224 protein-coding genes, 4 tRNA genes and 1 rRNA gene (1 of these 229 cut by a window edge) are annotated in these 228,817 nt (G+C 67.2%); 77 read left to right on the top strand and 152 right to left on the bottom strand.

Features of this window, described 5'->3' with window-relative positions; all coding sequences use genetic code 11:
- The 3 genes from OPU70_RS01145 to OPU70_RS01135 all read left to right on the top strand — a co-directional run.
- Positions 1-1,030 carry the 3' portion of an ABC transporter ATP-binding protein gene (locus tag OPU70_RS01145; RefSeq protein ID WP_056377356.1) on the top strand. It extends 902 nt beyond the left edge of the window, so 1,030 of the gene's 1,932 nt are visible here — the last part of the coding sequence; the start codon falls outside the window, past its left edge; the stop codon is at positions 1,028-1,030.
- 117 nt (positions 1,031-1,147) lie between these two features.
- Complete coding sequence (locus tag OPU70_RS01140; RefSeq protein ID WP_042537665.1) at positions 1,148-2,860, top strand: ABC transporter family substrate-binding protein; 1,713 nt, start codon at positions 1,148-1,150, stop codon at positions 2,858-2,860.
- 83 nt (positions 2,861-2,943) lie between these two features.
- Positions 2,944-3,711, top strand: coding sequence for an alpha/beta fold hydrolase (locus OPU70_RS01135; protein ID WP_498556998.1), 768 nt, complete (start codon positions 2,944-2,946; stop codon positions 3,709-3,711).
- On the opposite strand, the gene OPU70_RS01130 is transcribed toward OPU70_RS01135, so the two are convergent.
- Positions 3,662-4,927: an MFS transporter gene (locus tag OPU70_RS01130; protein WP_498556997.1), complete on the bottom strand. Its 1,266-nt coding sequence runs from the start codon at positions 4,925-4,927 to the stop codon at positions 3,662-3,664. The genes OPU70_RS01135 and OPU70_RS01130 overlap by 50 nt on opposite strands.
- A gap of 238 nt (positions 4,928-5,165) precedes the next feature.
- Here OPU70_RS01130 and rpsT point away from each other — a divergent pair, with 238 nt between their 5' ends.
- On the top strand, positions 5,166-5,426 hold the full coding sequence (gene rpsT, locus OPU70_RS01125) for a 30S ribosomal protein S20 (protein WP_042537672.1): 261 nt from the start codon (positions 5,166-5,168) through the stop codon (positions 5,424-5,426).
- A gap of 166 nt (positions 5,427-5,592) precedes the next feature.
- Here rpsT and holA read toward each other — a convergent pair whose 3' ends face one another.
- The 3 genes from holA to OPU70_RS01110 form a co-directional block, all read right to left on the bottom strand.
- The gene (holA, locus tag OPU70_RS01120) at positions 5,593-6,630 is read right to left on the bottom strand and encodes a DNA polymerase III subunit delta (protein WP_042537674.1); all 1,038 of its coding nucleotides are present in this window, start codon (positions 6,628-6,630) and stop codon (positions 5,593-5,595) included.
- A gap of 40 nt (positions 6,631-6,670) precedes the next feature.
- Entirely contained in the window at positions 6,671-8,905 is a 2,235-nt protein-coding gene (locus OPU70_RS01115; RefSeq protein WP_498556996.1) for a ComEC/Rec2 family competence protein, read from the bottom strand.
- A 353-nt stretch (positions 8,906-9,258) separates the two neighbouring features.
- Positions 9,259-10,842 (bottom strand): SLC13 family permease, encoded by a 1,584-nt coding sequence (locus OPU70_RS01110; RefSeq protein ID WP_498556995.1) that lies wholly within the window; start codon positions 10,840-10,842, stop codon positions 9,259-9,261.
- A gap of 299 nt (positions 10,843-11,141) precedes the next feature.
- Between OPU70_RS01110 and OPU70_RS01105 the strand changes: the two genes are divergently transcribed.
- The 11 genes from OPU70_RS01105 to OPU70_RS01055 all read left to right on the top strand — a co-directional run bounded on the left by OPU70_RS01105 (position 11,142) and on the right by OPU70_RS01055 (position 19,454).
- Complete coding sequence (locus OPU70_RS01105; RefSeq protein ID WP_341957873.1) at positions 11,142-11,894, top strand: SDR family oxidoreductase; 753 nt, start codon at positions 11,142-11,144, stop codon at positions 11,892-11,894.
- A gap of 34 nt (positions 11,895-11,928) precedes the next feature.
- Entirely contained in the window at positions 11,929-12,339 is a 411-nt protein-coding gene (locus OPU70_RS01100) for a cupin domain-containing protein (RefSeq protein ID WP_498556994.1), read from the top strand.
- 32 nt (positions 12,340-12,371) lie between these two features.
- Positions 12,372-12,833 (top strand): hypothetical protein, encoded by a 462-nt coding sequence (locus OPU70_RS01095; protein ID WP_498556993.1) that lies wholly within the window; start codon positions 12,372-12,374, stop codon positions 12,831-12,833.
- 432 nt (positions 12,834-13,265) lie between these two features.
- Positions 13,266-14,273, top strand: coding sequence for an SDR family oxidoreductase (locus OPU70_RS01090; RefSeq protein WP_498557230.1), 1,008 nt, complete (start codon positions 13,266-13,268; stop codon positions 14,271-14,273).
- Between the two features lie 64 nt (positions 14,274-14,337).
- A complete protein-coding gene (locus OPU70_RS01085) occupies positions 14,338-15,099 on the top strand; it encodes a helix-turn-helix transcriptional regulator (protein WP_498557229.1) in 762 nt (253 codons plus the stop codon).
- 46 nt (positions 15,100-15,145) lie between these two features.
- Positions 15,146-15,565, top strand: coding sequence for a MerR family transcriptional regulator (locus OPU70_RS01080; protein WP_498557228.1), 420 nt, complete (start codon positions 15,146-15,148; stop codon positions 15,563-15,565).
- On the top strand, positions 15,562-16,560 hold the full coding sequence (locus OPU70_RS01075; protein ID WP_498556992.1) for an aldo/keto reductase: 999 nt from the start codon (positions 15,562-15,564) through the stop codon (positions 16,558-16,560). The genes OPU70_RS01080 and OPU70_RS01075 overlap by 4 nt, the downstream gene beginning before the upstream one ends.
- Positions 16,561-16,671: 111 nt before the next feature.
- On the top strand, positions 16,672-17,448 hold the full coding sequence (locus tag OPU70_RS01070; protein ID WP_498556991.1) for an SDR family oxidoreductase: 777 nt from the start codon (positions 16,672-16,674) through the stop codon (positions 17,446-17,448).
- 10 nt (positions 17,449-17,458) lie between these two features.
- Entirely contained in the window at positions 17,459-17,923 is a 465-nt protein-coding gene (locus OPU70_RS01065; protein ID WP_498556990.1) for a carboxymuconolactone decarboxylase family protein, read from the top strand.
- 68 nt (positions 17,924-17,991) lie between these two features.
- Positions 17,992-18,453 (top strand): GNAT family N-acetyltransferase, encoded by a 462-nt coding sequence (locus OPU70_RS01060; protein ID WP_498556989.1) that lies wholly within the window; start codon positions 17,992-17,994, stop codon positions 18,451-18,453.
- The gene (locus tag OPU70_RS01055; protein ID WP_498556988.1) at positions 18,450-19,454 is read left to right on the top strand and encodes a type I glyceraldehyde-3-phosphate dehydrogenase; all 1,005 of its coding nucleotides are present in this window, start codon (positions 18,450-18,452) and stop codon (positions 19,452-19,454) included. The genes OPU70_RS01060 and OPU70_RS01055 overlap by 4 nt, the downstream gene beginning before the upstream one ends.
- Before the next feature lie 58 nt (positions 19,455-19,512).
- On the opposite strand, the gene OPU70_RS01050 is transcribed toward OPU70_RS01055, so the two are convergent.
- From OPU70_RS01050 to OPU70_RS01035, 4 genes are all read right to left on the bottom strand, one after another.
- Complete coding sequence (locus tag OPU70_RS01050; RefSeq protein WP_498556987.1) at positions 19,513-20,232, bottom strand: flavodoxin family protein; 720 nt, start codon at positions 20,230-20,232, stop codon at positions 19,513-19,515.
- The gene (locus OPU70_RS01045; RefSeq protein WP_498557227.1) at positions 20,229-20,582 is read right to left on the bottom strand and encodes a UBP-type zinc finger domain-containing protein; all 354 of its coding nucleotides are present in this window, start codon (positions 20,580-20,582) and stop codon (positions 20,229-20,231) included. The genes OPU70_RS01050 and OPU70_RS01045 overlap by 4 nt, the downstream gene beginning before the upstream one ends.
- A 205-nt stretch (positions 20,583-20,787) precedes the next feature.
- Positions 20,788-21,699 carry a sigma-70 family RNA polymerase sigma factor gene (locus tag OPU70_RS01040; protein ID WP_498556986.1) on the bottom strand — a complete coding sequence of 304 codons (912 nt, stop codon included), beginning with the start codon at positions 21,697-21,699 and terminating at the stop codon, positions 20,788-20,790.
- Positions 21,700-21,821: 122 nt separating this feature from the next.
- Positions 21,822-22,649: an SDR family oxidoreductase gene (locus OPU70_RS01035; RefSeq protein ID WP_341957899.1), complete on the bottom strand. Its 828-nt coding sequence runs from the start codon at positions 22,647-22,649 to the stop codon at positions 21,822-21,824.
- Between the two features lie 158 nt (positions 22,650-22,807).
- Between OPU70_RS01035 and OPU70_RS01030 the strand changes: the two genes are divergently transcribed.
- From OPU70_RS01030 to OPU70_RS01010, 5 genes are all read left to right on the top strand, one after another.
- A complete protein-coding gene (locus OPU70_RS01030; protein ID WP_498556985.1) occupies positions 22,808-23,761 on the top strand; it encodes an alpha/beta hydrolase in 954 nt (317 codons plus the stop codon).
- 24 nt (positions 23,762-23,785) lie between these two features.
- Positions 23,786-24,526 (top strand): alpha/beta fold hydrolase, encoded by a 741-nt coding sequence (locus OPU70_RS01025; RefSeq protein ID WP_498557226.1) that lies wholly within the window; start codon positions 23,786-23,788, stop codon positions 24,524-24,526.
- Positions 24,527-24,630: 104 nt separating this feature from the next.
- Entirely contained in the window at positions 24,631-25,401 is a 771-nt protein-coding gene (locus tag OPU70_RS01020) for an SDR family oxidoreductase (RefSeq protein ID WP_341957904.1), read from the top strand.
- Positions 25,402-25,408: 7 nt separating this feature from the next.
- Positions 25,409-26,326, top strand: coding sequence for an RNA polymerase sigma-70 factor (locus tag OPU70_RS01015; RefSeq protein ID WP_498556984.1), 918 nt, complete (start codon positions 25,409-25,411; stop codon positions 26,324-26,326).
- A gap of 62 nt (positions 26,327-26,388) precedes the next feature.
- Positions 26,389-26,721, top strand: a complete 333-nt coding sequence (locus OPU70_RS01010; protein WP_498556983.1) for a sigma-70 family RNA polymerase sigma factor family protein — start codon at positions 26,389-26,391, stop codon at positions 26,719-26,721.
- A 665-nt stretch (positions 26,722-27,386) separates the two neighbouring features.
- Here OPU70_RS01010 and OPU70_RS01005 read toward each other — a convergent pair.
- Entirely contained in the window at positions 27,387-28,754 is a 1,368-nt protein-coding gene (locus tag OPU70_RS01005) for a D-alanyl-D-alanine carboxypeptidase family protein (RefSeq protein WP_498556982.1), read from the bottom strand.
- A 266-nt stretch (positions 28,755-29,020) separates the two neighbouring features.
- On the opposite strand from OPU70_RS01005, the gene OPU70_RS01000 reads away from it, so the two are divergent.
- Positions 29,021-30,298 carry an FAD-dependent oxidoreductase gene (locus tag OPU70_RS01000; RefSeq protein WP_498556981.1) on the top strand — a complete coding sequence of 426 codons (1,278 nt, stop codon included), beginning with the start codon at positions 29,021-29,023 and terminating at the stop codon, positions 30,296-30,298.
- 25 nt (positions 30,299-30,323) lie between these two features.
- On the opposite strand, the gene OPU70_RS00995 is transcribed toward OPU70_RS01000, so the two are convergent.
- From OPU70_RS00995 to OPU70_RS00980, 4 genes are all read right to left on the bottom strand, one after another.
- Positions 30,324-31,220 (bottom strand): hypothetical protein, encoded by an 897-nt coding sequence (locus OPU70_RS00995; RefSeq protein WP_498556980.1) that lies wholly within the window; start codon positions 31,218-31,220, stop codon positions 30,324-30,326.
- A gap of 113 nt (positions 31,221-31,333) precedes the next feature.
- Positions 31,334-31,933: a helix-hairpin-helix domain-containing protein gene (locus tag OPU70_RS00990; protein ID WP_498556979.1), complete on the bottom strand. Its 600-nt coding sequence runs from the start codon at positions 31,931-31,933 to the stop codon at positions 31,334-31,336.
- Between the two features lie 117 nt (positions 31,934-32,050).
- Complete coding sequence (gene leuS, locus OPU70_RS00985; RefSeq protein ID WP_042537777.1) at positions 32,051-34,627, bottom strand: leucine--tRNA ligase; 2,577 nt, start codon at positions 34,625-34,627, stop codon at positions 32,051-32,053.
- Between the two features lie 33 nt (positions 34,628-34,660).
- The gene (locus OPU70_RS00980; protein ID WP_498556978.1) at positions 34,661-35,983 is read right to left on the bottom strand and encodes an anthranilate synthase component I family protein; all 1,323 of its coding nucleotides are present in this window, start codon (positions 35,981-35,983) and stop codon (positions 34,661-34,663) included.
- Positions 35,984-36,024: 41 nt separating this feature from the next.
- Here OPU70_RS00980 and OPU70_RS00975 point away from each other — a divergent pair, with 41 nt between their 5' ends.
- The 3 genes from OPU70_RS00975 to OPU70_RS00965 are packed head-to-tail and all read left to right on the top strand — an operon-like array spanning position 36,025 to position 38,603.
- Positions 36,025-36,696: a DedA family protein gene (locus OPU70_RS00975; protein ID WP_042537680.1), complete on the top strand. Its 672-nt coding sequence runs from the start codon at positions 36,025-36,027 to the stop codon at positions 36,694-36,696.
- A 4-nt stretch (positions 36,697-36,700) separates the two neighbouring features.
- The gene (locus OPU70_RS00970; protein ID WP_042537681.1) at positions 36,701-37,726 is read left to right on the top strand and encodes an App1 family protein phosphatidate phosphatase; all 1,026 of its coding nucleotides are present in this window, start codon (positions 36,701-36,703) and stop codon (positions 37,724-37,726) included.
- A gap of 1 nt (position 37,727) precedes the next feature.
- Positions 37,728-38,603 (top strand): 3-methyladenine DNA glycosylase, encoded by an 876-nt coding sequence (locus tag OPU70_RS00965; RefSeq protein ID WP_498556977.1) that lies wholly within the window; start codon positions 37,728-37,730, stop codon positions 38,601-38,603.
- A 4-nt stretch (positions 38,604-38,607) separates the two neighbouring features.
- Here OPU70_RS00965 and OPU70_RS00960 read toward each other — a convergent pair whose 3' ends face one another.
- The 6 genes from OPU70_RS00960 to OPU70_RS00935 all read right to left on the bottom strand — a co-directional run bounded on the left by OPU70_RS00960 (position 38,608) and on the right by OPU70_RS00935 (position 43,431).
- Positions 38,608-39,795: a glycoside hydrolase family 3 N-terminal domain-containing protein gene (locus OPU70_RS00960; protein ID WP_498556976.1), complete on the bottom strand. Its 1,188-nt coding sequence runs from the start codon at positions 39,793-39,795 to the stop codon at positions 38,608-38,610.
- A gap of 4 nt (positions 39,796-39,799) precedes the next feature.
- Entirely contained in the window at positions 39,800-40,456 is a 657-nt protein-coding gene (locus tag OPU70_RS00955; RefSeq protein ID WP_309689246.1) for an SDR family oxidoreductase, read from the bottom strand.
- Between the two features lie 45 nt (positions 40,457-40,501).
- Complete coding sequence (locus tag OPU70_RS00950; RefSeq protein WP_498556975.1) at positions 40,502-41,029, bottom strand: hypothetical protein; 528 nt, start codon at positions 41,027-41,029, stop codon at positions 40,502-40,504.
- Positions 41,026-41,817 carry a hypothetical protein gene (locus tag OPU70_RS00945; protein WP_498556974.1) on the bottom strand — a complete coding sequence of 264 codons (792 nt, stop codon included), beginning with the start codon at positions 41,815-41,817 and terminating at the stop codon, positions 41,026-41,028. Before OPU70_RS00945 ends, OPU70_RS00950 begins: the two co-directional genes overlap by 4 nt.
- A gap of 66 nt (positions 41,818-41,883) precedes the next feature.
- Positions 41,884-42,948, bottom strand: a complete 1,065-nt coding sequence (locus OPU70_RS00940; RefSeq protein ID WP_498556973.1) for an NAD(P)-binding domain-containing protein — start codon at positions 42,946-42,948, stop codon at positions 41,884-41,886.
- 42 nt (positions 42,949-42,990) lie between these two features.
- The gene (locus OPU70_RS00935) at positions 42,991-43,431 is read right to left on the bottom strand and encodes a GNAT family N-acetyltransferase (RefSeq protein WP_498556972.1); all 441 of its coding nucleotides are present in this window, start codon (positions 43,429-43,431) and stop codon (positions 42,991-42,993) included.
- 108 nt (positions 43,432-43,539) lie between these two features.
- Between OPU70_RS00935 and OPU70_RS00930 the strand changes: the two genes are divergently transcribed.
- The 3 genes from OPU70_RS00930 to OPU70_RS00920 all read left to right on the top strand — a co-directional run bounded on the left by OPU70_RS00930 (position 43,540) and on the right by OPU70_RS00920 (position 45,265).
- Positions 43,540-43,612 (top strand) — tRNA-Ala (locus OPU70_RS00930).
- A gap of 232 nt (positions 43,613-43,844) precedes the next feature.
- Complete coding sequence (locus OPU70_RS00925) at positions 43,845-44,960, top strand: AI-2E family transporter (RefSeq protein WP_153302212.1); 1,116 nt, start codon at positions 43,845-43,847, stop codon at positions 44,958-44,960.
- Between the two features lie 122 nt (positions 44,961-45,082).
- Entirely contained in the window at positions 45,083-45,265 is a 183-nt protein-coding gene (locus tag OPU70_RS00920) for a hypothetical protein (RefSeq protein ID WP_056377692.1), read from the top strand.
- A 60-nt stretch (positions 45,266-45,325) separates the two neighbouring features.
- Here the strand turns inward: OPU70_RS00920 and OPU70_RS00915 are convergent, their stop codons facing one another.
- The 11 genes from OPU70_RS00915 to rplU all read right to left on the bottom strand — a co-directional run bounded on the left by OPU70_RS00915 (position 45,326) and on the right by rplU (position 53,113).
- Complete coding sequence (locus OPU70_RS00915; RefSeq protein ID WP_498556971.1) at positions 45,326-45,610, bottom strand: hypothetical protein; 285 nt, start codon at positions 45,608-45,610, stop codon at positions 45,326-45,328.
- Positions 45,611-45,712: 102 nt separating this feature from the next.
- Positions 45,713-46,402 carry an SDR family oxidoreductase gene (locus OPU70_RS00910; protein ID WP_042537702.1) on the bottom strand — a complete coding sequence of 230 codons (690 nt, stop codon included), beginning with the start codon at positions 46,400-46,402 and terminating at the stop codon, positions 45,713-45,715.
- Position 46,403: 1 nt separating this feature from the next.
- Positions 46,404-46,787, bottom strand: a complete 384-nt coding sequence (gene rsfS, locus OPU70_RS00905) for a ribosome silencing factor (protein WP_042537705.1) — start codon at positions 46,785-46,787, stop codon at positions 46,404-46,406.
- Positions 46,787-47,944 (bottom strand): hypothetical protein, encoded by a 1,158-nt coding sequence (locus tag OPU70_RS00900; protein WP_498556970.1) that lies wholly within the window; start codon positions 47,942-47,944, stop codon positions 46,787-46,789. The genes rsfS and OPU70_RS00900 overlap by 1 nt, the downstream gene beginning before the upstream one ends.
- Positions 47,941-48,543, bottom strand: a complete 603-nt coding sequence (gene nadD / locus OPU70_RS00895; RefSeq protein ID WP_042537707.1) for a nicotinate-nucleotide adenylyltransferase — start codon at positions 48,541-48,543, stop codon at positions 47,941-47,943. Before nadD ends, OPU70_RS00900 begins: the two co-directional genes overlap by 4 nt.
- A gap of 6 nt (positions 48,544-48,549) precedes the next feature.
- Positions 48,550-48,774 carry a hypothetical protein gene (locus OPU70_RS00890; protein WP_042537709.1) on the bottom strand — a complete coding sequence of 75 codons (225 nt, stop codon included), beginning with the start codon at positions 48,772-48,774 and terminating at the stop codon, positions 48,550-48,552.
- Positions 48,775-48,840: 66 nt separating this feature from the next.
- Positions 48,841-50,094: a glutamate-5-semialdehyde dehydrogenase gene (locus OPU70_RS00885; protein ID WP_042537711.1), complete on the bottom strand. Its 1,254-nt coding sequence runs from the start codon at positions 50,092-50,094 to the stop codon at positions 48,841-48,843.
- A 9-nt stretch (positions 50,095-50,103) separates the two neighbouring features.
- A complete protein-coding gene (gene proB, locus OPU70_RS00880; protein WP_042537714.1) occupies positions 50,104-50,889 on the bottom strand; it encodes a glutamate 5-kinase in 786 nt (261 codons plus the stop codon).
- Complete coding sequence (gene obgE, locus OPU70_RS00875) at positions 50,886-52,388, bottom strand: GTPase ObgE (protein ID WP_309689279.1); 1,503 nt, start codon at positions 52,386-52,388, stop codon at positions 50,886-50,888. The genes proB and obgE overlap by 4 nt, the downstream gene beginning before the upstream one ends.
- Before the next feature lie 140 nt (positions 52,389-52,528).
- Complete coding sequence (rpmA, locus tag OPU70_RS00870; protein WP_028501603.1) at positions 52,529-52,786, bottom strand: 50S ribosomal protein L27; 258 nt, start codon at positions 52,784-52,786, stop codon at positions 52,529-52,531.
- A gap of 18 nt (positions 52,787-52,804) precedes the next feature.
- The gene (rplU, locus tag OPU70_RS00865; protein WP_072591411.1) at positions 52,805-53,113 is read right to left on the bottom strand and encodes a 50S ribosomal protein L21; all 309 of its coding nucleotides are present in this window, start codon (positions 53,111-53,113) and stop codon (positions 52,805-52,807) included.
- Between the two features lie 211 nt (positions 53,114-53,324).
- Between rplU and OPU70_RS00860 the strand changes: the two genes are divergently transcribed.
- Positions 53,325-53,591, top strand: coding sequence for a DUF4031 domain-containing protein (locus OPU70_RS00860; protein WP_079113029.1), 267 nt, complete (start codon positions 53,325-53,327; stop codon positions 53,589-53,591).
- Here the strand turns inward: OPU70_RS00860 and OPU70_RS00855 are convergent.
- Positions 53,556-56,024, bottom strand: coding sequence for an Rne/Rng family ribonuclease (locus tag OPU70_RS00855; RefSeq protein ID WP_498556969.1), 2,469 nt, complete (start codon positions 56,022-56,024; stop codon positions 53,556-53,558). The two genes, OPU70_RS00860 and OPU70_RS00855, sit on opposite strands and share 36 nt — an antisense overlap.
- 281 nt (positions 56,025-56,305) lie before the next feature.
- Between OPU70_RS00855 and OPU70_RS00850 the strand changes: the two genes are divergently transcribed.
- Entirely contained in the window at positions 56,306-56,923 is a 618-nt protein-coding gene (locus tag OPU70_RS00850; RefSeq protein WP_498556968.1) for a vitamin K epoxide reductase family protein, read from the top strand.
- Between the two features lie 70 nt (positions 56,924-56,993).
- Here the strand turns inward: OPU70_RS00850 and ndk are convergent, their stop codons facing one another.
- The 4 genes from ndk to ileS are packed head-to-tail and all read right to left on the bottom strand — an operon-like array spanning position 56,994 to position 62,536.
- Entirely contained in the window at positions 56,994-57,410 is a 417-nt protein-coding gene (gene ndk, locus OPU70_RS00845; protein ID WP_042537730.1) for a nucleoside-diphosphate kinase, read from the bottom strand.
- Position 57,411: 1 nt separating this feature from the next.
- The gene (locus tag OPU70_RS00840) at positions 57,412-57,825 is read right to left on the bottom strand and encodes a DUF4233 domain-containing protein (RefSeq protein ID WP_056377690.1); all 414 of its coding nucleotides are present in this window, start codon (positions 57,823-57,825) and stop codon (positions 57,412-57,414) included.
- The gene (locus tag OPU70_RS00835; protein ID WP_498556967.1) at positions 57,822-59,174 is read right to left on the bottom strand and encodes a bifunctional folylpolyglutamate synthase/dihydrofolate synthase; all 1,353 of its coding nucleotides are present in this window, start codon (positions 59,172-59,174) and stop codon (positions 57,822-57,824) included. Before OPU70_RS00835 ends, OPU70_RS00840 begins: the two co-directional genes overlap by 4 nt.
- On the bottom strand, positions 59,171-62,536 hold the full coding sequence (gene ileS, locus OPU70_RS00830; RefSeq protein WP_498556966.1) for an isoleucine--tRNA ligase: 3,366 nt from the start codon (positions 62,534-62,536) through the stop codon (positions 59,171-59,173). The genes OPU70_RS00835 and ileS overlap by 4 nt, the downstream gene beginning before the upstream one ends.
- A gap of 300 nt (positions 62,537-62,836) precedes the next feature.
- Here ileS and OPU70_RS00825 point away from each other — a divergent pair, with 300 nt between their 5' ends.
- Positions 62,837-63,487 (top strand): pentapeptide repeat-containing protein, encoded by a 651-nt coding sequence (locus tag OPU70_RS00825; protein ID WP_079113035.1) that lies wholly within the window; start codon positions 62,837-62,839, stop codon positions 63,485-63,487.
- Here the strand turns inward: OPU70_RS00825 and OPU70_RS00820 are convergent.
- The 4 genes from OPU70_RS00820 to OPU70_RS00805 all read right to left on the bottom strand — a co-directional run bounded on the left by OPU70_RS00820 (position 63,477) and on the right by OPU70_RS00805 (position 68,446).
- Positions 63,477-64,985, bottom strand: coding sequence for an ATP-binding cassette domain-containing protein (locus OPU70_RS00820; protein ID WP_498556965.1), 1,509 nt, complete (start codon positions 64,983-64,985; stop codon positions 63,477-63,479). The genes OPU70_RS00825 and OPU70_RS00820 overlap by 11 nt on opposite strands.
- Positions 64,982-65,794, bottom strand: a complete 813-nt coding sequence (locus tag OPU70_RS00815; RefSeq protein WP_042540606.1) for an ABC transporter permease — start codon at positions 65,792-65,794, stop codon at positions 64,982-64,984. The genes OPU70_RS00820 and OPU70_RS00815 overlap by 4 nt, the downstream gene beginning before the upstream one ends.
- Positions 65,791-66,732, bottom strand: a complete 942-nt coding sequence (locus OPU70_RS00810; protein WP_042540608.1) for an ABC transporter permease — start codon at positions 66,730-66,732, stop codon at positions 65,791-65,793. Before OPU70_RS00810 ends, OPU70_RS00815 begins: the two co-directional genes overlap by 4 nt.
- Positions 66,733-66,835: 103 nt before the next feature.
- Entirely contained in the window at positions 66,836-68,446 is a 1,611-nt protein-coding gene (locus tag OPU70_RS00805) for an ABC transporter substrate-binding protein (protein WP_498556964.1), read from the bottom strand.
- Positions 68,447-68,601: 155 nt separating this feature from the next.
- Here OPU70_RS00805 and OPU70_RS00800 point away from each other — a divergent pair, with 155 nt between their 5' ends.
- The 7 genes from OPU70_RS00800 to OPU70_RS00770 all read left to right on the top strand — a co-directional run bounded on the left by OPU70_RS00800 (position 68,602) and on the right by OPU70_RS00770 (position 74,614).
- Complete coding sequence (locus tag OPU70_RS00800; protein WP_042540612.1) at positions 68,602-69,006, top strand: YbaB/EbfC family nucleoid-associated protein; 405 nt, start codon at positions 68,602-68,604, stop codon at positions 69,004-69,006.
- Positions 69,006-69,299, top strand: coding sequence for a WXG100 family type VII secretion target (locus OPU70_RS00795; RefSeq protein ID WP_042540614.1), 294 nt, complete (start codon positions 69,006-69,008; stop codon positions 69,297-69,299). Before OPU70_RS00800 ends, OPU70_RS00795 begins: the two co-directional genes overlap by 1 nt.
- Positions 69,300-69,340: 41 nt before the next feature.
- Entirely contained in the window at positions 69,341-69,664 is a 324-nt protein-coding gene (locus OPU70_RS00790) for a hypothetical protein (protein WP_056377287.1), read from the top strand.
- Complete coding sequence (locus OPU70_RS00785) at positions 69,661-71,232, top strand: hypothetical protein (RefSeq protein ID WP_498556963.1); 1,572 nt, start codon at positions 69,661-69,663, stop codon at positions 71,230-71,232. Before OPU70_RS00790 ends, OPU70_RS00785 begins: the two co-directional genes overlap by 4 nt.
- A 1-nt stretch (position 71,233) precedes the next feature.
- Positions 71,234-71,707 carry a hypothetical protein gene (locus OPU70_RS00780; RefSeq protein ID WP_042540756.1) on the top strand — a complete coding sequence of 158 codons (474 nt, stop codon included), beginning with the start codon at positions 71,234-71,236 and terminating at the stop codon, positions 71,705-71,707.
- Positions 71,708-71,804: 97 nt separating this feature from the next.
- Positions 71,805-74,399, top strand: a complete 2,595-nt coding sequence (gene valS / locus OPU70_RS00775) for a valine--tRNA ligase (protein WP_079113044.1) — start codon at positions 71,805-71,807, stop codon at positions 74,397-74,399.
- Positions 74,399-74,614, top strand: a complete 216-nt coding sequence (locus OPU70_RS00770) for a hypothetical protein (RefSeq protein ID WP_042540758.1) — start codon at positions 74,399-74,401, stop codon at positions 74,612-74,614. The genes valS and OPU70_RS00770 overlap by 1 nt, the downstream gene beginning before the upstream one ends.
- 67 nt (positions 74,615-74,681) lie before the next feature.
- On the opposite strand, the gene OPU70_RS00765 is transcribed toward OPU70_RS00770, so the two are convergent.
- Genes OPU70_RS00765 through tdh form a run of 4 tightly spaced genes read right to left on the bottom strand, consistent with a single transcriptional unit; the run spans position 74,682 to position 77,815 of the window.
- Complete coding sequence (locus OPU70_RS00765; protein ID WP_042540759.1) at positions 74,682-74,900, bottom strand: hypothetical protein; 219 nt, start codon at positions 74,898-74,900, stop codon at positions 74,682-74,684.
- Positions 74,897-75,538, bottom strand: coding sequence for an ArsR/SmtB family transcription factor (locus OPU70_RS00760; RefSeq protein WP_475434243.1), 642 nt, complete (start codon positions 75,536-75,538; stop codon positions 74,897-74,899). Before OPU70_RS00760 ends, OPU70_RS00765 begins: the two co-directional genes overlap by 4 nt.
- A 55-nt stretch (positions 75,539-75,593) precedes the next feature.
- Positions 75,594-76,772 carry a glycine C-acetyltransferase gene (locus OPU70_RS00755; protein WP_475434241.1) on the bottom strand — a complete coding sequence of 393 codons (1,179 nt, stop codon included), beginning with the start codon at positions 76,770-76,772 and terminating at the stop codon, positions 75,594-75,596.
- A complete protein-coding gene (tdh, locus tag OPU70_RS00750) occupies positions 76,772-77,815 on the bottom strand; it encodes an L-threonine 3-dehydrogenase (RefSeq protein ID WP_455905113.1) in 1,044 nt (347 codons plus the stop codon). Before tdh ends, OPU70_RS00755 begins: the two co-directional genes overlap by 1 nt.
- A gap of 81 nt (positions 77,816-77,896) precedes the next feature.
- On the opposite strand from tdh, the gene OPU70_RS00745 reads away from it, so the two are divergent.
- Together OPU70_RS00745 and OPU70_RS00740 are read left to right on the top strand one after the other, a co-directional pair.
- On the top strand, positions 77,897-78,805 hold the full coding sequence (locus tag OPU70_RS00745) for a LysR family transcriptional regulator (RefSeq protein ID WP_498556962.1): 909 nt from the start codon (positions 77,897-77,899) through the stop codon (positions 78,803-78,805).
- On the top strand, positions 78,802-80,853 hold the full coding sequence (locus tag OPU70_RS00740) for a M3 family metallopeptidase (RefSeq protein ID WP_498556961.1): 2,052 nt from the start codon (positions 78,802-78,804) through the stop codon (positions 80,851-80,853). The genes OPU70_RS00745 and OPU70_RS00740 overlap by 4 nt, the downstream gene beginning before the upstream one ends.
- 25 nt (positions 80,854-80,878) lie before the next feature.
- Here the strand turns inward: OPU70_RS00740 and OPU70_RS00735 are convergent, their stop codons facing one another.
- The 4 genes from OPU70_RS00735 to OPU70_RS00720 form a co-directional block, all read right to left on the bottom strand.
- Positions 80,879-81,439: an NUDIX hydrolase gene (locus OPU70_RS00735; protein WP_498556960.1), complete on the bottom strand. Its 561-nt coding sequence runs from the start codon at positions 81,437-81,439 to the stop codon at positions 80,879-80,881.
- On the bottom strand, positions 81,436-82,704 hold the full coding sequence (gene clpX / locus OPU70_RS00730) for an ATP-dependent Clp protease ATP-binding subunit ClpX (RefSeq protein ID WP_042540765.1): 1,269 nt from the start codon (positions 82,702-82,704) through the stop codon (positions 81,436-81,438). The genes OPU70_RS00735 and clpX overlap by 4 nt, the downstream gene beginning before the upstream one ends.
- Before the next feature lie 155 nt (positions 82,705-82,859).
- Positions 82,860-83,693, bottom strand: a complete 834-nt coding sequence (locus OPU70_RS00725) for a hypothetical protein (RefSeq protein ID WP_498556959.1) — start codon at positions 83,691-83,693, stop codon at positions 82,860-82,862.
- A gap of 151 nt (positions 83,694-83,844) precedes the next feature.
- Positions 83,845-84,408: an RNA polymerase sigma factor gene (locus OPU70_RS00720; RefSeq protein ID WP_498556958.1), complete on the bottom strand. Its 564-nt coding sequence runs from the start codon at positions 84,406-84,408 to the stop codon at positions 83,845-83,847.
- 178 nt (positions 84,409-84,586) lie between these two features.
- Here OPU70_RS00720 and OPU70_RS00715 point away from each other — a divergent pair, with 178 nt between their 5' ends.
- The 4 genes from OPU70_RS00715 (at position 84,587) to OPU70_RS00700 (ending at position 89,095) form a co-directional block, all read left to right on the top strand.
- Complete coding sequence (locus tag OPU70_RS00715; protein WP_042540768.1) at positions 84,587-84,988, top strand: hypothetical protein; 402 nt, start codon at positions 84,587-84,589, stop codon at positions 84,986-84,988.
- 5 nt (positions 84,989-84,993) lie between these two features.
- Positions 84,994-85,902 (top strand): hypothetical protein, encoded by a 909-nt coding sequence (locus OPU70_RS00710; protein WP_498556957.1) that lies wholly within the window; start codon positions 84,994-84,996, stop codon positions 85,900-85,902.
- 221 nt (positions 85,903-86,123) lie between these two features.
- Positions 86,124-87,185 carry a peptidoglycan-binding domain-containing protein gene (locus tag OPU70_RS00705; protein ID WP_498556956.1) on the top strand — a complete coding sequence of 354 codons (1,062 nt, stop codon included), beginning with the start codon at positions 86,124-86,126 and terminating at the stop codon, positions 87,183-87,185.
- The gene (locus OPU70_RS00700) at positions 87,185-89,095 is read left to right on the top strand and encodes an ABC transporter ATP-binding protein/permease (protein WP_498556955.1); all 1,911 of its coding nucleotides are present in this window, start codon (positions 87,185-87,187) and stop codon (positions 89,093-89,095) included. Before OPU70_RS00705 ends, OPU70_RS00700 begins: the two co-directional genes overlap by 1 nt.
- Before the next feature lie 291 nt (positions 89,096-89,386).
- On the opposite strand, the gene OPU70_RS00695 is transcribed toward OPU70_RS00700, so the two are convergent.
- The 9 genes from OPU70_RS00695 to OPU70_RS00655 form a co-directional block, all read right to left on the bottom strand.
- Positions 89,387-90,238: an aldehyde dehydrogenase family protein gene (locus OPU70_RS00695; protein WP_042540771.1), complete on the bottom strand. Its 852-nt coding sequence runs from the start codon at positions 90,236-90,238 to the stop codon at positions 89,387-89,389.
- The gene (locus OPU70_RS00690; protein ID WP_042540772.1) at positions 90,235-91,677 is read right to left on the bottom strand and encodes an aldehyde dehydrogenase family protein; all 1,443 of its coding nucleotides are present in this window, start codon (positions 91,675-91,677) and stop codon (positions 90,235-90,237) included. Before OPU70_RS00690 ends, OPU70_RS00695 begins: the two co-directional genes overlap by 4 nt.
- Before the next feature lie 11 nt (positions 91,678-91,688).
- Positions 91,689-92,690 (bottom strand): deoxyribose-phosphate aldolase, encoded by a 1,002-nt coding sequence (deoC, locus tag OPU70_RS00685; protein ID WP_082508955.1) that lies wholly within the window; start codon positions 92,688-92,690, stop codon positions 91,689-91,691.
- Positions 92,687-93,622, bottom strand: a complete 936-nt coding sequence (locus OPU70_RS00680; protein ID WP_042540773.1) for a sugar-binding transcriptional regulator — start codon at positions 93,620-93,622, stop codon at positions 92,687-92,689. Before OPU70_RS00680 ends, deoC begins: the two co-directional genes overlap by 4 nt.
- 154 nt (positions 93,623-93,776) lie before the next feature.
- Positions 93,777-94,418 carry an ATP-dependent Clp protease proteolytic subunit gene (locus OPU70_RS00675; protein ID WP_042540774.1) on the bottom strand — a complete coding sequence of 214 codons (642 nt, stop codon included), beginning with the start codon at positions 94,416-94,418 and terminating at the stop codon, positions 93,777-93,779.
- A 20-nt stretch (positions 94,419-94,438) separates the two neighbouring features.
- Positions 94,439-95,035 carry an ATP-dependent Clp protease proteolytic subunit gene (locus tag OPU70_RS00670; protein ID WP_042540775.1) on the bottom strand — a complete coding sequence of 199 codons (597 nt, stop codon included), beginning with the start codon at positions 95,033-95,035 and terminating at the stop codon, positions 94,439-94,441.
- An 81-nt stretch (positions 95,036-95,116) separates the two neighbouring features.
- Positions 95,117-95,614, bottom strand: a complete 498-nt coding sequence (locus OPU70_RS00665) for a tetratricopeptide repeat protein (protein WP_475434228.1) — start codon at positions 95,612-95,614, stop codon at positions 95,117-95,119.
- An 82-nt stretch (positions 95,615-95,696) separates the two neighbouring features.
- Complete coding sequence (gene tig, locus OPU70_RS00660) at positions 95,697-97,223, bottom strand: trigger factor (RefSeq protein ID WP_042540776.1); 1,527 nt, start codon at positions 97,221-97,223, stop codon at positions 95,697-95,699.
- Positions 97,224-97,285: 62 nt separating this feature from the next.
- Positions 97,286-97,359 (bottom strand) — tRNA-Pro (locus OPU70_RS00655).
- 109 nt (positions 97,360-97,468) lie between these two features.
- Between OPU70_RS00655 and OPU70_RS00650 the strand changes: the two genes are divergently transcribed.
- Together OPU70_RS00650 and OPU70_RS00645 are read left to right on the top strand one after the other, a co-directional pair.
- A tRNA-Gly gene (locus OPU70_RS00650) sits at positions 97,469-97,539 on the top strand.
- Positions 97,540-97,658: 119 nt separating this feature from the next.
- On the top strand, positions 97,659-98,864 hold the full coding sequence (locus OPU70_RS00645; protein WP_498556954.1) for a hypothetical protein: 1,206 nt from the start codon (positions 97,659-97,661) through the stop codon (positions 98,862-98,864).
- 73 nt (positions 98,865-98,937) lie between these two features.
- On the opposite strand, the gene OPU70_RS00640 is transcribed toward OPU70_RS00645, so the two are convergent.
- From OPU70_RS00640 to OPU70_RS00565, 16 genes are all read right to left on the bottom strand, one after another.
- Positions 98,938-99,291 (bottom strand): RNA polymerase-binding protein RbpA, encoded by a 354-nt coding sequence (locus tag OPU70_RS00640; protein ID WP_042540778.1) that lies wholly within the window; start codon positions 99,289-99,291, stop codon positions 98,938-98,940.
- A complete protein-coding gene (secG, locus tag OPU70_RS00635) occupies positions 99,291-99,539 on the bottom strand; it encodes a preprotein translocase subunit SecG (RefSeq protein WP_042540779.1) in 249 nt (82 codons plus the stop codon). Before secG ends, OPU70_RS00640 begins: the two co-directional genes overlap by 1 nt.
- An 81-nt stretch (positions 99,540-99,620) precedes the next feature.
- On the bottom strand, positions 99,621-100,445 hold the full coding sequence (tpiA, locus tag OPU70_RS00630; protein ID WP_042540780.1) for a triose-phosphate isomerase: 825 nt from the start codon (positions 100,443-100,445) through the stop codon (positions 99,621-99,623).
- Entirely contained in the window at positions 100,436-101,650 is a 1,215-nt protein-coding gene (locus tag OPU70_RS00625; protein WP_042540781.1) for a phosphoglycerate kinase, read from the bottom strand. The genes tpiA and OPU70_RS00625 overlap by 10 nt, the downstream gene beginning before the upstream one ends.
- Positions 101,651-101,660: 10 nt before the next feature.
- Positions 101,661-102,671 carry a type I glyceraldehyde-3-phosphate dehydrogenase gene (gene gap / locus OPU70_RS00620; protein ID WP_042540782.1) on the bottom strand — a complete coding sequence of 337 codons (1,011 nt, stop codon included), beginning with the start codon at positions 102,669-102,671 and terminating at the stop codon, positions 101,661-101,663.
- A gap of 115 nt (positions 102,672-102,786) precedes the next feature.
- Positions 102,787-103,413 carry a superoxide dismutase gene (locus OPU70_RS00615; RefSeq protein WP_042540783.1) on the bottom strand — a complete coding sequence of 209 codons (627 nt, stop codon included), beginning with the start codon at positions 103,411-103,413 and terminating at the stop codon, positions 102,787-102,789.
- 187 nt (positions 103,414-103,600) lie between these two features.
- The gene (gene whiA / locus OPU70_RS00610) at positions 103,601-104,578 is read right to left on the bottom strand and encodes a DNA-binding protein WhiA (RefSeq protein ID WP_042540784.1); all 978 of its coding nucleotides are present in this window, start codon (positions 104,576-104,578) and stop codon (positions 103,601-103,603) included.
- Between the two features lie 68 nt (positions 104,579-104,646).
- A complete protein-coding gene (gene rapZ / locus OPU70_RS00605) occupies positions 104,647-105,519 on the bottom strand; it encodes an RNase adapter RapZ (protein ID WP_056377245.1) in 873 nt (290 codons plus the stop codon).
- 29 nt (positions 105,520-105,548) lie between these two features.
- The gene (gene uvrC / locus OPU70_RS00600) at positions 105,549-107,465 is read right to left on the bottom strand and encodes an excinuclease ABC subunit UvrC (RefSeq protein ID WP_079113061.1); all 1,917 of its coding nucleotides are present in this window, start codon (positions 107,463-107,465) and stop codon (positions 105,549-105,551) included.
- On the bottom strand, positions 107,465-110,353 hold the full coding sequence (gene uvrA, locus OPU70_RS00595) for an excinuclease ABC subunit UvrA (protein WP_475434217.1): 2,889 nt from the start codon (positions 110,351-110,353) through the stop codon (positions 107,465-107,467). The genes uvrC and uvrA overlap by 1 nt, the downstream gene beginning before the upstream one ends.
- A 63-nt stretch (positions 110,354-110,416) precedes the next feature.
- Complete coding sequence (locus OPU70_RS00590) at positions 110,417-110,941, bottom strand: hypothetical protein (RefSeq protein ID WP_042541601.1); 525 nt, start codon at positions 110,939-110,941, stop codon at positions 110,417-110,419.
- The gene (locus OPU70_RS00585; RefSeq protein WP_475434215.1) at positions 110,938-112,197 is read right to left on the bottom strand and encodes a DUF58 domain-containing protein; all 1,260 of its coding nucleotides are present in this window, start codon (positions 112,195-112,197) and stop codon (positions 110,938-110,940) included. The genes OPU70_RS00590 and OPU70_RS00585 overlap by 4 nt, the downstream gene beginning before the upstream one ends.
- Positions 112,194-113,159: an AAA family ATPase gene (locus tag OPU70_RS00580; protein WP_498556953.1), complete on the bottom strand. Its 966-nt coding sequence runs from the start codon at positions 113,157-113,159 to the stop codon at positions 112,194-112,196. Before OPU70_RS00580 ends, OPU70_RS00585 begins: the two co-directional genes overlap by 4 nt.
- Before the next feature lies 1 nt (position 113,160).
- Positions 113,161-113,697, bottom strand: a complete 537-nt coding sequence (locus tag OPU70_RS00575) for a hypothetical protein (protein WP_367819700.1) — start codon at positions 113,695-113,697, stop codon at positions 113,161-113,163.
- Positions 113,694-114,425, bottom strand: coding sequence for a DUF4129 domain-containing protein (locus OPU70_RS00570; protein WP_079113067.1), 732 nt, complete (start codon positions 114,423-114,425; stop codon positions 113,694-113,696). Before OPU70_RS00570 ends, OPU70_RS00575 begins: the two co-directional genes overlap by 4 nt.
- Positions 114,426-114,445: 20 nt before the next feature.
- Positions 114,446-114,889, bottom strand: coding sequence for a MarR family winged helix-turn-helix transcriptional regulator (locus OPU70_RS00565; RefSeq protein ID WP_042541605.1), 444 nt, complete (start codon positions 114,887-114,889; stop codon positions 114,446-114,448).
- Between the two features lie 45 nt (positions 114,890-114,934).
- Between OPU70_RS00565 and OPU70_RS00560 the strand changes: the two genes are divergently transcribed.
- Positions 114,935-115,177 carry a hypothetical protein gene (locus OPU70_RS00560; RefSeq protein WP_042541606.1) on the top strand — a complete coding sequence of 81 codons (243 nt, stop codon included), beginning with the start codon at positions 114,935-114,937 and terminating at the stop codon, positions 115,175-115,177.
- A gap of 9 nt (positions 115,178-115,186) precedes the next feature.
- Here OPU70_RS00560 and OPU70_RS00555 read toward each other — a convergent pair whose 3' ends face one another.
- Both OPU70_RS00555 and uvrB read right to left on the bottom strand, forming a co-directional pair.
- Positions 115,187-115,519, bottom strand: coding sequence for a TfoX/Sxy family protein (locus tag OPU70_RS00555; RefSeq protein WP_498556952.1), 333 nt, complete (start codon positions 115,517-115,519; stop codon positions 115,187-115,189).
- Positions 115,520-115,538: 19 nt separating this feature from the next.
- Positions 115,539-117,611, bottom strand: a complete 2,073-nt coding sequence (gene uvrB, locus OPU70_RS00550) for an excinuclease ABC subunit UvrB (RefSeq protein ID WP_042541608.1) — start codon at positions 117,609-117,611, stop codon at positions 115,539-115,541.
- 64 nt (positions 117,612-117,675) lie between these two features.
- Here uvrB and OPU70_RS00545 point away from each other — a divergent pair, with 64 nt between their 5' ends.
- The gene (locus tag OPU70_RS00545; RefSeq protein WP_042541609.1) at positions 117,676-118,296 is read left to right on the top strand and encodes a DUF4126 domain-containing protein; all 621 of its coding nucleotides are present in this window, start codon (positions 117,676-117,678) and stop codon (positions 118,294-118,296) included.
- On the opposite strand, the gene OPU70_RS00540 is transcribed toward OPU70_RS00545, so the two are convergent.
- From OPU70_RS00540 to rpsA, 10 genes are all read right to left on the bottom strand, one after another.
- Entirely contained in the window at positions 118,269-119,060 is a 792-nt protein-coding gene (locus tag OPU70_RS00540) for a GNAT family N-acetyltransferase (RefSeq protein WP_042541610.1), read from the bottom strand. The two genes, OPU70_RS00545 and OPU70_RS00540, sit on opposite strands and share 28 nt — an antisense overlap.
- A 60-nt stretch (positions 119,061-119,120) precedes the next feature.
- Complete coding sequence (locus OPU70_RS00535; protein WP_498556951.1) at positions 119,121-120,353, bottom strand: MFS transporter; 1,233 nt, start codon at positions 120,351-120,353, stop codon at positions 119,121-119,123.
- On the bottom strand, positions 120,329-120,928 hold the full coding sequence (coaE, locus tag OPU70_RS00530; protein ID WP_498556950.1) for a dephospho-CoA kinase: 600 nt from the start codon (positions 120,926-120,928) through the stop codon (positions 120,329-120,331). The genes OPU70_RS00535 and coaE overlap by 25 nt, the downstream gene beginning before the upstream one ends.
- A 32-nt stretch (positions 120,929-120,960) precedes the next feature.
- Positions 120,961-121,545 (bottom strand): CoA-binding protein, encoded by a 585-nt coding sequence (locus tag OPU70_RS00525; RefSeq protein WP_079113069.1) that lies wholly within the window; start codon positions 121,543-121,545, stop codon positions 120,961-120,963.
- Positions 121,542-122,846: an O-acetylhomoserine aminocarboxypropyltransferase/cysteine synthase family protein gene (locus OPU70_RS00520; RefSeq protein ID WP_498557225.1), complete on the bottom strand. Its 1,305-nt coding sequence runs from the start codon at positions 122,844-122,846 to the stop codon at positions 121,542-121,544. The genes OPU70_RS00525 and OPU70_RS00520 overlap by 4 nt, the downstream gene beginning before the upstream one ends.
- Positions 122,846-124,843, bottom strand: coding sequence for an acetate--CoA ligase (gene acs / locus OPU70_RS00515; protein ID WP_498556949.1), 1,998 nt, complete (start codon positions 124,841-124,843; stop codon positions 122,846-122,848). The genes OPU70_RS00520 and acs overlap by 1 nt, the downstream gene beginning before the upstream one ends.
- A gap of 2 nt (positions 124,844-124,845) precedes the next feature.
- Entirely contained in the window at positions 124,846-125,700 is an 855-nt protein-coding gene (locus tag OPU70_RS00510) for an ABC transporter permease (protein ID WP_052492997.1), read from the bottom strand.
- On the bottom strand, positions 125,697-126,743 hold the full coding sequence (locus OPU70_RS00505; RefSeq protein WP_498556948.1) for an aliphatic sulfonate ABC transporter substrate-binding protein: 1,047 nt from the start codon (positions 126,741-126,743) through the stop codon (positions 125,697-125,699). The genes OPU70_RS00510 and OPU70_RS00505 overlap by 4 nt, the downstream gene beginning before the upstream one ends.
- The gene (locus OPU70_RS00500) at positions 126,740-127,591 is read right to left on the bottom strand and encodes an ABC transporter ATP-binding protein (protein WP_498556947.1); all 852 of its coding nucleotides are present in this window, start codon (positions 127,589-127,591) and stop codon (positions 126,740-126,742) included. The genes OPU70_RS00505 and OPU70_RS00500 overlap by 4 nt, the downstream gene beginning before the upstream one ends.
- A gap of 133 nt (positions 127,592-127,724) precedes the next feature.
- Entirely contained in the window at positions 127,725-129,179 is a 1,455-nt protein-coding gene (gene rpsA, locus OPU70_RS00495) for a 30S ribosomal protein S1 (RefSeq protein WP_056377208.1), read from the bottom strand.
- Positions 129,180-129,383: 204 nt separating this feature from the next.
- On the opposite strand from rpsA, the gene OPU70_RS00490 reads away from it, so the two are divergent.
- A complete protein-coding gene (locus tag OPU70_RS00490) occupies positions 129,384-130,319 on the top strand; it encodes a 5'-3' exonuclease (RefSeq protein ID WP_367819680.1) in 936 nt (311 codons plus the stop codon).
- Between the two features lies 1 nt (position 130,320).
- On the opposite strand, the gene OPU70_RS00485 is transcribed toward OPU70_RS00490, so the two are convergent.
- Both OPU70_RS00485 and trpD read right to left on the bottom strand, forming a co-directional pair.
- A complete protein-coding gene (locus tag OPU70_RS00485) occupies positions 130,321-131,307 on the bottom strand; it encodes a PHP domain-containing protein (protein WP_498556946.1) in 987 nt (328 codons plus the stop codon).
- A gap of 8 nt (positions 131,308-131,315) precedes the next feature.
- Positions 131,316-132,380: an anthranilate phosphoribosyltransferase gene (gene trpD / locus OPU70_RS00480; protein WP_042538391.1), complete on the bottom strand. Its 1,065-nt coding sequence runs from the start codon at positions 132,378-132,380 to the stop codon at positions 131,316-131,318.
- Between the two features lie 192 nt (positions 132,381-132,572).
- Here trpD and ctaE point away from each other — a divergent pair, with 192 nt between their 5' ends.
- The 7 genes from ctaE (at position 132,573) to OPU70_RS00445 (ending at position 138,486) form a co-directional block, all read left to right on the top strand.
- Positions 132,573-133,226, top strand: a complete 654-nt coding sequence (ctaE, locus tag OPU70_RS00475; RefSeq protein WP_153302215.1) for an aa3-type cytochrome oxidase subunit III — start codon at positions 132,573-132,575, stop codon at positions 133,224-133,226.
- A 20-nt stretch (positions 133,227-133,246) separates the two neighbouring features.
- Entirely contained in the window at positions 133,247-134,050 is an 804-nt protein-coding gene (gene qcrC, locus OPU70_RS00470) for a cytochrome bc1 complex diheme cytochrome c subunit (RefSeq protein WP_079113075.1), read from the top strand.
- A gap of 36 nt (positions 134,051-134,086) precedes the next feature.
- Complete coding sequence (qcrA, locus tag OPU70_RS00465; RefSeq protein WP_042538395.1) at positions 134,087-135,163, top strand: cytochrome bc1 complex Rieske iron-sulfur subunit; 1,077 nt, start codon at positions 134,087-134,089, stop codon at positions 135,161-135,163.
- On the top strand, positions 135,160-136,974 hold the full coding sequence (gene qcrB, locus OPU70_RS00460) for a cytochrome bc1 complex cytochrome b subunit (protein ID WP_056377203.1): 1,815 nt from the start codon (positions 135,160-135,162) through the stop codon (positions 136,972-136,974). The genes qcrA and qcrB overlap by 4 nt, the downstream gene beginning before the upstream one ends.
- A gap of 95 nt (positions 136,975-137,069) precedes the next feature.
- Positions 137,070-137,483 carry a RidA family protein gene (locus OPU70_RS00455; protein ID WP_498556945.1) on the top strand — a complete coding sequence of 138 codons (414 nt, stop codon included), beginning with the start codon at positions 137,070-137,072 and terminating at the stop codon, positions 137,481-137,483.
- Entirely contained in the window at positions 137,480-137,980 is a 501-nt protein-coding gene (locus tag OPU70_RS00450) for a GNAT family N-acetyltransferase (RefSeq protein WP_498556944.1), read from the top strand. Before OPU70_RS00455 ends, OPU70_RS00450 begins: the two co-directional genes overlap by 4 nt.
- An 86-nt stretch (positions 137,981-138,066) precedes the next feature.
- Positions 138,067-138,486, top strand: a complete 420-nt coding sequence (locus OPU70_RS00445; protein ID WP_498556943.1) for a rhodanese-like domain-containing protein — start codon at positions 138,067-138,069, stop codon at positions 138,484-138,486.
- Between the two features lie 55 nt (positions 138,487-138,541).
- Here the strand turns inward: OPU70_RS00445 and OPU70_RS00440 are convergent, their stop codons facing one another.
- From OPU70_RS00440 to OPU70_RS00420, 5 genes are all read right to left on the bottom strand, one after another.
- Complete coding sequence (locus OPU70_RS00440) at positions 138,542-138,976, bottom strand: cytochrome c oxidase subunit 4 (protein ID WP_042538402.1); 435 nt, start codon at positions 138,974-138,976, stop codon at positions 138,542-138,544.
- A gap of 3 nt (positions 138,977-138,979) precedes the next feature.
- The gene (ctaD, locus tag OPU70_RS00435; protein WP_042538403.1) at positions 138,980-140,713 is read right to left on the bottom strand and encodes an aa3-type cytochrome oxidase subunit I; all 1,734 of its coding nucleotides are present in this window, start codon (positions 140,711-140,713) and stop codon (positions 138,980-138,982) included.
- Between the two features lie 3 nt (positions 140,714-140,716).
- A complete protein-coding gene (gene ctaC / locus OPU70_RS00430) occupies positions 140,717-141,616 on the bottom strand; it encodes an aa3-type cytochrome oxidase subunit II (RefSeq protein WP_056377194.1) in 900 nt (299 codons plus the stop codon).
- A 96-nt stretch (positions 141,617-141,712) separates the two neighbouring features.
- Positions 141,713-142,078, bottom strand: coding sequence for an iron-sulfur cluster insertion protein ErpA (erpA, locus tag OPU70_RS00425; protein ID WP_042538408.1), 366 nt, complete (start codon positions 142,076-142,078; stop codon positions 141,713-141,715).
- 71 nt (positions 142,079-142,149) lie between these two features.
- Entirely contained in the window at positions 142,150-143,571 is a 1,422-nt protein-coding gene (locus tag OPU70_RS00420) for a dipeptidase (protein ID WP_498556942.1), read from the bottom strand.
- 46 nt (positions 143,572-143,617) lie between these two features.
- On the opposite strand from OPU70_RS00420, the gene OPU70_RS00415 reads away from it, so the two are divergent.
- Positions 143,618-144,205, top strand: coding sequence for a DUF3043 domain-containing protein (locus OPU70_RS00415; RefSeq protein WP_042538410.1), 588 nt, complete (start codon positions 143,618-143,620; stop codon positions 144,203-144,205).
- A 74-nt stretch (positions 144,206-144,279) separates the two neighbouring features.
- Here the strand turns inward: OPU70_RS00415 and OPU70_RS00410 are convergent, their stop codons facing one another.
- The 25 genes from OPU70_RS00410 to OPU70_RS00290 all read right to left on the bottom strand — a co-directional run bounded on the left by OPU70_RS00410 (position 144,280) and on the right by OPU70_RS00290 (position 171,398).
- Entirely contained in the window at positions 144,280-145,302 is a 1,023-nt protein-coding gene (locus tag OPU70_RS00410; RefSeq protein ID WP_367819664.1) for a quinone-dependent dihydroorotate dehydrogenase, read from the bottom strand.
- 10 nt (positions 145,303-145,312) lie between these two features.
- Entirely contained in the window at positions 145,313-145,783 is a 471-nt protein-coding gene (gene nrdR / locus OPU70_RS00405) for a transcriptional regulator NrdR (protein WP_498556941.1), read from the bottom strand.
- A gap of 10 nt (positions 145,784-145,793) precedes the next feature.
- A complete protein-coding gene (gene hisD, locus OPU70_RS00400) occupies positions 145,794-147,098 on the bottom strand; it encodes a histidinol dehydrogenase (protein ID WP_498556940.1) in 1,305 nt (434 codons plus the stop codon).
- A gap of 2 nt (positions 147,099-147,100) precedes the next feature.
- The gene (locus OPU70_RS00395) at positions 147,101-148,519 is read right to left on the bottom strand and encodes a hypothetical protein (protein ID WP_498556939.1); all 1,419 of its coding nucleotides are present in this window, start codon (positions 148,517-148,519) and stop codon (positions 147,101-147,103) included.
- Between the two features lie 112 nt (positions 148,520-148,631).
- Positions 148,632-152,150, bottom strand: a complete 3,519-nt coding sequence (gene dnaE, locus OPU70_RS00390) for a DNA polymerase III subunit alpha (RefSeq protein ID WP_498556938.1) — start codon at positions 152,148-152,150, stop codon at positions 148,632-148,634.
- A 70-nt stretch (positions 152,151-152,220) separates the two neighbouring features.
- The gene (locus tag OPU70_RS00385; protein ID WP_498556937.1) at positions 152,221-152,844 is read right to left on the bottom strand and encodes a GNAT family N-acetyltransferase; all 624 of its coding nucleotides are present in this window, start codon (positions 152,842-152,844) and stop codon (positions 152,221-152,223) included.
- A 43-nt stretch (positions 152,845-152,887) separates the two neighbouring features.
- A complete protein-coding gene (locus OPU70_RS00380; RefSeq protein WP_042538423.1) occupies positions 152,888-153,808 on the bottom strand; it encodes an RluA family pseudouridine synthase in 921 nt (306 codons plus the stop codon).
- Position 153,809: 1 nt separating this feature from the next.
- On the bottom strand, positions 153,810-154,460 hold the full coding sequence (gene lspA / locus OPU70_RS00375; RefSeq protein ID WP_498556936.1) for a signal peptidase II: 651 nt from the start codon (positions 154,458-154,460) through the stop codon (positions 153,810-153,812).
- A gap of 9 nt (positions 154,461-154,469) precedes the next feature.
- Complete coding sequence (locus OPU70_RS00370) at positions 154,470-155,075, bottom strand: DivIVA domain-containing protein (protein ID WP_079113084.1); 606 nt, start codon at positions 155,073-155,075, stop codon at positions 154,470-154,472.
- A 155-nt stretch (positions 155,076-155,230) separates the two neighbouring features.
- Entirely contained in the window at positions 155,231-155,530 is a 300-nt protein-coding gene (locus tag OPU70_RS00365) for a YggT family protein (protein WP_042538428.1), read from the bottom strand.
- Between the two features lie 3 nt (positions 155,531-155,533).
- Positions 155,534-156,010, bottom strand: coding sequence for a cell division protein SepF (locus OPU70_RS00360; RefSeq protein ID WP_042538430.1), 477 nt, complete (start codon positions 156,008-156,010; stop codon positions 155,534-155,536).
- Positions 156,011-156,052: 42 nt separating this feature from the next.
- Positions 156,053-156,757 (bottom strand): YggS family pyridoxal phosphate-dependent enzyme, encoded by a 705-nt coding sequence (locus OPU70_RS00355; protein ID WP_042538432.1) that lies wholly within the window; start codon positions 156,755-156,757, stop codon positions 156,053-156,055.
- Positions 156,754-157,905 carry a cell division protein FtsZ gene (gene ftsZ / locus OPU70_RS00350; RefSeq protein WP_042538433.1) on the bottom strand — a complete coding sequence of 384 codons (1,152 nt, stop codon included), beginning with the start codon at positions 157,903-157,905 and terminating at the stop codon, positions 156,754-156,756. The genes OPU70_RS00355 and ftsZ overlap by 4 nt, the downstream gene beginning before the upstream one ends.
- 176 nt (positions 157,906-158,081) lie before the next feature.
- A complete protein-coding gene (locus tag OPU70_RS00345) occupies positions 158,082-158,708 on the bottom strand; it encodes a cell division protein FtsQ/DivIB (protein WP_498556935.1) in 627 nt (208 codons plus the stop codon).
- A 324-nt stretch (positions 158,709-159,032) separates the two neighbouring features.
- On the bottom strand, positions 159,033-160,430 hold the full coding sequence (murC, locus tag OPU70_RS00340) for a UDP-N-acetylmuramate--L-alanine ligase (protein ID WP_498556934.1): 1,398 nt from the start codon (positions 160,428-160,430) through the stop codon (positions 159,033-159,035).
- Between the two features lie 64 nt (positions 160,431-160,494).
- A complete protein-coding gene (locus OPU70_RS00335) occupies positions 160,495-161,571 on the bottom strand; it encodes a UDP-N-acetylglucosamine--N-acetylmuramyl-(pentapeptide) pyrophosphoryl-undecaprenol N-acetylglucosamine transferase (RefSeq protein ID WP_042538437.1) in 1,077 nt (358 codons plus the stop codon).
- The gene (ftsW, locus tag OPU70_RS00330; RefSeq protein ID WP_042538439.1) at positions 161,568-162,806 is read right to left on the bottom strand and encodes a putative lipid II flippase FtsW; all 1,239 of its coding nucleotides are present in this window, start codon (positions 162,804-162,806) and stop codon (positions 161,568-161,570) included. The genes OPU70_RS00335 and ftsW overlap by 4 nt, the downstream gene beginning before the upstream one ends.
- Positions 162,775-164,313 (bottom strand): UDP-N-acetylmuramoyl-L-alanine--D-glutamate ligase, encoded by a 1,539-nt coding sequence (murD, locus tag OPU70_RS00325; RefSeq protein WP_498556933.1) that lies wholly within the window; start codon positions 164,311-164,313, stop codon positions 162,775-162,777. The genes ftsW and murD overlap by 32 nt, the downstream gene beginning before the upstream one ends.
- Complete coding sequence (gene mraY, locus OPU70_RS00320) at positions 164,303-165,415, bottom strand: phospho-N-acetylmuramoyl-pentapeptide-transferase (protein WP_056377159.1); 1,113 nt, start codon at positions 165,413-165,415, stop codon at positions 164,303-164,305. Before mraY ends, murD begins: the two co-directional genes overlap by 11 nt.
- Positions 165,412-166,824, bottom strand: coding sequence for a UDP-N-acetylmuramoyl-tripeptide--D-alanyl-D-alanine ligase (locus tag OPU70_RS00315; protein ID WP_042538446.1), 1,413 nt, complete (start codon positions 166,822-166,824; stop codon positions 165,412-165,414). The genes mraY and OPU70_RS00315 overlap by 4 nt, the downstream gene beginning before the upstream one ends.
- Positions 166,825-166,852: 28 nt before the next feature.
- On the bottom strand, positions 166,853-168,634 hold the full coding sequence (locus OPU70_RS00310) for a peptidoglycan D,D-transpeptidase FtsI family protein (protein WP_042538448.1): 1,782 nt from the start codon (positions 168,632-168,634) through the stop codon (positions 166,853-166,855).
- Between the two features lie 39 nt (positions 168,635-168,673).
- Positions 168,674-169,249 carry a cell division protein FtsL gene (gene ftsL, locus OPU70_RS00305; RefSeq protein ID WP_498556932.1) on the bottom strand — a complete coding sequence of 192 codons (576 nt, stop codon included), beginning with the start codon at positions 169,247-169,249 and terminating at the stop codon, positions 168,674-168,676.
- On the bottom strand, positions 169,246-170,184 hold the full coding sequence (rsmH, locus tag OPU70_RS00300; RefSeq protein ID WP_042538452.1) for a 16S rRNA (cytosine(1402)-N(4))-methyltransferase RsmH: 939 nt from the start codon (positions 170,182-170,184) through the stop codon (positions 169,246-169,248). The genes ftsL and rsmH overlap by 4 nt, the downstream gene beginning before the upstream one ends.
- A gap of 117 nt (positions 170,185-170,301) precedes the next feature.
- Positions 170,302-170,733, bottom strand: coding sequence for a division/cell wall cluster transcriptional repressor MraZ (mraZ, locus tag OPU70_RS00295; protein WP_042538455.1), 432 nt, complete (start codon positions 170,731-170,733; stop codon positions 170,302-170,304).
- Positions 170,734-171,026: 293 nt separating this feature from the next.
- On the bottom strand, positions 171,027-171,398 hold the full coding sequence (locus OPU70_RS00290; protein WP_498556931.1) for a DUF3040 domain-containing protein: 372 nt from the start codon (positions 171,396-171,398) through the stop codon (positions 171,027-171,029).
- 161 nt (positions 171,399-171,559) lie between these two features.
- Here OPU70_RS00290 and OPU70_RS00285 point away from each other — a divergent pair, with 161 nt between their 5' ends.
- Complete coding sequence (locus OPU70_RS00285) at positions 171,560-172,585, top strand: polyprenyl synthetase family protein (RefSeq protein WP_498557224.1); 1,026 nt, start codon at positions 171,560-171,562, stop codon at positions 172,583-172,585.
- A 38-nt stretch (positions 172,586-172,623) separates the two neighbouring features.
- Here the strand turns inward: OPU70_RS00285 and OPU70_RS00280 are convergent, their stop codons facing one another.
- Positions 172,624-172,968, bottom strand: coding sequence for an Rv2175c family DNA-binding protein (locus OPU70_RS00280; RefSeq protein ID WP_327037350.1), 345 nt, complete (start codon positions 172,966-172,968; stop codon positions 172,624-172,626).
- Between the two features lie 218 nt (positions 172,969-173,186).
- Between OPU70_RS00280 and OPU70_RS00275 the strand changes: the two genes are divergently transcribed.
- Together OPU70_RS00275 and pknB are read left to right on the top strand one after the other, a co-directional pair.
- Positions 173,187-174,392 (top strand): LysM peptidoglycan-binding domain-containing protein, encoded by a 1,206-nt coding sequence (locus OPU70_RS00275; protein WP_498556930.1) that lies wholly within the window; start codon positions 173,187-173,189, stop codon positions 174,390-174,392.
- A gap of 79 nt (positions 174,393-174,471) precedes the next feature.
- Complete coding sequence (pknB, locus tag OPU70_RS00270) at positions 174,472-176,418, top strand: Stk1 family PASTA domain-containing Ser/Thr kinase (RefSeq protein ID WP_042538463.1); 1,947 nt, start codon at positions 174,472-174,474, stop codon at positions 176,416-176,418.
- Between the two features lie 114 nt (positions 176,419-176,532).
- Here pknB and OPU70_RS00265 read toward each other — a convergent pair whose 3' ends face one another.
- Both OPU70_RS00265 and OPU70_RS00260 read right to left on the bottom strand, forming a co-directional pair.
- Positions 176,533-177,873 carry a class II 3-deoxy-7-phosphoheptulonate synthase gene (locus OPU70_RS00265; RefSeq protein ID WP_042538465.1) on the bottom strand — a complete coding sequence of 447 codons (1,341 nt, stop codon included), beginning with the start codon at positions 177,871-177,873 and terminating at the stop codon, positions 176,533-176,535.
- Positions 177,874-177,911: 38 nt separating this feature from the next.
- The gene (locus OPU70_RS00260; protein WP_042538590.1) at positions 177,912-178,610 is read right to left on the bottom strand and encodes a lysophospholipid acyltransferase family protein; all 699 of its coding nucleotides are present in this window, start codon (positions 178,608-178,610) and stop codon (positions 177,912-177,914) included.
- A 150-nt stretch (positions 178,611-178,760) separates the two neighbouring features.
- Between OPU70_RS00260 and OPU70_RS00255 the strand changes: the two genes are divergently transcribed.
- Entirely contained in the window at positions 178,761-180,593 is a 1,833-nt protein-coding gene (locus OPU70_RS00255) for an AMP-dependent synthetase/ligase (RefSeq protein ID WP_498556929.1), read from the top strand.
- 65 nt (positions 180,594-180,658) lie between these two features.
- Here OPU70_RS00255 and def read toward each other — a convergent pair whose 3' ends face one another.
- The 3 genes from def to OPU70_RS00240 all read right to left on the bottom strand — a co-directional run bounded on the left by def (position 180,659) and on the right by OPU70_RS00240 (position 186,852).
- A complete protein-coding gene (gene def, locus OPU70_RS00250; protein WP_367819628.1) occupies positions 180,659-181,150 on the bottom strand; it encodes a peptide deformylase in 492 nt (163 codons plus the stop codon).
- Positions 181,150-183,378, bottom strand: a complete 2,229-nt coding sequence (locus OPU70_RS00245; RefSeq protein WP_498556928.1) for a nucleotide-binding protein — start codon at positions 183,376-183,378, stop codon at positions 181,150-181,152. The genes def and OPU70_RS00245 overlap by 1 nt, the downstream gene beginning before the upstream one ends.
- Before the next feature lie 66 nt (positions 183,379-183,444).
- The gene (locus OPU70_RS00240) at positions 183,445-186,852 is read right to left on the bottom strand and encodes a pyruvate carboxylase (protein WP_498556927.1); all 3,408 of its coding nucleotides are present in this window, start codon (positions 186,850-186,852) and stop codon (positions 183,445-183,447) included.
- 94 nt (positions 186,853-186,946) lie between these two features.
- Between OPU70_RS00240 and OPU70_RS00235 the strand changes: the two genes are divergently transcribed.
- Positions 186,947-187,759, top strand: coding sequence for a ParA family protein (locus OPU70_RS00235; protein WP_042538598.1), 813 nt, complete (start codon positions 186,947-186,949; stop codon positions 187,757-187,759).
- Positions 187,760-187,840: 81 nt separating this feature from the next.
- Here OPU70_RS00235 and OPU70_RS00230 read toward each other — a convergent pair whose 3' ends face one another.
- From OPU70_RS00230 to OPU70_RS00220, 3 genes are all read right to left on the bottom strand, one after another.
- Entirely contained in the window at positions 187,841-188,386 is a 546-nt protein-coding gene (locus tag OPU70_RS00230; protein WP_042538471.1) for a MerR family transcriptional regulator, read from the bottom strand.
- 99 nt (positions 188,387-188,485) lie between these two features.
- Complete coding sequence (ftsR, locus tag OPU70_RS00225; protein ID WP_042538473.1) at positions 188,486-189,172, bottom strand: transcriptional regulator FtsR; 687 nt, start codon at positions 189,170-189,172, stop codon at positions 188,486-188,488.
- Positions 189,172-189,657, bottom strand: coding sequence for an FHA domain-containing protein (locus OPU70_RS00220; RefSeq protein ID WP_153302217.1), 486 nt, complete (start codon positions 189,655-189,657; stop codon positions 189,172-189,174). Before OPU70_RS00220 ends, ftsR begins: the two co-directional genes overlap by 1 nt.
- Before the next feature lie 99 nt (positions 189,658-189,756).
- Here OPU70_RS00220 and OPU70_RS00215 point away from each other — a divergent pair, with 99 nt between their 5' ends.
- Together OPU70_RS00215 and lpdA are read left to right on the top strand one after the other, a co-directional pair.
- On the top strand, positions 189,757-190,416 hold the full coding sequence (locus OPU70_RS00215; protein WP_498556926.1) for a copper resistance CopC family protein: 660 nt from the start codon (positions 189,757-189,759) through the stop codon (positions 190,414-190,416).
- Positions 190,417-190,425: 9 nt separating this feature from the next.
- Positions 190,426-191,823: a dihydrolipoyl dehydrogenase gene (gene lpdA, locus OPU70_RS00210; RefSeq protein ID WP_042538477.1), complete on the top strand. Its 1,398-nt coding sequence runs from the start codon at positions 190,426-190,428 to the stop codon at positions 191,821-191,823.
- A 58-nt stretch (positions 191,824-191,881) separates the two neighbouring features.
- On the opposite strand, the gene OPU70_RS00205 is transcribed toward lpdA, so the two are convergent.
- Genes OPU70_RS00205 through OPU70_RS00185 form a run of 5 tightly spaced genes read right to left on the bottom strand, consistent with a single transcriptional unit; the run spans position 191,882 to position 195,162 of the window.
- A complete protein-coding gene (locus tag OPU70_RS00205; RefSeq protein ID WP_056377142.1) occupies positions 191,882-192,601 on the bottom strand; it encodes a methyltransferase domain-containing protein in 720 nt (239 codons plus the stop codon).
- A complete protein-coding gene (locus OPU70_RS00200; protein WP_498556925.1) occupies positions 192,598-193,752 on the bottom strand; it encodes a type III polyketide synthase in 1,155 nt (384 codons plus the stop codon). The genes OPU70_RS00205 and OPU70_RS00200 overlap by 4 nt, the downstream gene beginning before the upstream one ends.
- Positions 193,753-193,806: 54 nt before the next feature.
- The gene (locus OPU70_RS00195; RefSeq protein WP_042538481.1) at positions 193,807-194,451 is read right to left on the bottom strand and encodes a CYTH domain-containing protein; all 645 of its coding nucleotides are present in this window, start codon (positions 194,449-194,451) and stop codon (positions 193,807-193,809) included.
- Positions 194,444-194,656, bottom strand: a complete 213-nt coding sequence (locus tag OPU70_RS00190; RefSeq protein WP_498556924.1) for a response regulator — start codon at positions 194,654-194,656, stop codon at positions 194,444-194,446. Before OPU70_RS00190 ends, OPU70_RS00195 begins: the two co-directional genes overlap by 8 nt.
- Positions 194,657-194,691: 35 nt before the next feature.
- Positions 194,692-195,162, bottom strand: a complete 471-nt coding sequence (locus OPU70_RS00185) for a prepilin peptidase (RefSeq protein WP_498556923.1) — start codon at positions 195,160-195,162, stop codon at positions 194,692-194,694.
- 132 nt (positions 195,163-195,294) lie between these two features.
- Between OPU70_RS00185 and imuA' the strand changes: the two genes are divergently transcribed.
- Genes imuA' through OPU70_RS00170 form a run of 3 tightly spaced genes read left to right on the top strand, consistent with a single transcriptional unit; the run spans position 195,295 to position 201,091 of the window.
- Positions 195,295-196,092, top strand: coding sequence for a DnaE2-dependent mutagenesis accessory factor ImuA' (gene imuA' / locus OPU70_RS00180; protein WP_042538487.1), 798 nt, complete (start codon positions 195,295-195,297; stop codon positions 196,090-196,092).
- Positions 196,089-197,630 carry a DNA polymerase Y family protein gene (locus tag OPU70_RS00175; protein ID WP_042538489.1) on the top strand — a complete coding sequence of 514 codons (1,542 nt, stop codon included), beginning with the start codon at positions 196,089-196,091 and terminating at the stop codon, positions 197,628-197,630. The genes imuA' and OPU70_RS00175 overlap by 4 nt, the downstream gene beginning before the upstream one ends.
- Positions 197,630-201,091, top strand: coding sequence for an error-prone DNA polymerase (locus tag OPU70_RS00170; RefSeq protein WP_498556922.1), 3,462 nt, complete (start codon positions 197,630-197,632; stop codon positions 201,089-201,091). Before OPU70_RS00175 ends, OPU70_RS00170 begins: the two co-directional genes overlap by 1 nt.
- Before the next feature lie 5 nt (positions 201,092-201,096).
- On the opposite strand, the gene OPU70_RS00165 is transcribed toward OPU70_RS00170, so the two are convergent.
- Together OPU70_RS00165 and OPU70_RS00160 are read right to left on the bottom strand one after the other, a co-directional pair.
- A complete protein-coding gene (locus OPU70_RS00165) occupies positions 201,097-201,486 on the bottom strand; it encodes a hypothetical protein (protein WP_079113103.1) in 390 nt (129 codons plus the stop codon).
- Positions 201,487-201,793: 307 nt separating this feature from the next.
- Positions 201,794-202,375, bottom strand: a complete 582-nt coding sequence (locus OPU70_RS00160; RefSeq protein WP_498556921.1) for a TetR/AcrR family transcriptional regulator C-terminal domain-containing protein — start codon at positions 202,373-202,375, stop codon at positions 201,794-201,796.
- Positions 202,376-202,576: 201 nt separating this feature from the next.
- Here OPU70_RS00160 and OPU70_RS00155 point away from each other — a divergent pair, with 201 nt between their 5' ends.
- The 4 genes from OPU70_RS00155 (at position 202,577) to OPU70_RS00140 (ending at position 206,206) form a co-directional block, all read left to right on the top strand.
- On the top strand, positions 202,577-203,812 hold the full coding sequence (locus OPU70_RS00155; RefSeq protein ID WP_498556920.1) for an MFS transporter: 1,236 nt from the start codon (positions 202,577-202,579) through the stop codon (positions 203,810-203,812).
- A complete protein-coding gene (locus OPU70_RS00150) occupies positions 203,812-205,401 on the top strand; it encodes an amidohydrolase (protein ID WP_498556919.1) in 1,590 nt (529 codons plus the stop codon). The genes OPU70_RS00155 and OPU70_RS00150 overlap by 1 nt, the downstream gene beginning before the upstream one ends.
- 188 nt (positions 205,402-205,589) lie before the next feature.
- On the top strand, positions 205,590-205,874 hold the full coding sequence (locus tag OPU70_RS00145) for a hypothetical protein (protein ID WP_231567476.1): 285 nt from the start codon (positions 205,590-205,592) through the stop codon (positions 205,872-205,874).
- A 56-nt stretch (positions 205,875-205,930) separates the two neighbouring features.
- Positions 205,931-206,206, top strand: a complete 276-nt coding sequence (locus OPU70_RS00140) for a hypothetical protein (RefSeq protein WP_079113108.1) — start codon at positions 205,931-205,933, stop codon at positions 206,204-206,206.
- An 81-nt stretch (positions 206,207-206,287) separates the two neighbouring features.
- On the opposite strand, the gene OPU70_RS00135 is transcribed toward OPU70_RS00140, so the two are convergent.
- Together OPU70_RS00135 and OPU70_RS00130 are read right to left on the bottom strand one after the other, a co-directional pair.
- A complete protein-coding gene (locus OPU70_RS00135; protein WP_042538505.1) occupies positions 206,288-206,467 on the bottom strand; it encodes a hypothetical protein in 180 nt (59 codons plus the stop codon).
- A gap of 159 nt (positions 206,468-206,626) precedes the next feature.
- Positions 206,627-206,703: transfer RNA gene (locus OPU70_RS00130), tRNA-Pro, on the bottom strand.
- Positions 206,704-206,821: 118 nt separating this feature from the next.
- Here OPU70_RS00130 and OPU70_RS00125 point away from each other — a divergent pair.
- The 6 genes from OPU70_RS00125 to OPU70_RS00100 are packed head-to-tail and all read left to right on the top strand — an operon-like array spanning position 206,822 to position 210,668.
- Complete coding sequence (locus tag OPU70_RS00125; RefSeq protein ID WP_498556918.1) at positions 206,822-207,406, top strand: GNAT family N-acetyltransferase; 585 nt, start codon at positions 206,822-206,824, stop codon at positions 207,404-207,406.
- Positions 207,403-207,600 (top strand): helix-hairpin-helix domain-containing protein, encoded by a 198-nt coding sequence (locus OPU70_RS00120; protein ID WP_498556917.1) that lies wholly within the window; start codon positions 207,403-207,405, stop codon positions 207,598-207,600. The genes OPU70_RS00125 and OPU70_RS00120 overlap by 4 nt, the downstream gene beginning before the upstream one ends.
- A gap of 21 nt (positions 207,601-207,621) precedes the next feature.
- Entirely contained in the window at positions 207,622-208,077 is a 456-nt protein-coding gene (locus tag OPU70_RS00115) for a hypothetical protein (protein WP_079113158.1), read from the top strand.
- A 40-nt stretch (positions 208,078-208,117) separates the two neighbouring features.
- Entirely contained in the window at positions 208,118-208,786 is a 669-nt protein-coding gene (locus tag OPU70_RS00110; RefSeq protein ID WP_079113159.1) for a lysoplasmalogenase family protein, read from the top strand.
- Complete coding sequence (locus OPU70_RS00105; protein WP_079113160.1) at positions 208,786-209,172, top strand: RNA-binding S4 domain-containing protein; 387 nt, start codon at positions 208,786-208,788, stop codon at positions 209,170-209,172. Before OPU70_RS00110 ends, OPU70_RS00105 begins: the two co-directional genes overlap by 1 nt.
- A gap of 38 nt (positions 209,173-209,210) precedes the next feature.
- A complete protein-coding gene (locus OPU70_RS00100) occupies positions 209,211-210,668 on the top strand; it encodes an HNH endonuclease signature motif containing protein (protein ID WP_079113161.1) in 1,458 nt (485 codons plus the stop codon).
- Between the two features lie 22 nt (positions 210,669-210,690).
- On the opposite strand, the gene OPU70_RS00095 is transcribed toward OPU70_RS00100, so the two are convergent.
- From OPU70_RS00095 to OPU70_RS00015, 17 genes are all read right to left on the bottom strand, one after another.
- Positions 210,691-211,689 (bottom strand): NUDIX domain-containing protein, encoded by a 999-nt coding sequence (locus tag OPU70_RS00095; RefSeq protein ID WP_498556916.1) that lies wholly within the window; start codon positions 211,687-211,689, stop codon positions 210,691-210,693.
- 88 nt (positions 211,690-211,777) lie between these two features.
- Positions 211,778-213,298, bottom strand: coding sequence for a ribosome biogenesis GTPase Der (der, locus tag OPU70_RS00090; protein WP_042541643.1), 1,521 nt, complete (start codon positions 213,296-213,298; stop codon positions 211,778-211,780).
- On the bottom strand, positions 213,291-213,965 hold the full coding sequence (gene cmk / locus OPU70_RS00085) for a (d)CMP kinase (RefSeq protein WP_079113163.1): 675 nt from the start codon (positions 213,963-213,965) through the stop codon (positions 213,291-213,293). Before cmk ends, der begins: the two co-directional genes overlap by 8 nt.
- Entirely contained in the window at positions 213,958-215,103 is a 1,146-nt protein-coding gene (locus tag OPU70_RS00080; RefSeq protein ID WP_079113164.1) for a prephenate dehydrogenase, read from the bottom strand. Before OPU70_RS00080 ends, cmk begins: the two co-directional genes overlap by 8 nt.
- Positions 215,100-215,888: a pseudouridine synthase gene (locus OPU70_RS00075; protein WP_042541645.1), complete on the bottom strand. Its 789-nt coding sequence runs from the start codon at positions 215,886-215,888 to the stop codon at positions 215,100-215,102. Before OPU70_RS00075 ends, OPU70_RS00080 begins: the two co-directional genes overlap by 4 nt.
- An 82-nt stretch (positions 215,889-215,970) precedes the next feature.
- Positions 215,971-216,573, bottom strand: a complete 603-nt coding sequence (gene scpB, locus OPU70_RS00070) for an SMC-Scp complex subunit ScpB (protein ID WP_056377104.1) — start codon at positions 216,571-216,573, stop codon at positions 215,971-215,973.
- Complete coding sequence (locus OPU70_RS00065; protein WP_376708830.1) at positions 216,563-217,324, bottom strand: segregation and condensation protein A; 762 nt, start codon at positions 217,322-217,324, stop codon at positions 216,563-216,565. The genes scpB and OPU70_RS00065 overlap by 11 nt, the downstream gene beginning before the upstream one ends.
- Before the next feature lie 151 nt (positions 217,325-217,475).
- Positions 217,476-218,309: a ParA family protein gene (locus OPU70_RS00060; RefSeq protein ID WP_042541658.1), complete on the bottom strand. Its 834-nt coding sequence runs from the start codon at positions 218,307-218,309 to the stop codon at positions 217,476-217,478.
- Between the two features lie 159 nt (positions 218,310-218,468).
- A complete protein-coding gene (gene xerD / locus OPU70_RS00055; RefSeq protein ID WP_042541647.1) occupies positions 218,469-219,371 on the bottom strand; it encodes a site-specific tyrosine recombinase XerD in 903 nt (300 codons plus the stop codon).
- Between the two features lie 2 nt (positions 219,372-219,373).
- Positions 219,374-219,952, bottom strand: coding sequence for an NUDIX domain-containing protein (locus tag OPU70_RS00050; protein ID WP_498556915.1), 579 nt, complete (start codon positions 219,950-219,952; stop codon positions 219,374-219,376).
- Positions 219,953-219,966: 14 nt separating this feature from the next.
- On the bottom strand, positions 219,967-221,664 hold the full coding sequence (pyrG, locus tag OPU70_RS00045) for a CTP synthase (RefSeq protein WP_042541649.1): 1,698 nt from the start codon (positions 221,662-221,664) through the stop codon (positions 219,967-219,969).
- A gap of 17 nt (positions 221,665-221,681) precedes the next feature.
- Complete coding sequence (gene recN / locus OPU70_RS00040) at positions 221,682-223,397, bottom strand: DNA repair protein RecN (RefSeq protein WP_498556914.1); 1,716 nt, start codon at positions 223,395-223,397, stop codon at positions 221,682-221,684.
- Positions 223,370-224,284, bottom strand: coding sequence for an NAD kinase (locus OPU70_RS00035; RefSeq protein WP_042541651.1), 915 nt, complete (start codon positions 224,282-224,284; stop codon positions 223,370-223,372). The genes recN and OPU70_RS00035 overlap by 28 nt, the downstream gene beginning before the upstream one ends.
- Positions 224,281-225,078, bottom strand: a complete 798-nt coding sequence (locus OPU70_RS00030; RefSeq protein WP_042541652.1) for a TlyA family RNA methyltransferase — start codon at positions 225,076-225,078, stop codon at positions 224,281-224,283. The genes OPU70_RS00035 and OPU70_RS00030 overlap by 4 nt, the downstream gene beginning before the upstream one ends.
- Complete coding sequence (locus OPU70_RS00025) at positions 225,075-225,251, bottom strand: hypothetical protein (RefSeq protein WP_164481691.1); 177 nt, start codon at positions 225,249-225,251, stop codon at positions 225,075-225,077. Before OPU70_RS00025 ends, OPU70_RS00030 begins: the two co-directional genes overlap by 4 nt.
- Positions 225,252-225,312: 61 nt before the next feature.
- Positions 225,313-226,344 carry an HAD-IIA family hydrolase gene (locus OPU70_RS00020; RefSeq protein WP_498556913.1) on the bottom strand — a complete coding sequence of 344 codons (1,032 nt, stop codon included), beginning with the start codon at positions 226,342-226,344 and terminating at the stop codon, positions 225,313-225,315.
- 5 nt (positions 226,345-226,349) lie between these two features.
- Positions 226,350-227,177 carry a hypothetical protein gene (locus tag OPU70_RS00015; RefSeq protein ID WP_498556912.1) on the bottom strand — a complete coding sequence of 276 codons (828 nt, stop codon included), beginning with the start codon at positions 227,175-227,177 and terminating at the stop codon, positions 226,350-226,352.
- 102 nt (positions 227,178-227,279) lie between these two features.
- Between OPU70_RS00015 and OPU70_RS00010 the strand changes: the two genes are divergently transcribed.
- Positions 227,280-228,704: a hypothetical protein gene (locus OPU70_RS00010; protein ID WP_498556911.1), complete on the top strand. Its 1,425-nt coding sequence runs from the start codon at positions 227,280-227,282 to the stop codon at positions 228,702-228,704.
- 45 nt (positions 228,705-228,749) lie between these two features.
- Here OPU70_RS00010 and rrf read toward each other — a convergent pair.
- Positions 228,750-228,817 (bottom strand): 5S ribosomal RNA (gene rrf, locus OPU70_RS00005); the annotation flags it as partial.

Below are 228,817 nucleotides of genomic sequence, written 5' to 3'. Positions count from 1 at the left end.
TGAGCCCGACCTGCTGCCGATTACCACGAGCGGGCACACCGATCACTCGGTCGCCTGCATCCGCGCGAACGACATCGACGACGATGGGAAGATCGGCGGGCTGCCGGTGTTCCCGATCCCCGAGATCCCCGAGAGCACGCTCGCCAAGGTGCCGCGCGAGGATCGCCCGATCACGCTGGAGGCGGTCAACCTCAACAAGATCTTCCCGCTGATGAAGGGCGCATTCTTCAAGCGCAAGGTCGGCGAGGTGCACGCTGTCAAGGGCATCAGCTTCGACATCCGCCAGGGTGAGACCCTCGCGATCGTCGGCGAGTCCGGCAGCGGCAAGACCACGACGCTGCTGCAGATCATGGACCTGGTCGAGCAGGAGGACGGCGACATCCGGATCGGCGGCACCAGCGTCGCCGACATCAAGAACCGTGCAGAGGAGCGCAAGCTCCGCCGCGACCTGCAGATCGTGTTCCAGGATCCGATGGGGGCACTCGACCCTCGAATGACCGTCTGGGACATCATCGCCGAGCCGATGCTCGCGATCGGCATGAGCAAGGACGATGTGTTCGACCGCGTCGAAGAGCTCATGGGGCTCGTCGGTCTCGACCCCGCGCACAGCGATCGATTCCCCCAGGCGTTCTCGGGCGGCCAGCGTCAGCGCATCGGCATCGCACGAGCACTGTCGACGAACCCCAAGATCGTCGTGCTCGACGAGCCCGTCTCGGCGCTCGACGTCTCGATCCAGGCCGGCGTGATCAACCTGCTCGACGAGCTGAAGGCCAAGCTCGGCCTGTCGTATCTGTTCGTCGCCCATGACCTCGCGGTCGTGCGGCACATCGCCGACCGGGTCGCCGTGATGTACAAGGGATCGTTCGTCGAGCACGGTGATGTCGATCAGGTGTTCGACGATCCACAGCATCCGTACACGAAGGCGCTGCTGTCGGCGATCCCGATTCCCGACCCTGACATCGAGCGCACCCGCGAGCGGATCATCCTCCCGGTCGAAGGCTTCGACGCCGAGGCGATCGCCGCCAGCTGACCTGTTTACCGATGTGCACAGTCCGGTAACGGTTCCGTGTCCCTGGGGTTTCGCCCGCGAGTTGCGGGGTTAGTCTGCCCCTATCCCAAGTAAGGCCGACAGGCACTAAGGAGTACCATGAAACGGCATCAGAAGCTGATGGGCATCGCTGCTCTCGGCGCCGCCTTCGCACTCGTCATGAGCGGGTGTGCACCGGCAGGCAACGGCGGCGGCAACAGCGGCGAAGGCGAAGCTCAGACGGTCGAGGGCGCGGACTACAACCCGCAGCCCCGCGAGAACCTCGCAGAGGGTGGCGAGCTCCGCATCCCGATCTCGAACATCGCCGAGCAGCTGAACTACTTCCACAGCGACGGCGACGCGCGCGTCACGCAGGTCGGCACGTGGTTCCGCCCGCAGATCCTGCTCATGGATCCTGACGGCACCGTCAAGAAGAACGACGCGTACCTCGACGACTACTCCTTCGGTGTCGAGGACGGCAAGACCGTCCTGCACTTCAAGGTCAACGAGAAGGCGGTCTGGAACGACGGCACGCCGATCGACGTCACCGCGTTCAAGGCCACCTGGGAAGCCCAGAACGGCGAGAACGAGGAATACCAGCCGAACGCGACCGACGGCTGGAAGGAGATCGAGTCCGTCGAGGCCGGCGAGAACGACCGCGACGTCATCGTCACCTTCAAGGGCGAGTTCGCCTGGCCCGAGATGGTCTACTCGCAGCTGCTGCACCCGGCGGTCAACACGCCTGAACTCTTCAACACCGCCTTCCTCGGCGACTGGCACCCGGAGTGGGGCGCTGGCCCCTACACGGTCGAGAACTTCGACAAGACCGGCGGCGTCGTCACCCTCGTCCCGAACGAGAAGTGGTGGGGCAACGCTCCGCTGCTCGACAAGGTCTCCTTCATCCAGATGGAGCCGACCGCGGCGGTCAACGCACTGCGCAACGGCGAGGTCGACATGGCCGAGACCGGCAGCGCCGAGCTGCTCGCACAGGTCGAGGGCCTCGAAGGCGTCAAGACCTACAAGGGTCAGGCCACCGCGAACGCGATCTTCACGCTGAACTCGACCAACCCCGTGCTGGCCGACCTCGAGGTCCGCAAGGCCGTGTTCGAGGCCATCAGCATCGAGCAGGTCAAGGACATCGTCTTCAACGGTCTGAACTACACGGAGGAGCCCGCCGGTTCCCTCACGCTGTTCTCCTTCCAGCCGAACTACATCAACGCGCTCGAAGAGGCCGGCCGCAAGGACGGCGACACCGAGGGCGCCAACAAGCTCCTCGATGAGGCCGGCTGGGTCGCCGGTGCCGACGGCATCCGCGAGAAGGACGGCCAGCGCCTGTCGCTCGTCTTCCCGAACCACTCCGACACCGAGACCGCTCGTGCCCGCACGCTCGCGGTTCAGGCTCAGCTGAAGGAGGTCGGTGTCGAGGTCGTCATCGACCAGCGTCCGTCGGCGGACTTCGCAGAGGACTACACCACGCAGAACGGTGACATCTTCTTCCTCAACTTCACGTCGTCCGACCCGTTCGGTGCTGCCTGGTTCTGCCAGCTGTACTGCTCGGACAGCGGCCTGAACCTCTCGGGCACCGGCACCGAGGAGATCGACAAGATGATCCACGATGAGCTCGAGACGATCTCCGACCCGGTCGAGCAGACCAAGAAGGCCATGGAGATGGAGTCCGAGATCTTCGCGAAGACCTGGGGCGTCATCCCGGTTCTCAACGGCCCGGAGATCTGGACCGTCAAGGAGGGTCTCGCCAACCTCACGCCCGAGCCCTACGTGGGCCTCGACCTCTTCGGCATCACGCCGGTGGAGAACGTGGGATACGAGAAGTAATCCATTCGGAGCCTGACTCGTCAGGGCTTCGCGGGGGGGTCGGTGGTTCATCCACCGGCCCCGCCTTTCTCTATGCTGAAGGCGTGAGCGTCCAGATCGTCTTCGTGCACGGCATCCGCACGTCCGCGACGATGTGGCGCTCGCAACTCGAGTTCCTCGCCGACCAGGGCATCCCTGCCATCGCTGTCGATCTTCCCGGCCACGGCACGCGGATGAACGAGGACTTCACCCTGCACGAGGCTCTCCACACGATCGACGTCGCGGTGCGCGACGCCGCGACGCGCGGGCCCGTGCTGCTCGTCGGACACTCGATGGGCGGCCTGCTGTCGCTCGCCTATGTCGGAGGCGCCGAGACACCGCGAGTCGCCGGACTGGTGGCCGCGTCCTGCACGTCGCTCCCCCGCGGCGCGGGGCTCGCGGCGTATCGTGCGATCGCCCGGGCCGTCGACCGTCTGCCGGATCGAGGGATGTGGCTCACGAGGCGTTTCCTCGCCGCGACGATCCCGATCGAGACGCGCGGAGACTTCGCCGCGGGAGGCTACGCCCTGGATACGCAGGACACCGCTCTTCGGAACCTCGCCACCCTCGACCTCGCGACCGCCGTCTCTCGCATCGAGGTGCCGCTGTGGTTCGTGAACGGGCAGTGGGATCAGCTGCGGGTCAACGAAGCCCTCTTCCGACGGCTCGCGCCGCACGCCGAGCTGATCGTCGTGCCTCGCACCACCCACCTCGTCACCGCGATGCGTCCGCAGATCTTCAACATCGTCCTGCGACTGGCCGTCGCGACCATCGAGTCCGAAGCTACTGCTTCGGCAGCGGATCCCGCGCAGGCTGCCTCGCGAGAGCGGTGAGCCCGCCGCCGACGAGCGACAGCACGGCGGCGACGACGAACACGAGCCAGAACCCGCCGACGAGCGCCACGAGGCCTGCGCCGAGCACAGGGCCGATCAGCTGGCCGAGGGCGGCGGTGACGTACACGATGCCGAGGTCGCGGGCGTGGTCCTTCTCGTCGGGAAGCAGATCGGCAGCGAAGGCGAGTCCGACGGTGGAGAACGCGCCGTAGCCGAGCCCCATGAGCGCCGCCGCGACCATCGTCGCCTCGAACGTCGGGGCCAGGGCGATCACGATGCCCGAGGCCGCCTGCACGAACGTGGCCAGGATGGTGAGGGTGCGTCTGTTGCCGGTGCGGTCGGACAGCACGCCGGTGAAGACCGACGCGAGCACCACGAACAGCGTGTAGACCACGATCAGGAGCAGCAGGTTGTCCTGCGCCACCGTCGTCTCCTGGTGCAGGCCGTGAAGCAGGAAGAAGAGGAACAGCGCGGTGCCCAGCGCGTTGCCGATGTTGGTCACGAGGCGGCCTGACAGCATCCAGGCGAAGTCCCGATCGCGCAGCGATGCCAGCAGACGACGATCGCTCTTGCCGGGCTGGGTGCGGACGAGCGCCGGCGGGTCGGGCAGAAGCAGCGCCGCGGCCGTTCCCACGGTCGCAATCACCGCGGCGAGCAGAAGGTAGCCGTCGCGGATGCCGAGGCCGAGGAGCACCACGAGACCCACCCCCAGGACGATCCCCACCGCCTGACTCGATCCCACGGCCGCGGCTGCCGCGCCCCGTTGCGTCGTCGGGAGCTGATCGGCGATGAGTGCGGTGAAGGCGGCCGACGACACCGAGACGCCGATAGACACCCCGACCCACGCGGCGCCCACGGCCCAGGGACCTTCGCTGAAGCCGGTGACGATGAGGAAGACGGCGGTGACGAGCACGCCCCCGATCGCCCAGGGGCGCCGGCGTCGGCGTCCGACTCGTGCTCGGTCTGACAGAGCGCCGGCCACCGGGCCTGCGACGATGCCGGCGAGACCGCCGATGCCGAGCACGAACCCCGAGGAGATGACACCGCTGATCCAATCGTCCTCCGCAGTGTCGAGTTGGAGTGGCAGCAGAAGCTGAACGGGCGTGAGCTGCACGGTCCAGATGGCCAGCCAGGCGAGGGTGAACACGGTCATCCATCGCGGCCCGACCCTGCGGAAGCTGGGCATCGGCGAGACAGCGGGGAGGGCGGGGCTCATGTCGCTCCTTGACGTCGATCTCGCGACGCGAGTGTCGGGATACTGATGATTGTGCACCCGCACGCCCCGATGCCGCATCCTGCACGAGAAGACGCTGCCCCCGTTTAGGGCGAACCGCCCCGATGCTGGTAGAGTTGGTTCTTGGCTTGCGTGTGGGTTCTTCCCTCACGACCGCCGAGTGGAAGCCCTCTTCTTCTGCCGGCATTTCCTAACAACTCCGTACAGAAAGCGTCCACACGTGGCAAACATCAAGTCGCAGATCAAGCGCAACAAGACCAACGACAAGGCTCACGAGCGCAACAAGGCCGTGAAGAGCGAGCTGAAGACGCACATCCGCGCGACGCGCGCTGCTGTCATCTCCGGTGACAAGGCTGCAGCCGAGAAGGCTCTGAAGGCCGCCTCCCGCAAGCTCGACAAGGCCGTCAGCAAGGGTGTCATCCACCAGAACCAGGCTGCGAACCGCAAGTCCTCCATCGCCAAGCAGGTCTCCGCTCTCTGAGCTGATTCCACGCCTGACGGTGTGACAAGAGCCCGTCCCGTTCGCGGGGCGGGCTCTTTCGCGTGCGCTGGTACCCACCCGACACGTCGGGCAGGCGCGACAGCGCTCGTTCGACGTCGCGCGGAGTGCAGATGTCAGCGACGGCGCCGCGCCGCCGCGATGACGCTCACTCGCCGAACGGCTGACGTGTCGCGATGACGGTGAGCATGCGCTCCAGCGCGAAGATCGGGTCGCGCGCCGCGCCTTTGACCTCGGCATCGGCGCGCGCCGTCGCCTGGATGGCCATGCCGAGTGATCGCTCGTTCCACCCGGCGAGGTCGCGCCGCGCGCGGTCGACCTGCCAGTCCTTCATGCCGAGCCGCTGGGCGAGCTGACGGCTGGGTTCGCGGTTGCCGGCGACGCGTGCCATCGTACGCAGCTTCATCGCGAAGGCGGCGACCATCGGCACCGGGTCGGCGCCGGATGCGAGCGCATGGCGCAGCGCGACCAGGGCTTCGCCGTAGCGTCCGGCGATCGCCGTGTCGGCGACGACGAAGGCCGACACCTCGACGCGCCCGCCGTAGTACTTCGTGACGACGTCCTCAGTGATGTCGCCCTCGACGTCGACGATCAATTGCTGGCATGCCGCCGCAAGCTCAGTGAGGTCATCGGCGAACGCCGAGACCAGGGCCCGCAGCGCGGGCGGTGCGATCCGCTTCTTGGCCGCCTTGAACTCCCCTGCGGCGAAGTCGACGCGATCGCTGTCGCGCTTGACCGCGGGGCACGGGATCTCGATGCCGTCGCCCGTGCCGGCGCGCACAGCGTCGAGCAGCTTCTTGCCTCGAACGCTCGCGCCCGTGTGCCGGAGGATGACCGTCGCTCCCTCCTGGGGGTGATCCAGGTAGGAGACAGCCTCCTGCAGGAAGGCATCCGAACACTTCTCGACACCCGACACGCGCACGAGACGGGGCTCGCCGAACAGCGACGGCGACGTCAACGAGAGGAGGGTGCCGGGCGCGTAGTCGTCAGCGCGGACATCGGTCACCTCGAGCGCAGGGTCTTCGGTGCGGAGGTAGTCGCGGACCCCGGCGATCGCACGCTCTGCGCAGACCTCTTCGGGGCCGAACACGAGCACCACGGGAGCGGGGCGCGGCTCGCGCCAGGAGACCTGCGCGATCTTGGCTGCCTTCGCTCCGCCGCGGGAGGGGGTACGAGAAGCAGCCATGCCTCAAGACTACCGGGGGCCGCAGACGTCGCCCTCGTGGTCAGGGCGGCTGCCTCTCCGTCCAGAGCTGCAGCTCGTCCCCGTCGAGACCGACGAGGAGTCGGCCCTCCTGGTCGGTGCGCAGCACGCGCGCTCCCGCCGCCTCGAGGGACGCGAGCGACTCTGCGCGCGGATGCCCGTAGTCGTTGTCGATGCCGGCGCTGAACAGGGCGACGACCGGACGCAGGTCTTGATAGAGCGCGAAGTCCTGGTCGGCGCTGCCGTGGTGCGCCACCTTGACCACGGCGTAGCTGCCCCTGAGATGCGCCGTGCGCACCAGCATCCGCTGAGCCTCTGCCGACAGGTCACCGAGGAAGAGAGCCCGCGGCACACCGCCGCCTTCGACCTCGAGGACCACGCTCTGATCGTTTCCTGGCGGGAACACCTTGGATCCGCGCTGCGGCCACAGCACCTGCCACGATGCGGTGCCCAGCTCGCCCTGCGTCCCCGCCGTCGCGAGGGTGACCGCCGCGCCGCCGTCAGCCAACCGCTGCAGCATCCGCTCATCGCCGCTCTCCCCCGGTGGTCCGTGCAGCACCGCCCCGACTCTCCCCTGCACGGCGTCGACGCCGCCCACGTGATCGAGGTCGAAGTGTGTGAGGACGAGCAGGTCGATGTGCTCGATGCCGAGACTGCGCAGGCACGCTGCCAGGGGTTCGGGCTCCGGGCCCGTGTCGATCAGCGCGATCCGGCTGTCCGACCTGACGAGCAGCGCATCACCCTGGCCGACGTCGCAGGCGGCGATCGACCAGCCATCCGGGCTGGTGGCGCTGGCGAGCGGCCCATTCAGGGCGACGTGGGCGCCGCCCAGAGCGAGCATCACTGCGATGACGGATGCTGAAGCGCCTCTGACGACCGGGACCGTGCGGCATGCGCCGGTCAGAATCACCCCGACCGCCGCGCTCACGATGCCGACGAGCGCTGCACTCGCTATGCCGGGAACCACCGCGACCTGCGCGTACGGAAGTCGCGCGGTGATGCCTGCCGTGTGCGCGATCCAGGCGGCCGGCAACCACGCGGAGGCGGCCAGAAGATCTGCGAGCAACGGTAGCGGAGCCGCGAGGCATGCGAGCAGACCGATGATCGTGGCGATGGGTGCTGCGGGCGCGGCCAGCAGGTTGGCCGCCAGACCGACGAGCGACTGCTGCTCGGCGAACAGGGCGATGACGGGACCGCACACCAGTTGCGCTGCCGTCGGCACGGCGATCGCGAGAGCGAGAGGCTGCGGCATCCACCGTGCGAGCCCTCGGGTGAGCGACGGCGAGAGCATGATCAGCGCCCCCGATGCGGCGACCGACAGTGCGAACCCCGCAGTGGAGGCCAGCCACGGGTCGGCGATGAGGATGCCGCTCGCGCTGAGCGCCAGCATCCCGGCCCCCGCGCTCGGCCGACCGAGCATCAATGACAGCATCGCGACGCCGGCCATGACCGCCGCCCTGACCACGCTTGGTTCCGGTGTCACGAGCACGACGAATCCCGCGAGCGCGATGGCGGCTGCGATGACCCGGGTCACACGTCCGGCCCCGCACAGCGCGGCCAGCCAGAAGACGGCCCCGACGACGATCGCGCAGTTCGCTCCGCTGACCGCGGTCAAGTGACTCAGGCCGCTGGTGCGCATGTCGTCGTTGAGCTCGGTCGACACCGCTCGGGTGTCGCCGACCGCGAGACCCGGGAGCAGCCCTGCTCCCGGGTCGGGGAGACGTGTGGACCGCTCGATGAAGTCGCTGCGCAGGTCGGCGGCGACCGCGAACACCCCGGATGCCGGAAGTTCGACCGATGCGGTACTCGCGAACACCACGAGCGCAGACTTCTCCCCCGGATCCGTCGCCGCTGCCTCGCCCTTCACCCGGAGCGTCGCACCGAGATCGAACCTGTCTGCCGGATCGATGCCGACCCGCACCGGCGCCGATGCCGCGCGCACCGACCCCGGCGACCCGATGCCCGTCAGCTGCACCTCCATCCACAGCCGACCGTCCCGACCGACCGACGCCGACGATGTGACCTCCCCCGTCGCCTCGACCACACGCCCATCCCACGACGCCGCGCTGTCGCGAGCCGGCCCCGCCGTCAGGACGGTGATCGACACCGCAGCCATCGCCGCGAACACGACGAGCGCGAGAGCGGCACGGGACCCTGCGCAATCCGCGCGTCGCAGCACGAGCCCGCATACGACGGCCGCTCCACCTGCTGCCGCGAGCGCACACCATCCGGCCGCGGCAGGCGCGAATACGCACACGAGAGCAACCGCCCACACTCCCCCGGCGACGGGAAGAAGCCGCAGATCCCGCCTCACACGAGCACCCCGTCACGGCTCTGGAAGATCACAGTCCCGCCCAGATCGTTCGCCCCGGTTGCTCCTCGCATTCGCACACCGTAGTAGCCCAACTATTTGCGGCATCCGACACCAACCGCCGACGGTGAATAACAAGTCATCACGGGTGTGACGTGCAGGAGCGCCGGACGGAGGCCGCGTCCAACGCCAACTCGAGGAGCCTCCACGCTGGTCGCTGGATGAGCCGTCAGCGAGATCTCGACCCGCTGCCGCGAGTTAGGCGAATCGGCCCTCGTTTGCGGGCCCGATCGCTGCTCTCAGAACGGCCAGATTAGTGGCACGTAAAGTACCGCGACGGCGATGTAGACGAGGGCGAGCGGGAGTCCGAGACGCCAGTAGTCGCCGAAGCGGTATCCCGCCGGCTGCATCACCATGAGGTTCACGGGAGTCGCGATGGGCGTCAGGAACGCCGCGGCTCCGACGACGGTGAGCGCCATCATGAACGGCTGCGCGCTGACGTCCATGCTCGATGCGACCGAGACGGCGATCGGGGCGATCACGAGCACGGTCGCGACGTTCGAGATGAACTGACCGAGGATCACCGATGCGACGCAGATGGTGAGCAGTGCGAGGTACGGCGAGGTGTTCCCGACGAGCTGGAGCACGGCGTCACCGACGAGATCGGCGGCGCCGGTCGACACGAACGCCGACGACAGCGGGATCATGCCGGCGATGAGAGTGACGGTGGGCCACGAGATCGCCGAGAACGTCTGCGACACGGTGAGCACACGCGTCAGGATCAGGGCTCCGGCGGCGAGCAGCCCCGCGATCACCGGAGGGACGACGCCCGTCGCGAGGAGCACGACCATCACGCCGAGGATCACCAGCGCCCGGCGGGCCCCGCGCCCGAGCGGCACGGTCCGCTGCATCTGCTGCGGCGCGCTCACTGGGATGACGTCGGGTGACGCGGTGTAGCGATGTAGCGCTTCCCACGGACCCTGAACGAGGACGGCATCGCCTGCTTGGAGAGTGACGGCACGGGTTGCCTTCCCGCCGACGATACCCTGCCAGCTGCCGTGTCGGAGAGCCAGAATCACGAGGTCTTCCTGGCGCGTAGTCATGCCGGGCGAAACAGTGCGGCCGACCAAGCTCGAGCGCGGCGCGATCAGGACCTCGGCGACTCCTTCGCCGACTGTGAAGAGGCGCCCGGTGTCGAGTGTGACGTCGTAGGTTTCGCGCCACGCCTTCGCATCGTGACTCGGGTCTGCGGGTTCCGCGAGGCGGTCCGGAACGCGCTCTGGAAGGAGCTTGTCGCCGAATGCGAGCACGAGGACCACCGTCAGGATAACTATCGGGATGCCGACGAGGGAGAACTCGAAGTACCCGAACGCGCGCCCGCCAGCTTCTTCGGCGGCTTGGGACACAACGATGTTGACCGGCGTTCCGGTGAGCGTCAGAAGGGAGCCCGCGCCGGCCGCGAATGCAAGGGGCAACAGCATCTTGGAGGGCACGATCCCTGCCCGTACCGCCACGAGCACGACGATCGGCAGGAGCGCTGCCACGGCGCCGTTGATACTGATGACCGCGGAGAGTGCTGCGGCAAGCAGGCACACAATCATCAGGAGGCGTGAACGCCCCTTCCCCGCACGCTGCATGAGCTGCTGGCCCACCCACGAGGTCACCCCTGTCGCATCGAGTGCCTCACTGACGATGAACAGCGCGACGATGAACAGAACGATGGGGTCACCGAATCCGGCGAAGGCCTCACCTAGGGCGAGGACGCCGGTAGCCCACAACGCGATGGGCACCGCCATCGCGACGATCACCATCGGGATGCGGTTCGTCAAGAACGCGATCACGGCGGCGCCGAGGATGATGAAGGTGATGATCTCTGGGTTCATACCCGAGCCTCCCTGTGAAGTATGCGGCGGTCTGAGAGCAAGGACGACGGCGACGTCCCCCGGTGAGGCTACGATCAGCGTCTTCTCGCCGCGCTCTTGATTATGCAGCCTGGTGAGACCTGCGGTTCTCGGCGCCTTGACATCTGGTAGCACGGCATGGGTGTGTCGTCACAGAATCTGGCAAGCGCTCTGCCGAGGCCTGCGGGCTAGTGGTCGCCGTCACAAATCCAGCTCGTGGCTGGTCACCTCTAATGACAGGGCCGCAACATACTTCGGGCCCGCGCATCGAAAGGAACAGCATGAGAATCGTAGTCATCGGAGGATCCGGCTTGATCGGAGCCAAGCTCGTGGAACTCCTCAAGAATGCCGGGCATGACGTCATTGCAGCGTCCCCATCCACTGGCGTCAACACGCTCACTGGCGCGGGCGTCCGTGAAGCATTCACCGGCGCAGACGTCGTCGTGGATATCCCGAACTCGCCGTCTTTCGAAGACGAGCCCGTCATGAACTTCTTCCAGACCTCGACACGCACTATCGCTGAGGAGGCTGAGCGCGCCGGCATCGGCCACCACGTGGTGCTCTCCATCGTCGGAGCCGACCGAATTCCCGACATCGGCTACATGCGCGCGAAGGTCGCTCAGGAGGAGATCGTCAAAAAGGGAGCAACTCCGTACACGATCGTCCGCGCCACTCAGTTCTTCGAGTTCATCGCCGGAATCGCTGAGGGCACGGCAGACGAGACGACCGTTCGGTTGTCGCCGGTGCTGATGCAGCCCATCGCGGCTTCAGACGTTTCCGCCGCCCTCGCAGAGGTCGCCACGAAGGCGCCCACCAACAGCACCTGGGAACTCGCCGGACCGGAAGCATTTCCGATCGTAGAACTGGGCCGTCGCGTACTCGCCGACGCCGGAGACAACCGTGAGATCGTCGTCGACCCCACGATCGGCTACTTCGGCGGAAACGTGAACGACCAGTCCCTGACCCCGGGCAACGACCCCGCTCTCTCATACCGACTGGCCGAAACAACCCTCGACGCGTGGCTCGCGCGCTGACCACGAATCGATCGGCGTAGAAAAGGAAAATGACATGACAGACAACAACGACCTCGTTGACAGCTCGAAGGAACCCATCATCACGATGCTGGCCACCGTTCCGGGGCCGCACATCCCTGAGCCTACCGAGGTGATGACGATCCTCGTCACCTCTCCCCCTGGCAGCCTTGGAACGCCCCCTCACCGACACAGCGGCCCGGCCTTCGGGTACGTCATCGAGGGCGCGGTGACGTTCGAACTCGAGGGCGAGCCGGTTCGGGTCGTGCGCGCCGGCGAAACCTTCTGGGAACCGGGTGGCGACCTCATCCACTACCAGGACGGCAACCACCTTGCTGACGAGACCACACGGTTCGTCGTCACCATGTTCGGAGTCCCCGGTGAACAGTTGCTGACCTTCGTCACGGCAGAGGAACTCGAAGAACGCCGACACCTCAGGATCACCTGAGTCTCATGCGGCGGGAACGACTCACGAGTCCGATGAGCTTGACTCTCACGGGGCGCCGACTGATCCTGTGGCTGCTTTCGCTCTTCGCTGCTGCTATCGGCGCCTGGTCGCTGCTGTTCCCGGCGGAATGGTATGACACGTTCCCTGACGGCTCGGCCTCGTGGGGGTTCGGTCAGTGGATTCTGATGGATGGCCCCTTCAACGAACACCTGATCCGTGACGTCGGCGCGATGTACCTTGCTCTAGCCGGTGGAGGCATCGTCGCGGCACTCTCGAAGAGCGTCACCGCGACTCGCGCGATGGCGGTGGCTTGGATCGTGTTCTCCGCTCCTCACCTCGTCTACCACTTGCAGCATCTGCACGGACTGCCCACGATCGACTTGATCGGTGAACCGATCTCCCTCGCACTGACGCTGGTTCTTCCGCTGTTCCTCCTCGGTCCCGAGCGCACCAGACGCCAACCCGTCACCCAGGCAAAGGAAGTACCTCGATGAGGATCGTGATCGCCGGAGGCACCGGAACCGTAGGGAGGCATATCGCGGAGCCAACGGGCCCGTCCTCGAGGTGCCACTACCTGGCGGTTTCGGTCGAGCGATCCGCGACGGAACTCTCACTGCCGGTACGGCAGCCACACTCAGCACGCTGACGTACGCGGACTGGATCGAAGAGATCAGATTCGGGCGGACTCCTGCCCCTGATGCTGATGTTTGACCTGCAGCTCGGCCGTCTACCGACACGCGCCGGGACCTCGCGAAGTCGTCATCGAACCCATTGCCAGCCGAGATAGCGGAAACGTTCAATCCCCGAGTGCGGGCACAGCCTGCTCTGGCGCACCGACAGGCTCGTCAACATCCTGGTGAGGATCTGGCATGGGTCATGCGCGGTATTGGCCGCAGGCTGAGGGGAATTGTTTCATTGGAGGTGCTGTGAAGGCGATAAGAGATGTAACCGTTCCCGACCTGACCGGGAAGGTGGCTGTCGTGACGGGAGCGAGCGATGGCATCGGACTCGGCATCGCGGTGCGGCTCGCGAGCGCCGGCGCGGAGTTGGTACTCCCGGTGCGGAACCCGGTGAAGGGGGCCCGGGCCCTGGAGGTGGTCGCGGCCAGGGCTCCCGGCTCTGTGGCGAGCACTCGCGAGCTTGATTTGGCTTCACTTTCGTCAGTCAAGCATCTCAGTGAGACCCTTCTTTCGGAAGGGCGTCCGCTGCACCTGTTCGTGGCGAACGCGGGGGTGATGACGCCACCGGAGCGCACGCTTACGACCGATGGATTCGAGTTGCAGTTCGGCACGAACCATTTAGGGCATATGGCATTGATCGGCCGTGTGCTGCCGCTGCTGCAGATGGGGGAGGCACGCGTCACCACCATGTCGAGTTCGGCAGCAGCGCAAGGCACCAAGGACTGGGATGACCTCGCTCGCGCCAATCTCTATAAAGCGATCCGTTCCTATTCCGCCTCGAAGCTTGCCCAACTAATGTTCGCGATGGAACTGGATCGGAGGAGTCAGGAGCTCGGGTGGCGGATCTCCAGCAATGCTGCACACCCCGGCACGACCTACAGCAACCTCTACGCGTCCGGTCCGAATCTGGGGCGTGCCAAGCCGTCGCCGATCGACGGGATCTTCCGCAGGCTCTCCACGATCGGCGTCTTCGTGCAGCCGGTCGACTCCGGGCTGTTGCCGGCTCTGCATGCTGCGGTGTCACCCGACGCAGAAGGCGGGCGCTACTACGGGCCTGACGGGCTTGGCCAGTTCACCGGGAGCGCGAAAGAGTTGAAGCTACCTCGGCGGGCGAATGCACCCAGCGACGCGGCGCGGCTCTGGGCTTTGTCTGAAGAGCTGACAGGTGTGACCTTCCCGCCCGCAGCGAGCTCCGCCGGCTCCGACGACGCGGAAGTCGACCCTCAGACCCGAGAAGAGTTAGACGATGAATGATCGGCCGCAGCTCTCGAAGTTCCTTCGGGCGCGCCGAGAATCGATCCAGCCAGAAGACGTGGGCATGCCCCGCGGCCCCCGTCGGCGGACCAGCGGACTACGCCGTGAGGAAGTCGCCGCCCTCAGTGGCATCTCAAGCGACTATTACAGCAAGATCGAGCAGCACGACGGCCCAGTGCCGTCGCAGCAGATCCTCGCATCGATCGCACGAGGCATCCAACTGAACCTCGACGAACGCGACCACCTGTTCCGACTTGCCGGATACACGGCCGCGTCCCGTGCGGTCCGAAACGAGCACGTGAATGCGGGCCTCATGCGAGTGCTGAACCGCCTCGGAGACACCCCCGCACAGGTGGTCACGATGCTCGGCGAAACGCTCGTGCAAACCCGGCTGGCGGTTGCCCTGCTTAGCGACGAAACCTCCTATACGGGTCTACGCCGCAACCGGATCTACCGTTGGTTCACCGACCCTGACGAGCGTGCTCTGACTCCGGTAGAAGATCACGAGCGGCACTCCGCGACCCTGGTCGGTCACCTGGTCGCCGCAAGCACTTCTGCCTCCCTGGCGGACCCCGCGCGCATTCTCATCTCCCGCCTTCGCAGGGCCAGTCCGGAGTTCGCGGCCCTATGGGAGTACCAACCCGTTCCCGGACCGTACTGCGAAGCCACACGCATCCTGCACCCCGAGGTCGGCGAGGTCGAGCTCTACGGCCAGACCATCCTCGACCCCGATCAGTTCCAGGCCCTGATGATCTTCACCGCTGAGCCTGGCAGCCCCAGCGCCGAGAAACTGGAGCTCCTCTCAGTCATCGGCGTCCACCCGTGACTTCGACGTTTGACCTGGAGTGCACTCCAGGGTGCACGATGTGATCATGGCTGCCGTCACACTCCCGACTGTCGATATCGACATACCCGAGGGCGGGCTGCCTATCAGCGCGGTTGCGCGGGCCACCGGGTTGAGTATCGACACACTCCGCTACTACGAGGGTGCCGGGCTGCTGCTGAATCCCGCACCGCGTGACCACGGCGGCCGGCGCCGGTACGGCCAGAACGACGTGGATTGGATCGCCGGCTTGATCATGCTCCGTGAGACCGGCATGAGCATCGCCGATGTACGACGGATGGCCGAGCTCAGCCGCATCGACGGCACAGAGGCGGAGCGGCTCATAGTGCTCGAGCAGCACCGGCTTCACGTTCTCGCGAAGCTCGAGAGGACCCGCGCGCACCTCGCAGCACTCGAATCGAAGATCGCCGCATATTCCGAAGCATCAACCAAAGAAGGATCATCATGACACTTTCAACACCTCTACCGACCGCTGCCCTCGGAGACGGCCTGCGGGTCTCGGCCATCGGCTTCGGCGCCATGGGCATGAGCGCTTACTACGGAACCAGCGACGAGAAAGAATCGATCGCCACACTCCGCCATGCCGTCGACACCGGCGTGACTTTCATTGACACCGCCGAGGCATACGGCCCGTTTGAGAACGAGAAGCTCATCTCGCGCGCGCTGGGCGACCGCCGTGATGAAGTCACGCTCGCAACCAAGGCCTCCGCAGAGACCGACGACGATGGCACCATCCACGGCCGGAACGGTACTCCCGCCTATATCCGCAAGGCGGCAGAACGGTCCCTGCGCCATCTTGGCACCGAGGTCATTGACCTGTACTACCTCCACCGAGTTGACCCGGACGTACCCATCGAGGAGAGCGTCGGCGCGATGTCCGAGCTCGTGACCGAAGGCAAAGTGCGGCACATCGGCTTGTCCGAAGCATCGGAGGCCACCATTCGACGCGCCCACGCCGTGCATCCGCTCGCTGCGGTGCAGTCAGAATTCTCACTCTTCGCCCGCGATGTGCTGCACAACGGCGAACTGGCCGCTCTGCGCGAACTCAACATCGGTTTCGTGGCGTTCTCGCCACTGGGTCGTGGATTCCTGACGGGAGAAATTCGCTCAGTGCACGATCTTGATCCCGCGGACGCTCGCCTGGGCCTTCCCCGGTTCCAGCCCGAAGCCATCGCCGCGAACTTGGCGCTCGTCGATCGGGTGAATGCGATCGCTTCCGAGAAGGGAGTCACCAACGCGCAGATCGCCTTGGCATGGCTGATCGCGCAAGGGGTGGTGCCGATCCCCGGCACTCGTCGGCGCAGCCGACTCGACGAGAACACCGCCTCAGTGCGTGTCCGGCTCGACGACGCCGACCTCGCTCGGCTCAGCGCGGCGCTGCCCGACGAACAGATCGTGGGCACGCGCGATTATGTCGCGCACGCAGACGGTGTGGATCGATGACAGCCGGGACGGCGAAGTTCATCACGGTCGTCACAACGACGACACGCGTCCGGTCATAGCTTGTGACGGCCGCATGAAACCTCTGCGTCCGCGCGAACCGGAAGGTCACTCATGTCCAGAATCGTTGTCATCGGAGGCACCGGCCTCATCGGCTCCAAGGTTGTCTCAAAGCTCACTGAGCACGGCCACGACGCTATCTCGGCCACACCCAACTCGGGCGTGAACACCCTGACCGGAGAGGGACTGGCCGAGGTGCTGGTCGGCGCCAACACCGTGCTCGATGTGTCGAACTCGCCTTCGTTCGCCGATGACGACGTGATGAACTTCTTCACGACCGCCACCAGCAACACCATTGCCGCCGCGAAGGCCGCAGGGGTTAGCCACTACGTCGCCCTTTCCGTCGTCGGTGCCGAGCGGATGGTCGACAGCGGTTACATGCGCGCGAAGGTCGCGCAGGAGAAGCTCATCAAGGACTCCGGTATCGCCTACTCGCTGGTGCACGCGACCCAGTTCTTCGAGTTCGTGAAGAGCATCGCCGACAGCGCCACCGTCGACGGCGTCGTGCACCTGTCCCACGCCCTGATTCAGCCGATGGCGGCGGAGGACGTCGCGACCGCGGTGGCACGCACCACCGCAGGCGAGCCGCTGAACCGGACCATCGAGGTCGCCGGCCCCGATCGGTACAGCCTGGACGACCTCATCCGCACAGGTCTCGCCTTCCGCGGGGACACGCGGACCGTCGTCGCCGACCCCGATGCCACCTACTTCGGCGAGAAGCTCACCGCCGAGATGCTTCTCCCCGGCCCCGACGCCACACACTTCGACACCCACTTCGAGGAGTGGCTGCCCGCGAACCCCGCCCCGGCAGCGCCGGCCGCTTCGAAGTAGCATGCCGACCGTGTCCGCTTCGGACCACCTCGACTCCGCGGTTCCGGCCGCCTACCAGGCGCTCATCGCCGCCGGTAAGGCGGCCGGCCTCGCCGCCCGCGACGCGGGACTCGACCCGCTGGTTGTTGAGCTCGTTCGCATCCGATCGTCGCAACTTAATGGCTGCGCATTCTGCCTCCGCATGCACACAAGGGATGCATTTGCTCACGGCGAGACCAGCGACCGCCTCGCCGTGCTCCCGGCATGGCGAGACTCCCGCTACTTCACGGCCGTCGAACGTGCAGCACTGGCCGTCGCCGAAGAGGTCACACTCATCCCTGATCAGCAGACAGGACGCCGGTTCCTCCGACGCGACGGTGACGTCGAGCAGCAGGTGCTCACCCCCGACCAGCTAGCGGCGGTCCGCTGGTTGACCATCGTCATCAATGCCTTCAACCGCATCGCGATCCTCAGCCACTACGACGTCGCACCGTAGCCAGCGGCCGACATCCCACCCCACGGATCGATCGAAACCCAGCACCACTGAAGAAAAGGAAGCGAATGATGAGCGAACACGAGAACTCCGATTCCGCTGCCCACCCTGATGAGGTCAGTTTCCTCCAGGATGGCATCGCCGACCTTCGCAATGACAGTCTCCGCGACGCTGACCTTCCGTCGGCGGACGCAGATTTCGAGATGGTCGTGCATCGCGATGATGTCCGGCATCACTACTCTGCCAGCCTCGAGGAGCTCGAGGTGGCGGCCATCGAGTTCAAGCAGATGGGCAACCGGGTCGTGATTCTTGCGACCACTGTCGTCCCAGAGTTTCGTGGGCGAGGCATCGCTGTGGAACTCATCGCTTACGCCCTCGACGACGTGCGCGATCGCGGCATGCACGTCACCGTGTACTGCCCTCTTGTTTCCGCCTTCATCAACCAGAACCCGGAATATGCGGACCTGGTCGATCCGGAGCATCCGGGACGAACATCCAGCGAACGACTCTTCACCAAAAGGACCACATCATGAAGAACATCGCCGTCTACGGTTTCGGACGTATCGGCCGCCAGCTCGTGCGCAGCGCGGTGAAGAACGACCTCTTCTTCCCCAGCGTCATCTGTGACATCGCTCCAGCCGGCGACCTCGCCGCACTCCTCGAAGTGGACACGAACTACGGGTGGTGGCCAGCGGTCTCCTCGGACGACAACACTTCTATCTCCATCGACGGCAGACGAATCACGTTTATCAACTCCCGCGAGGGCGTCCCGGACTGGAAGGCCCTCGGCATCGATCTGGTCGTCGATTGCACCGGCCGCGGTGTCACCCGGGAAGCAGCTGAGCGGCATCTCGCGAACGGGGCCGAGCGCGTGCTGATCAGCGGACCGAGCAAGACCGCCGAGGACTGCGACGCGGTTCTGCTGCCGGGCATCAACCTCGACGACTACAACAGTGATACCCACAAGATCATCAGCATGGCCAGCTGCACCACCAACGCCCTCGCGGCCGTCGTCAAGGTGCTCCTCGAGTCCACGGGCATCCAATACGGCGTCTTCTCAACGGTCCACGCCTACACGAACACGCAGTCGTTGACCGACCAGCCGATGAAGTCCAGAAGAGACTCATGGGCCGGTGCGGAGAACATCATCCCGTCCTCTTCGGGGGCCGCAAAAGCGCTGGTGTTCATCTGGCCCGACCTCAAGATCACCGGCAAGGCCTATCGGGTACCCGTGCGCACGGGCAGCATCGTCGAGCTCAACGTGATACCGGAGCGAGAGATCGCGACCGAGGACCTTCGCGACGCCTTCCGGCAAGCCGCGGCCACAGGGCCCCTCAAAGGCATCCTCGAAGTGTTCGAGGACGAGTGGACCTCAGCCCGCATCGTCGGAGATCCGCACTCATCGATCGTCGACCTCCCGCTGACTCAGTCGTTCAACGGGATGGTCTCAGTGGCGGCTTGGTACGACAACGAGGCCGGATTCTCGATGCGACTCGCTGAGACCGCTGTCCGCTTGGCATCCACAGACCGCTGAGTGCCGTGCACCGATGCCATGGAACGTGGCATCGGTGCACGTTTTGGTTTCAGCGCCCTCAGCGGTACTCGGGATTCGCGCTCAGGCCAAAGCGTTCTCCGCTGTCCCACGCCCCTCGAAGATTTCCCCACGCGGGGATACCGCCAGCTGCTCGAAGCATGCTGGCCATGTGCATCAGGTTCCAGGTCATAAACGTCACATTTCGACGAGTGAAGTCATTCTCCGGACCTCCGGAACCTGGGTCTAAGTAGCTCGGTCCGGGACCGATCTCGCCTATCCAGCCCGCGTCGGCACCTGGAGGTATGACGTATCCCACGTGTTGGAGGCTGTACAGGATTGAAGCGGATGCGTGCTTGACCCCGTCTTCATTGCCGGTGATGATCGCGCCGCCAGTCTTCCCGTAGTAGACATACTGACCTTGGGCATTGTATTCGCCGCTCATCGCGTAGAGGCGTTCGATGAGTTTGCGAGTGACCGATGCGTTGTCCCCGAGCCACAAAGGCCCGCCAACGACGAGGATGTCGGCGGCCTTGATCGCCGGCCATACGTCGGTGAGCCACTCATCGCTCGCCCAGCCGTGTTCGCGCATATCGGGGTAGACACCCGGAGGCACGTCAAAGTCGACGAAGCGAAGCGTTTGCACCTCGACACCATGGGATCTCATCAGGTCGACACTGAGGTCCATGAGTCCTTGGGTGTTACTCACCTGCGGACTTGGTTTGAGAGTGCAATTAACGAAGACGGCACGCAACCCGGTGAAATCAGGCCCGCCGCTCATCGTTGTTTCGCCGCCTGCGCGCGCCAGTCGGCCGGAAGCCGACTCGCGGGGCCGGGCGCTGCCTGATCGAGGGGATGGCTCAACGGTGGCGCCAGAACGACCGGCTCGGCGTAGCTGTCGCTCCGGTAGTCCCAGAACCAGTCCTCGCCCGGCTCGAAGCTTGCGATGACGGGATGGCCGGTCTGAAGGAAGTGCGCCGTCGCGTGCTGACCGGGCGAACTGTTGCAGCAGCCAACATGACCGCAGGCAGCGCACCGGCGCAGATGCACCCACCAGCTGCCTTCCGCATCGCACTGCACACACACATTTCCCGACGGCGGGACCGTCGGGTCGACAATTGAGAGATCCATGGTCATGAGCCAGCCTTCGCTGCGGTGCCCGCCGGGGCAGGTCGCGTTTGCATGAGATCCAGACTGGACAGCCCGCCGGTGCGGGTTTCGCTGATAGTCACTGCGACTTTCCTCTCTCACCGAGCTGAGGCGCGGTGGGTCATGAGATAAGACCGAACAACTGCAACTTGTGTGACACCCCAGAAGCACCGCCAACTGCGGCGATCTACAGCGCCAGGGGCACGGAGGGCGCAATCGGTGCGAGCTTCTCGGGATTCATCACCCAGAAAATTTCTTGCACCGAGCCCACGCGGGCGGAGACCGTGAGGAGCGCGAACGGCTTTCCTGCTCGGTACAACAGGGCACTGTCGTGGCCGTTCGCCTCGATGATTTCGATGGTCACATCACCCCAGAACCACGTCGAGACGCCGACGAGGAATCGAATGAGCGTCTCCCGCCCGCAGATAGGTCGCCTGGCGGTGCGATGAACCACACCGCCGCCGTCGGTGTAGCTCACAGCGTCGGCAGCGAGAAGCTTCTCTAGCTCCGTCGCGTCTCCCCCCTGGGCTGCGTCGAGAAACGTGCGGAAGAGTCGTTTCTGTTCTTCTCGGCTGCTCACGTGCACAGCATCCGTCGACAGATGCTTTCGTGCCCTGCTGACCAGCTGGCGGGCAGAAGCTTCCGTTGTGCTGAGGATGTCCGCGATCTTCGCGTAAGGGTAGGTGAACGCTTCCCGGAGCACATATGCCGCGCGTTCGGTAGCAGTGAGTCGCTCCATGAGGAACAAGGTGGCGAGCTCGAGTGCCTCAGATCGTTCAGCTCCGAGCATCGGATCGTCTGAGGTATCGACGGGCGTCGGCAACCACGAACCGACATAGGTTTCGCGTCGAGAACGGGCACTGTTGAGGACGTTGATGGCGAGGCGCGTGGTGGTTGTCGCGAGAAAAGCGGCGGGGTTTCGCACCGTTGCCTGATCGCACAGTTGCCATCGAATCCACGTGTCCTGCACGACATCCTCCGCTTCAAAAGCGCTGCCGAGAATCCGATAGGCGATGCCGAACAATCGCCGACGCTGAGTGACGAAGGCCATCAGCGACTCGGCATCTGAGTCGTACACGTATTGCTGTTGCGGGTTCATGTGCCGTTCCTGAAGGAAGGTCGCGCACTCGACTTTGTCGCACACGCTGGCTGAGTCGCGCACCTCAGCTGAGCGCAAGGCTACAACGTGCGCCAGCAGTTAGATAGCGATATGACTGCACCTCAAGCCGTGATGTCTTCAACGACTTCCGGGGTCTGAATGCGCCAGTCGTGGTACCTCCGCTGAGCAATCGAGGCTGTGGCCTCCGGAAGAAGGTCACGGCTCGCGAGTCGAGCACCGAAATAGGTCCCGAGCGGGTCGGGCACGACTTCCCGCTCGTCCTGGCGGAAGCTCAGATCCATCACCGCCAGGTCCTTGAGACTGAAGACCTCCGGGCCACCGAACTCCACCATCCCGTAGAGCGGCTGTCCGAGCGACGTGTCAACGACAGCCCGTGCGACATCGTCGGCTGCCATGGGCTGCACCAGCACATCGGCGACCCGGACGGCCCCGCCGCGCACCGCATGGTCGGTGATGCTGCGAATGAACTCGAAGAACTGAGTCGCGTGTACGAGCGAGTATGGGCGGTGAGACTCGATGATGAGCCGTTCCTGCTGCTGTTTCGCGACGAAGTACCCGCCTTCGGCACGGGCCAGACGATCGGTGCCGACGACGGAAAGGGCGACATGGTGCCCTACGCCGGCTGCTTCCCCGTAGCTGAGCAGGTTCATGGTGGAGGTGTAGAAGAATTCTTGCGCCCCCGCTTCGTCCGTGTAAGAGGAGTTCGACACGTCGACCAGAACGTCTGCACCTGTCAGCGCGTCTTCCAGCCCCTCCCCCGTGAAGGAGTTGACGCCCGTGGAGCGGGCGGCGACGAGAACGTCGTGCCCGGATGCCCTCAGCTGACGGACGACCCTCGCTCCGATCAAGCCTGTTCCACCGATCACCGTGATTTTCATGTCGCCCCTCTGAATGCTGTTCGGCTGCGACGGATGTCCGCCCGTACTCAATAGACCAGGCGCCCGCCCTGTTTGTGACAGTCCGCGAGGAACTGCCTTTCAATCGCTAAGCCCGTCACACCCGCTCGAGCTACACGGTCTTGTCTGGCATGGGCAACAGATGTTGAACGAAGGCCCATCCCGTTATCCCTGAGCACGGAAGGACCATCATGGTCGATCACACCCTGGAGCCGGATGCACGAGCATTCGCGGACGCCACCTCGAAGCCGCCGTATCTCACCGACCTCGGCGTCGATGGCGCCCGCGAGCTGTTAGACCAAGTTCAAGCGTCCCCGACCGCAAAACCCGACATCGATGAGGAATGGATCTCTGTCCCCGCCGACGTCGGTCAGGTGCGAGTGCGCATCGTCAAGCCGGTTGGCTCCGCTGCGGCGCTGCCGGTTGTCCTCTACGTGCATGGCGGCGGGTGGGTGCTCGGCAACGCTGGCACCCATGATCGGCTGGTGAGAGAGATCGCTGTCGGCGTCGACGCAGCGATAGTGTTCGTCGAGTATGACCGGTCCCCGGAAGTGCGCCACCCCGTCGCCGTCGAACAGGTATACGCGACCGCGCGCTGGATCATGAACGAAGGCGCAACGAAGGGCCTGGACGCGTCTCGTCTCGCGATCGCCGGCGATTCCGTCGGTGGAAACATGGCCGCTGTTGTCGCGATCCTTGCGAAGCGGCGTGGCGACGTCACCTTCATTCACCAGTCGCTGTACTACCCCGTCACCGATGCGGGCCAGGACACTGACAGCTACCGTGAGTTTGCTGAAGGATTCCACCTGCGCGCTGATGCGATGGCGTGGTTCTGGGACAGCTATCTGCCGGATCTTGACGCTCGCAAGGACGTCACCGCGTCGCCGTTGCAGGCTTCCGTTGACGATCTCAGGGGACTGCCGGAGACGCTCCTCGTGGTCGATGAGAACGATGTCCTTCGCGACGAAGGCGAGTCATACGGACGAAAGCTCATCGAGGCGGGAGTCCGCGCGACCCTCGTCCGCTACGACGCCACAATCCACGACTTCATGATGCTCAATCCGCTACGGACCTCAGCCGCAAGCACGGCGGCGATTGAGCAGGCCGTGCGGACCCTCCGCCAAGCCTTCGCCACCGCAAACTAGCCCATCTCGAAGAAAGTGAAGATCATGACCGACTTGAAGCCCACCATCGTCCTCGTTCACGGCGCCTTCGCCGAATCTGCCTCGTGGAACGGGGTTATCACCCGTCTGCAGGAACAGGGGCTCGACGCAGTCGCTGTCGCGAACCCGCTGCGTACGCTCGCCGGCGACGCTGCCTACGTCCGCGATGTCATCACCTCCATCCCCGGCGCCGTCATCCTCGTAGGTCACTCGTACGGCGGCCTGGTGATCACTGAAGCTGCAGCCAACAACGACGCCGTCGTCGGTCTCGTATATGTGTCCGCCTTCGTCCCTGATACCGGGGAGAGTGCGCTCTCGCTGTCGTCCAGCGCGCCGGGAAGCACTCTCGGAGACGCGCTTTCTGTGTACCCGGTCACAACCGGAGGCAACGAGTTCGCTATCCGTCCGGACGTATTCCGGCACCAGTTCGCCGCAGATGTGGCAGAGGATGTTGCGGCACTCATGGCCGCAACTCAGCGACCTGTGACCGAAGCCGCGCTCTCCGAGACGCTTTCCACGTCGCGTCCGGCCTGGAAGGACGTGCCCTCCTGGCACGTGTTCGGCGAGCAGGATCTGAATGTTCCAGTTGCAGTGCTGCGGGCTGGTGCCGAGCGCGCTGCCTCGCGGGCAACACACGAGATCAGCGGAGCATCACACGCTGTTCCCGTTTCCAACCCCGGTGTCGTCGCCGAGATGATCACTAAAGCAGAGCAGGCCTATGCCGCGACCTTGGAGGGCGCCGCATAGCCAAAAAGTTTCGGGCAGGCTGTCACAGATCGATGCACTGTCCGGTCTGAACTTGAGTAGGGCTTTCTGCGTGCACGGCGCAAGCCCGGAACGGAGCGGGCGAGATGCGAATCGTTGTATTGGGCGGAACCGGCCAAGTTGGCCGGAAGATCGTTGAAAAGCTCGAACGAAGAGCTCAGGCCGTTGTCGTTGCTTCACCGACCAGCGGGGTGGACGCGAGAACTGGACGCGGGCTCGACGCCGCGCTCGAATACGCCGACGCGGTGATCGATGTGACCAATGCTCCCGATCTCTCCGGAGATGCGGCGCGGGAGTTCTTCGAGGCCAGCACTCACCGGTTGCTGGAAGCCGAAGAACGCGCCGGCGTGAAGCACCATGTGGTCCTCTCGATCGTCGGGGCCGATCACGCAGGTGAAGACGGTTACTTTGCGGCAAAGGGTCTCCAGGAACGGCTTGTGCAATCGGGGCCGATCGCTCACTCCATCCTGCGATCGACTCAGTTTTTCGATTTTGCTCGCAGTATCGCCGAATGGAACACCGCCCAGGACACGGTGCATCTACCCGCGAAGCGCGTTCAACCGGTCGCGTCGTCGGATGTCGCGGAAGTTCTCGTGGAACTGGCGATGGGAGATCCGCTGGGCGGCGCCATTGACTTCGCCGGCCCGGAGCAGATGCCCCTGCCCGAGTTCGTGCACCGCGTGCTGCGGGTCGACCACGATCCGCGCTACGTCATCGAAGATGCCGAGACCACCCTCGTCGGCTTCAACGTCTCCGGAGATCTCCTCCTCCCCCGCTCACCCATGCGCCTTGCACCCACCACGCTGGAATCTTGGGTGCACCAAGAAGGACAGCGGAAGCTTTCAGGAGTCCGTTGAGGTGGGAATGGAAGACGTGACAGCTACAAATCCTGATCATCCCAGCAGAAGCGGTGACCTCGCCGCTGCCGTCCAGGTCTTCGACGCGCATCGTCGGCGCCTGTTCGGCATCGCATACCGGATGTTGAGCAGCGTGGCTGATGCAGAAGACATCGTTCAGGAGACGTGGATCCGGTGGCAGAACACCGATCGGACACAGATTCATGAGCCCGTCGCGTTCCTGACCACGATAGCGACCAGGCTCTCGATCAATGTCCTGCAGTCAGCGCACGCACGACGTGAGACCTACATCGGGCCGTGGCTCCCGGAGCCGGTCAACACGGATAATGACCCAGCTCTCGGCGCCGAGCGCGCCGAAGCGTTGCATTTCGCGATCCTGCTAACCCTCGAGAAGCTGACCCCGACCGAGCGGGCAGCGTACATTCTGCGCGAAGCATTCGACTATCCCTACCCGCGCATCGCTGAGGTGATCTCCAGCAGTGTCGTCAGCGCTCGACAACTCGTCAGCAGAGCACGCACGCACCTGTCCTCGGCCCGCGTTGTGACAGTAGACCCGATCGCGCAGCGCCGATTGCTGGAAGCCTTCCTCGTCGCTGCGCAAAAAGGCGACGCCAAAGAACTCGAAGCACTCTTCGCATCCGACGTCGTGAGCTACACAGACGGAAACGGCGCGAAGCTCGCTGCCCGCATCCCCGTGATCGGAAGTGCACGGGTTGCGAAGTTCGTCGCGGCGTTCTCGCACCACTTTTGGACCGACAAGACAATCGGCTGGGTTCATGTCAACGGTCAACCCGCCGCGACACTTACAGAGAACGGCACGGTGACCGCCATGGTGACAGCGACAACAACGAACGACGGCATCCTCCAACTTCTCTGGGTGATGAGCCCGCAGAAGCTCGGGCATGTCACCGCGGCCAGCGCATGACTCGCAAGCACTACCCGGCGTGGTTGCGCCGGAGGCGTCGTGGTGCCGCTGACGAAGCCACAATGAAGGAACTTGCGATCGCGCTGACGTCGAGCGATCAAAATGCGCTCCAGGAACTGCTTCACCCTGATGTCGTCTTGATCATCGACAGCGGCGGCCACATCCCCAACGTCGCCGAACCCATCGAGGGGCAGGCAGCGGCATCTGCGCAGCTGCTCAGCCTGGTGACGTCGGGCACGTCCGCCGCGATGGCCTCGATCAACAGCGTGCCCGGGTTCACCCTCATCCGTGACAAAAAGGTCGTCGGAGCGGTCACGGCAGAGATGCGATCGAGGCTCTTGGTCACCGTCTGGGTTGTGTGCAACCCAGAAAAGCTTCGCCACTGGAACCGGTGATCCGGCGTCAACACCGAACCCTCGACGACAGTGGTCGCCGGAATCCGAATCGGAGTACTCGATGACCGCAGCACCTGGACCCGCCCAGCTGAGACCTGGACCCGCCAAGCTGAGGCCGGCAGCGCCGAGCATGAGAGTGCCGAAAAGGCCGATGAGCATCGCTGCGGTGGCGAGCGATCACAGCCTGAACGTCGCCGGGCTCGACGGTATAGATCAAGGGGTTCCCGTCCTCATCGAATGTCACCTCGCCCCGGGCGAACTCGCGTGTGCCCAGATCCCGGAGAGTCCCCTGCCGCTCCACATACAGACTGCCGGTGGTGCCGTAGACCTCAGACATGCCGGAGCAGGTATCCGGCTAGGTCGGCTCCGACGACGGCATAGCCTCGGTGACCGGCTTGGCGGCGGGCGTTGGAGCGGATGCAGTGGACGTCTGAACGGCCGAAGGTCTTGTGTCTGTGCATCCGACCAGCGCGGCAGCCGTCACGGCGAGTGCGGCGAGTACAGGGGCGAGCTTGTGCGTGCCGGACATGACGCCATACTGGCAGACGGGTTCCCACCTCTCGACATCAGGCAAGCTTCCAGCCGCCCTGATGGATATCCCGGGAACTGATAGAGGATCGGGGGCGAGATCGCCATAGTGGCAGTCCCCGTGTTGCTGAACAGCTTCAGTCCCCGGCATCCATCAGGGAGCCGAGCTCGGACGGGTGGGTGAGCCGCCACCACTCGGTGGGCTGGACGATGCTCCCCGCGATCTCCACGGGAGCGGTGACGGTATTCGGTCCGGCTGTCCAGGCGACACTGCCCACGACTGTGCCGTCGCGGTACGTGGGTGGGGCGTCGATGTCCATCGTCAGCTCGATCGGCGTGTCCGACCAGGTGAAGATCGACGCACTTTCGGCGATGACCATCTTGGCGGCAGACCCCCAGGGCGTCGAGATCGATCCGACCTCCTGGCCCTCGGTCGCGACGGGCACCTGGTGGAAGCCGGAGCGGATGCTCTCGAGCACGGCGATCACCGTGGCGTTTACCGCCGCGTGCGATGATCCCCCGAGGACGACGCCGGTGACCGCGAGCGGATCAGCCGCGCCCACGTCGAGTGTCGCCGTGTACAGCAGGTTGTGCGTGCCCTCGCCCAGGTTCCCGGTCTTCAGACCCGTGATCCCCGCGGTGCCGAGGAGATCGTTGGTGTTGTGCAGCGGACCGGCGCCGGGGATCGAGACCGACGACGTCGCGACGATCTTCGCGATCGCCGGATGCGCGGCAGCGAGCTTCGCGATGGCCAGCAGGTCGGCGGGCGTGCTCGTGTTGCGTGGACTGATGCCCGTGGGCTCCGCGACCGTCGTTCCAGAGAGTCCGTGCGCTGCGAGCCAATCGCGCGTCGCGGCGAGGAACGCGTTCTGCGAGCCGAAGATCTGCGATGACAGCGCCTCGGCGTAGTTGCTCGCCGAGGGGATGAGCATGACGGCCAGGGCATCATGCAGCGACATCGAGGTGCCGGTGGGCATCGGAGCGATGGTCGCTCCCTGCACGTAGTACACGTCGTAGAGATCGTGGTCTGCCTTGCCGAACGTGATGGTGGGCCCTGCGTCATCCGCCGAGGTGAGCGGCGCCGCGTCGAGGATGACCAGGGCGGTGATGAGCTTGGTGATGCTCGCGATCGGAAGCGGTTCGCCCGTCCCTGTCGCCGACCAGGTCCCGCTTGCCCCCTCGCCCAGATAGGCATCGGCGCCGGCGATGCTGATCGCCGATGCCGCGACCGTATGCGTGGCGATGGCGGCAGCCGCGCCGACCGGGACCTGCGGTGCGCGAGTGGTCACCGCCGGCGGATTCACCGGCGCAGTGAGTGCCCACCCCACGTAGCCTCCGGTCACGGCCAGCAGCGCGACGAGGCAGACGGCGGTGATGATGAGCCCTCGACGTCTGCGTCTTCTGCGCACCGCCGGGTCGATCCGATCGCCGCTGAACTCCTGCTCGTGCGCCATGAGCTCCGCGAAATCGGACAGCCCATCCACCGGCTGCTCGGGTGCCGTCATCGAGTGACCCTCATCGCGCCCCACCTGTCGCTCGCAATCTTCAGAAGATCTCATCCTCTCGCACGTCCGCAGCCTCCGGTATCGGCCGTTCGGGGGACAGATGTGCGGAAGACGCCGAACCACGCTGCCCGCCTGGGCGTCCCCGTACGCTGGTGCCATGGAACGGACGCTGGATCGAATCGACGACGACGGGCGCGCGGCGATACGCCGGGGCGCGGCGATCGGCCGGCGCGCGGCGACGATCCGCCGAGGGAAGGAAGTCGCGAATGCATGATGTGATCGTGATCGGCGCAGGACTCGCGGGGCTCCGATGCGCCGGGCTGCTCTCCACACGGGGACTCGATGTCGTCGTCCTCGACGCCGCGGATGCTGTGGGGGGACGCCAGCGCACCGACATCATCGACGGCTTCCGGCTGGATCGCGGCTTCCAGGTGCTCAATCCGGCCTACCCGGCGCTCCGCCGCAGCGTCGATCTCGACGCGCTCGCGCTGGGGACCTTCCCGGTCGGTGTGGGGGTGCGAACCGCGGATGGGATGGCCGAGCTGCGGCATCCGTTGCGGCACCCGCTGTCGATCGGCACGTCGTTGCGCAGCGGCCTGGTGAACGGTCGAGATGCCGTCGCGCTGGCACGCTGGGCCGCGCCGGCTCTGGTGCGTCCGATCTCTCGGCTCGCCCGGAACGATGTCAGGGTGCGCGAGGGCTGGGATGCGGTGGGGCTCCGCGGCCCGCTCCGCACCGCCGTGCTCGAGCCGTTCCTCGCCGGGGTCCTGGCGGAGAGCCAGTTCGAGACGTCGAACGCGTTCGCCCGGCTGCTCGTGCGGTACTTCGCGCTCGGCCGCCCTGGCCTGCCCGCACAAGGGATAGCTGCGGTCCCGGAGCAGCTCGCCGCCCGCGCACGCACGGCGGGCGCCGACATCCGTCTCGATTCCCGTGCGGAGCGGATATCGGCGCGCGGCGATGGCGTCCGGGTGGCACTGGCCGACGGCGACTCCGTCGGGGCTGCTCGGGTGGTCGTCGCGGTCGGTCCCGATGACGTCGCCGGTCTCACCGGACTTCTCGCTCCCGCGACGAACGGCCTGCAGACATGGTGGTTCGCCGCCGCCGAACCACCGACCGGATCCGCGTTGCTCACCGTCGATGGGCGCCGAGACCGCGGCCCCGTCGTCAACACCGTCGTGATGACGCACACAGTGCCCTCGTACGCGCCGGCCGGACGCCACCTCATCGCCGCGACATGCCTGCTGCCACGCGGCGGCGATCCGGCCGAAGAGCACGAAGTCCGCCGCCACCTGAGTGAGATCTGGGGTGCAGACACCAGCACATGGGAGTTGATACGGCGCGACGACATCGAAGACGCGCTCCCGGCCCAACCGGCACCCCTCGGAGCAGCGCGACCGCCGCGCTACGCCGAGCGCCTGTACGTCGCAGGGGACCATCGAGACACCGCGTCGATTCAAGGCGCCCTCGCGTCTGGCGAGCGTGCCGCGCGTGCGGTGCTGTCTGACGCGGGGTATTCGGGGAGCACCGCTGCGCTCCACGGCTGACGTGCGATGACGTCACAGCTCGCGGTCACGGCCGACGAGGCGTCAGCAGCGATCGGTAACCTCCGGTGACGGACACGCCGACGCCCAACGGCATACCCGCTCTGAAGAACTGCGTGCATGTCAGCAGGCCGAGCGTCAAGAGCGCCGCTCCGCCACCCAACGTCACTGCTGTGCCTCCGGCGCTGGTGAGCTGCCACGGCAGGGGTGCCAGACCGAGCAGGAGGACACCCAGCGCGACGAGCCATACATCGAGCCGCCAGTAGAACGAGAAGCTCCACCAGAACGCCGAGGACGAATCGGGAACACCGAATCGCCGCACCACGGCGAGGAACCAGAGCTTCTTGAACAGCGATCCCACAACCGCTCCGGTCATCAGCGCGGCAAGGCCTCCGTAGACGCCGATGAGGAACACGGCATCCGATTCCGCGTCGAGGATCATCGCCTCCTGCCCCGCATCCGCGTGCCGGACCAGCAGAGAGAGCAGCCAGGGCATCGCGATCAGCCACGCGACGAACGGCGGGAGGATCCACGCGGCGTGGACGACGACAGGGAGCGGTCGGAAGACGGCGACATTGGTGGCCTCGTTCTTGATCATCGTCCCGCGACGAAGGAGCTCGCCCAGGAACGTGAGGATTCCTCCGATGAAGAACGCGAAGAACGGCGGGAGCAGGATCTCGACGACAGTGGGGTACTCGTCCACGAAAGGCAGATTCATGCGTCCGGGCTCATCGATCGCGTAGGGGATGCTGTAGACGGCCGCCATGACGAGGCCGAGCGCGATCGAGAGCCCCCCGACGCAGAGAAGCACCCACCACCAGCGGCGCGGGATCAGCTCGACCGACTCCGCATCCATCGGGGAGGCGATCCCCGCGGAGGACTTCCTCGCGGATGCCTTCTTCTTCGTCCCGTTCTTCGCAGCCATGATGACTCCCCCTCCGGCTGCTCAGTCTGTCACTCCCACGTGCGACGACGACGACGACGGGACGATCGAGCTGTGCGGCAGCCCGACCAGCTCCGGGGGCGATCCCTCGCGCGTCACACGCGCACCCCGTCACGGATGCCGGCGAGCAGCTTCTCTCCGATGCCCGGCACGGCGAGCAGATCATCGACCGAGGCGAACCGCCCGTTCTCCTCTCGCCAAGCGATGATGCGCTCGGCCAGCGTAGGACCGATACGCGGCAGAGTCTCGAGCGCTGCCTGATCAGCCGTGTTGAGATCGACTCGGTCATCGCCAGGCGTGGATCCTCCTGTGTCTGCAGCAGCTGCTCCGACCACCGGCACGATGATCTGCTCGCCGTCCGAGAGCACGCGGGCGAGATTGATCGCGGCAAGGTCGGCGTCTTCGGTCGTTCCCCCGGCAGCAGCCACCGCGTCGACCAACCGCGCATCGAGGTCGAGGACGTAGAGCCCAGGATTCGCGACGGCTCCGAGCACATGGACGTACAGCTCGCCCGATGAGCCTGCGGTCCTCTCACCTCCGCTCGACAGCGGCACGGACTCCGTGGGTGCGGCCTGGCCCCGCATCAACCCGAGCCCGACTGCGGCCGAGAGCACGACGAGCGCAAGCACGATCGCTGCGCCGACGCCCAGCCTCAGCCGTCGCGGGGGTGTCGACGCAGACGGGGACTCGGGCATCCGACAACGCTAAGGGGCCCGCAGAGGGAGGAAAGACGTCCGGCCGCCCATCGGGGAGAACCCCCGCGGGCGGCCGGATGTGCAGAGCGGATGAGTCGGCGGTGATGAACCGCGGGATCAGCCCTTGACGACGATGCTGACGATCTTCGGAGCGCGCACGACGACCTTGATGATCTCGCGGTCGCCGATCGAACGGATGACCCGCTCATCGGCGCGAGCCAGTGCTTCGAGCTCGGCCTCGCCGATGCGCGCCGGCACCTCGAGCTGGGCGCGGACCTTGCCGCCCACCTGCACGACAGCGGTCACCGTGTCTTCGACGAGGAGAGCCGGGTCGGCGGACCGCCACGTGACGAGACCGACGGAGGGCTCGTGACCGAGGATCTCCCAGATCTCCTCCGCGGTGTGCGGGGCGATCAGGTCGAGCATCACCGCGACCGTCTCGGCGGCTTCGCGGACAGCCGGATCAGCCGCACCTGCAGCGCCGTCGATGGTCTTGCGGGTGATGTTGACCAGCTCCATCAGACGCGCGACGAGGACGTTGAACTTCGTCTGCTCGACGAGGGCCGGAGCATCGGCGAGCAGCTTGTGCGTCGCACGGCGCAGCGCCGAGTCGCCTCCGGCGAAGACCACGTCGACCGGGGACGACACCTCACGGGCGATCCGCAGCGCACGCGCCAGGAACTTCTGGGCGCCCGTGGTCGAGACGTCTGCCCAGTCCTTGTCGTCTTCGACCGGGCCGGCGAAGGCGAGACCGACACGCAGTGCATCGGCACCGTAGGCGTCGAGCTCCTCTTCGAAGAGCACCAGGTTGCCCTTGCTCTTCGACATCTTCGCGCCGTCGAGCAGGACCATGCCCTGGTTGATCAGGTTCGAGAAGGGCTCGGTGAAGTCGATCAGCCCCATGTCGAACAGCACCTTGGTGATGAAGCGCGCGTAGAGCAGGTGCAGAATGGCGTGCTCGACGCCGCCGATGTACGAGTCGACCGGCGACCAGCGGGCGGCCTGAGCCGGATCGAATGCCACGGTGTCGCTGTTCGGCGAGAGGAAGCGCAGGAAGTACCACGAGCTGTCGACGAACGTGTCCATCGTGTCGGGGTCGCGCAGCACGGGGTCGCCGCTGGCGGCGTCCACCGTGCGCACCCAGCTCTCGGCCGCGCCGAGAGGCGAGGATCCCTTGGGCTTCAGGTCGAGTCCCTCGACGCTGGGCAGCTTCACCGGCAGCTGGTCTTCAGGCACGGGGATGATCCGGCCGTCCTCGGCGTGCAGCATCGGGATCGGCGTTCCCCAGAAGCGCTGGCGAGAGATCAACCAGTCGCGCAGCCGGTAGTTCTTCGCCGCACGCCCCGTTCCCGAGGCCTCGAGCTGCTCGATCGCGCGGGCGATCGCGTTGCGCTTCGACAGACCGTTGAGGGGGCCGGAGTTGATCATCCGTCCCTCGCCGGTCAGAGCGATGCCCGTGGTCGCGGGGTTCTGCTCGTCGAGTGCCGCGCCGGTGTCGATCGGCACGCCCTCCTCGTCGACCTCGATGACCGGCATTGCGCCGGTGATGGGAGCCGTCGTGTCGACGACGACCTTGACCGGCAGGTCGAAGGCACGCGCGAAGTCGAGGTCGCGCTGGTCGTGCGCAGGCACGGCCATCACTGCTCCGTGCCCGTAGTCGGCCAGCACGTAGTCGGCCGCCCAGACCGGCAGCTTCTCGCCGCTGACAGGGTTGATCGCGTACCGCTCGAGGAAGACGCCGGTCTTCGGGCGATCCGTCGCCTGACGGTCGACATCGGTGGTCTTCTGCACATCGGCCAGATACTTCTGGAAGCGCTCGCGCACCTCGACAGGAGCATCCGCCGCCAGCTCGGACGCCAGGTCGGAGTCGGGTGCCACCACGAAGAAGGTCGCGCCGTGCAGCGTGTCAGGCCGCGTCGAGAACACCGTGACCGGCTCCTCGCGGCCCTCGATGCGGAAATCGACGTCGGCCCCGATCGAGCGGCCGATCCAGTTGCGCTGCATCTGCAGCACCTTGTGCGGCCAGAAGCCCTCGAGCTGGTTCAGGTCGTCGAGCAGTCGGTCGGCGTAGTCCGTGATCTTGAAGTACCACTGGGTGAGCTTCTTCTTCACGACCTCGGCGCCGCAGCGGTCGCAGCGCCCGTCGACGACCTGCTCGTTCGCGAGAACCGTCTGGTCGTTCGGGCACCAGTTGACGGCGCTCTTCTTGCGATAGGCCAGGCCACGCTCGTGCAGCTTCAGGAACAACCACTGGTTCCAGCGGTAGTACTCGGGGTCAGAGGTGTGCAGCACGCGCGACCAGTCGAACGAGACGCCGTAGTTCTGGAACGCCTGCTTCTGCTGGGCGATGTTCTGGTACGTCCACTCGCGCGGGTCGGCTCCCTGGCGGATCGCCGCGTTCTCGGCCGGCAGACCGAACGAGTCCCAGCCGATCGGGTTGAGCACGTTGTGCCCGCGGTGGCGCCAGAACCGGGCGACGATGTCGGAGTAGAGGTAGTTCTCGGCGTGACCCATGTGCAGGTCGCCCGAGGGGTACGGGAACATCGCCAGCACGTAGCGGCGGGGCCGCTTGTCGTCATCGCCGCCGGTGAGGAACGTCTCGTTCTCCGCCCAGTACTTCTGCCACTTGGCCTGGATAGCGTGCGCCGAGGAGGTCTCCTCGTCGACGGGAGAGGTGGACAGGTTCTCAGACAACGAACGCACGACCAATCTGAAGGGAAAAGGGGGTCAGTTCAGGATATCGGAAGCCCAGGCCGCGGGCATTTCCGCTCCCAGCGCCGCGAGAGGTGCGCGCGCCTTCGTCGCGACCTCTGCGACCTCGGATGCGGCGACCGATCGCCACGTGATCCCGCCGCCCGCACCGACGACCGCCTCTGCACCGTCGAGGACGATGCTGCGGATGACCATCGCGAGATCGAGTGCCCCGTCATCGCCGATATACCCGAAGCATCCGGCGTACACACCCCGCGGCGCGCCCTCCAGGTCGTGCAGACGCGTCATCGCCGAGAGCTTCGGCGCGCCTGTCATGCTGCCGGCAGGAAAGGATGCCTCGAGGAGGGCACTCGCCGTCGTGCCTGCGGCCGCCGTGCCGCTGACAGTGCTGACGAGCTGATGCACCGCCGGATAGGTCTCGACCGCCCACAGCGCGTCGACACGGATCGACCCCGGTTCGCAGACCCTCGACAGGTCGTTGCGCATCAGGTCGACGATCATGACGTTCTCGGCGCGCTCCTTCGCATCGACGGCGAGCTCGGACGCGAGTGCGGCGTCGTGCGCGTCGTCAACGCCGCGGGGTCGCGTCCCCTTGATCGGACGCGTGCGGATGACTCCGTCTTCCGCATGGAGGAACTGCTCAGGGCTCGCACTGAGCAGCGAGCGACCGCCGATGCGGATGAAACCGCCGTGATGCGCCGGGGTGGCCGCGCGGAGTCGCCGATAGACCGCGACGCCGTCGTGCACCCCGGGGATGGTGAAGCGCGTGGTCAGGCACAGCTGGTAGGCGATTCCTGCCCGGATCAGCTCACGGCAGCGCTCGATGAGTGCGGCGTACTCGGTCGGAGTGTGCCGCGCCTCGACGCGCCTCGACGCGCCATCATGCAGGGCCGACTCGCCGTCGAGTGCCGTCATCGTCGCGGCGTGCGTCACGAAGACGCCCCACTCCTCGAGATCCGTCTCCGCGGCCACCCAGACGTCACCGGTCGCGTGGTCGAAGGCGGCCAGCCGGGAGATACGCAGCCAGGCCCCGCCCGGCACGTCGGCCGCCTCCGAAACGGGGGCTCCCGCTGCTCGGGCGCCGCTCTCGTAATCGCACCACCCGACCCACCCTCCCCGCAGCAGCGGGCCCGCGTCGGAAGCAGCAGTGCCGACGTCCAGTCGGACGTCCCCGGGGAATGACGACGCAAGGCCGGTTCCGATGAAGCTCCATCCTTCGGACGCATCGGCCCCGGCGTCGAGCCAGAACACGTCTGCGCACTCACGCTCGAGCGCGAGGAAGAGCGCTTCGGGCGCCACCCGGTCGCCGAGGACGCGGGCGCTCAGAGGTTCGGGCACGTTCTCAGCCTAGGCCGCGGCGAGTCCCGTATTCTCAAGGAGTGGACGAGTTCGTGCCGTGGCTGATCGACTTCATGCGGTCCATCGACCCGGTCGCCCGCACGCTCGTCGCGGGGCTCGCCGTGATGCTCGAGACCAGCGTTCTGATCGGTCTCGTCTTCCCCGGCGACACGGTCGTGCTCGTCGCATCCATCGGCATCACCAGCCTCCCTCAGGCCGTGGCGATGGTCGTCTCCGTCGTGCTCGGCGCGTTGATCGGCGAGAGCATCGGTTTCTGGCTGGGGCGATGGATCGGCCCCCACATCCGCGCCTCCTGGGTCGGTCGTCGGGTCGGCGAGGAGAACTGGGTGCGAGCCGAGCGATACCTCGCGCGCCGCGGGGGCATCGCGATCTTCCTCTCGCGCTTCCTGCCCGTGCTGCATTCTCTCGTGCCCCTGACAGTGGGCATGAGTCACTACTCGTACCGCCGGTTCCTCGCGTGGACGGCGCCCGCCTGCCTGCTCTGGGCGACGGCCTACGTGAGCATCACATCGCTCGCCGCCGGCAGCTTCGATGAGCTCGCCGACCGGGTGCACTACGCGGGGTACATCTTCGTCGGCATCATCGCGCTCTTCCTCATCGCTGTATTCGTCGGCAAGAAGGTGATCTCGCGCCTCGAGTCGCGTCACCTCGACATCTCCGACACGAAGGACTCGACCGACGTGAAAGACTGAAGCAATGGCTTCGTCACCTCCGGCGCCCCGGATCCACTGGTTCGCACGCCTCGAACACCGCCTCCACGTGTGGCGCGAGGGACGAGCGCGCCGTCGCGGTCGTACCGCGACCATCCTCCCCTTCCCCGGTTACGGCGGGCCCGGGTGGGTACGAGTCGTCGGACGCGTGCTCATCGTCCCGCCCGCGCGGAGCACGAAAGACGGCGAGCCGGCGAGCGTCCGCGGCTGGCGGAGCTTCGTCGGAATCCCGGTGAGCTTCGCGAAGGTCGCCGTGCAGATCGGCGACTCGACGCACTACGTCGTCGCTGACCGAGGCGGGGTGATCGACTCGGTCGTGCACGCCGACCTCGAGCCCGGGTGGCAGACGTTCACGTTCTCCGTCGAGGGACAGGATCCGGTCGAGACGACCGCGTTCATCGTCGCCGAGTCGACGCACTTCGGCGTGGTCTCCGACGTCGACGACACCGTGATGGTGACGGCTCTCCCCCGTCCGTTCATCGCCGCCTGGAACTCCTTCGTCGTCGACGAGCACGCGCGCATCCCCGTCCCGGGTATGGCCGTGCTTCTCGATCAGGTGCTGCGCGAGTACCCAGGCGCCCCGATGGTCTACCTGTCGACCGGTGCCTGGAATGTCGCCCCCACCCTCCGGCGCTTCCTCGGGCGCCACCTCTTTCCTGCAGGCTCCATGCTCCTCACCGACTGGGGTCCCACGCACGACCGTTGGTTCCGCAGCGGCCGAGAGCACAAGCTCACCAACCTGCGTCGCCTGGCCACCGAGTTCCCGCACGTGAAGTGGCTGCTGATCGGCGACGACGGCCAGCACGACGAGTCCATCTATTCGGAGTTCATGGACGAGCACCCCGATTCGATCGCCGGCGTCGCCATCCGTCGGCTGCTGCCGGCCGAGGCGGTTCTCGCGGGTGGACGCGCCGGTCACGAGCAGCATGCCGAAGGCGTCGCCCCCTGGGTCAGCGCCGAAGACGGCGCGGGACTCCGTGACCTGCTCGGCAAAGCCGGCATCCTCCGCTGACATGATCACGTCGCTTCCGCGGACCGACTGGCTGGAGCGCGAGCGAGCGCACCAGGCGAGAGCCGACGCGCTCACGGCAGAGCACAGGGAGCGGGCTGCCCGAGGCGAGAAGCACCCGGTGTGGGACTTCCTCTTCACCTATTACAGCTACAAGCCTGCGCAGCTGCGTCGGTGGCACCCGGGCGCGGGGATCGAGGTGGAGCAGGCCCCGGAGCGGCTGACGTGGCGCTGGTACTCCCCCGGCAGGACCGAAGACGGTGCGATCCCGGATGCCGCCGTGTTCGCGCGCGAGAAGGCGGACCTCGCCGGTCTGGTAGAGCGGATGCTGCGCCGCACCGCCTCGCGCCCCGGTCAGTTCGGATGCTTCGGGCTGCACGAGTGGGCGATGGTCTACCGTGCCGACGAACACAGGCATCCGTTGCCCTTGCGTCTCGGACAGGCAGGCACCGATCTCGTCGTCGAGAGTCACGACCTCAGGTGCACGCATTTCGATGCCTTCCGGTTCTTCACGCCCGAAGCGGTGCCGCGCAACCGCACAGAGCTGACCCGCGACGATCAGCCTCTGTTCGAGCAGCCGGGTTGTCTGCACGCCGGCATGGACCTGTACAAATGGGCGGTCAAGCTCGGCCCTCTGGTGCCGGGCGATCTGCTGCTCGATGCGTTCGAGCTCGCGAGGGACATCCGCCTTCTCGACATGCAGGCCGCTCCCTATGATCTGGCACCGTGGGGCATCGTGCCCGTGCCGATCGAGACCGCCGAGGGCAAAGCAGACTACGTGCGTCAGCAGCGCGTCTTCGCCGAGCGAGGCACGCGGCTTCGCAGCGAACTCCTGCACGCGTGGCTCGGCTCGACTGAGCCCGCCGCAGCCGCGAGCTGACGCATCAGCCCACCGGCTCGCACTCCGGGCACAGCGCCCAGTCCGTCGTCGCCGACATCGACTGCAGACGCAGCGACATCACCCGTGTCGCCGCCTCGGCGAGGCGATCGGCGGGGAGCGAGCCTGCATCGACCGTCGCAGTGAGCCCCTGCACGATCTGGCCGGCGGTGTCGGGCGTGGAGCCCGCGATCATGAGCACGAGATCGGTTCCGGCGACGACCGCCGACACCGCGTTGCGCACCGGATCGGCGTACTCCGGGATCCCCGAGGACTGCAGCATCCCGAGGTCGTCTGTCACGATCACTCCGTCGAAGCCCAGTTCCTCCCGGGCGATCTCGTGCCAGCGCGCCGAGAGGGACGCAGGGGCCGGATCCACCGAGGTGTAGGCAAGGTGACCGAACATGAGCAGTGAGGCACCGGCGTCCACACCGGCGACGAACGGCACCGCATCGGTCGCACGCCATTCGTCGAGGGTCTCACCGGTCGTCGGGATCGCCTGATGGGAGTCGCCCGGCGCCGCACCGTGACCGGGGAAGTGCTTCAGCGTGGATGCGATGACCTGCTCCTGCGCCTCCGTGGCGGCCACGACCCGCTCTGCGGCAGTCTGAGGATCGGTTCCGAGTGCCCGACCGTAGATGAACGAGGTCGAATCGGCCGTGATGTCTGCGACCGTGCCGAAGTTCACGGTGATGCCGGCCTTCGCCACCAGCGCGGCCCGGGCGGAGAAGGCCGCCTCTGCGTCCGCGACCGGCTGCGACTTGAGACCGGTCGAGGCCCGGAACACATCGCTCCCGAGGCGCGACACGATCCCGCCCTCCTGATCGATCGCGACGAGCGGCGGCAGTGCAGGATCGACGGTGAGAGCGGCCGTGAGAGCTCGCAGTTCGTCATCCGTCGCGGGGATGTTCGCTCCCATCAGGATGAATCCGCCGAGGCCCTGCTGCATATACGCGTGAAGGGCTGCGGCATCCGTCGTAGGAATGTGCCCCATCACGATGCTCGCCGCCTGTTCGGCCGTCGTCATCTCCGAGACGAGGGCCGCTGCGTGGTCATTCGTCCCCGAAGCGGAGACAGCCGACCGGACGTCGCCGACACGTACTGTGTCGTGCGTCGATGCGGACGCGGGTGCGGATGCCAGAGCCAGGCCGGCGATCACCGCCGCTCCGACCGCCCCGAAGCGACGCCGCCGCATGGCCTCAGGCGCTGAGGGCGTCGACGATGGGCACCGCCGTGTCGTCCGTGCCGTTTCCGAATCTGATGGTGCGGCCGAAGGTCGACGGGTTGCCGACGACCTCGGCGATCACGGCTGCCACATCGGCGCGGGCGACCTCCCCCTTGCCCTCGGGATCGAGGACGATGCGACCCGTGGGCTCGTCGAACGTGAGCGTGCCAGGCCCGAGGATCGTGCCGTCGAGGTCTGTCGATCGCAGGTGCTCGTCTGCCGCCCACTTCGCATCGGCGTAGGCGAAGAAGCCGTCGCTCTCGGGCACTCCGTGGTCGGCCTTGGAGCCGAGCCAGGAGACCATGACATAGCGCTTCACACCGGCAGCCTCGGCGGCATCCATGGTTCGGATCGCGGCGTCGCGGTCGACGGCGTAGGTGCGCTCAGGAGAGCCGCCACCGGCCCCCGCCGACCAGACCACGGCGTCGTGTCCGCGGATGATCTCCGCGAGCGCATCGGTGTCGAGGGTCTCGACGTCCGCGACGAGCGCGTGCGCCCCCGTCGCTTCGACCTCTGAGACATGGTCGGGATTGCGGATGACCGAGGTCACCTCGTCGCCGCGGGCGACGAGGATGGGGGCGAGGAGGAGTGCGATGCGGCCGTGGCCGCCGAAGACGATGATTCGCGACATGTCTTCACCCTACGCGCCTGCGCCGACGTCGGCTCGGGCATGCGCTCAGCGCGGCCCCTGCGAGCTGTCGATGACGAACGCCTGAGGGTGCCCGGGAAGATAGCGGACGACGACCGGCTCGCCTGAGGGCAGGTACGCGTCGCGATCAGGGTAGACCGCAGGAGTGAAGAAGTTGCTCTCGATCGTGTACTCGATGCCCGAAGAGGTCGTGAAGGTGACCCAGTCGCCATCGATGGTCCCGGTCGTCGGCTGACCGTGCTCATGGATGTACGCACGCGTGATGGGGACGCCGGTGAGGCTCAGGATGCCGATCACGAGGTTCGCGACCATCACGAACGCGAGGATCCGGAACACGATCCGCAGGGCCGTGCCGCCTGCCCTCCCCCGCGCCGCGTTCTCACCGTGCAGCAGCCCCTCACGCTCGCGGAGGCGTCGGAGGGCGACGCCGGGCGCTGCACCGGGTGCGGACATCGCGAACAGTCCGAGGATCGAGAACCCGGCGATGAACACCATCGCGTATCCGTGCGAGGCCGGGAAGTTGATCAGCCAGATCAGAGTGTCGAGAACGTTCATCGTCCGGCCTCCTTCTCGACCGTCACGGCCACGGTGTGCGGATCCTCGCGTCGATAGAAGGCCCAGATCGGCGCGCCGACCTGGAATCGCGAGATCGCCTCGGGGAAGGCGAACACCGTCGTGTCGGCCTCCCAGGTCGCGGCGCCCTCCGGAGCCATGAGCACCTTGAGCGCCAGCTCACTCTGCCCCTCGAGGCGGCGTCCGGTGGGGCGCACCTCGAGCACGGATGCCGGCACCTGCGTGCCACTCGTTCGCGCTCTCACCAGATGAGGGTCGATCAGACCCCGTTCGATCCGCCACTGCAGCATCGCGTCTCGCACCGCGGGGTCGGTGATGTCGGCGAGCTCGACCGTGTCCTGATCGCTGAGGCTGTATCGGACCGGGATCGGCTGCCCGACCTGCAGGGCCCCGATCTCGCTGTGATCGACGAGCATCCGCAGCTGCCCGACGAAGTCCTCGCCCACTCCTGGGGTGACTCGGATGAACAGGTCGTACTGGGGCACATCGTTCACGGTCAGACCGGTTCTGGAGATCTCGACGAGGCGGCCCACGCCGATCTGCGACTCGCCCCTCACCTTCCGGCGGCGACCGAAGCCCGACATCGTGCCTCCGAAGGTGAGGAGCAGTCCCCATGCGACCCCGATGAAGATCGGCCCTCCGAGGGTGTCCTCTCCCGAGAACGGAAGGATCGACTCCCGCTGGTTCACGCCGAAGAGACCCTCTCCGGTCCAGATGACGAGCCAGGCCGACAGCAGCAGCCAGACGACCAGGAGCACGATGCGGATCATGCCCTCAGCGTAGCGATGGGGTGTCGCTCGATCACGCGCCCGGGAGACGGTCCCGTCCCGGCCGTTCTACGAGGTGCGCAGGGATTCCCTCGCCAGCGCGCGTTGCACGCCCTTCGCCGCAGAGCGCCCCGCCCGGTTCGCACCGATCGTGCTCGCCGACGGGCCATAGCCGACGAGTTGGACCCGCGGATCCTGCACCGCCGTCGTGCCGCGGCCTCCACGGTCGAGTTGGATGCCGCCGGCCGCACTGCGCAGATGCAGCGGGGCGAGGTGCGCGATGGCGGGTCGGAATCCTGTCGCCCACAGGATCACGTCGACGCGCTCGAACGAGCCGTCGGCCCAGCGGACGCCGTCCGGTTCGATGCGAGCGAACATCGGACGGCGTGCGGCGTACGCCCCGAGACGCTCGGCCTCGCGCTCCTGCGGTCGCAGCATGAGTCCGGTCACGCTCACGACGCTCTGCGGAGGCAGCCCCTGTGCGACTCGCTGCTCGACGAGAGCGACCGCCGCTGCCCCGGCCTCGGGAGTGAAGTCATCGTCGCGCCACACCGGCTCGCGACGCGTGACCCAGAGCGTGTCGGTGAGGGGTGCGAGGGCTCCGAGGAACTGGACGGCCGACGCACCTCCGCCCACGACCAGGACCCGCTTGCCCACGAAGTGCTCCGGTCCTGGATAGTCGACCGTGTGCAGCTGCTCGCCGAGGAACGTCTCCATGCCCGGGTAGTGCGGCAGGAACGGATGCGTCCAGGTGCCGGTGGCGTTGACGAGGGTGCGGGTGCGCCACTGCCGGTCGCCGGCATGGACCACAAGGAACCCGTCGTCGTCGATCACCCGGTCGACGCGGACAGGGCGGATCACCGGCAGACCGTGAGCATGCTCGTAGGCGGCGAAGTATGCCGGGACGGCGACGTTGGCGCGTTGTCCGTCACGCGGAGGAGGTGACTCCCCCGGCAGCTCGGCCACTCCGTGCACGTCGCGCATCGTCAACGCATCCCACCGGTGTCGCCACGCGCCCCCTGGCTCGGAATCCGAGTCGAGCACGACATGGGAGATGCCCAGACGGGTCAAATGGAAGGAGGCCGACAGACCGGCCTGACCGGCGCCGATCACGACGCTGTCCAGGATGCTCACGCTGGTGACAACACCCGCGATCGCGCCGTTGTTCCGCAGGCCTCAGAGTGCGATCTGGTAGTGGGTGTATCCCGTGTGCGTCGCCACGCTGTCGTAGAGCGCGCGAGCCGTCATGTTGGTCTCCTGAGTCAGCCAGTAGACCTTCTCGCATCCGTGCTCCGCGGCCCAGCCCCGCACGTGCGCGATCAGCAGCCGCCCCGTTCCGGAGCCTCGTGATGCCGTATCGACATAGAGATCCTCGAGGTAACAGTAAGCAGATCTGCTCCACGTCGCCGAGTGGGTGAGCCAGTGCACGATGCTGATCGCGCGTCCGGCGTCGTCGCGGGCGACGGCGCCGTGCAGCTCCCCATCCTCGACGAGCCGCCGGAACGTGTCAGCCGTGATCTCGTCCGAGAGCTGGGTGCCGTAGAACGTCAGATATCCGCGCCACAGACCCGACCATTCGTCGAAGTCCGCCTGTGTGATCGCGTTGATCGTCGTCATGCCGTCGAGCCTAACGCGACGCGCCCGGGAGGCCCTCGTCGATTGGTGTTGCGCGCGATCCGTGTAGTACTCTGTTCAAGTTGCTTCGAGCACTGAGGAAGCAGTTCTGGGCCTGTGGCGCAGCTGGTAGCGCACCTGCATGGCATGCAGGGGGTCGGGGGTTCGAGTCCCCCCAGGTCCACATACAGAAGGCCCCGCGAGAGATCGCGGGGCCTTCTTTTCGTCTGCCCCTGCTCAGCGTCGGTGGAGGCTCGGCGAACGCGTGTCATAGACGGGTCATCACGCGGCGGAGCGCCAGGGACTTGCCATCGCCTGCTGCTCCGGATAGAAAGGCCAGGCCGTCCTCGTCAGTGAGACGGTCTTCGACGAGGTGGAGGACGCACGTGCTGGGACTGTTCCGACGACAGGGGATCATGTCGTCCCCGCCATCAGACGGCCCGCGGCCGATCGCAGAACCCGGCCTCTGGTCACGCGGTGTCGGACTCGCCGCCACCCGAAGCCTGCAGACGCTGTCGGTGCTCGCCCTGGTCGCCGTCGGCGTCCTGGTGATCACGCAGCTCTCGCTGGTGTTCATCCCGGTGACGATCGCGCTGATCCTCGCCTCGGCCATCCACCCGCTCGTCGCTCTCATGCGCCGTCGCGGGGTGCCGTCGATCCTGGCGACGTGGATCGCACTGATCGGGATCCTCGCGATTCTCGGCGGAATCGTCTGGGTGATCGTCCTGACGGTCCGCTCGCAGTGGGACGACCTCATCGACTCGGCCACCGACGGCATCACCCAGGTGACGGCCTGGCTCGACACCCTGCCGTTCAACCTCGCGTCGTTCGACCTCGATGAGGTGTGGGCCGGCGTCGGAGACTTCCTGACGAGCGCATCGTTCGGACGCGGAGCGCTGGCCGGCGTCTCAGCCACCGCGAGCTTCTTCACCGGCCTCGCGCTGATGATCGTCGTGCTGTTCTTCTTCCTCAAGGACGGACCGCGCATCTGGGAGTTCCTGCTGCGTCCCTTCACCGGAGCCAGCTACGACCGCGCCCGCCGCATCGGCGACAAGACGGTCGATGTGTTCGGGGGCTACATCCGCGGGACCTCGATCGTCGCGGCGGCCGACGCCCTCGGCATCGGCATCGGTCTGGCGATCCTCCAGATCCCGCTCGCCCTGCCCCTCGCCGTGATCGTCTTCCTCACGGCGTTCATCCCGCTCGTCGGCGCGACCGCGGCGGGGATCCTCGCGGCACTCGTGGCACTCGTCACACACGGACCGGTGGCTGCCCTCATCGTGGTCGGCATCGTGGTGCTCGTGAACCAGCTCGAGGGCAACTTCCTGCAACCGGTCGTGATGGCTCGCTCACTCAAGCTGCACGCCCTCGTGATCCTGCTCGCTCTGACCACCGGGACGATCCTGGGTGGGATCGTGGGAGCGGTCCTCTCGGTGCCCATCGCCGCCGTCGCCTGGGGCATCATCACCGTGTGGGACGGACCGCACACGCCCGCGAAGCCGTTCCGCAAGAAGCGCCCCGAGACGGTCTGAGTCCGCCTGTGAAGGTCGGCAGCGACGCCCGGTACTCCCCCGGGACTGCATCCGTCAACCCGCTCCCTCCCAGACGATGAGCCGCCCTACCGTGGCCTCACATCCCACGAGAGGAGTCGATGATGACGAACAATCCGATACCCCCGCTCGTCCCGCGGCCGGACGATGACGGAGAGATCGACGGTGTCCCCCACCGCGAAGTCGATGGGGAGCCCGTGCTCGACACGGACGCCGATGCCGACCAGGTCGACGGTGCTGCCGCCGACCGCCTGGCCGCAGAGAAGCCGCTGGGCGAGGACTCCTGAGTCCCCCTTGGCGCAGAAGTGCGCGGCAGGTCCCTCCCCGGGTCCTGCCGCGCAGTCTGTTCAGTTCGAGAGAAGGGGTGGCAGATGCGGGATCCCGATGGGCCTCGTCGCCCGACTCGAATCCTGCACCCGAGTGACCTCTTCGAGGACTTCGGTGGCGGTGGCGTATCGCACTGCCAGAGGCAGATCACGAAGCCATACGACCTCGACCTCGGTGTCGGCGTATTCGTACACACTCGCCACCACGTGCCGCGGATCGTGCGACTCGTACCGTCGGTCGTTGATCACCCATTCCGATGGCGTGACACGATGCAGCACGTATCTAGGATCTGGATCTCCGGACATGTGATTCCCTCCACGACTTTCTCCCCCACTGCACATCATCCACGGTGCCGCCCCAGGCCCACAGGGGCTTGACAGCTGCGAGAGAGACTGCAGGGAAGGGGATCAGCCGCGAGGGCGAATCGTCAGGTCGGTGAGAGCGGCGTCGTCCGGGAGGTCGAGTGCGGTGAGGATCGTCGTCGCGACCGAGTCAGCCGTGATGAAGCGCTCCGGATCGTAGTCGCGCCCCTCCTGCTGGTGCACGCGCTCCTGCATGGGCGTCGCTGTGCGACCGGGATAGATCGAGGTGACCCGCACCCCGTGCTCGGCCTCCTCGGCCCGCAGGGAGTCGGCGAGAGCCTTGAGCCCGTGCTTCGACGCGGCGTACGCCGACCAGCCTGCGTGCGCGTGAAGCCCCGCGCCGGAGTTGACGAACACCACCCGAGCACCGGAGACACGCAGCAGCGGCAGCAGCAGGCGTGTCAGCTCTGCGGGCCCCACGAGGTTCACGGCGAGCTGACGCTCCCACAGGTTCGCCGCCAGGTCGGCCACCGGCCCGAGGTCGACGACGCCCGCTGCATGGATCAGCGAGTCGATTCGTTCGGGAAGCGCCTGCTTCGACAGCGCCCATGACAGTCTTCCGGGCTGTGCCAGGTCACCGACGATCGCCGATGCGCCCGGAAGCGCCGCGGTGATCTCCTTGGCGCGCCCCGCATCACGGGCCAGCACGACGACCTGATCGCCCCGATCGAGCAGTCGGCGCGCGACGACGGAGCCGATGCCGGAACCGGCACCGGTGATCAGGTGGACGCTCATGTCAGTCGCGGTCTGCTGCAGCGGAGTCTGCGAGCTCGAACGGCACCACAGGGCAGTCCTTCCACAGGCGCTCGAGGCCGTAGTAGACCCGCTCCTCCTGGTGGAAGACGTGCACGATCAGGTCGCCGAAGTCGAGGAGCACCCAGCGGGCCTCCGCACGACCCTCACGGCGGACCCGCTTGTGGCCGGCTTCGATGAGCTTGTCCTCGATCTCATCGGCGATGGCGGCGACGTTCCGCTCGCTGTTTCCGGTGACGAGCAGGAAGATGTCGACGAGCGGAAGAGGCTCCGACACGTTGAGGGCGACGAGATCTTCACCGCCCTTCGAGACGGCGGCGTCGGCCGCGAGCTGGAGCATCTCTTCGGCGGTTTCAGGTGACTGCATTAGAACACATTCGAGTTGAAGGCGACGATCAGGGAAACGCCCAGCGCGAGCGCAAGACCACCCGCCACGATCGCGAGGATGAGCATGAGTTTGTTGCCCTTTTCGGGGGCGGGTGGGCGGATGACCTCACCGGCGGGCTTGATGGTGCTGACGGCCGCACTGGCGGCGATCGGCGTGGGCGACGATGCCGGAGGCAGCTCGCCGTCGATCAGCACGGCGTCCACATCCTTGCCGTCTGTGGTGCCGTGCGCGTGACCCTGCGAACCGAGGCCCTTGGGCAGTTCGTACGAGCCGGTCACGAGGATCTCCCCCGTGGAGGCGACCGGGCCAGACAGCGACCCGTCTCCCGGGGAGGGGTTGAAGATGAGCGTGTTCGGAGCCAGATGCTGCGATCCGGTCGAGTCACCGACGGTCAGAAGCTCGTCGAACGACGGTGAGAAGGGCTTGCGGGTCTCCGCGCCGTCGGTGAGCAGCTCCTGCCCGAAGGCGGAGTTCACCGTGGGGCGTTCCCCTTCGGCGATGTCGACGTCATCGGACTCGGCCACATCGGCCAGGACGTCGTCGTTCGCATCGGCCGGATCTGCGTCGATGCCGAGTTCGGCCACGGCCGCAGAGGTGTCGCCCGCTTCGGGAGCAGTCTGAGCGTCGTCATCCGTGGCCTCGACGGACGTCGAAGCACTGACGGGAGCGGGGAGGCCCTCGACAGCAGTGTCGTCATCGTCGTCGTCATCGTCTTCGTCATCATCATCGGGTGCAGAGGACGCAGGAGTCTCGCTCTTCGGCTCGGATGCGGGCTCGACGGGCTGCGTCTCTTCGGCCGCATTCTCGGGGGCCGATCCCTCAGGAGCATCGGACTCGTCGACAGGAACCGATCCCGTCGCGGCGCGCTCGCGCTCGCGAACCTGTCGACGTGTCAGCCCCACAGTCCCGTGGGAGGTCTCCCCCTCGGTGTCGCTCGCGCCTGACCGGGCCGGCGGGGTGGGCTCGACCGTGGTCGACTCGGGCGCCTCTGGCTTCGGCGGCACGGGTGGAGCCGCGACGGCAGCCGCAGCTGCAGCCTCCTCCACCGAGATGACCGGCGTGGAACCCGTCAGCCGGATCTCACGCAGCTGCTTTCGCGTCAGCGGACCGTGACCCTGCTGATCCGATGTACTCATGCCTTGCTCCGATACAGATGATGCTTCGCGATGTATTGAACGACTCCGTCGGGGACGAGGTACCAGACCGGCTCGTCGTCGCGGACCCGCACGCGGCAGGCCGTCGACGAGATGGACAGCGCCGGCACCTCCAGTTGGCTGACGTTGTCGCTGGGGAGGCCGTCAGTGCTCAGAACGTGTCCTGGACGCGAGACCGCGACGAAGTGGGCCAACTCCCACAGTTCATCATGGTCCCTCCAACTGAGAATTTGCGCCACGGCGTCGGCACCGGTGATGAAGAAGAGCTCCGCGTCGGGGCGCTTCTCCTTCAGGTCGCGAAGGGTGTCGATCGTATAGGTCGGCCCCTCACGGTCGATGTCCACCCTGCTCACCGTGAACTGCGGGTTGGATGCAGTGGCGATCACCGTCATCAGGTAGCGATGCTCGCTGGGGGTGACATCCGACTTCTGCCATGGGTGTCCGGTGGGGACGAAGACGACCTCGTCGAGATCGAAGGAGTGGGCGACCTCGCTCGCGGCGACCAGGTGGCCATGGTGGATGGGGTCGAAGGTGCCGCCCATCACACCGATGCGCGCAGGACGCGAGGTCGTGTCGTTCATACGGGCCTAGTGGCCGTGCCCTGCCTCGTGGCCGTCCTTGCCGTGCTTCGCCGCCCAGGCGTCGGCCTTGGCGGAGTGGCGGTTGGCGACGTTCTTGTACGACAGCGTGACCAGGCCGAGGAAGGCGAAGACGATGATGGCGATCACGCCGAAGATCAGCGTCTCGAGCTGCACATTGCCGTGGTGCTCGGTTTCGGCAGCGACCATCGCGATCTGTGCGACGAGATTCATCCTGACTCCGTTTCGTGGCTGGCGGGCATGACTCACGAAGAGCCACAGCGCCCCCTAGTCTAGCCCTCAGCCGCGCGTCTGCCCTGCCCCACGCGCCAGCCATTTCGTGCTGGTCAGCTCGGAAAGCCCCATCGGTCCTCGCGCGTGCAGCTTCTGCGTCGAGATGCCGACCTCGGCGCCGAACCCGAACTCTCCCCCGTCAGTGAACCGAGTGGACGTGTTCACCATCACGACCGCCGAGTCGACCTCGGCCAGGAATCGCTCAGCGTTGCGCGAATCGGTGGTGATGATCGACTCCGTGTGCCCGGTGCTGTAGCGACGGATGTGGTCGAGCGCATCGTCGAGGGTGTCGACGACCTTGATCGCGATGTCGAGACTGAGGTACTCCGTCGCCCAGTCGTCTTCCGTCGCCGGGATCACGTTCGAGACGAGCCCCGCCACCATGTCGTCACCGTGGATCGCGACTCCCTCGCTCTGCAGTGCGCTCGCGACGAGCGGCACGAGCCGCGGTGCGGCTTGACGGAGCACGAGCACCGTCTCGACGGCGTTGCAGACACTGGGACGCTGCACTTTCGCGTTCACCACGATGTCCTGCGCCCAGTCGTCAGGAGCGCTCTCGTCGAGCACGATGTGCACATTGCCTGCGCCTGTCTCGATCACGGGGACGGTGGCCTCGGTCACGACGGTCTCGATCAGGCCCGCGCTGCCCCGGGGCACGAGCACGTCGATGAACCCGCGTCCGTGCATCAATGCCGTGGCGCCGTCTCGACCGAAGTCGTCGACCGTCTGCACCGCTTCCGGCGTGACGCCCGCAGCCTGCAGCGCGCCGCGCATGATCTCGACGAGCACGGTGTTCGACTCTCGTGCGGCGCTGCCACCGCGCAGGACCACGGAGTTGCCCGAGCGCAGCGCGAGCGCGGCGATGTCGACGGTGACGTTCGGACGCGCCTCGTAGATCGCGCCGACCACTCCGAAGGGCACCCGCACCTGCTCCAGCGCCACGCCGTTGGGCATCCGATGCCCTCCGACGACGCGACCGACGGGGTCGGGCAGGGCCGCGACCTGGCGGACTGCCGCGGCGAGAGCGGCGACGCGCTTCTCGTCGAGGCGCAGCCGGTCGATCAGCGATTCTCCGATGCCGTCGGACCGACCTCGCTCGATGTCTCGACCGTTGGCCGCGATGATCGCGGCAGCATTCTGCTCGAGAGCCACCGCGATGGCCTCGAGAGCCCGGGCCTTGTCATCGCTGGTCAGCCTGGCCGTGGCTCGGGACGCCTCTTTGGCGAGCTCCAGGCGCGTCTGGGGGGTCTGGTCGGTCATCCGCCCAGTCTAAGAGAGCGCGGGTTCGAACCAGGTCCCTATGTCGGCCCCGGAGAGGGCCTTGTCGACCAGGTCGGCACTCGTCACGAGCACGCCGATCCCGGACGCGGCAGCCAGGCGAGCGGCCGAGACCTTGGTCGCGGCTCCTCCGGTGCCGACGCTGTTGACGACGGTCGATCCGAACTCGAGTCCCGACAGATCGGCATCGGGGGCGACGACGTCGATGGGCTCGGCTGTCGGGTCGGACGGCGGCTTGGTGTAGAGCGACTCGATGTCGCTCAGCAGGACCAGAGCGTCGGCCTCGATCAGTTGCGCGACGAGCGCTCCGAGTCGGTCGTTGTCGCCGAAGCGGATCTCCTGCGTCGCGACCGTGTCGTTCTCGTTCACGATCGGCAGGATGCGCAGACCGAGAAGTCGCTCCATGGCCCGCCGAGCATTGCTGCGCGAGGTCGGGTTCTCGAGGTCGCCCGTCGTGAGCAGCACCTGCCCCGCGACGATGTCGAAGCGACGCAGAGACTCCTGATAGCGGTAGACCAGGATGTTCTGTCCGACCGCGGCCGCGGCCTGCTGCGTCGCCAGGTCGGTCGGGCGGGCGTCGAGACGCAGGAACGGAATGCCTGTGGCGATCGCTCCGGAGGAGACGAGGATCACCTCTGCTCCGCGCGCGTGCGCCGCGGCCAGCGCCTCGACCAGAACGGGGATCCGCCATGACGACTCACCGCTGATCGATGAGGACCCGACCTTGACGACGATCCTCGAGGCTGTGGCGAGATCCGCCCTCGTGCGAGCGGTCACTCCCCGTCCTCGCGGTAGGCCGCGAGCCGCTGAGCCTCGACCTCGGCGCGAGCCTCGGCCTTGGCATCCATGCGCTCGTAGTAGTTCTCACGACGCTCGGAGGTGGTGCGACGGGCGTTGGGCGCCAGGCGGGGATCGGTTCCGCGGGGCGCCGTCATGAGTTCGGCCGCAGACGTCATGGTCGGCTCCCAGTCGAAGACGATGCTCTCGCCTTCGCCGATGACGACGGTGGATCCCTGCACTGCACCGAGGCGGAAGAGCTCGTCTTCGACGCCCAGCTTCTCGAGGCGATCCGCGAGATAACCCACGGCCTCCTCGTTCTGGAAGTCGGTCTGCTGAACCCATCGGACGGGCTTCTCGCCCAGGATGCGATAGATGTTGCCGTAGCTGCCACCCTCGACTCGGATCTCGAAGCCCTTCTTGGGGCCGCGCGGGCGAAGGACGACGCGCTCACGCGGGACCTCGGTCGCGGCGAGCTCTGCGCGGTGTGCGTCGACGATATCGCCGAGCGCATAGGTCAACTGGCGCAGGCCCTCGTGCGAGATGGTGGAGATGTCGAAGACGCGGAATCCGCGAGCCTCGAGGTCCGGACGCACGAGATCGGCGAGGTCGCGGGCCTCCGGCACGTCGATCTTGTTCAGCGCGATGAGCTGGGGGCGCTCGAGCAGCGGAGTCTGTCCCTCGGGGACCTCGTACGCGGCCAGTTCGCCGAGGATGACGTCGAGGTCGGAGATCGGGTCACGACCGGGCTCCAGCGTCGCGCAGTCGAGCACATGCAGCAGTGCGGTGCAGCGTTCGACGTGGCGGAGGAACTCCAGTCCGAGACCACGCCCCTCGCTCGCTCCCTCGATGAGTCCGGGGACATCGGCGACGGTGTAGCGCGACTCCCCCGCCTGCACGACACCGAGGTTCGGGTGGAGCGTGGTGAACGGGTAGTCGGCGATCTTGGGGCGGGCCGCCGAGATCGCACCGATCAGGCTGGACTTGCCTGCAGAGGGATAGCCGACGAGAGCCACGTCTGCGACGGTCTTGAGCTCGAGGACGACATCGCCCTCGTCTCCCGGGGTGCCCAGAAGCGCGAATCCGGGCGCCTTGCGCTTCGGCGTCGCCAGTGCGGCGTTGCCGAGTCCGCCATGGCCGCCCTTCGCGACGACGAATCGCTCGCCGGGCTCGATCATGTCGATCAGAACCTCACCGGCGGCGTTCCTGACCACAGTGCCGACGGGAACGGGAAGCTCGAGGTCCTCACCCATGAACCCTGCACGGTGGTCGCCCATGCCGGGTCCGCCGTTGCCGGAGCTGCGGTGGGGCGAGTGGTGGTACGAGAGAAGCGTGCCCGTCTGCGTGTCGGCGATGAGAACGATGTCGCCGCCGTCACCGCCGTTGCCTCCGTCGGGGCCGCCGAGCGGCTTGAACTTCTCGCGGTGCACCGAGACACAGCCGTTGCCGCCCTTGCCCGCACGCAGGTGAAGCGTCACGGTGTCGACGAAACTGACCATGTCTCTCTCCTCAATAAAGAACTCGGCCGGAACCGAGAGTTCGGCCGGCGATTCGGCCGGGAGCACATGTCCCGCCGAAAACGCAAATTCGGGACGGGCCGAAGCCCGCCCCGAATCGCATGACTACTGTCGTGCTGTGATCACTCAGCAGCGGCGACGATGTTGACGACCTTGCGGCCGCCCTTCGCGCCGAACTGCACCGCACCGGCGGCCAGAGCGAACAGGGTGTCGTCGCCACCACGGCCGACGTTCACGCCGGGGTGGAAGTGCGTGCCGCGCTGGCGGACGATGATCTCGCCGGCGAGAACCTGCTGTCCACCGAAGCGCTTGACGCCAAGTCGCTGAGCGTTGGAGTCACGACCGTTACGGGTGGAGCTTGCGCCCTTTTTATGTGCCATGTCCTGGTCTCCTCGGTCTTACTTGATGCCGGTGATCTTGACGCGCGTGAGCTCCTGACGGTGGCCCTGGCGCTTCTTGTAGCCGGTCTTGTTCTTGTACTTCTGGATGATGATCTTCGGGCCGCGGAGGTTGCCGATGACCTCTGCCGTGACCTTGACCTTCGCCAGCGAGTCGGCGTCGGTGGTCACCGAGGCGCCGTCGACGAGCAGCACTGCGGCCAGCTCGATCTTCTCGCCCTGGGCAGCCTTGACACGGTCGAGCTGAACGATCGTGCCGACCTCGACCTTCTCCTGCCGCCCACCGGCGCGCACTACTGCGTAAACCACTTCATACCTGTTTCGTTGGGGAGCTCGCGGCTCCGATATCTCACGGGAAGACTGTTGCTTGCATGCGACGCTGGGCGACGGGCACGAACGCAAGACTCTCCGCTTCGACCGTCCAGGACGACGCGGCATACGCACCAAGGGACTACTTTACCGGATGCAGGACACTGTGGCAAAACGCGCCGCCTGGTGTGTCCGGTCATAGGCTGAACGAATGACCGTTCTCGTCGATGACCCCATCTGGCCCGCACACGGGCGCCTGTGGGCCCATCTCGTCAGCGACGACAGCCTGCAGGAGCTGCACGCCTTCGCGAGGTCGCACGACGTTCCTGCACGCGCCTTCGACCTCGACCACTACGACGTCCCCGAAGAGCTCATCCCCCGGCTCCTCGCCGCCGGCGCACAGCATGTCGGCGGCAAGGAGCTGGTCAGGCGACTGATCGCCTCAGGACTGCGAGTCCCCGCCCGCGACCGGCGCTGACGGCTCCGAGTTCACGGAGATGGGCGTGCCGGTGAGCGCGGCGGTGGATACACGGCGACGACCGCGTCCCTGCCCCGGAGCCTTCGGCTCGGGAAGCGCATCGAGCACGGAATCGAGCAGCGCCTCAGCCGGGGACTTGGGCGACTTGCGGTCGGATCCGCGCTTCTTGCGGGGCTTCTTGGCTCGCTCCTGCGTGGCGGGGGCTTCCGTCGTCGTCTCCGCGGCGGGAGCGACGACCTCCGTCGGCTCGTCGGCGTTAGGAACGCGCGTCGAGGCCGCGATCTGCGCGAGCGCGGACTTCGCCCCCTCGGGGATGCTGTGCGTCGTCACCGCGGCGGGCGCCGAGTTCTGCGACTGGCCGTTGCCGCCGCGCTGGCGACGGTTGGACTGCGAGTTGCCGTTGCCATTGCCGTTGCTGCTCGCGCGGTGCTTCACGACCGGGTCGTGGTGCACGATGACGCCGCGACCGGCGCACACGTCGCACGCCTCGCTGAACGTCTCGAGCAGGCCGAGGCCGAGCTTCTTGCGGGTCATCTGCACGAGGCCGAGCGACGTGACCTCGGCGACCTGGTGCTTCGTCCGGTCACGACTGAGGCACTCGATCAGGCGGCGCAGCACGAGGTCGCGGTTCGATTCGAGCACCATGTCGATGAAGTCGACGACGATGATGCCGCCGATGTCGCGCAGACGCAGCTGGCGGACGATCTCCTCCGCGGCCTCGAGGTTGTTCTTGGTGACCGTCTCTTCGAGGTTTCCGCCCGAGCCGACGAACTTTCCCGTGTTGACGTCGACGACCGTCATGGCCTCGGTGCGGTCGATGACCAGCGAGCCACCGGACGGCAGCCAGACCTTGCGGTCGAGCGCCTTCTCGATCTGCTCCGTGATCCGGAACACATCGAAGGGATCGCTCTCGTCCTCGTACGACTCGACGCGCTCGAGCAGATCGGGTGCGACGCTCTCGAGGTAGGCGCGGATGGTGCGCTGCGCGTCCTCGCCCTGGATCAGCATCTTCGTGAAGTCCTCGTTGAAGACGTCGCGGACGATCTTGACCAGAAGGTCGGGCTCGGCGTGCAGCAGCGCCGGCGCCTGCTGGCTCTCGACCTGCTTGCGGATGTGCTCCCACTGGCTGGTGAGCCGCTGAACATCGCGAGTGAGCTGGTCTTCGGTGGCACCTTCGGCCGCCGTGCGGACGATCACCCCGGAGGACTCGGGGAGAACCTCCTTGAGGATGCGCTTCAGGCGCGTGCGCTCGTTGTCGGGCAGCTTGCGGCTGATGCCGTTCATCGATCCGCCGGGCACATACACGAGGTAGCGACCCGGAAGCGAGATCTGGCTGGTCAGACGGGCGCCCTTGTGGCCGATCGGATCCTTGGTGACCTGCACCAGGACGCGGTCGCCCGCCTTGAGCGCGAGTTCGATACGACGCGGCTGGTTGCCGGTCTCGACGCCATCCCAGTCGACCTCGCCGGAGTAGAGCACGGCGTTGCGGCCACGGCCGATGTCGACGAACGCGGCCTCCATGCTCGGCAGCACGTTCTGCACGCGGCCGAGGTAGACGTTGCCGATCAGCGAGGCGTCCTGGTTGCGCGCGACATAGTGCTCGACGAGCACGCCGTCTTCGAGGACGCCGATCTGCGTCCGGCCGTTCTTGGAACGGACGACCATCTTGCGGTCGACCGACTCACGACGCGCGAGGAACTCCGCCTCGGTGACGACCGGACGCCGACGACCGGCATCCCGTCCGTCGCGACGGCGCTGCTTCTTCGCCTCGAGGCGCGTGGAACCCTTGATCGCCTTGGGCTCGGTGATGTACTCGACGACGCGCTGGCGGGGCTGGCGAGGTTCGTCACGCTGCTCACGCGGCTCGCGCTGCTCGACATCGTCGGAACCACCGCGACGGCGGCGGCCACGGCGGCCGGCCGGCTCCTCCGGCTCCCGCTCGGCGATGCGGTCGAACACGCGCTCGCGGCCCGGACGGGCCGGGAGCGGAAGGACCTCGGGAGCGTAGAAGTGCAGCTGCGTCGATACCTGAGAGACGAAGACCTCGGGCAGCAGCCCCAGCGACACGGCCGTGAGGGGCTGGGGCGCCTCGGGCTTCTCCTGGGCAGGCTCAGCAGCGGTCTCTTCAGAAGAGGCTTCGGCCGCGGGAGCGTCGACGGCAGGAGCGTCAGCAGCAGGAGCGTCAGCAGCAGGAGCGTCAGCAGCAGGAGCATCCGCAGCAGGAGCATCCTCAGCAGGAGCATCCTCAGCAGGAGAGGGCTCCGCAGGAGTCTCCTCCGCCGGAGAGGGCTCAGCGGTCGAACCCGCGCCGTCCTCCGAAGCGTCGGACGTGCCGTCGGCCTCCGGAGCGTCGGCGACTACCTCTGCGGGTGCGTCAGCATCCGCAGAGAAGTCGAGGGTAGGGGCGTCGTAGTCATTGTTGTCATCGGCCATCTCTGGCTTGCTCCTCGCGCGGACACTTCGTGTTCCGCTAACTCTCATGCGGCACCCGCAGGTGCCGCGAACTCATTCGGTGTGCGACCGGCTCACGGCTCTGATCACGAGGGGCATACGGCCCCGAAGTCTGCGTCGATGCCCGCCGCGACAGGGTCGAGCGATGCATCACAGGCCATTATCGCACCAAGTGCGCCGGTTCGCGGCATCGTCGGGGCACTGAGTCGTTTTCTCCGGCGCGCTCACGCCCGATACATAGCGATCGCTGAGAGAATCCAGACATGAGCGAGCAGCGCACCCGCCCCGTCGTCTATGCCGTGTGGTTGATCATCGCGAGCGTCATCGGCTGGTTCGCCGCCTTCCAGCTCACGGTCGAGAAGTTCGTGCTTCTCGAGAACCCAACCGATGCCCTGGCCTGCGACGTCAGCCCCTTCATCCAGTGCAGCAAGAACCTGGGCTCGTGGCAGGGCGAGATCTTCGGCTTCCCCAACCCGCTGCTCGGACTGACCGGGTGGATGGCGCCGTTGGTCGTCGGGGTCGCGATCCTCGCTGGATCCCGCTTTCCCCGCTGGTTCTGGGCTGCGTTCGGCGCCGGCATCACGTTCGCATTCGGACTCGTCTGCTGGCTGATCGGCCAGAGCCTGTATGCATCGAACCTCGGAGTGCTGTGCCCGTGGTGCATGGTGACCTGGGCCGTGACCATCCCGACGTTCTTCGCGACGATGCTGCATCTCACCCGGAACGGCACGTTCACCAAGAGCGAGAAGGCCCAGGCGCGTGCGGACAAGCTCATGGTCTGGGTTCCGCTGGCGACCATCCTGGCGTACGCGATCATCATCGTGATGGCTCAGCTGCAGGGTCTCGACTTCCTCGGCGAGATGGCGCGCATCATCTTCTGATTCCTCACCCCTGAATCGACGAAGCCCGCCGCACGATCTCGTGCGGCGGGCTTCGTCGTGAGCGGATCGGTCAGTCGAACCAGATGCCGAGCTCGCGTGCGGCCGACTCGGGGCTGTCCGAGCCGTGCACGAGGTTCTGCTGCACCTTGAGGCCCCAGTCGCGACCGAAGTCGCCACGGATCGTGCCGGGTGCGGCGGTGGTGGGGTCGGTCGTGCCGGCGAGCGACCGGAAGCCCTCGATCACGCGGTTGCCCGCGAGGCGGATCGCGACGGACGGCCCTGAGAGCATGAACTCGAGGAGCGGCTCGTAGAACGGCTTGCCCTCGTGCTCGGCATAGTGCTCGGCCAGCAGGTCGCGGTCGGGCTCGACCAGGCGGATGTCTACGAGGGAGTATCCCTTCGCTTCGATGCGAGCCAGGATCGTGCCGGTGAGGCCGCGGGCGACACCATCGGGCTTTACGAGGACGAGGGTTTCTTCGGTGGCCATGTCATTCACTCTCTGTCTGAGTCTCGGTCGTGGGCCCGTCAGGACGTCGTGCGTCCAATCGGGCCCCCATGATCGTCGCATACCCCCACATGCCGCCGAAAACCACGACGACGAGCAGGATCGCGGGCACCAGGATAGCCGCCAGCGCGATGACGACCTGCAGGATCCACCCTGCGGTGATCGCCCAGGGCTTCGTGATCATCCCGGCGACGGCGATGCAGGCGAGTCCCACGACCGCGCCGCCGACGATCCCCCACCACTGCGGGATGCCGGCAGGCAGCGACTTGAGACCGAAGACCGTGAGACCCGCGAGGAAGACGACGATCGACTCGAACCCGAGCACGATCGGCGCCAGCTTCTGCACGAGCGTGCGGGGCGGACGCGGAGGACGCGCAGACGGGGAGACGGCGGTCATGCGCGCCACCCGGACTTCCAGTCTTCGGCCTCAGCGAGGGCGATCGCCTCGCCCGCGAGCACGACCGACCCGGCGATCACGACGGCTCGGCGATCGGACGATGCCGCCCATTCCCGTGCGGCATCAGCAGCCTCAGCGAGGGTCGGATGGACGGTCGCACGCTGTCCCGTCGCCTCGACGAGGTCGGCGATGAGATCCGCGTCGCTCGCGCGGTCGGACTCCGGCGCGGTGGCGAAGACGTGCGCTGCTGCGGGTGCGAGCTTCGCGACGATGCCGGCGGCGTCCTTGTCGGCGAGCACACCCAGCACGACGCCCCACTCGTCGAAGTCGAAGCTGTCGTCCATCGCGAGAACGAGCGCGGCGGCGCCGTGCGGGTTGTGCGCGGCATCGACGATCACCGTCGGAGCGATCCCCAGCAGCTGGAGGCGTCCGGGCGAGGTCGCTCCCTGGAGCCCCTCGGAGATGATGTCGGCGGCGATCGGCTGCTCGCCGCCTCCGATCAGCGACTCCACGGCGGCGACCGCGAGGGCGGCGTTGTGCCCCTGGTGAGCACCGTACTGCGGCAGATACTCCTCGACATAGGCGCCGGCGAGTCCGCGGATGGTCAACAGCTGTCCACCGACGGCGAGCTTCTGGTCGGCAAGCCCGAACTCCTCACCCTCGAACGCGATCGTGGCGTTCTTCTCGGCGGCGACGCGACGCAGCACTTCAGCGGCCTCTGCGGGCTGCTGCGCCGAGACGACGGCCGCGCCTTCCTTGATGATCCCCGCCTTGACCGTCGCGATCTCGGCGATCGTGCCTCCGAGACGATCCGCGTGGTCGATGTCGATGGGCGCGAAGACCGCCACGTCGCCGTCCGCCGTGTTGGTCGAGTCCCACTCGCCCCCCATGCCCACCTCGAGCACGAGCACGTCGACAGGGGCATCGGCCACGGCCACGAAGGCGAGCACGGTGAGCAGCTCGAAGAACGTGAGCGGCTCCTCCCCTGCGGCCTCGAGCTCGGCGTCGACGATCCCGACGAAGGGCTCGATCTCATCCCACGCGTCGGCGACGGCGGCATCCTCGATCGGCTCGCCGTCGATCATGATCCGCTCGGTGAAGCGCTCGAGATGAGGACTCGTGAACAGCCCGGTGCGCAGCCCGTGCGCCCGAAGCAGAGTCTCGATCATCCGAGCCGTCGACGTCTTGCCGTTGGTCCCCGTGATGTGCACGACGCGATAGGTGCGCTGCGGGTCGTCGAGGTATGTGAGGATGCGCGCGGTGCGCTCCTTGCGCGGCTGCACCCAGCGCTCCCCCGCGCGGCTCAGCAGCGTCTCGTAGACGGCATCCGCCCTGTCACGTGCGCTCATGCGCTCGACTCCTCGATGTTCGTGTCGATCGTGACGATGATCGGACGCTTGTCGGCGCCCAGCGCGGTCGCCCCGCTGCGGAACACGCCGCCTCCCGGGCTGGTGACGTCCTTCACGAGAGCGTTCATCTCGTCGGTGGCCTGCACAGCGAACGCCACGGCCAGGGTCTCCCCTGCGATCAGCTCCGCATGCGCCTGCAGCGCCTCGGCGTCGTCCGGGCTCACGTTGAGCGCGAGCACGATGCGATCGCTCACGTCGAGGTCAGCGTTCTTGCGGGCCTCCTGCACGACGCGGATCGCGTCGCGGGCGAGTCCCTCCGCCTCGAGCTCGGGTGTCGTCTGCGTATCGAGCAGCACGACGCCCCCCGTCGGCACGAGGGCGAGAGCCTCGCCCTCCGGACGACCGGCGGTCTCGAGCGCGAGCTCGTACTCCGACGGCTCGAGAGCGATACCGCCCGCGGTGACGACGCCGTCGCTCTCCGACCAGTCGCCTGCCTTCGCGGCTTTGATCACGGTCTGCACGTTCTTGCCGAGCCGCGGGCCCGCAGCACGCGCGTTGACGCTGAGCCGATGGCTGATGCCATAGTCCGCAGCAGTCGTCTCCGACTGCGGGACGAGCTCGACCGACTTGACGTTGAGCTCCTCGCGGAGGATGTCCTCGAACTGGCCGAGCGTCCCTGCCAGCGGTGACACGACCGTGAGGCGGGCGAGCGGCAAGCGCACGCGCAGCTTCTCCTTCTTGCGCAACGCGTTGCCGACGCTCGAGAGCTCGCGGACGGCATCCATGGCATTCCGGATCTCGTCGGCGGCGGGGAACGCGGTGGCGTCAGGCCAGTCCTGCAGGTGCACGCTGCGTCCACCTGTGAGCCCCTGCCAGACGCGCTCGCTGACGAGCGGAACGAGCGGAGCCGCGACTCGGGTCAGGGTCTCGAGCACGGTGTAGAGCGTGTCGAAGGCCTCGGTGTTCGAGCCTTCCCAGAACCGGTCGCGCGAGCGGCGGATGTACCAGTTGGTGAGAACCTCGGCAAAGTCGCGCAGACGAGCGGACGCCGTTGTCGAGTCGAGGCCCTCGAGGTCCGCCCGCACGTCGCGCACGAGGTCGCCGAGTCGAGCCAGGATGTATCTGTCGAGCACGTCGGTCGAGTCCGTGCGCCAGGTCGCCTCGTAGCCGCCCGGCTTGGCCGCGTTCGCATACGTCGCGAAGAAGTACCACGAGTTCCACAGCGGAAGCAGGAACTCGCGGACGCCCGATCGGATGCCCTCTTCGGTGACCGCGAGGTTGCCACCGCGCAGCACGGAGCTCGACATGAGGAACCAGCGCATCGCGTCGGAGCCGTCGCGGTCGAGCACCTCGGAGACATCCGGATAGTTGCGCAGCGACTTCGACATCTTGTAGCCGTCGTTGCCCAGCACGATGCCGTGGCAGCTGACACCGGTGAAGGCCGGACGATCGAAGAGCGCGGTCGACAGCACGTGCATGACGTAGAACCAGCCACGCGTCTGCCCGATGTACTCGACGATGAAGTCGGCGGGTGCGTGCGTGTCGAACCACTCCTGGTTCTCGAACGGATAGTGCACCTGCGCGTACGGCATCGAACCCGAGTCGAACCACACGTCGAAGACGTCCTCGATGCGGCGCATCGTGCTCTTGCCGGTGGGGTCGTCGGGGTTCGGACGCGTGAGGTCGTCGATGTAGGGGCGGTGCAGGTCGATCTCGCCCTCGGGGTTGCGCGGCAGCGTGCCGAAGTCGCGCTCCATCTCTTCGAGAGAGCCGTATGCGTCGATGCGCGGGTACTCCGGGTCGTCGCTCTTCCAGATCGGGATCGGCGAGCCCCAGTAGCGGTTGCGGCTGATCGACCAGTCGCGCGCCCCCTCGAGCCACTTGCCGAACTGGCCGTGCTTGACGTTCTCGGGCACCCAGGTGATCTGCTCGTTGTTCGCGAGCAGGTCGTCCTTGATGTCGGTGACACGGATGAACCAGCTCGACACGGCCTTGTAGATCAGGGGGTTCCGGCAGCGCCAGCAGTGCGGGTACGAGTGCACGTAGCTCTGCTCGCGCAGCAGTCGTCCCTCGGCGCGGAGCAGACGGATGAGCGGCGTGTTCGCATCCATCCAGAGCTGGCCGGCGACGTCTGTGACGTTCGGCAGGAAGCGCCCGCCGTCGTCGAGCGACAGGATCGTCGGGATGCCGGCGGCACCGGCGACCCGCTGGTCGTCCTCACCGTAGGCCGGAGCCTGGTGGACGATGCCGGTGCCGTCGCTGACGGTGACGTAGTCGTCGACCAGGATGCGCCAGGCGTTCTCGGTGCCGTAGGTCTCGGCGTCGGCGTAGTAGTCGAAGAGTCGGTCGTACGTGACGTCCTCCAGGTCGGCTCCTCGCACCGTCGCGTCGACAGCGGCGAGCGCGTCGTCGAGGCTCTCGTAGCCGAGGTCCTTGACGTAGCCGCCGAGCAGCTCGCGTGCGAGGAGGTAGCGATGAGAGGACGCCTCGACTGCGGCATCCGTCGTTCCGGCGATCTGGTGCACGTCCGCCGCTCCACCGGGACCTGCCGGGAGCACGACGTACTCGATGTCGGGTCCCACGGCGAGCGCGAGGTTGGTGGGAAGGGTCCAGGGCGTGGTCGTCCAGGCGAGCGCGCGCACGGCGGTGAGTCCGAGGGCCTCGGCCTTCGCGCCGGTCAGCGGGAACGTGACGGTGACCGACGGGTCCTGACGGTTCTGGTAGACGTCGTCGTCCATGCGCAGCTCGTGCGCCGAGAGCGGGGTCTCATCGCGCCAGCAGTACGGCAGCACCCGGTAGCCCTCGTAGGCGAGCCCCTTGTCGAACAGCGTCTTGAACGCCCAGAGCACGCTCTCCATGTAGCCGAGGTCGAGCGTCTTGTACCCGCGCTCGAAGTCGACCCAGCGAGCCTGACGCGTGACGTAGTCCTGCCACTCGTGCGTGTACTTCAGCACCGAGTCCTTCGCTTTCGCGTTGAAGACGTCGATGCCCATCTCTTCGATCTGGCTCTTCTCGGTGATGCCGAGCTGCTTCATGGCCTCGAGCTCAGCGGGCAGACCGTGCGTGTCCCAGCCGAAGACGCGATCGACCTTCTTGCCGATCATGGTCTGGAAGCGTGGGAACACATCCTTGGCGTACCCGGTGAGCAGGTGCCCGTAGTGCGGCAGGCCGTTGGCGAACGGCGGGCCGTCGTAGAAGACCCACTCGTCGTTGCCCTCGCGCTGCTCGATCGAGGCGCGGAAGGTCTGGTCGGTCTCCCAGAAGTCGAGCACTTCGCGCTCGATCTGGGGGAACCGAGGGCTCGGTGCGACGGAGGCAGCCTGGTCGGCGGCGGGGCCGAAGGAGGAACGCGGGTAGGTCATGTCGTCTCGCAGGAGTCGTGGCGGATGCTGCTGCGAGGACGATCCGTCCGGAATCTCATCCCGGGGAACCGCGGTACCACCTCGCGTGCCGCGCCTCACGGCGGAGCCACTCTCACTGCGGCTGTGACGGGCCTGCCCCGCTCGGTTCTACTGAGTCGACCCGTGCGAGCCCGACCGTTCTTCCGAGAGCTCCCCGGTGATGTCCGGATCGATGCTCGTGTCTCCATTGTACGCGCGGCGGCGGGGGTGCGCCTCCTGAGCACTCTGGGCGCTGTCGCACCCACCCCCTACCCTCGAAGCATGGCCCGCTCCCCCGAATCCCCCGTGGCTCCCCGCGTCTCGCCGCCCGACCTTCCGCGGGAGTTCACGCCCGCCGCAGCACATCGCAACGCCGATCTGATCGCTGCCAGTCTCGATCTCGAGGGCACGGTCGACCTCGCCCATGCCTCGCTCGAGCAGTGCACGGTCGCCGCCGATGCCGACGCGGTCGACCTGACAGGTGCCACGCTCATCGACGTCGACCTCACCGGCGTGCGGATCGCATCGCTCAAGATGCGGGATGCGAGCATCCGCCGCGTGCGCATCAGTGGGGGCCGCATCGGCACGCTCGATCTGAGCAGCGCTCGCATCGACGAGCTGCTGCTCAGCGACGTGCGCATCGACTATCTCAATCTCGGGGCGGCGAAGGCCACCGACATCGAGGTCCGCGACTGCGGCATCCGCACCCTCGACATGCCTCAGGCCGAACTCACGCGCGTGGGCTTCACCGGCAGTCGGTCTGACGAGGTCGACACCCGGGCGATGCGCGCCAGGCACGTCGACCTCCGCGGACTCGACGCCTCTGCGTTCCTCGATGCGAACAGCCTGCGAGGCACGACGCTCACCGGTTTCCAGGTGCAGCAGCTCGCGCCGCTGCTCGCGGCGGGGATCGGCATCCAGGTCATGGACTGACGGGCCGGTTCGCCTCGAGCAGCTCCCGGGTGAACGGATGCTGCGGCGCGGCGAACACGTCGGTGACCGCTCCCTGCTCGACGATCACGCCGTCCTGCATCACGAGCACCTCGTCGGCCACTGCGCCGACGACATCGAGGTCGTGCGACACGAAGATCATCGTCAGCTCCCGTTCGCGCTGGAGGCGCAGCAGGAGCTGCAGCACCTTTTCACGCACCGAAGGGTCGAGAGCCGATACCGGCTCGTCGAGAACCAGCACCTCGGGCTCTGCGGCGAGCGCCCGCGCGATCGCCGCGCGCTGACGCTGCCCGCCCGACAGGGCGATGGGTCTGCGGCTCGCGAGCGCCGGGTCGAGATCGACCTCGGCGAGAAGCTCCACCACTCGAGCCGCTCGCTGCTGACGAGGCACACCCCCGGCGGCGAGCGCCTCTCCCAGCGATCTCCCGATCGTCCACCGCGGGTCGAAGGCACCGAGAGGATTCTGGTGCACGAGCTGCACCCGGTGCTGTCCGATCCACCGCAGGCCTCCGTCGTCCGCATCCTCGACGCCCACGATCATGCGCGCCAGCGTCGTCTTGCCCGATCCCGATTCCCCGACGATGCCGAGCGTGCGTCCGGCGGCCACGGAGAACGACGCGTTCTGCACCGCGACGAGATCGCCGAACGCCTTCGTGACCCCGGCGGCGACGAGCACGGGCTCGGCCGCGCCTTCACGCTCTGCACGTGGCTCGTGGATCGTGGCGGCGATGAGCTGACGGGTGTACTCGTGCTGCGGCTTCTCGAGCACCTCATCGACGGGCCCTGACTCGACGACGATGCCGTTGCGCATCACCAGCACCCGATCCGCGATCCTGCGCACGGCCGCGAAGTCGTGACTGATGAACACGATGCCGGTGCCCGCATCGGCGATGTCTCGCAACAGCCCGAGGATCCTCGCCTGCACGGTGGCATCGAGCGCGGTGGTCGGCTCGTCGGCGACGAGGACTGCGGGTTCGGCCGCGATGGCCGAGGCGATCAGCGCTCTCTGCCGGAGCCCTCCGGAGAGCTGATGCGGATACTGGCGTGCCCGCCGGGCAGCGTCGGGCATCCAGACCCGGTGCAGCAGGTCCTGCACCTTTTCGCGCAACGCGGCCCGCCCGGTCGCGAGTCCGTGCAGACGAAGCGGCTCGGCGATCTCCGAGCCCACTCGCTGCAGCGGGTCGAGAGACACCAGCGCATCCTGCGAGACGAGTCCGATGCGGGCGCCGCGGAGGGCCCGCCACCCGCGCTCGCCGAGACGGGCGGCGTCCGTCCCGTCGACGACGAGTCGATCGAACGCCACGTGAGCACCCTGCGGAGCGAGTCCCAGCAGAGCCCGCGCCGTCAGGGTCTTGCCGGCTCCGGACTCTCCCACGATCGCCACGCATTCACCTCGCTCGACCGACAGCGACACACCGCTCACCACGGGCGTCCCTCCGAAGTCGACGCGCAGGCCGACGAGTTCGAGCGCGGCGGTCACGGCGTCAGCCCCTCTGCTCTGGCTCGCAGCACACGACCGACGATCGTGGCCGAGATGACGGTGACCGTGATCGCGATGCCGGGGAAGACGGCGATCCACCAGGCCTGACCGAGCACGTTGCGTCCGCCGGCGAGCATCAGTCCCCATTCCGGCGTCGGCTCCGATGGGCCGAGACCGAGGAAGCTGAGTCCGGCCGCGCCGAGGATGCTCGATCCGATGCCGATCGTCGCCAGGACGCTGAGCGACCCGAGCACGCCGGGCACGACGTGCCTCACGAAGGCGGGCGCAGGGCGCACCCCGAGGATGCGGGCGGCCTCGACATGCTCTGCGCCGCGCAGCGTGCGCGTCTGCACGCGCGCAAGGCGGATGTAGACGGGCACGGCGGCGAGGGTGACGGCGATCGCGATGTTCACAGGACCCGGCCCCAGCACCGCCACCACCACGAGCGCGACCAGGAACTCGGGGAACGCCATCAGCACGTCGTTCACCCGCATGAGTGCGGCGTCGACGCCCCGGGGAGCGAGCCCGGCCAGAGACCCGACGATGAGTCCGACCGCGAGGGCGACGCCCGTGGCGAGCAGTCCGATGCCGATCGAGCGCCCGGCTCCGTAGACCACCCGTGAGAAGACATCGCGTCCGCTCTGGTCGGTGCCGAAGAGGTGGTCTGCGCTCGGCGGCAGCAGCGAAGCCCGCACGTCCGTCTGCAGGGGATCGTGCGTGGCGAGCACCCCGGGGAACACCGCGGCGAAGGCGAGCACGAGAAGCACCGCCGCGGCGCCCCACAGCAGCACGGCCTGCGCCCGCCTCACCGCACGCCTCCTCGGTCGATGCGCAGACGAGGATCGATGAGCGGATGCAGCAGCTCGACCACGAGATTCACGACCACGAAGACGAGGGCACTGAGCAGGATGATGCCGGTGATGACCGGCAGATCACGATTGGTGATGGCGGCGAGAGTCACCCGACCGAGACCTGCTCTGGCGAACACCGTCTCGACGAGGACCGCTCCTCCGAGCACGGATCCGGTCAGGTACGCGGCGAGCGTCACCGCATTCGCCGCGCCGTGCCTGAGGCCGTGCCGCAGAGTGAACCAGGACGCGCTCGCACCCCGCGCACGCACGGTCTCGGCGAACGGCATCCGCTCGGCCTGTGCGAGGCCGTCTCGTAGCACCTGGCTGAGCAGAGCGGCCACCGGCAGGGCGAGCGTGATAGCCGGCAGCACGATCGTCGCCGGGTTGCGTGCACCGGACACGGGGAACCAGCCGAGTCCGAACGCGAAGACGCTGAGCAGGATCAGGCCGATCCAGAAGACGGGTGAGGAGAGGATGACGAGTTCGACTGCCGCAGCGACGGTGCGTCCGGCACGCCCTCGCACGAGCAGCGCGACGGCGAAGGCGAGCACCACGGCCATGAGCAGCGCCAGCGCGGAGAGCTGCAGCGTGGAACCCAGCTGGCGGCCGATGACCTCGACCACCGGCATCCGCAGCTGATACGACTCGCCGAGGTCTCCTCGCGCGAGCTGCCCGATGAACGTGACGTACTGCTCGAGTGGAGGACGGTCGAGTCCCAGTTCCGCGCGGATGCCGTCTTTGACCTCATCGCTCACCTGCGCCTGGGGCCCGAGCATGACGGAGACCGGATCGCCCGGGATCACCCGGAACGCGAGGAACACCAGCGTCGCCGCACCCCAGAGGACGATCACGACGGATGCCGCGAGTCCGGCGACCCGGGTGAGCGCTGCCTTCACCGTTGACGCCCTCTCGACGGATCCTGAGCGCCCCTCGGCTCACGGCGCGCGCTCACGAACGATATCGCAGTGCGCGAGCGAGGGGCGCTCGATGATTCGGGTGTCAGCCGACGCTCACGTCGTAGAACAGCGGACGACCGTAGAGGTCGTACGCGAGCCCGTCCACCCGCTCGCCGACAGCCGTGATCGCCGACGGGCTGTAGAGCGGGACGATCGCGGTGTAGTCGGCGTTCCACTCCTGCAGCTGGGTGTAGATCTCGTTGCGCTGATCCTGATCGTTCGACGCGACGGCCTGCTCGAGCAGCGCATCGATCTCGGGATCGGTGACCTGCGAGGCGTTCTGGAACCCCTCGGTGTGCAGGTGCGCGCGGAGGAAGTCCGGGTCGACGCCCGAGAATCCCCAGTCGGTGAGGTCGAAGGTCTTCGGCTCGTACTGCTCGTTGTAGGCGCCGGGCTCGAGCGTCTCGCGGACGACCTCGAAGCCGATGGCCTTGAGATCCGACTGGATGGCGTTCGCGAGAGCGGCGCGGTCGTCGGGGACCGGAGTCCATGCGATCCACCGCGCGGAGAGGCGCTCGCCGTCCTTCATGCGGATGCCGTCGGAGTCGCGCTCCGTCCATCCGGCCTCGTCGAGAAGCGTGTTCGCCGCGTCCGTGTCGAACGGTCGGGCGCCCTCCAGCGAGGCGTCGTAACCGGGAGTCGTGGAGCCGAGCACGCTCCAGGCGCGGGGGAACTGTCCGAAGAAGATCTCCTCGACGGCCGCGTCGACATCGATGCCCAACGCGAACGCCTGGCGCACCTTCTCGTCGGCGAAGACGCCGTACTTCTCGTTGAGGTACAGGGAGTAGGGCAGGCCCGGGTATTCGATCGAATCGACCGTGATGCCGTCGCCGAGGTCACCCGCGAGGTTCGGCGGGATGTTGCTCGCGAGGTCGGCCTCGCCGCTCTCGATGACGCCCGTGCGCACGGATGCCTCGGGCTGGATCTCGACCCGCAGCGTCTCGACCTTCGGCGCCTTCTCGCCGTGCGGCCCCCAGGCGTAGTCGTCGTTGCGCGTGTAGACGATCTCCTGATCGGGTGTGTACTCGGTCAGTTCGAACGGTCCTGTTCCGACGGTGATCCCCGGGCCGCCCGCCTTGAGCTGGTCGGCGGACTCCTCCAGCACGGCCGGCGAGTAGAAGCCGAGCTGCGGCGTGCTCGTCGCCTGAAGGAACGGCGCGTACGGCTGGGTGAAGCTCACCTTCACCGTGTGCTCGTCGACGACCTCGGTGCCCTCGTAGAAGTCGGCCCCCATCATGCTGGCCGCCTGCGCGGATTCCGTCTCGGGATCGACGATGCGATCGAAGTTCGCCTTGACGGCCTCGGCGTCGAACGGCTCGCCATCGGTGAAGGTGACGTCGTCACGCAGGACGAAGGTGTACTCGGTGCTGTCGTCGGACACCGTCCACTCCTTGGCCAGCCAGGGGGTGAACGAGCCGTCATCCTCCTGGAAGACCAGGGAGTCGAGCACCGCGCGCTGCACCATGCCCGAGACGTCGAGCTGGCTCACCTGCGGATCCATGTGCCCCGCCGAGAGGTTCGCGCCCTCGATCGACCAGACGAGCTCACCGCCGTCGGACTCGGACGAGGGCGCAGCGCAGGAGCTGAGCAGGAGTGCGCTCACGGCGACGGTCGCGCCGAGCGGGATGGCACGGCGCAGGAAGGAGATAGGCATGCTGTTCCTCGGGAGGGAATGCGGGAGATGACGCGGATGCATCAGTTCTTGGACTCGATCCAATTCTAGATCCTCCGCGGTGACGCGGGCGTCGTGGGGCCTTCATACCGTCATCGCTCCCTCATATACTGCGATGACACCGGAGGAGGGGAACAGTGTCGTCCGAAGAACTCGCTGACACGATCGCCGCAGTGAACGCGAAGATCGATGCCCAGATCGCGCAGTCCCGACAGCTGGCCCAGGAGTCGGCCAGACTCGAGACGGAGGCGTCGCAGACCATGGCGACGGTCACGTCGGCGGACGGCCGAGTGACCATCACCGCGCGGCCGACCGGGGCCATCGAGTCGGTGAGACTGCAGTCGGGCGCGGCCGCAGATCTGGCATCCCTCGGCGTCACGATCACCGAGACGATCGCGAGGGCGCAGCGGGTCGCGGCGGAGAGGGTGCTCGTCTCGATGGAGCAGACCCTCGGGGCCGACTCCCCTCTCGTGGCCGCGGTGCGCCAGGATGTCGACACCGCGTTCCCGCAGGTCGGCGGCAGCACGATCGAGTACCGCTGATGGGCGTCATCGAGGTCAATCCGGCGCAGGTGGCGAAGGCCGCCAAGGCCATCAGCGTCGCGTCACGCAACATCGATGCCGCCCTGGAGGAGCTCGCCGCGCACGCGACGATTCTGCGTCGCTCGTGGTCGGGAGACGCGCAATCGGCGTTCGACGCCGCACAGGAGCGATTCGACGGCAACATGCGTGAGCGAACCGGGCTCGTCATGGCCGTGTCCGATCTGCTCGGCGAACTCGCGACCCAGTACTCGGACGCCGACCTCGCCGGTCAGCGCGTCCTCGGCGGCAGCTGACGTCGGACAGACATCACATCATCGGGGGGGAACCGATCATCATGACCGCATCCAATCAGCAGATCGTGATCGACGAGGACGAGCTCCGCGCGCACGTGCGGGCGCTCACCGCAGCGGCCGAGCTGCTCGGCTCCGCCGCCACGACAGCCGCCGGAGGTGTGGGGCAGTCGGCGTTCGGCGCGATGTGCGGCCCCTTGCTCGGGCCCGCGGTCGACGCGCTCGCGGATGCCTCCGAGTCGACGCTCGCTGCAGCGACGACTCTCGCCGACGCGACGGCGACCGGCCTCAAGGGGATCGTCGATGCCTTCGGCGCGATCGAAGACGGCGCCGTCACCTCGTTCCGCGCCATCGAGGGAGAGCTGTGAGCGCCGTCGCAAGCATCAGCAGCCAGGTGCGCTCCGGTTCGTGGGCGGCGGGAGCACCCGGGTACAGCGCCTCGCAGACCGACTGCGCGAGCATCCCCGGCATCGCCGGCATGCTCATGCAGTACATCGCCCCGCTGCGGGAGTGGTTCGACGATCTCCTCGGCGACCCCGGCACCGTCGGCGGGTTCGCCTCGCGCTGGGAGGGCGCAGAGAGCTCGCTCCGCCGAGTGGTCGAGACGCTCCGCGATGCCGAGCCCCGGCTGGCCGAGCTCGACGGCCGCACGGTCCGGGCGCTGCGGGCCCGGTACGGCGACCTGCTGTCCGTCGCTGAGGATGCCGCCCAGTGGACCGGAGCCACGGCGAGCGCGGTGCGCCTGGTCAGCCAGATCATCGAGTCGACACGAGTGCTGATCTGCGACTTCCTCGGTCGCCTGAGCCGCTTCGCCGACGATCTGTTCCGCTTCAGCCTCAATCCCCTGCAGAAGCTCGAGGACATCCAGCGGTTCGCCGAGTCCGCAGCCGAGTTCGTCGGCACCGCCGGCGCGCTGGTCAAGAGTCTCACCGGCGCCGTCGTGTCTCTTGCGCAGCTCCTCTACAAGCTCGTGCCGCTCGTCGGCGACGCCCTGGCCACCCTCCGCGATGTCCTCGCCGACATGCTGCCGCTGGTCGGCGGACTCACCGGCGGGCCGCTCGGACTGGTGTTCGGCAACGTCCTCCACGACTTCTTGACCGGTGACGCGCGGGTCCGCGAGATCGATCCGTCGACGTTGAACGAGGATCAACTGGCCGCATGGAACGACGCTCACGAGGTCACCTCGCTCGACTCGCTGTCGGATCTCGTGTCGGTGAACGGCACGACCGACGCGATGGGCGGGGAGAGCTCCACGGCGATCGACATCAAAGAGGTCGTCGGTCCCGACGGCTCGACGCACTGGGTCGTGTCGCTCCCGTCGACACAGGCCTGGGAGTTCGGCCCCTCGAGCGGCGCGATGAACGACCGGGACAACAACCTCGCGCTGATGCTCGACAACCCGCTCTTCCGCACTCAGTACGAGCGCGCGGTGCTGGATGCGATGCAGCAGGCGGGGATCCCTGCGGGATCCGACGTCGTGCTGACCGGCTTCAGCCAGGGCGGCATCATGGCGGCGAACCTCGCCGCGGACTCGTCCTTCCCGTACAACCCGATCGGGGTCGTGACCAACGGCTCCCCCGTCGACAACTTCCACGTGCCGCCGAACGTGCCGGTCTACGCGTTCCAGCACGCGACAGACGTCGTGCCGATGCTGGACGGGAGCCTCGTCGGCGTTCCCGGGCTGCCGGGCCAGTCCCCGTTCGACATCCCGAACACCCCGGTGACCGTGCTCCCGCCGAACATCCACCAGATCACGCTCCCGGACCCGGATGGGGCACACGGGTTCGGAGCACACAACAACCCGAAGTATGCGACGTCCGTGGCAGAGTGGGAAGCCGCCTATCGCGATGCCAACGGCGGAACGGATCCTTGGGACCTCGCCGGTCTCGGCGGCACAGTGGTCGATCACCAGGTATACCAAGGAGTGGAACGCTGATATGAGCATCACCGGCCGTGCGCGAGCCACTCGGGGAGCTGTCGCACTCGCGCTCGCGGCGATGATGCTCGCACTGAGCGGGTGCGGCCCGCTTCTGAAGGAGACCTCCGACGGGGACTTCGCCGAGACGATTCCCGCAGCGCTGATGGATTCAGAGATCGGCGTCACCGATGCCTACGCTGCGAAGACGATCTCCGGGTTCACCTTCTATCTGAGCGTGGGCGTCGATCTCGACCACGAAGACGCCTCCGCCGACGATCTGGCGGGCATCCTGAGGATCGTCCTCGAGCACAACGACGTGCCCAGCGACGAGATCGACCTCGGCGTCAACGGAAGTGATGGCGAATCGATCGACCTCGAGGCGTTGGTGCGGAGCATCTCGCCCGACCTGGAGATCGCGTCGAGCACCTACGGCGACATCCAGGTGACGAACGACCAGGCAGCCGCGATCGTCGAGGCCGTCTGGGGCGAGTGAGGGGCTCCCCTCCGGTTCGGGGCGATTAGACTGTGGGGCACAACCCACACTCAGGCACGCTCACACAGTGCCGCATACATCGCTCGAGGAGACCTCCATGTCCGTGATTCCCGACAAGCCCGTACTCGAAGGTCTCGAAGCGAAGTGGGGTGAGTCGTGGTCCGAGCAGGGCACCTACCTGTTCGACCGACTCCGCGCCGCACAGTCCGGCCGCGAGGGTGTGTACTCGATCGACACTCCCCCGCCGACCGCATCCGGCAGCCTGCACATCGGCCACGTGTTCTCGTACACGCACACCGACGTCAAGGCGCGCTTCGAGCGCATGCGCGGCAAGAACGTGTTCTACCCGATGGGCTGGGACGACAACGGCCTTCCCACCGAGCGTCGGGTGCAGAACTACTACGGCGTGCGCTGCGACCCCTCGCTTCCCTACCAGGACGACTTCACGCCGCCGTTCGAGGGCGGCGACAACAAGTCCAGCCGCGCCGCCGACCAGGTGCCGATCAGCCGACGCAACTTCATCGAGCTCTGCGAGCGTCTGACGATCGAAGACGAGAAGCAGTTCGAGGCGCTGTTCCGCCAGCTCGGCCTCTCGGTCGACTGGACCCAGACGTACCGCACGATCTCGGACGACACCATCCGCCAGAGCCAGCTCGCGTTCCTGCGCAACCTCGAGCGCGGCGAGGCCTACCAGTCGCTCGCACCGACCCTGTGGGACATCGACTTCCGCTCGGCGATCGCGCAGGCCGAACTCGAGGATCGCGACCAGCAGGCCGCTTATCACACCATCGATTTCCCCTTCGCCGACGGATCCGGCTCGATCACGATCGAGACCACCCGCCCCGAGCTGCTGCCGGCGTGCATCGCGATCGTGACCCACCCCGAGGGACCGCACAAGCACCTGATCGGCACGAAGGTGCGCACGCCGTTCTTCGGCGCCGAGATCGAGATCCACGGACACCACCTCGCACAGCCCGACAAGGGCACGGGAGCCGCGATGGTCTGCACCTTCGGCGACGTGACCGACATCATCTGGTGGCGTGAGCTGCGCACAGCCGCGGGCGACCACCTCCCGAACATGACGACGATCGGTCTCGACGGCCGGTTCCTCCCGACCGCCCCGTCGATCGTGGCCGACGCTGAGGCCATCGACTGGTACCAGGCCGAGCTCGCCGGCAAGACGGTGTTCTCGGCCCGCAAGGCCATCGTCGAGAAGCTGCAGGAGACCGGCGACATGACCGCGGTCGGCAAGCCGTTCAACCACGCGGTGAAGTTCTTCGAGAAGGGCGACCGCCCGCTCGAGATCGTCTCGACCCGCCAGTGGTACATCCGCAACGGCGCGCGTGACGCGAAGCTGCGCGACGAGCTGCTCGAGCGTGGCACCCAGCTGACGTGGCACCCGGACTTCATGCGCGTGCGCTACGAGAACTGGGTCGGCGGCCTGACCGGCGACTGGCTCGTATCACGCCAGCGCTTCTTCGGCGTGCCGATCCCGCTCTGGTACGGACTCGATGAGAACGGCGAGCGCGACTACGACCGGGTGATCGCTCCCGACCACGCGAGCCTTCCCATCGACCCGACGACCGACGTCCCCGCGGGCTACACCGAGGACCAGCGCGGTGCGGCCGGCGGATTCGAGGCCGAAGCCGACATCCTCGACACCTGGGCGACCTCGTCGCTCACTCCGCAGCTCGCCGGCGGATGGCAGCGCGACGAGGAGCTGTGGCAGCTCACCGCTCCGTTCGACCTGCGCCCCCAGGGGCAGGACATCATCCGCACCTGGCTCTTCTCGACCATGCTGCGCTCGACTCTCGAGGACTCCCGATCGCCGTGGCGCAACGCCGCGATCTCGGGCTTCATCGTCGACCCCGACCGCAAGAAGATGTCGAAGTCCAAGGGCAACGTGGTGACTCCGGCGGACATCCTCGAGACCCACGGATCGGATGCGGTGCGCTATTGGGCCGCTTCGAGCCGCCTGGGCATGGATGCCGCCTTCGACCCGCAGAACCCGACGCAGGTCAAGATCGGCCGCCGTCTGGCGATCAAGGTGCTGAACGCCGCGAAGTTCGTGCTGTCGTTCCCCGTACCGGAGGGCGCTCAGGTCACCCACGCGCTCGATGCATCGATGCTCACCGGCCTGGACGCCGTGATCGAGGAGGCGACGAAGGCGTTCGAGAACTACGACCAGGCCAAGGCGCTCGAAGTGACCGAGGCGTTCTTCTGGACGTTCTGCGACGACTACCTCGAGCTCGTCAAGGAGCGCGCCTACAACCAGAACGACGTGGGTCAGGCATCCGCCGCCCTCGCGCTGCGTCTGGCACTGTCGACGCTCCTGCGCCTGCTCGCCCCGATCATCTCGTTCGCGACCGAAGAGGTGTGGTCGTGGTTCGAAGAAGGCTCGGTGCACACCGCGGCCTGGCCTGAGACACTCGGCATCGAAGGCGACACGGCCGTGCTGTCGGCCGCGAGCGAGGCGCTGATCGGCATCCGCCGCGCCAAGACCGAGGCCAAGGCATCGCAGAAGACTCCGGTCTCCCGCGCCGCGATCGCCGCTCCCGCCGCCAAGCTCGAGGCGCTCCGCGCCGCGGCCGACGACCTCCGGGCAGTGGGACGCATCGCCGAACTCGAGTTCACCGAGGCCGGCGAGTTCGCGGTCACCGCGATCGAGCTCGCGCCGGTCGAGGGCGCCTGATGCAGCTGGGCACGAGGTGGGCCACCGGTTCCGAGCCACCGGCATCCGTTCCCGCCGCGCTCCGGCCGGCGATCGCCGAGGTCGAATCGCGCGGTCTCTCCGGGCACTGGACGCTCACGTGGCTCGAAGGCCGCGCGATCGCAGAGCTCGATGCGGGCTGGGAGGTCTTCCAGACCGGGTCCGGCGATGTGGTCGCCCGACCCTTCGAGGACTGAGCGGTCTCTGCTGACGAAGCCCCCTGTCCGCGTCTGCGGCAGGGGGCTTCGCCGTGATCAGAACGCCTCAGCGCCGAGGGAGCCCGATCTGCGCGAGCATGTGCTCGACCGCGCGAGGATCCTGTCGCCTGGTCTGCTGCTCTCGCAGGAGATCGAGAGCGAGGGCCCGCTTCTGAGCGCGGCGAGTGATGCGTCGCTCGACGAAGACCGTGAGGAGATCAGCAAGGCCGAGGAGCTTCCGCTCCGCCTGTGTCGGGGCGACGAGGCGGATGGTCGCGCTGGTCATGATTCCTCCTCGTTCGAGTCAGCGGCACCGGCGAGCACCGGCCCGGTCGCCGGAAGGTCGAAGAGCTCGGTGCGCATCGACACCCGGCGCACGTCCGGCCCGGTCTGGCCGCGATATCGCCCGACGGCACCCTCGATGACTCCCATGAGCTCGTCCTTGAGGTCCTCCATCTGCGAGGGGGTCATCTCGAGGAGGGTTGTGGCGATCAGCCCCGCGTCCTTCCAGCCTTCCGGCACCTCTGTGTCCGGGCGGTTGACGTAGGACATCAGGGTCTCGTGCCGCAGGCGGAAGAACTCCGACGACACGATCTGCGCCGCTGCCCGGTTGGCGGGCGACATGCTCTGGCTCGGACCGGGGATGTCGATGCGCCCCTCAGGCAGCTCCCACCAGCGCTCGCGCGCTGTGCCTCGCCCCTCGACCTCGTGGATCAGGTCATGTGCCGAGAGAGTGCGCAGATGGTAGCTGGTGGACCCGGAGGTCTCCCCCAGCATCGATGCGAGCGAACTCGCCGTCTGCGGCCCATGTGCGCTGAGCAGATCGAAAATCCGCACACGCAGCGGGTGAGCCAGGGCCTTGAGCGCCCCGGAATCGAGTCGTCGCAACTGCTCTTCGTCTGCCATGCATGCAAAGATACTCATGCAAAGACTTCTTTGCAAGCATTCTTTTGCAAAGCAATCTTTGTCTGCTCGCCTCTCAGCTCACGACGGCTCGCGCGGCGACGAAGGCAGCCACGCATCTTTCGATCTGCTCGGGCGTATGCGCCGCCGAGAGCTGTACGCGGATCCGCGCCAGCCCGCGAGGAACGACGGGGAAGCTGAACGCGGTCACGTAGATGCCCTGCGCCTGCATCTCCGTCGCGATGCGCGCTGTGAGAGCCGCGTCGCCGAACATCACGGGGACGATCGGATGCTCTCCCGGCAGCAGATCGAAACCCTCCGCCGTCATCCGCTCACGGAACAGTGCCGCGTTGTCGCGCAGACGCGCACGGAGATCGGCCGAACCCTCGACGAGATCGAGCGCGGTGAGGGTTCCGGCGACGATGGCGGGGGCGAGCGTGTTCGAGAACAGATACGGACGCGAACGCTGACGCAGCAGGGCGACGACGTCGGCGTGCGAGGCGACGTAGCCACCGGATGCTCCGCCCAGCGCCTTCCCGAACGTGCCCGTATAAATGTCGACACGATCGGCGACACCGCAGAGTTCCGGCGTTCCTCGTCCGTTCTCTCCTACGAAGCCGACCGCGTGCGAGTCGTCGACGAACACCAGGGCGTCGTGGCGATCCGCGAGGTCGCAGATCTCGGCGAGCGGCGCGATGTAGCCGTCCATCGAGAACACGCCGTCGGTGACGATCACCCGGAAGCGTGCATCGGATGCCGCCTGCAGCTGCGCTTCCAGATCCGCCATGTCACGATTGCGGTAGCGAAGCCGACGCGCCTTCGAGAGACGGATCCCGTCGATGATCGACGCGTGATTGAGTTCGTCCGAGATGATCGCGTCCTCAGCACTGAAGAGCGTCTCGAACACTCCTCCGTTCGCGTCGAAGCATGACGAGAAGAGGATCGAGTCGTCGGTGCCGAGGAACCCCGCGAGTCGTCGCTCGAGCTCCAGATGCTGTTCCTGCGTACCGCAGATGAAGCGGACGCTGGCGAGCCCGTAGCCCCACTCCTGCAGCGCCGCAGTGGCGGCATCCAGGATCCGCGGGTCGTCGGCGAGACCGAGGTAGTTGTTCGCGCAGAAATTGAGCACCTCTGCGCCGTCGGCGGTGATCTCGGCGTTCTGCGGCCCGCGGATGCCTCGTTCGCGCTTCGTGAGGCCCGCAGCCTCGATCCCGGCGAGCTCGTCAGCCACATGCTTCTGGAATGTCCCGTACATCACAGCTCCGTCCAATCGAGGATGATCTTTCCCGTGCCGGCGGACTCGGCCGCGGCAAAGCCCTGTTCCCAGTTCCTGGCGGGGATCACATCCGCGATCACCCGTCCGATCGAGTCGCGCAGCGTCGCACTCGTCTGCAGCATGGCACCCATCGCGTTCCACGTCTCGAACATCTCGCGTCCGTAGATCCCCTTGATCGTGAGCATGTGCGTGACGAGTTTGCCCCAGTCGATCTCGAATCCGGTGCTGGGCAGTCCGAGCATCGCGATCCGGCCGCCGTGGTTCATGTTGTCGATCATCGCCGGGAGCGCCGACGCCGCGCCGCTCATCTCGAAGCCGATGTCGAATCCCTCGCGCAGACCGAGCGCCTGCTGGGCATCTCGGATCTCGCGGGCCGAGACGTCGACGACCTCGTCCGCGCCCATGAGACGGGCCATCTCGAGGCGAGGCGCGCTCACATCCGTCGCCGCGATGAAGCGTGCTCCGGCGTGCCGAGCGACGGCGATCGCCATGAGGCCGATCGGACCGCACCCTGTCACGAGCACATCCTCGCCCACGAGCGGGAACGTGAGCGCCGTGTGCACGGCGTTGCCGAGAGGATCGAAGATCGCGCCGAGCTCCGGCGCCACGTCGGCGTGATGCACCCAGACGTTCACGGCGGGCAACGCCAGGAACTCGGCGAAGGCGCCGTCGCGTTGCAGTCCGAGGCCGATCGTACGGATGCACATCTGGCGGCGTCCTGCGCGGCAATTGCGGCACGTGCCGCACACGATGTGCCCCTCGCCCGACACTCGATCGCCCACAGCGATGTCGTGGACGAGCGGACCGACCTCGACGACCTCGCCGTAGAACTCGTGACCGGGGATGAGTGGGGCATCGATGGCGGATGCAGCCCAGTCGTCCCAGCGACGGATATGCAGGTCGGTGCCGCAGATCCCCGTGCGCAGCACGCGGATCACGACTTCGTCGGGCGCCGCAGTGGGCTCGGGACGATCCACGAGCTCGAGTCCGGCGGCGCGTTCGGCTTTGAACAATGCCTTCATATGTCGATCTGATCGCATTCGACCATGTAGAACAATCGGCAAGTTCTGCATAGACCCTGTAGCAAACACTAATCTGACTGGATGGAACTCCATCAGTTGCAGATCCTGAGAGAGCTCGGCGCTCTGGGGAGCGTCACCGCCGTCGCCGAGACGCTCAACGTCACCCCGTCTGCCGTGTCACAGCATCTGGCAGCCCTGCAACGGAGCTTCCGCACACCGCTCACGCGCAAAGACGGCCGTCGCCTCACGTTGACCGCAGCCGGGCAGGCCCTTGCGGCAGCGGGCGCCGAGGCGATAGACGCGATGGCCGCAGCGCGCAGCGCGCTGGACGACTTCGAGAACGACAGCACCGGCGTGGTCACGATCAGCGGATTCCACAGCGTCGGGCAGGCGCTCTTCGGGTCGCTAATCCGTGAACTCGACGACTCCCTCGCGCCGCCGACCGTGCAGCTCACCGACGAGGACGTGGCGCAGAGCGAGTTCCCCGCTCTCGCAGCCCGGTACGACCTCGTGCTCGCGCACCGCATGGAGCATTCGCCGCCGTGGCCGACCGACGGGGTGCGCAGCCTGGCGCTCGTCCGAGAACCGCTGGACGTCGCCGTCTCGTCTTCCCACCCTCTCGCCACCCGCGCGCAGGTGACGTCCTTCGACGTCATCGACAGCCCCTGGGTCACGAGTCGCATCGGATACTCGCCCGACGATGTGCTGCGCGCCGTCTCAGCCGTCGCCGGGCGTCCCGTCGAGATCCGCCACCGGATCAACGACTACGGTGCGGTCGCGGCGGTCATCGCCGCGGGCGGGGTCCTCGGGATGCTGCCGCGCTATACGTCCCGCACCGTCGACGACCGTGACATCGTGCGGCTTCCGCTGCGGGGAGTCAGCACCCACCGGATGATCGACGTGCTCGCCAGGCCGGAGAACCTGAGACGACAATCCGTGCGCGTCGTCGTCGACGCCCTGCAGCGGGTGATGGCTAGGCTCAGAGGATGACCGACGCCTCGAACCCTCTGCTTCAGCCGTCTGCACTCCCCTACGGGCTCCCCGATTTCGCGGCGATCACGCCCGAGCACTACCTGCCCGCGTTCCAGGCGGCGTTCGACGAGCATCTCCAGGAGATCTCTCGGATCACCATGGTGCGATCGATGCCCACCTTCGAGAACACGATCGAGGCGCTGGAGCGCTCCGGAGAACTGCTCGACCGCGTCGCACACACCTTCTACACCGTCACATCGGCCGACGCGACGCCCGAGATCCAGAAGATCGACGAGCAGCTCGCTCCGCTCATGGCGGCGCATCAGGATGCCATCACTCTCGACGGGGCGCTGTACTGGCGCGTCCAACAGGTGCATGCGCGCCTGGATGACCTCGAGCTCGACGATGAGCAGCGGTACCTCGTCGAGCGGCACCATCGCGAGATGACCCACGCAGGTGCGGCCCTCGACGACGACGCGAAGAGCCGGCTCACCGCACTGAATCAGCAGCTGTCGACGCTGAGCAACACCTTCGAGCGCAACCTGCTCAACGACACGAACGATCTCGCCGTGGTGTTCGACTCCTCCGACGAACTCGACGGTCTCAGCAGTGGGGAGCTCTCCGCCGCAGCTCGTGCGGCGAGCGATCGAGGCCTCGACGGACGGTTCGTCATTACTCTCCCGTTGTTCACCGGGCATCCGTATCTCGCTCAGCTCCGCGACCGCGAGTCCCGCCGCCGCATCATGGCGGCCTCACGGTCGCGGGCGTCCCGCCCAAACACGAACGACAACCGGCCGGTGCTCACGGAGATCGTCCGCCTGCGCGCCGAGCGCGCAGCGCTGCTGGGCTACGACTCGCATGCCGCCTACGTCACCGCAGACGAGACGGCCGGCAGCCCTGCGGCTGTAGAGCGGATGCTGCGCGAGCTCGCCGCGCCGTCTGCGCGCAACGCCCGCGCAGAGCGCGAAACCCTGCAGTCGATCGTCGACGAGACGGAGGCCGCACCCTTCACGGTCGAGGCGCACGACTGGGCGTTCTACACCGAGAAGGTGCGCACTGCCCGCTATGCGATCGACACGAGCGCGCTGCGCCCGTGGTTCGAGGCCGAACGGGTGCTGCAGGACGGGGTGTTCTTCGCGGCCACACAGCTCTACGGGGTGACGTTCGCAGAGCGGCACGACCTCCGGGCCTACCACCCGGGTGCTCGCGTGTTCGAGGTCAGCGATGCCGACGGCAGCGCGGTGGGCCTGTACGTGCTCGACCTCTACACGCGCGACTCGAAGCGCGGTGGCGCGTGGATGAATCCCATCGTCAGCCAGTCGCGCCTCCGAGGGACGCTGCCCGTCGTCGTCAACAACCTCAATGTCCCGCTTCCGGGTGACGGTGAGCCGACCCTGCTGACGCTCGACGAGGTGACGACGCTGTTCCACGAGTTCGGGCACGCACTGCACGGTCTGTTCGCCGTCGTCACCTACCCGCACTTCGCCGGCACGAACGTCTTCCGCGACTTCGTCGAGTTCCCGAGCCAGGTCAACGAGATGTGGATCCTCTGGCCCGAGGTCCTCGACAACTACGCACGTCACTACGAGACCGGCGAAGCGCTCGACCCCGCGATCGTCGAACGCCTTCGCGCCACCGAGACGTTCGATCAGGGGCACGCGACGAGCGAGTACCTCGCGGCGGCGTGGCTCGATCAGGCGTGGCACCGCATGGACACGAAGGCCGTCGTCGACGACGTGGCCGAGTTCGAGGCGGCCGCGCTCGCCGACATCGGACTCGACGATCCCGTCGTGCCGACCCGCTACTCGTCGACCTACTTCGCGCACGTCTTCTCGGGCGGATACAGCGCCGGCTACTACTCCTACATCTGGAGCGAGGTGCTCGACGCCGACACGGTCGACTGGTTCCGTGAGAACGGCGGACTCACGCGCGAGAACGGCGACCGGTTCCGCGCCCGTCTCCTCGGCGTGGGTGGCTCCAAGGATCCGCTCGACGCATACCGCGACTTCCGCGGCCGGGATGCCGAGATCGCGCCGCTGCTGAAGCGCCGCGGCCTCGAAGCATGAGAGAGTCGCGCGCCGCCTCCTGACGTCAGCGGTCGAGACGCTCCATCGCCGAGCGGTCGAGACGCTCCATCGCCTTGTACCAGGTGAGCTGATGGTAGCTCTGCGAGAGATGCTCGCCGAGGGTGTCGAGAGGGACTGTGTGCACGGCGATCGCCTCGCTGTCATCGAGCGACTGCTCGGCGACGCGCACGCAGCCTCGGGCGAGGAAGTGATGCACCCGGTTGGTGTGGTTGCCGAAGTTGGCCCAGGTGGCTCCGAGACCGATCATCTCCTCGGCCTCGTACCCGGTCTCCTCGCGCAGCTCTCTGACCGCGGCTGCGTCCGGCGATTCGCCAGCCTCCACGCCGCCGCCGATCGTGCCGACCGCGACGATCCCGGCTCCGTGTCGGTACTCTTCGACGACGATCGCGTGTCCCTCTCGGTCGAGGGCCAGCACCGAGATCCAGTCCCCGTATTCGAGCACGTAGTACGGCGCGATGGTCCGCTGACGCTCATCGACGCAGTCGTCCGCGCGCACGCGGATCCAGCGATCGGCATGCACCAGCTCGCTGCCGACCACTCGCCAGGGCGAGGGAGCAGAACTCATGCGCTCTTGCGCTTGCGCTCCATCACGATCGTCGGCGCAGCGCCCTCGTCGACGGCCGCCTGGGTGACGATGACCTTCGCCACGTCTTCGGCCGAGGGGATCTCGAACATGATCGGCCCGAGCACGTCTTCGAGGATCGCACGGAGTCCGCGAGCGCCGGTCTTGCGTTCGACGGCGAGGTCGGCGATCGAGCGCAGCGCCTCTGTTTCGAACTCGAGCTGAACGCCGTCGAGCTCGAACATGCGCTGGTACTGCTTGACGAGTGCGTTGCGAGGTCCCGTGAGAATGTCGATGAGCGCACTCTGGTCGAGCGGCGAGACCGAGGTCACGACGGGAAGACGACCGATGAACTCGGGGATCAGACCGAACTTGTGCAGGTCTTCCGGCAGTACCTCGCTGAAGAGATCGAGATCCTTGCCCTTGTCGTGCAGCGGGGCGCCGAAGCCGATGCCGTGCTTGCCGACGCGTGCCGACACGATGTCCTCGAGGCCGGCGAACGCGCCCGCGACGATGAACAGCACGTTCGACGTGTCGATCTGGAGGAACTCCTGGTGGGGGTGCTTGCGCCCGCCCTGAGGAGGCACCGATGCCACAGTGCCCTCGATGATCTTCAGGAGAGCCTGCTGCACGCCCTCGCCAGAGACGTCGCGGGTGATCGACGGGTTCTCGGCCTTGCGGGCGATCTTGTCGACCTCGTCGATGTAGATGATGCCCTGCTCCGCGCGCTTGACGTCGTAGTCTGCGGCCTGGATGAGCTTGAGGAGGATGTTCTCGACGTCTTCACCGACGTAGCCGGCTTCGGTGAGCGCTGTGGCGTCTGCGACGGCGAAGGGCACGTTCAGTCGCTTCGCGAGCGTCTGGGCCAGATAGGTCTTGCCGCAGCCCGTCGGGCCGATGAGCAGGATGTTGCTCTTGGCGATCTCGACGCTCTCGGCCTTCTGCTCGGCCGTCTGGAGAGTGCCGTGCGCACGGATGCGCTTGTAGTGGTTGTACACCGCGACGGCCAGAGCCTTCTTCGCGGGCTCCTGCCCGACGACGTACTCCTCGAGGAAGGAGAAGATCTCACGCGGCTTGGGCAGTTCGAAGTCCGCCGTGCCGTCGGCGGAGGACTCCGCCATCCGCTCCTCGATGATCTCGTTGCACAGCTCGACGCACTCGTCGCAGATGTACACACCGGGTCCTGCGATGAGCTGCTGCACCTGCTTCTGACTCTTTCCGCAGAATGAGCACTTGAACAGGTCAGCGCTTTCGCCGATACGGGCCATGCGCGTCCTCCTAGGGGGATCCTGAGATCGTCTACTGAGCCTAACCGCTGCATCCGACACCGGGACGCATTGGCGCGGGGTCGCGCATCACGAGTCCGCATCGCCCGACCGCATGTGTCCGCGCCTGCTCGGCGAAGAGCATCGGAGGGGTCGCGTCACCTGCGCCAGGCGAAATAGCCGGTCACCGACGGCGAGGGGATGTCATCGCGCCCCTGTGCGATGTAATGCGTCTCGACTGCAAGGATCTGTCCGCTGTCGGGGGCGACGAGCAGATATTCCTCGTAAGAGGGGTCATCCTCGTGTGCAGCCGAGAACGCGATCGCATCACGGCCCAGCCGGTCAGTCACGGCCCCGACGACCTTGAGACCCGCCTCATGCGCGAAGTACTCCAGCACCGTGGCTTCCTCTGTCGATGAGAGCTGACGCTGGCGCATGAGGTCCGCGACCGAGTTGATCACCAGAGCCGCATCAGGAAGCTCCGTGGTCTCGTACGTCTTGGCAAAGTATGCGGGGATCTGGTGGCTCTCTGACGGCAGTGGTTCGGAGAACCGAAGTTCTGGGCTGCCGACTGCCCACTCGTCCTCGGAGATGAGCTCACCGACAGCAGGGACCCCCTCGGTCACTGATCGACCGTCGGCGTCGACGGACGACCCTGCCTTGACGATCTGATGCACGGCGCCGTCGGACTTAACGGTGATGTCGTAATCCAGGTTCACCACATTCGCAGTCTGGTGCTCGCCGTCCGACATCACGACGAGCGACCACGCCACAGCCGAAATCTGCGTTACTTCGGGGTCGGGCGTGGGGGTCTCGGTACCGAGCTTCACTTTCTGACTCAGGCCCATGAGCAGCTCCTCCCGTGGCTGGGGGACCGGGGATACTTCGAGCAGAGGCGGAGTCGCGGCATACGTCGGAGCAGTCGGAAGGAACAGCGTCAGCCCGAGGGCGATGACGACCACCGCAGCAGCAGTGGCGACCGCCAACGGCATCAGCCTGCTCGGTGCGGTACGTCTGGCTCGGCGGTGATCCGCGGCGGTGAGCGGTTTCGTGGAGACTAGCCCAGCCAGCTCCTTCTCGGCTCGATCAGTGAGCGGCAGGGTTCGATACCCGCTCACTGGGCGCGCCATACGAATTCTTCGTTCAAGCTCGTCCATCGCTGATCACCTCCTCGTGATGAATGTCCTCTTCTCGTGGAAGCAGATGTCTGAATCGCTCGCGAGCGCGCATCAGGCGAACCCGCACTGCGATCGCGCTGATGCCGAGAATCGATGCGATCTCGGCTCGCGAGAGTTCCTCCCAGTAGGCCATGTACAAGAGTTCGCGGTCGGCCGTCGACACCCTGCGAAGAGCTCGTCGCACCTCGATCGCGTCGTCCGTCGCAGGGCCGAAACTGTCGTCAGAGGTGAGGATCGGCCCCGCGCCAGAAACGAAAGAGCCGAGTCGTCCCTGACGCCGGTACTCGTTGCCGATGAGGTTGCGAAGAGTCGTGTACAGCCACGGCAGGGTCAACTGTGCGCCGTCGTCATGCCGAGCCCAAGCGACACGGAACACCTCGGCCGTCACATCTTCGGCATCTGCCATGGTGCCGAGACGCTGCTGAGCCACGGTCAAGATCAACCGATAGTGCTTCCGATAGAAATCCGGGAACTGATCCAACCGCGCGCCCCCTCCCGCAGCTCTCCTGAACCAACTATTTCCGCACACGAGTGATGTGTTTCACACATTGTTACGAATCTTGAGGCGCGAGGAATATATCTGTTTCGTGGAAACGAACGCCATCACTTCGGAAACAACCCATGCAGCGGGAACTCCGCATTCTGGTTCGGAAGGAATGACAATGAAGACATCAGTTGAGGTCAGAAGAGGTCGCAGAAGAATCGCCATGACGTTCATCGCACTGGCAGCTCCGCTGGTCGCACTGTTCGGGTTCGCGGCACCTGCCAGCGCCGCTCCGAGCTACTGCAGCCTCGGCAGGGCCTGCGTCTGGGACGATCCGGACTTCAACACGAACGGCAGCTACGCGGGCGTGCTGTGGTTCGAGTACTACGTCACGCCGATGTCGAACTACAACTACGCCGGCACCTCGGTGACGGCTGGCAACACGGCAGACTCCTGGTTCAACAACGGTCGGTACTCCGTCGCTTGCTTCTACGACACCGCCACCAACGGCTACGGCGGGTCCTCGGTCTGCCTCAACACGAACCAGGGCGACGGCAACATCGAGAACAGCGCCGGAATCGTCCAGGGACTTGCCTGGGACCCCAACGCCGCGAAGTTCATCTGAGCATCATGAGGCGACCCAGGCAGGTCATGTTCGCTCGCCGGGCCGTCGGCAGCATCGTCGCGGCCGCCACCGTCGCGGTGGCGGCCGCGTGCGCGCCCGGAAGCGCGGATCAGCTCACAGAGGCGCTGGACACACAGGGCAAGGACATCGCTCGATGGGCGCTCCCCCTGGATCCCTATCTGCTCTCAGATCTGCAGCTGACGAAGGCGGCATACGCCGAGGCGATCGTGATCAACGACTGCCTCGCTGAAACAGGCATCGATGATCCCGTTCCGTACGTGGACATCGACGCGGCGTACGGCTCCAACGTCACGGTGCGTAAATGGTTCGATCTGAAGATCGCTCAGACGTACGGATACCACGACCCTTCGCAGCAGCGCCCCGCCGGCCTCAAGGCGTGGGACGACTTCCAGCATCAGGCGTCGACGCCCTCCGAGGACGAGGCGTTCCTGGCGTGTCGAGACGACCCTGCCACCGACAGCCCTGGATACAGCAACACCCTGATGAACTTCACGTCGGGTCTGGCCGCAGCGGCGTACTCCGGAGCGAGCAAGGACCCCGCTGTTCTCGAGTCCGCGGCCGCATGGTACGACTGCATGGCCGATGTGGGCATCGAAGACCTCCCGCCGACGCCGATCGAGATGCCCACTGAGTCCGTTCGTCAGCGCCTGGGTCTGGGTGGGAGCATCGACGGCCCCATCACTGAGCCCACCGCCGACGAGATCGACCTGGCGACCGCCGACGCCAAGTGCCGAGACTCCTCGCGCTTCACCGAATCGTTCTACGACGCTCTGTGGACCCGGGAGAGCTCGATGCTCGAAGACAACGAAGCGGCGCTCGTGGACGCCGGCGCAGAGATCGAGAAGATGACGACGAAGATCGACGAGATCATCGCGGAGTCACGAGCAGGATGACACGAGTCGGTCAGAGCCAATCCTCGCAGTATCTCGACAGCCCTGCGGGCCCAGCAGACCCTCCTCGTCGGCCAGGTGGCCGCCCACCCGGCCGCCGCGCGGTGCTGGCGATCGCTGGCGCGATTGCCAGTGTGGCTTTACTCGCTGGAGGGTGGACAGTCGCGTCGGTGTTCCGTTCTCCCGGCCAGATCGCCAGTGACGCCGCAGCCCCTCCGCCCTCCGTGATCACAGCACCCGTGGAGCAAGGAGTCCTCGCCGAGACCCTGACGGTGCAGGGCGAGGTGCGCGCAGGCGATCAGACATCGGCCAGTCTGACTGCCGCTGGAGAGGGCGGTGTTGCAGTCGTGACCGACGCGCCTGTTGCGATTGGCTCCCAGGTCTCGCCCGGCCAAGTGCTCCTCGAGATCAACGCGCAGCCGGTCTTCGCGCTTCCTGGTGCGTTTCCGTTCTTCCGCGATCTGCGCACCGGCGACACCGGCCGCGACGTCGAGCAGCTGCAGCGCGCGTTGAACACCGCCGGCTACTCCACGACAGCAGATGGGATCTTCGGCCTGGAAACCGAGCGCTCGCTCACGAGTCTCTACGCCGACCATGGCTACGAGGTGCCGAAAGAAGTCGTGGCCGAGGACAGCTCGGCTGCGACGGAAGATGCCCCGGCGCCCACGCAAGAGCCCTCTACCCCCTCAAACCCCGCAGCCCAGCCGGTCCCCGTAGCTCCGACCGTGCCGGAGATGCAAGCCGTCGCCACGTCGAGTTCGTTCGTGGTGACCTCGGTTCTGCCAGCTACTGTCGTTGCCGCACCAGGCGTCGGTTCGCTGCCGGATGATGCAGCGGTCGTCTTCGCCAAGGGATCTCCCATCGCCTCGGCTATGGTGATCGCAGCCACCGCAGCCCAGCTCGAAGTCGGCTTCGAGGCGAAAGCGACGATCGCAGGGGCCGAGATCCCGCTCGTCTTGCAGAACATCGGTGTGGCCGACGAGGAAGGTCTGGTCCCGATCACGTTCGTGACAGCCGAATCTGCCACCGTATCCATCGCGGACTCGTCCGTCGGAGAGAAGCCCGTTCTCGTGGTGACCCGCAGCGTGGTCGCGCAGGATGCACTCCTCGTTCCGAGCCGTGCTGTCGCCTCCCGCGGCTCGAGTCGGTACGTTCTGCGTCAAGAGGCGGAAAGTGATTTCCAGGAGGTCCCGGTGAAGGAGGTCGGCGAGCTGAACGGCATCAGCGCCATTGAGATCCTGAACGAAGAGCAGCTGAAGCCAGGCGATCTCGTGAGAGTCCAGTAGTGCCTGGACTCAGCCTCAGGGACATCACCAAGCGCTATGGCACGCGCTTGGCTTCAGTAGACGCGCTGCGCGGCGTCGACCTGGACATCCCGCAAGGCAGCTACATCGCCATCCAGGGTGAATCGGGCAGCGGGAAGTCGACCCTGCTCAACATCCTGGGGCTGCTCGATGCTCCGTCGATGGGAGACTACCTGATCGACCGACAGGACGTTGCCGCGCTGAAAGAACGCGCAGCATGCGCCCACCGCTCTGAGACGTTCGCGTTCGTCTTCCAGGCCTTCCACCTCCTCGACCGCCGATCAGTCGTCGAGAACGTGGAACTGTCGATGCACTATCGCGGTGTAGACCCCCGCAGGATGAGGACACGAGCCCTTGCGGCGCTCGATGACGTGGGAATCTCCGACCTAGCCGATGCGAAGCCGCGCCAGCTGTCCGGCGGACAACGTCAACGCGTGGCGATCGCCAGAGCGCTCGCGTCCGGGGCGCCCATCGTCGTGGCGGATGAGCCCACAGGCAACCTTGACTCGAGCACCACTGAAGCCGTCTTGAGGAGCTTCGAGAACCTCCGTCATCATGGCGCGACACTGATCCTCGTGACCCACTCGGATCAGGTCGCCCAGCATGCTGACAGACAGATCCATGTCGTGGACGGCAAGGTTCAGGAGCTCACCGAAGAGAGCGACACCGAGAAGCTTCCCCTCATCACGCCCCGCAGAGAACCGAAGACTCCGGGGAAGGCGTCCACCGTGCGGCCGGTGGCTGCAGTCAAAGACGCCGCTGCGAACATGCTGAGCCGCCCCGGGCGCGCCGCCGCGCTCATCGCAGCGATCGCGGTCGCTGCAGCCCTGTTCGTGGCGACTTTGGGACTCTCAGCCACAGCGCAGCAGCAGGTTTCCGAGAGCTTCGATGCCGTCAAAAGCCGCGACGTCACCGCGACGGTCTCCGGCGATGGCGTCTCAGCGACGATCGACACCGAGCTCCGGGATGCAGCCCGGTCCTTGGCGGACCTGAATGGCTCAGCTTCCGTCGCCATCCTCGAAGATCTCGGCACGGCGAGCGTGCGCGTCGGCAGCCCCCGCGATGCAGTGGACACATCCACATACGCGAGCTACGGAGACGTCAGAACCGCGCTACGCCTCGACATCGACTGGGCGAACGCACCAGTAGTGTCGCTCGATACGAACCAGGTGCTCGTCGGTGCCTATCTGGCCGAGGGCATCGGGATGGCGCCCGTTGATCTGGCTCCGACGATCGAGATCGCCGGCCGGACACTCGTCGTCGCAGGAATCATCACTGATTCTCCTCGCGCACCCGATCTGCTCGGCAAAGCCGTGATCGGAGGCAGAGAGAGCCCTGAGACCGTGAACCTTCCGATGGGCACGGTGACGGCGTATATCGTCACCGAACTGGGAGCCGCCGCGACCGTCGCGGAGGAGGCGCCGCTGGTGCTTGACCCGATTCGGCCGGAACGCGTCGATGTCGCATCTCCCCCGCCAGCGGACTCGCTGCGCGCGAACGTGGAAGCGAGCGTCGCGCTGAGTCTTGCGCTGCTGACGATCGTGACCGGACTGGCTGCTGCGGCCTCAGTGACGATCGCCACCCTGTCGGCAGTCGCTGAACGACGCAACGAGATCGGACTACGGCGTGCGATCGGGGCACGCAAGAGCCACATCGCGACGATGCTGCTTCTCGAGTCCCTGCTGATCGGCCTGATCGGCAGTCTCGTCGGCATCGTCGCTGGGATGGCCGCTGTACTCGCCGTGACGATTGCCCAGAGATGGACACCGGTCTTCGACCCCGTCCTCGCCCTTGCCGCTCTCGGAACTGGAATCGCCATCGCCGCTCTCGGCGCAATCGCCGGAGCAGTTCGCGCCAACCGCATCGTTCCCGCAGACGCGCTGCGGTCGTGATCGCTGTCAGAAGAGCGGGGCGCTCTGCTGACAGCGGCGGGAACTCCCGCAACGGCGCGCCATGCGTTCGACGGTTCCGCTCAGCGGCCCGGGGACAGGCGGACGACGGCGGCGAGCTCGACGATCGCCGACCTCGCCGCCGCCCCGGAAGAACGCTACCGAGGATGAAACCGCTGCTCTCGCAGCGGAGGTCTTGTCCTTCCGGATGCAGCAGGTTCACGTCCAGTCGCGAAGCCCAATGCGCTGGCGTTCAGCCTTCCCGGGGCGTGGAGAGACACACTCGGACGTACGTCAGACCATGCTCTTGGTGTGCCAGACCGTCTTGATCTCGGTGAAGGCTCCGATGCGCTCGGGCGATGCGATGACCGCGCCAGGTGCCAGCACTCGCTTGAGCGTCTCGGCCGCGGCGATCTGCATGTCGATCCACTCGAGGTCTCCAGCGCCTGCCAGATCGAGCGCGTTGACGTCCTGATGCGAGGCGAGCCACGGCGCCATCTCTGCCGGAGACCCGGTGAGCACGTTGACGACCCCTCCGGGCACATCGCTCGTGGCGAGCACCTCGGCGAGGCTGATGGCAGAGAGCGGGAACCGCTCGCTCGCGATCACGACGACCGCGTTGCCCGCCACCAGCGCGGGTGCGACGACCGACACGAGACCGAGCAGTGCGGAGTCCTGAGGCGCGACGATCGCGACCACACCGGTCGGCTCCGGCACCGAGATGTTGAAGTACGGCCCTGACACGGGGTTGGCGTTGCCCGCGACCTGCGAGTACTTGTCGCACCAGCCGGCGTACCAGACCCAGAGGTCGATCGCCTCATCGACCTGCGCAGCGGCAGCGGATGACGAGACGCCCTCCTGCGCAGCGATCTCGTCGATGAACTGCGCGCGGCGCCCTTCCAGCACCTCGGCGACCCGGTAGAGCACCTGACCGCGGTTGTACGCGGTCGCACCCGACCAGCCCTTGACCGCGGCCCGCGCCGCGACGACGGCATCCCGCGCATCCTTGCGAGAGCCCTTCGCCGCGTTCGCGAGGAACGCGCCCTTGGCGGAGAGCACCTCGTAGGTGCGGCCGGACTCGCTGCGGGGGAAAGCCCCGCCGATGGCGAGCTTGTAGGTCTTCGGAACGGTCAATCGCTTGCTCATGCGGATGCCCCCTTCAGGTATGCGGTGAGACCCTGGCGTCCGCCTTCGCGGCCGTATCCGGACTCCTTGTATCCGCCGAACGGGCTCGACGGGTCGAATCGGTTGAAGGTGTTCGCCCAGATGACGCCCGCCCGCAGGCGGTCGGCCACGGCGAGGATGCGGGATCCCTTGTCCGACCAGATGCCCGCGGACAGACCGTACGGGGTGTTGTTCGCCTTCGCGATCGCCTCCGCCGGAGTGCGGAACGTGAGCACCGAGAGAACGGGTCCGAACACCTCGTCACGGGCGATCCGGTGCGACGCCTCGACGCCGGTGAAGATCGTCGGGGCGAACCAGAACCCCTTGTCGGGGATCGCGCAATCAGCGGTCCAGCGCTCCGCTCCCTCGGCCTCGCCGATGTCGCTGAGCTCACGGATGCGCGCGAGCTGCGCCGCCGAGTTGATCGCGCCGATGTCGGTGTTCTTGTCGAGAGGGTCGCCGAGCCGCAGCGTCGACAGACGGTTCTTCAGTCGGTCGATGACCTCGTCGTGGATCGACTCCTGCACGAGCAGGCGGCTTCCGGCACAGCAGACGTGGCCCTGGTTGAAGAAGATGCCGTTGACGATGCCCTCGATGGCCTGATCGATCGGCGCGTCGTCGAACACGATGTTCGCCGCCTTGCCGCCCAGCTCGAGCGTGACCTTCTTGTCGGTTCCTGCGACGGCTCGGGCGATGTCGCGCCCGACTCCGGTCGAACCGGTGAACGCGACCTTGTCGACATCGGGGTGGCGCACGAGAGTCGCACCGGTCGCACCTGCGCCCGTCACGATGTTGACGACGCCGGCGGGAAGGTCGGCCTGCTGGAGGATCTCCGCGAAGATCAGCGCCGTCAGCGGCGTGGTCTCGGCGGGCTTGAGCACGATGGTGTTGCCGGCTGCCAGAGCGGGAGCGAGCTTCCACGCGAGCATCAGCAGCGGGAAGTTCCAGGGGATGATCTGCCCCGCGACGCCGAGCGCCCGGGGGTTCGCGCCGAGGCCCGCGTGGTCGAGCTTGTCGGCCCAGCCCGCGTAGTAGAAGAACCAGGATGCGACCAGGGGAACGTCGACGTCGCGACTCTCCTTGATCGGCTTGCCGTTGTCGAGGCTCTCGGCGACGGCGAGCTCGCGGGCGCGCTCCTGCACGAGGCGTGCGATGCGGAACAGGTACTTGCCCCGATCGCGACCGCTCATCTTCGACCAGGTCTTGTCGTAGGCACGACGCGCGGCGGCGACCGCACGGTCGATGTCCGCATCGTTCGCCGTGGCGATCTCGGCGATGCGGCTCTCATCGGCGGGAGAGATGGTCGTGAAGCTCGCTCCTGATCCGTCGACGAACTCGCCATCGATGAACAGGCCGTAGCTGTCCTTGAGGTTCAGGACCGCCTTCGACTCCGGGGCCGGAGCGTATTCCAGGAATGACATATGTGGGGCTCCTAGTCGATCGTGACGTAGTCGGGGCCGGAGTAGTGGCCGGTGGTGAGCTTCTGACGCTGCAGAAGCACGTCGTTCAGAAGGCTCGAGGCGCCGAAGCGGAAGAGGTGCGGCTGGAGCCACTCCTCGCCCACGGTCTCGGCGACCGTGACGAGATACTTCACCGCGTCCTTGGACGCGCGAATGCCGCCCGCGGGCTTCACGCCGATGCGCTCGCCCGTGCCGCGGTGCCAGTCGCGCACCGTCTCGAGCATGAGCAGCGTGGTCGGAAGCGTCGCCGCCGGCTGCACCTTGCCTGTGGACGTCTTGATGAAGTCGCCACCGGCGAGGATGCCGAGCCACGAGGCGCGCTTGATGTTGTCGTAGGTGTTGAGCTCGCCGGTCTCGAGGATCACCTTGAGCGAGGCATACGAGCCGTCCACGCGACGGCAGGCTTCCTTCACCTGAGCGATCTGGTCGTAGACGAGCCCGTATCGGCCCGAGAGGAAAGCTCCTCGGTCGATCACCATGTCGATCTCGTCCGCACCTGCCGCGACTGCCTCTGCGGTGTCGGCGAGCTTGATCGCCAGCGACGATCGACCGCTCGGGAAGGCTGTGGCGACGGCTGCGACCGAGATCAGTCCGTCATCGGGGTCACCGTGCAGCGCACCGAGCGCTTCGACCGCGTCGCCCACCATGTCGCCGTACACGCACACGGCGGCGACCTTCGGAGTCGACGGATCTGCGGCATCCGGGTTCTTGGCCTTGGCCACGAGGGACCGCACCTTGCCCGGGGTGTCCGAGCCTTCGAGGGTCGTGAGGTCGATCAGCTTGATGATCGTGTCGAGAGCCCAGGCCTTCGAGGTGGTCTTGATCGACCGCGTGCCGAGCCCGGCAGCGCGCTGCTCCAGGCCGACGGCGTCGACACCGGGCAGTCCGTGCAGGAACCGGCGGAGCGTGGCGTCATCCGGCTCACCGCCGAGAACGTCCACCGCCGTCCTGCGGCTGAGTTCTTGGGTCGTCATCGTTCCTCCAACAATGCTCGTGCTGTGGTCTCATCTGTCACCAGAACGCTGCACAGGCCGCTGGTGACGACGGTGCGCGCGATGTCATGTTTCGCGTCACCGGCGGTGACGAAGATCGAGCGCTTCGCTGCGCGCAGGCGCCCGAGGTCGACTCCGACCGTACGGGCGTCGAGCTGCGGGTCGACGATGTTGCCGTCGGCGTCGATGTAGCGCCCCAGGACATCGCCCACGGCACCTCGACGCGCGAGCTCCTCGACATCGGATGCCGACAGGTAGCCGTTCTCGACGTGCGCGGAAGACGCATCGCACGGGCCCGCGGTGAACAGGAACGCCTGCGCTTCGGCTGCCTCGACGAGAACGGCCGCGACGGTGCGGTCCGCTTCGATCGCCTGCTTGGTCTCGACGCGCTCGAGGATCGCCGGGCTCGGCAGGAGGGACACGTGTCCGGATGCCCGTTGGGCGATCGTGACGGCGAGGCCCGCGGCTCCACCGGAGCGCCGGTTGAGGCTCACTCCCCCGTTGAGCTGCACGACCGTCACGCCTGTCGCCCAGCCGTCCGGCAGCGATTCGGCCACGGCACGCAGAGTGCGCCCCCAGCTGACGCCGAGAGTGCGCGGCACAGGCCGCATCGCGGTGAGGTAGTCGGCTGCGGCCTGAGCGACGCGCTCGAGTGTTCCGTCATCGCCGTCCGGAGAGGGAACGACCACCGCGGCCGCGAGTCCGTGACGTTCGACGAGCTGGCGTTCGAGTCCGAGCCGGCGAGCACGCGGGTGCACGATCTCGATCCGGACGATGCCACGCTCCCGGGCCTGAGTGAGAAGCCGTCCCACCTTCCAGCGGGAGAGCTTGAGGAGGGCGCCGATCTCGTCCTGTGTCTTGTCCTCGTCGTAGTACAGCTCGGCGACGCGGACCATGATCAGTTCCTCTTCCATGGCATCCTCCTTCCTCCCCCAGCTTACGACGGCATCACCGTTCGCGCACCCATCTGCTCATATGAGCACTTTCGACGAAATCGTCGCACATTCGCCGGAGACGACGAAAGGACGCCGACCCCGAGGGGTCGACGTCCTTCTCCATGCCGGATGCCTACATGCGCTTGCGCGAAGTGAGCACCTGGTCGACGATGCCGTAGTCCAGCGCCTCGGCGGCGGACAGGATCTTGTCGCGATCGATGTCGCGGTTGACCTGCTCGACGGACTTGCCGGTGTGGCGAGCCATCGTCTCTTCGAGCCAGGTACGCATGCGGAGGATCTCCGCAGCCTGGATCTCGATGTCGGATGCCTGGCCGTGTCCGGCCTCGCCCATCGCCGGCTGGTGCATGAGCACGCGGGCGTTGGGCAGGGCGAGACGCTTGCCCGGGTGCCCGCCTGCGAGCAGAACCGAGGCGGCCGAAGCGGCCTGACCGAGCACCACTGTCTGGATCTGCGGCGCGACATACTGCATCGTGTCGTAGATGGCCGTCATCGCGGTGAAGGAACCACCGGGCGAGTTGATGTACATCGTGATGTCACGCTCGGAGTCCTGGCTCTCGAGAACGAGAAGCTGGGCCATCACGTCGTCAGCCGACGCGTCGTCGACCTGCACGCCGAGGAAGATCACGCGATCTTCGAACAGCTTGTTGTAGGGATCCTGGCGCTTGAAGCCGTAAGCCGTGCGCTCCTCGAACTGAGGGAGCACGTAGCGGCTGGAGGGCAGGTCGCCGGCAGAGCGGAAGGTGGGTGCGTACATGGGAGTCCTTTCGCTTTCCGTTACTTGATGTCCTGGTCGGTTCCGCCGCCGCCGACGACGTCGGTGGCCGAGTCGCGGATGTGGTCGACGAATCCGTATTCGAGCGCCTCATCGGCGGTGAACCAGCGGTCGCGGTCACCGTCTTCGTTGATCTGCTCGACCGACTTGCCGGTCTGTGCCGCCGTGATCTCGGCGAGGCGGTTCTTCATCGAGGTGATGAGCTGCGCCTGCGTCTGGATGTCGCTCGACGTGCCGCCGAAGCCGCCGTGCGGCTGGTGCAGCAGCACGCGGGCATTGGGCGTGATGTACCGCTTGCCCTTCGTTCCTGCCGTCAGCAGCAGCTGACCCATCGATGCGGCCATGCCGATTCCGACGGTGACGATGTCGTTCGGGACGAACTGCATCGTGTCGTAGATCGCCATGCCCGCGGTGATCGATCCGCCGGGCGAGTTGATGTAGAGGTAGATGTCCTTCTCGGAGTCCTCTGCGGCGAGAAGGAGGATCTTCGCGCAGATCTCGTTCGCATTGTCGTCGCGCACCTCCGATCCCAGCCAGATGATGCGGTCCTTCAACAGTCGGTCGAAGACGCTCGTAGCGAGGAGGGGTTCTGCAGCCATGTCAGCTCCTGATTCCGTGTTTCAGTGATTCGAATCTACCGGCGACAACGCAGCGCTCAGGCCGTGTTCGCCGTCGGCATATCAGGCGTCGAGTTCCGCGATCTCGTGTGCGTACGCGGTCATCGAGCGGTGGTAGCGCGGGAGGTGCGGCACGAGTGCCAGCAGCGCCACCGAAAGTCCCTGCGCCGGCTTTCCCGAACTCGCCAGGATCAGCGCATGCACTGTCGCCACGGCATCCCGGTAGGGCCCGTCGGCAGACCGCTCCTGCTCCGCGAGGATCACGGCGAGAGCGTCGTCGTAGGCGCAGAGGTTGCGCAGCGAGCTCGCGAGCTGGATGACGCACTGCGGGCGATGCTCGTCGTCGAGTCCGAGAGCGAGAGCATGCCTGTAGAGCTCCACGGCCTCGGCGGGACGCCCAGCGGAGTCCCTCGCGCCCGCACGTTCGAACTGCGCTCGCGCGTCGTTGAGCCCGCGTTCGGCGGCCAGCGCGTCGATCCGCGCGATCGTCTCCTCGCCGACTTCTTCACCCGATGCGTCGTCCCACACCTCATCGATGCGTTCGTCCCAGGTCTTCATCATGTCCTCGCTCTCGGGGTGTCGTCTTCCACGAGAAAGGGGCGGATGCCGCAGCATCCGCCCCTTTCATCGAGATCGTGTTCGATCACTCAGCCTTGTCGGCCGCCTTCTTGGCCGGAGCCTTCTTGGCGGCGGGCTTCTTCGCAGCCGGCTTCTCAGCGGCCTCTGCGTCGTCGGCCTTCTTCGCGGGAGCCTTCTTCGCAGCGGGCTTCTTCGCAGCAGGCTTCTCAGCGGCGTCGGCGTCGTCTGCCTTCTTCGCAGCGGCCTTCTTCGCAGGAGCCTTCTTGGCCGGCTTCTCGTCAGCAGCGGCGTCGGCCTCAGCCTCGGCCTCGTCGTCGGTCACGACGAAGTCGGACAGGTCGACAGGCTTGCCGTTGGTGTCGACGACCTTGACCTTGCCGAGCGCGATGGCGAGGGCCTTGTTGCGGGCGACCTCACCGACGAGCGCGGGAAGCTGGTTGGACGACTGCAGAGCCTCGACGAACTCCTGCGGAGCCATGCCGTACTGCGATGCGGACTGGATGAGGTACTGCGAGAGCTCCTCCTGCGAGACCTGCACGTCGGCCTGCTCGGCGATCGTGTCGAGCAGCACCTGCGTGCGGAACTGCTTCTCGCTGGCCTCGGTCACCTCGGCGCGGTGCACGTCGTCTTCGAGGCGGTTCTCGCCCTCGAGGTGGTTGTGCACCTCGTCCTCGATGAGCTTCGGCGGCACCGGGATGTCGATCTGCTCGAGGAGCGTCTCGACGAGCTTGTCGCGCGCTGCGGAGCCCTGCGCGAACACGCCCTGCTGCGAGACCCGCTCGGCGAGGCTCGCACGGAGCTCGGCGATCGTGTCGAACTCGCTGGCGATCTGCGCGAAGTCGTCGTCGGCCTCGGGAAGCTCGCGCTCCTTGACAGCCTTCACGGTCACGGCGACCTCGGCCTCGGAGCCGGCGTGGTCGCCGCCGACGAGGGCGGAGCGGAACGTGGTGTCCTCACCCGCGGTGAGCGACTCGATCGCGTCGTCGATGCCCTCGAGCAGCTCGCCCGAGCCGACCTCGTACGACACGCCCTCTGCGCGGTCGATCTCGGCGCCGTCGATCGTCGCGACGAGGTCCAGCTCGACGAAGTCACCCTTCGCTGCCGGGCGGTCGACGGGAACGAGCGTGCCGAAACGGGCGCGAAGGTTCTCGAGCTCGGCGTCGAGCGCCGCGTCGTCAGCCTCGACGGCGTCGACGGTGACCGTGATGCCGTCGTACGACGGAAGCTCGATCTCGGGACGGACGTCCACCTCGATGTCGACGAGCAGGTCGCCCGAGAAGTCCTTCTCGTTCGGCCACTGCGTGATGTCGGCGGCCGGACGCCCGACGACGCGGAGCTTGTGCTCGACGGTCGCGTCGCGGAAGAACTTGTCGAGGCCCTCGTTGACCGCGTGCTCGATGACCGCACCGCGCCCGATGCGCTGATCGATGATCGGAGCGGGGACCTTGCCCTTGCGGAAGCCGGGGATCTGCACGTCCTGAGCGATGTGCTCATAGGCGTGCGCGATGCTGGGCTTGAGGTCGTCGGGGGTGACCGTGATGCTGAGCTTGACCCGGGTCGGGGTCAGCTTCTCGACGGTGCTGTTCGCCATTCTGGTGTGCTCTCCTTGTGATTTCCGCGCTGAATCGCGGCTGTCAGGCCGTTGAAGCCATGTCGGGGCGACAGGAGTTGAACCTGCGACCTCCCGCTCCCAAAGCGGGCGCTCTACCAAACTGAGCTACGCCCCGGGGAATCCGCTTGCAGATTCAGCCCCACCGAGTCTAACGGACACGAGCACCCGCATGAGTCCGCTATGATCGATGAGTCGGCACAGTCCTCCCGGACCTCGCCGACATCGGGGCTGTAGCTTAGTGGTAAAGCCTCTGTCTTCCAAACAGATGATGCGAGTTCGATTCTCGTCAGCCCCTCATTCCACGAAGGCCCCCGCGATCAGCGGGGGCCTTCGTTCTTCCCCGGGATTTCTCCTCTCAGGCGGCGCACTCATTAGAGTCGTGGTACGCCGGTTCCCCACGGAGGTCTCCACAGAATGCCTGCTCCCGTCGATGTGGCCTCCTCCGCGATCGGAGACCACGCGCTCCCTGCGCGCTTCGCCAGCGTGCCGGAAGCGGCACCGAGAAGGCGGAGGCGACGCCCCACGCTGATCCTGGGCGCGATCGCGGCGACGGTCGCCGCCGTGACGGTGGGGCTTCTCCAGATCACCGCCAGCCTCGGCTACGACGAGGCTCGCACCGAGTTCGACGCCAGCCTGGCCACGACCGCGAGCACCGGAGAGGCACTCCAGCAGGAGCTCGACGCGCTCGCGTCGACCCTCGGCGTCGCCGACCTGCTCGTGCAGACCGACTCCGGCGTGCTCGTCGCTACAGCGGCCCGCGAAACACTGTCGACCGCCGCCACCGATGCCCGCGAGGTCGTGACTCCCGCGGAGGATCTTCTCGACCACGACCTGCCGACCGCAGATGAGAAACCCGGCATCTTCTGGCAGCTCTTCGCGGCGTCCGGCGAACTGGCCGCGCAGACGCGCGATCTCGACGATCTGGCAGCCGACCTCGACAGCATGATGCCCCCGCTGACCACCGCCGGCACGTCCGTGACCGAGGCCGGCGCGGCCGTCCTCCATTCTGCGGCCGATTCCGCACCGGCATTCGAGTCCGCACATCTCTCGGCGAAGAACGATGCAGTGATCGCACTGCGCGACGCGGCATCGCGAGCATCCGGCACAGAACGCCTCGACGCGTCAGCCGTCGAGACACTCGTGTCACTGCAGGATGCAGCGGCGCAGGTCGTTGCGACCGAACAGGCCGAGCTCGCCGAGAAGGCCGGGCCCCTGCAGACCGCACGGACGGAGATCGAGGCTTTCGCTCGCTCACTCGCGCCCGGGGTGCTGCTCGAGTTCGACTGGAATCAGATCGTCAACAACGCCGGCTACAACGGCAGCATGGGAGGCCTCACCACCTGGTGGTGGGACGACCCCGATCGCGCGGCCATCGAACTGTCGAACTCGGTCGCGGAGCAGTGGCCTGCCGACCGCAGCAAAGCGCTCGTCGCCCACGAGGTCGGCCATGCGATCAGCGTGAAGTGCGAGGACATGTACGACTCGTCGACCCAGGACAGCATCGAGAAGTGGGCCACCGCCTGGGCGATCAGCATGGGCTTCACCGACGACGCCAACGGCGTCTGGGCCTACGGGTACCCGCCCCAGTCCTACATCGACGCCGCGTATGGATGCCGGTGAGCACGCCCGCTCGATACGAGAGAAGCCGCCGCGATCGGATCGCGGCGGCTTCTGTCATGAGTTCAGATCGAGGTCACTGACCTCGACGCTCACGGAGCTGGGTGAGCGCGTCTTCGAGAAGCTGGACGGCTTCTGCGTCGGTGCGACGCTCCTTCACATACGCGAGGTGGGTCTTGTACGGCTCCGGTTTCGCGAGTGCGGGCGGGTTCGCCTTGTCTCGTCCGGCCGGCAGACCTGACTGGGGGTGGTCGATCGTCTCGGGGATCTCCTCTTCCGGGAGTCCCGCGGCGAAGTAGCGGACCGTCTCGTTGCCGAGGCCGTCCCAGTACGAGACCGCGATGCGGTCGGCGTGGTAGCCGTGGTCCTGCTCGCCCATGGGGCCGGAACCGACACGGGTTCCTCGGATCGCATTGCCGCCGGTAGCCATCAGATCACCTCGAACTTCGTGATGAGACCGAGCGCCACGATCGCCACGAACCACGCCAGGGCGAGGACCACGGTGAAGCGGTTGAGATTGCGCTCAGCGAGACCCGACGAGCCGACAGCCGACGTCATTCCGCCACCGAACATGTCGGAGAGGCCGCCACCGCGACCCTTGTGGAGGAGGATGAGGAGAGTCAGCAGGACGCTGGTTATGCCCAGCACCACCTGCAGGACGAACTCGAGAATTTCCACGAGGAAGAGCCTTTCGCTGGGGCAGGATTGCCCCGGTAACGGTCAAGTATACGGTGCGGCGGGGCCGGAGCCCCGCCACACTCACACGCCTACGTGCTTCTCGAAGCGGATGATCGCAGCGAACTCGTCGACCACGAGGCTCGCGCCTCCGACCAGTGCGCCGTCGACATCGGGCTCACGCATGAAGCTGGCGATGTTGGCCGCCTTGACCGATCCGCCGTACAGGATCCGGGTGCGCGCGGCAGCGTCGTCACCGAGGACCTTGGCGATCACCGCGCGCAGCGCGGCACAGACATCCTGTGCCTGCTGCGGCGTGGCCGCCTGTCCGGAGCCGATGGCCCAGACGGGCTCGTACGCCACAACGATGTCGGCATCCTTCGAGAGCCCCTGGAGAGCGACCTCGAGCTGACCGGCCGGAACCGCGCTCGCGCCGAACTTCTCCAGGTCTTCGGCCGTCTCGCCGACGCAGATGACCGGCGAGAGGCCGTGCTTGAGCGCTGCCTTCGTCTTGGCCGCCACGACGTCGTCCGACTCCGCGTGGTATTCCCGGCGCTCGGAGTGACCGATGATGACGTACTTCGCGTCGAGCTTCGCCAGGAACGCTCCCGACACCTCACCGGTGTACGCACCGGAGTCGTGTGCCGAGAGGTCCTGCGCACCCAGCGCGAACGGGATCTTGTCTGCGTCGATCAGCGTCTGCACGCTGCGGATGTCGGTGAAGGGCGGGAAAACCGCGACCTCGACCGATCCGTCCTCGTGCTTGGCATCCTTGAGAGTCCAGTGCAGCTTCTGCACGAACGCGACCGCCTGCAGGTGGTCGAGGTTCATCTTCCAGTTTCCCGCGATCAGCGGGGTACGGGCCCTGTTCGGCGTAGCCGACGATCGGGAATTGTTTTCTAGGCCCATCCGAGCACCTCCAGGCCGGGTAGTTTCTTGCCCTCGAGGAACTCGAGGCTGGCGCCGCCGCCGGTCGAGATGTGACCGAACTGGTCGTCGGCGAAGCCGAGCTGACGCACGGCCGCGGCCGAGTCACCGCCGCCGACGACGCTGAGGCCGTCTACCTCGGTGAGCGCCTGCGCGACGGTCTTGGTGCCGCCGGCGAACGCCGGGAACTCGAACACGCCCATCGGACCGTTCCAGAACACCGTCTTCGATTCGCGGATGACCTCCGCGAATCGCGCCGCAGTCTCGGGACCGATGTCCAGGCCGATTCCGGCAGCGCCGAACGCCGTGTCCTCGATCGCGTCCGCAGCCGTCACCTCGTGGTCGGCATCCGCCGAGAACGAGGAGGCGACGACCACGTCGGTCGGGAGCACGAGCTCCACGCCGCGCTTCTCGGCCTCGGCGATGTAGCCGCGCACCGTCTCGAGCTGATCCTCTTCGAGGAGGCTGGAGGCCACGGCGTGGCCCTGCGCCTTCAGGAAGGTGAACAGCATGCCGCCGCCGACGAGGATGCGATCCACGCGAGGCAGCAGGTGCGAGATGACGCCGAGCTTGTCGCTCACCTTCGACCCGCCGAGCACGACCGCGTACGGGCGCTCGGGGTTCTCGGTGAGACGGTCGAGCACGTCGAGCTCTGTCGCGATCAGCAGACCGGCAGCGGAGGGCAGCAGCTCGGCGAGGTCGTAGACGCTCGCCTGCTTGCGATGCACGACACCGAATCCATCGGAGACGAGCACGTCACCGAGCTCTGCGAGCTGAGCCGCGAAGGCGCCGCGCTCGGCATCGTCCTTCGAGGTCTCCCCCGGGTTGAACCGCAGGTTCTCGATGACGACGATGTCGCCGTCCTCGAGCGAGGCCACGGCCTCCTGGGCCGACTCGCCGACGGTGTCGCGTGCGAACGCCACCGGCTTGCCGAGCAGCTCGGACAGTCGCTGGGCGACCGGCGCGAGGCTGTACTGCGGGTCGGGCGCACCGTCGGGGCGTCCGAGGTGCGAGCACACGATGACGCGGGCGCCCGCGTTGATCAGTGCGTTGAGGGTAGGCAACGAGGCGCGGACACGGCCATCGTCCGTGATGATCCCGTCCCGGAGGGGGACGTTGAGATCACAACGGACGATGACGCGCTTGCCCTCGAGCGAACCCAGTGAATCCAGGGTGCGCAGAGTCATGGGAGGTGTCTCAGAGACGCTCGGCCACGTACTCGGTCAGGTCGACGAGACGATTGGAGTAGCCCCACTCGTTGTCGTACCAGCTGGAGACCTTGACCAGGTTGCCGCTGACGTTGGTCAGGGTCGCGTCGAAGATCGACGAGTGCGGGTTGTGCACGATGTCGCTCGAGACGATCTGGTCTTCGTTGTACTGCAGGAAGCCGGCGAGGCGACCGTCGGCAGCAGCCTTCTTGTAGGCCTCGTTGACCTCCTCGACCGTGAGGTTCTCGCGGTCGGTGATCAGCGTCAGGTCGACGATCGAGCCGGTGGGAACCGGAACGCGGTACGACGAGCCGCTCAGCTTGCCCTGGAGCTCGGGCAGAACCTCGCCGATCGCCTTGGCTGCACCGGTGGAGGCCGGGGTGATGTTGATCGCAGCGGCGCGTGCACGACGCAGGTCGCTGTGCGGGCCGTCCTGCAGGTTCTGATCTGCGGTGTAGGCGTGAGCGGTCATCATGAAGCCGCGGTCGATGCCGAACGCGTCGTTGAAGACCTGGGCCAGCGGCGCGAGGCAGTTGGTCGTGCAGGAGGCGTTGGAGATGATGTGATCCGTCTCCGGGTTGTACGTGTCCTCGTTCACGCCCATGACGAAGGTGCCGTCGACACCGGTGCCGGGAGCTGAGATGAGCACCTTCTTGGCGCCCGCATCGATGTGCTTCTTGGCAGCCTCGGCCTTGGTGAAGAAGCCGGTCGACTCGATGACGATGTCGACGCCCAGCTCACCCCACGGAAGGTTGGCGGGATCGCGCTCTGCGAACGCCTTGATCGCCTTGCCGTTGACCGTGATGCTCTCGTCGTCGAAGCTGATGTCAGCGTCGAGGACGCCGCCCACAGAGTCGTACTTCAGAAGGTGGGCAAGGGTCTTGTTGTCGGTGAGGTCGTTGACCGCGACGATCTCGATGTCCGCTCCCTGCGCGAGAGCCGCGCGGAAGTAGTTGCGTCCGATGCGGCCGAAGCCGTTGATACCGATCTTGACAGACACTCAGGTCTCCCTGTTTCTCGTGCGCTGTGCGCAGCAAAAGTGCTTACGCGATGCGCGGGGGTTTTTGGCTGAGATGGCGTCCCGACGAGACTGGGCCCGTCGGGACGCGACCCGATTACGACAGTACCAGCAGGCCGTTCGTCTTCTCGCGGGCGACCTCGAAGCGCTGAGCGACGTTCTCCCAGTTGGCGATGTTCCACGCGGCCTTGACGTAGTCGGCCTTGACGTTGAGGTAGTCGAGGTAGAAGGCGTGCTCCCACATGTCGAGCTGGAACAGCGGCACGGTGCCCTGCGCCGTGTTCGACTGCTGGTCGAACAGCTGCTGGATGATCAGACGCTGGCCGATCGAGTCCCAGCTGAGCACCGACCAGCCGGAGCCCTGGATTCCGAGGGCGTTCGCGGTGAAGTGCGCCTGGAACTTCTCGAACGAGCCGAAGAACTCGTCGATGGCTGCCTTGAGCTCGCCCTCGGGCTGTCCGCCGCCGGTCGGCGAGAGGTTGGTCCAGAAGATCGAGTGGTTGACGTGACCGCCGAGGTTGAACGCGAGGTCCTTCTCGAGCTTGTTCACGTTGGCGAGGTTGCCGCTGTCACGGGCCTCGGCGAGCTGCTCGAGGGCGGTGTTCGCGCCGGCGACGTAGGTCGCGTGGTGCTTGTCATGGTGCAGCTCCATGATCTTGCCGCTGATGTGCGGCTCGAGGGCTGCGAAGTCGTAGGGAAGGTCGGGGAGCGTGTAGGTCGCCATGTCGCTTTCATCCAATCCGCGCCGCGCCGCGGCGCTTGCCGATCCTCTGCGCCGCCGAGGTGCGGCGTAGAGCGGACTTAACTCATCCTAGTGACGACAACGTGTCGCCGACCCTGATCCTTCCCCCATATGACGAAGCGAGGCGACCCCTTGACAGGGATCGCCTCGCTGATGTCGATGGACGGGCTCAGACGTCGAGTCCGGCGGGCACGGCGGCCTCGGTGCCCGGGATGCCCTCCTGCTGCGCACGCTTGTCGGCCATGGCCAGAAGACGGCGGATGCGGCCGGCGACGGCATCCTTCGTCATCGGCGGGTCGGCGTGGTGGCCCAGCTCGTCGAGGCTCGCGTCTCGGTGCGCGAGGCGCAGCTCACCGGCGACCTTGAGGTGGTCGGGCACCTCGTCGGCGAGGATCTCGAGAGCGCGCTCCACACGGGCGCAGGCGGCGACAGCGGCCTGCGCGGAACGACGCAGGTTGGCGTCATCGAAGTTCACGAGACGGTTCACACCCGCGCGCACCTCCCGGCGCTGGCGCATCTCCTCCCAGGCGACAGCGGTCTTCTGCGCACCCATCTCGCTGAGGATCGTGCGGATGGCCTCGCCCTCGCGGACGACGACGCGGGGCATGCCGCGCACCTCGCGTGCCTTCGCAGCCACTCCGAGGCGGTGCGCGGCGCCGACGAGCGCCATGGCAGCCTCAGACGACGGGCAGGCGACCTCGAGCATGGCAGAGCGGCCTGGTTCACTCAGGGTTCCTGCGGCGAGGAACGCTCCGCGCCACAGACCGGCGACCTCTGCGCGGGAGCCCGTGGTGAGACGGTTGGGAAGTCCGCGGACCGGGCGACGGCGCTGGTCGAGCAGACCGGTCTGGCGTGCGAGGGTCTCCCCCGACGCGATCACCCTCACTGCCCACCGCGCTCCGTCGTTGGCCGTGCTCGACTGCACCTGGGCGATCTCGGGCCGAACACCGTAGATCTCCGCGAGGTCGCGCGCGACACGCTGCGCGAGGATCTCGGCATCCACCTCCGCCTCGACGGCGACCCGCCCGGCGATGGAGTGCAGTCCGCCGGCGAACCGGAGGATAGAGGTGACCTCCGCGACACGCACCGTCGGGGGTGCATTACGGATGCTGACAAGCTCAGCCTTGACGTCGGTGGTTAGTGCCACGACACTCCTCTACGCTCACGCGCCGGATCGCGGCGCAAACCTCCAGCCTACTCTGACGGAGGCTCCTGCTATTCCCTGCCGAGGTCCCGATGACGCACGTTGACGGCCACTCCGGGCACGGACGCGAGCCGACGAGCAAGCTCCTCCACCATGGCGACCGAGCGGTGCTTGCCGCCCGTGCAGCCGATAGCGATCGTCGAGTGGCTCTTGTTCTCGCGCTGATACCCCTCGAGCACCGGGGTGAGCGCCGACGTGTAGGAATCGAGGAACTCTGCGGCGCCTTCACGGGAGAGCACGTAGTTCTTCACCGCTTCGTCCTGTCCCGTCAGGCCGCGGAGCTCTTCGTTCCAGAAGGGATTGGGCAGGAAGCGCATGTCCGCGACGATGTCGACATCGGTCGGAAGACCGTACTTGAACCCGAAGCTCATGAGCGTCACACGGTGCCGCGCTGCACCCTCTTCGGAGAACAGGTCGGACACCTGCGTGGCGAGCTGATGGATGTTGAGCGCTGAGGTGTCGACCACGAGGTCGGCCGACTCGCGGATCGGCGCGAGGCGGAGGCGCTCGATGCGAATGCCGTCGAGCAGGGTGCCGTCGCCCTGGAGCGGATGCGGCCTGCGGACGGCCTCGAATCGACGCACGAGGACGTCGTCGGACGCATCCAGGAACAGCACGCGCACCGAACCGCGCGATCGCAACGCCCGCGCCACGCCGGGAAAATCGTCGAAGAGGTTGCGTCCTCGGACATCCACCACGGCGGCGACCTTGGGCAAGGCGTTGCCACCCATGTCGGTGAGGTCCAGCAATGGACGGAGAATCTGCGGCGGCAGGTTGTCCACGACATACCAGCCGAGGTCCTCGAGTGCGTTCGCGACCGTCGTGCGTCCAGCGCCCGACATGCCCGTGACGATGAGGAACTCGCCTTTGTCCCCGTCAGTCATGGTTACTCCTTCTCCCCCGCTCCCCCAGCCTAGCGAGAAGAGAGATGCGTATGGATGTTCTCGGCGAGCACAGGCCCGATCCCCTGCACCTCCTGGATCGCCTCGGGCGGTGCAGACCGCAGTGCGGTGACGGATCCGAAGTGCTTGAGTAGGACCTTTATCCGCGCCGCACCGAGGCCGGGAACCTCGGCGAGGATCGACGTGATGTCGTTCCTGCGTCGTTTGCGCTGGTGCGTGATCGCGAATCGGTGTGCTTCGTCCCTCAGTCGCTGGAGCAGGTAGAGCGACTCACTGGTGCGAGGCAGGATCACCGGGAAGTCATCCCCGGGGAGCCAGATCTCCTCGAGCCTCTTGGCGATGCCGCACACGGCGATCTCGGTGTGACCGGCGTCTCGGAGTGCCCGCGCGGCCGCCTCGACCTGCGGCTGCCCGCCATCGACGAGCAGCAGCTGCGGCGGATAGGCGAAGCGGGGCTTGCGCTTGACCTCGACGACGACCTCGTCGAGGTCGTCCTCCGACTCTCCAGGGACCCCCACGGCTGCGGCGGGCACTTCGGCTTCCTCGGGACGATCGAGGTAGGCGAGACGACGTCGCAGCACCTGGTACATCGAGTCGGTGTCGTCCGTGGTCTCGGCGATGTTGAACGAACGATACTGATCTTTTCGCGGCAGCCCGTCTTCGAAGACCACCATCGACGCCACCACGTTCGTGCCGCCGAGGTGCGAGATGTCGAAGCACTCGATGCGCAACGGCGCCTCCGACATCCCCAGCGCCTCCTGAAGATCTGTGAGAGCCTGCGTGCGCGCGATGTAGTCGCTCGTGCGACGGGTCTTGTAGCGGATCAACGCCTGCTGCGCGTTGAGTGTCGCGGTGCGCATGAGGTCGGCGCGCTGACCGCGCTGGGCGACGGCGATCTCGACCTTCTTGCCTCGCCGCTCGCGCAGCCACACCTCGAGCTCCGCCGCGTCGTCCGGCAGCGTCGGCACGATGATTCGCCGCGGCACGTCCTGGGCATCCCCGTACGCGCGCTGCAGCACCTGGTCGACCAGGTCGGCCGTCGAGATGTCGATCTCCTTCTCGATCGTCATCGCGCGGACGCCTCGGACGCGTCCGCCGCGGATCACGAAGTGCTGCACCGCTGCGGCGAGCTCGTCCTCCGCGATTCCGAACAGGTCGGCATCCTCGTCGGTCGCGAGGACCAGCGCGCTCTTGCCCAGCACCGCCTCGATCGCCGTGAGCTTGTCGCGGAATCTGGCGGCGGCCTCGTAGTCCATCGCAGCGGAGGCGGCCAGCATCCTCTTCGTCAGCTCTCGGGTGAAGCGCTCGTCGCCTCCGGCCATGAATGCGACGAAGTCGTCGACCATCGCACGGTGCTCCTCGATGGTGACCGTCATCGAGCACGGCCCGCCGCACTTGCCGATCTGCCCCGGAAAGCACGGACGCCCTGTCTGCATCGCGCGCTTGTAGCTGGAGTCGCTGCAGGTGCGGATCGGGAACGCCTTGACCATCAGGTCGATCGTCTCGTGAACCGCCCAGACCTTCGGATAGGGACCGAAGTAGCGCGCACCGGGGATCTTGCGGTTGCGGGTGACGATCACTCGCGGCGCCTCATCGCCCAGCGTCACGGCCATGAACGGGTAGGACTTGTCGTCCTTGTAGCGGACGTTGAAGGGCGGATCGAACTCCTTGATCCACATGTACTCGAGCTGCAACGAGTCCACGTCGGTCGAGACGACCGTCCATTCGACGGAGGACGCCGTGGTGACCATCCGTCTGGTGCGCTCGTGGAGCGTGCGCAACGGCGCGAAGTAGTTCGACAGACGTTGACGCAGGTTCTTCGCCTTGCCGACATAGAGCACGCGTCCATCGGCGTCGCGGAATCGGTACACGCCGGGGTTGGTGGGGATCTCACCAGCCCGCGGCTTGTACGGCAGGACGTCGGCCATCAGCTGGCCTTCCGCGCAGAACGCCCCTCACCCAGGATCTCGGCGAGGAACTGGCCCGTGTGACTGTCCTCGACTCGCGCGATCTGCTCGGGGGTGCCCGTCGCCAGGATCTCACCACCACCGGAACCGCCCTCCGGTCCGAGGTCGATCACCCAGTCGGCGGACTTGATCACATCGAGGTTGTGCTCGATGACGATCACCGTGTTGCCCTTGTCGACGAGCCCGTTCAGCACCTCGAGGAGCTTGCGCACGTCTTCGAAGTGCAACCCCGTGGTCGGCTCGTCGAGCACATAGATGCTGCGGCCGTTGCTGCGACGCTGGAGCTCGGTGGCGAGCTTGACGCGCTGCGCCTCGCCGCCCGACAGTGTCGTCGCCGACTGACCGAGACGCACGTAGCCGAGGCCCACGTCGACGAGGGTCTTCATGTAACGGTGGATCGCCTGGATGGGCTCGAAGAACTCCGCCGCCTCGGCGATCGGCATCTCGAGGACCTCGGCGATGTTCTTGCCCTTGTAGTGCACCGACAGCGTGTCGCGGTTGTAGCGCTTGCCGTGGCAGACCTCGCAGTCGACGTAGACGTCCGGCAGGAAGTTCATCTCGATCTTGATCGTGCCGTCGCCCGAGCACGCCTCGCAGCGGCCGCCCTTGACGTTGAAGCTGAAGCGCCCCGGCTGGTAGCCGCGGACCTTCGCCTCCGGCGTCTCGCTGAAGAGCGAGCGGATGCGATCGAAGACGCCGGTGTAGGTGGCCGGGTTCGAGCGCGGCGTGCGGCCGATCGGCGCCTGGTCGACGTGCACGACCTTGTCGAGGTTGTCGAGTCCCGAGACTCGGGTGTGCTTTCCGGGAACCGTGCGGGCGCCGTTGAGCCGCGAGGCGAGCACCTGGTAGAGGATGTCGTTGACGAGCGACGACTTGCCCGATCCCGACACTCCGGTGACCGCCGTCAGAACACCCAGCGGGAAGTTCACGCTGACGTTCTTCAGGTTGTTCTCGCGAGCACCGACGACGCTGAGCATCCGCTTCTTGTCGAGCTTGCGGCGCTTCGCAGGGGTCGGGATCTCGCGACGACCGGAGAGATACTGTCCCGTCATCGAGTCCGGCTCGTTCAGGAGTGCCTCGTACGAACCGGAATGCACCACCTCACCGCCGTTCACTCCCGCGCCCGGCCCGATGTCGACGACCCAGTCAGCCGACTCGATGGTCTCTTCGTCGTGCTCGACGACGATGAGCGTGTTGCCGAGGTCACGGAGCTTCAGAAGGGTGTCGATCAGTCGACGGTTGTCGCGCTGGTGCAGACCGATCGACGGCTCGTCGAGCACGTAGAGCACACCGGTGAGGCCCGACCCGATCTGTGTCGCGAGGCGGATGCGCTGTGCTTCGCCGCCCGAGAGCGATCCGGCCGAGCGGCTGAGGTTGAGATACGAGAGCCCGACCTGCAGCAGGAAGTCGAGTCGCAAGCGGATCTCACGCAGCACCTGCGCCGCGATCTGCGCCTCGCGGTCGGTGAGAGTGAGGGTCTCCATGAACGAGCGCGCATCGGCGAGGCTCAGGTGCGACACCTCGGCGATCGAGTGACCGTGCACCTGCACCGCGAGCACCTCGGGCTTGAGACGGTTGCCGTCGCACACGGGGCACGGCACCTCGCGGAGGTACTCGCCCCAGCGCGAGCGCTGCGTGTCGGACTCGGCCTGCGCGTACTGCCGCTCGATGTAGGGGACGACACCCTCGAAGCCGGACGCGTAACGCATCTCGCGCCCGTACCGGTTCTTGAACTTGACCGTGACCTTGTAGTTGTCTCCGCGGAGGATCGCGTCCTGCACGTCGACCCTGAGGTCCTGCCACGGGGTGTCGAGCGAGAAGTTGAGGTCGTCGGCCAGGCCCTCGAGCAGGCGCTCGTAGTACTGGAAGAGGCCCTTGCCCTGGGTGGTCCAGGGGATGATCGCGCCCTCGCGGATGGAGAGCTCCTCGTCACCGAGCATCAGGTCGATGTCCACCGACATGCGGGTGCCGAGCCCCGAGCAGGCGGGGCATGCGCCGAACGGCGCGTTGAAGGAGAAGGTGCGCGGCTCGATCTCGGTGAGGGACAGCGCGTGCCCGTTCGGGCACGCGAGCTTCTCGGAGAACGACTGCCAGGCGTCGTCGCCCTCTTCGTCGACGAAGTTCACCTGCACGACGCCGCCGGCGAGTCCGAGTGCGGTCTCGACCGAGTCGGTGACACGACCGAGGATGTCGTCGGCCGCGACCAGACGATCGACGACCACGGCGATGTCGTGCTTGTAGCTCTTCTTCAGCGTGGGCGGCTCGGCGAGCTGGATCAGGTCTCCGTCGACGATCGCGCGGGAGTATCCCTTGGCGCCCAGCTCGCGGAACAGATCGACGAACTCGCCCTTCTTCTGAGAGACGATGGGCGCGACGATCTGGTAGCGCGTCCGCTCGGGCAGCTCCATCAGCTGGTCGGCGATCTGCTGCACGGTCTGTCGCTGGATGCGCTCACCGCACTCGGGGCAGTGCGGAATGCCGATGCGCGCCCAGAGCAGACGCATGTAGTCGTAGATCTCGGTGATCGTGCCGACCGTCGACCGCGGGTTGCGGTTGGTCGACTTCTGATCGATCGACACCGCGGGGCTGAGCCCCTCGATGAAGTCGACGTCTGGCCGGTCGACCTGGCCGAGGAACTGGCGCGCGTACGCGCTCAGCGACTCGACGTAGCGACGCTGCCCTTCGGCGAAGATCGTGTCGAACGCGAGACTGGACTTTCCCGAACCGGACAGGCCGGTGAACACGACGAGGGAGTCGCGTGGGATGTCGATGTCGACGTTCTTCAGATTGTGTACGCGGGCACCGCGAACGCTGAGTTTTCCTGGGGTTGCAACCGGGACGATAGGCACTGATCAAGTCTACGAGGGGCCACAGACATTGGCTCCGTGAGGGCTCACAGGGAAGGCATCGCCTCACGGTGCTCGGCGGTTCGCCCTCACGACCAGGGTCACCGCGAGCGCCACGACGGCTCCGGCTCCCGCGACGGCGGCCCACGGCACCGTCTGCGCCGATCCCTGCGCGGCCGCTCCGCCGACGACCATCACCGCGACGGTCACCGGCTGGGCGATCGCCTGGACGACGAGCAGCCGCAGTGCGCTGGGCCGGAGCGCGGCGATCACCACTCGGGAACCCGCGGGGATCACGAGCGAGAGCGACATCAGCACGTGGATGAGCTGCACGACGAGCACCGCGATCATCGCGCGCCCGAGATCGGGCTCCGAGATCAGCATCCCGATCACGAGGCAGCCGACCGATCCCCACGCCGCGAACGTCTGCGGGAGGGCGGCGGCGACGATCGCCAGCACGACAGCGGCCACCTGCCACCCGATCAGCGGGCACAGGGCGACGGCCCCGGCGGCGACGACGGCGACGAGCGCGCCCCGAACGACGAGCCAGGAGACGGCCGGCCCGGTCTGCAGCGAGTCGTTCGCCCTCATCGGCGCGCCCTCGCGATCGCGAGCAGCGCCGATGACGGATCATCGGCCCAGGTGACCACATCGACTCCGGCGCCGTGCAGATCGGCGAACACGTTCTCCCGCTCGGCGAGCACGGTGCGAAGGCCGATGAGCTGTGCCCGGGTGAGACGCGTGCGATCGAGCGGCGGAAGCACGTCGACGGCGACGACTCGATGACCGCTCGCCCTCCACATCAGCGCCGTCTGTGCCGCCGCGCCCTCGAAGAACGTCGACAGTACGAAGATGACCGAGCCGTGCGGCACGGGAGGCGTGCGGCGGAAGGACGCATCCTCTCGTGCCTGACCGGTCGCGGCGATGGCCGCCACCACGCGCGCGAGGTGCCTCGATCCGCTGCCGCTGCGCAGCGACCGGCCCCCGTGCACGAGCACGTGCAGCGCGACGCGGTCGCCCGCGCCGATGGCCGAGTCGGCGATCGCGCGGGCGGCCTCCCGTGCGAGGTCGAGCGACGTCACGCCACTGCGTTCGAGATCGCCGCTCCCCCATGACGAGACGACCTCTCCGAGGTCTTCCGACGTGTCCATCGCGATCACGACGGAGGAGTCGCTCAGGGTGTTCGTCCGTCGAACCAGCAGATCCCCCGGCCTGCGTGCCATCCGCGCCGTGGCCCGCCAGTCCACGCGGCGGAGCTCGTCCCCCGGAGCGAAGGCGTGGATGTCCCTGAAGTCACCGCCCTGGCCCTGACGGCGCCCCTCGTGAGCACCGTGCGACCCGATCAGTCGTCGCGGCAACGGCAGCGCATCGATCGGTCGGCGGGGCGGTGCCACCTGACGTCCGGCCGCGACGGGCCCCGCTGTCTTCGAGAGCGCCGCGCCCTCGAGAGAGAACCCTCTCGCCGCGGCTTGCACAGGAATCGCCGGCCCGGAATGCAGGACGGTGCTGCGGGCGGTGACGGATGATCCGCCCCCAGGCACGATCACTCGCCTGGTGCGGCGCTCCGACTGCACGATCACCATCTCGACGGCTTCCGCGTCGCTCTCGACGGCGATCGCGGTGAGCAGTTCTCCATCCTGTCCCGGCAGCGCATCGATCCTGACCTTCGCCTCGCCCCCGGCGGTGCCTCGTGCGATCGCGAACCCGCTCCAGAGGGCCAGAGGCAGGCCCATGGCCGCGACGTCCGGTCGGGCTGACAGAAGGCCGACGACGGCGAGGATCACCGCGCCGCCGATCGCCACCGACAGCACCGGCCCACGACGCCCCGCGTCGGGATCATCCGTCATCCGAGCGCCCCGACAGTCGGCGGCACCGCCACCTGACCGACGACCGATCGAACCACATCGGACGCCGACGCACCCTGAGCCCATGCCTGTGGAGTGAGGGTGAGTCGATGGGCCAGCACAGGCACGGCGATGCGCTTGATGTCGTCCGGGCGCACGTAGTCGCGACCGTCCAGCGCCGCCAGCGCTCGTCCGAGCAGCAGCAGACCGAGCGAACCTCGCGGCGAGGCCCCGACCTCGACGTTCGGCGCATTCCGCGTGGCGCGGGTGATCTCGACGCAGTAGCGGGTGATGTCCTGATCGACGTGGATGGCTTCGACCGCGTTCTGCAGGGCGACGAGCTGGTCGGCATCGATCACCGGGGCGACGTGGGTCGCCTCCTCTCGCCTGCTCACCCGGTTCTCCAGGATCCGAGCCTCGTTGTCCGCGTCCGGATAGCCCACGGACAGCCGCACCATGAATCTGTCGAGCTGCGCCTCGGGAAGCGCGTAGGTGCCCTCGTACTCGATCGGATTCGACGTCGCGATCACATGGAACGGCGCCGGCAGCGCGAAGCTGTTGCCCTCGACCGTCACCTGTCGCTCCGCCATCGCCTCGAGCATCGCCGACTGCGTCTTCGGGGTGGTTCTGTTGACCTCGTCGGCGAGCAGCAGACCGGTGAAGATCGGCCCGGGACGGAAGACGAAGTCGCCCGAGTCCGGTGCGTACACGTACGATCCGGTCACGTCGCCCGGGAGCATGTCGGGGGTGCACTGCAACCGACGGAACGACAGCCCCAGGGCCGACGCGAGACTGCGAGCGGCGAGGGTCTTTCCCAGCCCTGGCACGTCCTCGAACAGCACATGACCACCCGCGAGGATCGTCGCGAGCGCGATCTCGACGGGGTCGTCCATGCCCACCACGACCGTCCTCACTGCGGCGAGGATCCTGGCTCCGGTGTCGGCGATCTCTGCGGGGCTCGTCATGTCATCTCCTTGATCGACGGAACAGCGAGGGCCGCGCCTGGCCGGTGGCTGGGGCGTGCGACGCGAGCGACGGCTCGCCGGGTGAGGAAGGGTTCAGTCGATCGACGGCATCCAGGGCCCGTTCGATGTCGACGATCGTCGGGGCGGGACCCGTCAGCTGTTCCCAGAGCCCGGGTCCGATCACCGCGGTGAGTCGTGCCCTGTCCTCCGGGTTGTCCGGGTCGATTCCCTGGCGCACCAGCCTATGGCGGAGGATCGCGCTGACGCGTCGGGTGATCTGCTGTCCGGCGATACCGGTGTGCGTGTTCAGGGCCCACGCCATCCGAGAGATCTCGGTCGGCCGACGATGGCGTTCCGTGTCGATACGCGGGGCGTCGAAGCCGGGCTCGAGCGGCATCACGAGTTGTCCGAGCAGACCGACCGCGCAGATCAGCAGACTCCAGCCGATCACGAACGGCCAGGTGAAGCCGAAGCCGAGGAGGGCGAGAGCAGCGACGACCGCCGCACCGATCGCGAGAAGTGTTCTCCGTGCGCTCATCGCCACACCCCCTCGATGCGCCGAAGGGCCTGTCGCGCCGAGGCCCGATCATGTTCGTCGGCCACCCGCGTGCCGAAGCGGACGCTCTCATAGAGGCGCAGCAACGCCGCAGCGTCGTCGGCGGCGCCCGGCCGCAGAGTGATGATCCGCACCACGAACTCCCCCGGAGTCTCGCTCGCCGCACGCTTCACCCCCGCGTCCGCCGCGCTCTCTTCGAGACCGATCCACGCGGCGACGATGGCATCCGAGGCCGTGGCACGCTCATCGATCGTCGCCAGCGCGCCGGCGATCCCGCGTTGCATCACCCCGACCGCGACGTCCGCTGTCGGGGTCGATGCGAGCTGATCGACCTCGGATGCGACGACGGCTGCGTCACGACGCCGGAGCGGGCGATCTCGCCATGCTCGAAGCAGGGCTCTGGCGGCGATCACGAGGAGCGCGACGATCCCGGCCGCGACCAGGAGCATCAGGATCACCGTGAGAGTCTGCGCGAGCGCGGCGTTCGTGGGTTCGACCTCCACCGGCTCGGGGAGCCCGGTTCCACCCGGCGACACGGTGGGCAGCGGCTCTGCCGTCCCCTCGGGAATCGGCTCGGTGGGGCGGAACGTCGGCTGACCCTGGATCGCCGACGCGATCATCGCCGCGCCGAACAGAACGACGACGACGACGGGAAGGACCATCCGATCGACACTCCGGCGCGCAGGACGCGTCTGGTGTTCGATCGGCATGCCCACACCCTATGACGCGGTCACTCCTGGGCTGAACGGCGCCCCGCGAATGCCGACAAACCATCGCGCAGTGTCGCGATCTGCTGCAGGTCCATTCCCACAGCGGTCATCACCTGGCGCGGAACATCGAGGGCTCGGCCACGCAGAGCCCGACCGGCGTCCGTGAGCGTGATGTCGAGACGGCGCTCGTCCTCGACGCTGCGCTGCCTCGCCACAAGACCGTCTGCCTCCAGCCGCTTCACCAGCGGCGACGCCGTCGCAGGCTCGAGCGCGAGGTCGGCCGCGAGATCGTTCAGTGGGCGCGGAGCACGTTCCCAGAGCGCCAGCATCACAAGATACTGCGGATGCGTGAGCCCGAGGGGCTCCAGAATCGGCCGGTAGATCGCCACGACGTTGCGTGCTGCGGTCACCAGAGCGAAGCAGAGCTGGTTGTCGAGCTTGAGCAGGTCATCCGATGCGGTCACGGATTCGAATATACATTGACCCTAATAGTTAGTACACTAAGCAACATGGCCAGTTCTGATGATCGCCCTTCGCTCCGCACTCGGATCCGCGAAGCCGGAGGCCTGTATGCCTGGTTCAACTCGAATCTGATCCGCTTCGCCGGCCCGGCCTCGGTCGGCCCCTACGAGAAGACGCCCCCGCCGAGCCCGTCCGAACGTGCCGAACGCGCCTGTCCGCTGTGCGGCTCCCCGATGAGCGAGCATGAGATCGACCGGTCGGGCCCCAAGACGCTCGTCCACTGCCCCTGAGGCTCGCTCTCAGCCGTCTCGCTTCGCGTCTTCACGCGCGATGTCGAGCCAGGCCGCGAGGTCGTCGTCGTCGATGAGCGCGCTCGGCGATACATCGAGCCAACCGGTGCCCATGGTCCGCGGACCCATGACCGCGGACGCGACCCCTGGCCGGGTGATCAGCGACGCGCCGTGCTCTTCGTCGACGCGCACGAGCAGCACCCCGCCGGTGCGCGCACCGACGAGGATGTGACCGTCGAGGAGGAACGCGCGCGTGCCGAACATCCGCTTCTCCTCGACGTTCCCGTCAAGGGTGAGAAGCGCTCTCACGCGATCGGCGAGCTCTTCTCCTGATGTGTCCATCCTGGTCGCTCCCGTGTCGTCAGGCGTGGCCGGCCTTCTCCATGGCACGCAACTCCTTCTTCATGTCCTGCACCTCGTCACGCAGTCGTCCGGCGAGCTCGAACTTGAGCTCCGCGGCCGCCGCGAGCATCTGGTCGGAGAGGTCCTGGATCACGGCTTCGAGCTGCTGAGCGCCTTCAGCGGCGATCCCGGTGCGCCGGAGGTTGGGCGTCGGAGACTTGCCCTTGCCGGTCGCGCGACCGCGGCCGGACATCATCGCAGCGGTGTCGGCGCCTTCACGGGCGAGCACCTCGGTGATGTCGGCGATCCGCTTACGCAGCGGCTGCGGGTCGATCCCGTGCTCCAGGTTGTAGGCGACCTGCTTCTCGCGACGTCGATCCGTCTCTTCGATCGCCTTGGCCATCGAGTCGGTGATCCTGTCGGCGTACATGTGCACTTCGCCCGAGACGTTGCGCGCCGCGCGGCCGATCGTCTGGATCAGCGACGTGCCCGATCGCAGGAAGCCCTCTTTGTCGGCGTCGAGGATCGCGACCAACGACACCTCGGGCAGATCGAGTCCTTCACGCAGCAGGTTGATTCCCACCAGGACGTCGTAGACGCCCGCCCGCAGCTCGCTGAGCAGCTCGACCCGTCGCAGCGTGTCGACGTCGGAGTGGAGGTAGCGCACGCGCACGCCGTGCTCGCCGAGGAAGTCCGTCAGCTCTTCGGACATCTTCTTGGTGAGCGTCGTCACGAGCACACGCTCGTCACGCCCGACACGCTGCCTGATCTCCTCGAGAAGGTCGTCGATCTGGCCCTTCGACGGCTTCACGATGATGTGCGGGTCCACCAGACCCGTCGGGCGGATGATCTGCTCCACCACGCCGTCGGCGATGCCCATCTCGTACTTGCCGGGAGTGGCCGACAGATACACGGTCTGCCCGATCCTGTTCTTGAACTCGTCCCACCGCAGCGGCCTGTTGTCCATCGCGCTCGGGAGCCGGAAGCCATGGTCGACGAGCGTGCGCTTGCGGGATGCGTCTCCCTCGTACATCGCGCCGATCTGCGGCACCGTGACGTGCGACTCGTCGATCACGAGCATGAAGTCGTCGGGGAAGAAGTCGAGCAGCGTGTGCGGCGGCTCGCCGGGCTGACGCCCGTCCATGTGCCGGGAGTAGTTCTCGATTCCCGAGCAGAAGCCGAGCTGCTGCAGCATCTCCAGGTCGAAGGTCGTGCGCATCCGCAGCCGCTGGGCCTCGAGCAGCTTCCCCTGACGCTCGAACTCCTTGAGCCGCTCCTCGAGCTCGTGCTCGATGGTGCCGATCGAGCGCTGGATCACATCGGTTCCCGCCACGTAGTGCGAGGCGGGGAAGATCGGCACGGAGTCGAGCTTCTCGATGACCTCTCCGGTGAGCGGATGCAACGAATAGAGCGCTTCGATCTCGTCACCGAACAGCTCGATGCGGATCGCATGCTCCTCATACACCGGGATGATCTCGATGGTGTCGCCTCGCACCCGGAAGTTGCCCCGGGAGAAGTCGACGTCATTGCGGTTGTACTGCATCGAGATGAACTGCCTGATCAGCGCGTCGCGGTCGTACCGCTCTCCCACCTGGAGGGCGACCATGGCGCGGAGGTACTCTTCTGGCGCGCCGAGTCCGTAGATGCAGGAGACGGTGGAGACGACGATCACGTCGCGGCGGCTGAGCAGCGAGTTCGTGGTCGAGTGACGCAGACGCTCGACCTCGGAGTTGATCGAGGAGTCCTTCTCGATGAAGGTGTCGGTCTGAGGCACGTACGCCTCTGGCTGGTAGTAGTCGTAGTAGGAGACGAAGTACTCGACGGCGTTGTTCGGCATCAGCTCGCGGAACTCGTTGGCCAGCTGCGCAGCGAGCGTCTTGTTGTGCGCGAGGACGAGCGTCGGACGCTGCACCTGCTCGACCAGCCAGGCGGTCGTCGCCGACTTTCCGGTACCGGTGGCGCCGAGCAGCACGATGTCGGTCTCGCCGGCGTTGATACGCGATGCGAGTTCGGCGATCGCCTTCGGCTGGTCGCCGGCAGGCGCATATTCGCTGATGACCTCGAAGGGACGAACACTTCGCGTGGGTTGCATACCTCCAGCGTATGCCGGGCCACCGACATCGGGGCCACGAGCGGCCTCCGCCTAGAGTGGGGGCGTGATCGAGTTCCTCATCGGCACCAGTCTCGCCGCGTCTGCGGGCCTCAACGCCTGGATGCCGCTGTTCCTGCTGGGCCTCGCCGATCGGCTGCTTCCCTCCGTGGTGCTGCCGGCCTCGTGGTCGTGGCTGTCGAGCGATCTCGCGCTCTGGATCCTCGGCGGGCTGCTGCTGCTGGAGGTCGTGGCCGACAAGATCCCTGCGCTCGACTCCCTGAACGACGTGATCCAGAGCATTCTGCGTCCGGCATCCGGTGGCATCGCCTTCGGCGCCGGCTCGGGCGCTCAGACGATCGCGGTCGACGACCCTGCCGCGTTCTTCACCGACAACGCCTGGGTGCCGGTGGTCTCCGGCATCGCGATCGCCCTGGTCGTGCACATCGCGAAGGCCACCGCGCGTGTCGCCGCGAACACCGTGACCGGCGGCCTTGCGGCTCCTGTCCTGAGCACGGCTGAGGACGGGGCATCGTTCATGCTCGCGATCACGGCGATCGTCATCCCCGTCGTGGCCGCCCTGCTGCTGGTGGGCCTCGTCATCGTCGTCGTCGTGGGCGCGCGCCGCCTGGCGCGCAGGCGTCGAGAGGGCGGTGCCGGTCAGTCAGCCGGCCGCGTCCACACGTAGGGCGTGGTGGTCGAGACCTTGACGAGTCCCGCACGCTCGAGGATCGGCCGCGAGAACTCGGTGCAATCCGACTGCAGGTACCGCTTGCCGAGCGCGAGGGCGGATCGCGCGCGCTCCGCCGTCAGCGCTCTGTAGATCCCTCGACCCCGCCATTCGGGCAGCGTCGCTCCGCCCCACAGACCGGCGAAGCGGGTGCCGGCCACGGGCTCCAGGCGTCCAGCGCTGATCACCGCTCCATCAGCCACAGCCGTCCAGAGCTCCACGGTGTCATCTTCCCGGATGCGCTGCAGCGTCGTCTCGACGCGCACGCGCCACTGCGGATCGCCGAAGACCCTCCCCTGCATCTCCTCCATCGCGAACACCTCGGCCTCGGTGCGCGCCCGTCGGAGCTCCACCTCAGAGGGAAGGTCGACGGGCTGGGCGAGCGCCGCCGCCTCGCCGATCATCACCGACTCCTCGTCCTCAGGCACGAACCCACGGCTCTCCAGAGCCCGGCCGAGCCCAGGCGCACGATCATGCCCTCGCGTCTTCCACTCGATCGAATCGATGCCGCTGAGGGTCGTGAAGTGCGCGAGCGCGACGTCGATGAGCTCTTCGATTCCGCCGGAGTCGTGGCCATCGAGGTCCGAGTACGACACGAACCCGCGCCCGCCGGGGAAGACGGCGAGTCGCAGCGGTCCGTGCATCGCCACGCTGAGCGCGTGCGTCACCTCGGCGTCCGTGCGCAGCTCACGATCGTAGGCGGCGAGATAGGTCAGGCGCATGAGGCGATCCTCCCGGTCGACAGTGGCAGTGAGCGACGGCGATGAGGTGCCGCTTCGTGATCATACGCGGCCGGTCGACGCCTGCCGCAGGGCGCGTGCCGCCAGCGCCGCGGACACCGCGCACATCGCCACGATCACCGCCACGAACCACGCCCAGTCAGCCGTGCCGAACACGATCCCCAGCGCCCAGCCGAAGAGGCTCGACCCCGCGTAGTAGCCGAAATAGTAGAGCGACGATGCCTGCGCCCTGCTGTCGGAGGCGGCTGCGGCGGGAGCCCACCCCGAGGCGACGGCATGCGCGCCGAAGAAGCCGGCGGTGAAGAGCAGCAGCCCGACGATCACCGCGAAGAGCACCTGGCTCAACATGGCGAGGGCGCCGACGGCCATCACGGCGATCGAGGCGAGCAGCACCGGATACCGGCCGAAGCGGGATGCGAGCGCACCTGCTGTCGGCGACGAGACGGTACCTGCGAGATAGGCCAGGAACAGCAGCGTGACCACCCACCCCGGAAGGGCGAACGGCGCGTCGATCAGGTGGAACCCGAGGTAGTTGTACACCGCGACGAAGGCGCCCATCAGAAGAAAGCCCTGCATGTAGAGCGCGAGCTGCGTCGCGGAGCGCAGCGGCATCGCCAGGCGCGCAAGCATCCGTGGCGACGCGTCGTGTCGAAATCGACCAGGCACGAACCCCTGAGCCTTCGGAGTGAGCCAGAGGAACAGGACCGCTGCCACCGCGCACACACCGGCGACGGTCCAGATGCCCGCGCGCCATCCCCATGGCTCGCCGGCCAATCCCGACAGGACACGACCGAGCAGGCCGCCCACGGTCGTCCCGGCTATGTAGCTCCCCGCTGCAGTCGCGGCATCGCGTGCGCTCACCTCCTCGCTGAGATATGCGAGCGCCACCGCGGGCACGGCGCCCAGCGCCACGCCCTCGAGCAGCCGCAGTGCCAGCAGCATCTCCATGCCGGTGCTGAAGGGCGCGAGAACCCCCAGCGCCGTCGCTGTGAGGATGCCGATCCCCATGGCGGGAACCCGCCCCATGCGGTCTGCGACCATCGACCACGGAACGACGGCCGCCGCCAGACCGAGCGTCGCAGCCGACACCGCGAGCGCCGCGGTGGCAGGCGTGATCCCCAGGTTCGACGAGAGTTGCGGCAGCACGGCCTGCGGCGAGTACAGCTGCGCGAACGTCGCGATGCCGGCGAAGAACAGCCCGACGATGAGACGCCGATAGGCGGGAGACCCGGGTGTGTGACCGGTGAAGGTCACGACGAGCGGATCCGCACCCACAGGGCGTCGGTCTGCCGGATCGTCTCCTCCAGTGAACCTGCGGTCTCGATGACCTCGTCGGCGATCGCGAGCCGACGCTCGTCGGACACCTGCGCGTCGATCCGTTCCTGGGCCGCCTGCTCCGCCATGCCGCGCAGTTCGACGAGCCGCCGCCTGCGCTCGTCCGCTGGTGCATGGGCCACGACGATCAGATCCCACGGGTCATCGACCCGCGCCTCGACCAGAAGAGGGACGTCGTACACGACGACGGTCTCGGGACCGGCGGAGGCGGCCTCCTCGAATCGACGCTGCGACTCGGCACGCACCGCGGGGTGGACGATCGCGTTCAGCCGCGCCAGCTGCTCGGGATCGCCGAACACCTTGGCGCCCAGGGCAGCCCGGTCGAGTGCGCCGTCCGCGTCGATGACATCGGCGCCGAAGACGTCCTCGATCCGTGCCAGCACCGCAGAGCCTGGCGCCTGCACGTCGCGCACGATCTGATCGGCGTCGACGACGACTGCTCCGAGTTCTGCGAGTCGTCGCGCGATGGTCGACTTGCCCGAGGCGATGCCGCCGGTGAGAGCGATGAGAGGCATCTCGCCAGTCTAGGCTCGACCGCGAGCTCGGGTCATCGCGCCAGCAGCTGCCGACGCGAGCTGATGACCCCGGTGTCGAATCCGGCGAGGTGGAGCCCTCCATGGAACCGGGCATGCTCGATCTTGATGCACCGATCCATCACCACCGAGAGCCCCGCCCCCTCGGCGATCGCGGCGGCATCCTCGTTCCATGAACCCAGCTGCAGCCAGAGCGTGTGCGCGCCGGCCTCGATCGCCTCCTGGGCCACCCCCGGCAGGTCGTCGTGCCGGCGGAACACGTCGACGATGTCGGGCACCACAGGCAGGTCTGCAAGTGAGGCGTAGACCGGCTGTCCGAGGATCTCCGCCTCCCGCGGGTTGACGAGGTACACGTCATACGCGGTGCTGGAGAGCAGATAGGTCGCCACGAAGTACGACGCCCGCGCAGGGTTGTTCGACGCACCGACGATGGCGACGGATCTCGCGCGCCGGAGGATGCTGAAGCGCTCCTGCTGGCCGGGTCCGATCCAGGTGCGGTCGGGCTGCGCCGGCGAGGACCCGGGGAGCGCGCAGGATGCGATGTCCTGCGCAGTCGGAAGCGCGCAGGCCTCGGCGCCCGTGGTCTCGATTCCGCTCATCGGGTCGCTCCTGTCGCTGTCGTGAGGGCCTGATCGAGATCCCAGATGATGTCTTCGGCGTCCTCGAGACCCACCGAGATGCGGATGAGGTCAGGGCGCACGCCCGCGGCGAAGAGCTGCTGTTCCGTGAGCTGACGATGGGTGGTGGATGCCGGATGGATCACGAGCGTGCGCGCATCGCCGATGTTCGCGAGATGGGACGCGAGCTGGAGGTTCTCGATGAGGGTCTCCCCCGCGGCACGGCCGTCATCGGCCTTCACACCGAAGGCGAACACCGACCCAGGGCCGAGCGGCAGGTACTTCGCAGCGCGCTCATGGTGCGGGTGATGAGCCAGGCCCGCCCAGGTCACGTACTCGACCCGGGGGTCCGAGTCGAGCCACTCGGCGACGACCCGCGCGTTCGCGAGGTGCGCGTCGATGCGCTGCGGCAGCGTCTCGACTCCCTGCAGGAGGTTGAACGCCGACTGCGGGCTGAGTGCCGGACCGATGTCGCGAAGCTGCTCGGTGCGGAGCTTGGTGAGGAACCCGTACTCGCCGAAGTTGTCCCACCATTTGATGCCGCCGTAGGACTCGACTGGCTCTGTCATCTGCGGGAACCGTCCGTTGCCCCAGTCGAAGTTGCCCTTCTCGATCACGACGCCGCCGAGTGTGGTGCCGTGGCCCCCGAGGAACTTCGTCACCGAGTGGATGACGATGTCGGCGCCGTGCTCGAGCGGCCGTGCGAGGTACGGAGTGGCGAGGGTCGCGTCGACGACGAGCGGCACACCGGCGGCATGCGCGACCTCCGCGAGGCCTTCGATGTCGGCGATCTCACCCGACGGGTTGCCGATCATCTCCACGTAGACGACCTTGGTCTCGGGGCGGATCGCGGCGGCGTAGTCGGCGGGGTCGGTGGATGCGACGAAGGTCGTCTCCACGCCGAACCGGCGCAGCGTCACGTCGAGCTGCGTCACCGTGCCTCCGTACAGCTGGGCGGAGGCCACCACGTGGTCACCGGCTCCGACGAGCGCGGCGAACGTGATGAACTCCGCGCTCATGCCGGATGCTGTCGCGACCGCACCGATCCCGCCCTCGAGCGATGCCAGCCGTTCCTCGAGCGCAGCGACGGTGGGGTTGCCGATGCGCGAGTAGATGTTGCCGTACTTCTGCAGCGCGAAGAGGTTACCGGCATCCGTCGCATCCTCGAAGACGAAGGAGGTCGTCTGGTAGATCGGCACGGCGCGGGCACCCGTCGCGGCATCGGGAGTGCCGCCGGCGTGGAGAGCCCTCGTGCGAAAGCCGAAGCGGTGTTCTTCCGTCATCATGTCCTCAGTTCAGCGGTCTCGAGCACGGCGGCGATGTCGTCGACGGCCCACGGGTTCTGGAGAGATGTCGTGTCCCCGAGCGGGGCGGGTGCTCGTCCGGCGCGGCGATCCTGCTCGGCCTCCCACAGCTGTGCGAGCAGCCGTCGCATGATCTTGCCGGAGCGCGTCTTGGGGAGGTCGGGGACCACGACGATGTGCTTCGGCTTGGCGACGGGGCCGATCGCCGTGGCGACCTGTCCGCGCAGCTGCGAAGTCGAGACCTCCGCGCGTCCTGATGCGGTGACGAACGCGACCACGGCCTGCCCGGTGACGGGATCGGAGACGCCTGCGGTACCGGCCTCCCCCACCGTGTCGTGGGCCACGAGCGCGGATTCGATCTCGATCGTCGAGAGCCTGTGGCCGGACACGTTCACGACGTCGTCGAGGCGGCCGAGGATCCAGATGTAGCCGTCGGCATCGCGCGTCGCCCCGTCGCCGGCGACATAGTATCCGCCGTGCTCGCCCTGTCCGGCATACGCCGACCAGTACGCATCGCGGTAGCGCTGCGGGTCGCCCCACACGGTCCGCGCCATTCCCGGCCACGGGCGCCGCACCACGAGCGTTCCGGATCTTCCGGGCGCGACCTCATCGCCGTTCGCGTCGACGACGGTCGCGTCGATCCCGGGCAGCGGCATGGATGCAGAGCCGGGCTTGAGCGTCGTCACTCCCGGAAGAGGCGCGATCATCGCTGCTCCGGTCTCGGACTGCCACCAGGTGTCGACCACCGGGAGCTCGTCGCGCCCGAAGTTGCGACGGAACCAGATCCAGGCTTCGGGGTTGATCGCTTCCCCGACCGTTCCGAGCAGACGCAGCGTCGAGAGGTCGTGCCCCTGCGGCAGCTCTGCGCCGAACCACGTCATGAAGGTGCGGATGAGCGTGGGTGCGGTGTAGTAGACGGTCACGCCGTAGCGCTCGATGATCTCGAGATGGCGTTCGCGGTTCGGCGCGTCCGGCGTCCCCTCGTAGATGACCTGCGTCAGCCCGTTCGAGAGCGGGCCGTAGATCTCGTATGTGTGGGCCGTCACCCACGCGAGGTCCGCCGTGCACCAGTGCACGTCGTCGGGTTTCGCGTCGAAGTGCGCCCAGTGCGCCCAACTCGCGTGCGTGAGGTACCCGCCCGAGGTGTGGACGAGCCCCTTCGGCTTCCCCGTGGTGCCTGACGTGTAGATGATGAAGAGCGGATGCTCGGCATCGAATGCGTCGGGCTCATGCCGGGAGGAGGCGGTGTCGACGACGTCGTGCCACCACACGTCGCGCCCTTCCGTCCACGGGACGTCCTGTCCGGTACGCCGGAGCACGACGACGTGCTCGAGGTCGGGAAGATCCGCGGCAGCGGTGTCGGCCGTCGACTTGACCTCGGTGGCGGTGCCCCGGCGGAACTGGCCGTCGCTCGTCACGAGCAGCTTTGCGCCGGTGTCCGCGAGCCGGAACCGCACCGCCTCGGCGGAGAACCCGCCGAACACCAGTGAGTGCACGGCTCCGACGCGCGCGCAGGCGAGGGTGATCACGACCGTCTCGATCAGCACCGGGAGGTAGATGACGACGCGGTCGCCCGGTCGGATGCCGAGTGCGATGAGCGCGTTGGCCGCACGCGAGACCCTGTCCTGGAGGTCGGAGTATGTCACGGCGATGCGGTCGCCCGGCTCGCCCTCGAAGTGCAGCGCGACCTTGTCGCCGCGCCCGGCCTCGACGTGGCGGTCGACGCAGTTGTACGCGACGTTGAGCTGTCCGCCGACGAACCATCGTGCGGCGGGAACCGCATCCCCCACGGGCGGATCCCATTCGTGAGCCGTGTGCCAGGGCTCGGCCCAGTCGAGCCGCTCGGCCGCCTGCTCCCAGAACAGTGTCGGGTCGGACGCCGCCCGCGCGTACGCCTCAGCAGTCACGTTCGCTGTCGCGGCGAACCCGGCAGGCGCCGAGTAGGTGCGGATCTCATGCAGACGAGCTTCCGTCACGGTCACACCCACCGTCTGAGCAGATACTTCTCGACCAGCACGAGAAGAGCGTTCGTGATCGTGCCGAGAAGCGCGAGCAGGACGATCGACAGGATGATCCTGTCGACGCGTCCGCTGTTCTGCGAGTCCGTGAGCAGGAACCCGAGCCCCATCGACGAGGCGATGAGCTCCGCGGCGACGAGGAACAGCCAGGCCTGCGCGAGAGCGAGTCGGAGACCTGCGACGACCGACGGCACGACAGCGGGCAGCTGCACGGTGCGGAACAGCGACCATCCGCGGAGGCTGAACGAGCGCCCGGCCTCGACCAGGAGTGGATCGACATGGCGGAGCGCCGACGCGACCGTGGTGTAGACGGGGAAGAAGGCGCCGATCGCGATCAGCGTCACCTTCGACTCCTCACCGATCTGCATCCAGAGGATGAGCAGCGGCACCCAGGCCAGGGACGGGACCGCACGGACTGCCGAGAGCGTCGGGCTGAGCAGCACGTCGCCTATCCTCGAGAGCCCGACGATCCCCGCGATCGCGAGTCCGATCACTGATCCGATCGCGAAGCCGAGCAGCACGCGCTGCACCGAGATCGCGATGTGCGTCCAGAGCAGCCCCCGCTCGGCCAGCTCGACACCGGCAGCGAAGACGGATTCCGGAGACGGCAGCAGGTAGGGCGCGACGACTCCGGTGGTCGTCACGACCTGCCACGCGATGAGGATGAGGACAGGCAGCAGGAACCCGCCAGCGATCCGCACTGCCGGACGGTCCCACGCATGCCGCGCGCCCACCTCGGGCCGCCGACGGACACCTCGAGCGGCGTCGAGCGCCTCACGCGCGTCGGCGGGGACCACCACCGTCTGGTCGGTCACTCGCCTCCGACCGCCTTCTCTGCGAAGGTGGCGTTCACGATCGAGTCCAGCGCCTTGTCGACCGAGTCCTCGCCGCCCTGGACATCACCGGAGTCGACGAGCACGGGAGCGATCTTCTCGAGCACCGCGACCTGGTCGTCTCCTGGGATGCCGCTCACATCGAGGTTCGAGCGTTCGGTGATGACGGTCTTCGCGACCTCGATGTCGATGCCCGCGACCTCGGCCAGCAGCGCGGCCGTCTCGTCGGGGTTCTCGAGCGCCCACTCGCGCGCCTGCTCGTACGCATCGACGACGGCCTGGGCGAGGTCGGCGTGGTTCTCGATGAAGTCCTCGGTGGCGTTCAGGAATCCGTAGGTGTTGAAGTCGACGTTGCGATAGATGAGCTGGTCGCCCGACTCCACCTCGGCTGCGGCCATGATCGGGTCGAGTCCGGCCCAGGCGTCGACCGAACCGCCGTCGAGCGCTGCACGTCCGTCGGCGTGCTGGAGGTTCTGCACCTCGACGTCGTCGACCGAGAGTCCTGCTTCCTCGAGGGACTGCAGCAGGAAGAAATAGGGGTCCGTGCCCTTCGTCGCAGCGACCGACTTGCCCGCGAGATCCTCGACCGAGGTGATGTCGCTGTCGGGTCCGACGACGATCGCCGACCACTCCGGCTGCGAGAAGATGTCGATGACCTGAATGGGCGATCCGTTCGCACGGGCGAGGAGCGCGGCGGAACCCGCGGTCGATCCCACATCGATCGAGCCGGAGCGCAGCAGCTCGTTGGCCTTGTTGGAGCCGGCGGACTGCACCCACTCGACGTCGACGTCGTCACCCAGGATCTCCTCGAGGATGCCCTGGTCGCGGATCACGAGGCTCAGGGGGTTGTAAGTGGCGAAGTCGATCGACAGGGTGTCGGAAGACCACTCGCCGGCCGCGGCGGCGTCATTCTTCGACGCGTCGGAGGCCGTGGCGTTCTCACCGGCGACGCACCCGGTGGCGACGAGCATCATCGTCCCGGCGACAGCGATCGCAGGGATGATTCGGCGGGTGATGGTGCTCATCGGGTCTCCTCGGTGGCAGTGCGGTGGTGGGTGTCGACGCCGAGTCCTTCGAGGAGCTCGGCGCGGAGGTCCGCGAGACCGCGATCGGCGCGGTCGCGGGGGCGGATGCCCGGCACGGTGATCGTGCGCACGATCGAGCGCGCATCCGTGCCGGCGTCGGCGTCGAGTGTGCGCAGCAGCAGCACGCGGTCAGCCAAGTAGAGGGCCTCTTCGACATCGTGCGTGACGAGGAGGACGGTGGTGGGTTCTGCCGCGTGGATCTTCAGCAGCAGATCGTGCATCCGCAGGCGGGTGAGGGCGTCGAGCGCGCCGAACGGCTCATCCAGCAGCAGCACTCCGGGGTTCCGAGCGAGGGCGCGTGCGAGCGAGGCACGCTGCGCCATACCGCCTGACACTTCGCGCGGGCGCTGATCAGCTGCCTGTTCGAGGCCGACCAGTTCGAGCAGCTCGCGCACGCGTTCGCGACCGTCTCGGCGTGCCGTGCCCCGCGGAAGGCCGAGCTCGACGTTCTGCGAGATCGTCCTCCAGGGCAGAAGCCGTGGCTCCTGGAAAGCGACAGCGGTGCGCTCATCGACGTCCGCGATACCCGAGTCATCGAGCAGGATGCTGCCGCTGGAGGGCGCGTCCAGTCCGCCGATGAGGCGCAGGAGAGTCGACTTGCCGCATCCCGAGGGTCCGACGACGGCGATGATCTCGCCGGCCGCCACCTCGATGTCGACTCCGCGGAGAACATCGCGGCGTCCTCGCCCGATCGGAAAGCTCCGCCCGACCTCTCGCAACCGCACGGACTGCGCCGTGCGGTCGTCGACCGACGCGTCGACGCGCGGGTGTGCGAGCAGGGATGTCATATCCCCATGCTGGCGGGGCCCGCGCAATGTTACGAATGCCGCCGTAATGTTCGGTCACGTAGCCGCCACAGGCGACGACGACGCAGAACGGGCCGCCATCCCGAAGGATGACGGCCCGTTCAGAGCGTGATGCTTAAGCGTTGCCGCCCGAGAGCTTCTCGCGCAGAGCGGCGAGAGCCTCGTCGTCAGCGAGCGTGCCCGCGCCTGCGACCTCGCTCGAGAAGACCTGGCCGCCGAAGTCGTCGCCAGCGGCCGCCTCGGCCTCGGCTGCCTTGGCAACCTGAGCCTTGTGGGCCTCCCAGCGAGCCTGGGCTGCAGCGTACTCCTGCTCCCATGCCTCGCGCTGGGTGTCGAAGCCTTCCTTCCACGCACCGGTCTCGGGGTCGAAGCCCTCCGGGTACTTGTACTCGCCGGCCTCGTCGTACTCGGCGAGCATGCCGTAGAGCGCCGGGTCGAACTCGGTGCCGTTGACGTCGACGGCCTCGTTCGCCTGCTTCAGCGAGAGCGAGATGCGGCGACGCTCGAGGTCGATGTCGATGACCTTGACGAAGACCTCTTCGCCGACCGACACGACCTGCTCGGCCAGCTCGACGTGCTTGCTGGAGAGCTCGGAGATGTGGACGAGGCCCTCGATGCCGTCTGCGACGCGAACGAACGCACCGAACGGAACGAGCTTGGTGACCTTACCCGGCGTGACCTGACCGATCGCGTGGGTGCGGGCGAAGACCTGCCACGGGTCCTCCTGCGTCGCCTTCAGCGACAGGGAGACGCGCTCGCGGTCGAGGTCGACCTCGAGGATCTCGACGGTGACCTCCTGGCCGACCTCGACGACCTCGGAGGCGTGCTCGATGTGCTTCCAGGACAGCTCGGAGACGTGCACGAGGCCGTCCACGCCGCCCAGGTCGACGAACGCACCGAAGTTGACGATCGACGACACGACACCCTTGCGGACCTGACCCTTGTGGAGGTTGTTCAGGAACGTGGTGCGCGACTCCGACTGCGTCTGCTCGAGCAGCGCACGGCGGCTGAGCACGACGTTGTTGCGGTTCTTGTCGAGCTCGAGGATCTTGGCCTCGATCTCCTGGCCGAGGTACGGCGTGAGGTCGCGGACGCGGCGCAGCTCGATGAGCGAGGCCGGCAGGAAGCCACGGAGACCGATGTCGACAATGAGTCCACCCTTGACGACCTCGATGACCGTTCCGGTGACGACGCCGTCGTTCTCCTTGATCTTCTCGACGTCTCCCCAGGCGCGCTCGTACTGCGCACGCTTCTTGGAGAGGATCAGACGGCCTTCCTTGTCCTCCTTCTGGAGAACCAGGGCCTCGACCTCGTCGCCGACCTTGACGACCTCGTTGGGGTCGACGTCGTGCTTGATCGAGAGCTCGCGCGAGGGGATGACACCCTCGGTCTTGTATCCGACGTCGAGGAGGACCTCATCGCGGTCGATCTTGACGATCGTTCCCTCGATGATGTCGCCGTCGTTGAAGAACTTCAGGGTCTTCTCGACCGCGGCCAGGAAGTCTTCAGCAGATCCGATGTCATTGATCGCGACCTGCTTGGTGGCCGGGGCGGTCGTTGCGGTAGTCATGTAGTGGGTTGTCCTTGTGAATGGAGACTCGGGCTGAGCGCTCCGGCCGCGCACGGCCGACGATGAGCTCTGCAGCGATGGATTTGGTTTTCGACACCAGGGCATGCATAGACACGCCACGAGTGACAATCAAGGCTATCAGATCACGGGGCGATATGACGGACTCGATAACATCCTCGCTCGGCGCGCTGACAGACTGTCTCCATGCCCCGCGCCGACAAGCTTCTTCTGCTCGACACCGCAAGCCTCTACTTCCGCGCCTTCTACGGAGTGCCCGACAAGGTCACGGCCCCCGACGGGTCTCCCATCAACGCCGCGCGAGGGCTGCTCGACATCATCGCGAAGCTGGTCACCCTGTACGAGCCGACCCACGTGGTCGCATGCTGGGACGACGACTGGCGGCCCCAGTGGCGCGTCGACCTGATCCCCAGCTACAAGGAGCATCGAGTCGTCGAGGTCGTCACCGCCGGTCCCGACGTCGAAGAGGTCCCGGATCCGCTCGAGGCGCAGATCCCTCTGATCCGTCAGACGCTCGGAGCGCTCGGCATCCCGATCATCGGGGTCGCCGAGCACGAGGCCGATGACGTCATCGGCACCCTCGCGACGCACGCGACCATGCCTGTCGACATCGTCACAGGCGATCGGGATCTGTTCCAGCTCGTCGACGACTCGAGGAACATCCGCGTCATCTACACGGCTCGGGGCATGAGCAACCTCGAGATCGTCACGGATGCCGTCGTGGTGGCGAAGTACGGCGTGCTGCCCAGCCAGTACGCCGACTTCGCGACGATGCGCGGCGACGCCTCCGACGGACTGCCCGGCGTCGCAGGCGTCGGAGAGAAGACAGCAGCCACTCTCCTCCAGGCCCATGGCGATCTGGTGGGCATCCGAGAGGCGGCCGCAGCCGGCGAGGGCATGAGCGCCGGCGTTCGCGCGAAGATCCTCGCCGCGGCGGACTACCTCGATGTCGCCCCGACCGTGGTAGCCGTGGCGCCCGACCTCGACATCGCGGTGCCGAGCGACGCACTCCGTCCGCTCGACCCGTCCGAGGTCGATGCTGCGACCGCGCTCGCGGAGAAGTGGAACCTCGGAGGCTCGATGACCCGCGCCGTGGCCGCGATCGCGACGATCGAGGGCTGACTCAGCTCGCCCAGGCGAGCAGCCGGTCGAGTCCCCAGGTGGTGACGATCCTCGATGCGGGGACGCCGGCTCGCTCCGCCCGTTCCGCACCGTGATCGAGCAGCGAGAGCTGACCCGGTGCGTGCGCGTCCGAATCGATCGAGAACAGGCAGCCCGCCTGCAACGCGATCGCGATCAGCTCGTCGGGCGGATCCTGACGTTCGGGCCGGGAGTTGATCTCGACAGCCACTCCGTTCTCCGCGCACGCCGCGAAGACCGCTGCTGCATCGAACTGCGATTCAGGGCGAGTGCCGCGTTCGCCCTGCACGAGGCGGCCCGTGCAATGGCCGAGGACGTTGACCCGCGGGTGCGAGACAGCCGCGATCATGCGAGCCGTCATCGGCCTCGCGTCCATGCGCAGTTTGGAATGCACGGACGCGACGACGATGTCGAGCTCGCCCAGCAGCGCGTCGTCCTGGTCGAGGGCGCCGTCTTCGAGGATGTCGACCTCGATGCCGGCGAGGAGCGTGAATCCGTCCCCCGTCTCGGCACGCACCAGCGGGATCTGCTCGCGCAGCCGTTCGGGTGAGAGCCCTCGGGCGACCCTGAGGCGCGGTGAGTGGTCGGTGATCGCCTGGTACTCGTGTCCGAGCGCTCGCGCAGCCGCCGCCATGACGGGGATGGGCGTCGTCCCGTCCGACCAATCCGTATGCGCGTGCAGATCGCCCCGCAGCTTCGCTCTCAGCTCCGAGACCCGCTCCGGCTCGACATCGCCGCGCAGCTCGACGAGATAGCCGGGCACTTCTCCGCTCTGCGCCTGCCGGATGACCGCGAACGTCGACTCGCCGATCCCCTTCGCCGCACGCAGCCTCATAGGATCTGCGCGCACGTCCTCCGGCAGCTGCTGCAAGGTCGCCGCGGCCTGGCGGAAGGCCTTCGCCCGATATCGGGATGCCCGTTCGCGCTCGAGCAGCGAGGCGATCTCGAGCAGAGCGGCTACGGGATCCATCGTGGTGTCTACGCCGACGCGAGCTCGCGGCTCACGCCGATCCACTCATCGAGCTTGGCGATCGCGCGGCCGTCGTCGACCGCGGCAGCCGCTCGCTCGTATCCCTCGCGCAGACGCTCGAGGATGGGGCGCTGCACCTGCGTCGCATCCTGCGAGAGCTCGAACGCGACGATACCCGCAGCGGCGTTGAGCAGGACGATGTCTCGCACGGCTCCCGTCTCGCCGTCGAGCGTCCTGCGCAGCACGGCGGCGTTGTGATCGGGGGTCCCGCCGATCAGATCCGCGAGGTCCGCGATCGGGATGCCGAGGTCCCGCGGGTCGAGGTCGTGCTCGTGGATGTCACCGCGCGTGACCTCCCAGATGCGACTGTGCCCCGTGGTGGTCAACTCGTCGAGCCCGTCGTCTCCGCGGAACACCAGCGCCGTCGCGCCTCGAGTGCGGAACACACCCGTGATGAGGGGGACACGCTCGAGCTGAGCCACACCGACGGCGTTCGCCTCCGCGCGAGCCGGGTTGCACAGCGGGCCGAGCATGTTGAAGACGGTGGGGACGCCGAGTTCGGCCCGGACAGCCCCCGCGTGCTTGAACCCCGGGTGGAAGGCACCGGCCCACGCGAACGTGATGCCTGTGCGGTCGAGGATCGACGAGACGGCTGCAGGATCGAGGGTGAGTTCCAGCCCGAGTGCGCTCAGCACGTCGGACGACCCCGAGGCCGAGCTGGCAGCACGGTTCCCGTGCTTGACGACCGGGATGCCGGTGGCGCCGATGATGACCGCGGCGGTCGTCGAGACGTTGACCGTGCCGACACGGTCGCCGCCGGTGCCGACGATGTCGAGGACGTCGGGCGACACGGGCAGCGGGACGGCCGCCTCGAGGATGGCGTCGCGGAAGCCGACGATCTCGTCGATCGTCTCCCCCTTGGCCCGGAGAGCGACGAGGAAGCCGGCGAGCTGAGCCTGGGTCACGTCGCCGCGCATGATCTGGCGCATGGCCCAGGTGGACTCCCAGACGCTGAGATCACGACGCTCCAGAAGAGTGGTGAGCACGTCGGACCAGGTCAGGGAATCAGCCATGTGTGCGATCCTATCGGCGCCGGGAAAACGTGCAGACTCTTCCGAACCACGACTCGAAGTTCGACCATCCCTCGTTTCCCGCGTATTCACCGAGGATTCGCAGCGTTTTCTTAGGGTTGCCTAAGTCGCCTGAGGGCGAAACCGGGGCCTCCGGTGCGAGAATCATCCCCGCGGATCGGCCATAATGGAAGGGTGACGACCTCAGCGACGTATGCCCCGGCGGCAAGAACGATCAAGCGCCCCAACCCGGTAGCTGTCGGCACCATTGTGTGGCTCGGCAGTGAGGTGATGTTCTTCGCGGGACTCTTCGCGATCTACTTCACGCTCCGCAGCACCTCCCCCGAGCTCTGGGCCGACCGCACCGAACTGCTGAACGTGCCGTTCGCGTTCGTGAACACGGCGATCCTCGTGCTCTCCTCGTTCACCTGCCAGATGGGCGTGTTCGCGGCGGAGGACCTGCAGCCGTACCGCATCGCCAAGGGGCAGAAGAACGGCGCAGGCCGTCGCCGCCTGTTCGGGTGGGGCATGGTCGAGTGGTTCTTCCTCACCTTCGCACTCGGCGCGATCTTCGTCTCCGGGCAGGTGTGGGAGTACGCACAGCTCGTCGCAGAGGGCCTGCCGATCAGCGCCGACTCGTACGCGTCCGCGTTCTACATCACCACCGGCTTCCACGCCCTGCACGTCACCGGCGGTCTGATCGCGTTCCTCCTCGTCATCGGGCGTGCATACGCCGTCAAGAATTTCCGGCACAAAGAGGCGACGTCCTCGATCGTGGTGTCCTACTACTGGCACTTCGTCGACGTCGTCTGGATCGTGCTGTTCGTCGTTATCTACTTCCTGAAATAAGAGCGGAGCTGATCCCCGAGATGGCACGAGAGAAGAAGCGCCGTTCGAATGGCCGTCGCAGCCCACTGGCTGCGGCAGCCCTCATCGGAGCAGGCCTCATGATCACCGGCGCGGTATACGCCGGCACATCCGCAGCCTTCGCTGCGACCGACACCCAGACCACTGCTGCGACCACGCTCACGGTCGAGGACGGCGAGAAGCTGTTCACGGCGAACTGCGCCACCTGCCACGGTCTCGACATGCAGGGCACGGCGAACGGACCGAGCCTCTACGGCGTCGGCGAGCTCGCAGTCGAGTTCCAGATGTCGACGGGTCGCATGCCCCTGCAGATGCAGGGACCGCAGGCACCCCAGAAGGAGCCGCAGTTCACCGAGGAGCAGATCCTCGCGATCTCGTCCTTCGTGCAGGCATCTGCTCCTGGTCCGACCTTCCCCGAGGACCACATCCTCGACGGCGGCGGAGATGTCGCCAACGGCGCAGAGCTGTTCCGCGTGAACTGCGCGATGTGCCACAACGTGGCGGCAGCCGGTGGAGCACTCACCGAGGGCAAGTACGCCCCGGCACTGACCGAGACCAGCGCGCTGCACATGTACGCCGCCATGGTCACGGGCCCCCAGAACATGCCCGTCTTCGGCGACATGAACCTGTCGGACGAAGACAAGCGCGACATCATCTCGGCTCTGCTCTACCAGCAGCAGTCCGTGCAGATCGGCGGTTTCTCGCTCGGTTCGCTCGGTCCCGTCTCCGAGGGCCTGTTCGTCTGGATCTTCGGAATCGGCGCGCTCGTCGCCATCACCGTGTGGATCACGGCGAAGTCCAACTGACGCTTATTCATCGAAGAGGAACGTACGAGGAGCACCATGGCACACGACGACGACTCGCAGGCTCTTGACAGGGCCTACCAGCCCTCTCCAGGGCTGGGTGTCGCAGTCAGCGATCCCGTGCAGAACCCGGGGCTGCCGCCGCACCGCGCGCGGATGACCGACAAGGACCCGCGCGCTGAGAAGGCTGCAGAGCGCACGGTCTACACGCTGTTCTATCTCTCGCTGGCAGGAAGCATCTGGGCGGTCGCCGCCTACATGCTCTTCCCCATCGAGAGCGGCGCGCTCATCGACATCCGTCAGAACAATCTCTTCATCGGTCTGGGCATCGCACTGGCGCTGCTCTCGATCGGCATCGGCGCGATCCACTGGTCCAAGGCGCTGATGAGCGACAAGGAGCACATCGAGCACCGCCACCCCACCCGGGGCAAGGACTCGACGCGAGAGGCGGTCGTCGAGGCCTTCGCCACGGCGAACGAGGAGTCCGGATTCGGACGACGCACGATGATCCGCAACTCGCTGTTCGCGGCGATCGTGGCCTCGATCATCCCCGGGGTCACGCTCTTCCGCGGTCTCGCTCCGCACAGCACGCCGGACGACCCCACCGCGGGCGACCCGGTGACGCTGCTGAAGCACACCATGTGGGAGAAGGGTCAGCGCCTCGTCCGCGACCCCGACGGCACGCCGATCCGCGCGGCCGATGTCACCCTCGGATCCGCGTTCCACGTGATCCCGGAGGACCTCGCCGAGCTCAGCCACCACGACGGCTACCTCGAGGAGAAGGCGAAGGCCATCGTGCTGATGATGCGCCTGCGCCCCGAGCAGCTCATCGAGGCCGAGGACCGCAAGGACTGGTCGTACGACGGCATCGTCGCGTACTCGAAGGTCTGCACGCACGTCGGATGCCCCGTGGCACTGTACGAGCAGCAGACCCACCACCTCCTCTGCCCCTGTCACCAGTCGCAGTTCGACGTCACGGATCACGCCAAGGTCATCTTCGGACCGGCCGCACGTCCGCTGCCGCAGCTGCCCATCACCGTCGACGACGAGGGCTACCTCGTCGCACGCAGTGACTTCACCGAGCCCGTCGGCCCGAGCTTCTGGGAGCGCCATTGAGCACCGCAACGCTGTCCAAAGAGGACAAGGACAACAAGGCGCCTCTCGGCGGTCGATTCGTCGGCGCCGCGTCGAACTACATCGATGAGCGCACCAGCATCTCCGGCTTCGTCAAGGAGCTCGGCCGCAAGATCTTCCCCGACCACTGGTCGTTCATGCTGGGTGAGATCGCGCTGTGGAGCTTCGTCGTCGTGTTCCTCTCCGGAACCTTCCTGACCTTCTTCTTCCAGGCCTCCATGGTCGAGACGCACTACACGGGCGCCTACGCCCCGATGCGCGGAATCGAGATGTCGGCGGCGCTCGAGTCGTCGCTGCACATCTCGTTCGACCTCCGTGGTGGCCTCCTGGTGCGCCAGATCCACCACTGGGCCGCACTCGTCTTCGTGGCCGGCATCGGCGTGCACATGCTGCGCGTCTTCTTCACCGGTGCGTTCCGCAAGCCCCGCGAGCTCAACTGGGTGATCGGCTTCGTGCTGTTCGTCCTCGCCATGGCCGAGGGCTTCACGGGATACTCCCTTCCCGACGACCTGCTCTCGGGCAACGGTCTGCGCATCATCGACGGAATGATCAAGGGCATCCCGCTGATCGGCACCTGGACCTCGTTCCTCCTCTTCGGCGGCGAGTTCCCCGGCACCGACATCGTCGGACGCCTGTACACGCTGCACATCCTGCTGCTTCCGCTGCTGGTGATCGGCCTCATCGCCGTGCACCTGATGCTGATGATCGTCAACAAGCACACGCAGTTCGCCGGCCCCGGCCGCACGAACGACAACGTCGTCGGCTACCCGATGATGCCCGTGTACATGTCGAAGATGGGCGGCTACCTGTTCATCGTCTTCGGCACGATCGTGCTGATCGCGACGTTCTTCCAGATCAACCCGATCTGGAACTACGGCCCGTACGACCCCTCCCCCGTCTCGGCCGGCACGCAGCCTGACTGGTACATCGGATTCGCCGACGGCGCTCTGCGACTCGCTCCGTCGAACCTCGATGTGGTCTTCCTCGATCACACCTGGTCCTTCGGCATCCTGCTGCCGCTGGTCGTCCTCGGTCTGTTCATCGTGCTCGTAGCGATCTACCCGTTCATCGAGGCCTGGGTCACGGGCGACAAGCGCGAGCACCACATCGCTCAGCGCCCGCGCAACGCGGCGACCCGGACCGCCATCGGCGTGGCCGGAGTCGTCTTCTACGCCGTCCTGTGGGCTGCAGCATCGTCCGACCTCATCGCGACGCACTTCATGCTCACGATGGAGGGCGTGATCCACGCGCTTCAGGCGCTGCTGTTCGTCGGACCGGTTCTCGGCTACTTCATCGCCAAGCGCATCGCGATCGCTCTGCAGAAGAAGGACCGCGAGATCGTCCTGCACGGCTTCGAGTCCGGCCGCATCGTCCGCCTTCCCGGCGGCGAGTTCATCGAGGTCCACCAGCCCGTCGACAAGTACGACCGCTGGAAGCTCATCGATGTCGACGGCTACGAGCCGCTGGTCGTGCGTCCGAATGCGAAGGGACGCATCTCGTGGACTGAGAACCTGCGCTCCTCCATCTCGCGTTGGTTCTTCGAAGATCGTCTCGCTCCGCTGACGCAGGCCGAGATCGAGGCTGCAGATGCGCACCAGCATCACGTGACCGCCCAGAACGACGAGACCGAAGCGGCCGAGATCCAGGGCGCTCACGAGCGCGCAGGCGTCCCGGATGCCCCGATCACCGTCAGCGAGACCCACGTCGATGAGACGGCGAACACCCCCAGCACGGTCATCTCGACCGAGCCGGTGAAGAAGCCTCGCAAGAAGAAGTCCGAGGACAGCGAGTAAGACCGCCGGTTCTCGCCCGAAAAGGCCCTGTTCGATCTCGGACAGGGCCTTTTCGCATCCGGTCGCCGTTCATGTGCACATGGCAGGATCGTGACATGAGCTCAGCAGTCCAACTCATCCGTTCCGCCGACCTCGCCGCAGCACCCTATGCATATGCGGCGACCGCCCCAGCCGGCTCCCGCCTCATCTTCCTCGCGGGTGCATGCCCCCTCGAAGACGACGGCTCGACGACCGCCCCCGGCGATTATGCCGCACAGGCTGCACGCTGCGTAGAGACCCTCGACATCGCCCTGCATGCCAGCGGCGCCACGCTTTCGGACATCATCAGCACGCGCGTACTCGTCGCCTCGTCGTCCCAGGCTGATCTGGTCACGGCCTGGGATGTCATCCACGACGCCTTCGGCGACCATGACGCACCGAGCACACTCCTGGGCGTCACCGTGCTCGGGTACGACCACCAGCTGGTGGAGATCGAAGCGATCGCGGCAGTCGCGGAGGATGCACGGTGAGCGATGTCATCCGGCCGGCCGTCGTTGAGGACGCGGAGATCCTGCACGCCATCGAGATGCAGGCCGACGCGCTCCTGGTCGACCGCCTGGGGGCGCCGGAGTGGCCGCCCGCAGGCGATGGCGCTGAACGACTCGCAGCTCCGGGGTTCGTGCTCGTGTTGGAAGACTCGAGCGGCTCCCCCGTCGGCTTCGTGCACGTCCTCGATGCCGACGGCCACGCGCACCTCGAGCAGCTCTCCGTGCTTCCGACCTCCGGACGCCAGGGGTTCGGGCGTCGACTCGTCAGCGCCGCTCTGGAGGCCGCACGCGAGCATGGCTATAGCCGCATGACTCTGCGGACGTACGCGGAGATCCCCTGGAACGCTCCGTTCTACTCGTCGTGCGGGTTTCTCGAGAGCATCCCCGAGACTCCGTTCCAGCGCGGCCTCGTGGACACCGAGACCTCTCTCGGTCTCGATCGATACGGACGCCGGGTGCAGATGACGGTCGAGCTCTGAGACGCCACGTCGACATTGGCGGAATCCGGTCTGTCGTCGTCGGGAAGACGACGGCAGGTGCCCGCGCGTCTTCCTAGGCTGGGGAGATGATCGATCGCACTGAGTATTACGCCGCCAAACTCGCCTACGAGACCGACGCGAGTGACGTGTACGCCGCTCTCCGGGCCGAGGACGGCATCGTCATCATCGATGTCCGTTCCGACAAGGCCTGGGCTCAGGGACGCGTCGCAGGTGCCACGCATATGCACTACAGCGAGATAGCGGATCGCGCGCCGGCCGAGATACCGGCCGGCTCCGCCGTCGTGGTCTACTGCTGGAGTCCGGGGTGCAACGCGGGCGCGAAGGGCGCTCTCGAGTTCGCGAAGCTCGGGTATGCCGTTCGGGAGATGATCGGCGGGTTCGAGTACTGGGTCAGGGAGGGCTATCCCGTGGAGGATGCCGACGGCGTTCACCGCCGCCCTGTCGACCCCCTGACCGGCATCGCCCGGATCCGCTCGCGAGCATAGCCCCGACATGCAGAAGGCCCCCGGGAGGGAATCCCAGGGGCCTTCTCGCTGTATGTCAGCGGGCGAAGTTCCCGCGGTAGTACTCGTAGACCCAGCCGACGATCGCGACCACGAAGATCGCCAGGCCGATCGGGAGCAGGAAGTGCCCGACGGCGAGACCCACCACGAAGACGCCGGCGGATCCGGCGAGCACGATCGGCCACCAGGACCAGGGGCTGAACTCACCCAGTTCGGGGTCGCCGTCGTCGATGTCGCTCGTGAGGATGTCCTCAGGCAGCTCGCCGTTCTGAGCCTTGTGCGTGCGGTCGAGGTAGAAGGCGATCATCGCGCCCATGAACGCGGCGAAGAACAGCGCCACGGTGCCGACCCACTCGATGCGCTCGGCGAAGTTGTCCGACGGCGTGGCGAGGATGTGCCAGCCGGTGTAGACGACTCCGACCAGTGCGAAGAAGGCGGTCAGGACCCACCAGAGGATGACGTTGTCGCGCATGGCTCAGTGGCCCTCTCGCTCGCCGGGTGCGGCCGGTGTGAACTCCGCCGCCTCCGGGTGGTTCAGGTCGAATGCAGGACGCTCGCTGCGGATGCGCGGGATCGACGTGAAGTTGTGGCGCGGCGGCGGGCAGGAGGTCGCCCACTCGAGCGAAGCTCCATAGCCCCACGGGTCGTTGACCGTGACCTTGGGCGCCTTGCGAGCCGTGATCCAGACGTTCAGGAAGAACGGCAGCATGGACGCGCCGAGGATGATCGCACCGATCGTCGAGACCTGGTTCTGCCAGGTCCAGCCGTCAGCCGCCGAGTAGTCGGCGTAGCGACGCACCATGCCGTCGACACCCAGCCAGTGCTGGATGAGGAACGTCATGTGGAAGCCGATGAACAGCATCCAGAAGTGCACGTAGCCGAGACGCTCGTTGAGCATGCGTCCTGTCCACTTCGGCCACCAGAAGTAGAAGCCGGCGAACATCGCGAACACCACGGTGCCGAAGACGACGTAGTGGAAGTGCGCGACGACGAAGTACGAGTCGGAGAGTGCGAAGTCGAGGGGCGGAGCCGCGAGGATCACGCCGGTCAGACCACCGAAGACGAACGACACCAGGAAGCCGAGCGCGAACACCATCGGCGTCTCGAACGTCACGGACCCACGCCAGAGGGTGCCGATCCAGTTGAAGATCTTCACACCCGTCGGCACCGCGATGAGCATGGTCATCAGGGCGAAGAACGGCAGCAGGACCGAGCCGGTCACGTACATGTGGTGCGCCCACACGGCGACGGACAGCGCGGCGATGGCGATCGTCGCGTAGACGAGCGTCTTGTACCCGAAGATCGGCTTGCGGCTGAAGACCGGGAAGATCTCCGACACGATTCCGAAGAACGGCAGGGCGATGATGTACACCTCAGGGTGACCGAAGAACCAGAAGAGGTGCTGCCAGAGCAGAACACCGCCGTTCGCCGGGTCGTAGATGTGAGCGCCGAGGATGCGGTCCGCGGCTGCAGCGAAGATCGCCGCTGCGAGGACGGGGAACGCCATGAGGATCAGAAGGCTCGTGATGAGCGTGTTCCACGAGAAGATCGGCATACGCCACATCGTCATTCCGGGAGCACGCATCGTGATCACGGTGGTGATGAAGTTCACCGCGCCGAGGATCGTTCCGAAGCCGGAGATTCCGAGTCCGACCATCCAGAGGTTTCCACCTGCACCCGGCGAGAACGACGCGCTGGCGAGCGGCTGGTAGGCGAACCAGCCGAACGACGCAGCGCCCTGCGGGGTGAGGAAGCCGGCGACCGCGATGGTCGAGCCGAACAGGAAGAGCCAGAAGGCGAAGGCGTTCAGACGCGGGAACGCCACATCCGGTGCACCGAGCTGAAGCGGCAGGATCGCGTTCGCGAAGCCGGCGAAGAGCGGCGTCGCGAACATGAGGAGCATGATCGTGCCGTGCATCGTGAAGAGCTGGTTGTACTGCTCCTTGGTCGGGATGATCTGCATCCCGGGAGCGAACAGCTCTGCGCGGATGACGAGGGCCATCACGCCGCCGAGGAGGAAGAACAGCACCGAGGCGATGAGGTACATGTACCCGATCGTCTTGTGGTCGGTGGAGGTGATCCACTTGACGACGATGTTGCCCTTCTGCTCGACGCGCGACGTGCTCATGAGAGCAGCCTGGCGTGCGGGCAGAGTGGTGGGTCGAGAGCGAGGGGCCTCGTCGGTGCGGGGGGCTTCAGTGGTCGACATGGCTTACTCCTCTCCTTCCTCGGAGGTCGGGGCGGTGGTCCCGGGGTAGTTCGACAGACGGTCGTAGGCGTCCGTGATGTCTCCGGTGTTGCCTTCCTCCTCGAGAGTCTGGAGGTAGGCGTCGTACTCGTCCTGCTCGACGACCTTGACGTTGAAGAGCATCATCGAGTGGTACTCGCCGCACAGTTCGGCGCACTTGCCGGCGTACTCGCCGACACGGGTCGGGATGAAGGACCAGGAGTTGTCCTTCCCGATGTACATGTCCTTCTTGTAGAGGAAGTCGATGATCCAGAAGGAGTGGATGACGTCGCGAGACTGGAGGTTGATCGTGACCTTCTGGTCGACCGGCAGCACCAGGGTGGGCAGCTGCGCCTGGTCGATGTTGCCGTCCGCATCGGGCTGAGCCTGGATTCCCATGGTCCAGACGGCGTCGGAGTTGTCTTCCTCTTCGCCGTCGTACTGGAAGTCCCACGCCCACTGCTTGGCGATCGCCGTGATCTCGACGTCGGGCTCGTCCCACTTCGCCTCGATCGCCGACTGGTCACGGGCCGTGAAGAAGAACATTCCCAGCACGAGGATCAGCGGCACGACCGTGTAGAAGATCTCGATCGGCATGTTGTAGCGCATCTGCACGGGCAGACCCGTCTGGCCCTTGCGGCGGCGGTAGGCGATCGCGGCCCAGGCCATCAGGCCCCAGGTGATCACGCCGACGGCGAGCAGGACGATCCACGAGTTGACCCAGAGCGACGACACGCGCTCGGTCTGGTTGGTGGCCGCAGGCTCACCCTCCACGAAGCCCGGGAGGTAACCGTTCAGCTCAGTGGCAGTACATCCCGCCAGGGCCACGGCTGCCGCTACTCCCAGGGGGAGAGCGGCCCAACGAAGGCGGCGTTTCGAGGGCACGATGCACCTTTCAGATTGCGGACAGGGCACACCCAAGTCTAGGGCAACCTCACACCTGATTCATGCCAACCACGCAGGTTGGCGGAGGGGTCCGGGTCAGTGGAAGCTGTCTCCGCAGGCGCAGCTGCCCGCGGCGTTGGGGTTGTCGATCGTGAAGCCCTGCTCGGAGATCGTGTCCTTGAAATCGATGGATGCGCCATCGAGGTACGGGACGCTCATGTTGTCGATGATGACCTCGACGCCGTCGAAGTCGACGGTCTCGTCCCCCTCGAGGAACCGCTCGTCGAAGTACAGCTGGTAGATCAGGCCGGAGCATCCGCCGGGCTGGACGGCGACGCGCAGACGCAGGTCGTCACGGCCCTCCTGCTCGAGGAGGTTCTTCACCTTGATCGCCGCGGCGTCGGTCAGCTTCACGCCGTGCGCCTGGGTGGTCTCTGCTGAGGTCAGTGTGGTGTCGCTCATGTCGCTCCTTCGGACGGGCCGTGCTCGCACGGCTGGTAACTCGATTTTACCCTCAGCCTCGCCGATCGGGCTCAGATGATGATGTCGTTCATCCGCGAGAGCAGCAGGGCCTCGGTCGCCACGGCGTGGCGGAACGTGTCGAGATGCAGGGATTCGTTGGGGCTGTGGGCACGCGAGTGCGGGTCCTCGACGCCGGTCACGAGGATCTGCGCATCGGGGAACTCCCGCACGAGGTCGGCGATGAACGGGATCGATCCGCCGACGCCGAGATCGACAGGGGCGACGCCGTAGCCGTCCCGCATGGCGTCGCGGGTGAGCGCGACGGCCCAGCCACTGGTGTCGACGAGGAAGCCGTTGCCGAGATCGACGTCCGAGAACGTCAGCTCCGCGCCGTACGGCGCGTTCGCTCGCAGATGCGCCTCGAGAGCGGCATACGCGTCCTCACCGGTCTGACCAGGCGCGACGCGCGCGCTCACGACGACCGTCACCTCGGGAAGAAGGGTGTTCGACGCCGCCGCGACACTGGTCGCATCGATTCCGATGACGGTCACAGCGGGCTTGTTCCAGATCCGGCTGAGGATGCTGCCGCCGCCGATCGGCGAGGTGCCGGGCAGAAGGCCCGCTTCGTCCCGAAGCGTCTCCTCGGTGTATTCGGGAGTGGGCGCATCGCGCTCGGTCATCCCCTCGACCGCGACAGAGCCGTCTTCGTTCCAGAGCGTGGAGAGCATCTTGACCGTGGCCATCATCGCGTCGGGGACGGCTCCCCCGAACATCCCCGAGTGCGATGCGTGGTCGAGCGTGCGCACGCGCACGGTGAATCGTGCGTTGCCGCGGAGCGAGACCGTGAGGCCGGGAGTCACCGAGTCCCAGTTTCCCGAGTCCGCGACCACGATGGCATCCGCACGCAGCGCCTCCTTGTTGTCGGAGAGGAACTGCGCGAAGGAACGGGAACCGTACTCCTCTTCGCCCTCGATGAACATCGCGATGCCCAGTTCCAGATCGTCGCCGACGACCTCGGCGACCGCACGGATCGAAGCGATGTGCGCCATGATGCCCGCCTTGTCGTCCGCAGCGCCTCGACCGTAGAGACGTCCGCCGCGGACGGTGGGCTCGAACGGCGGCGTCTCCCACAGCGCGTCGTCACCCGGAGGCTGTACGTCGTGGTGCGCGTAGAGCAGGATCGTCGGCTTGCCGTTGCGCGCTGCGCGCGTCGCGAGCACCGCCGGCTGCCCGTGCTCGTCGGTGCCGGGGATCGCGGCACGGAGAACGCGCACGTCGTCGAAGACCCCGGTTTCCGTGGCCAGTGCCGCGACTGCTTCGGAGCTGCGTTCGAGCTGCGTCTGATCGAACGCAGGCCATGCCATGCCGGGGATGCGGACGAGCGCGCCCAGGTCGCTCAGCGCCGCGGGAAACCCCGTCGAGACCGCCTCGAGGACGGCGGGCTCGCGTTCGCTGGACAGATTCTGGTCGCCGGGCTGGGCAGGAGATGTCATGCGAGTAATCTTAAGGTGATCCGCCTTCACTGAACCGAGGAACCTCGTGGCCACTACCCCTGTCCCCCCTTCGACGAATGACGACGCCCCCGAGACGACTGCGTCGGGCAAGGGACGCGCGACGCCGACCCGGGCCGAGCAGGAGGCGGCGCGCCGTCGGCCTCTGGTCGCGAACACCAAAGAGGCGAAGGCCGCTGCACGCGCAGAGCTCAACGAACGACGCAACCGCGCACAGGCCGGCCTGGCTGCCGGCGAGGAGAAGTACCTCCCGGCTCGCGACAAGGGGCCACAGCGCCGGTGGGTCCGCGACTACGTCGACGCCGGCTGGCACCCGGCCGAATTCGTCATGGGTGTCATGGTGCTCGTCATCCTGATCTCGCTTCTGCCCGCGAACCTCGCCATCGGCGGATTCGCCATCGCCGGCTGGGCATACCTGGTCATGATGGCGTACCTGATCCTCGCGATCGGCGGCATGGTGCTGCTGGGGATGCGCGTCAAGCGCAAGATCGCCGCGAAGTTCGGCAAGGAGCGCATGGAGCGCGGCCTCGGCTGGTACGCCGCGATGCGGTCGCTGCAGATGCGGTTCATGCGTCTGCCCAAGCCTCAGGTGAAGCGCGGTGACTACCCCGCCTGATCCTCAGATCTTCCCGAGAGGCGTCTCCTGCTCCCCGAGCACGAGGCGCCTCTCGCTTTCGTGCATGCGGCGACTCAGCGCGCGACGAGGCCCCGGTTGATCTCGCGCCCCCAGAAGGGACCGCGGTACAGGAAGGCCGTATAGCCCTGCACGAGCGTCGCTCCGGCTTCGAGCCGCTCCTGCACGTCGGACGGCGTCTCCACTCCCCCGACGGCGATCACGCAGAACTCCTCGGGCACAGCCGAGCGCACGAGCCGCAGCACCTGCAGGGAACGCTCCTTGAGCGGCGCGCCGGAGAGTCCGCCCGCTCCGATCTGCGCGACCGTGTCCGCATCCGTCGTGAGGCCGTCCCGGCTCACGGTGGTGTTGTGAGCGATGATGCCGGCCAGCCCTTCATCGACTGCGAGGTTCGCGATGGCGACGATCTCCTCGTCGGAGAGATCGGGGGCGATCTTGACGAGCAGCGGAGTCTCACCGGATGCTGCGCGCACCGCTCTGAGCAGCGGAGCCAGTGTCTCGACGGCCTGAAGCCCCCGAAGACCGGGGGTGTTCGGAGAGGAGACGTTGACGGCCAGATAGTCCGCGAGTGGCGCGAGCCTCGTCGCCGACGCCACATAATCGGCGGTGGCGTTCTCGACATCGACGACCCGGCTCTTGCCGATGTTCACGCCGATGACCGTGTCGGGTGCTCCGCGCCGCAGTCGCGCGAGTCGCCGGGCTGCGGCATCTGCACCCTCGTTGTTGAACCCCATGCGGTTGATGACCGCTCGATCGGCGATGAGGCGGAACAGCCGGGGCTTCGGGTTTCCGTCCTGAGGGATCGCAGTGACGGTGCCGACCTCGACATGCCCGAAGCCGAGCGCAGCGAGACCGCGCACGCCGACGGCGTTCTTGTCGAAACCGGCCGCGATCCCGAAGGGCGAGGAGAACGTCAATCCGAGGGCCTGCACCTGCAGCGACGGGTCGGGCTTCGTCAGAGCACGCGTCGCCCAGGAGAAGGGCGGCGCCCCGAGCACGCGAATCACCGCCATCCCGGCGTGGTGGGCGAACTCAGGGTCGAAGCGCGACAGGACAGCGCGAAAGAGCAGCGGATACATCCCTGCCAGATTACCGGTCGACGGACTCCGGCTCGACGTGGTCGGCGCGAAGATCGGTGATCGCGCTCTCGAAGTCCTCGAGCGAGTCGAAGGCCTGATACACGCTCGCGAAGCGCAGGTATGCGACCTCGTCGAGGTCGCGGAGAGGTCCGAGGATCGCCAAGCCGATCTCGTTCGTGTCGAGCTGGGAGACACCCGTCTGTCGGACGGCCTCCTCCACCCGCTGAGCGAGGATCGCCAGATCGGCTTCGGTGACGGGCCGGCCCTGACAGGCCTTGCGCACGCCCGAGATCACCTTCTCTCGGCTGAACGACTCCATGACACCGGATCTCTTGATCACGTTGAGGCTCGCCGTCTCCGTCGTCGTGAAACGACCTCCGCACTCGGGGCACTGACGTCTACGACGGATCGAGAGACCGTCATCACTGGTGCGCGAATCGATGACCCGAGAGTCCGAGTGACGGCAGAAGGGGCAGTGCATCTGACCGATCCTACGCGGTGAAACGCGCCTCGATCGCCTCACCGTGTGCGGGAAGCGCCTCGGTCTCGGCGAGGGCGACGACTCCCGCGCGCACTTCTGCGAGTGCGGCGCGATCGTAGGAGATGACCTGCTGCGGACGCAGGAACGTGTATGCACCGAGTCCGGGCGCGTAGCGCGCCTGTCCCCCGGTCGGCAGGACGTGGTTGCTGCCGGCCATGTAGTCGCCGAGACTCACGGGGGTGTGGTCTCCGACGAACACGGCACCCGCGCTGGTGAAGCTGTCGGCCGCGGCCTCGGCGTCTTGGAGGTGCAGCTCGAGGTGCTCGGGAGCATACGCGTTGCTGAACGCCGTCGCCATCGCACGGTCATCGACCAGGACGATGGCCGACTGCGGCCCGTCCAGCGCTGCCGCCACTCGCGTCGCGTGACGCGTGGCGCCCGCGTGCCGCTCGACCTCCGCGGCGACGCGATCGGCCAGCTCCGGGGAGTCTGTGACGAGCACGGCCGATGCCTGCTCATCGTGCTCCGCCTGGCTGACGAGGTCGGCCGCGATGAGTCGCGGGTCAGCTGCCGCATCGGCCACGACGAGGATCTCGGTTGCCCCCGCCTCGGAGTCGGTGCCGACGACGCCCGCCACAGCCCGCTTGGCGGAGGCGACGTAGTTGTTCCCCGGCCCCGACAGGACGTCGACCGGGTCGAGCCCGATTCCCTCGACGCCGTGCGCGAAGGATCCGATCGCGCCTGCTCCGCCGATCGCGTACACCTCCGTGATGCCGAGCAGGCCCGCCGCGGCGAGGATCGTGGGGTGCACGCGGCCACCCTGGTCCTCCTGCGGCGGTGAGGCGAGTGCGATCTGCTGCACGCCCGCGACCTGCGCCGGGACGACGTTCATGATGACACTGGAGGGATAGACCGCTTTGCCTCCGGGGATGTACACCCCTGCGCGGTGGACGGGCTGCCAGCGCTGGGTGATCGTCGCGCCGGCCCCGATCCGCGTGATCTGACGCTCGGGGACCTGCGCCGCCGAGGCGATGCGCACTCGGCGGATCGCCTCCTCGAGAGCGAGGCGGACGTCGGGCGCGAGGCTCTCGAGGGCCTCGGCGATGTGCTGCGCGGGCACACGGATCTCGTGTCCGGAGACACGATCGAAACGCTCGGCCTGCTCGCGCAGAGCCTCTTCGCCGCGCTCGCGCACATCGTCGACGATTCGCGCCGCGGTGTCGAGAGCCTCGGCTCGTGCCTGGGTGGCGCGCGGCACGGCCGCGAGCATGTCAGCCGGCGAGAGCGTGCGCCCCCGCAGATCGATCGTGCGCAAGGTCAGCCTCTCGTGATGTCTGAGATGTCGTGCAGGTAGCCGATGCGACCGTCGTCGTGTCTGATGACGTATGCACCACCACGGTCCTCGATGACGAGAGCCCAGGCGCTCGGACCGACTCGGAAGATGCTCTCGCCGCGCTCGTCGTGCACGTCACGCTCGGTCGGCGCGAGAATCCAGAAAGGCTGCGGCGCCGCGAAGTCGTGCTGCGGGTTCGTCGCGGTGAAGTCGGTCTCGTCGTCGACGGCGGGGAATGCGGTCGTCTCGGCCGACGAGACGTCACGAGCAGTCGTTCCCAGAAGAGACTCGATGCTGCCGGTGTCGGATACGATCTCGGGCTCCTGACCGCGCGATCGACGCGAGTACGCGGGGACGTAGTCCTCATCGGAAGTCGTCTCCTCGGTACCTGTCCCCCCGCCGGAGGCGTGCGAGGAGAGCGGCACCTGCTCGGCGAGATCGAGACGGGCGACCTCGTCGGTCGCCTGGGCGTCGGACAGCTCCACGTCGAGACCGGCAGCCGGAGCGGCCGCGGTCGTGTACGCCGGAGGGGCAGTCTCGATCGTGTGCGGCGCAGGGGTGTCGTCTGTCGTGTGCGTCGGAGCAGAGCCTGTCGAGTACGCCGGGGCAGGGTCTGTCGGGTACGCCGGGGCAGGGTCTGTCGAGTACGCCGGGGCGACCTGGGGCTCGGGAGCGGCGTCGAATGACGGATCGGCCGCGAGGTGGGGAGCAGCAGCCGCCGCGTGCGGCGCAGCGGCTGCCTCTGGGCCGGCGGGCGTGTCGCTCGCCTCGGGGGCGGGCTCGGGGCGCGGGCGCGCGATGACCGGTCGGACCGGATTGGCGTTGCGGTGCGCGAGCGTGACGAGGCGGCCCTGGAAGTCCTCCTTGAGGCCGGGCACCAGCGGAGCGAACACGGTGAGGACGACGAGCGCGAGCGCCGCGAGAAGCTGGACGACGCCGTTCCAGGGCAGCCCGAAGACGCCGAACTCGATCACGAAGGCGACCGCGTTCCAGAGGGCTCCCAGCCAGAAGACGGCCGAGACGGAGAACGCGACCGATGCGAACTGGTCGATTCCCAGTGATCCGACGCGGCGGATGCCGTCCGGCGAGAAGCGGCGGAGGATCACCAGGAACACGGCGACCGTCGGCACGCCGATGGGCAGGATCCACTGGATTCCGGCGCCCCAGATCGAGGCGTCGCCGACGTAGGGGAAGAACGAGGCGATGAAGGCGATGAGCCACACGCCGACGATGAGCAGCTCCCTCAGAGTGAAACCGAGGATGCCGTACTCCGGCGTCACCTCGTCATCGTAGAGAACGCCGTCATCGTCGGAGAAGTCCTCCTCGAAGGCCACTTCGGGTGCGGCCGAGGAACGGTCTGCATCCGACTCGTCGTTGTTCAGGAAGGGTGATTCCGTGCTCATGGGAGGGTCCTTTCGCCACGGTGCAGAGCCTCTGCGTCATGCACCCGAACGCGTCCCGATACTACCCGGTGCATCCGTGAGGACCCCTCGGGCAGCAGCGCTTCGCTGATGCTCAGCCGAGGCAGGCCGGGCCGAGCAGAGATTTGAGATCGCCGAACAGATCGGCGGAGACCTTGACCGGCATCGGCACGTCGAAGACCTTCGCCGTGCCGCCGCGATGCACGCGCAACACCACTTCGGTGTCGCCGTTGTGGCGTCGCAGCACCTCTGCGAGCTCGGTCATCACCCGCTCGGTCGCCCTCTGCTCCGCCAGGACGAGCGAGAGGGGGCCCGCGGCGTCGAAGGAGCCGACATCCGGCGCGAAGGCCGACTGCGCATGCAGATTGAGTCCGTCATCGCGCTTCGACACCCGTCCGCGCACCGCGAGGATGGAGTCCTGCTGCAGGATGTGCTGGAACTCGGTGTAGGTCTTGCCCATGAACATGACCGTCACCTCGCCGTTGAAGTCCTCGACCGTGATCATGCCGTACGGGTTTCCACTGGCCTTCGCGACACGGTGCTGGACGCTCGTCACAAGACCGGCGACCGTGACCTGCTCGCCGTCCTGCATGTCGTCGGAGTTGATGAGGTTGTGGATCGAGATCGACGCGTGCTTGGCGAGCGGCACTTCGAGCCCCGCCAGGGGGTGGTCGGAGACGTAGAGCCCGAGCATCTCTCGCTCGAACGCGAGTTTGTCCTTCTTGATCCACTCCGGTCGCGCCGGGACCTTGGCAGGCGCCGCCTCTTCCATGTCGTCGTACAGGCTGTCGAAGTCGAAGCCGATCGCGCCCTGCGCCTCGTTCCGCTTGCGATCCACAGCCGCCTCGACGGCATCCTCGTGGATCTCGAGCAGGGCTCGGCGGGAGTCCCCCATCGAGTCGAATGCACCGGCCTTGATCAGCGATTCGACCGTGCGCTTGTTCGAGACATGCAGCGGCACCTTCTCGAGGAAATGATGGAACGAGGTGAATCGCTCGTCCTTGCGCGCCGCGATGATGCCCTCGACCACGTTGCTTCCGACATTGCGGACGGCACCCAACCCGAAGCGGATGTCGTCGCCGACGGCGGCGAAGTACTTGATCGACTCCGAGACATCGGGTGGGAGCACCTTGATGCCCATTCGACGGCACTCGTTGAGGTACAGCGCCATCTTGTCCTTCGAGTCGCCGACGCTGGTGAGCAGCGCGGCCATGTACTCGGCGGGATAGTGGGCCTTGAGATAGGCGGTCCAGTACGAGACGACGCCGTAGGCCGCCGAGTGCGCTTTGTTGAAGGCGTAGTCCGAGAACGGAAGCAGGATCTCCCAGATCGCGTTGACGGCTCCGTCGGAGTACCCGTTCGCGTGCATACCCGCCTGGAAGCCCGCGAACTGCTTGTCGAGCTCTGACTTCTTCTTCTTGCCCATCGCTCGGCGGAGGATGTCGGCCTGTCCGAGCGAGAACCCGGCCACACGCTGTGCGATGGCCATCACCTGCTCCTGGTAGATGATCAGGCCGTAGGACTCGTCGAGGATGTCGGCGAGCGACTCGGTGAACTCCGGATGGATCGGCGTGATGGGCTGCTGACCGTTCTTTCGCAGCGCGTAGTTCGTGTGCGAGTTCGCGCCCATGGGCCCTGGACGGTAGAGCGCGATGAGTGCCGAGATGTCACCGAAGTTGTCCGGGCGCATCAGTCGCATGAGCGATCGCATCGGACCGCCGTCGAGCTGGAAGACTCCGAGCGATTCGCCGCGGCCGAGCAGATCGTAGGCCCCGCGGTCGTCGAGCGCGAGGTGTTCGAGGTCGAGCTCTTCACCGCGGTTGGTGCGGATGTTGTCGAGCGCGTCCGAGATGATCGTCAGGTTGCGGAGCCCGAGGAAGTCCATCTTGATCAGGCCGAGCGACTCGCACGAGGGGTAGTCGAACTGCGTGACGATCTGGCCGTCCTGCTCGCGGCGCATGATCGGGATGATGTCGATCAACGGCTCGGACGACATGATCACGCCCGCGGCGTGCACGCCCCACTGGCGCTTCAGACCCTCGAGGCCGAGTGCGCGGTCGAAGACCGTCTTCGCCTCCGGGTCGGTCTCGATGAGAGCGCGGAACTCGCTCGCCTCTTTGTAGCGGGGGTGCGCCGAGTCGAACATTCCGTCTAGGGGCATGTCCTTGCCCATCACGGGCGGCGGCATCGCCTTGGTCAGCCGCTCCCCCATGCTGAACGGGAAGCCGAGCACGCGGCCGGCATCCTTCAGCGCCTGCTTGGACTTGATCGTGCCGTACGTGACGATCTGGGCGACCCGCTCGGATCCGTACTTCCTGGTCACGTAGTCGATGACCTCGCCGCGGCGCCGGTCATCGAAGTCGACGTCGAAGTCGGGCATCGAGACGCGGTCGGGGTTCAGGAACCGCTCGAAGATGAGGCCGTGCTCGAGCGGATCGAGATCGGTGATCTTCATGGCGTAGGCGACCATGGAACCGGCACCGGACCCACGGCCCGGCCCCACACGGATGCCGTTGTCCTTGGCCCAGTTGATGAAGTCGGCGACGACGAGGAAGTAGCCGGGGAACCCCATCTGCAGGATGATGCCGGTCTCGTACTCGGCCTGCTTGCGCACCTTGTCGGGGATCCCGTTCGGATACCGGTAGTGGAGGCCGGCCTCGACCTCCTTGACGAGCCAGCTGTCTTCGGTCTCTCCGTCCGGCACCGGGAAGCGCGGCATGTAGTTGGCCGCCGTGTTGAACTCGACTTCGCAGCGTTCGGCGATGAGCAGCGTGTTGTCGCACGCCTCGGGGTGATCGCGGAAGAGCTGGCGCATCTCGGCGGCGGTCTTGATGTAGTAGCCGTCGCCGTCGAACTTGAAGCGGTTGGGGTCGTCGAGTGTCGAGCCCGACTGCACGCACAGCAGGGCCTCGTGCGCGTCTGCCTCGTGCTGGTGCGTGTAGTGCGAATCGTTCGTGCCGACGAGCGGGATGCTGAGATCCTTCGCGAGCCGGATCAGATCGGTCATGACCCTGCGCTCGATGGAGAGACCGTGATCCATGATCTCGGCGAAGTAGTTCTCCTTGCCGAACAGGTCTTGGAACTCTGCGGCCGCGGCGCGGGCGGCGTCGTACTGACCGAGGCGCAGCCGTGTCTGGATCTCGCCCGAGGGGCAGCCTGTGGTCGCGATCAGACCCTTGCCGTAGGTCTGCAGAAGTTCGCGGTCCATGCGGGGTTTGAAGTAGTAGCCCTCCATGCTCGACAGCGAGCTGAGGCGGAACAGGTTGTGCATGCCCTGCGTGGTCTCGCTCCACATCGTCATGTGCGTGTAAGCACCGGACCCCGAGACGTCGTCGCTCTTCTGATCCGGGGATCCCCACTGCACCCGGGTCTTGTCACTGCGATGCGTGCCGGGCGTGACGTATGCCTCGAGTCCGATGATCGGCTTGACCCCTGCCGCGTTGGCCGCCTTGTAGAACTCGAAGGCCGCGAAGGTGTTCCCGTGGTCGGTCACCGCGATGGCCGGCATCTCGTAGTCGGCCGCCGCCTGGGTCATCGCCGCGATCTTCGCCGCCCCGTCGAGCATCGAGTACTCGCTGTGCACGTGCAGGTGGACGAAGGAGTCGGATGCCATGGTTCGAGTCTACTTTCGGCGTGCGACATCGAAGGTCGGCGCGACCTCCCGCGCCCGCCCGTCGTCCACATCAGGGAAGCGAATCCACCACGCTCACGGCTTTCTTCGACCGTCTGTGCGATCCCCGCAGATCGAGGCGCATCAGCACCCGAGGAAACCCGTCGAGAGTGGATCCGGTCTCAGCGGACCTCTCGAACCCCGCGTCCTCGAACAGTCGTCTGGTTCCGACGTATGCCATGGTCGGATTCACCTTCTCGCCGTGATTGTCGACCGGATAGCCCTCGATCGCCGGCGCACCTTGCTGCTTCGCATGCGCGACGGCACCCTCGATCAGTGCGTGCGAGATTCCCTGCTTCCGATAGCCGGGGCGTACCCGGATGCACCACAACGACCACACCTCGAGGTCGTCGACGTGCGGGATCGACCGATTGCGCGCGAAACTCGTCGCGCTGCGGGGGTGCACCGCTGCCCAGCCCACCGGCTCGTCGTCGAGATAGGCGATGACTCCGGGCGGCGGGTCCTGATGGCAGAGCTCGCGCACGCGGTCGGCACGCTGTGCGCCCCGAAGCGCGTTGTTCTCCTTGCTGCCTATGCGGTAGCTCAGGCAGAAGCACACGTTCGATGTCGGCTTCTTCGGGCCGACGAGAGTGGCCACATCCTCGAAGTCGGTCGCTGGTCGCACCTCGATGCTCATGCGCTCAGTCTGGCTCAGTCCGCCGACATCCGCCGCAGGCGATTCACTCGCCGCGCAGGATCTCCAGCGCGTGCTCGAAATCCGCGGGGTAGGGCGATTCGAACTGCACCCAGTCCCCTGTCGCCGGGTGCGCGAACGCCAGCTTGTGCGCGTGCAGCCATTGACGCGTCAGGCCGAGTCGCGCCGACATCGTCGGATCCGCGCCGTAGAGCGGATCGCCTGCACACGGATGCCGCAGAGCCGCCATGTGCACGCGGATCTGATGCGTGCGCCCGGTCTCGAGGTGGATCTCGAGCAGCGACGCCCCCGGAAAGGCCTCGAGAGTCTCGTAGTGAGTCACCGACGGCTTGCCGTCCGGCACCACTGCGAACTTCCAGGAGTGGTTCGGATGCCGGCCGATCGGGGCATCGATCGTTCCCATCAGCGGGTCAGGATGCCCTTGAACGACCGCGTGGTAGATCTTCTCGACCGTGCGCTCCTTGAACGCGTGCTTCAAGGTCGAGTAGGCCGACTCGCTCTTGGCCACCACCATGAGTCCGCTGGTGCCGACATCCAGACGATGCACGACGCCCTGACGCTCCGGAGCCCCACTGGTGGCCACCCGGAATCCCGCCGCGGCGAGAGCACCGACGACGGTCGGCCCCTCCCACCCGAGCGAAGGGTGGGCAGCGACGCCCGTGGGCTTGTCGACCACGACGATGTCGTCATCGTCGTAGACGATTCCGAGTTCGGGAACCGCGATCGGGATGATCCGCGGCTCCTCCTTCGGCTGCCACTCCACCTCGAGCCATCCTCCACCACGCAGGCGATCGGACTTGTCGAGAGTGACTCCGTCGAGGCGCACGCCGCCGGCGGAGGCGACATCGGCGGCGAAGGTGCGCGAGAAGCCCATGAGCTTCGCGAGCGCCGCGTCGACGCGTGCGCCCTCCAATCCGTCAGGAACCGGGAGGGAGCGGGACTCCACGCTAGCGTCCGTCCGACGCCGGAGCCGGCGCATCGGGAGATGCCCCGTCCGGGCGGGCCACGTCGGGGTGCGGATCCGTGCCGGCCTCTTCGGCCAACGCTGCAGCCTCGGCTTCCTCGTCGGTCTCGACGAGCACATGGTCGCGTTCACGGGTGCCGTCGAAACGAAGCCCGAGCACGACGAGCAGTGCGACCGAGATCATTCCGGTGACGATGAAGATGTCGGCGACGTTGAAGATCGCGGGCATCATCCACGGCATCGAGATCATGTCGACCACATGCCCCATGGGGAATCCAGGGTCGCGGAAGAGACGATCGGTGAGATTGCCGAGGACTCCGCCGAGCAGGCAGCCGAGGACCACGGCCCAGAGCCGCGAATGGAGTCCGAAGGCCTTCCACACGATAACCCCGGCGACGACCGCCAGAGCGATGGTGAAGATCCACGTGACGTCGGATCCGAGTGAGAACGCCGCACCGGGGTTGCGCACGTAGTACAGCTGAAGGAACTCACCGAGCACCGGGACCGGCTCCTGCAGTGGCAGGTTCTCCGTGGTGAGGTACTTCACAAACTGATCGGCGGCCAGCACGATCGCCGCGAGAATCGCGACGATCGCGCCGGCCGCCGACCGACGAAGGGGACGGCGTCCTGACAAAAGGACGACCTACAGTCCGATCGCGGAGACCGGAGTCGAGTCCGTGGATGCCGACTTCTCGTCGAGATCGCGGAGCTGACCCTCGATGTAGCCGCGCAGCTGCGAGCGGTAGTCGCGCTCGAAGTTGCGGAGCTCGGTGATCCGGGCCTCGAGTGCATTGCGCTCGCGCTCGAGACGGGCCGACTCTTCGCGCTGCTTGGCCTCGGCCTCGGTGCGGATGCGGTTGACTTCGCCCTCGGCTTCGGCGATGAGCTGAGCGCGCTTGGCCTCACCCTCGGCGACGTGCTCGTCGTGCAGACGCTGCGCGAGCTCGATGATGCCGGCGGTCGCGGTGGCGGAACCCGACGGAGCGGGCTCAGCCGGCGCCTGGGCCGGAGCCGGAGCCTCTTCGACGGCCGCAGCGGGCGCCTCTGCGGCGGCTGCGGGAGCGGCCGGCGCGTCGCCGGACTCGTACGCGGCCAGCTTGGCCTTGAGTTCGACGTTCTCTTCGAGGGCCTTGCGCCACTCGATGACGATCTCGTCGAGGAAGTCGTCGACCTCGTCCGGGTCGAAGCCGTCCTTGAAGCGGACGTGCTGGAACTGCTTGGTGACGACGTCATCCGGGGTAAGTGCCATGGTGGCTCCTTCGATGAGTTCGGTTGCCAGTTTTGGAGAATGGCGTGGTCGAGATTCGGCGCGAACCCGGGGCGCGCACCTGGGAGCCAAGCATAGTCCCCGAGCCTGTCAGTCGCGACGCCACGACACCCCAGGGTGTCGAAGTCGCACAGGATTCAGATGAAGCTTCGGACGATGCTCATCAGGATCAGGACGATCAGGATGGTGATCGAGAACCCGAAATCCAGGGACAGCGAGCCGATTCGCAGAGGCGGGATGATCCGCCGGAAGAACCGGACGGGCGGATCGGTCACCGTGTAGACGAGCTCGGCAGCGACGAGTCCGGCGCCCTTGGGTCGCCATTCCCGATTGAACAGCGGGATGTAGCTCAGAATGAGACGTGCGAACAGCACCAGCAGGTACAGCAGAAGTGCCAGATGCACGATGCTGGCGACGATGGAGACGACGAACCCCACGGTCTACGACTGGTCGAAGCCCGCGGACTCTGCGTCCGCGTGCGCGATTCCCCCGTGTCCAGAGACCGCGATGTTCTCCGGCGACAGCAGGAAGACCTTCGAGGTGACCCGCTCGATGCGGCCGTAGAGGCCGAGCGAGAGCCCGGAGGCGAAGTCGATCAGACGGCGAGCGTCTGCATCGCTCATCTGCGACAGGTTGATGATGACCGGCACACCTTCACGGAAGCTCTCCGCGATGAGCTGAGCGTCGCGGTACTGCTTCGGGTGCACGGTGAGGATCTCGTTCACTGCCCCTCCTGCGGGCTGGCGCACGGCGACGGGGCGCCGTAGCGGGGTCACGGGCGCCGGAGCGGGCTCCTCGCGTTCGCGGTCGCGATCACGCTCTCGGTGGGAGCGGGCCGGGGCCGGCTCCTCCTCGTAGACCTCTTCCTCGTCAGCGAGGCCGAGATACACCATGGTCTTCTTCAGCGGGTTACCCATCGTGTCCTCCGGTTCGAACGTGTCGGGTGGTCTTTTTAGAGGTTAACCCCGGTCGGGGCGGGGTCCCGTGATTGCGGACCCGATCCGCAGGTGTGTCGCGCCCGCATCGATGGCCGCGACGAAGTCGCCGGTCATTCCTGCGGATATCCAGTCGGCGGTCGGCTCGACCTCGCGCACTCTCTCGGCGATCGTGCGCAGGCGCGCGAATGCCGAGGCTGGCTCCTCGTCGAGTGGCGCGACCGCCATGACGCCACGCAGGCGCAGCGAGGGAAGCGCGAGGATGTGCTCGGCGAGCGACCGGGCGTCGTCGGGCTCGACTCCGCCCCTGCCCGCGTCATCGGTGAGGTTCACCTGGACGAGGACGTCGAGGATGTCGTCGTCCTCTGCAGCCCTGTGCAGGGCATCCGCCAGCCGGTCGCGGTCGACCGAGTGGACGGCGTCCGCGCTGCGGCGGATCGCGGACGCCTTGTTGGTCTGCGCCTGGCCGATGAAGTGCCAGCGAAGATCGAGGTCGTCCAGCTCGGCTGTCTTCGAGGAGAGCTCCTGCTGACGGTTCTCCCCCACGTCGCGGACGCCGAGCGAATGCAGTTCGCGGACGAGCGACGAGGGGTGGAACTTCGTCACGACGATCCGGGTGATCTCGCCCGGATCCCTGCCGGCCAGGCGCGCGGCGTCGGCGATCCGATGATCGATCGCCGACAGCCGCGCCGCCAGACCGGACTCGGTCTGGCCCTGCGCCTGAGTCACTTCAGGAATTCGGGGATGTCGATGTCGTCATCCGCGAAAGCCGGCTCGATGCTCGTCGCCGCGACGCGCTGCTGCGCCTTTTCGGGCGCGGGCGTCTCGGCTGCGGGCTTGCTCTCCTCGTCGTTCGAGAGAGCCACCTCAGGCAGCGTGCTGGCCGCGGCCGGACGTGAGACGACCATCGGGTCCAGACGCAGCGAGGGCTCGCCGCTGTCAAAGCCGGCGGCGATCACGGTGACGCGCACCTCGTCGCCGAGCGTGTCGTCGATGACCGTACCGAAGATGATGTTCGCCTCGGGGTGCGCGGCCTCCTTGACGAGATCAGCCGCATCGTGGATCTCGAAGATCCCGAGGTTCGAACCACCCTGGATCGAGAGCAGGACTCCATGAGCGCCTTCGATGCTGGCTTCGAGGAGCGGCGACTCGACGGCCAGCTCGGCGGCCTTGATCGCGCGGTCGGCGCCGCGGGCCGATCCGATTCCCATGAGAGCGGAACCCGCGCCCTGCATCACCGACTTCACGTCGGCGAAGTCGAGGTTGATGAGACCCGGGGTGGTGATGAGGTCGGTGATGCCCTGGACACCCGCGAGGAGCACCTGGTCTGCGGTCGCGAATGCCTCGATCATCGAGATGCCGCGATCGCTGATCTCGAGAAGGCGGTCGTTCGGCACCACGATGAGGGTGTCGACCTCTTCCTTGAGCTTCACCACACCGGCTTCGGCCTGGCTCTGACGACGACGACCCTCGAACGAGAACGGCTTGGTGACGACACCGATGGTCAGCGCGCCGATCGACTTCGCGATGCGAGCGACCACGGGGGCTCCACCTGTTCCGGTGCCGCCTCCCTCACCTGCCGTCACGAAGACCATGTCGGCGCCCGTGAGCGCCTGCTCGATCTCTTCGGCGTGGTCCTCGGCAGCGCGACGACCCACCTCGGGGTCTGCACCGGCGCCGAGTCCGCGGGTGAGCTCGCGGCCCACGTCGAGCTTGACGTCGGCGTCGCTCATCAGCAGCGCCTGGGCGTCGGTGTTCACGGCGATGAACTCGACTCCGCGGAGACCGAGATCGATCATGCGGTTGACGGCGTTGACGCCGCCACCGCCGACGCCGACGACCTTGATCACGGCGAGGTAGTTCTGGTTCTGGCTCATGGCCGGCCTCCGAATAGTCGAACCTGTCTTAGGGGAGATTCCGCCGGGTTGAACCTTAAACCTCAACTAGAGGTGTAAAGTATTTCCCGGTATTGGTTTCTCTTGTTCGAAGGTAAGCGTCGCGCACCCCTGCACTCGCAGCGACACGGGCGTGTCGCCCGTTTGCCGTCGAAACCTCAGCCGACGACCACCGCATGCGGCGAAGTGATGTCGATCGTCGACGCCTCAGGGTTGCTGAGCAGGGTCTTCGTGAGCACTTCGCTCTTCATCGGAGAGTCCTCGGAGCTGCCCCAGACGACCGTCAGGCCGCTGCTCAACGTCAAAGTCACGTCATCGGCCGTCGTCGCACTCACCCCGGTGAGCAGGGCGCGCAGGTCGGCGGGGACGGAACGCACCACGAGACCCGCGCTCTCGAAGGCCGCCGAGTCCGTGCCCCCGTCGATCTCGAGCAGAGGCTGACCTGCCGGCTGATCGGAGGTCGTGGCGAGAGCGACGCCCGCGGCGTCTACGAGGGTGTAGCCGGCGTCCGAGCGGATGACGCCGACCGGCGTGCGCTCGACGATCCGCACCGTGAGGTCGTGAGGCGGCTTCGCCTCGAGCGCATAGGTCTCGATCAGGGGGAACGCCAGCAGAGCGGCCTTGACCTCGCTCGAGTCGACCAGGGCCAGCGGAGTGCCGACCTGCTCCCCCAGCGCCGCCTCGACTGCGGCGGCGTCCAGCGTCGTCGCGCCCAGCACCGTGATCTTCTCGACGGCGAAGAGCGGACTGTACGCGGCCGCGGTCGTTCCGCCGATCAGGAGCACGACGGCGCCGAGGGCGCTCAGCCAGATGATGCGTCGCCGACGCGACCGCTGCGTGAACCGCCGGATCTCCGCCCGCAGCGCCCTGCGCCGCGCTCTCGCAGCTCGCCATACGTCACGCGTGGACGTCGGTCGCTCCCCGACCTCCTCAGGTGCCTCCGCCCCGGCGCCGGGTGTCGGCCTCAGGGGTGCGATTCGTCCGTCGGCCCGTTCGTCATGATCGACGTCTCTCGCGCGCCCCTTCGTTCCTGCCTGCGCCCGTCGCCAAGGCGCGCCCTCCGCGAGACCCGCGGGAGGCGTCGGAAGCGGAGGCGGACGACGCACCTGTCAGACCTCGGTGGTCCGCAGCGACTCGAGCACCTGCGGGATGATCTGGTAGACATTGCCGCAGCCGAGCGTGACGACGAAGTCGCCCTCGCGGGCCACCGTCGCCGTGTAGTCAGCCGCCTGTTGCCAGTCGGCCACGAAGTGCACGTGCGAGGGGTCGCGGAATGCGCCGCTCACCAGCTCGCCGGTGACACCGGGGACAGGATCCTCCCGGGCGCCGTAGACGTCGAGCACGACCGTGTGGTCGGCGTACGTCTCGAGCACGTCTGCGAACTCGCGGAACATGTGCTGCGTGCGCGAGTAGGTGTGCGGCTGCTGGATGGCGATGATCCTGCCCGAGCCGGCGATCGATCGCATCGCCTCGAGTGCCGCGCGCACCTCCGTCGGGTGGTGCGAGTAGTCGTCGTAGACCGTGACACCGCGCTCGACGCCGTGCTGCTCGAGGCGACGGACCGTGCCGGCGAACCCCTCGACGGCGAGCGCGGACTCAGCCAGACCGAAGCCCACCGAGAGGAGGACGGCGATGGCGCCTGCCGCGTTGATCGCGTTGTGCACGCCCGGCACGGCGAGCTGCAGGCGCACGCTCTCCGATCCCCGACTCACCGTGGCCGCGACGGGCCCGTCCGTCACGATGTCGGTCACTCGGACATCCGCACCCTCCGCCTGCCCGAAGGTCATGACGTTCGGGTGCGAGAGGCCCGCTCCCACGCGCAGCGCACCGGGGTCGTCACTCGAGATGACGACGGCCTCCGTCGCTGCGTCGGCGAAGCGCACGAATGCATCGTGGAACGCCTCGTCCGACCCGTAGTGGTCCAGGTGATCGGGGTCGACGTTCGTGATGAGAGCGACGGCGGTGTCGTAGAGCAGGAAGGTGCCGTCGGACTCGTCGGCCTCGATCACGAAGAGCTCACCCGACCCCGTCGCGCTGGACACGCCGAGCTGTTCGATCACGCCGCCGTTGACGAAGTTCGGGTCGGCGCCGAGCCCCTGCAGCGCGGTCACGATCATGCCGGTCGACGTCGTCTTGCCATGGGCGCCGGCGACGGAGACGAGCCGCCGCGAGCCGATCAGCCAGTGCAGCGCCTGCGAGCGGTGGATGACGTGCAGCCCGCGCTCCTTGGCGGTGACGAACTCGGGGTTCTCGGGCCAGATCGCCCCGGTGTGGACCACGGTGTCCGCGTCGCCGAGGTGGGCGGCGTCGTGCCCGACGTGCACGACGGCTCCTGCTGCCTCGAGTGCGCGGAGGTTGTCGCTATCGGCGCGGTCGCTGCCTGAGACGCGGATGCCGGCATCGAGGAACATCTTGGCGAGTCCGCTCATGCCGGACCCGCCGATGCCGATGAAGTGCGCAGAGGAGATCGACTCGGGAATCGGGAGGGAGAGGTCAGGTCTGATCATGTCGGGTTCAGTCTACTTTTCGGTGATGACGTTGCGGCGTCGCGGAGCCGTGTCCAGGGCGATGTCAGGACGCCCTGAGCGCGCGATCAACCAGGGCGATGAGATTCTCTGTGCCGCTGCGGGTGCCGACCTGCCCCGCGGCAGCCTGCATGGCCGCGAGTTGCTGCTGATCCTTCATGACCGGCAGCACGAGGCGACGCACCGCATCGCCGTCGAAGGTGGCGTCGTCGAGGAGACGGGCAGCCCCGGCGGCCACGGCCGATGCCGCGTTCAGTCGCTGCTCGCCGTTGCCCACCGAGTACGGCACGTACAACGCAGGAATCCCCAGCGCGCTGATCTCGCTCACGGTGGCGGCGCCGGATCTCGAGACGATGAGGTCGGCCAGGGCGAAGGCGAGATCCATCCGGTCGACATAGCGACGCATCGCGTAACCGGGCACCTCGGGGTCCGCGAGATCGCTTCGCTCGCCCGTGACGTGCAGCAGCTGCCACCCTGCGGCCAGGATGTCGCCCCACGAGTCGGCGATGGCCTCGTTCAGCCGTTGAGCGCCGAGGGAGCCGCCGAAGACGAGAAGAACTGGGCGAGCAGGGTCGAGCCCGAAGCTCGCGGCGGCTTCGTCGCGAAGAGCCGCGCGGTCGAGCTCGATGACCTCTCGTCGCAGCGGCATGCCCACCACCTCGCCGCCTCGCAGGGGTGTGCCCGCGAAGGCCACTCCCGTGGCAGCGGCCCGACGCGCACCGAGCACGTTCGCGAGGCCCGGCTTCGCGTTGGCCTCATGCACGACGAAGGGCACGCCCTCACGGCGCGCCGCGACGTAGGCGGGGGCGGAGGCGTAGCCCCCGAATCCGACGACGACGTCGACGCCATGAGCGCGGATGTGATCGCGCACCTGAGCGATCGCTCGGCGGAACCGGGCCGGGAACATGGCGGCCTGCCTGTCGGGACGCCGAGGGAACGGGACCTTGTCCACGACGAGCAGCTCATAGCCTCTGGCCGGGACGAGACGGGACTCGAGCCCCTCGGCCGTTCCCAGCACCAGGACGGCCGCCTCCGCGTCGCGGGCGCGCAGCGCGTCGGCGACGGCGAGCAGGGGGTTCACATGACCGGCGGTTCCACCGCCGGCGAGAAGGTACGTGGTCACCGTGTGACCTTACCTCGCCCTGCTGAAGCGGCTCGTCCAGCCGAACGTGCCTCGGCGACGGGGATGGTGCGCGCGAAGGAAAGCAGCACTCCGCAGGCGATGAGAACAGCCAGCAGCGCCGTGCCGCCCTGCGACATGAAGGGCAGCGGAACGCCCATGACGGGGAACAGCCCGATCACGACACCGATGTTGAAGACGGCCTGACCGGTGATCCACACGGTGATGCCGCCGGCCGCGACGCGGATGAACGGGTCTGCCGTCTTGCGGATGATGTGGAAGGCGCCGACGGTGAAGAGTGTGAACAGGGCCAGCACGACGATGCAGCCGATCAGGCCCAGTTCCTCACCGACGATCGCGAAGATGAAGTCGTTGCCGGCGGCGGGGAGCCAGCCGTACTTCTCCTGCGAGTTGCCGAGGCCCACCCCGAAGATGCCGCCCGAGGCCATGCCCCAGATCCCGTGGATCGACTGATAGCAGTCGCCCGTGTAGGCCGTCATGTCGGAGCATGTCGCGGTGATGCGCCGCATGCGGTCGGGACTGGTGACGGCGAGGGCGACGACGGCGACGACTCCGAGAAGCACCGGCAGGATGAACAGCCGGAGCTTCACGCCGGAGAAGAAGAGGCAGCCGAGCAGGATGATGACGAGCACCATCGCGGTGCCGAGGTCCTTGCCCGCGATGACCGTTCCGATCGCCAGCGCACCGACGGGCACCACCGGGATGAAGACCTGGTGCCAGGTGCCGAGCATGGTCTGCTTGCGCAGCAGGACGTAGCCGATCCACAGCGCGAGGGCGAGCTTGAGGAACTCGGAGGGCTGCAGGGTGAACCCTGCGATCATGATCCAGTTGCGGTTTCCACCGTCCTCGATGCCGAGCGGCGTGAAGACGAGGAGCTGCAGTGCGATGGCGCCGAACAGTGCCGGCCACGCCATGCGCTTGAGGAAAGCGATCGGAAGTCGTGAGATCAGGAACATCAGCGGCACGCCGAGGACGGCGAAGATCCCCTGACGCAGAGCGCCGTCCATCGGGTTCTCCCCGTTGGACACGGCGGTTGCGCTCGTCGCCGAGAGCACCATCACGAGACCGAAGATGGTCAGCATCAGCGCGGCCGATGCGATCATCAGGAATTCGGTCGAGACCGGAGTGAAACGACGACCGAGCGACACTCTGGCGGCGAGGCCGCCCGAGCCGGTGCTGCTCGGGTCAGAGCGGTGGGGGCGTTCGACCTGTGTCATCGGCGCTCCCCCGGTCTATCCAGTCCTGCACCGCTTCGGCGAAGCGGTGTCCTCGATCCGCATAGCTGGAGAACTGATCGAAGGACGCCGCTGCGGGGGCCAGCAGGACTGTGCCCTCGTCTTCGACGATCCCCGCGGCGATCTCCACCACGCGACTCATGACCTGACCAGTCTCGCCAGCATCCACCTCGAACACCGGAACCTGCGGCGCGTGTCGCTCGAATGCCGCGACGACGGCGGCGCGCTCGACTCCGATGACCACGGCTGCACGGGCGGTCGCCCCGACCGTCGCGACGAGGTCGGCGATGTCGACCCCCTTGAGGTCACCACCGACGACCCAGACCGCACCGGGGTAGGCGCGGAGCGACGAGGCGGCCGCATGGGGGTTGGTCGCCTTGGAGTCGTCCACCCAGGTGACGCCGCGGTGTCGGGCGATGATCTGAATCCGATGCTCGTCGAGTCGGAAGGACTGCAGAGCGGAGTGGATGGCCTCGGGCTCGACTCCCAACGAGCGGGCGAGTGCACTCGCCGCCAGGATGTTCTGCACGATGTGCGGCGCGGCGAGACCTGCTTCCTGGAGGTCCGCGACGGTCGTGATCTCGAGCGCGCTTCGTGCCCGGTCGTCCAGGAATGCGCGATCGACGATCAGCCCCTCCACCACACCGATGTCGCTCGGACCGGGGATGCCGAGATCGAAGCCGATCGCGCGCGCCCCATCGACGACCTCGGCCTCCTCGACCATGATCCTGGTCGCTTCGTCGGCCTTGTTGTAGACGCAGGCGACGCGGGTGTTGCGGTAGACGAGTGCTTTCGCGTCGCGGTATGCCTGCGCGGTCCCGTGCCACACCAGGTGGTCGTCCGCGAGGTTCAGGCACACCGAGGCATGCGGATACAGCTCGCCTTCGGCCTGGGACAGCCCGAGGTACCAGAGTTGATGACTCGAGAGTTCGACGACGAGAGCATCGAAGCCCGCCGGGTCGCGCACCGCATCGAGCACCGGCACTCCGATGTTGCCGCAGGGTGCTGCACGCAGACCCCCTTCGACCAGCAGCGAGGCGGTCAGCTGCGTCGTGGTGGTCTTGCCGTTGGTGCCCGTGATCAGCACCCAGTCGGCCGGAGTGCCATCCGGGCGCGGCACCTTGTCACGCACGCGCCACGCGAGCTCGACGTCGCCCCAGAGTGCGATGCCGGATTCCTGTGCCCAGCGGATCACGGGGTGCGACGGAGCGAACCCGGGAGACGCGATGACGACCTCCGGTGCGAATTCCGTCAGCGCCTCGGGAACCTGATCGAGTGGACCGAGCTCGAGTCGGGCACCGATCACCGGCAGGAGCCTGGCGTACTCCTCCTCGGCAGATTCGGCCAGCACGAGCACGTCCGCGCCGAGTTCGGTGAGCGTGTCGGCCACCGAGAACCCGGTCATCGAGAGCCCGAGCACGGCGACGCGCAGGTCAGACCAGTCGGAGTTCCAGCTCGTGAGCGTCGCGAGCCTGGTCTCAGTCGACACGCGTCAGCCACTCCACGTAGAACAGACCGACCGCCGAGATGGCGAGGAGTCCGGCGATGATCCACATCCGGACCACGATCGTCACCTCTGACCATCCACGCATCTCGAGATGATGGTGGAACGGACTCATCAGGAACAGTCGCTTTCCGCGGGTGATCTTGAAGTACGCGCGCTGGAGGATCACAGACCCGGAGGCGAGGACGAAGACGCCGGCGATCACGAGAAGCAGAAGCTCGGTGCGGGTGAGGATCGCCATCGCGGTGATGACGCCTCCGATCGCCATGGAGCCGACATCGCCCATGAACACCTTCGCCTTGGGAGCGTTCCACCAGAGGAAGCCGATCAGGCTCGCGGCGAACGACGCGGCGATGATCGCCAGGCTGAACGGATCGCGGACCTCGTAGCATCCGCCCAGCGCCGCGGTCTCGACTCCCTCGCCGACGCACGACTGCTTGAACTGCCAGAACGCGATCAGGCTGTAGGCACCGACGACGATGACCCCGGCGCCCGCGGCGAGACCGTCGAGTCCATCCGTGAGGTTGACGCTGTTCGAGGTCGCGACGCCGATGACGGAGATCCACAGCAGATACAGCGCCCACCCGAGGATCGCGGTGAAGGCGAAGAGGTTCAACCAGGGGATGTCGCGGAAGAGCGAGATCGAACCGGATGCCGGGGTCTGATCGAACGCGTTCGGGAAGTTCAGGGCGACGATGCCGAACGGGATGATCACGACGAGCTGACCGATGATCTTGCGCCAGCCCGAGAGTCCGAGGCTGCGCTGGCTGCGCACCTTCATGTAGTCGTCGATGAAGCCGACGGCGCCGAAGCCCACCATCAGCCAGATGACGAGAAGCGCGGACAGCGCGGGGGTGCCCCCGCCGACGTACGTGCCGGTGAAGTAGCCGACCATGGTTCCGACGATGAAGATGACGCCGCCCATGGTGGGCGTTCCGCGCTTCGCCTCGTGGTTCGGGTTCTCGATCGCCTCGGGCGTGCGGATGACCTGGCCCCAGCCCCACTTCCGGAAGAGCCGGAGGAAGACGGGAGTCAGAAAGAGTGTGAAGGCGAGCGAGATGGCAGCCGCCATGATGAGAGATCTCACGAGAACAATTCTCCCAGACGATCGCCGAGGTGCCGGAGGCCCACGGAGTTGGAGGACTTCACGAGCACGCGGTCGCCGTCTCGGAGTTCGGTGCGCAGGTAGTCGAACGCTGCGTCCTGGTCGGGGAAGAAGATGGCCTCACTGTCCCAGGAGCCTTCGCCGATGGCCGAGATGTAGAGCCTGCGGGCCTCGGGGCCCACGACGACGATCCGCTGGATGTTCAGCCGGACGGCCAGCAGTCCGATCCGGTCGTGCTCCTCGCCGGCGGTCTCACCGAGCTCGCTCATGGCGCCGAGCACCGCGACCGTCCGCTCCCCCGGGCCGGTGATCTGGGCGAGAGTGCGCAGCGCCGCCGACATGGAGTCCGGGCTGGCGTTGTAGGCATCGTTGATGATTCGCACCCGGTCGCTGCCCATGGGCTGCATCCGCCAGCGCTCCGCGATCTCGACCGTCTCGAGACGCGCGATGGCGTCAGACGCCGACACGCCCAGAACCCCCGCTGCTGCGATGGCCGCAAGCGCGTTGCCGATGTGGTGCGCGCCGAGCACCCGCAGGCGAAGGGGCAGGCTCTGCCCCGCCGCTTCGATGATGCACGAGGTGCCGGACGCGGTGACCTCGAGGTCGTGGGCCTGCACGTCCGCCGCGGTGCTCTGCCCGAAGCTGACGACCTGCATTCCCCGCGACCGCGCGAGCTCGCCCATGGCGGCCACACGGGAGTCGTCGATGTTGAGCACAGCGGTGCCTTCGGGCCTCGCAGCGGCCACGAGCTCGGACTTGGCCTTGGCCGTCGCCTCGATGCCGCCGAAACCGCCGGCGTGAGCCATGCCGACCATCAGCACCACCGCGATGTCGGGCTCGACGAGTCCGGCGAGGCGGGCGATGCTCCCCGGCGCATCCGCACCAAACTCGCTGACGAGGAAGCGTGTGTCGTATGTGACGCGCAGCATGGTGACCGGCGCGCCGACCTCGTTGTTGTACGAGTTGATGGGCGCGACGGTCTCGCCCTCGTCGGCGAGGATGCGGGCGAGGAAGTTCTTGGTCGTCGTCTTGCCGTTCGACCCGGTGATCCCGACGATCTTGAGGTCGCCCGCTGCGCGCACGCGCGCGACGACCTCCCGTGCGAGGTCGGCGAGGGCGACGATGACGTCGGGAACGATGATCTGCGTGATCTCGTCATCGACTGCGTGCTCGACGATCGCGAGCGCAGCACCGGCGGCCAGCGCCGAGCCGACGAATCGATGTCCGTCGGTCTCTGCTCCCGGCTTCGCGACGAAGACGGATCCGGGCACCATGTTTCGCGAGTCGGTGTCGACCACACCGTCGACGACGGTGTCGGCGGTCGAAGAACCGGCGAGGCGGAGATCACCCCCGACGACAGCGGCGATCTCGGCAAGCGACAGGGCGATCATGACGTCTCCAGGCGCGGCAGGGCGCCGTCTATTCGAACTTCGGAAGCAGTGCGTCCATCGGGCTGGAGGACGGCATCACGCGGTAGGTCTTCATGGTCTGGGTCATCGCCTTCTGGAAGGCCGAGGCGGTAGCAGCAGACGATGTAACTCTAGTCGGCTCATCGAGAGTCACCACCACAACGTACTGCGGATCGTCGACCGGAGCGAAGCCCACCATGCTCGTGTAGTACACGCCGGACTTGTATCCGCCCTTGCCGTCGGGGATCTGTGCGGTACCGGTCTTGCTCGTCACGCGGTAGCCGGGGACCTGGATCCGGTCGGCGTTGCCGCCCTGGACGGCGACGTTCTCGAGCATCCGCGTCAGGTCGGCGGCGGTCTCGGGCTTGACGATCTGCTCCGGCTCGGGCGCCTGGGGGGTGACCACCGTGCCGTCGGGTGCCGTGCAGGACTCGACCAGTGAGAGGCCGATCTTCTGGCCGCCGTTGGCGATCGCCTGGTAGGCGCCGGCGAGCTGGGGAGCGGTCACCGTGAAGTACTGACCGAAGGTGGTCGTGTACAGCGACTGGTTGTCCCACTCGCTCGTGGGGTGGATCTCACCGGACGTCTCGCTGGGGAAACCGACCGTGGTCTCTCCCACTCCGAAACGCTCGAGATAGTCGTGCCGGACGTCCGGGCTCACCATCGTGCCGAACTTCGACAGCGCGACGTTCGAGGAGTCGATGAGCGCGCCGGCGAGGGTGTACTGGAAGGTGGGGTGGACGAACGCGTCGTTGATCACGGCGCCGTTCTCGAACTTCTCGTGCGAGGACGCCGAGACGGTCGGACTCGTCATGGTCACGCCGGCGTTCTCCATGACGGCTGCAGCGGTCACCGCCTTGAAGGTCGACCCCGGCTCGAACGGGTAGGTGAAGAGCTTGCTGGTCCAGGTCTCCGGCGACGAGGCGTCGAGATCGTTGGGGTCCATGGTCGGCCATTCTGCGGCCGCGCGGATCTTTCCGGTGCCGACCTCGACCACGGTGACCGTGCCGCCCTTGGCGCCCTGGGCCTGCGCCTCCTCGGCGATCATCTGCTGCATGTACCACTGCAGATCGCTGTTGATCGTCAGCTGCACGGTGCCGCCGTCGACGGCATCCACCCTGCTCTCGCTGCCGGGGATGACGACGTTGTTCTTGCCGGTGCGGTACGACTCCTCGCCGTCTGTGGGAGCGAGGCACTTCTCGTCCATCTTCTCGACGCCGGCCTGCGCGGTACCGGTGCCGTCGAGGTACCCGAGGAGGTTTCCTGCGACCGCTCCGTTCGGGTAGACCCTGACCTCGCGCGGCTTCATGACGAGGTACGACGACACCTTGAGTTCCCGCAGTTCGATGTACTTCTCGGTGCTGAGGCCCTTGACCAGCGGCAGGTACTGCGAGTCGGGGTCCTCCGCGAGCTTCGCCGCGACCTCTGCCCGCAGCTCGTCTGCGTCCAGGCCCATGATCTCGGCGATGCGGGTCGACGCCTCGGCCCACGGCAGCTTCGGAGGGTTCTTGTCGTCCTCCTCCAGCAGCCGGATGACCTGAGGGCTGAGCTGCGCGTCGTAGACCAGGACGCTCTCGGCGAGCACCGATCCGTCGCTGTCGACCACTGATCCCCGCTCGCCTGGTATGGAGGTGCGGTGGGCGATGAACTCGAGCGACTGGGCGACGTGCTCGTCGGCCTTGACCACCTGGATGTCGACGAGACGCACGACGAACGCGGCCAGGATCGCCAGGATCACCGCGAGCGCGACGACCGTGCGTCGCCGCGGCGTGCGGGTTGCTCGTGTCGTCATGGACTCTCTCCGTCAGGTCTCGGTGGTGGGCGGATTCGACTAGCGGGTGCTCGGGCTCGGAAGCCCATCGGTGATCGCGGGCGGAAGCTCCTGCGTGGGGTGACCCGTCGTCCCTTCTGGGACGGCGTCGTCTGCCGTCGAGGCGTTGACCGGCACGTCGTTCAGCAGGGAGTTGCTCACTGCGCCCGCGCCGTTCGGATCGATCGTCGATGAGCCTGTCGCACCGGTTCCCTGACCGAACACGGCGCCGTCGCTCAGTCGAAGGTAGGACGGAGCCCCTGCCACGACCATGCCGAGGGATGCGGCGCTGGTGGCGAGCGACTGAGGCGAGCTCATCCCGGTGAGGTTCTCCTGCAGGGCGCTGGCGTGCAGGTCCAGCTCGTGCTGCTGCGCCGACAGACCTGCCAGCACGAACGAGTCCTGCGTGATCGCCAGTGAGAGTCCGATCTGCACGGCTCCGATGATCATGGCCCCGGCCAGTGCCGCGAGCGCGTAGGCGAGCTTCGGCTTGCGGCGGACCGGGGTGTCGGTCACCGGCTCGAGGCGTCGGCGAGGAGCGCGCTCGGGGGCTCCGGGCAGTGCGCTGGGCTTCCGTACTGCGACGTTCAGGCTCATGAGCTCTCCCGCACTTTCTCTGCGGCACGCAGTCTGACTGGAATCGCGCGGGGGTTGCGCGCGCGCTCGTCGTCGTCGGCGAGCTCCGCTCCCTTGGTGATGATGCGGAAGCGGGGCGCATGCTCCGGCAGTTCGACGGGCAGACCCCGGGGTGCTGTGGAGGCGGCGCCGGCGGCGAAGGCCTGCTTCACGAGTCGATCCTCGAGAGACTGGTACGACATGACCACGATGCGCCCGCCGACGGCGAGAGCGTCCATGGCAGACGGGATCGCGTCCGCCAGTACGTTGAGCTCGGCGTTCACCTCGATGCGCAGGGCCTGGAAGACGCGCTTGGCAGGGTGCCCGGCACGCTGAGCCGCCGCGGGCGTGGCCGCTTGGAGGATCTCGACGAGTTCACCGGATCGGGTGATCGGCTGCTTCTCGCGTGCGGCGATGATGAACCGCGCGTACCGACCGGCGAGCTTCTCCTCGCCGTAGCGCTCGAAGATGCGACGCAGGTTGCCTTCGTTGTAGGTCGCGATGACCTCGGCGGCCGTGACGCCCTTCGTCTGATCCATGCGCATGTCGAGCGGGGCGTCCTTGGAGTACGCGAAGCCGCGCTCCGCCTCGTCGAGCTGCAGAGACGAGACGCCGAGATCGAAGAGGATGCCGGCCGCGCCCTGGGCGTGCAGCCCGATCTCGTCGTAGACGGTGTGCACGAGTGTGATCCGGTCCTTGAAGCGGGCGAGCCGCTCCCCCGCGATGCGCAGGGCGTCGGTGTCACGGTCGAGTCCGACGAGACGGATGTGGGGGAACCGCTCGAGCAGCGCCTCGGAGTGACCACCCATGCCGAGGGTGGCATCGACGAGCACTGCTCCGTCGGCCTGAAGGGCGGGAGCGAGGAGCTCGACGCAGCGGTCGAGCAGAACGGGGGTGTGGATGTCGCGGAGGTTCATGATCTCTCTCGGGTGACCTCTGTATGTCGGTGACCAGGGCCCTGATCCCCCTCCGCTTCACGACCCGGCACCGGGGAAGTGTGTCGGGGCAGGAGCGGCGGGGCATCACAGCCGTGGTCAGAAGAGTCCCGGAATCACCTCCTGCTCGAGATCGGAGTAGGTCTCCTCGCCGGCTGCGAGGTAGTTGTTCCAGCTCTCGGCATCCCAGATCTCGGCGTGGGCGCCGACTCCGGTGACGATGAGTTCCTTCTGCAAGCCCGCGTACTGACGGAGGTGCACGGGGATGGTGATGCGGTTCTGGCTGTCTGGCATCTCCGCACTCGCACCGGAGAGGAACAGGCGCATGAAGTCACGCGCCTGCTTGTTCGCGAGCGGCGCCTGACGGATCCGTTCGTGCATCGCCTCGAACTCGGCCGTGCTGAAGACGTAGAGGCAGCGTTCCTGCCCTCTGGTGACGACAATGCCGCCACCGAGGTCTTCGCGGAACTTCGCGGGAAGGATGACCCGTCCCTTGTCGTCCAACTTCGGAGAATGCGTTCCCAGCAACATCAGCCATCACCCCCTCTCCGTCCGGCCAACTCGAGGTGCGCCCCACTTTACTCCACTTTCCTCCACAAACCTACGGTCAATCCGCAGCCAGGGGCTGCGAGAGCGTCAGTGCGCGCAAAAAAACCGCGAGATCACGCGGCTTCTCAGAGTGGAGGGAGGTGGAGCGCCAGTGGAGGACCAGCGCGAGGTCGGTACGCCGACGTCCACCCCCACAGCTCACCGTGGATTCAGCGCCCGAACACGACGAAGGCCCGGATGCTCAGAGCATCCGGGCCTTCGAGGAAGTGGTGGGGTCAGTTGCCGTCTTGGCGGCGATCCCATCGATCGTTCATGCGATCCATGAAGGATGCCGAACTGCGCTGCTTGGGTGCGCGGTCGCGAGGTACTGCAGAGAGGGGCTTGCGAACGGGGGTCACGGCGATCATGACGCCCCCGAGCATGGCGGCGAATCCGATGACGCCGACCACGACGCCCCAGACGTCTCCGAGCACGACTCCGACGATCAGTCCGCCTACCCCGGCGAGGAGCAGAAGAGCTCCGTAGACGAGGTTGCGGTAGCTGAGAGCTCGATCGCCTGACGGCGCACTGACGACATCGGCGTCGTTGTGGAGGAGATGGCGTTCCATCTCATCGAGCAGACGCTGCTCCTGTTCGGAGAGTGGCATTTCGTCCCCCTCGGGTATTCGTCCGTCCATTCTACGCGCGGTATGCCGCTGCGGGCTAGCAGTAAGGGCCTCCGTTGGCTTTACGTATGCTGGGAGTCGTGCCGACCCCCTCCTTCGTCTCCGACGCCGTCGCCGCACGCCTGCGGCTGTTCCTCGACCGGATGCGGGGCGAGTCCGCCGACTACGGCGATGATGCCGAGGGTCTGATCGACTCGGCCGCCGACACTCTCGTGGGCGGCAAGCGACTGCGCGCCCGTTTCTGCCATGCAGGCTGGCAGGCCGTCGCACGCTTCGGCGATCGCGACGCCGAGGAGTCCGCGGCCCTCTGGGATGTCTGCGCAGCTCTGGAGATCTTCCAGTCCGCGGCGCTCGTGCACGACGACCTGATCGACAACTCCGACACTCGGCGCGGCCGGCCGGCCGCTCACCGCGCCCTGGAGAGCGCCCATGTCGGCGCAGGGTGGCGCGGGGACCCGGCGGCGTTCGGTCGCTCGTCGGCGATCCTCCTCGGCGACCTGCTGGTGGCCTGGAGCGACGACCTTCTCGAGGACGCGATCGAACCGCTCCGCCATGCCGCGGCGGTTCGACGAGAGTACGGCCGCATGCGCCGAGACGTCACCGTCGGCCAGTTCCTCGACATCGCCGAGGAGTCCGCCTGGAGCGTCCACGCCACCGACTCGCACGTCGAGCGCGCCCTGCGGGTGGTCTCGTTCAAGTCCGCGCGGTACAGCATCGAGCAGCCGCTGGTTCTCGGCGCGGCGATCGCAGATGCCGACGACGACCAGCTCCTGGCCCTCCGCCGGTTCGGTCATCCGGTCGGGATGGCGTTTCAGCTTCGCGACGACCTGCTCGGCGTCTACGGCGATGCCGCGGTCACAGGCAAGCCGGCGGGCGACGACCTGCGCGAGGGCAAGCGCACGGTGCTCGTCGCCCTCACGAGGCAGACGCTCGACACGTCGGCCCGCAACCTGTTCGATGAGATGCTCGGCGATCCCGAGCTCACGGCAGAGCAGGTCGCGTTCCTGCAGACGACCATCACGGCATCCGGCGCTCTCGAGCGTGTGGAGCGGATGATCGAGGATTACGCACGGGAAGCCGATCGGGCGCTCTCCGGAGCGCGACTCGACAATGCGGCTGTCGGCGACCTCCGGGATCTCGCACGCGCGGCGACGGTGCGATCGGCCTGAGATCGGGGGCCGACAGCGAGCGGTGGCGTCCGCTCGGTTCAGGCGAGGGTTCGGGCGACCCTGCGGACGGCGCTCTTGTGCCCGGCGAGAAGCGCGTCGATCGGCGAGCGACCCAGTTCGTCGTCGGGAGCGAGAAGCCAGTCGATGACCTCGTCATCGGTGAAGCCTGCGTCCTGCAGGACGATGATGGTGCCGCGCAGCGAAGACAGCGGGTGGTCGTCGACGATGAACACCGACGGAACCGCGAACACGCCGGAGCGACGTGATCCGATGAGGTAATGCTCGTCGATCAGCCGACGCACGCGGCCCAGCGTCTCATCGAGCACATCGACGAGGTCCGGCATGGTCAGCCACTCGGTGGCAGTGACGCCGGAGGTGCTCACAGCGTTCTCGGACGCGGCCCCGGACTGCGGGGTTTCGGAGGGGTTGCTTTCAGACGACACAGACACCTTGCAACTATCTCACCTCTGAGAGCCGACCGCATTTCCGGCAGGATCGCGGCCTTGAGTCACATTCGCATCGCCAGCATCATCAGTCACTTCTGTTGACTTCCGTATACATACGTGTCACCGTGGGCGGACGTCGAACAAGGGAGAGCACCTTGACAACGCATGCTGTCGCGCGACGGACGCGCTATATCCAGCTCGGGGTACCTGCCGCCGTGCTGGGCACCCTGTCGGCGGCGATCGCCGCCACACCCGTCTCTGCGGATGCCGTCTCCTCGCCGATCGAACGCCTCCAGTCCGCGCCGACCCGCATCGCGTCGGCCGAAGCGCCGCCCGCCTCGTACACCGTGCAGCCGGGTGACACGATCTCCTCCATCGCGAACCGCTTCGGGCTGCGGACAGTCGACGTGCTCGGCTGGAACGGACTCGGCTGGCGCTCCGTCATCTACCCCGGGCAGACCCTGTCGTTGACCGCGGGAGCCACCCCCGCGGCGCCCACCGCGCCCACGGCGCCCGCCCAGACGGGCTCGACTGCCACCCACACCGTCGCTGCCGGCGACACCGTGTTCAGCATCGCGCAGCGGCACGGCACGAGCGTCGACGCCGTGCTCGCCGCGAACGGCCTCACCAGGGCATCCGTCATCTATCCCGGCCAGCAGCTCGCGCTCACCGGCGCTCCGGCGCCCGCTCCGGCCGCGGTCACGACGACCGCACCCGCTCCCGCTCCCGTGGCGGCCGGCGGCCAGACGCACGCCGTTGCGGCAGGCGACACGCTGTTCGCGATCGCGAAAAGGTACGGCACGACCGTTGCACAGCTCTATGCGCTGAACGGCTTGAGCTCTGGGGCGATCATCTACCCCGGTCAGAGCCTGACCGTCGCCGCCGCGCCGGTGGCCGCTCCGTCGCCTGCGCCGGCTGCGGTCGCCACCACGCCACCGGCGCAGCTGTTCGCGACCCTCGATGCCGAACAGGCCGGCAACGCCTCGACCATCATCCGCGTCGGGCGCGAGCTCGGCGTGCCCGACCGTGCCATCGCGATCGCCCTCGCCACTGCGATGGTCGAGTCGAGCATGCGCAATCTGCCGTCGGGCGACCGCGACTCGCTCGGCCTCTTCCAGCAGCGCCCCAGCATGGGCTGGGGCACCCCCGAGCAGGCGGTCGACCCCGACCGCAGCACGCGGGTGTTCTACGGCGGCTCCGCAGACCCGAACGGACAGGCCTCCCGCGGACTTCTCGACATCCCCGGCTGGGAAGCCCTGCGCTTCACGGATGCCGCGCAGACCGTGCAGATCTCGGCATATCCCGAGCGATACGGCCAGTGGGAGACCCAGGCATATCAGTGGCTCGGCATCCACGGCTGACCGCCCTCTGAGCAAACCCGCAGGTGCAAGGGGCGAGCCGCTCCCCGGGCTTTCAGGCAGTTCTCCATAGAATCTTGACGTGACGACCAATCAGCAGGCCGACCCCCTCATCGGGCGGCTTGTCGACGGTCGATACCGTGTGCGGGCCCGGATCGCGCGTGGAGGCATGGCCACTGTCTATGTCGCCACCGATCTCCGACTCGAGCGACGCATCGCTCTGAAGGTCATGCATGCGCATCTCAGCGACGACTCCGCCTTCCAGAGCAGGTTCATCCAAGAGGCGCGCGCAGCGGCACGGCTGGCCGACCCGCATGTCGTCAACGTGTTCGATCAGGGCCAGGACGGCGAACTCGCCTACCTGGTGATGGAGTACCTCCCGGGCATCACGCTGCGCGAGCTGCTGCGCGAGCAGAAGCGGCTCACGATCCCGCAGACGATCACGATCATGGATGCCGTCCTCGCCGGACTCTCGGCAGCGCATCGCGCGGGGATCGTCCACCGCGATGTGAAGCCCGAGAACGTGCTGCTGGCTGAAGACGGCCGCATCAAGATCGGCGACTTCGGTCTCGCCCGTGCGACGACCGCGAACACGGCCACCGGCCAGCAGCTGCTCGGCACCATCGCCTACCTGGCACCCGAGCTCGTCACCCGCGGCACGGCAGACGCCAGGAGCGACATCTACGCGCTCGGCATCATGCTCTACGAGATGCTCGTCGGCGAACAGCCCTACAAGGGCGAGCAGCCCATGCAGATCGCGTTCCAGCACGCCACCGAGTCGGTGCCTCGGCCGAGCGTTCGAAACCCCGGCGTGCCCGAGCAGCTCGATGAGCTCGTGCTCTGGGCGACGGAGAAGTCGCCGGACGAGCGTCCTGACGACGCCGGTCAGATGCTGGAGCGTCTGCGTGAGATCGAGCGTGGTCTGGGCATCGCTCCCGCGGTCGCCGCTGCAACGGCCTCTCAGCGCTCGCAGGCGGACTCCGCTGACCTCACCAAGGTCATGCCGAGCACGATGGTCATCGCCGACCCCACCGCCCCGGTGCAGGCCGCCGTCGACAACGCGACCCTCCTGCGGCGTCGTTCGTCTCGACGCCGCGCCCGTGGCGCGTTTCTGCTGACGCTGGTGCTGCTTCTCGCGACGGTGGCCGGCGGTGTCGGGTGGTGGTTCGGATCCGGCCCAGGGTCCCTCGTCGCCGTCCCCGGAGTCGCCGGGCTGTCGTACGACGATGCCGCCTCGGCGTTGACCGCCGAGGGCTTCGTGCCCGTGCGCGGCGAGGAGAGCTCCATAGATGTCCCAGCCGGCGAGACCATCCGGTCGGACCCCGATGAGGGCGAGCGACTCGACAAGGGCACCGAGGTCACCGTCTTCGTCTCCTCGGGTCCCGCGTCGCACACGGCGGAGACCCTCAACGGCAAGACCGAGCAGGAGGCCCGCGATTACCTCGCGGACATCAAGGTCAACGTCACCGAGACTCCCCTGCTGCTCTTCTCCGATGCCGAAGCGGGTCGGGTGATCAACGCCTTCGTGACGCCTCGCGCAGGTGGCGAGGTGTACGCGTGCGCCGAGGGCTGCGAGCTGCTCGAGGACGACACCGTCGAACTCTACGTCTCGGCCGGCGCCTTCCCGGATGTCGCGGGGATGAGCGTGGACCAGGCGACGAACACGCTCCGCGACAAGGGCGTCGAGGTCAACCCCGATTCGCAGTTCGTCTTCAGCGATTCTGTCGCGAAGGACATCGTCATCGGGGTCACCGACCGTGCTGAGGAGGGAAATCGGCGCCCGGGAGACACCGTCCAGCTGATCGTCTCCAAAGGACCCGAGCTGTTCCCGGTGCCGGATGTCGAGGGAATGAGCCGGGATGAGGCGGCCAGGACGATCCGCGATGCCGGCTTCGAACCGACGTGGAACGGCATCTGGAACGCGTTCCCCAACGACTTCACAGAGGTCACAGGGTCGGATCCGGGCGCAGGTTCTCAGCGCGCCAAGGGCACGGAGATCACCCTGCAGATCCGCAGCAGCGCGTTCTAGGGCGAAACCCGTCCGAACCCCAGTCTTCCGCTCCCCTGTGGTGCGTGCTCACCGCTGACAGAGAGACGGCCCTCTCCGTGTGCGGAGGGGCCGTCTCTCTGTGAGGCTCGTCGGTCAGCGCTTCTCGAGCTCTTCCGCCACGAGGAACGCCAGTTCCAGCGACTGCATGTGGTTGAGGCGAGGATCGCAGAGGCTCTCGTAGCGGGTCGCCAGTGCAGCCTCGTCGATGTGCTCGGATCCTCCGAGGCACTCGGTGACGTCGTCGCCGGTGAGCTCGACATGGATTCCGCCGGGGAACGTCCCGACCGCGCGGTGCGCCTCGAAGAAGCCACGCACCTCGTCGACCACATCGTCGAAGCGACGCGTCTTGTAGCCGGTGGGGGTCGTGATCCCGTTGCCGTGCATCGGGTCGGTGACCCACAGCGGCTGCGCGCCCGAATCGCGGACGGCCTCGAGCAGCGGCGGCAGGGCGTCGCGGATCTTGCCCGCACCCATGCGCGTGATGAACGTCAGACGCCCCGGTTCGCGGTTCGGGTCGAGCTTGTCGATCAGTGCGAGAGCGGTCTCCGGCGTCGTGGTCGGACCGAGCTTGACGCCGATGGGGTTGCGGATCTTGGAGAAGTAGTCGACGTGCGCGCCGTCGAGCTCGCGCGTGCGCTCACCGATCCACAGGAAGTGCGCCGAGGTGTTGAAGGGGGTGTCCGTGCGCGAGTCGATGCGGGTCATCGGGCGCTCGTAGTCCATCAGCAGACCTTCGTGGCCCGTGAAGAACTCGACGCGGGTGAGCTCGTCGAAGTCGGCTCCGGCCGCCTCCATGAACTTGATGGCCCGGTCGATCTCGGCTGCCATGCGCTCGTAGCGCTGGTTGGCCGGGTTCTGCGCGAAGCCCTTGTTCCACGAGTGCACCTCGCGCAGGTCGGCGAAGCCACCCTGGGTGAACGCGCGGATCAGGTTCAGCGTCGACGCAGCGGTGTGGTAGCCCTGAAGCAGACGACCCGGATCGGCTCGCCGAGACGCCTCGGTGAAGTCGTAGCCGTTCACGATGTCGCCACGGTATGCGGGAAGCGTCACGTCGCCGCGGGTCTCGGTGTCGCTCGACCGCGGCTTGGCGAACTGGCCTGCCATGCGGCCCATCTTCACGATGGGCATCGACGCGCCATACGTGAGCACGACCGCCATCTGCAGGACGGTCTTGATGCGGTTGCGGATCTGATCGGCGGTGGCGCCCGCGAACGTCTCTGCGCAGTCGCCGCCCTGAAGGAGGAACGCCTTGCCGGACGCTGCGCGCGCGAGACGATCGCGGAGGTTGTCGACCTCACCTGCGAACACCAGGGGCGGAAGCGTCGAGATCTGCGCGGAGACCTCGGAGACACGCTCGGCGTCGAGCCACTGGGGCTGCTGCTTGATCGGGAGCGAACGCCACGCATCAAGCGCGTCGATGTGGTGCTGGAGCATGGTGTCCAGCCTAGTGCTCGCTGCGAAGTCGGGATGCCTCAGGAGCGTTGTGTGACGCGGGCGGGAAGCCTGTCCTTCACGCTCGACGCGTACACATCGTCGTACTGCTGCTCACCCAGTCGCTGGAGTGCCACCATGATCTCGTCTGTGACGGACCGCAGGATGTAGCGGTCGTTCTCCATACCCGCGTACCGGGAGAAGTCCAGGGGTTCGCCGATGACGATCCCGACCCTCACCACTCGCGGCAGACGCTGCCCGATCGGCATCGCGGTGTCGGTGTCGACCATGATCACGGGAACCACGGGGACCTTCGCCTCCATGGCCATCCGCGCGATCCCGGTGCGACCTCGATAGAGCCTTCCGTCAGGGCTTCGCGTTCCTTCGGGATAGATGCCGAGCAGGTCCCCGCGGCCGAGCACCTGCAGACCGGTGTTCAGAGAGGCCTCCGAGGCCTTGCCACCCGAGCGGTCGATCGGGATCTGCCCTGTGGCCTTCATGAAGAACTTGGTGGCCCAGCCTTTGAGCCCGCGTCCGGTGAAGTAGTCGCTCTTCGCGAGGAACGACATGGGGCGATCGATCATCAGCGGAAGGAAGATCGAGTCGGCGAACGACAGGTGGTTGCTGGCGAGGATCGCGGCACCGTTGGCCGGAATGTTCGCGCGCCCGACCACCCATGGTCGGAATATCGCTTTGACCACAGGGCCGATCGCCACGTACTTCATCAGCCAGTAGAACATCGAGGTGAAGTCTAGCGCCGCGATCGGCATCCGCCAGCGCCATGTCCCGATGACCCGGGATTGGCGACTGAGTCCCACTAGCGGTGCGACCGAGTCCCATGCTCTAGACTCGTGTGCAACCAGTGCCCGACCGGTACCGAAGGAGCTGCCGTGGTCCAGTTTGAAGTCCCCGCCGTCGTCCCCGCCGATCCCGAGGGGAACATCTCAGACCTCCTGGCGAAGCGCGTGAAGGCGACGCCGGATCGTCCTCTGTTCTCCGTGCCCGAAGGCGAGGGCTGGCGCGACATCACCGCAGCCGACTTCGAGACCGCAGTGATCGCACTGGCCAAGGGCTTCGTCGCCGCCGGCATCCAGCCGGGTGAGAAGGTGGGCTTCCTCGCCCGCACGACCTATGACTGGACCCTCGTCGACTTCGCCCTGTTCTATGCGGGCGCCGTCATGGTGCCGATCTACGAGACCAGCTCGCCCTCGCAGATCCAGTGGATCCTCGAGGACTCCGGCGCCATCGCACTCGTGCTCGAGTCGCCCGAGCACTTCGCACGCCTCGATGAGGTGCGCGGCGACCTCCCGCTGCTCCGCGAAGTCTGGCAGCTGCACCTCGGGGCGATCGACTCGCTGACCGCTCAAGGAGCGTCCGTGCCTGACTCCGAGATCGAGCGCCTGCGCAGCATCGCTGTCGGCTCCGACATCGCCACTCTCATCTACACCTCAGGCTCCACCGGTCGCCCGAAGGGCTGCGTTCTCACGCACAGCAACTTCGTAGAGCTGTGCCGCAACTCCGCCAAGGCGCTGGATGCCGTCGTGCAGACCCCCGGTGCGTCCACACTGCTGTTCATCACCACCGCCCATGTCTTCGCCCGGTTCATCTCGATCCTCAACATCCACGCCGGAGTCCGCACCGGACACCAGCCCGACACCCGGCAGCTTCTGCCGGCCCTCGGATCGTTCAAGCCGACCTTCCTGCTGGCTGTCCCCCGCGTGTTCGAGAAGGTCTACAACTCGGCGGAGCAGAAGGCCGAAGCCGGTGGCAAGGGCAAGATCTTCCGCGCTGCCGCCGACGTCGCGATCCAGCACTCGAAGCTGCTCGAAGAGGGAAAGAGCGTCCCGTTCGGGACGCGGCTCAAGTTCGCTCTGTTCAACAAGCTCGTGTACAGCAAGCTGCGCGAAGCGATGGGCGGCAACGTCGTCTACGCCGTGTCGGGTTCGGCGCCCCTCGGTGCGCGACTCGGCCACTTCTTCCACAGCCTCGGCGTGGTGATCCTCGAGGGCTACGGCCTCACCGAGACGACCGCTCCCGCGACCGTGAACCTCGCGGACAAGTCGAAGATCGGCACCGTCGGCCCGGCGCTCCCCGGAGTGGGCGTGCGGCTCGCTGACGATGGCGAGATCGAGGTGCGAGGCGTCAACGTCTTCAAGGAGTACTGGAACAACCCTGCGGCCACCGCCGACGCGTTCAGTGACGGCGGCTGGTTCCGCACCGGCGACATCGGCAGCTTCGACTCCGAGGGGTTCCTCACCATCACCGGTCGCAAGAAGGAGATCATCGTGACGGCCGGCGGCAAGAACGTCGCTCCCGCCGCCCTCGAAGACCCGATCCGTGCGAACCCGATCATCGGACAGGTCGTCGTCGTCGGAGACCAGCGTCCCTTCATCTCGGCTCTCATCACCCTCGACCCCGAGATGCTGCCGACCTGGCTCGCCAATGCCGGGCTCCCCAAGGAGATGTCGCTCGTGGAGGCCTCGAAGAACGACGCGGTCCGAGCAGAGATCCAGAAGGCTGTGGATGCCGCCAACGCCCGGGTGTCCCGCGCCGAGTCCATCCGCAAGTTCACGGTGCTCGACAGCGAGTGGACCGAGGCGTCGGGTCATCTCACGCCCAAGATGTCGATCAAGCGCAATGTGATCATGAGCGACTTCGCCGATGAGATCGCCGCCATCTACGACGAGCCCGTCACCACCACGAACGTCGCCCTCGGCGGCTGACCCCCCGACCCGAGATACGAGAAAGGTCCCGCCGCGGCGGGGCCTTTCTCGTATCCGTCCGAAGTTCAGAACCAGGCGCTCTCTCGGATCTCGCGCATCGCACGCTTGCGCGTCTCGGCATCGAGTCTCGTGAGGTAGAGCTTGCCGTCGAGGTGATCCGTCTCATGCTGGAGCGCCTGCGCCATCAGGCCGCTTCCTTCCAGCACCACAGGCTCGCCATCGAGGTCGATGCCCTCGACCCTGGCCCACGGGTGACGCAGCGCGTCATGCCAGAGCCCGGGCACGGACAGACAGCCTTCCCCCGTCGGCACAGCCTCTCCACGAACCTCGGTCAGGACGGGATTGAGCACATAGCCGATGTCGCCGTCGATGTTGTAGCTGAAGGCGCGGAGCGCGACACCGATCTGCGGAGCGGCGACGCCGGCGCGCCCCGGCAGCTCGACGGTGTCGATCAGGTCGGCGACGAGCGCTCGAACGCCGTCGTCGACGGCGTCGATCGGCGCGCAGACCGTACGAAGCACGGGGTCTCCGAAGACCCGGATCTCACGCACCGCCATCAGTCGACCTTCGCTCGCAGGCCCTCGACGAGCAGCGCAGCGAGCTCGCGCGCTGCCACTCGGGTCTCCGGCTGCAGGTTGGCGAAGACGATGGTCCCGCCTCCCGCGATCTGCGCGTCGTACGGCATCCGCACGACATGCTTGGCGCGCGTGCGGAAATGAGCCTCGAGTTCGTTGAGACGCACGAGCGGAGCACCGGGAGTCGACTGGTTCAGCACCACGACGGCCTCACGCGCCTGCTCTGCGTATCCGTTGCTCTCGAGCCAGGTGAGCGTCTCCGACGCCAGGCGCGCCTCGTCGACGCTCAGCCCCGAGACGATCACGATCTGATCGGCGAGATCGAGCGTGGCCGACATCACCGAGTGCACGATGCCCGTGCCTGTGTCTGTGAGCACGAGCGAGTAATAGTGTGCGGCGACACCGGCCACATCCCGGTAGTCGCTGTCGCTGAAGGCTTCTGCGATCCGCGGGTCGGAATCCGACGCGAGCACGTCGAGGCGGGTGGCGTCCCGCGCGACGATCGCGGAGATGTCGTGATATCCCCTGACCTCGTCATGGATCCGGACGAGATCGCGCACGGACTTGTTGTGGTGCGGGCGGACCACACGCTCTGCGAGGGTGCCGCGATCGGGGTTGGCATCGACCGCGATCACGCGATCGTCACGGGCGTCGGCGAGAGCCATACCCAGCAGAGCGGTGATCGTCGTCTTGCCGACCCCGCCCTTGCGGGACAGCACCGGAACGAATCGCGCGCCGCCGACGATCGGTGCGGCGATCCTGGCGCTCAGCGCTTTGCGCTCACGGGCGCGGCGTCCGTCTCCGATGTTGATCCGACGTCCGGAGATCGTATAGAGGAAGTGGCTCCAGGCACCCTCGGGCTCTGGCTTGGTGATGCGGTGCGGGTCGAGAAGACGATCTGCGGTGAGCAGGTCGGCGCTCTCGCGAGAGGAGTCGCCGAGGGCGTCCAGACGCTTCGCGGACAGCTGCACGTCGGTGCGGCCCGATCGGGTCGCCGGGGTCGCGGCCCGTCGGGGCTTCTCAGCGTTCATGACCGAGCTCTCCTTCTTGGCGAGTGATGCTGCTGCCGACGATCTCCGTGAGCTGGGCGCGGCGTCGATATCGGCTTTCGCCCTGGCGATGAACGCCGCGGCCGCGGCGGCCTCCGCTGCGACCGCGTCACCGGGCGCTGCCGAAGCGGTGGCAGCGGAAGCGGTGGCAGCGGAAGCGGTGGCGCCGACGGCTGTCACGGGTGCCGTCCTCGGAGCACGTTCGCGGGTGCGCGCCGGCTCGGGTTCAGGCTCAGGCTCAGGCTCAGGCTCAGGCTCCGGCTCCGGCTCAGGCTCAGGCTCAGGCTCCGGCTCCGGCTCCGGCTCCGGCTCAGGCTCAGGCTCAGGCTCAGGCTCAGGCTCAGGCTCAGGCTCCGGCTCCGGCTCCGGCTCCGGCTCCGGCTCCGGCTCCGGCTCAGGCTCCGGCTCCGGCTCAGGCTCAGGCTCAGGCTCAGGCTCAGGCTCAGGCTCAGGCTCAGGCTCAGGCTCAGGCTCAGGCTCAGGCTCCGGCTCAATCGCGAGGTCGGGCTCGGAGAACGCTTCCGCCTCGGGCGCCGGCTCCGGCTCCATCGCGAGGTCAGGCTCGGAGGATGCTTCCGGCTCAGACTCGATCACGAGGTCGGGCTCGGAAGACGCTTCCGCCTCGAGGGCCGGCTCCGGCTCCATCGCGAAGTCAGGCTCGGAGGATGCTTCCGGTTCGGGCTCGGCTTCCAGACCCGGTTCGGCTTCCAGACCCGGCTCGATCTCGAAGTCGAGGTCGGCCTCAGGCTCCGCCTCGAAGTCAGGCTCCGACTCCGACTCCGGCTCGAATTCAGGCTCGGGTTCGGGTTCGGGCTCCTGAACCGCGTCGGACTCGGGTTCGGTCGCCCCGGTCCGATCCTCGTCCGCAACAGGCTCCGGCGGCAGCTCGATGATCATCGGAGCAGCGCCGAGCGGTGCCGGTGAGATCTCTGCAGCGGCCTTCGCCGCGGCGACCGGCTCGTCGATGATCAGGTCGGCGACGACCTCGCCCTCGACGACGCCATCGTCCTCCAGGTCGTCATCGTCGTCCTTCGGGAGCACGACGCTCACCTGCGCCGTGTTGCCGAGTATGCCGATGGCCGAGGTATCCAGAGACGTAGCGTCGTCCAGCACCCCTCTGGACTCGTCGTCCGGGTTGTCTGCCACGTTCTTCGGGGTCACTGTGTCACTCCAAGCTTGTGCGGGCCTCGGGTGCGTTGCGTCGAACGCGGCCTCGCCCGCACAAGATTAGTGCGCCGGGCGGATGACGACCAAAAGATCTCCGGCTTCGACCTGCTGCGTCGCGCCGATCGCGAGTCTCTCCACCACGCCGTCGACGGGGGCGGTGATGGCCGCTTCCATCTTCATGGCCTCGATGGATGCGACCGGTTCACCGGCGCGCACCGAGTCACCGACGTCCGCTTTCAGGGTCACGACTCCCGAGAACGGCGCGGCCACCTGACCGGGCACCGATGTGTCGGCCTTCTCGATCTCGTGGACGTCGACCGCCACCGATCTGTCGCGCACGAACACGGGCCGCAGCTGACCGTTGAGCGTCGTCATGACGGTGCGCATGCCCTTGTCGTCTGCATCTCCGATGGCTTCGAGACCCACGTACAGCTGGACGCCGCGATCGATCTCGACGACGTGCTCCTGGCCTTGCACGAGACCGTAGAGGTAGTCAGCGGTGTCGAGCACCGAGAGATCACCGAACAGTTCCCGTCTCTCGGTGAACTCGCGCATGGGTGCAGGAAACAGCAGCGTGTTCAGCCGCGCACGACGGGTCGCGCTGTCGCCCGCCAACGCTGCCTCGTCGTCGGCGGAGATCTCTGTCATGCCGATGCGCACGGCACGCCCTGCCAGCACCTTCGTGCGGAAGGGCTCCGGCCATCCGCCCGGCAGGTCGCCGAGCTCGCCCGCCATGAAACCGACGACGGAGTCGGGCACGTCGTACTTCTCGGGGTTCGCCTCGAAGTCAGCAGGATCGGCCTTGACCGCGGCCAGGTGCAGAGCAAGATCGCCGACGACCTTCGACGACGGCGTCACCTTCGGAACACGACCGAGGATTCGATCGGCCGCAGCGTACATGTCCTCGATCAGCTCGAAGTCGTCTGCGAGCCCGAGCGCCTTCGCCTGCTGACGGAGGTTCGACAGCTGACCGCCCGGGATCTCGTGGTGGTAGACCCGCCCGGTGGGGCCGGGAAGTCCGGACTCGAACGGCGCGTACATCCGGCGGACCGCCTCCCAGTACGGCTCGAGATCCGAGACGCTGTCGAGGGAGATGCCGCTGTCGCGATCCGTATGCGCGAGCGCAGCGACGAGCGATGAGAGAGAAGGCTGGCTGGTCGTGCCGGAGAGCGGAGCGGATGCCGCGTCGACCGCATCCACCCCTGCGTCGCTCGCAGCGAGCAGTGTGGCGAGCTGGCCGCCGGGGGTGTCGTGCGTGTGCAGGTGCACGGGCAGGTCGAAGCGCTCGCGCAGCGCCGCGACGAGCTTCGCGGCCGCCGCGGGTCGCAGCAGTCCCGCCATGTCCTTGATCGCGATGACGTGCGCCCCCGCATCGACGATCTGGGCCGCGAGGTTCAAGTAGTAATCGAGCGTGTAGAGATCCTCGGCCGGGTTCAGAAGGTCACCGGTGTAGCAGAGCGCCACCTCGGCGACCGCGGTGCCCGTGTTGCGAACAGCCTCGATCGCCGGTCGCATCTGCTCGACGTCGTTGAGCGCATCGAAGATCCTGAAGATGTCGACGCCGCTTGCCGCCGCCTCCCGCACGAACGCCTCGGTGACGGCCGTCGGGTAGGGCGTGTAGCCCACGGTGTTGCGTCCACGCAGAAGCATCTGGATCGCGACGTTCGGAAGCGCCGCCCGCAGCTTGTCGAGACGCTCCCAGGGGTCTTCCCCGAGGAAGCGCAGTGCGACGTCGTACGTCGCCCCTCCCCAGGCCTCGACCGAGAGCAGCTCAGGCGTCAACCGGGCGATGTGCGGTGCGGCTGCGACGAGATCCTTCGTGCGCACGCGCGTCGCGAGCAGCGACTGGTGCGCATCGCGGAAGGTCGTGTCGGTGATCGCGAGAGCGCTCTGCGCGCGCAGGCTCTGGGCGAAGCCTTCCGGGCCCAGCTCCAGCAGACGCTGTCGCGAACCGGCGACCGGGGTCGAGTCGAGGTCGACGGCCGGGAGCTTGGCAGCCGGGTCCAGCGAACCCGGGTGGACACCGTGGGGCTTGTTGACCGTGACGTCGACCAGCCAGTTCAGAATCCGAGTGCCGCGGTCCTTCGACTCGCGGCCACGGAGAAGATCCGGGCGCTCGTCGATGAACGACGTGCTCACGTCGCCGGCGATGAACGCCTCATCCTCGAGCAGGGCCTGCAGGAACGGGATGTTGGTCGAGACGCCGCGAATGCGGAACTCCGCCAGCGCCCGCCGAGCGCGTGCGACCGCCGCCGGGTAGTCCCGCCCACGGCAGGTCAGCTTGGCGAGCATCGAATCGAAGTGCGGGCTGATCTGCGCACCCTGATGCACGGTGCCGCCGTCGAGGCGGATGCCCGCACCTCCCGGGGAGCGGTAGGTGGTGATCTTGCCCGTGTCGGGCCGGAACCCCTGAGTCGGGTCCTCCGTGGTGATGCGGCACTGCAGCGCCGCTCCGCGCACCTGCAGACTGTGCTGTTCGAGTCCGAGTTCGGCGAGGGTCTGGCCTGCGGCGATGCGCATCTGGCTCTGCACGAGATCGACGTCGGTCACCTCCTCGGTGACGGTGTGCTCGACCTGGATCCGCGGGTTCATCTCGATGAAGACGACCTCGCCGGTGCGCTCCCCCGCGGTCTCGAGCAGGAACTCGACCGTTCCCGCGTTCTCGTATCCGATGGATCGCGCGAACGCGACCGCGTACCCGTGCAGCGCGGTGCGGATGCCATCGTCGAGATTCGGGGCCGGGGCGATCTCGACGACCTTCTGATGACGTCGCTGCACCGAGCAGTCGCGTTCGAAGAGGTGGACGGTCTCGCCGGTCTTGTCCGCGAGGATCTGCACCTCGATGTGCCGGGGACGGATGACGGCCTGCTCCAGGAACATCCGCGGGTCGCCGAAGGCGCTCTCCGCTTCGCGCATCGCCTCTGCCAGTGCCGGCGCGAGCTCCGCCGCAGACTCGACCCGGCGCATGCCACGACCGCCACCACCGGCGACGGCCTTGGCGAACAGCGGGAAGCCGATGTCCGATGCCTGGGCCACGAGCGCGTCGACGTCATCGGAGGCCTCGGTCGAGCGGAGCACGGGAACCCCGGCCTCGATCGCGTGGCGCTTGGCCTCGACCTTGTTGCCTGCCATCTCGAGCACCTTCGAGGGCGGACCGATGAAGACGATGCCGTTCGCGGCAGCCTTCTCGGCCAGTTCGGGATTCTCGGACAGGAAGCCGTAGCCGGGGTAGATCGCGTCCGCTCCCGCATCCTTCGCGACACGGATGATCTCGTCGACGTTCAGGTATGCGCGGACGGGATGACCCCGCTCGCCGATCTCGTAGGCCTCGTCCGCCTTGAGCCGGTGGACGGAGCCGCGGTCCTCATGCGGGAAGACGGCGACTGTTCTCGCCCCGACCTCGAATGCCGCACGGAAGGCACGGATCGCGATCTCGCCGCGGTTCGCCACAAGGATCTTCTGGAACATGCACACCTCTGGAAGCTCGATGCGCACTTCTAATCGGCGCGCATGGGGCGGGGCTGAGTGTGCACCCAGCCTAGGGGAAGGTAACGTGGTGTTCGTGCACGTACTCAGCGTCAGCTCTCTCAAGGGAGGCGTCGGCAAGACGACAGTGACCCTCGGCCTGGCCTCAGCGGCCTTCGCCCGTGGTGTCCGAACGCTCGTCGTCGACCTCGACCCTCAGTCCGATGTGTCCACCGGAATGGACATCCAGGTGGCCGGTCGGCTCAACATCGCCGATGTCCTGGCCAACCCGAAGGAGAAGGTCGTCCGTCAGGCGATCACCTCCAGCGGCTGGGCGAAGGTGCACCCCGGAACCATCGACGTGCTGATCGGCAGCCCGTCAGCGATCAACTTCGACGGACCGCACCCGAGCGTGCGTGACGTGTGGAAGCTCGAAGAGGCGCTGGCCTCCGTCGAAGCCGACTATGACCTGGTCCTCGTCGACTGCGCCCCGTCGCTGAACGCCCTCACCCGCACGGCCTGGGCGGCGAGCGACCGCGTGATGGTCGTCACCGAGCCCGGCCTCTTCTCCGTCGCCGCGGCCGATCGCGCGCTGCGCGCGATCGAGGAGATCCGTCGGGGCCTCTCCCCTCGACTCCAGCCGCTGGGCATCGTCGTCAACCGCGTGCGGCCCCAGTCGATCGAGCACCAGTTCCGCATCAAGGAACTGCGAGACATGTTCGGCCCCCTCGTGCTCTCCCCGCAGCTCCCGGAGCGCACGTCGCTGCAGCAGGCCCAGGGTGCGGCCAAGCCGCTGCACATCTGGCCCGGCGACTCGGCTCAGGAACTCGCTGCCGACTTCGACCAGCTGCTCGATCGGATCATCCGCACCGGGCGCATCCAGGTCGCGGATTCCGGCCCGCAGGCCTGATCCACCGCGGACAGCAGAACGGCCATCCTCTCGCGAGGGTGGCCGTTTCTTCGTGTGGGCGCGGCTCGGAGCCGCGGATGCTCAGGCGGAGCGCTTGGTGCGACGCGCCGACAGCTCGTCGACCGGGTCGGGTGATGTCGCGTCGAATTCGACGAGGGTCGACTCGACCTCGCGAAGCACCTTGCCCACGGCGATGCCGAACACGCCCTGACCGCGGCTGACCAGGTCGATGACCTCGTCGTTCGACGTGCAGAGGTAGACGGACGCACCGTCGCTCATGAGGGTCGTGCCCGCGAGATCGCGGATGCCCGCGCGGCGGAGCTCGTCGACCGCGGTGCGGATCTGCTGCAGGGAGATACCGGTGTCGAGCAGGCTCTTCACCAGCTTGAGCACGAGGATGTCGCGGAAGCCGTAGAGGCGCTGCGAGCCCGACCCGCTCGCGCCTCGCACCGTGGGCTCTACGAGCTCGGTGCGTGCCCAGTAGTCCAGCTGACGGTAGGTGATGCCTGCTGCACGCGCCGCCACCGCACCGCGGTAGCCGACCTCGTCGTCCATGGCCGGCAGGCCGTCGGTGAAGAGGAGTTCTGGCACGAACCGCGGGTCGCCTGCACGCTCATCCGCATTCATTTGAAATCCTCCCTGGAGCTGTTACCTCCACGCTAGAGCAGCCCTCCGGCACCGGCAATGACATCCGAGGGACGCCGAAGGTGTGTCGCAATCAGTTCGTTACGAAAGCAACCTGGTGAGCGCGTCCTTGACGAAGAGCGAGCGCACTTCGTCGATCTTCGCGGCGAGGTTGGGCGCCATGTCGCTCGCCTTCGCCCGCGATGCGGCGTCCGTGCGACGGAGCAGAGACGACATGGCGGACTCGATCAGCGCGACCTCGCGCTCGGCGCCCTGACGCAGCGACCGCAGGTGGCGCGGCTCGATGCCATGGCGGTCGAGCGCGACCAGACCGCGCAGCAGCGTGACGGTCGACTCGGGGTAGCTCTCCTGCGCCACGATGACACCGGTGCTGATCGCATCGTTGAGGAGCTGCGGGCCCGCACCGGCTGCCGACAGGAGCTCGCTGCGGCGGTAGCGACGAGGCGTCGGCGTGATCGACGGCGGCGGAGCGAGGGCGGCTGAGTCGCCGTTCGCCTCAGCGTCGTCGAGCTGCTCTCGGATGATGCTGAGAGGGAGGTAGTGGTCACGCTGCAGCGTGAGGCCGAGGCGCAGTCGCTCGATATCGGCCTGCGAGAACTTGCGGTAGCCCGACTCCGTGCGCGACGGGCTGACGATCCCCTGCACCTCCAGGAAGCGGAGCTTGCTGGAGGTGAGCTCCGGAAACTCTGGTGTGAGCCGAGCAAGCACCTGACCGATGCTCAGAAGGCCCGCGGACGCAGAGCGTTCGCGGGCGGGAGAAGCCGCCATCAGTCGATCGCCGCGACGCGATCGACGGGAGAGGCGAAGAAGTTCAATCGGAACTTGCCGACACGAAGCTCGGTGCCGTCGACCAGAGCGCTGCGATCGACACGCTCGCCGTTGACGTAGGTTCCGTTGAGCGAGCGCTGGTCGATGATCTCGAACGTCGAGCCGTTGCGAGTCACCTCTGCATGGCGGCGCGAGACGGTCACGTCATCGAAGAAGATGTCGGCTTCGGGGTGGCGACCAATGGTCGTCACATCGGTGTCGAGCAGGTAGCGGGCCCCTGCGAGAGCTCCGGAGCGCACCAGAAGCAGTGCGGAACCGGAGGGAAGCGCTGCGATGGCGCCCTGCTCCACGTCGGTGAGCTCCACGCCGAAAGGCACGAAGGAGAGGTCCGAGTCGTGCCCGAACGTCTGCGTCACGTCGTGCCTCTGCTCGCCGGGACGGTGGATCGCGGCGTCTCCGCCCGATCGATTCTGGCTGTCTGTCACTATGCCCTCCTAGTCCTCCAGACTAACTGATCCGATGCCGCTCGCGGGAGCTCGCTTCACACTCAGGCATCGCATACGGACACTTCATAGGCTGAGGATGTGAAAACCACAGCCCGCCGCCTCCCTGCAGCTCCGGTCGCACTCGCCGCCGCCTTTCTGACCGCGTTCCTCGTGCTGTTCGCGCCTCTCTCCGCCTCGGCCCACGACAGTCTGCTCGCGTCATCCCCCGAGGCCGACAGCACGGTCGACACGCTCCCCGCCGAGTTGACGCTCACCTTCAGCGCGAAGCTCATCGACGAGACCGGCGCGACCGAGGTGGTCGTGACGGACCCCTCCGGCAACTCGGTCACCGAGGGCGCTGCCACCGTCGAGGGTGCGATCGTGACGCAGCAGCTCGCCACGGAGGCCCCTGCGGGTGCCTATCACGTGATCTGGAAGGTCGTCTCGAGCGACGGCCACCCGACCTCGGGAGAGTTCGACTTCACGGTCGCGAACAGCACCGAGACCGCCCCGACCGCAGAGCCGAGCGCCGAGCCCACGGAGACGGCCACGGCCGCTCCCGCTCCGGTCGCGACCGCGGGCCCCGGCACCGACGTCACTCCCGCCCCCGAGAGCGACGACTCATCCGCCTCCACGACGCTGATCTGGGTGCTCGCGATCGTCGGAGTGCTCGTGATCCTCGGCATCGTCGTCTGGCTCGTGGTCCGCGGGCGCCGCGACCCGGCTTCGACCGATTCCGACCTTCCCTCGGAGCGATAGGCTTAAGGCATGCCACATTACGATGTCGTCATCCTCGGTGCAGGTCCTGGCGGATACGTCGCTGCGGTTCGCAGCGCGCAGCTCGGTCTGTCCACCGCCATCATCGAAGAGAAGTACTGGGGTGGTGTCTGCCTCAACGTGGGCTGCATCCCCTCCAAGGCTCTCCTGAAGAACGCGGAGCTCGCGCACACGCTCAACCACAAGGCCGACTTCTTCGGCATCTCGGGTGAGTTCACGATCGACTACGGCAAGGCGTTCGACCGCAGCCGTGTCGTCGCCGACGGCCGCGTCAAGGGCATCCACTTCCTGATGAAGAAGAACAAGGTGACCGAGTACGACGGTCGCGGCACCTTCACCGGCCCGAAGGCGATCTCGGTCGCCAAGGCCGACGGCTCGACCGAAGAGGTCACCTTCGACAACGCGATCATCGCGACCGGCTCGAAGGTTCGCCTGCTCCCGGGCGTCCAGCTCAGCGACAACGTCGTCACCTACGAGGAGCAGATCCTCAGCCGCGAGCTCCCGAAGTCGATCGTCATCGTCGGAGCCGGCGCCATCGGCATGGAATTCGCGTACGTGATGACCAACTACGGCGTCAAGGTCACGATCATCGAATTCCTCGACCGCGCGCTTCCCAACGAGGACGCCGATGTGTCGAAGGAGATCGCGAAGCAGTACAAGAACTACGGCGTCGACATCCTCACCTCCACCAAGGTCGAGTCCGTCGTCGACAACGGCTCGTCCGTCACCGTGTCGTACACCGGCAAGGACGGCCAGCAGAGCTCGATCGAAGCCGACAAGGTGCTCATGTCGGTCGGCTTCGCCCCCAACATCGAGGGCTTCGGTCTCGAGGCCACGGGGGTCAAGCTCACCGAGCGCGGCGCGATCGACATCGACGACCACATGCGCACGAACGTCGAGGGCATCTACGCGATCGGCGACGTCACCGCCAAGCTGCAGCTCGCCCACGTGGCCGAGGCGCAGGGTGTCGTCGCGGCCGAGACCATCGGCGGCGCGGAGACTCAGACGCTCGGCGACTACCGCATGATGCCCCGCGCGACGTTCTGCTCGCCGCAGGTCGCCTCGTTCGGCCTCACCGAGCAGCAGGCCAAGGACGAAGGACGCGAGATCAAGGTCGCGACGTTCCCGTTCATGGCGAACGGCAAGGCGCACGGACTCGGCGAGCCCGTCGGCTTCGTGAAGCTCATCGCCGACGCCGAGCACCTCGAGCTCATCGGCGCCCACATGATCGGCCCCGACGTCTCCGAGCTCCTGCCCGAGCTGACGCTGGCCCAGAAGTGGGACCTCACGGCTCTCGAGCTGGCCCGCAATGTGCACACCCACCCGACGCTGTCGGAGGCGCTGCAGGAGGGCTTCCACGGCCTCGCGGGTCACATGATCAACTTCTGATCCGAAGATCAGATCGTCGAAGGCCCGGCACGCTCACGCGTGTCGGGCCTTCGTGCGTCTATGACGCCGCTTCGGCCTTCCAGCTCAACTCCAGCCGTGAGGGGAGGCCGAAGCGAACAGCCCAGCCTGACGGCACGAGAGAGGCGAGCTCTCTCCGCGCGTACGAGCGGCGGATGCTGATGAGGCCGTCCTCCCGGATGAACGAGCCGCGGAAGAGCGTTCCCGAGAGGACCCAGGTCGCGGCGTCGTACAGGGCATAGGCGAATCGGGTGCGGGCGATGTCCCGGTGCACCACGACGCCACCGCCGCCGACGAGCGCCTCGGAGTCGCGCAGCAGGCCGTCGAGCTCTGTCGAAGTGAGGTGGTGCAGCACGTGATTCGAGAAGACCACGTCGTACTGCTCTCCCTCCGCCACGAGGTCTGCGGCGAACGCGCAGCGATATCGGATGCCGGCTCCGTGGTCGTTATCGGCAGCCCAGCGAATCGCCCGCTCGTCGGCGTCGAGCGCCGTGATCTCGGCTTCGAGACCTGCTCGCCGCAACCGCGCCGCGATCATCCGGCACACGTCTCCGCCGCCCGCGCCGATGTCCAGGATGCGGATGGGACCACGGCGGGCGCGCGGCCGGATCTCGCGACGATAGAGCAGCCCCGGCCGTGAGACGAGCGCGTTCACGAGCCGGAAGCGTCTGTAGGTCTGTTCCAGCATCCCGATGTCCGCATCCGGATCGTCCATGAGCTCGCGCACTTCGGTGGCGCGCATCGAGAGGTCGTGTCTCACGAGACGCCGGTGGTGACCGTCATCAATGCGCTCTCGGCCGTCAACCCCGGTCCGAAGGCCATCGCCGCGACCCGCGACCCGTCGGCGGCGCCGTCATCGAGGATCCGCTTGATCACGAAGAGCACCGTCGCGCTCGACATGTTGCCGTTCTCGCGCAGCGTCTCCCGAGCCGGGTGCAGCTGCGCGTCGCTCAGCTGCAGTCGCTCCTGCACGCGGTCGAGGATGCTGCGTCCGCCGGGGTGGATCGCCCAGTGCTCCACGCGCTCCCCCACCCTCCCCTCGTCGAACGCGGCCGCGAGCTCGCCCTCGCGGGCGTAGAGCGGACGGATGGCGCCGATGATGGTCTCGCCGATGATCTGCGGCACCTTGGTCGACAGGATCATCTCGAAGCCGTGGTCGCCGATCGTCCAGGCCATGTCCTTCTCGCCCTCGGCGGCGATGGCCGTGTGGAAGCCGTCGAGGCGGACGGCAGGAACCGGTGTCGGGAGATCGCGCGCTGTGACGATGCCGGCGGCCGCCCCGTCCGCGAAGAGGGAGTTGGCCACGATGAGATCCGGGTCCTCCGACGAGCGAAGGTGCACGGTGCACAGCTCGACGCTGACCACGAGCACCACGGCAGCGGGATCGGCCGCGCAGAACTGGCTCGCCGCTCGGAGCGCCGGCAGTGAGGCGTAGCAGCCCATGAATCCGAGGTGATAGCGCTGCACGCTGTCTGAGAGACCCAGCCCCCGCACGATCTCGTACTCCGGGCCCGGCGCATGGAAGCCCGTGCACGATGCGGTGATGACGTGCGTGACGTCGGCGGCGACGATGTCGGGGTCTGCGTCCAGCGCGCTGCGAGCCACCTCGACGAAGAGACGAGACGCCTCGCGTATGTAGACGTCGTTGCGTGCGGCCGTTCCCGGAGACTGCAGAAGGCCGGACTCCCGATCGAAGAAGAGCGTCGCGTCGGTGCTCGCCGTGGAGGAGAGCTCTTCGATGACCGTGTGACGGGTGTCGATGCCCGATCCGTTGAAGGATGCTCCGATGATCCTCTGCGCGAGGCGCCCGACGTCGGGCTGCGAGGCGAAGATGTCGCGCACCTCGTGCTGCTCGATGACGGTGTCTGGAACGATCGTCCGCAGCGAGCGGAGTACGGCGGAGCGGGTCATGTCTGCCACTCAAGCATGGCCCCGCTCACACGCGGAAGGGGCTTGCGCCGTGAGTCAGAAACCCAGAGCACGGGCGAGCTTGGAGCCGGATGACGCATCGCGACCCCCGACGGCGAAGATCACCCTCTCGACGGCCTCGAACAGGGCCGCTCTCCCCGCCGGGTCGGCGGGCGCAGCGGGGCCGAGCTCGAATTCCCACTCGCGCCATTCACGCTGCACGTCGTGTCGGAGGTCGGTCGCGCGAACGTGATCGTCGACGAACTCGGCGACCACTCCGGCGGTTCCGGTGAGCAGATAGGCCGTTCGGGTGTTCTCGATCCGGGCGAGGGGCGTCAGCGGGCCCGTCGCCCATCGAGAGATGGTCTCTGTCACCGCCTCGGGGATCCTGTCGTCGTCACCCAGCGGCCAGCCGATCTCCAGACGGCCGTCGCCCTCACGCGGTCCCTTGATATGCCAACCGGCATCGGGTCCGCCGGTGCGACGACGAAGAGCCACCCCTGAGCGGGAGAGTCCGGCATCCGCGGTGTCGAAGTAGCGTGCGTCGAGTTCGCGCACCTCGCCCGACGACACGGCATCCACTCCGGGAACCCCCACCCACTCCGGAAGAGGGGTGGCGTCGTCGACGTCGTACTTGCGCTCGACCTCGACGACCCTGGAGGGTTCGAGGCCGGACTGCGGAGCGGTGTGGTGCTCAGTCATCCGACGGGCTGATGTCCTCGAGGGATTCGTCGTACCAGTAGTCGATCTCGGTGGGACCGTCGGTGTCGCCGGTGTTCTGCGCGTCACCGCGTCTGTTGTACACCACCTGGGTCTCGCTGTAGGGGACGATCAGCTTGTCGTCCGCCTCGCCGAGAGGAATGATCTGCCCGTCGAGCGGGCCGCCGTGAAGTCGCGCAAGTGCCATGTGCTCACCCTAGCGCCGACACGCTGCAAGACGCCTCACCGCACGAGGATGCCGAGGATCGCGCCGAGGATCATCCACGGCCCGAAGGCGATGCGCGTCGAGCCGTCCGCCCTGCGGAGCATCATCAGCGACAGGGAGAACAGAGCACCGAGGACGAAGGCGGATGCTGCTCCCACGGCGAGCGCCTGCCAGCTGTGCCAACCGAGGATCAGGCCGATGACGGCGGCGAGCTTGACGTCTCCTCCGCCCATTCCCTCGCGGCTGAGCAGACGGAGCGCCGCATAGAAGCCGCCGAGGATCAGCATGCCGAATGCTGCTCTGACCGTCGCCGTGCTCTCACCGGAGGTGATGGCGTCGGCGACCCCGAGGAGGATGAGCGCCGCGAGGGTGGGGAGCACGATCCGGTTCGGCAGTCGATGTGTGCGGATGTCGATGGTGACGAGCATGCAGGCGACCACGAACAGCATCAGATGGACGGTCACGACGGCCACGGTGCGGAGATCCATGCGGGAAGGCTAGAAGAAGGCGGATGCCGGCGAGGACGGCGTGTGGATAACCTCCCCTGCCGATGTCGGAGGTTCGAACTATCGTCATCTACTCCAGTTGCTTTATTAGTACATATCTTCGAGGATGGATTCATGGGGATCGGGCTCGATGCGGTGACCGCGCTCTCTCCGGCTGGCGACTCCCGCGCCGGAGAGGTTCTTCGGCTGCGCCGGGAGATCAGCCGCATGCAGCGCAGACGCAGCGAGCATCCGCTGCTCCCCCTCGAACCCGCCTTCTCCTCCCTGCTCCCTGAAGAAGGACTGCAGACGGGGACGACATACACCGTCTCCCCCTCGCCCAGTCTCGTCCTCGCGCTGCTCGCGGCGGCGTCGCGCAAGGGCCACTGGTGTGCGGTGGTGGGCATGCCCACGCTGGGCGTGGAAGCCGCAGCGGCGTTCGGAATCGAGCTGCCTCGACTGATCCTCGTCCCCGAGCCCGGAGACCGCTGGCTCGCCGTGACCTCTGCGCTCGCCGAGGTGGTTCCGCTGATCGCCGTGCAGCCGGGAGGCAGAGCACGCGATGCCGATGTGTCACGACTGAGCGCACGCCTGCGAGACCGCGGGAGCACCCTGCTCATCACCGAGTCGACAGCGTCCGGCGCCTGGCCGCAGAGCGAGGGCTCCATCCGACTGCACGACCAGCACTGGCTCGGTGTCGGTGAGGGGTGGGGGCTGATCGAAGGTTCCACGGCGACGGTGTCAGCCCGGACGCGGCACAGTCCGCTGTCGTCGAGCGTGCGCGTACGCCTTCCCGGCGCCCACGGCGCGGTCGAAGAGCTGCCCGCCGAGCACACCGCCGTCGAGACCATGGCCGAGATGACGACGCTGCCCGGCTTGCGCGGTCACGAGGCCACTCCGCTCGAATACCCGCGTCTGGCGGTGGCCGGATGACCGCTGCTCCGCTGCGGGTCCTCGTCCTGTGGCTTCCCGATTGGCCGTTGCGCGCCGCCCTGGGCGGGCCACCGCCTCATCCGCCGACGGCGCTGGTGCATGCGAACACCGTCGTCGCATGCACCGCTTCGGCGAGGGAGCACGGTGTGCGCGCCGGCCAGCGCCGCCGCGTCGCGCAGGGGCACATCTCTTCGCTGCGCGTGCTGCCGCACGACACCGACCGCGACGAGAGGGCCTTCCTTCCGGTGCTGCAGCTCATCGAGAAGCACGCCCCCGGCGCCGCGCTGCTGCGTCCAGGACTCGCGGCGGTGCGGGCACGGGGCATCTCCCGCTACCACGACGGCGAGGCCGAAGCAGGGCGGGCCCTCATCGATGTCCTCACCGAGGCGGGCTTCCCCGAGGTGCGCGTCGGCATCGCCGACGGCCCGTTCACGGCAGAGCTCGCCGCCAGAGGAAGCGCCCCGTGCACCGTCGTTCCTGCAGGTCTCGCGAAGGACTTCCTCGCCCCGCTCCCCGTGGGTGTGCTGCGAGACGAACAGCTCACCGGTCTGCTCATCCGGCTCGGCGTGCGCACGCTCGGCGACTTCGCCGCCCTCGATGAGATCGAGGTGCGCGATCGCTTCGGCGAGCGCGGCGCCCGCCTGCACTCCCTCGCCGCCGGTGCCGATTCCCGCGCCGTGGTGGCACGACCGCCCGACCCCGAACTCGTGCGCTCCGTCGAGTTCGAACCGCCGCTCGCCGGAGCCGATCAGGTGGCCTTCGCGGTGCGGCAGACGGCCGATGCGGTCATGCTCGCTCTCGGAGAAGCCTCGGTGGTGTGCACAGAGATCCGCATCGACCTGATCGACGACGACGGCAAGGTGTTCTCCCGTCCCTGGCTGCATCCGACCTGCTTCGATGCCGCTGACCTCGTCGACCGGGTGCGCTGGCAGCTCGAGGCGCTGGGGGCGGAGTCAGCGAAAGAGCCGATCGATGAGGCTCGCGCGTTCGGCGGGATCGCCCTGGTGCGGATCGCCCCCGTGGCGGTCGATGATGCCGCCCATCACCAGCCCGGACTCTTCGGGTCCGGCACGGATGAGCGCCTGCACCACGCCATCTCCCGCGTGCAGACGATGCTCGGCCACGAGGGCGTCGTCACCGCCGCTCTCTCCGGCGGACGCTGGCTCGCCGATCGACAGGTGCTCACTCCGTGGGGAGAACGCCCCGTCGCCCCCAGAGACCCCGGGCACCCCTGGCCGGGAAGCCTTCCCGATCCTCTTCCCGCCGAGGTGTTCCGTCCCCCTCGTCCCATCGGAGTGCTCGCACCCGACGGTGAGACCGTCCTCGTCGACGACCGGGGTTCGCTCTCGGCGGCACCCGCTCGCATCGACGGCGACGATGTGCAGGCCTGGGCTGGCCCGTGGCCGATCCATGAACGCCGATGGGAGGCCTCCGGCGGCAAGAAGGGGCATCGCCTGCAGATCATCGATGACCATGATCGGGCCTGGCTCGTCTTCTGCACGGGAGATCGCTGGTGGGCCGAGGGGAGGTACCGCTGATGGGCTGGCACAACCCTCCCCTGTCCTGGAACGAACTGGAGCGCACTCTCAGCGGCGAGGAATCGCCCTATCCGACCGGAGGCATGCCACCCGGCAGTCGCCCCGACCCGGGCCCCGTCAGCACCAAGCGCAAGCGAAATCCCCCGACCTCCGTGCACCGACCTGAGGATGCGGTCCCCTATGCCGAGCTGCACGCGCATTCGTCGTACTCGTTCCTCGACGGCGCCTCCTCACCGGAAGACCTGCTCGCCGAGGCCGAGCGTCTGGGGCTCACCGCGCTGGCACTCACCGACCACGACGGTTTCTACGGAGCGGCCCGCTTCGCCGAGGTCGCAGAGCTGATGGATGTGAGCGTCCAGACGGTCTACGGTGCCGAGCTCTCGCTCGGTCTCGACGCCCCGCAGCGGGGTACCCCCGATCCGGTCGGCGACCATCTTCTGGTGCTCGCCGACGGCCTGGAGGGCTATCACCGTCTCTCCGGCGCCATGACGGCTGCTCACTTGCGCGGCGGAGAGAAGGGCCGCCCCGTGTACGACCTCGATGAGCTGGCGGCCACCGCAGACGGGCACTGGACGATCCTCACCGGATGCCGCAAGGGCGGCGTCCGCCGTGGGCTCGAAGCCGGAGACGCGCAGACGCCGCTGCGCCGTCTGGTCGATCTGTTCGGCCAGGATCACGTCGCCGTCGAGCTCTTCGACCACGGCGACCCGCAGGACACACGTCGCAACGACGCTCTCGCCGATCTCGCCCGGCGGTTGCGGTTGCCTGTGGTGGCGACGAACAACGTGCACTACGCCGCCCCCGAACGCGCATCACTCGCCGAGGCGGTCGCCGCTGTGCGTGCCGTGCGCAGCATGGACGAGCTCGACGGCTGGCTTCCGACCCACGGAGGAGCACATCTGCGCAGCGGTGCGGAGATGTCCGCGCGCTTCCGGCGCCACCCCGGCGCGATCTCCTACGGGCTCGAGCTCGCCGCTGCGTCGGCCTTCTCCCTCCGCCGAGCACGACCGGCCCTGCCGAAGCAGGAAGTGCCAGACGGTCATACCCCCATGAGCTGGCTGCGTCACCTGGTATGGGAGGCCGTGCCGACGAAGTACCCGCACCTCGATGACGACGGTCGCCGCAGGATCGGGCGCGAGCTCGACGTGATCGAGGAGAAGGACTTCCCCGGCTACTTCCTCATCGTGCACGGCATCGTCGCAGAGGCACGCCGTCGCGGCATCCTGTGTCAGGGACGTGGTTCTGCCGCGGCGAGCGCCGTCTGCTATCTCCTCGGCATCACCGCCGTCGACCCGATCCTCTACCGACTGCCCTTCGAGCGGTTCCTGGCGACGACCCGTCAGGAAGAACCGGACATCGATGTGGATTTCGACTCCGATCGCCGGGAGGAGATCATCCAGTGGGTGTACCGCGAGTACGGAAGAGAGCGTGCGGCACAGGTGGCGAACGTCATCCAGTACCGTCCGAAGAACGCCGTGCGCGACATGGCGAGGGCTCTGGGATTCTCCCCGGGGCAGCAGGACGCCTGGTCCAGGCAGGTCGACGGGTGGAGCGCCGGGCTCGAGGTCGCAGACGAGCACGACATTCCCGCGAATGTGCTCGACTACGCGGGTGAGCTGCTGAAGGCTCCCCGACACCTCGGCATCCACTCCGGTGGCATGGTGCTCACTGCACGCCCCGTCGGCGAGGTCGTCCCCGTCGAGCATGCTCGCATGGAGAACCGCACCGTGATCCAGTGGGACAAAGACGACGCCGCATGGATGGGGTTGGTGAAGTTCGACCTCCTCGGACTGGGGATGCTGGCAGCGCTCCAGCACTGCTTCGATCTCATCGACGACGCCACGGGTGAGCGGTGGACGCTCGAGACGCTTCCGAAAGAAGAGCCGGCCGTCTACGACATGCTCTGCCGCGCTGATTCGATCGGGGTGTTCCAGGTCGAATCCCGCGCACAGATCGGCCTGCTCCCCCGCCTGCAGCCACGCGCCTTCTACGACCTCGCCATCCAGATCGCGCTCATCCGCCCCGGGCCCATCCAGGGCGGCGCCGTGCATCCGTTCGTCCGCCGCAAGATGGCCAAGGATGCGCTCGACGAAGAGAACCGCGCCAGAGCCGCTCGCGGAGAAGAGCCTGTGGTGCTCGACATCCCGTATCCGCATGATGACCTCAAGCCGATCCTCGAGCGGACGCTGGGCATCCCGATCTTCCAGGAGCAGCTGATCCAGATGGCGACGGCCATCGGCGACTGCACCGCCGACGAGGCCGATCTGCTCAGACGCGCGATGGGATCCAAGCGCGGGCTCGAGAAGATCGAGAAGGTGCGCGACAAGCTCTACGCGGGAATGACCCGGCGCGGACTCTCCGCCGAGCAGTCGGATCGCATCTACGCGCAGATCCAGGCGTTCTCGAACTTCGGATTCGCAGAGTCGCATTCGTTGTCCTTCGCGCTCCTCGTCTATGCGAGCTCCTGGCTCAAGCTGCACTATCCTGCGGCGTTCCTCGCCGGACTGCTCCGGTCGCAGCCGATGGGCTTCTACTCCGCCTCGACGCTCACCGCAGACGCGCGTCGGCATGGCGTGGAGGTGCGTCGACCCGATCTGCACGCCTCAGGCGTCACCGAGACTCTCGAATCCCTCGAGGGCGCACCGCTGCGGATGCCGACGGGGCTGGACGCCTGCGGCGATCCTCTGCAGCCTCGAGTGCCACGCTTCGACCGGTCGAAGCCCGACGAGTCGGCGGCGCACCGCCGGGATGGCGCCTATGCGGTGCGCATGGGGCTCAGCGGTGTGCGCGGCATCGGCACACCGCTGGCAGAGAGGATCGTCGCCGAGCGCGAGGCCGCCGGTCCGTTCCGCGATCTGAACGATCTGGTGAGGCGCACCGATGCCACCGCCGCGCAGCTCGAGTCCCTGGCGACCGCCGGCGCGTTCGAGTGCCTCGGGCTGCAGCGCAGAGAGGCGATCTGGCTGTCGGGGGCAGCCGCTGAGGATCGTTCGCGATTCCTTCCCGGCACGACGATCGCCGTGCAGCCCCCGCTGTTCAGCGATCAGTCCAGCTATGAACGGCTCTCCGCAGATCTCTGGGCGACAGGTGTCTCGACCGACGACCATCCGATGGCGCACTTCCGCGGACTTCTGCGCGAGCGAGGCGTGCTCACCTCTGCCGACCTCCAGAGCCATGAGACGGGCAGACGCATCGAGGTCGCCGGCCTCGTGACCCACCGTCAGCGCCCGGCGACCGCAGCGGGTGTCACGTTCCTCAATCTCGAAGACGAGACCGGCCTCGTCAACGTCATCTGCTCGACCGGGGTGTGGGGTCGGTACAATCGGGTGGCGCGGGATTCCCCTGCTCTGATCATCCGCGGCATTCTCGAGCGCTCAGCAGAGGGGGTCGTGAACGTCCTCGCCGACGCATTCGAAGACCTCCGCACCGGAGTGACGCATCGATCGAGGGACTTCCGCTGAGCGGTTCACCAGAAGCGTTCGGGCTCCGGCTCAGGCACGCGGTCGCCACCGCCCCAGCGGTCCGCTTCAGCCTTCGCGGCGTCGACCGCCGCATCCGCGCCGTGCAGGGCGGCCGTAGCGCTCGTCGCTCCCGATCCGCTCCCCTCGGCATCGACGGTGAGAGTCGTCAGCGACGAGTGGCCGCCGATCGTCACCGTGCAGTCGATGACACGACCCAGCCACCGGAGGAGCTCACCCCGGGGCTCTTCGACGCGGCGATATCGGATGCCGGTGTCGAGGTCTCTGACAGACAGGACCAGGGACTCACCGGTCAGCTCGTCGATGCGCTCCGTCACCTCGACTCGGTGCCCGTGGGCGATGGCGAGGTGCGCGTTCAGCACGAGCTTTCTGTCCATGAAACCACTCTATGAGTGGACGTTCTCACGGCAAGCCCCAGTCCTGGAAGAAACATTCGTAGATTTCTTTGTCCCCCAAATGGCGGACACGACGATTAAGCGATATTCTGCTGCAAGTAGCGGGGGCTACCGGCTGAACATCTGGGGATATATCAGTCGAGAGAGCAGCGAAAATCTTCGCCGCCTCCCCTACCGTCCGGGACGGACGGTGAGCCCTCTCGAGTGATCCAAATGGGGTTGGATGACTCGAGGGGGCAACCACTCCGAACTCACCTGTCGAGGCGAGACTCACCTGTCGAGGCGAGACTCACCTGTCGAGGCGAGCCCGAAGCGAGTCGATCAACAGTCCGACACCGAGTTCAAACGTCCGATCCGCTCGCGCGGTGCCGCGCTCCGCGCCTTCGAGCACGCGACCGAGTGTGCGCGTTCCCTCCCCCGGCTCCCACACCTCGTCCGGCGATGCCAGGTCGAGGCCGAAGCCGATCGCGAAGGCATCGATGATCGCGATCACCGTGAGCACCTCGTCTTCGGGAAAACCCCCGTCGACGAGAACGGTCGCCAGGTCGTCATACGCGGAGATGACCGCCGGATGAGTGATGGTCTTTCCGATGAGGAGCGGCACGAGCTGCGGGTGATCGGCATACATCTGGCGTTGCTGTCGCAGAAGCTCGACGAGGAAGTCGTCCCACGCGCTCTCCCCCGGCCTGACCCGGTAGTCCTCGACCAGCCGGCCGCGCATCAGCTCGATGATGCCGTCCATGCCGTCCACGTGGTTGTAGAGCGAAGACGGCCTGACTCCGAGCCTGCGGGCGATCGCGTTCACCCCGAACGGCTCTCCGGCTCTCGACAGTTCGAGGCCTGCCGCCCCGATGATCTCGGGTGAAAGCAATGGGCTCGAGGGTCGGGGCATCGCACGCTCACTCTCTGTAGGCGGGCCCGTCGAGAAATCTCTTCCCTCCGGCATCCCTCCTGTGCATAATAGTGAACACCATTCGTTGACGAACACCATTCGTTTTGGAATCCGCGCCCCACCCGACGCGCATCGGCAGGACTTTCGCGCACATCGCCGTGCCCTCTCAGTGGGAGAACCATGACCGCCATCGACCTCAGCACCCGGGTTCCGCTCCGGCTGCCGACCGCCACAGCCACCTTCGCGATCGGAATCGCGGGCTATCTGGGCGTCAACCTGTCGCCCTACATGATCACCGCGGCACAGATAGGCCTTGACATCGACGTGCTCGCCGCGAGCTGGCTCGTCACCGCGACCCTGCTGCTCACCGCGGTCACGGGACTCGCGATCGCCCCGCTCTGCGCCGGCGGTCACAGGCGTATGGTGGCCCGCACCGGACTCGCCATCGCGGCCCTCGGTTTCACCACCGCAGCGCTGGTGCCGGCGCTCATCCTTCCCGCTCTGCTGGTCGGCGGTGCGGGAGCCGGCGGTGCCGTCGCCGCATCCGGAGCCGCACTCGCCGCCTTCCGGAATCCCGACAGGGTCGCGGGCTTCAACGGTCTCGCGAACCGTGGCGTGATCACGATCGTGCTGGCGGTGATCCCTCTCATCGGGCTCGCGCCGATCGATGTCTTCGGCGCTCTCGCGCTGTTCAGCATCCTGGGGCTGCTCGTCTCGGCGTGGTTGCCTGCGGCCCCCGTGATCGATCCTCAGGCCGGGGCCGCTGTCGCCGAGGCGATGCCGATCGACGTGCCGCCCACAGGCGCGGTGCGCCTCTCTCCCGCACGCTCGCGAACCGTCACGATCGCCGGATTCAGCCTTCTCGTCGTGTTCGCGCTGTGGGCGGTGAGCGAGGACTCGCTCTGGGCCATGGCCGGTATCATGGGCGCGGAGCAGACGGGTCTGACACCAGAGGGGCTGGGCCTCGCGCTCAGCGGCGCGACGGCGGGCGGTCTCATCGGGTCTGTGCTGCTGATGATCGTCGGATCCCGGCTGGGCCGAGCAGTGCCCCTCGCGGTGCTGCTGCTGGCCGGAGGAGTGCTGAAGATCGTCGAGGGGTTCACCACTGATCCGACCGCGTTCATCGTGGTGTTCATCGCCTGGAACACCGTCTACGCGATCGCCTTCATGTACTTCGTGTCGACCTCGGCGGCTCTCGATGCCGACGGCCGCTGGTCTGGCCCCCTGCTCGCGGTCTACCTCGTCGGATCGGCACTGACCCCCGTGATCGGCGCTGCGCTCGTCGGCATGCTCGGGTTCCAAGGTTTCGCCGTCGCGCTGGGCATCGCGAGCTTCGTGCTCGCCGTGCCCGCAAGCGCCATCGCCCTGCTCTCGACACGCCTCGAGCGCGCAGCCACCACCGAGGAGACACTCTGATGCCCGCCACGCTCTATCGCAATGCGCGTTTCTTCACCGCCGACGACCCCGCCTGGGCCGAAGCCGTCGTCGTAGACGGCGCGGACTTCGCCTTCGTCGGAGCCGAGGCCGACGCACCGCCGACCGATGATGTGGTCGATCTCGGCGGACGGGTCGTTCTTCCCGGATTCACCGACGCACACACCCATCTGCTGATGATGGGCGAGGCGCTGGGCCAGATCGGGCTCACCGATGCCGGGTCTCTCGACGAGATCCAGCGCAGAGTGCAAGAGGCGCGTGAGACCGCCACCGGTGCGGTGCGTGGGCGCGGATGGCTCTTCGACGCGATCCCGGGCGGATCGCCGACGGCAACGATGATCGACGCCGTCGTCGCCGACATCCCCGTCTATCTCGATGCCAACGACTACCACTCCTGCTGGGTCAACTCGGCGGCGCTCGAGGAGCTCGGGATCACTCGCGAGACGCCTGACCCGATCGGCGGCCGTATCGAGCGGGATGCCGACGGCGAACCGACCGGGATGCTCTACGAGACGGCCGCGCAGCAGCACGCGTGGGCGCACCGGGATGCCACGACCACCGACGAGCAGCGGGATGCAGCGGTGCTGCGCGTCGTGGAGGCGTATCTCGCGGCGGGTGTCACCGGCGCCGTCGACATGGCGTTCGACAGGCTCGCCCTCGCGGCGCTCGAACGGGCGGAGGGGCGCGACGCGCTGCCGTTGCGGATAGCCGCGCACTGGTTCGTCGCGAACACCGGCGATGACGCCCTGAACCTGGCTCAGGTCGCCGAGGCGGCCGAGCGTGCCGAGACCGCCTCGAGCGCTGTCCGGGTGATCGGCATCAAGCTCGTGCTCGACGGCACGATCGACGCGTGCACCGCCGCGATGCGCGCACCGTATGCGGATGGCTCCAACGCGGCGCCGATCTGGCCGACCGAACGCCTGTTCCCCGTCGTCGCGGCTGCGGATGCCGCGGGACTCCAGGTCGCACTGCATGCGATCGGCGATCAGGCGAGCACGCTCGCGCTGGACGCGATCGAGCACGCGATCACGGTCAACGGCGATCGTCCTCGTCGGCATCGCATCGAGCATCTCGAGTACGCGGCTCCCGGCACGGCCGAGCGGATGGCGCGCCTGGGTGTGACGGCGTCCATGCAGCCGGTGCACGCTGACCCGGCGATATTCGCGAACTGGGCGGCTCAGCTCGGCGACGAGCGAGCCGAGCGGGCCTTCGCGTGGCCGGAGTATGAGGATGCCGGTGCGCTGCTCGCTTTCTCGACGGACGCTCCCACCGCGCCGCACGCGGCGCTCGCGAACATGTACGTCGCCACGACACGGGCGTCGGCGCTGGACCCGGATGCGCCCGCGGTGCATCCGCAGTTCGCCCTTTCCCTCGGGCGCGCGATCGCTCATGCGACGCGAGACGCGGCGGAGTCGATCGGCGACGGGGCGTGGCGTGGCCGCATCGCGGTCGGCCAGGCGGCGGACTTCGTCGTGCTCGACGTCGATCCGTTCTCGGAGGGCAGCCGTTCGCTGCTCACGGCCCGCGTCCTGCGCACGGTGATCGGTGGACGCACCGCATACGAGGCCTGAGGCGCCCCAGCACGGCGTCCGCTCACTGTCCCCTTGAGCGATATACCGGTGCGTTCGTATAATTCTGGTGAACTCTGGCGGGCAGAGGGCGCCCGTCGATCAGGCGGTGATGTCATCGCCCGTTCGCGGAGCGCTCCTCCTGTCAGCCGATGGCGAATACGACTGATTGGAGTGTTGAGATGTCCGCGATGCCCGATCCGAGGTTCGAGCTCCGCAGGGTGACTGAGACCGAGTGGCTGATCGTCGACCACAAGTACGAGCCGCACGACGCACGCCAGACCGTGGCCTGCATCTACCAGGTGGATGCCGTCGAGGTCGACGTGCTCTGGTTGCGCAATCTTCCCCTGGCGAGCTCGTATATGTCGGCCGACGAGGTGCTCAGCGATCTGCAGCGGTTCCACAACCCACCGAGCCGGTCCACAGCGCCGATCACGATCCCGCACCTTCCTCCGCTTGCGGCGACGCCCAGTTGACACCCCTTGCGGAGCGGTACCCCGGCCAGGCGACCGCTGCGCCATAGGCTGGCCTCATGCTCATCGCTCTGATCCGTCCCGTCGAGTCCAGCACTGCTGACGTCATCGGAACGACACTCGCCGAGGTGCTCGTCGAGCTCGAACAGCACCGCAAGCCGGGTTTCGAGCTGGCCTCGGCACCGGTGCGGATGCTGAAAGGCGTGGCCAAAATGGAGGCGACCGGCACGTTCACCCGCGTCGACGGCGTGCAGGAGATCGAGGCTGACGACATGGCATCGCTCGAGGCGAAGGTGCCAGAAGGATGGCGGATGCTGACGGTGCGCAACGCCTAGGTCGAGAGACCAGCGGACAGCGAAGAAGACCCCCACCGGCTCAGCGCCGGGTGGGGGTCGTCTCTTCAGGGCGTGGCCGATTCAGCCGCCCGACGGGTTCTCGAGAGGCGCGCCGTCTTCGTCGGTGGTCTCGTCTTCGAGGATCTCGTCCGTGCTCTTGGACGTGCTCTGGGACGTCGAGTCATCGGGCGCACCACCCGAGGCGGTGTCGGGCTCCTCGTGGGCGTCGGTGGTTCCGTGCGTGTTCTGCAGATCGCTCATTGCATCTCCTCTGTCGATGAGCCGACGGTATGCCGTTCATCCGATGCTGGAGAGGGGGTTGACGTGTCGACATCGCACGGTAGTGCGTTCCTGGCTGCTGGGCCGGGCATGAGAAAAGCCCCGGAGTTCCGCGTAGTTCTGCGGTTCTCCGGGGCTTTGTGGTCGGGCTGACAGGATTTGAACCTGCGACCCCTTGACCCCCAGTCAAGTGCGCTACCAAGCTGCGCCACAGCCCGTTGTTCTGCACTCTCGCGCAGGCAACTCCCCTATCTTAGCCCCACTCTCACGCCGTTCGCGAACCGGGTGAGCGCCGGGCGTTGCGTGGTGTCGGAGGCGCGACGTAGCGTCACCTGCATGGCGACGATCACGACAGAGGTGGCGACGAACACCCGGTGGGATGACGTTCAGCACGCGCTCACCGGGGGCGGTGATGGTGCCAGCTGCCAGTGCATCTGGCCGATGCTGAGCAACAAGGAGTGGAATGAGACGACCACGCCTCAGCGCGTCGAGATGCTGCGCGATGAGATCGAGACGGGCCCTCCGCCTGGCCTGATCGCCTACGTCGATGGCGACGCAGCCGGGTGGATTCGGATCGGGCCACGCGCCAAGCAGCAGCGGGTCCCGCGCACGCGCATGATCGCGACAGCATCCGCCGAGCCTTTCGACGACGAATCGGTGTGGGCGGTCACGTGCTTCGTGGTCCGTCGCGAACACCGAGGCTCGGGCCTCAACCTCGAACTGCTGCGCGCCGCGGTCGACTTCGCGCGAAGCTCGGGAGCTCGACTCATCGAGGGGTACCCCGTCGACACCCGCGGCGAGAAGAAGCGCACGAATGACCTGTTCCACGGCATGCTCACCACATTCCTGGCTGCAGGCTTCGAAGAGAAGGCCGAGCTGAAGCCGGGACGCACCCTCGTGGCACTGGAGCTCTCCGGGTGACGGAGGAGACAGAGCTGCCCGCATCCATGGGCAAGGTCGCACGCAGAGAGCTGGCTCTGCAGGGACTCACCCGTCTCGAGCAGTTCGACGGAATGTCCGAGAGCACACTGCTCGCGATTCACGGAGTGGGCCCGAAGGCCGTCCGCATCCTGCGCGAGCATCTCGAATCCCGCGGCTCGGCTCTCAGACCGTGAGCGACCGCTACCGTGGGTGACATGAGCGACGAGAACCCGACCATCGAAGACCCCGAGCTGGGCACCCTCACGCGCGCGACGACGAAGCTGACTGATGGAACCGTGCTGACCCACGACTGGTACGCCGGCGGCACGGTCATCAACGGTGAACCCCTCGACCTCATGATCGAAGGAACCGACGCCGATGAGGCGGCCGCTCTGCTCCCCCACGTGCATGAGACGATCGCAGCCCTCGGCGTTCTTCGACGTCTGGCTACGGATGCCGTCGTGGCCGCCTTCAGCAACGTCACCCCCGAGCAGCACGAGCTCGACGACGCGGCATCCGACCTCAGCCTCGAGACGCTCGAGGCTTCAGCCGACGGCACCGTCGTGCTCCACCTCATCGATACCTGCGGCCAGCACTTCCCCGAGGGATACTGGCCCGCTGTCCACCTCGGGACCGACGGTCAGATCACCCAGGTCACCGTCGAGTCCTGAGCGCGTCTGGCGCCGTTCGATCCCGCCCTACGATGGGGAGATGCAGCGCCGCCGTCAGCTTGATCCGCTCCAGTGGGCATTCCTGCCTTACATCGCGGTCTCGGTGACCCACGTGGTGCTGCTGGGTCTCGACAGCCCTGCGGCCGGGCCGACCAAGCTGCTTCTGATGCCCCTGCTCGCCGTGCCGGTGCTGGTGTCGCTGCCCCGGATCCGGGAGCGCGCCGCGCAGGCATTGATTCTCGTGGCGCTCGCGTTCTCATGGCTCGGTGACAGCGCGGGCGCGGTCTTTCCTGCAGCGCCGGAGGTACCGCTGATGCTGATGTTCTTCGGCATCGCGCATCTCGCATACATCGCTCTTTTCATCCGTCACCTCGCTGTGCGTCGGATGCAGTGGTGGGCGCTCGTCTACGCCGGATGGTGGGTGGCGATGATGACTCTCGTGGGGCCCCATGCCGGTGGGCTGCTGATCGCGGTCGCGATCTACGGCGTCGTTCTCGGTGCTACAGCGGCCCTGTCGACACGATGCCATCCGCTGGTTGCGATCGGTGGCGCTTTCTTCCTCGCGAGCGACACCCTCCTGGCCCTCCGACTTTTCCTTCCCGGCTCGCTCCCTGCCTGGAGCAGCCCTGCCATCATGGCCACGTACGCGACAGGACAGGGCCTGATCGTCGTCGGCGCCCTGATCGCACTGAGAAAGCGAGGCGCCTGATGGCCGATGCCGCACGGGTCGACAGCTGGCTCTGGGCGATCCGCGTGTACAAGACGCGCTCAGCGGCGACCACCGCATGCCGCGCAGGGCATGTACGTGTGAACGGCGACAAGGTGAAGGCCGCTCAACACGTGCGCATCGGCGACGAACTGCGTGTGCGGATCGCCGGTTTCGATCGGATTCTGATTGTCCGCCAGCTGCTCGTCAAGCGCGTGGGCGCGCCGGTCGCGGCCCTCGCCTACGAGGATCGCACACCGGAGCGCGAGCCTCAGGCCGCTCTGGGATTGCGCGATCGGGGAGCGGGGCGCCCCACCAAGCGGGAGCGACGCGACATCGACAAGCTGCGGGGCCGAGGATATGAGGATGATGGAATATTCCCTGGCTGACACTGTGTTGAGTCGAACATACCTTCTAAACTGAGAGCATGACTCAGCGCACCGATCTCGACCTCGATCTCGAGGAGCGCCGCAGGCTCCTCGACGAGTGGGTCGCCACACGGCGCCAGATCGCTGCTCTCGAAGCCAAGTCTTACGCGCTCCTCGTCGAGCGCATCAGCGTGCACGACGCCGATGTCTCCGAGAGCCCTCACCACCGCGATGCGATCTACAGATCGATGATTGCGGAGTACTCCGCGGCAGGGCACATTCCGAAGGGCTCTGTCGAGTACGCCTTCACGGATGCGCGCACACTGACACGAGCGCTTCCCGCCGTGCATGCCACGTTCGCTGCGGGGGCCATCACCGCGCGGCACGTCCGTGAGATCGTGCGAGCAAGCGAGATCGTCGACGATGCCATCCGCGACGGACGCGTGGAGCCCGCCACCATGAGCCTCTACGAGACGGCCGTGCTGGTTGTCGCCGAGCACGACACGGCGCAGCGGACGAAGATCCATGCCCGCCAGGTGGCGGCGGCTCTCGTCGGCGAGACCGTTGTCGAACGGCAGCGCCGCTTCGCGGCCGAGCGCTGTGTGACGGTCAAGTCGGTCGACGACGGACTGGCGGTGCTCACAGCGGTTCTTCCCGAGTGGGTCGCCGTGGCGATCTCCGATCGTCTCACGCGAATGGCACGTCACATCGCGCGCACTCGCGGCGAACGGGAGCCCATCCTCGAGTCACTCGACGACGACTGCGAGAACGCGCTTCACCTCTCCGATCTCTCCCCCGAAGACCCCCGGTACGACGCCTACTTCGAGGCCGGAGTGATCGCTGCCGACGGCACCTTCGTCACCGATCCGCTCACCGGCCTGATCGACCCGCTGACCGATCCGGCGAGTCCCGACCTCGAGCACCTTTCCGGCGATACCCGCACGTTCGATCAGATCCGCGCCGATCTGCTGTCCGATCTGCTGCTCTCCTCGGATCCGAGCGAAGCGAACGGCGCAGGGCTCGAGAACGTCTCGGCCCGCATTCAGGTCACGGTCGCTGCGAGCACCCTCGCCGGAGATGACGATCGACCCGCCGAACTCGACGGACACGGCCCACTCGATCCCGATGTCGCGCGCGGACTCGCGGGGCGCTGCACCGGATGGTCACGCCTGTTCCTCAGCAGCACCGGCCTGGTGACAGAGACCGACGCATACTCCCCCACGGAGCAGATGCGGCGCTTCCTCCGAGCACGAGATCAGCACTGCAGATTCCCTGGATGCCGGATGCCGGTGCACCGCTGCGAGATCGACCACAACCACGACCACGCTCGCGGTGGCCGAACACGCATCGACAACCTCAGTCACTTCTGCACGACGCATCATTCGCTCAAACACCCCGACATCGATGAGCGGCATCGGTGGAAGGCCCGCCAGACTCCCGATGGGAGTATCACCTGGACCAGTCCGCTCGGCCGAGATTACGTCGACCCACCTCGTCGTCGGGTGATGTTCGTCTGAACGCAGCGACGCGCTGTATCCATCAGGCCTGTTGCGGCAGCACGCCCAACAGCCAGCCGGCCGAGAGCACCTGCGCGGCGCCCGCCGCGACGACGCAGTCCTGCAGCTCGCGGTCGCTCGTGACGGCGACGACATACTGTCCCGCCCGCGATCGACGCTCGACCTCCGCGACGATCGTGTCGTCACCCGCGGCCTCAGCGCGCACAACCGAGACGCCCCCGGCGGGGAGCAGCTCGGGGGCCATCGCATCTGCACCAGCACTGGCACCGGCACCAGCACCAGCACCAGCACCAGCACCAGCAGATGATGACGGCGACGGTGCGGAGATCCCGCGCGCCTTCCCTTCGACGACGAGTGCGACCTCCGGGAACCAGAGCGTCCCGTCGATCCCGAGATCAGACGCGGGCACGGCGACCCCGTCCAGGCGCGAAGCGAGACGAGTCGCCGCGCCCGCGCGATCCTTCCACCAGCCGTCGGGCACTGAGCCGACCACGTTCGCGGCATCGACGACGAGCGCCGGGCGAAGCTCGAGCAGGGCGCGAAGAGCAGGCCATGCGTTGCCGAAACCGGGGTGCAACGGTCGCGAGTCGACCTCGTCGACCGGCACCCACTCGAGCGCCACACTCTCGGGGTCACTGATCACCGGTTCGAACGGGCGCACCACATCGGCGATGACGGTCGTGTATGACCACACGTCGAGGTCGAGCACACTGGTGAACCGTGGCCGCACGGAGCCATCGGGCACCCCCGCCTCCTCCTGTGCCTCACGCACAGCACCCACGATCGCGCTCTCACCCTCGTGCATGGCGCCACCGGGCAGGCCCCACGTACCCCCGAAGTGGCTCCATGAGACGCGGTGCTGCAGCAGGATTCCGCGCGCGGGGTCGAAGGCGAGCAGACCGGCGGCGCCGAAACGTCCCCAGTACTTCTCCCCCGACGCGGCGACCACCCAGGCGTCACCCGGGTTCCGGGGCCCATCGGGGCGGCGGGGCTCACCTGGGGCAGGAGGTACGACAGTCACCCCTTCAGCCTGTCACAGCATCCGGGCATCGGCATGCATCCGGGTCACACGAGGGAACAGCTGTTCACTCGTGCGACCCGGATGCAGATCAGCGCTGACGCTTCTCGCGCACCCGCATGTTGATGACGATGGGCGTTCCGTCGAACTCGTACAGCTCGCGCAGACGACGCTGGATGAATCGACGGTACCCGGGGTCGAGGAACCCGGTCGTGAACAGCACGAACGTCGGCGGACGAGTCGATGCCTGCGTGCCGAACAGGATGCGCGGCTGCTTGCCTCCGCGCAGCGGGTGCGGGTGCTCGGCGACCAGCTCGGCGAGGAACGCGTTGAACTTGCCCGTGGGAATGCGACGGTCCCAGTTCGTGAGCGCGGTCTCGAGCGCGGGCACCAGCTTGTCGAGGTGACGGCCGGTCTTCGCCGAGATGTTCACGCGCGGGGCCCAGGCGACGTGCGCCAGGTCCTGCTCGATCTCGCGCTCGAGGTAGCGGCGACGATCGGCATTCTCGAGATCGTCGTCGTTCAGACGATCCCACTTGTTGAACGCGAGCACGAGCGCACGACCGGACTCGAGCACCAGGTCGATGATGCGGACATCCTGCTCGCTGATCGACTCGGACACGTCGAGGACGACGACACCGACCTCGGCCTTCTCAAGCGCGGCTGACGTACGCAGCGAGGCGTAGAAGTCGGCACCCTGCGCCATGTGCACGCGGCGACGGATGCCGGCGGTGTCGACCAGACGCCACAGCTTGCCGCCGAGCTCGACGATCTCATCGACCGGATCGCGGGTGGTTCCTGCGAGGTCGTTGACGACCACGCGCTCTTCGCCGGCGGCCTTGTTGAGCAGCGACGACTTGCCGACGTTCGGGCGACCGAGGATCGCGACGCGACGCGGTCCGCCGATCTCCGCCTTCGCGACGGCCGAGACATCGGGGAGCGTCTTCAACAGCTCATCGAGCAGGTCGGCCACACCACGACCATGGATGGCCGAGACGGGGTGCGGCTCGCCGAGACCGAGGTTCCACAGGGCTGCCGCTTCGGGCTCCTGACGGGCGTCATCGATCTTGTTCGCGACGAGGAAGACGGGCTTGCCGCTCTTGCGCAGCATCTTCACGACATGCTCGTCGGTCGACGTGGCGCCGACCATCGCATCGACGACGAACAGCACGACGTCGGCGAGGTCGATCGCGACCTCTGCCTGCGCGGCGACCGAGCGGTCGATGCCTCGCGCGTCGGGCTCCCAGCCTCCGGTGTCGACGAGCGAGAAGCGACGGTCGGCCCACTCGGCCTTGTACGTCACGCGGTCGCGGGTCACACCGGGGGTGTCCTCGACGACGGCCTCACGGCGTCCGAGGATGCGGTTCACGAGCGCCGACTTGCCGACGTTCGGGCGACCGACGATCGCGACGACCGGCAGTGCGGGGAAGAACTGGATGCCGTCCTCGCCCATCGTGATGCCGGCGAGCAGCGCGGCATCTTCATCGTCGAGGTCGTAGTCGGCGAGGCCCGCGCGCAGTGTCTCGGCACGCGCTTCGGCGAGCTGCTCGTCGAGCTGCGCCATCTTCTCGGCGAGCTGGTCGGGGCCGCCTTCGTATTCGTCGTCAGCCATGGTGTACTCCTCGGGTTCGTTCGATCACCGCGAGGACGGCGTCGATGGTCTGTGTGAAATCGAGCTCCGTCGAATCGACGACCTCGACGCCTTCGGCGGCGTTCAGGAAGTCGACGACGGCGCTGTCTGAAGCGTCGCGCTTGTGCAGTGCGGCCGCGACGGTCTCGGCGTTCTCGCCGGCGAGTTCGCCGGCGCGTCGTGCGGCGCGCACCTCGGGCGCAGCCGTGAGAAGGATGCGCACCGGGGCGTCCGGTGCCACCACCGTGGTGATGTCGCGCCCCTCGACCACGACAGCCGGGTAGGGCGCCTCGGCCACGAGGGTGCGGAACAGGCGGTTCACCTGGTCGCGCACCTCGGGGACGCGGGCGACGCCGCTGACGGCGCCCGAGACGGTGGGTTCGCGGATCGCGTCCGTGACGTCCACGTCGCCGACCCGCACCGTGCGATCGTCGGGGTCGAGACCGAGGCGCACAGGGAAATCGGCGACCGCGTCGAGCACCGCGGCAGCATCCGCGGTGTCGGCCCCTCGATCGAGCACGTGCCAGGCGAGAGCGCGATAGGCCGACCCCGTGTCGAGGTAGCCGAAGCCCAGAGCACGGGCGACCGCCTTGGACACACTGGACTTGCCGGAACCGGCGGGCCCATCGATCGCGATGAAGTCAGTCATTGGTGGTACCTGCAATCCGCCAGCCGCGTTCCTGGAGTCCGGTGATCGCGCCGTGCAGCGCTGCGGGCTCGACACTGATCTCGGCAAGGCCGAACTGTGCACCCGGTGAGTGTTCGAGACGAAGATCCTCGACGTTGACGCCGAGCTCTCCGAGCTCGCCGAACAGACGGCCGAGCTGGCCGGCGGTGTCGTCGATCATCACGACGAGCGACTCGAACCGCTGGTTCTGTCCGTGCTTTCCCGGGAGCCGCTCGACGCCGTCGTTTCCCTGTCGGATCGTCTCGGCGACCACGCGCCGAGCGCCGGGCGCTTCGGGCTCGCGCAGCGCGTCGGACACCTGACGGAGATCGGATGCCAGGGCGTCGAGGATCTCGACCACGGGCGCGGCGTTCGCTCCGAGGATCTGCACCCAGAGCTCAGGGGCCGATGCGGCGATGCGCGTCGTGTCGCGCACGCCCTGGCCGGAGAGACGCAGCGCGCCCTCATCCGCCTCGGCGAGCCGTCCGGCAAGAAGGCTGGCGATCACCTGCGGAACGTGTGAGGTGAGGGCGACGGAGCGGTCGTGCTCCTCCGGAGTCATCTCGAGGGGCATCGCTCCGACATCGAGAGCCAGCGCCTCGACGAGCGCGAGATCCGCTGCCTTGGTGTCGGCATCACGGCACACGACCCACGGGCGTCCGATGAACAGGTCTGCGCGAGCGGAGATCGCCCCGCCGCGCTCTCGTCCGGCGAGCGGGTGCGAGCCGATGTAGCGCGTCAGGTCGACTCCGCGCCTCTGCAGACTGTGGAAGGGCTCGAGCTTGACGCTCGCCACGTCAGTGACGACGGCGTGCGGAAAACGAGCCAGTTCGGACTCGATGACGTCTGCAGTGACGTCCGGCGGCACGGCGACCACGATCAGCACCGGCGAGTCGTCGTCGGCAGCCGAGCGACCGGCTCCGTAGTCGATCGCGAGGCGCAGTTGAGCCGGCGACGTATCGGCGAGCACCACATCGACGCCCTTGGCGCGGAGCGCATGACCGATGCTCGCACCGAGCAGACCGGCGCCGACAACACGAACGGTGCCCGAGAGCCTGGCCGCGATTCGCGGCGCGACAGAACTCCGAGCCCCCGTGGGCGCACTCGTCGTATCGGTCACTCGTTCTCCTGTTGCTCGCCTGGCGCCTCGGCGACACCGGAATCACGGCGCGACAGAGTCAAGAGTGCGCCGAGTTCGATTTTAGTCAGTTCGCGGGTCTTCCCAACCGGGAGGGTTCCCAGGTGCAGCGGACCGAACTGACGGCGCACGAGTTCGGTCACCGGGTGGCCGACGGCAGCCAGCATCCTTCTGACGATCCTGTTGCGACCGGAGTGCAGTGTCAGCTCGACGAGACTGGACCCGCGCGAGGTGTCGAGCAGCCGCGCCTTGTCTGCCGCGATCGGGCCGTCGTCCAGATCGATGCCCTTGGTGAGCTTCGAGATGGTCTGGGCTGTCACCTCGCCCTCGACCTTCGCGATGTACACCTTGGTGACACCGAAAGACGGGTGAGCGAGCACGTGCGCGAGGTCGCCGTCGTTCGTCAGGACGAGCAGACCGCTGGTCTCGGCATCGAGTCGCCCGACGTTGTAGAGGCGCTCCTCGTAGTCGTCGGTGAAGACGCGCAGGTCGGGCCGGCCGTTCTCGTCGCGAAGGCTGCTGACCACTCCGGTCGGCTTGTTCAGCATCACATACCGCTTCGTCACATCGAGCTGAACCGCGGTGCCGTCCACGTCGATGAGGTCGGTCTCCGGGTCGACGCGGCGGCCGAGCTCGGTGACGGTCTCTCCGTTCACCCGGATCCGTCCCTCGACGATGTACTGCTCGATCACGCGTCGTGAGGCCACGCCCGCCGCCGACAGCACCTTCTGCAGGCGGATGCCCTCTGGTGTCTCGAAGCCGCTCATCGGATGGTCCCTTCGTCGAAACTGAATCTGTGCATCGTGTCCGCGCGACCCGACGACTTCGGACGAGCGGGTTCCACCGAGGTCATCGGATGGTCCCTTCGTCGAAACCGTCTGCGCCGTCGTCGAGCAGAGGAGAGATAGGCGGCAGATCGTCGAGCGAGTTGATGCCCAAGTGCTGCAGGAGCGCGTCGGTGGTGCCGTAGTTGATCGCGCCGGTCTCGGAGTCCGCGAACAGCTCGGTGATGAGACCTCGAGCGAGAAGAGTGCGCACGACCGAGTCGACGTTCACCGCGCGGATAGACGCCACCTGGCTGCGTGTGACCGGCTGCTTGTAAGCGATCACGGCGAGCGTCTCGAGCGCCGCCTGAGAGAGTCGCGCAGGTGCCTGTCCGCCGACGAACTCCGCGACGACATCGTCGTGATCCTCGCGCACGTAGAGGCGCCATCCGCCTCCGACCTCGCGCAGTTCGAAACCACGACGCGGGCCATGCCCCTTGCCGTCGTAATCGTCGACCAGAGTCTCGATCGTCTGCCGTACTGCCGCCACCGGCGAGCCGACTGCCGCGGCGAGGGCGACGAGACCGATCGGCTCGTCGATGATCAGCAGGATCGCCTCGATGCGCTCGGACAGCGGAGACTCCCGCACGGTTGCATCGGTCGCGGATTCGGTCACGTCATCGGTCATAGTCGGCTCCCAGCGATGCGAGTGTCTCGTCCGACCAGGAGTCGGCTGCCCAGCGCAGCGTCAGCTCGCCGAGCGGTTCCAGTTGTTCGAATGAGAGGGCGGCGTGCCGGTAGAGCTCCAGCACGGAGATGAACCGCGCGACGACGATCCCCGGCTCGCTCACACCCGCGACGAGCTCGCGGAAGCTCACCGACTCCGCGGCGCGAAGCAGGGTGACGACGATCGCGGCCTGTTCGCGGATGCTGACGAGCGGCGCGTGCAGATGATCGAGGCCGACATGTGGGATCTCTCTCGGCGCGAAGGCCAGAAGTGCGAGGGCGGCGAAATCGTCGACGCTGAGCGACCAGACGAGCTCTGGCGTCTTCCGCCGGTGCTTCTCGTCGAGCCTGGCCGCGCGCACATGACGCCGGTCCTCGCGCTGCAGGCACCGGGCGAACCAGGCGGACACCTCCTTGAAGGCGCGATACTGCAGGAGGCGCGCGAAGAGAAGGTCTCGGGCCTCGAGCAGTGCGACGGCCTCGGCATCCACCAGCTCACCCTGCGGCAGGAGCCCCGCCACCTTCATGTCGAGCAGCGTCGCCGCGACCACCAGGAACTCCGACGCCTGGTCGAGTTCCTCGTCGTCGTCGAGCTCCTTGAGGTACGCGATGAACTCGTTCGTGACTGCGCTCAGGGAGACCTCGGTGATGTCCATCTCGTGCTTCGAGATGAGGTTCAGCAGCAGATCGAACGGGCCGTCGAAGTTCGACAGTGAGACGCGGAATCCGGCCTCCGAGACGGAGGCTTCTCCCGTGACCTCGGGATCGCGCTCCGCGGCGGCGTCGACAGGCCCGATGGACTCTGCGGGTGAGACGGACTGAGCTGGCGAGACGGACTCTGCCGGGGTGTCTGACGGCTCGAGCTCAGGCGACAGCGCCACGGGTGACCAGCTCCCGCGCCAGCCGCAGGTAGGCCTGCGCGGCAGCGTGCTCCGGAGCGAACTCGGTGATCGGCACGCCGGAGACCGAGGCGTCGGGGAACTTGACCGTGCGACCGATCACGGTCTCCAGGACGTCGTCGCCGAACGCCTCGACCACACGCTCGAGAACCTCGCGCGAGTGCAGCGTGCGCGGGTCGTACATGGTGGCGAGAAGGCCGTCCATCGTGATCGACGGGTTCAGCCGGTCCCGCACCTTGTCGATGGTCTCGATCAGGAGGGCCACGCCGCGAAGCGCGAAGAACTCGCACTCGAGCGGGATGATGACGCCATGAGCCGCAGTCAGTGCGTTCACCGTGAGCAGGCCGAGCGAGGGCTGGCAGTCGATCAGGATGACGTCGTACTCCCCCGCCACCTGACGGAGAACACGGGCGAGGATCGTCTCGCGGGCGACCTCGTTCACGAGGTGCACCTCGGCGGCGGACAGGTCGATGTTCGCGGGCATCACGTCGAGACCGTCGACCCCTGAGGGGACGATCGCCTCATGCGCGTCGCGCTTGGTGTCGAGCAGCAGGTCGTACACGGTCGGCACGTCATGTGTCTGGATGCCGAGGCCGGCCGACAGCGCACCCTGGGGGTCGAAGTCGACGGCCAGCACCTTGCGGCCGTATTCAGCGAGGGCCGCAGCGAGGTTGATCGCGGTCGTCGTCTTGCCGACGCCGCCCTTCTGGTTGCACAGTGCGATGATGCGTGCGGGCCCGTGCGAGGCGAGCGGTTCAGGGGTCGCGAAGCCGTGATAGGGACGCCCGGTGGGTCCCATGGGGGTGTCGTCGTTCTTCGACGTTTTCGCCCTGGACTTCGCCGCGTTCTCAGCCACCGATTCTCCTGCTCTTTCGTGCTCGGTCGAGTCTACCGATCGCCTGGCGGGATCACTGCCTCAGCCCCGGCGATCCCGCGATTTCGCCGCGGCGCCGCGATCTCAGCGGGCGCGCGGATGAGAAGTGGCGTAGATGTCCCGCAGGGTGTCGACCGATACGTGCGTGTAGATCTGCGTCGTCGCGACCGAGGCGTGTCCGAGCAGCTCCTGCACGACGCGCACGTCGGCACCGCCCTGCAGCAGGTGCGTCGCGAACGAGTGCCTCAGCGTGTGCGGCGACACCTCCGCGGTGATGTGCGCGTGCTCCGCGGCCGAGCGGATGACGAGCCATGCGCTCTGCCGTGACAGCGGGGCACCGCGAGCACCGAGGAAGAGCCGGGCCGATGCCCGCCCCTTCGCCGCGAGACCTGGGCGGACGCGGGTGAGATACGCATCCACCGCGTCGCGGGCGAAAGAGCCGATCGGCACGATGCGCTCCTTCGACCCCTTGCCCCGAAGGCGCAGCACGTCGCCGTGAGCGAGGTCGTCGACGTCGAGTCCGACCGCCTCGGACACCCGGGCGCCGGTCGCATAGAGCAGTTCGAGCAGAGCCCTGTCGCGGATCCCAATCGGGTCTTCGGCACTGGGAGCGCCGAGCAGGCGCTCGACCTGGTCGATCGTCAGCGCCTTGGGAAGGCGACGAGGGGCCTTCGGCGGACGAAGACGCCCGCTCGGATCATCCTGTTCGATGCCTTCGCGCGCCAGGAAGCGGTGCCACCCGCGCACCGACGACTGCAGTCGCGCGAGACTGGTCGCAGCGGGGGCGGGATCGGCACCCGATCGATCGGCGATGAACCGCCCGACGACGGCCGCGCTGATCTGCGCCGTGTCGGTGACCCCGTCGGCTTCCAGCCACTCGAGGTAGCCACCGAGATCGCGGCGATAGGCGGCGATCGTATGCTCGCTGAGACCGCGCTCGATCGTGACGTGGCGCAGATACGTGTCCAGCGCACGGTCGAGCTGCATCCTCAGCTCCGGTCGCGCAGCCTCTGGGCGGCGGCGAGCACGCCGATGCCGAGGATGCCGTTGCGCATCCGCCCGTCGAGAACCGCCGCGACCGCCGCGTCGAGCGGGACCCACTCGACGCGGATGTCGGCCTCTTCGTCCTCGCGCGCATGCGCGTCCTGCGCCGCCGAGACGCCGCTCGCGAGGAAGACGTGGATGAGCTCGTCGTTTCCGCCAGGGGTCGTCCACGACGAGACGAGCGGCTCCCAGTGCGCAGCGACCAGGTCGGCCTCTTCGGCGAGCTCGCGTCGAGCGGCCTCGAGCGGCTCCTCCCCTGCGACATCGAGCAGACCGGCGGGCAGCTCCCAGTCACGGTGACGGATCGGATGCCGGTACTGCTGGATCAGCAGCACCCTCCCCGTGTCATCCAGGGCGACGATCGCGACGGCGCCCGTGTGCGCGACATACTGACGGCGGATCTCTCCGTCGCCGTAGCGCACCCGGTCGTCGCGGACGTTCCAGACGGCGCCCTCGTACGCGAGATCGCTGCGGAGCACTTCCGGTTCGAAGGGCTCGTCGCGCAGGTCGTCGAATTCAGGCATCGGCTTCGACGAACTCAGGCATCGGCTTCGACGTCGAACAGCTCACTCGAGCGGTGACGCTCGATCGCGGCTCCGACCAGTCCGCGGAACAGCGGGTGCGGGGCGGTCGGACGCGAGCGGAGTTCGGGGTGCGCCTGCGTCGCGATGTAGTACGGGTGCACATCGCGCGGCAGCTCGACGTACTCGACCAGATCGAGCTCGGGGTTCAGGCCCGAGAACACGAGACCGGCCTCGGAGAGCCGCGCACGGTAGGCGTTGTTGACCTCGTAGCGGTGACGGTGGCGCTCCGACGCCTCGGGCGCGCCGTACAGCTCGCGCGCCAGGGATCCCTCGGCGAGTGCTGCCTGGTACAGCCCCAGACGCATGGTGCCGCCGAGGTCGCCACCGTCGAGGATCTCGACCTGCTCGGCCATCGTGGCGATGACGGGCTCGGTGGTCTGCGGGTCGAACTCGCTCGATGATGCCTCGGTGATGCCGGCGACATCGCGGGCGTACTCGATGACCATGCACTGCAGGCCGAGGCAGAGGCCGAGGGTCGGGATGCCCTGCTCGCGCGCGAACTTCAGCGCGCCCAGCTTGCCCTCGATGCCGCGGATGCCGAAGCCACCGGGAACGCAGATGCCGTCGAGCTCGCCGAGCTGCTCCTTCGCACCCTCAGGGGTCTCACAGCGGTCCGACGGGATCCAGCGGATGTTGACCTTGGTCTCCTGCGCGAAGCCGCCAGCCTTGAGCGCCTCCGTCACGGAGAGGTAGGCGTCGGGCAGGTCGATGTACTTGCCGACCAGACCGATGGTCACCTCGTGCTTGGGGTTGTGCACGGCGTGCAGCACCTTGCTCCAGCGCGTCCAGTCGACCTCTTCTGCGGCCTTCTGGTCGAGACCGAGGCGGCGCACGATGTACGAGTCGAGGCCCTGGTCGTTGAGCGTCGACGGGATGTCGTAGATGCTCGGCAGGTCGACCGTGTTGATGACACCCTCGGCGTCGACGTCGCACATGAGAGCGATCTTGTTGCGGTTGCTCTCGCTGACCGGACGATCGCTGCGCAGCACGAGCGCGTCGGGCTGGATGCCGACCTGGCGGAGGGCGGCGACGGAGTGCTGCGTCGGCTTGGTCTTCTGCTCGCCGGACGCCCCCATGAACGGGACGAGCGACACGTGCACGAAGAAGACGCTGTCGCGGCCGAGCTCGTGACGCAGCTGGCGTGCCGACTCGAGGAACGGCTGCGATTCGATGTCGCCGACCGTGCCGCCGACCTCGGTGATGATCACGTCAGGACGCGGGTCCTCGGTCGCCTGCAGACGCATGCGGCGCTTGATCTCGTCGGTGATGTGCGGGATGACCTGCACGGTGTCGCCGAGGTACTCGCCGCGGCGCTCGCGGGCGATCACCTGCGAGTAGATCTGGCCGGTCGTGACGTTGGCGGCCTCAGACAGGTTGATGTCGAGGAAGCGCTCGTAGTGCCCGATGTCGAGGTCTGTCTCGGCGCCGTCGTCCGTGACGAAGACCTCGCCGTGCTGGAACGGGTTCATGGTGCCCGGATCGACGTTCAGATACGGGTCGAGCTTCTGCATCACGACGCGGAGCCCGCGGGCCGTGAGGAGGTTGCCTAGGCTTGCGGCAGTGAGCCCTTTACCCAAAGACGAAACGACACCACCCGTCACAAAGATGTGCTTGGTCGTGTCGTTCTTGGGCCCCGCAGAAGAAGAGTTCATCACGGGCTTCGATCCTATCAGGAGGTGGGGGTGCCGAGGCTGAGAAGTTCTCGGGCGTGGGTGATCGCGGCATCCGAATCGGTCAATCCGGACAGCAGTCGAGCCATCTCGGCCTCGCGCTCCTGACCCTCGAGACGACGGACACTCGATGCGGTGACTGCTCCGTCGTTGGATTTGACGACCGAGAGATGGTTGGTGGCGAACGCGGCGACCTGAGCCAGATGAGTGACTGCGATCACCTGCGACTTCTCTGCAAGTCGGGCGAGTCGGCGGCCGACCTCGATGGCTGCGGCACCGCCGATGCCGGCATCGACCTCGTCGAACACGAAGGTGGGCACGGGGTCTGTTCCGGCGATGACGACCTCGATCGCGAGCATGACCCGCGAGAGCTCACCGCCCGACGCCCCCTTGCCGACGGATCGAGGTTCGGCTCCCGGGTGCGGGGCGAGCAGGATCGCGACATCGTCACGACCGTGAGCGCTCTCCGTGCCCGGTGTCACCGCAACCTCGAGGGTCGCGTCGGGCATCGCGAGGGCATGCAGCTCCTCGCTCACGGCCACCCCGAGACGCGCGGCGGCCTCGGTGCGCTCCGCCGTCAGGGCCTCAGCACGTGCATCGAGATCTGTGCGGGCGGCATCACGCTCGGCTTCGAGGCGATCGAGCCGCTCGCCGTCGTCGTCGAGCTCAGCGAGCCGCGTCGACCCCGTCTGCCAGAGCTCGAGAGCCTCGCCCAGCGAACCGTGCGCACGAATGAGCGTGCCCAGAGCTGCGCGGCGCTCTTCGACAGCTGCCAGCTCGTGCGGTCCTGTCTCATCGAGGTCGGCGAGGTATGCCGAGAGCTGCCCCGCGACATCGGCGATGCGGTAGCCGATATCGGCGAGGGCAGCCGAGATGTCGGTGAGCGCGGCGTCGGAGACGCGCTCGAGCGCGCGACGCGCTTCGGCGATCAGAGCCGATGCATCCGGTTCGCCTTCTTCGCTCGAGAGCGCGCTGTGCGCGAGTGACGCGGCGAGGCGCAGCTCCTCGGCGTTCGCCAGACGTTCTGCCCGTGCGGACAGCTCGACGTCCTCCCCGGGTTCGGGGGCAGCGGCTTCGATGAGTGCCAGCGCTTCACGGAGACGCGATGCCTCTTCGGCACGGCGGTCGCGGTTCTCTGTGATGTCGGCGATCTCGGCGTCCAGCTCGCGCCACCGGGCGAACGACGATGCGTAGGCGTCCAGCGCCTCGGCGATCGGCGCACCTCCGAAGCGGTCGAGGGCATCGCGCTGCGCCGCGGAGGAGCGCAACCTCAGCTGTTCGGACTGGCCGTGCACGACGACCAGCTCCTCGGCCAGAGCCGACAGCACTCCCGCCGGCGCCGCGCGTCCGCCGACGCTCGCGCGGCTGCGGCCCTCGGCACTCAGCGTGCGGGAGACGTACAGCTCGGCGACACCGGACCCCGCAGGCTCCAGCTCTCCACCGGCATCCGTGACGATGTCGGCGACGTCGCCCGTCTCAGGCACGATCCACACGCCGGCGACGGATGCCTGGGCTGCACCCGCTCGAACGGCTCCGGAGTCGGCGCGCTGCCCGAGCAGCAGGCCGAGGCCGGTCACGACCATCGTCTTGCCCGCACCGGTCTCGCCCGTGATCGCGGTGAATCCGGCACCGAGGGGCAGCACGGCGTCGGCGATCACGCCGAGCCCCTGCATCCGCATCTCCTCGATCACGAGGCCGCCCCCTGTCCGCGCCATCCGGCGACCGGCAGCTGGAACTTGCGCACCAGACGGTTGGTGAACTCGGTGGGATGCAGGCGCGCGAGGCGCACCGGACGCGAGGACTTGCGCACCACGACCCGTGCGCCAGGAGGCAGGTCGTGGGAGCGGCGGCCGTCGCACCAGAGGATGCCGGCACCAGAGGTGCCCTCGAGCATCTCGATGGCCACGGCGGCGTCGGGGCTGACGACGAGAGGCTTGGCGAACAGAGCATGAGCCGACAGGGGCACGACCGCGATGGCTTCGACGCTGGGCCAGATGACCGGCCCGCCCGCCGAGAAGTTGTAGGCCGTCGACCCGGTCGGCGTGGACACGACCATGCCGTCGCAGCCGAAGCTCGACAGGGGCAGACCGTCGATCTCGAGCACGACCTCGATCATGCGCTCGCGGCTGGCCTTCTCGACCGTGGCCTCGTTGAGCGCGAAGGTCTCGTACACGACGGCGCCGTCGACGTCTTTGACGCGCACCGACAGCGCCAGGCGCTCTTCGACCTCGTAGTCGCGATCGATGACGCGTCGCACAGCGGCATCCATGTCGTCTCGATCGATTTCGGCGAGGAATCCGACGTGTCCCATGTTGATGCCGAGCACGGGTGCCGAGCAGCCGCGCACCAGTTCGGCGGCGCGCAGGATTGTGCCGTCTCCCCCGAGGACGATCGCGAGTTCGAGCTCGTCCTGCTGCACGGTCTCGCCGAGGATGTCGACGTCAGCGAAGTGCGGGTCGACCGCTCTCAGGTCACCGCTCTCATCGGGCGGGAGCACAGGACGCGCACCGGCACCGCGGAGTTCGTCGATCACCTTGCGGGCCGCCTCGACAGTGGCTTCCCGGCCGGCGTGGGCGACGACCAGGATGTTGCGCTCGTTCATCGTCTCCCTGCCAGTGCGTTGATGCGGTCTGACCATTCTGACGGATCGCTGCCTCGCGCCGGCGCGAGGTGCAGGAGATACTCCGAGTTGCCGTGCGTTCCGAGGATCGGCGAGGGCAGGATGCCGAGCATGCCCAGGCCGGCATCCCAGGCGCTCCAAGCCGTTCGTGCGACGGCATCCGCGCGCGTGGCGGGGTCGGTGACGAGTCCGCCGCGCACCGCGGTGCGACCGACTTCGAACTGCGGCTTCACGAGCAGGACGATGTCTGCGCCGGCAGCGGCGACCCCCGCGACAGCGGGCAGCACGTGCTCGAGGGAGATGAAGGACAGGTCGCCGACGATGAGGTCGGGAGCGTCCGCTTCGCCCGTGACCTCCTGGAGATTCTCGGGCGTCATGTGACGGACGTTGTAGCCCTCGACGACCACGACGCCGGTGTCGGATGCCACGGCCGCGGCCATCTGGTCGTGGCCCACGTCGACGGCGAGCACGCGCCGCGCTCCGCGCTCACGAAGCACCTGGGTGAAGCCGCCGGTGGAGGCACCCATATCGAGCGCGAGGCGGCCGTCGGCAGAGATGCCGAATCCGTCGAGAGCGGCGATCAGCTTGTGCGCCCCACGACCGACGTAATGATCGGCGCCGGCGACAGTGATCTCCGCCGTGTCTGCGACAGGTGTCGAGGCCTTCACCACGGGGCGGCCGTCGATGCTCACGAGACCGCCGGCGATGAGCGTGGCAGCATGCGTGCGCGAACGAGCGAGTCCTCGTGCGGCGAGGGCGGCATCGAGTCGCGTCATCGGGAGCCCGGCGCGTCGCGCTGGTCGAGCTTCGCGCCGCTGTCGAGGCGGCGCGACAGCTCTTCGTGAAGCCCGGAGTACGCGTCTGCTCTGGCAGCGAGAGGCTGCCCCTCGATCAGGCGCAGGCGACTCCACAGACCGTCGGTCGGTGCATTCGTCGTCTCATCACTCACGCCTCTACTGTACGCGGCAGCGCCGACACGTCGGCGGAGCCACGGCGGCGCGAGGCGTCGGTCAGGGCCGGTGGAACGGGTCGTCGTAGAGACGCTCGGGCACTCGCAGCACGAATACCGGTGTTCCGGAGGCCCAGATCGCAGATGCGCCTGCCCGAAGCAGATCGATCTGCGACTCGCCCTCGGCGATGATCTCGACGTCGGCACCGACGACCCGCACGGATGCGCCGTTGACCGAGTGGACGCCGTCTTTCGACGTGACCTCCGGGTACGGCTGGTGCAGTTCGCGCAGGTCACTGAGGATGTACGTCGGACGCGACCCCTCCGGCGCGGCGAGTACGTGCTTCGGTCGGTCGATGCCGGTGAGCACGAGCGCGGAGTCGATGCCCGCGCGGACGGCTCCGAGGATGTCCGTGTCGAGACGGTCGCCGATGAACAGCGGCTTCTTCGCACCGAAGCGCTCTGTGGCCTCTTCGAAGATCGGCGTCTCAGGCTTGCCGGCGACGGTCGCGAGCCGACCGATCGCCGTGTGCACGGCAGACACGAGCGTGCCGTTGCCCGGGGCGACGCCGCGCTCGCGCGGGATCGTCCAGTCGGTGTTGGTGGCGATCCACGGGATGCCGCCATCCTCCTCGGGGACCTTCAGCGCGAACGCCGCCTCGGCGAGATCCGTCCACGCGACCTCGGGGGCGAAGCCCTGCACGACCGCATCCGGAGCATCCTCGGCGCTGCGAGTGACGGTGTAGCCCGCCTTCTCCGCCTCGTCGACGAGTCCCGCTCCGCCCACGATCAGAAGCGTGGCGGGTGGCGGGACGATTCCGGCGAGGAGCCGCATCGCAGCCTGCGGGCTGGTGATCACATCAGCGGGCGCGACGTCGAGGCCCAGGCTGCTCAGGTGCTCGGCGACCGACGCATCTGTGCGAGATGCGTTGTTCGTGATGTACCCGAGCCGAGCGGTCGTCGCGGCGGCGTTGAGGCTCTCCACCGCATGCGGCAGAGCGCCCGGACCCGCGTAGACGACGCCATCCAGATCCGCGAGCACGGCGTCCACGCCGTCGAGCGGGGTCCGCAGCGCAGGCTTCTTGGAGAACATCCCCACTACGCCTCCTTCGACGAATCGGATGCTGTGAAGCCCTCGGCGGTCTCGTCGGCGCCAGCGTCAGTGCCAGCAGCCGCGGCGTCTTCGCCGAGGAGCTCGCGGACCTCGTCGTCGATGGACGGCTCGGGCTCGACGTCGTGAACGTCAGAGTCGTGAGCGTCAGAGTCGTCAGCGTCAGCGTCAGCGTCAGCGTCAGCGTCAGCGTCAGCGTCAGCGTCAGCGTCAGCGTCAGCGTCAGCGTCAGCGTGGTCGTCGTCGAACTCGCCTTCGATCAGGCCGTCCTCGATGATGATCTCCTCGTCGCCGGCCTCGTCGACGCCGAGCGCCTGGGCGGCGACCTCTGCGCGGTGGGCCCAGAACTCGGCTTCGTCAGTTCGTCCGAGGTCCTCGAGCACTGCTGCACGAGCGGCGAACAGCGCAGGGCTCCACTCGAACGCACGGTCGGGGTCGAGCTCGGGAATCTCGAGTTCGCCGAGCGCGAGCTCGAGGTCCCCCTGATCCAGGCGTGCACCCGACATCGCGATCGCCAGAGAGACGCGAACGGGCGTGCTGAGGGCAGCCCGGTCGACGGCGCGACCGGTCTCGAGGGCGCGGTCGGGGCGTCCGATGCCCCTCTCGCTGTCGACCATCAGCGCGATCTGGTCGTCCTTGCCGGAGATGCGACGATACGTCCGCAGCTCGCGAAGAGCCAGAGCGAAGTCCTCAGTGGCGTACGCAGTGATACCGAGCGTTTCGCGGACGATCGCGATACGGCCGGCGCGGCGAGACGCGGCGAGAGCGTGCTCGTGCGCACGGGACGGATCCTCGTCGATGAGCTGAGATGCCATGGCGAGGTGACGCGCGACCAGTTCGGCGTTCTCCTTGCTGAGAGTCTTCAGCTCGTTGCGGGCAGAGGTGTGCAGGTCACGGGCTGTGACCTCATCCGGGATGTGCGGGTCGTTGAAACGCGGCCGATCACCGTCTGCCTGAATCGGACGTTCGCGACCCGCTCCCCCACGCTGCGGGTAGGAACGCGACGAGTCACGTTCCTGTCCGGCGTCGCGGTTGTATCCACCCGAACGGGGGGCGCCACCATCGCGGTTGTAGCCACCGGAGCGAGGTGCGCCACCGTCACGGTTGTAGCCACCGGAACGAGGAGCGCCACCGTCACGGTTGTATCCACCGGAACGAGGTGCGTCGCTGTCGCGGCGCGGTGCATCGCCGTCGCGGTTGTAACCGCCCGACCGAGGTGCGCCACCGTCGCGGTTGTACCCGCCCGAACGAGGCGCACCGCCATCGCGGTTGTATCCACCGGAGCGAGGAGCGCCACCGTCACGGTTGTACCCGCCCGAACGAGGAGCGCCACCGTCGCGGTTGTATCCACCGGAACGAGGTGCGTCGTTGTCGCGGCGCGGGGCGCCACCGTCGCGGCTGTACCCACCGGAACGAGGAGCACCGCCATCGCGGCTGTATCCACCGGAACGAGGTGCGCCACCGTCACGGTTGTACCCACCGGAACGAGGAGCACCACCATCGCGGTTGTACCCGCCCGAACGAGGAGCGCCACCATCGCGGTTGTATCCACCGGAACGAGGTGCGTCGTTGTCGCGGCGCGGGGCGCCACCGTCGCGGTTGTACCCACCGGAACGAGGAGCGCCACCATCACGGTTGTACCCGCCCGAACGAGGAGCGTCATTGTCGCGGCGCGGGGCGCCACCATCACGGTTGTAGCCACCGGAACGAGGAGCGTCGTTGTCCCGGCGCGGCGCACCACCATCACGGTTGTAGCCACCGGAACGAGGTGCGTCGTTGTCGCGGCGCGGCGCACCACCATCACGGTTGTAGCCACCAGAGCGCGGTGCGCCACCATCGCGGTTGTACCCGCCCGAACGAGGAGCGTCATTGTCGCGGCGCGGGGCACCACCGTCACGGTTGTACCCACCAGAACGAGGCGCGCCACCATCACGGTTGTAGCCACCGGAACGAGGAGCGTCGTTGTCCCGGCGCGGGGCACCACCGTCGCGGTTATACCCACCGGAACGAGGGGCACCACCATCGCGGTTGTAACCACCGGAACGGGGAGCGCCACCATCACGGCTATACCCACCCGAACGAGGGGCACCACCATCGCGGTTGTAACCACCGGAGCGCGGAGCGCCACCATCACGGCTATACCCACCCGAACGCGGAGCACCACCATCACGGTTGTCTCCGCCCTCGCGTCGGGGCGCGTCATCACGACGCGGACCGCCGCTGCGGTTCTGATCCGAGCGCCCTCCGGAAGGTCGGTGACCGCGCGATCCATTGTCGTCGTTGCGACGCGGACGGCGCTCTTCCTCTTCCGGCATGATGCTCCCTGTTCTAGATGTTGTTAACGCAAAATGGCCACCCAACGATGGGTGGCCATTTGCTTAAAAGAAGTCCGGCGGTGTCCTACTCTCCCACAGGGTCCCCCCTGCAGTACCATCGGCGCTGTGAGGCTTAGCTT

The sequence above is a fragment of the Microbacterium sp. SWDP-B6 genome (assembly GCF_059803615.1).
This window is presented reverse-complemented; position numbering and strand designations above follow the sequence as displayed.

Coding starts and splice junctions, on each gene's coding strand:
- OPU70_RS01140 (WP_042537665.1), top strand. CDS start 1,148: ATGAAACGGCATCAGAAGCTGATGGGCATCGCTGCTCTCGGCGCCGCC.
- OPU70_RS01130 (WP_498556997.1), bottom strand. CDS start 4,927: ATGAGCCCCGCCCTCCCCGCTGTCTCGCCGATGCCCAGCTTCCGCAGG.
- holA (WP_042537674.1), bottom strand. CDS start 6,630: ATGGCTGCTTCTCGTACCCCCTCCCGCGGCGGAGCGAAGGCAGCCAAG.
- OPU70_RS01110 (WP_498556995.1), bottom strand. CDS start 10,842: ATGAACCCAGAGATCATCACCTTCATCATCCTCGGCGCCGCCGTGATC.
- OPU70_RS01105 (WP_341957873.1), top strand. CDS start 11,142: ATGAGAATCGTAGTCATCGGAGGATCCGGCTTGATCGGAGCCAAGCTC.
- OPU70_RS01100 (WP_498556994.1), top strand. CDS start 11,929: ATGACAGACAACAACGACCTCGTTGACAGCTCGAAGGAACCCATCATC.
- OPU70_RS01095 (WP_498556993.1), top strand. CDS start 12,372: ATGAGCTTGACTCTCACGGGGCGCCGACTGATCCTGTGGCTGCTTTCG.
- OPU70_RS01085 (WP_498557229.1), top strand. CDS start 14,338: ATGCCCCGCGGCCCCCGTCGGCGGACCAGCGGACTACGCCGTGAGGAA.
- OPU70_RS01080 (WP_498557228.1), top strand. CDS start 15,146: ATGGCTGCCGTCACACTCCCGACTGTCGATATCGACATACCCGAGGGC.
- OPU70_RS01075 (WP_498556992.1), top strand. CDS start 15,562: ATGACACTTTCAACACCTCTACCGACCGCTGCCCTCGGAGACGGCCTG.
- OPU70_RS01070 (WP_498556991.1), top strand. CDS start 16,672: ATGTCCAGAATCGTTGTCATCGGAGGCACCGGCCTCATCGGCTCCAAG.
- OPU70_RS01060 (WP_498556989.1), top strand. CDS start 17,992: ATGAGCGAACACGAGAACTCCGATTCCGCTGCCCACCCTGATGAGGTC.
- OPU70_RS01055 (WP_498556988.1), top strand. CDS start 18,450: ATGAAGAACATCGCCGTCTACGGTTTCGGACGTATCGGCCGCCAGCTC.
- OPU70_RS01050 (WP_498556987.1), bottom strand. CDS start 20,232: ATGAGCGGCGGGCCTGATTTCACCGGGTTGCGTGCCGTCTTCGTTAAT.
- OPU70_RS01045 (WP_498557227.1), bottom strand. CDS start 20,582: ATGGATCTCTCAATTGTCGACCCGACGGTCCCGCCGTCGGGAAATGTG.
- OPU70_RS01040 (WP_498556986.1), bottom strand. CDS start 21,699: ATGAACCCGCAACAGCAATACGTGTACGACTCAGATGCCGAGTCGCTG.
- OPU70_RS01030 (WP_498556985.1), top strand. CDS start 22,808: ATGGTCGATCACACCCTGGAGCCGGATGCACGAGCATTCGCGGACGCC.
- OPU70_RS01025 (WP_498557226.1), top strand. CDS start 23,786: ATGACCGACTTGAAGCCCACCATCGTCCTCGTTCACGGCGCCTTCGCC.
- OPU70_RS01020 (WP_341957904.1), top strand. CDS start 24,631: ATGCGAATCGTTGTATTGGGCGGAACCGGCCAAGTTGGCCGGAAGATC.
- OPU70_RS01015 (WP_498556984.1), top strand. CDS start 25,409: ATGGAAGACGTGACAGCTACAAATCCTGATCATCCCAGCAGAAGCGGT.
- OPU70_RS01010 (WP_498556983.1), top strand. CDS start 26,389: ATGAAGGAACTTGCGATCGCGCTGACGTCGAGCGATCAAAATGCGCTC.
- OPU70_RS01005 (WP_498556982.1), bottom strand. CDS start 28,754: ATGACGGCACCCGAGCAGCCGGTGGATGGGCTGTCCGATTTCGCGGAG.
- OPU70_RS01000 (WP_498556981.1), top strand. CDS start 29,021: ATGCATGATGTGATCGTGATCGGCGCAGGACTCGCGGGGCTCCGATGC.
- OPU70_RS00995 (WP_498556980.1), bottom strand. CDS start 31,220: ATGGCTGCGAAGAACGGGACGAAGAAGAAGGCATCCGCGAGGAAGTCC.
- OPU70_RS00990 (WP_498556979.1), bottom strand. CDS start 31,933: ATGCCCGAGTCCCCGTCTGCGTCGACACCCCCGCGACGGCTGAGGCTG.
- OPU70_RS00970 (WP_042537681.1), top strand. CDS start 36,701: ATGGCTTCGTCACCTCCGGCGCCCCGGATCCACTGGTTCGCACGCCTC.
- OPU70_RS00965 (WP_498556977.1), top strand. CDS start 37,728: ATGATCACGTCGCTTCCGCGGACCGACTGGCTGGAGCGCGAGCGAGCG.
- OPU70_RS00960 (WP_498556976.1), bottom strand. CDS start 39,795: ATGCGGCGGCGTCGCTTCGGGGCGGTCGGAGCGGCGGTGATCGCCGGC.
- OPU70_RS00955 (WP_309689246.1), bottom strand. CDS start 40,456: ATGTCGCGAATCATCGTCTTCGGCGGCCACGGCCGCATCGCACTCCTC.
- OPU70_RS00950 (WP_498556975.1), bottom strand. CDS start 41,029: ATGAACGTTCTCGACACTCTGATCTGGCTGATCAACTTCCCGGCCTCG.
- OPU70_RS00945 (WP_498556974.1), bottom strand. CDS start 41,817: ATGATCCGCATCGTGCTCCTGGTCGTCTGGCTGCTGCTGTCGGCCTGG.
- OPU70_RS00935 (WP_498556972.1), bottom strand. CDS start 43,431: ATGACGACGATCAACGCGATCACACAGGCGGACTTCGACGAATGGTCG.
- OPU70_RS00925 (WP_153302212.1), top strand. CDS start 43,845: ATGTCGTCCCCGCCATCAGACGGCCCGCGGCCGATCGCAGAACCCGGC.
- OPU70_RS00920 (WP_056377692.1), top strand. CDS start 45,083: ATGACGAACAATCCGATACCCCCGCTCGTCCCGCGGCCGGACGATGAC.
- OPU70_RS00915 (WP_498556971.1), bottom strand. CDS start 45,610: ATGTCCGGAGATCCAGATCCTAGATACGTGCTGCATCGTGTCACGCCA.
- OPU70_RS00910 (WP_042537702.1), bottom strand. CDS start 46,402: ATGAGCGTCCACCTGATCACCGGTGCCGGTTCCGGCATCGGCTCCGTC.
- rsfS (WP_042537705.1), bottom strand. CDS start 46,787: ATGCAGTCACCTGAAACCGCCGAAGAGATGCTCCAGCTCGCGGCCGAC.
- OPU70_RS00900 (WP_498556970.1), bottom strand. CDS start 47,944: ATGAGTACATCGGATCAGCAGGGTCACGGTCCGCTGACGCGAAAGCAG.
- nadD (WP_042537707.1), bottom strand. CDS start 48,543: ATGAACGACACGACCTCGCGTCCTGCGCGCATCGGTGTGATGGGCGGC.
- OPU70_RS00890 (WP_042537709.1), bottom strand. CDS start 48,774: ATGAATCTCGTCGCACAGATCGCGATGGTCGCTGCCGAAACCGAGCAC.
- OPU70_RS00885 (WP_042537711.1), bottom strand. CDS start 50,094: ATGACCGACCAGACCCCCCAGACGCGCCTGGAGCTCGCCAAAGAGGCG.
- obgE (WP_309689279.1), bottom strand. CDS start 52,388: ATGGTCAGTTTCGTCGACACCGTGACGCTTCACCTGCGTGCGGGCAAG.
- rpmA (WP_028501603.1), bottom strand. CDS start 52,786: ATGGCACATAAAAAGGGCGCAAGCTCCACCCGTAACGGTCGTGACTCC.
- OPU70_RS00860 (WP_079113029.1), top strand. CDS start 53,325: ATGACCGTTCTCGTCGATGACCCCATCTGGCCCGCACACGGGCGCCTG.
- OPU70_RS00855 (WP_498556969.1), bottom strand. CDS start 56,024: ATGGCCGATGACAACAATGACTACGACGCCCCTACCCTCGACTTCTCT.
- OPU70_RS00850 (WP_498556968.1), top strand. CDS start 56,306: ATGAGCGAGCAGCGCACCCGCCCCGTCGTCTATGCCGTGTGGTTGATC.
- ndk (WP_042537730.1), bottom strand. CDS start 57,410: ATGGCCACCGAAGAAACCCTCGTCCTCGTAAAGCCCGATGGTGTCGCC.
- OPU70_RS00840 (WP_056377690.1), bottom strand. CDS start 57,825: ATGACCGCCGTCTCCCCGTCTGCGCGTCCTCCGCGTCCGCCCCGCACG.
- OPU70_RS00835 (WP_498556967.1), bottom strand. CDS start 59,174: ATGAGCGCACGTGACAGGGCGGATGCCGTCTACGAGACGCTGCTGAGC.
- ileS (WP_498556966.1), bottom strand. CDS start 62,536: ATGACCTACCCGCGTTCCTCCTTCGGCCCCGCCGCCGACCAGGCTGCC.
- OPU70_RS00825 (WP_079113035.1), top strand. CDS start 62,837: ATGGCCCGCTCCCCCGAATCCCCCGTGGCTCCCCGCGTCTCGCCGCCC.
- OPU70_RS00805 (WP_498556964.1), bottom strand. CDS start 68,446: ATGCCTATCTCCTTCCTGCGCCGTGCCATCCCGCTCGGCGCGACCGTC.
- OPU70_RS00795 (WP_042540614.1), top strand. CDS start 69,006: ATGGGCGTCATCGAGGTCAATCCGGCGCAGGTGGCGAAGGCCGCCAAG.
- OPU70_RS00790 (WP_056377287.1), top strand. CDS start 69,341: ATGACCGCATCCAATCAGCAGATCGTGATCGACGAGGACGAGCTCCGC.
- OPU70_RS00780 (WP_042540756.1), top strand. CDS start 71,234: ATGAGCATCACCGGCCGTGCGCGAGCCACTCGGGGAGCTGTCGCACTC.
- valS (WP_079113044.1), top strand. CDS start 71,805: ATGTCCGTGATTCCCGACAAGCCCGTACTCGAAGGTCTCGAAGCGAAG.
- OPU70_RS00770 (WP_042540758.1), top strand. CDS start 74,399: ATGCAGCTGGGCACGAGGTGGGCCACCGGTTCCGAGCCACCGGCATCC.
- OPU70_RS00765 (WP_042540759.1), bottom strand. CDS start 74,900: ATGACCAGCGCGACCATCCGCCTCGTCGCCCCGACACAGGCGGAGCGG.
- OPU70_RS00760 (WP_475434243.1), bottom strand. CDS start 75,538: ATGAGTATCTTTGCATGCATGGCAGACGAAGAGCAGTTGCGACGACTC.
- OPU70_RS00755 (WP_475434241.1), bottom strand. CDS start 76,772: ATGTACGGGACATTCCAGAAGCATGTGGCTGACGAGCTCGCCGGGATC.
- tdh (WP_455905113.1), bottom strand. CDS start 77,815: ATGAAGGCATTGTTCAAAGCCGAACGCGCCGCCGGACTCGAGCTCGTG.
- OPU70_RS00745 (WP_498556962.1), top strand. CDS start 77,897: ATGGAACTCCATCAGTTGCAGATCCTGAGAGAGCTCGGCGCTCTGGGG.
- OPU70_RS00740 (WP_498556961.1), top strand. CDS start 78,802: ATGACCGACGCCTCGAACCCTCTGCTTCAGCCGTCTGCACTCCCCTAC.
- OPU70_RS00735 (WP_498556960.1), bottom strand. CDS start 81,439: ATGAGTTCTGCTCCCTCGCCCTGGCGAGTGGTCGGCAGCGAGCTGGTG.
- clpX (WP_042540765.1), bottom strand. CDS start 82,704: ATGGCCCGTATCGGCGAAAGCGCTGACCTGTTCAAGTGCTCATTCTGC.
- OPU70_RS00725 (WP_498556959.1), bottom strand. CDS start 83,693: ATGCCGTTGGCGGTCGCCACTGCTGCTGCGGTGGTCGTCATCGCCCTC.
- OPU70_RS00715 (WP_042540768.1), top strand. CDS start 84,587: ATGACGTTCATCGCACTGGCAGCTCCGCTGGTCGCACTGTTCGGGTTC.
- OPU70_RS00710 (WP_498556957.1), top strand. CDS start 84,994: ATGAGGCGACCCAGGCAGGTCATGTTCGCTCGCCGGGCCGTCGGCAGC.
- OPU70_RS00695 (WP_042540771.1), bottom strand. CDS start 90,238: ATGAGCAAGCGATTGACCGTTCCGAAGACCTACAAGCTCGCCATCGGC.
- OPU70_RS00690 (WP_042540772.1), bottom strand. CDS start 91,677: ATGTCATTCCTGGAATACGCTCCGGCCCCGGAGTCGAAGGCGGTCCTG.
- deoC (WP_082508955.1), bottom strand. CDS start 92,690: ATGACGACCCAAGAACTCAGCCGCAGGACGGCGGTGGACGTTCTCGGC.
- OPU70_RS00680 (WP_042540773.1), bottom strand. CDS start 93,622: ATGGAAGAGGAACTGATCATGGTCCGCGTCGCCGAGCTGTACTACGAC.
- OPU70_RS00675 (WP_042540774.1), bottom strand. CDS start 94,418: ATGTACGCACCCACCTTCCGCTCTGCCGGCGACCTGCCCTCCAGCCGC.
- OPU70_RS00670 (WP_042540775.1), bottom strand. CDS start 95,035: ATGGCTGCAGAACCCCTCCTCGCTACGAGCGTCTTCGACCGACTGTTG.
- OPU70_RS00665 (WP_475434228.1), bottom strand. CDS start 95,614: ATGATGAAGACCTGGGACGAACGCATCGATGAGGTGTGGGACGACGCA.
- tig (WP_042540776.1), bottom strand. CDS start 97,223: ATGGCGAACAGCACCGTCGAGAAGCTGACCCCGACCCGGGTCAAGCTC.
- OPU70_RS00645 (WP_498556954.1), top strand. CDS start 97,659: ATGCCTGCTCCCGTCGATGTGGCCTCCTCCGCGATCGGAGACCACGCG.
- OPU70_RS00640 (WP_042540778.1), bottom strand. CDS start 99,291: ATGGCTACCGGCGGCAATGCGATCCGAGGAACCCGTGTCGGTTCCGGC.
- tpiA (WP_042540780.1), bottom strand. CDS start 100,445: ATGGGCCTAGAAAACAATTCCCGATCGTCGGCTACGCCGAACAGGGCC.
- OPU70_RS00625 (WP_042540781.1), bottom strand. CDS start 101,650: ATGACTCTGCGCACCCTGGATTCACTGGGTTCGCTCGAGGGCAAGCGC.
- OPU70_RS00615 (WP_042540783.1), bottom strand. CDS start 103,413: ATGGCGACCTACACGCTCCCCGACCTTCCCTACGACTTCGCAGCCCTC.
- rapZ (WP_056377245.1), bottom strand. CDS start 105,519: ATGACTGACGGGGACAAAGGCGAGTTCCTCATCGTCACGGGCATGTCG.
- uvrC (WP_079113061.1), bottom strand. CDS start 107,465: ATGGCCGACGTCCTGCCGTACAAGCCGCGGGCTGGTGAGATCCCCACC.
- OPU70_RS00590 (WP_042541601.1), bottom strand. CDS start 110,941: ATGAGGGCGAACGACTCGCTGCAGACCGGGCCGGCCGTCTCCTGGCTC.
- OPU70_RS00585 (WP_475434215.1), bottom strand. CDS start 112,197: ATGACGGATGATCCCGACGCGGGGCGTCGTGGGCCGGTGCTGTCGGTG.
- OPU70_RS00580 (WP_498556953.1), bottom strand. CDS start 113,159: ATGACGAGCCCCGCAGAGATCGCCGACACCGGAGCCAGGATCCTCGCC.
- OPU70_RS00575 (WP_367819700.1), bottom strand. CDS start 113,697: ATGAGCGCACGGAGAACACTTCTCGCGATCGGTGCGGCGGTCGTCGCT.
- OPU70_RS00570 (WP_079113067.1), bottom strand. CDS start 114,425: ATGCCGATCGAACACCAGACGCGTCCTGCGCGCCGGAGTGTCGATCGG.
- OPU70_RS00560 (WP_042541606.1), top strand. CDS start 114,935: ATGGCCAGTTCTGATGATCGCCCTTCGCTCCGCACTCGGATCCGCGAA.
- OPU70_RS00555 (WP_498556952.1), bottom strand. CDS start 115,519: ATGGACACATCAGGAGAAGAGCTCGCCGATCGCGTGAGAGCGCTTCTC.
- uvrB (WP_042541608.1), bottom strand. CDS start 117,611: ATGCAACCCACGCGAAGTGTTCGTCCCTTCGAGGTCATCAGCGAATAT.
- OPU70_RS00540 (WP_042541610.1), bottom strand. CDS start 119,060: ATGCGCCTGACCTATCTCGCCGCCTACGATCGTGAGCTGCGCACGGAC.
- coaE (WP_498556950.1), bottom strand. CDS start 120,928: ATGCCTCTCATCGCTCTCACCGGCGGCATCGCCTCGGGCAAGTCGACC.
- OPU70_RS00525 (WP_079113069.1), bottom strand. CDS start 121,545: ATGAGCGGAATCGAGACCACGGGCGCCGAGGCCTGCGCGCTTCCGACT.
- OPU70_RS00520 (WP_498557225.1), bottom strand. CDS start 122,846: ATGACGGAAGAACACCGCTTCGGCTTTCGCACGAGGGCTCTCCACGCC.
- OPU70_RS00505 (WP_498556948.1), bottom strand. CDS start 126,743: ATGAGCACCATCACCCGCCGAATCATCCCTGCGATCGCTGTCGCCGGG.
- OPU70_RS00500 (WP_498556947.1), bottom strand. CDS start 127,591: ATGACATCCCTGCTCGCACACCCGCGCGTCGACGCGTCGGTCGACGAC.
- rpsA (WP_056377208.1), bottom strand. CDS start 129,179: ATGACTACCGCAACGACCGCCCCGGCCACCAAGCAGGTCGCGATCAAT.
- OPU70_RS00490 (WP_367819680.1), top strand. CDS start 129,384: ATGCCCCGCGCCGACAAGCTTCTTCTGCTCGACACCGCAAGCCTCTAC.
- OPU70_RS00485 (WP_498556946.1), bottom strand. CDS start 131,307: ATGGATCCCGTAGCCGCTCTGCTCGAGATCGCCTCGCTGCTCGAGCGC.
- trpD (WP_042538391.1), bottom strand. CDS start 132,380: ATGGCTGATTCCCTGACCTGGTCCGACGTGCTCACCACTCTTCTGGAG.
- qcrC (WP_079113075.1), top strand. CDS start 133,247: ATGGCACGAGAGAAGAAGCGCCGTTCGAATGGCCGTCGCAGCCCACTG.
- qcrA (WP_042538395.1), top strand. CDS start 134,087: ATGGCACACGACGACGACTCGCAGGCTCTTGACAGGGCCTACCAGCCC.
- OPU70_RS00455 (WP_498556945.1), top strand. CDS start 137,070: ATGAGCTCAGCAGTCCAACTCATCCGTTCCGCCGACCTCGCCGCAGCA.
- OPU70_RS00445 (WP_498556943.1), top strand. CDS start 138,067: ATGATCGATCGCACTGAGTATTACGCCGCCAAACTCGCCTACGAGACC.
- OPU70_RS00440 (WP_042538402.1), bottom strand. CDS start 138,976: ATGCGCGACAACGTCATCCTCTGGTGGGTCCTGACCGCCTTCTTCGCA.
- ctaD (WP_042538403.1), bottom strand. CDS start 140,713: ATGTCGACCACTGAAGCCCCCCGCACCGACGAGGCCCCTCGCTCTCGA.
- erpA (WP_042538408.1), bottom strand. CDS start 142,078: ATGAGCGACACCACACTGACCTCAGCAGAGACCACCCAGGCGCACGGC.
- OPU70_RS00420 (WP_498556942.1), bottom strand. CDS start 143,571: ATGACATCTCCTGCCCAGCCCGGCGACCAGAATCTGTCCAGCGAACGC.
- OPU70_RS00410 (WP_367819664.1), bottom strand. CDS start 145,302: ATGTATCCGCTGCTCTTTCGCGCTGTCCTGTCGCGCTTCGACCCTGAG.
- nrdR (WP_498556941.1), bottom strand. CDS start 145,783: ATGCACTGCCCCTTCTGCCGTCACTCGGACTCTCGGGTCATCGATTCG.
- OPU70_RS00395 (WP_498556939.1), bottom strand. CDS start 148,519: ATGAGCACGGAATCACCCTTCCTGAACAACGACGAGTCGGATGCAGAC.
- dnaE (WP_498556938.1), bottom strand. CDS start 152,150: ATGGCATCCGACTCCTTCGTCCACCTGCACGTGCACAGCGAGTACTCG.
- OPU70_RS00385 (WP_498556937.1), bottom strand. CDS start 152,844: ATGAGCATCGAGGTGCGACCAGCGACCGACTTCGAGGATGTGGCCACT.
- OPU70_RS00370 (WP_079113084.1), bottom strand. CDS start 155,075: ATGGCACTTACCCCGGATGACGTCGTCACCAAGCAGTTCCAGCACGTC.
- OPU70_RS00360 (WP_042538430.1), bottom strand. CDS start 156,010: ATGGGTAACCCGCTGAAGAAGACCATGGTGTATCTCGGCCTCGCTGAC.
- ftsZ (WP_042538433.1), bottom strand. CDS start 157,905: ATGAGCCAGAACCAGAACTACCTCGCCGTGATCAAGGTCGTCGGCGTC.
- murC (WP_498556934.1), bottom strand. CDS start 160,430: ATGATCAGACCTGACCTCTCCCTCCCGATTCCCGAGTCGATCTCCTCT.
- ftsW (WP_042538439.1), bottom strand. CDS start 162,806: ATGACACAGGTCGAACGCCCCCACCGCTCTGACCCGAGCAGCACCGGC.
- OPU70_RS00315 (WP_042538446.1), bottom strand. CDS start 166,824: ATGATCGCCCTGTCGCTTGCCGAGATCGCCGCTGTCGTCGGGGGTGAT.
- OPU70_RS00310 (WP_042538448.1), bottom strand. CDS start 168,634: ATGACGACACGAGCAACCCGCACGCCGCGGCGACGCACGGTCGTCGCG.
- ftsL (WP_498556932.1), bottom strand. CDS start 169,249: ATGAGCCTGAACGTCGCAGTACGGAAGCCCAGCGCACTGCCCGGAGCC.
- rsmH (WP_042538452.1), bottom strand. CDS start 170,184: ATGAACCTCCGCGACATCCACACCCCCGTTCTGCTCGACCGCTGCGTC.
- mraZ (WP_042538455.1), bottom strand. CDS start 170,733: ATGTTGCTGGGAACGCATTCTCCGAAGTTGGACGACAAGGGACGGGTC.
- OPU70_RS00290 (WP_498556931.1), bottom strand. CDS start 171,398: ATGCCACTCTCCGAACAGGAGCAGCGTCTGCTCGATGAGATGGAACGC.
- OPU70_RS00285 (WP_498557224.1), top strand. CDS start 171,560: ATGCGGGGCGAGTCCGCCGACTACGGCGATGATGCCGAGGGTCTGATC.
- OPU70_RS00265 (WP_042538465.1), bottom strand. CDS start 177,873: ATGCTCCAGCACCACATCGACGCGCTTGATGCGTGGCGTTCGCTCCCG.
- OPU70_RS00260 (WP_042538590.1), bottom strand. CDS start 178,610: ATGTTCTACTGGCTGATGAAGTACGTGGCGATCGGCCCTGTGGTCAAA.
- def (WP_367819628.1), bottom strand. CDS start 181,150: ATGGCGGTGCGTGAGATCCGGGTCTTCGGAGACCCCGTGCTTCGTACG.
- OPU70_RS00240 (WP_498556927.1), bottom strand. CDS start 186,852: ATGTTCCAGAAGATCCTTGTGGCGAACCGCGGCGAGATCGCGATCCGT.
- OPU70_RS00230 (WP_042538471.1), bottom strand. CDS start 188,386: ATGAATGCGGATGAGCGTGCAGGCGACCCGCGGTTCGTGCCAGAACTC.
- ftsR (WP_042538473.1), bottom strand. CDS start 189,172: ATGGCGGCTTCTCCCGCCCGCGAACGCTCTGCGTCCGCGGGCCTTCTG.
- lpdA (WP_042538477.1), top strand. CDS start 190,426: ATGCCACATTACGATGTCGTCATCCTCGGTGCAGGTCCTGGCGGATAC.
- OPU70_RS00200 (WP_498556925.1), bottom strand. CDS start 193,752: ATGACCCGCTCCGCCGTACTCCGCTCGCTGCGGACGATCGTTCCAGAC.
- OPU70_RS00195 (WP_042538481.1), bottom strand. CDS start 194,451: ATGACTGAGCACCACACCGCTCCGCAGTCCGGCCTCGAACCCTCCAGG.
- OPU70_RS00190 (WP_498556924.1), bottom strand. CDS start 194,656: ATGGCACTTGCGCGACTTCACGGCGGCCCGCTCGACGGGCAGATCATT.
- OPU70_RS00185 (WP_498556923.1), bottom strand. CDS start 195,162: ATGGATCTCCGCACCGTGGCCGTCGTGACCGTCCATCTGATGCTGTTC.
- imuA' (WP_042538487.1), top strand. CDS start 195,295: ATGGGGATCGGGCTCGATGCGGTGACCGCGCTCTCTCCGGCTGGCGAC.
- OPU70_RS00175 (WP_042538489.1), top strand. CDS start 196,089: ATGACCGCTGCTCCGCTGCGGGTCCTCGTCCTGTGGCTTCCCGATTGG.
- OPU70_RS00170 (WP_498556922.1), top strand. CDS start 197,630: ATGGGCTGGCACAACCCTCCCCTGTCCTGGAACGAACTGGAGCGCACT.
- OPU70_RS00165 (WP_079113103.1), bottom strand. CDS start 201,486: ATGGACAGAAAGCTCGTGCTGAACGCGCACCTCGCCATCGCCCACGGG.
- OPU70_RS00155 (WP_498556920.1), top strand. CDS start 202,577: ATGACCGCCATCGACCTCAGCACCCGGGTTCCGCTCCGGCTGCCGACC.
- OPU70_RS00150 (WP_498556919.1), top strand. CDS start 203,812: ATGCCCGCCACGCTCTATCGCAATGCGCGTTTCTTCACCGCCGACGAC.
- OPU70_RS00145 (WP_231567476.1), top strand. CDS start 205,590: ATGCCCGATCCGAGGTTCGAGCTCCGCAGGGTGACTGAGACCGAGTGG.
- OPU70_RS00140 (WP_079113108.1), top strand. CDS start 205,931: ATGCTCATCGCTCTGATCCGTCCCGTCGAGTCCAGCACTGCTGACGTC.
- OPU70_RS00135 (WP_042538505.1), bottom strand. CDS start 206,467: ATGAGCGATCTGCAGAACACGCACGGAACCACCGACGCCCACGAGGAG.
- OPU70_RS00125 (WP_498556918.1), top strand. CDS start 206,822: ATGGCGACGATCACGACAGAGGTGGCGACGAACACCCGGTGGGATGAC.
- OPU70_RS00115 (WP_079113158.1), top strand. CDS start 207,622: ATGAGCGACGAGAACCCGACCATCGAAGACCCCGAGCTGGGCACCCTC.
- OPU70_RS00110 (WP_079113159.1), top strand. CDS start 208,118: ATGCAGCGCCGCCGTCAGCTTGATCCGCTCCAGTGGGCATTCCTGCCT.
- OPU70_RS00105 (WP_079113160.1), top strand. CDS start 208,786: ATGGCCGATGCCGCACGGGTCGACAGCTGGCTCTGGGCGATCCGCGTG.
- OPU70_RS00100 (WP_079113161.1), top strand. CDS start 209,211: ATGACTCAGCGCACCGATCTCGACCTCGATCTCGAGGAGCGCCGCAGG.
- der (WP_042541643.1), bottom strand. CDS start 213,298: ATGGCTGACGACGAATACGAAGGCGGCCCCGACCAGCTCGCCGAGAAG.
- cmk (WP_079113163.1), bottom strand. CDS start 213,965: ATGACTGACTTCATCGCGATCGATGGGCCCGCCGGTTCCGGCAAGTCC.
- OPU70_RS00075 (WP_042541645.1), bottom strand. CDS start 215,888: ATGAGCGGCTTCGAGACACCAGAGGGCATCCGCCTGCAGAAGGTGCTG.
- scpB (WP_056377104.1), bottom strand. CDS start 216,573: ATGACCGATGACGTGACCGAATCCGCGACCGATGCAACCGTGCGGGAG.
- OPU70_RS00060 (WP_042541658.1), bottom strand. CDS start 218,309: ATGGGACCCACCGGGCGTCCCTATCACGGCTTCGCGACCCCTGAACCG.
- xerD (WP_042541647.1), bottom strand. CDS start 219,371: ATGCAGCTCGACCGTGCGCTGGACACGTATCTGCGCCACGTCACGATC.
- OPU70_RS00050 (WP_498556915.1), bottom strand. CDS start 219,952: ATGCCTGAATTCGACGACCTGCGCGACGAGCCCTTCGAACCGGAAGTG.
- pyrG (WP_042541649.1), bottom strand. CDS start 221,664: ATGAACTCTTCTTCTGCGGGGCCCAAGAACGACACGACCAAGCACATC.
- recN (WP_498556914.1), bottom strand. CDS start 223,397: ATGGCGCGGACAGGGGGCGGCCTCGTGATCGAGGAGATGCGGATGCAG.
- OPU70_RS00035 (WP_042541651.1), bottom strand. CDS start 224,284: ATGAACGAGCGCAACATCCTGGTCGTCGCCCACGCCGGCCGGGAAGCC.
- OPU70_RS00030 (WP_042541652.1), bottom strand. CDS start 225,078: ATGACGCGACTCGATGCCGCCCTCGCCGCACGAGGACTCGCTCGTTCG.
- OPU70_RS00020 (WP_498556913.1), bottom strand. CDS start 226,344: ATGTTCTCCAAGAAGCCTGCGCTGCGGACCCCGCTCGACGGCGTGGAC.
- OPU70_RS00015 (WP_498556912.1), bottom strand. CDS start 227,177: ATGGCATCTCAGCTCATCGACGAGGATCCGTCCCGTGCGCACGAGCAC.